Origin of the sequence: Herbiconiux sp. VKM Ac-2851 (assembly GCF_013205105.1) — a bacterium.
Taxonomy (GTDB): Bacteria; Actinomycetota; Actinomycetes; order Actinomycetales; family Microbacteriaceae; genus Herbiconiux; species Herbiconiux flava.
The window spans coordinates 1,236,598-1,410,908 of the sequence record NZ_JABMLJ010000001.1 but is presented as its reverse complement, the minus strand read 5'-3'; the positions used below and the strand labels follow the sequence as shown (position 1 = coordinate 1,410,908).

The window sequence follows — 174,311 nt, the reverse complement described above, 5'->3', positions numbered from 1 at the left end:
CGGGATTTTTCCCTCTGCGACGAGGCTACCGCATCCGTGCTCGGCTGGACGCGTCCAGACCTCCCGCACAACGATTCGAGCTCACGTTCCGTCGAAGCTGCGCACGATCAAGACCGCCGGAAAAGTCCGCGCGGACTTTCCTGCCGAGCTCCGCACGCGAGGCGGCGGGTCAGAGGGCGAGGGTGCGGAAGCGGTCAGGGGAGGGTGCCGGGGTGAGGAGCGTCGACCAAGTGCCGTGGTGGCCGTCCCAGGCGGGCGACGCCGCGACGCCCCAGCAGGCGCGTGACGAGGGACAGCACGCGGGCCTGGAAGGCCCCCTCGACGTGCAACGGGGTGGAGGCCAGCACGTCGCCCGTGAACCGGAGCACATCGAGGCGCCAGCGGCCATCGTCACGCACCACGACGGCGACGTCAGCGAGTGCCGGGTCGAACGTCGGGCGGCGAAGGGCGTCGGGCATCAGGCGATGTCGAGGATCAGGAGGGCGGCGGCAGGCGGGCGGCGGGCCGCGGGTCAGGCCGCGTCGGGCGCGTCGTCGAAGCGCGCGGCGTGCTCGGGGTCGAGGAAGCTGAAGCGGCGCTTGACGTAGCCGACGAGGTCGGGGTGCACGAGCTGCTCGGGGCGCACGAAGGGAAGGACGTTGTCGATGCCGGCGGTGGCGGTGGTCTCGTTCATGATGTCTCCTCGAAAAGCTAGATGTGCAACTAGTTAGTCACTCTAGCAATTAGAGAACCGTGCGTGCACCCGTTGACATGACCATCCGGGGCGAGTAGTGCAGCGGGATCAGAAGTCGTCGATGTGCAGGTGGTTGCAGGTGTCGGCGAAGTCGGTGAAGTTGATGAACGACGGCTCGTTGCCCGCGGCGTAGCGGCAGTTCGACTGCCCGACGCGGGAGCCGTTCGGCATGATCGGGTCGAGCACCGCGATCAGGGCGAGAGAGGCGTCGTTCGCCCCGAGGGTCGGCATGCCGCCCACCGAGGTGAAGTCGACCGCGTGTCCGCCGCCCTGCTTGTAATGGGCGGATGCCGTGCCCGCCCCCTCGATCTGACCGGTGCAGCGCCGGCTGATGTCGCTCACCCCGGCGCTGCCGAACGCGCGCACCGCCGCCACCATGGCCTGCAGGATGACGACGTCGATGCCGCAGTTCTCGACGTCCTGGCCCTGGGCGATCCAGGCGATCTCGAAGATGTGGTCGGGGCTCGAGCCGTGGAACTGCCCGGCGGCCACGTAGCCCATCAGCTCCTGCGCGAGAGCCTGCGCGTCGCCCGAGACGGGGCCGATCACGGCACCGCCCTGGTGCGCGGCGGCGGCAGCGGCGGCGGCCGCAGCGGCAGCGGCTGCCGCTCGCGCGGCCACGCCGTCCTGGTACTGCTGCTCGGTGGTGGCGACGTCGCTCTGCAGGCTCGTCAGCTGCGCCTGCAGCTCGCTCTGGTGCGCGTTCTGCTCCTGCAGCGCGGCGACCATGGCCTGCTGGGCGGCGGCCGCCTCCTGCAGCGCGTCCTGCGCGGCCTGCGCGAGACCCGTCAGCTCCTGCTTGGCGACCTCGGCCTGGGCGCTCAGCGTCGTCGAGGTGTTGGCATCCTGCTGCGCGGCCGTGTAGACCGCGTTCACCGCCTGGGTGAGCTGGCTGGCCGAGCTGAGCTGGGCGAGCAGCTGGTCGGCGTCCTGCGACGAGCTCGTCAGCAGCATCGACGTCACGTCGCTGCCGCCGGTGCGAACGAACTGGGCCGCGATCATCGCGGCCCGCTTCTTCGACTCCTCGGCCTTGGTCGCGGCCGCCGTGGCACTGGCGGCGAGGGCGTCGGCCTTCGCCTGGCCCGAGGCGAGGGCGGCCTCGGCGGCCTCGTTCTCGTCGCTCCGCTGGGTCACGAGCGCCTGGGCGGCCCGCGCCTTCTCCTGCAGATCGGCGATGATGCCCTGGATGCGCGAGATCTCGTCCTGCTTCGCACTCTCCGAGGCGCGGGCCGCGAGCACGTCGTCCCAGCTCGGGTAGTCGTCGGCGAACGCCGGTCGCGGCGCCCCCGTGATCGTGGCGGCCACGGTCAGGGCGAGGGTGAGCAGCACCGTGAGGGCGAGCGGCAGGCGAGCGGATGCGCGGCGGCGGGCTGAGCGGGGGGAGCGGTTCATGGGTCCTCGGGCGTCGGAACGGGCCGCCGAGGCGCGGCGGCTCGGCCATTCAACCGCCGGGGCGCGGCAGCGGCGGCATCCCCACTCGGCGGTTCGCGAATCGTTCACCGGCGTGAACGACCCGTCCCCGCCGCCGGCCTCGGTCAGATGGGGTGACGAGAGCTTCGGTGTAGGGTCGCCGCGTGAGCGAAGACAGCGCAGGGCGATACGGCGAGACGGCGACCGTCGAGGTCGATCCTGGAAGCGTCGGGCGCATCCGGCTCGCCTACAGCCCGCACACCGACGGGGCCGCCGACCCGGGTGAGATCGTCTGGACCTGGGTGCCCTACGAGGAGCGCGACGGCCGCGGCAAGGACCGCCCGGTGCTCGTCGTCGCCACGGCGCCCGGCGGCGCCCTGCTCGGCGTCGCCCTCACCTCGAAGCCGCACGACGACCGCTGGGACGTCGCGATCGGCAGCGGCCCGTGGGACTCGGCGGGCCGCCCGAGCTGGGTGCGCCTCGAGCGGGTGTTCCGGCTGCAGCAGGGCGGCATCCGCCGCGCGGGCGTCGGCCTCGACGAGGCCCGCTACGGCACGGTCGCAGCGGCACTCGCCGCGCGATACGGCTGGCCGGCCCCCACGTCGGTGAAGCAGGCCCGCACTCCCGCCCCGACGCGCACCCCGGCCCCGCCCCGCGGCGGCCGCGCCGCCTCCGCGTCCCGCACCGGAGGCGTGCGCGCCACCGTGGTGCGTGCGCTCCGCCGCTTCTTCGGCTGATCGCGGCTCAGCGGCGGTCGAGCGGGTTCGCGGCGAGGCGCGCGGGCAGGCCCGACGCGATCGCGGCCCCCGCCGCTGAGTGCGGCTTGCGCGCGGCCTGATCAGCGAGGCAGACGAGGAACTCGTCCGCCAGCGTCAGCCGCGGGTACGCCGCGAGCACCTCGGCGCGCAGCCCCGCGTCCCACGCCTCGGCGTGGCGCCCCGAGATGTCGAGCCCGGTGGCGATCTCGAGCAGGTGACCCTCGGCGTCGACGGCCGGGTCGACCGCGTCGGCCATGTGCGCCACGATGATCTCCGCGGCCCGGTCGCGCCGCTGCTCGCTCCACCCCGCGCCGGCCGCGAAGACCCACGCGACGAGCCCACCGGCCTCCTCGAACGGCAGGGTGTGGCTGTCGAACGGAGCCTCCAGCCCGAGGTCGTGCAGCACGGCCGACACGAACAGCAGCTCGTCGTCGACGGCCAGCCCCTGGGTGCGGGCCGCGGCCGCCGCCCAGAGGTACGAGCGGAGGCCGTGGTTCACGAACGCCGGCGAGTGGAACCGCCGCGCCACCTCGACGGCGGCACGGGCGGCGGGGGTGTCGGGCAGCGGCAGGTCGTCGAGATGCATGCGCCCAGTGTGCCGGTCGAGCGGATGCCCGGCCCCCCGTTCCGCCGCAGACGGCGGTTTCGGCACGAGAACTGACCGGAACACGACGCCGCCCCGAGGCGCAGCCCGGCCGCCGCTCCCCGCCCGCCAGTCCCGGCGCCCCGCCCGCCAGTCCCGGCGCCCCGCCCGCCAGGCCCGGCGACCTGCCCGTCAGCGCCCCGGGTACTCCGCCACCGGATTGTTCGCCCGCAGCACCTCGAGCCGCGCCCGGTACTCCACCTCGTCGATGTCGCCCTGCGCGAACCGCTCCGCGAGCACCGTCTCGGCGCGGCGACCGGGCGCGCCTCCGGCGGCCCTGGCCTCCCAGGCGCGGCGCCGCCAGCGCCGCCCGACGGTGGCGAAGAGCAGCCCGAACAGTGCGATCCAGAACAGGGGGATGAGCACGACGAGCCAGCCCGGCCCGCCTCCCCAGCCGTAGTGGGGCCCGAAGCCGGAGTGCGGCCCGAAGGCGGTGACGGCGCTGAGGGCCGGGGTGGTGGCGAGTGCGGTGAGCATGAGCTGTCCTTCCGAGACACGAGCGGCGTCGATCGGCGCCTGACTCCAGCCTCGTGATCCGGCCCTCCCGGCGAATCGGCCCCGCGGATGCTCTCCGCGCCGACGCCTACTCCCCGGGGAGTACGTGGCGGGGCGCCACGATGCCCGCCTCGTAGGCGACGATCACCAGCTGCACCCGGTCCCGCGCCCCGAGCTTGGACAGGATGCGGGACACGTGCGTCTTCGCCGTCAGCGGGCTGAGCACCAGTCGCCCGGCGATCTCCTCGTTCGTCAGCCCCTCGCCGACGAGCGCCAGAACCTCGCGCTCGCGGGCGGTGAGCGGGTCGAGCATCCGCGTGTCGGCCGTCGCCGGGCGCACGGCGGCCACCCGCTCGAGCAGCCGCTTGGTCACGCCGGGGCTGAGCAGGGCGTCGCCGCCCGCCACCACCCGCACGGCGCGGATGAGCTCGACCGGCTCGGTGTCCTTCACGAGGAACCCGCTCGCGCCCGCGCGGATCGCCCGCTCGACGTACTCGTCGAGCTCGAAGGTCGTCACGACGACGACCCGCGTCGATGCGAGTGCCGGGTCGGCGATGATCTGCTCGGTGGCCCAGAGGCCGTCTCCGCCGGGCATCCGGATGTCCATCAGCACCACATCGGGCCGGGTCGCCCGCACGACCCGCAGCACCTCCTCGCCCGAGCCGGCCGCGCCGACCACGGCGATGTCGTCCTCGGCGCCGAGCAGCGCGGCGAACCCCGCCCGGATCAGCTGCTGGTCGTCGGCGACCACCACCCGGATCATCCGGTCGCCCCCGCGCCCGCTGCGCCGGCTCCATCGCCCGGGGCCAGCGGCAGCTCGGCCCGCACGCCGAAGCCGCCGTCCGTCCGCGGCCCCGCCTCGAAGCGCCCCCCGAGCAGCTCGGCCCGCTCGCGCATGCCCTCGAGCCCGCGCCCACCGCCGTCGCCACCACCCCGCGCCGGAGCCGCGCGCACAGCCCCGTCGTCCTCGACCGTCAGCACGAGCATCCGCCCCTCGACCCCCTCGGCGACCCGCTCGACCCCCACGGCGACCCGCGCCGACCCGCCGCCCGAGTGCCGCAGCACGTTCGTCAGCGACTCCTGCACGATCCGGTACGCCGCGAGCTGCACCGCGCGCCCGGGCCCGTCGCCATCCGGCACGCGCACCTCGAGCGTCACTGCGACCCCCTGCTCCCGCACCCCGGCCACGAGCGCCGGCAGCTGGGCGAGCCCCGGCTCCGGCACGAGCGGGGCGGCCCCCGCCGAACCCTCGTCGCGCAGGATCCCGAGCACCGAACGCACCTCGTCGAGCGCCGTCTTCGAGGCCGCCTTGATGTTCGCCAGCGCCAGCCGCCCCTGCTCGGGGTCGCGATCGATCAGGTGCAGCCCCACCCCGGCCTGCACGTTGATCTGGCTGAGCGAGTGGGCCAGCACGTCGTGCAGCTCCCGGGCGATGCGCACCCGCTCGGCCTGGGCCGCGCTCACCCGTCGCTCCGCCGCGCGTCGCCGCAGCTCGTCGTAGCGCGCCCGCCGGCTCCGGATGCTCCCGCCCACCACCACGAGCAGCACCAAGGCCAGCGTCGCCGCCGTCACCGGTGCCGCCTGCCACGGCACGCCCAGGGCCACCCCGACGCCGATCGTCACGACCCACGCGACGGCGATCGACGCGATCGCCCAGCCCCGCGCCCCGCGCACCACGGCGCCGAGGATCGCGAAGGCCAGGGCCACGTAGGGCGGGGCCGCGCCGCCCGCCACCAGCAGCGTGTAGGCGCCCGCGGCGGCCGCGACGACCGCCACGACCGGCCCGGGGAAGCGCCGCGCGAAGATCAGCGCTACCGGCCCGACGACCGCGAGCCCGAGCCGCGCAGCCAGGCGCCACGGCTCGTCGGCGAGCGAGCCCTCGAACGCCCGGCCCAGGCGCGCGAGCCACACCGTCGCCGGAACCTGCACGACGAACGACACGATCACGGGCAGCCACAGCGCCGCCCGGCCCGAGAAGCGGAACCGCGGCTCCCACTCGCTCGCACGGTCCGGCTCGGTCATGGCCCGATCGTAGCCGCGGGCCGAACGGAGCGCGTCCTCCCGGGGGAGTATCCCGGCGGCCGGACCGCGCACGCCCTACGATCGCTCCATGAGCAGTCCCGCGGGCGAAGCGCACCGAATGACCAGGGTGAGCAGCACCTACCTTCCCGCGCGCCGCGTCGCCGGCGTCATCCGCCTCGTCGTGGGCATCGGCCTCGCCGTGACCATCGGCATCCAGATCGGCGACCGCGTCGCCAACGACGCCTTCGACCCCTGGGAGTACTTCAGCTACTTCACCATCGAGACCAGCCTGATGAACATCGTCGTGCTGGTCGTGGGCGGGATGCTCGCCCTGCGCCTCACCCGCGACACGCCGCTGTTCACCACCGTGCGCATGGCGACCCTCAGCTACGCCATCGTCACGGGGCTCGTCTACAACCTGCTACTGCGCGGCATCCCGCGGGAGGGCTTCCAGGGCCTGTCCTGGCCGAACGAGATCGTGCACGTCTGGGTGCCGATCGTGCTGGTGCTCGACTGGCTGCTCACGCCGGGCCGTCCGGCCCTACCATGGCGCTCCCTCTGGGTCGTGCCCATTTACCCCGTGGCCTGGGCGGTGTACACCTTCATCAGGGCCGCTCTGAGCGGCGGGGTGATCTATCCCTACCCCTTCCTCGATCCGGCGACGGGCGGGTGGGGCAGCGTGATCGCCTACGTGATCGGCCTCACGGCGTTCCTGGTGGGCCTCGGTGCACTCGCGGTGCTGTGGTCCCGGATGCGCGTTCGGAAGAATAGCGGGCCCCGGGAAGTTGTCGCATAGTAAGTAGTGGATGAAGGAGAAGTGATGACCCGCACCGAGATCATGTCGAGCCGCTCCGGCGGCGAGGGAAGCGCACCCGAGGGCGCCGGCTCCGGCTCGCCCGCGACGGGCGGCGCACCCATCGCGGTCGCCCCGGCGCTGCACGAGCTGATGTCGCCCGAGCAGAACGTGCAGCGCATCATGCGCACCGGCACCGTCTGGTTCGGAGTCGCGGTCGGTGCGACGGCGGTCGTGCTCGGTCTCCTGCTCTCGGCCGGCTGGCGCCCCGCCATGCTCAACCCGAGCGAGGGCGTGCTCTGGTGGGTCGGCTCCTTCCTCGTCGTGCTGAGCATCGGCCTGATCGGCTGGTCGGGCTGCCCGATCCTCGAGGTCGACGTGCCGACGGCCGACCGCAACAAGACCCGCACCATGCAGCTCGGCACGATGCTCTTCATCGTCGGGGGCGCGTTCGCGATGTTCGCGGTGCTGATGGGCCCGGCGCTCTAGCCGCAGAGTCCTACGGCAGGCAGAGAGTCCTGCGGCAGCCACCGAGTCCTACGGCGCCAGCGCCGCCTCGGCGCTCGCGAGCAGGGCGCGGGTGTCGGCGAAGCGCGCGTCGAGCGACGGGGTTCCGAGCACCACGGACACCAGCGTGACCGTCGTCGTGCCGACCGTGCGCTGCGCCGAGGTCAGCAGGGTGAAGCCCGCGTAGCTCGTCGACCCCGTCTTCAGCCCGTCGACGCCGTTCTCGCCCAGCAGGGTGTTCTGGTTCACGATGGTGCCCAGGTCGGCCTGCTCCAACGAGGCCGTGCCCGCGACGGCCGCCAGAGCCGGATCGGCGTGCGCGAGCGCCGCGACCCGCAGCAGCTCGGCCGGGGTCGAGGCGCTGCCCGGGTTCAGCCCGCTGGCGTCGGCGAGGGTGGTGCTCGTCAGCCCGTGCTCGTCGAGCCAGCCGCGCGCGGCCGCGAGGAAGCCCTCCTGCGAGCCGTAGGCCCAGCGCGCCGCCGACTCGGCGTAGTTGTTGGCGCTGGTCAGCAGCGTGATCGCGAGGGCGTCCCGCAGGGTGACCTGCTGTCCCTCGTACATTGGCTCGGTGAACTGCTGCTCGGCCTCGACGGCGGCGGTGATGTCGAGGTCGGCCTGGCCGAGCGTGATCGTGGGCCCCGGGTCGTCGGCGTCGACGAGCGGATGCGCGTCCAGCACCACGAGCGCCGTGACGACCTTCGTGATGCTCGCGATCGGCACCGGCGTCGTGGCGGCGTTCGGGCTCTGGCCCAGCACCTGAACCGTGCCGTCGGGCGCCGCGAGTCCCACGGCGCCCTGGCCTTGCGCGGGCCAGACGAGCGCGGCGGGATCCACGCTCGTCGGGGCGGGGGCCGTCGGTTCTGCCGTCGCGGTGGCCTCGGCCGTGACCGGTGCGGTCGCTGGGGCGGTGGTCATCGGGGACGTCGACGGTGCGGGTTCGGGCGCGCATCCGCTCAGCGCCGTCAGGCTGACGAGCACCGCTGCTCCGAGGGCCAGGGAACGCACGGATCGCATCAGACGATCCTAGGCGGCGTGGGCTCGCCGGCCCGTCTCGCGGCGGCCGTCACGGTGCCGCCGGGGTGTAGTGCAGCGCGACGTCGATCGGGTCGCCGGTGGCGGTGAAGCGGAACTCGGTGCCGCCCTCGGCCGCCGCGAAGTCACCCGAGGTGAGTTCGCCCGCGCACAGGCCGTCGATCACGGGGGAGGTCGTGCCGCCGCTCGTAACGGCGAGCTCGAGCGTCCCGCCACCGCGGCAGGCGAGATGGAAGGAGTAGTCGCCCGGCTCAAGGCTCTTCAGGGTGACGAGGTGGTTCTGGCTGGTCTCCGCGTCGAGATGCACCGTCATCCCCGGCGGCGTGCTGTCGAGGCCGAATCGCGTGAAGACGTCGTCGGCGACGCCGTCGAACCAGCGCGCCGCCTCGTCCTCGTCGAAGGGCGCGGTCGGGTCGGTCGCCGAGAGGGCGCGGGCCGTCGGCATCAGGGTAGGGGTCACCGTCGCTGTCGTCGCGCCCGGGGCGGCGGAGCTCGGTGCCACCGCCTCGGGGCCGCCGGTCGTGCAACCGGCGAGGAGCGCGGCGGCGGCGAGTCCGGTGGCGATGGTGACCGTGCGGGGTGACCTGCTGAGGTGTGCCATCGATCCAGCCAACCGCAGCCGCCTGCGCCGGTGATCAGCTTCCAGGACTCTTTGCGGTTCGCTCGCGCACCTAGCGATCGAACAGGTTGCCGAGCCCGCCGAGGCCCGGGATCTCGAAGTTCGAGCCGAACTCCGACAGCTGCTCGCCGAAGCCGGTGGCCTGCTCACCGACGCCTGCGACGGCCTCGCCCGCCCCGGCCGCGAGGTCCTCCGCGCCGGTGCCGAACTCACTGAGGCCGCCGGCGGCGAACTCGCCGAGGCCGCCGCTGAGGGCTTCGAAGTCGGTGCCGAGGCTCGCGGCCTGCTCCAGCAGCGGAGCGGCGACGCTGCTCACGATCGCGCCGCCCGCGACCGCGGCCAGCAGACCGCCGGCCACGCCGAGCCCCGCACCCGCGACGGCTCCGGCACCCGCGGCGCCGAGGGCTGCACCGGCACCGGCTCCGGTTCTGGCGCCCTGGCTCGTCCCACGGCCCGCTCCGGGCGCGGCCTTCGCGAAGATCCCGCGCAGGAAGCCCGGCTTGTGCGCCTCGCCACGGGTCGCTGCGCGGGCGAGGTCGTCGGCCGACGACGAAGCCGGCTGCTCGTAGGCGGGAAGCTCGGCGCGCAGCCGGTTCTCGACCTCGCCGCGCTGCGCCGGGGTGAGGCGGGCGAACGCCTCGCGGTGCACCTGCTCGAGCTGCGCCGGATCGGCGGTCTTCAGCAGGTAGTCGTAGCGCGCGATGGCGCCGCGGTCCTCGGCGCTCAGGGCGGCACCGGACGGCGCCGCGGGGGCGCGGTGCGACGGTGCAGGGGCGCGGTGCGACGGTGCAGGGGTCGGGTGCGCCGGAGCAGCCGGTGTCGCCGGCGTGCCCGTCACCTTGTCCGCCGCGGTGCGCACGAGGTCACGCCAGTCCGTCGAACCCGAGCGGGCGCCAGACCCGCCGGATCCCGATGACCCCTTCTTGTCGAGGGCCTTCGATGCCAGGTTCAGGATGCGCTGCAGGTTGCTCACGGGGGCCTTCCGGTTCGGGTGAGATCGGGCGGTGACGTGTCCTCATCCTGACCGTCGTTCATGTGGAGAAGCCCGGCAGAGCATCCGGAAACCCCGTGACGCCCTTACATCACCGCTCCGAAGTAGGAGTACTTCACGAACACCTCCGAGGCGATCCCCGCCTCCTCCAGCACACCCTGCACCGCGGTCAGCATGTACTTCGAGTCCCACCCCATGTAGAGGAAGTGCGTCTCGTCGAGCTCGTCCCAGTGCCCCGTCCACGCGCGGGCGTCGTAGATCGGGCCGCCGCGGCGTTCGCTGAACGCGACGACCGCCGGCCGAGCATCCGCCCACAGCCGTTTGAAGACCCGGTTGAAGAGGTACTTGACGTCGTAGACCTCCCAGTGCTCGCCGCGGTACTCGACGTACTCGAACTCGCGCTCCCAGCCGCGCGGCCAGCCCCGGCGGCGCACCGCGTCGAGGATGGGCGTGAGGTTGTCGTCGTCGATGAGCGCGGTGCCGGGCCGCTTCCACACGGCGAGGAACGTCTGCGTCAACTCGACGGTGCGCGCGGCGATCGCGGCCGTGCCCCACGACTCGAGCGACGCGAGCTCGGACGTGAGCGGCACCTCGCTCGCGGCGTACAGCCCGAGCTTCGCGGGGAAGGACTGGTCGAACGCGCGCTCGGCCAGCGGATGCTCGAGCAGCGCCAGATTGCCCAACGTCTCCGCCAGGGCGCGGTGGCTGTTCTGCTCGTCGTCGCTGTAGTCGGCCCACTCGCGCACCCCGTCGCCGCTCCAGCTGTCGCCGGGGGCGAGCGGCACGACGTGCTCGATCTCGAGCCCGGCGAGCCAGGTGCCCCCGGTTGGCGCGGGAACCCCGGCGAGCCGGCCGAGCACGTACGCGGCATGCGGCAGCTCGGTGTACTTCAGGCCCACCTTGACGCGCTCATCCGAGGGGGTGATGCGCGACAGCGCGCGCTCGAGGTCGTCGGGGCCCTCGGCGCGGGCCCGGCAGAGCCGCGCCACCAGGCGGTCGTTCGTGAGACCGACGATCGTGCGGCGCAGCTGCAGCGACTGCAGCTGTTCGGCGAGCGCGACGAAAGCCTCGGTGTCGAGCAGACCCTGCGCGCGGTCGCGGTAGGCGCGCATGATCAGCGGATACATGCCGCGCCCGAAGGTGTTCAGCCAGCCGAGCTGCTGCGCCACGGCGGGCTCGGGCTCCTGCGCCGGATCGAGCAGCACCCGGTAGGCGGCCGAGAACTCGCGCCACTCCGCTGCGTGCCGTCGCAGGGTCGCCAGGTCGAGCCGGGGGAACTCCTGCCGGAACGCGTCGTAGACCCCGCGCTCGCCGGCGACCACGACCTCGCGCCCGGTCGTCATCACGAGGTAGTGCCGCCAGAAGCTCGCGATCGACTCGCCGGTGTTCTGCTCGATCGGCAGCCAGTACTCGTCCTCGATCTCGCTCTGCTCGGCGTGCGAGAGGCCCATCAGCACGTAGTTGTGGATCAGCTCGTGGTCGCGCAGCGGCTCGCCCGTGGAGTTCAGGCTCTCGAAGATCTGCTGCGCGTTCGCCTCCGCGCCGAGGGTGATGGCGACGTGCTCGAGCTTCTGCAGCCCCCGCCAGATCGCCGGCACCTCCTCGGCGCGCACCTGGCTGCGGAAGAAGGCGTAGTTGTCGTCGAACCGCGACTCCCGCAGCTCCTCGCCCGGCTCGCGGCGGTCGAGCACGACGCTCTCGAACACCTCGGCCCATGCCCGGTGCGGCCGCAGCTTCGTGCGCGGGCGCAGGGTTCCGGATGCGCGTCCCGCCGTCTCTCGCACGAGCACCCGCTCGAGCTCGGCGGCCAGGCCTGGCTGCTCGTCCCGCACCGTGTGGTGCAGGGCGGCGATCAGCAGCATCAGGGTGGTGATGCGCTGCTGCCCGTCGATCAGGACGAGGGCGGCGTCGTCGTCGCCGGCACCCGGCGCCGCCGTGTTCGCGGTGCTGAGGATCGAGCCGATGAAGTGCGTCTGCCCGTCGTCGCTCCTGGCCACCGACCGGATGTCGCCGAGCAGCTGCTCGCACCCCCCGATGTCCCACCGGTACTGCCGCTGATACACCGGAACCACGATGGTCGTCCCGGGATCGGACAGCCAGGCGATGGTGTTGACCGCGGTCGCATCGACGTTCGTAGCAGTGACCATAGGGTGCGAGTTTAGTCGACCGGAACGCGCCGCACCCTGATCCGGGCGCTCCCAGGGGCCGGATGTTAGCCTTGCCTAAGTTGGGCCTGTTAAAACGTGCTGGCCCTCCGACGAAAGGACATGATTCGCGTCATGGGTTACATCAAGTCCGCCGCTCTCGAAGAGACCGGCTACGTGGTTCTCGACCGCTACAACAAGGAGATCGACCCCAAGGAGTGGCTCGACATCGAGTATGTCGACTGGAAGTCCTCGGGTGACACCCGGTTCGCTCCGCTCGCCAGCGCCAAGGGCGAGATCGAGTGCAACGGGTTCTGGAACCACAAGCCGCCGCGTACCGACAAGGACGGCGTCTGGATCGACTCGCAGACCGCGATCGCTCCCACCCTCACCGAGCGTGCCCAGGAGCCCGGCTCCAACGTCGGCCGCTGCCGCGTGATCGAGCTGCAGCCGAACACCTACGCCGACGCCCTGTACAACCTGCACCAGGACGACAACAACCGCCTGAACCCCGACGGCACCGGCTGGGTCGTGCGCGGCTTCTTCAACCTCACCGACGACAAGGACAGCTACTTCGTGCTGCGGCACAACCGCACCGACCCCGAGGGCGAGGTGCGCATCGCGCTCCCCGCCGGCGCGCAGCTGATCGTCGACACGCAGCGCCTCTGGCACGCGGCCGCCCACTACGGCACCGAGCCCCGCTACTGCCTGATCACCTCGTGGGAGTCGGGCCCCCAGCTCGACGAGTACATCGCGAAGTACAACGGCCAGGAGCACGTGCCGAGCGTCGAGGTCGAGCAGGACGTGCTCGACGCCGGCCAGGCCGAGCAGACCCGTCGCATCGCCGCCCGCGCCGCCGCCCTCGCGGCCCGCGGCCAGGCCGAGAAGGCGGTGATGAGCGAGGCGTAAGCCCCCTCACCCCGCACGAAGGGCCCCGACGTCACGCCGTCGGGGCCCTTCTGGGTGCGCCGTCGGGGCCTAGTAGAGCAGTTCGCGGATCTGTGAGTAGACCGCCGCCGAAACCGCTTGCGCTCCTCCCAGCACGACGATCCGCGAGGGGTCGAGGCGCCTCACCTCGGCCGCGATCGCCGCGGGAATGCCATCGGGCCGCACGAGGAGCATCGGAGCCCCGTTCACGGTGGCCGCTGGGCCGCCGGCCAGTGCGTCGGCGAAGCCGGTTCCCGACGCGATGTAGACCACATCGGCGCCGGCTGTGAAGGTCGTACTCGAGATCGCCGCCGAGACCTCGAATCGGTCGGCGCCGGCTATCCGGGTGGTCGGCGAGATCGCCTGGAGCGCGGTTTCGACAGCAGGTGCGACTGCGTTCTCTCCGCCCAGAACGACGATGCGGCCCGGTTGAAGTCGCGTCAGCTCGTCGGCGACGGGCTTCGGGATCGCGCCGCGATTCACCAGGAGCACGGGCGACCCGATGTTCGCGGCGGCGGCGCCCCCGGAGAGCGCGTCGGGGAAGTTCTCGCCGGAGGCGATGTACACGACAGGCTGATTGACCGAGAAGTTCTCCCGGGAGATGGCCGCCGAGACCGCGAAACGATCGGCGCCGCCGATTCTCGTCACCGGGCCGTAGGAGCGGAGGGCCTGCTCGACCGACTCGCCGACTGCCGCGGTGCCCCCGAGCACGACGATCTGCTTCGCCTTGAGCCTGGCGAGCTCGGCCCCGGTCGCCGTCGGGATCCCGTTCTTCGTCGCGAGCAGCACAGGGACGCCCCGCCTGCCCGCCGCGGCCGAACCGGAGAGTGCATCGGGGAAGTTCTCGCCCGACGCGATGTAGACCACCCCGACGCCTGGTGCGAACTCCGCCGCAGACACGGCAGCGGCGGTCGCGTACCGGTCGCTTCCACTCCGCCGGGCGAGCGGAGCCGTCACGTCAAGATCCAGCACAGCCACCGTGGCCGAGCGGCTGCCGGTTACAAACGCATACCGGTGCGCCGGGTCGGCCGCGATCGACTGGATGCCCGTTCCGAACCTGCTCGCTCCGCTGTTCGGGATGGTGCCGATCACCTCGAGCGACCGCGTGTCGATCGCCGCGATCTGCGTATCGGAGCCGACCCAGACCTGCCCCCCGGCCGCATCGAATTCGACGGCGAACGGCTCCGGCCCGACGCCCGCGGAGATCACCGAGATGACGCTGTTCGACGTGGTGTCGATGACGGATACGCTCCCGCTGACGTTATTCGTGACGAAGGCGCGGTGGACGGACGAGTCGACCGCGATCTGCCGGGGGGAACCACCGATTCCCATCGCCTCTCGCGGGATGACCGAGACGACACGGTCTGTACGGGTGTCGACGACGGAGACGGACTCGTCTGTCAGACTGACCACGTAGGCACGATGCACCACGGTGTCGATGGCGACATCTGTCACGAATGCGCCGATACCGATGGTCGAGTCGTGCGCGATCACCCTGCTCACCGTGTTCGTGCTCGTGTCGACGACCGACACCGTGCCGTCCTTCAGATTCGTCACGTAGGCCTTATTCACCTCGGGATCGACCGCAACAGCGGACGGGCCGTCGCCGATGCCGGTGGCCGATGGCGGGATGACGCTCGTGACGATGTTCGTCGTCGTATCGACGACCGACACCGTGTTCGAGTTGTAGTTCGCGACGTAGACCTGATGATGCTCGGGGTCGACGGCGAGTGCCGTCGGACCGTCACCGATACTCGCTGCGCCGTGCGGAATCGTCGCCGTGACCGCTTTCGTCGTGGTGTCGATCACGGACACCGTGCCGGCGAAGGTGTTCGCCACATAGGCCTGGCCACTGCCCTCGTCGACGGTGACGGCGACCGGGGCAGGGTCAGGGGTCGCCGGAGTCGCGATCGAGATCAAGGCGGAGACGGCGTTGCCGGCCGAGGCGCTGCTCGCCGCGAGAGGCGACGCGCACACCAGGACGACAGCGCCACCGGCCACGGCGGCGATCACGCGTCGACTGCGAAGCTGAGACATCCTCTCATTGTAGCAGAGGATTGCTCATGATGCTCATGCGTCGGCGAGGGCCGGGGTGAGGCGCACCAGGTTCGCGGTCGAGGAGTCGTCGAGCTCGGCGATCGCGTCGCGGGACTTCAGGAAGTCGGAGAACGAGCGGAAGCCGAGGGCCTTCTCGCTGAACGACGGGTCCATGCGCTTCATCTGCGTCTTCACGAGCGAGCTGTGCAGCCACTCGTCGTCGTCCTTCTCGTGGCCGAGGCGGAGGGCGCGCTCGAGCAGGCTCGAGGCGAGGGCCTGCGGGTCCTCGGGCTCGGGTTCGGGCTCGGCCTCCGGCTCGTCCTCGATGATCTCGGGCGGGAACTTCGCGCGGCGCGGGCCCCGCTTCTTGGCGGCCGGGGGAGCGACCTGCTCGAGCGCATCCTGAAGCAGGCGCTCGGCGGCGGCGACGTCGGCGGCCACCGCGTCGGTCGTGGTGGCGCTGTCGGTGGCGGTGTCGGCAGAACCGTCGGAAGCGGTGCTCGACGCCGCGGGCGCCGCGGACGAGTCGGCCTCGGCAGCGGCCGGGCTCTTGCGGCCACGACGCGAGCCGCCCGAGGAGCGCGGGGCGGACTCGGTGGCGGCCACCGGCTCGAGCTCGGGCACCGGCTTCACACCCGGCAGAGCGTCGTAGGTGGCGAACTCGTCGCACGCCGCGGCGAGCGAGCGGCTCGTCGAGCCGGCGACGCCGATGCCCACGACGTAGCGGCCGAGCCGCTTGCAGCGCTGCGCCAGCGCGATGTAGTCGGAGTCGCCCGCGACGATCACCACGTGGGTGAGGTCGGGCAGGCGGAACATGTCCTCGATCGCGTCGACGGCGAGACGGATGTCGGCCCCGTTCTTCGCGTAGGCCGCCGCCGGGAACAGCTGCACCAGGTCGACGGCACGCCCCACGAGCTGGCCCCGGTAGTCGGCGTTCACCGAAGCCGACCAGTCGGCGTAGGCGCGGGTCAGCACGAGCGTGCCGAAGGAGGAGGCGAAGTCGATCACGGCGCCGATGTCGACGGTGGCCCGGCGCAGCTTCTCGGTGTTCTCGGCGTCGCCGCCGCCGAAGCCCCGCGACTTGTCGCGCATGAACTGGCTGCGCCCGTGCACCTGGTCGTAGCGCGAGATGATGATGTTGTCGAAGTCGATGTAGACGGCCACGCGGGCGTCGGCGGATTCGGTCATGGACGTGCTCATTCCGATCGGGGGTGACCCCCAGTCTGACGCCTGTGGCGCTAGTTGTGCGCGGTCAGCCAGGCGATGGGGTCGACGGGGGTCTCGTCGAGGTGGATCTCGAGGTGCAGATGGGCGCCCGTTGAGGTGCCGGTGTTGCCGACCGAGCCGAGCTGCTGGCCGACCACGACGGCCTGACCCTCGGTGACGACGGGGGAGCCGGAGAGCATGTGCCCGTACCAGCTGCTGACGTTCTGGCCGTCGATCACGTGGTCGACCACGACGTAGACGCCGAGGCCGCCGTTGTCGGAGCCGTTCACCAGCCGAACGACGCCCGAGGCGACGGCCGAGATCGGCTTGCCCTGGCCGGGCGTGAAGTCGACGCCCTTGTGGTTCGTGCTGCCGATGCCGCCGGGGGAGGAGCGGGGGCCGAAGCCGTCGCTGATCGGCACGCCGACGGGGAAGGGCCACTGCACGGCGCTGTCGGGGTTGTTCGTGTAGGTCGAGGCGGTGCGGAAGCCGATCGAGGCGACCTTCGCGGCCACCTCGGCGGCGCGGGCGGCCGCCTTGGCCGCGGCGAGCTCCTCGGGGGTGGTGGCCTGGTAGCCGTCGCGCCAGACCGATGCGGCGGTTCCGGATGCGGTGAGCAGCTCCTGCGCGGCGGGTGCGGCCTGCACCTCGGGGGCGTAGGCGAAGGAATCGGTGGTCTCGATCGCCGAGAGCGACGTCGCGGCGGCCAGCAGCGCGGCGAACGACAGGGCGACGGCGGCCTTCCACCGCGGCCGGCGCGGCGCCGGACGAGAGGCGGCGGCCGGAGCGGCCGACGACGCAGCAGCCGACGACGCACGCGCCACGACCGCGGTCGAGACGGCGGGGGTGCGGGTCACGACGGCGGCCTGGGCGGCGCTCGGCCGAGCGACGGCAGTCACCTCAGCGGCGCGCACGAGAGGACGGCGGCTAGAAGCCGCCTCGGCAGCCCGTTCCTGCTCGCGCAGGGCGCGGCGCGTCAGGGGCGCCGACGGGGTGTCGGAGGGGGGAGTCAGGGTCACTCGGGTTTCGCTTTCGTCTCGCGCCGCGGGGGCCGGCGGCGCACGCGCGGCCTCAGGCCGCACCGATCGTCGAAGACAACTCTACAAACGACTCATAGGTAACACCTGAAAATGCCCCGACGAGTCGCGAAGCTGCTGCCGATCAGCCGGCGGCGGTGCCCTGCGAGGGGTCGATCTCGTCGATCAGCGCCACCGCGATCGTCAGCGTCGGCGTCGTCGAGTTCGTCGAGGTGTTGCCCACCATGGCGATCTGCGTGCCCGTCTCGGGCCGAGTCAGCACCACCGAGCTGAAGCCGAAGATCGCCCCGTCGTGCCCCAGGTACTCGTTGAAGTTCGTGATCCCGAGCCCGTAGCCGAAGTCGAGCGTCTGCCCCTCGAAGCGCTGCGTCTGCAGCCGCCGCGCCTGCGTGAGCGGCCCGAGCAGCCGGCCGTCGGCGAGCACGTCGCCCCACGCCGCGACGTCGTCGAGGGTCGAGATCAGCGCCCCGGCCCCGGCCGGTACCGCGGGGTTCACCTCGTTCACGACGGCCGGCGGAACCGTCGGGTCGATCGCGCCGGCACTCGTGACCGCGGGCACGTACCCCTGAGGGTGGGGTGAGCGGATGGCGTCGTCATCGGGGTAGTACGTGTCGAACAGCCCGGCGGGCTCGATCACGCGCCGGGTGATCACCTCGGCGAGCGAGGCCCCGTCGACCCGGGCGGCGATCGCCCCGAGCAGCGCGTAGTTCGAGTCGCAGTACTGCACCTCGGCCCCCGGCGCGAACGACGGCGGGTTCCGTAGGATGACGCGCAGCGTCTGCTCCATGCCCCACGGCATGGTCGGGTCCGCCGCGAAGTCGTCGTCGAAGCGCGCGTCGGCGGTGAAGTCGGCGATGCCCGAGCGCATGCCCAGCATCTGCTCCAGCGTGATCGAGACGGCGTTCGGGATCTGCGGGTACCAGCGGTCGAGGGTGTCGTCGAGGGCGAGCATCCGTTCGTCGACCATGCGCAGCACGGCGGTCGCGGTGAACGTCTTGGTGATGCTCGCGATGCGCACGAAGTCGCCCGCGCGGTAGGGCTCCTCGGTGTCGAGGTCGGCGACGCCCGCGGTGCGCAGCCACAGCGCTCCGTTCGGCAGCCGCACGCGCACGGCGCAGCCGGCGAGCCCCGAGGCGGTGAAGGCCTCGTCGAAGGCGGCTTCGAGGCCGGATGCGCGCTGCGCCGTCGGTGCGACCGACGACGTCGGCCCGCCCATCCCCTCGCCGCCTCGCGGACTGCACCCCGCCAGAGCGGACAGCGTCAGGGCGCCGCCCGCGGCACCGAAGAGGGTGCGGCGGGTGAGATCGCGCGTCATGAGCCGGCGGACTTGGACGTCTTGGACGTCTTGGACGTCTTGGCCTTGGCGGGCTTGGCCGGCTTGGCGCGATTGCGCTCGATCGCTGCCCGCACGAGGTCCTTGAAGGCCTCCTCGTCGACCGAGTGCCCCTCGGCGAACTCGACGCTGCGGCGCTGGTTGCCGCCGAGCTCGCCGTTGAAGAGCCCCTGCGGGTCCTCCAGCGAGGCGCCGTACAGGAAGCCCAGCTTGACCTTCGTCTTGAAGATGTTGCCGACGATCAGGATGCCGTCGAGCTCCCAGACGGGCGCGCCCATCCACTTCCACTCCTCGACGATGCCGGGGTCGACGTCGAGGATGATCCGGCGCATCTCCGCGAGCTTCGCTCCGCGCCAGTCGGGGTGCTTCGCGGTCAGCTGGTCGATCTCGTCGCTCGCGGTCATGGCGGGTCCTTCCGTTCCGGGTCGGCCCAGAGTACCGCCGGGGGAGGCCGCTAGACAGGCTCGCTCGGCATCCGGCTCCGCGTCCGGCTCTGCGTCCGACGATGACGGGTGCGCACGAGCAGCACGACCGAGAGCACGACCACCGCGACGACGAGCAGCACGATCAGCGGCACGAACGGCAGGGCGGCGACCGAGAACGGCGCGTCGATCGGCGCGAGCGCCCCGCCGCCGAGACCGACGCCCTCGGGCTGCACCCGCACGGCGCCGCTCAGCCAGACGAGGGCCGCGACGCCCTCGAGCCGCTGCCGCACCTCGATCGCGGAGCCCGGGAGCACCTCGGCCAGCTGCTCGCTCGCGGCGACCCCGGCGAGGCCGAACGGCCCGCCGGCCGCCACGGAGGAGACCGCGGTGACCCGGGTGTCGCCCGTGTTCTCGAGCGTGTAGACGACGTCGAGCGCGCCCACGGCGAGCGGGTTCCAGCTGCCGGAGTAGTCGACGCTCACGCCGCTGACCGTCGCGGCCGGAGCGAGCTCGCCCCCGACGCGGAGGTAGACGCGGCTGCCGAGCCGGCGGTCGACCTGCACGGTGGCCGAGTCGGACGCGGTCAGCGCCGAGGAGATCAGTCCGGCGGGGTGGTCGCCGGGACGCGCATCCGCGGGCACCGTGATGCGGAAGGGCACCGCCGTGGTCTCGCCCGGATGGAGGGTGACCCGGGGTACGGCCATCGTGATCCAGGTGCCGGCGTCGACCGAGGGCTCGCCTGCCGGGAGCAGGTCGATGCTGCCCTCGCGGGTGGTGAAGGCGTCGGCCGCGTAGACCTGAAGCTCGAGCGGCACGGCTCCGTCGTTGCGGATCTCGAAGGCGTCGTCGATGACGGCTCCGGGATCGACGGCGTAGTCGAAGTTGGCGCGTCCGGTCTCCACGGTGCCGTCGGGGAGGGGACGGTCGGCGGGCGCGACGCTCCAGCTCGGGCCGGCGTCGGCAGTGGTCGCCGCGGGGGCGGTCGCCGCGGGGGCGGTGGCGAGGGCGGCCGGCACGGCTGCCGCGACGGCGCCGGAGGGCGCCAGTGCGGCTGCCAGGAGGAGGGCGGCGACGGGGGCCGCCACTGCGAGGCGGAACGGGAGCGAGGGCATGAGCATCCTGGGCTGGGCTGGGCTGGGCGGGAGAGGAGGGGGTGAGACAGGGGGCGGAACGCGCATCCGCCCCCTGTCGAAGGACCCGAGAAGGGCCCGAGGTGTGCCGAGCTCTAGCTCAGCGCCGTGATGGTCAGCGTCGAGCTGTAGTCGCCCGCCGGCGTCGAGCTCGGGATGACCAGACGGAGGTCGGCCCCGATGGTGGCGCCCGACGCGGCCGAGCTCGACGCGAGGATGCCCGAGCTGCCGAGCCCCGGGCCGCCCTGCAGCTGCGGGGCCACGGCGGCCCCCGCTGCGACGCCGGTGCCCGCGCCGGTCACGCTCGGGGTCCAGCCCAGCGCGTCGGCCCCGAAGGCCGCCGTGCCGGCGCCGGAGGTGAAGCCCGCGACCTGGCCCGAGATGCTCCACTGGTACGCCGAGGTGCCGCCGGTGCGGGTGTCGGTGACCGTGATCGGGGTCATCGCGCCCTCGGCGACGAAGGTGCTACCCGCCTGCGTGGCGGTGCCGAGCGCGATCGCGTCGCCGCCGGCGAAGCTCCAGCCGAACGAACCGTCCTCGGGCTCGGGGGTGACCACGGTGGGCACCGTCACCTCGATGTCGCGCTCATCCGCAGCGGGCTCCTCGGGCGGGGTCACGACCGCGCCCTCGACCGTCCAGTCGACCGCGAGCGGGCTCGCCGGCTTCGCGGCGTCGCGCGATCCGCCCGAGCTGTACCAGTAGCTCGACTGCCCGGTCAGGCCCTGGAAGTCGACGAAGCTCTGCGGGAACGATCCCCAGCTCGCGCCGGTGGTCGCCTGCGGGGTGCCGCTCGTGGTCACCGGTACGCCGAGGTAGGCGGGGGTGACCGTCAGACCCTCGTCGCCGACGGAGGCGCCCGCGATGTCGGCGAGCACGATCTCCTGCGCGGCGACCGGCACCCACTGGGTCTGGTCCTCCATGCTCGTGCCGTAGCCGCTCGCGGTGGCGGTGAGCTCGCCGTTGCCGGCCGCGTCGAGGGTCAGCACCGGGTCCGATGCCGTCCAGTAGGTCAGGCCGCCGTAGAAGGCGACGGTGAACGAGCCGTTCCAGGAGACCTCGACCGAGCCGTCCGCCGCCGCGGTGCCGGTGCCGCCGCCGAAGACGACCGCGTTCTTGGTCAGCGACGAGGTGCTCGCGGCCGACACGGGGGTGCCGGCGGGCGTCTGGCACTTGGTGGCCCAGCTCGCGGGCACGAGGGCGCCCGTCGCATCCGGCTTCACGATGCTCACGTCGCCGCTCGAGGCGGAGTAGAAGCCGTCGGCCTCGGTCCACACCCGCGAACTGCCGGTGTCGCCCGCGGTTCCCGCGCTGAGGAAGTTGCAGCCGCCGAAGAACGCCCCGCCGCCCGCCTCGTTGCTGAGCCCCCAGGTGAAGGAGGCGTCGGTGATGGTGCCCTCGGAGGGGGCGGCGCTCGCCGCGGTGGTCGCGGTGAGGGCGAAGCCGGCGGTGAGGGCGGATGCCGCCACGACGGCGAGGGAGCGGCGGAGGGCGGTGCGCCCCCGCCTCGGGATGGTCGAATCCACAGTGCTGCGTGAAACCACAGTGCTGCCTTTCTGAACGGTTGACGATCGTCCTGAGTTAGGACAGCCTAACCATAGTAAGTTAAGCCTAACCAAAGCTAGAGTGGATTCCGTGACCTCCCTGCCCCGCCCCCTCCTCGCCGTCGCCGGTGCCCTTCTGAGCCTCGCTCTGCTCTCCGGATGCTCGACCGCGGCCGACGGCTCGACCGACGCCGGCCCGGCCACTCCCGCCCTCGCCGACGTCACCCCGGTCGCGAACCCGAAGGCCTGGGAGGGGCCCTCGAGCGTCGCGGCCCCGGCGAGCCCCATCGAGGCGATCACCGAGCCCGCGCAGGCGCTGCCGGCCACGGTGACGGATGCCCAGGGAACGGCCGTCACCGTCACCGACACCTCGCGCATCCTGGCCCTCGACATCTACGGCTCGCTCTCGCGGATCGTGTTCGAGCTGGGCTTCGGCGAGCAGGTCGTGGGTCGCGACGTCTCGAGCGGCTTCGCTGAGATCGCCGACCGGCCGCTCGTGACGCAGAACGGGCACGACCTGAACGCCGAGGCGATCCTCGCGCTGGCGCCGACCGTGATCGTCACCGACACGAGCCTGGGTCCGTGGGACACGATTCTGCAGCTGCGGGACACCGGGGTGCCCGTGATCGTGGTCGACTCGCACCGCTCGCTCGCGGGCACCGGCGAGCTGATCGGTCAGGTCGCCGCCGGGCTCGGGGTGCCTGCGCGGGGCGACCAGCTCGCCGCACGCACGGGGGCCGAGATCGACGCCGCCGTCGCGGCCATCGCCGCCGTCGCGCCCGCCGACCCCGCCGAGCGGCTGCGCATCGTCTTCCTCTACGTGCGGGGGCAGGCCGGCGTCTACTACCTGTTCGGTCAGGGCTCGGGCGCCGACGACCTGGTCACCGCGCTCGGCGGCATCGACGTCTCGGCCGAGATCGGCTGGATCGGCATGCGGCCCCTCACCGACGAGGGGCTCGTTGCTGCCGCGCCCGACCTCGTGCTCGTGATGACGGGCGGCCTCGAATCGGTCGACGGCGTCGACGGGCTGCTCGAGGCCGTGCCCGCCCTGCAGCAGACGCCGGCGGGTCAGCACCGCCGGGTGGTCGACATGCCCGACTCGCAGATCCTCAGTTTCGGGCCCGACAGCGCCCGGGTGCTCGAGGCGCTCGCCGTCGGTCTCTACGCTCCGGATGCCGCCCGGTGACCGCCACGGTCGCCCCGGTGGCGGTGCCGACTCCGCCCTCACCTCCGCCTGGGCCCCGGGTCGGCCCGGCCGCGCCCGGCGCCGCCCGGTACCGGCTGACGGTGCTGCTGCTCGCCGTCGGCGTCGTGGTGCTCGCGGTGGTCTCGGCCGGCACCGGGCAGCTGCCGGTCCCGGTGCCGGAGATCGTGGGGTCGCTCGCACTGCACGGCAACGAACTGCTGGCCGGGGTGGGCGCCCCGGCGGTGCTGCCCGTGCCGGCGGTGCCCGTGCATCCGAACGCCGATGCCACGCTGTGGGCCATCCGCTTCCCGCGGATCGCGATGGCGGCGGTCGTCGGTGCCTCACTCGCGGTGGGCGGGGTCGTCATGCAGGGCGTGTTCCGCAACCCGCTCGCCGAGCCGGGGGTGGTGGGGGTGTCGGCCGGGGCGGCGCTCGGGGCGAGCACGGCGATCGTGCTGGGGGCGACGTTCCTCGGCATCCTGACCGCGCCGGTCTTCGCCTTCGCGGGCGGGCTCGCCGCGACGCTGCTGGTGTACCTGACCGCCCGGTCGCGGGGGCGCACCGAGGTGGTGACGCTGCTCCTGACCGGCATCGCGGTGACCGCCGTGGCCGGTGCCGGGATCGCGTTCCTGATGTTCGCCGCGTCGACGCAGCAGCGCGAGCAGATCGTGTTCTGGCAGCTCGGCTCGCTGAACGGCAGCCGCTGGCAGGACGTGGCGATCGTGCTTCCGATCTGCCTCGCGGGCACGGTGTTCGCGCTGCTGCTCGCGCGGCGACTCGACCTGATGGCGCTGGGCGAGCGGCAGGCCAGGCACCTCGGCGTGAAGGTGGAGTCGACGCGGGTGATCGCGATCGTGGTGATCGCGATCCTGACGGCCGCGGCCGTGGCGCTCTGCGGGATCGTCGCGTTCGTCGGGCTCGTGGTGCCGCACCTGATGCGGATGCTGCTCGGTCCGGGGCATCGGCGGCTGATCGTGGCGAGCGCGCTGGGCGGGGCACTGCTGCTGCTCGCGGCCGACCTGGTAGCGCGCACGGCGGTGCCGTACGCCGATCTGCCGCTCGGGATGCTCACCGCGCTCGTGGGCGGACCGTTCTTCTTCTGGCTGATCCGGCGCACGCGGCGGCGGTCGGGCGGGTGGGCGTGATGCGGAAGGTGGTGGCGGCGCGGATCGTGGCCGACGGGGTGGGGCTCGAGGTGGAGGGGCGCGCGATCCTCGACTCGGTGTCGCTCGGGATCGGCGCGGGCGAGCTCGTCGCGCTCGTCGGGCCGAACGGGGCGGGCAAGTCGACGCTGCTGCACGTGCTGGCGGGCGACGTCACGCCGACCTCCGGCAGGGTGGCGGTCGACGGCCGCGCCGTGGCGTCGTGGCGGGCGCGGGATCTGGCGCGCATCCGCTCGGTGCTGACGCAGTCGAACGACGTCTCGTTCCCCTTCACTGTTCGCGAGGTCGTGGCGATGGGACTCGCGCCGTGGCCGTCGCTCGGGCCGGTCGAGGAGTCGGAGCGGGTCGACGCCGCCGTCGACGACGCCGAGCTCGACGCGCTGCAGCACCGACGCCTGCCCGAACTGTCGGGCGGCGAGCAGGCCCGTGCCGCGTGGGCCCGGGTGCGGGCGCAGGGCTGCGAGCTCGTGCTGCTGGACGAACCGACGGCGAGCCTCGACATCCGGCACCAGGAGCGGCTGCTCGGGCACCTGCGCGCCCACACCGACGCCGGGGGATCGGCCGTCGTCGTGCTGCATGACCTCGACCTCGCGGCTGCGCACGCCACCCGCGTCGTGGTGCTCGAGGGCGGGCGCGTGCGGGCCGACGGGCCGCCCGTCGAGGCGCTCGACGCGGCGCTGCTGAGCGCGGTGTACCGGCATCCGATCCTCGTGCACCAGGTCGACGGGACGCTGCTCGTGCGGCCGGCCCGGTCGCCCGGCCCTTTCGCCCGGCCCTCTCACCACGGTCCTCGGAGGAATCACCCATGACTGACACCCGCCTGCGCCGGCCCGTTCTCGGCGGCGGCGTCGCACTCGTCGGCGCTCTCGTCGTGGCCACGGTGGTCGCGCCCCTCAGCGCGCCGCCGGCGCACGCGACCGGCTCGGTCAGCGTCGCGAACGCCGAGGGCACCGCGACCGCCGATCCCGACTACGCGACGCCGGTGACGGTCACCGGCAGCGGGTTCCAGTCGATCACGGGCGGCTTCGGCGGCGTGTACGTGCTCTTCGGCTGGGTCGACCCGGCCTCCTGGCGGCCGAGCCAGGGCGGCGAGGTCGGCGCCGACTACCGCTACGTGCCCGACAGCGAGGCGAAGGACAACGCCGGTTTCCAGCGCTTCGTCGCCTTCCCCGGCAGCGACACGGCCGACGCCGCCAACGCCGTGATGGACGCCTCGGGCGGCTGGAGCGTCGACCTCGTCATCCCCGGGGCGAGCTTCGAGAGTCGCGACCGCAACGGCGACGTCGGCTCGGTGAACTGCCGCGAGGTGCAGTGCGGCATCATCACGATCGGGGCGCACGGGGTGAAGAACGCGGGTAACGAGACGTTCACGCCGATCACGTTCGCGGCGGGGGCCGGTGCATCCGGCGGTGCGGGCGCTGGTGCGGGTGCGGGTGCGGGGGCCGCCGGCGGCGGGTCGGCCGGTGCGGGTGCTGGGGCGGGCTCGGCGGATGCGCTCGCCGCCGCTTCCGCCTCGGGCGCGTCGGCGGCCCGCGTCGGCTACACGGCCGCGACCGCGATCGCGGGCAACGCGCTCAGCTTCGCCGGCCGCGGCTTCACCCCTGGCGAGCAGGTCGTGGCGACGCTCGACGACGGGGTCGCGGCGGTCGGCCCGCTGGTCGCGGGCGCGGCCGGGGAGGTCGCGGCGGTGCTCGACGTCCCGGCAGATATCCGGGCAGGAACCCACGTGCTCATCCTCACCGGGGCCGCCTCGGGGGCGGTGGCCCAGACGGAGGTGACGGTGCAGGCGGCGGCTGCCGCCGCGCCGCTCCTCCCGGCCGTGACGGCGTCGCCGGCGGTGCCGCCGTGGCTCTGGATCGCACTCTCGGTGGCCCTCCTCGTGACGGCCGTGCTCCTGCTGACGAGCCTCGTCACGGCCCTCGTCCGCGCGTCCCGCCGCCGGCGCGCCCGCCGTGCGGCCGCCCGCCCGGCCCCGCTGGCCGCATCCGCCGGCGTTGCCGCACCGGCCGCGGCCGGCGGCGCCGCGGCCGACACCGAGGTGCTCGAGACGGTGCGGCGGTGAGGGCGGCGCGAAGGGCCGCGATCCGCGCAGCGCTCGCCCTCGTGGTCGCGGTGGGAGCCGGGGCCCTGCTCGCCGCAGCGGGCCCCGGCACGGCGGCCACCGCATCCGGACCCGTTGCGACCGACACGGCAGCCGCGGTCGACGGCGCGCCCGCGCCCGACGGGGGCGACCGACCCATCACCGTCACCGTGCCCGAGGGCGGCGAGGGCGGCGCGGGGCAAGTCGCGAACGCCCAGCTGCGGTGGGGCCTCAACCGCGAGGCGAGTAGCGGGTCGTTCGCCGGCGGGTGCAACTTTCTCAGCGCCGGGGCGGCGGGCGACGCCGGGGGCGCGCGGGTGTGGGGTGCCGACGACGGACTCTACGCCGCCGAGAGCGGGGATGTGCGGATCGAGAAGGCCACCGCATCCGGAACCTGGCGCACCGCCGACTTCGCGACCCGCTGCCTCGACCCGAGCGGCGCCCCGGTCAGTGCCGGCTCGCTCACGGCCTCGACGAGCAGCCAGGTCGTGATCGACGGGGGAGTCGGGGAGGTCGGGCCGGGTGGGGCGCGCATCCGCTGGTCAGGCTCGTTCACCGTCGCCTTCTACGGCGGCATGACCTACTGGACAGCCACCGACCCTACCCTCACCGTCGCCCCCGACGGCACGGGCCGCCTCGTCGCGACGCTCGGCGGCTACGGCACGAGCATGGACGACCTGACGAAATGGGAACCGCTGCCGGCCCGCGAGGTCGTGCTCGCCGAGCTGCGCGGAGTCGATCTCGGCACCGCCGGCGGATTCACCGCCCAGCCCGAATACCTCGGCGTGCGGAGCGGCGACCCGGGGCAGGTCGCGCCGAGCGCCGTGAACGAGGCGTACTGGGGGTCGTTCCCGGCGGACTTCGTGGCGTTCCAGCAGCTCACCGGGCAGGCCTCGTACTGGTTCAGCTCGGGCGGGCAGCGCGACCCCGCCAAGCCCGCGACCCCGCTCATCGTCAACTACGACGCGACCGCCCCCGCGATCGTTCCCCCCGCCCCGCCGGCCCCGAACGGTGCCGACCCCTCGAACACCCCCGTCGCCCGCCCGCCCGCTGCGCCGTCGGCCGGGGGTGCGGCGCCTGCTGCCGGGGCGCCTGCCGCGGCGCTTCCGGCGGCCACCGCGCTGACGGCGGCCCGCGACGAGCCGGGGCTGGTTCCGGATGCCCTCACCGACCCCGAGGGCCTGCTGCTGCCGCTCGGCGCTCTCGCCCTGGCGGTGCTCGTGAGCACGCTGTGCGTGCTGCAGCTGGCCGGGCGGCTGCCGCTGCCGTGGGGGCGCGGAGCTCAGGCGGGGGTGGAGGCGGCCGGTGCGGCGGCTCGGGCGGCGCCGGGCCCCGCCGCCTCCGGTGCCGCGGCCGGCGCCGCGGACTCCCGCCCCTCCACCGCCACGCGGTAGAGCCCCGCCGCGATCACCGCGCCCAGAACGGGGAAGACGAGGAAGGCCCAGAGCTGCGCCATCCAGTCGCCGCCGCCGAACACCGCGGTGGCGAGCGAGCGGGCGGGGTTCAGTGAGGCGTTGTCGATCGGCAGGGCGACGAACAGCATCAGCGTCAGCGTGCCGCCGATCACGAGCGGGGCGAGCGGTGTGCCGGTCGTGGGGTGGGTCGTGGTCAGCACCACGACGACCAGCACCGCGGTCGCGATCAGCTCGATGGCCGCGACCGGGAGAAGGCCGAAATGGCCGGGGGAGAGCATCCCGTACCCCGTCGAGGCGAAGCCCGCGCGAACCGCCGCGGCCCCGCCGTCGTCGCTGCCGAGCAGCAGGGCGCGCACGAGCGCGGCGCCGGCGACCCCGCCGACCACCTGGGCGGCGAGGTACACCGGCACGAGCCCCCAGCGCAGCCGCCCGGCCACCGCGACCCCGAGGGTGACGGCGGGGTTGAAGTGCCCGCCCGACACCGGGCCCACCACGGCGGCTCCGATCGCCACGGTGAGCCCCAGGGCTACCGCGACGCCGAGCAGCCCCGTGCCGGGCTGGGCGGCGACGCCGTTCGAGTCGGGGGAGGTGAGCAGGGCGGCTCCGATCAGGCCGAAGACGAGCAGGAACGTGCCGCCCGCCTCGGCGGCGGCCCTCCGCAGCGGGCTCGCGCCGGAGGGGACGTGGGCGGGGTTCTTCTGGCTCGGCATGCAGCGAGGCTACGCACCCGGATGCCCGTGCCGGCACGACCCGCGTCGCAACCTCCTCCCACGTCTGTCGAGCTGCGTTGCACGTGCCGCGGCGGGCCGCGTCGCACGCCTGCCCGGCCGCACTCACTCGAGCGATGGAAGACTGGATGCGTGCTCGCCTCCCTCGCCCTGCCCGTGCCGCTCGAGACCCCGGGTGGCGCCGTCACCCTCCGTCGCGCAACCGTCGAGGACCTCGACGCCCTGATGCGGCTGCTCGCTGACGACGCCATCAGCGCCTCCCGCGGCGACCAGGCCGACGAGTCCGACACCGCGGCCTACCGGGCAGGCCTCGTCGAGACCCTCGCCGACGCCTCGAACGACCTCGTCGTCGCCGTCGGACCGGGCGGGGACGTGGTCGCGATGATGCAGTTGACGCGCATCCCGGGCCTCTCGCGGCGCGGTGCGACCCGGCTGCTCGTCGAGGCGGTGCGGGTGAGCAGCGGGCGGCGGTCGGCGGGCATCGGCTCGGCCCTGATGCGCTGGACCACCGACGTCGCGGCCCCGGCCCTCGGCGCCGCGCTCGTGCAGCTGACCTCGGACGAGGCGCGAACCGATGCGCACCGATTCTACGAGCGGCTCGGCTTCGTGGGCTCGCACCGTGGGTTCAAGTACGCGGTGCAGGTGCCCTCTGACGCGCTCTGACCCGCTCTGGCCGGGAGTTCCGCCGGGCCGCTTCGAGAGCGTTCTCGCCGACCCTGCACGGAGCGAAAAAATCCAATAGGATTCGAGCACCGCTACTCCGGATGCGATCCCGAAGGAACGACATGCGCGCAGCTCCCGCCCTCCCGTCGGCCCGCCGCGGCCCCCAGCCCGCCTCGGTGGCGCCCACCCTCGGCGAGTACCTGCGCGGCCGCCGCGCCCAGCTCCAGCCGGCCGACGTCGGCCTGGTCGCCGAACCCGGCCGCCGCGTCACCGGACTCCGCCGCGAAGAGGTCGCCGACCTCGCCGGGATCAGCCGCGAGTACTACATCCGCCTCGAGCAGGGCCGCCACCACCAGGTCTCCGAGCAGGTGCTCGCCTCCCTCACCCGGGCCCTCCGCCTCGACGCCGACGCGGCCGCCTACTTCTACCGCCTCGCCCTGCCGGCGCCGCCGATGTCACTCGCCCGCCCCGTCCCACCGGTGAGCGACCTGGTGCACCGCCTCGTCGAGCAGTGGTCGGATGCCCCCGTCTACGTCCTCGACCGCAACCAGGACCTGCTCGTCGCCAACGACCTCGCACACGCCCTGCAGCCGAGCTTCGCGGTCGCGGGGGGCAACTGCGTCCTGGCGGCGTTCCTCGCCCCGCCGGAGGGACGCGGACTCGAGGGCTGGCGCCGCACCGCCCGCGCCGCCGTCGCGGCCCTGCGGTACCACGGCGACCCGAACGACCCCCGCCTGCAGGAGATCGTCGGCGACCTCTCGGTGCGCGACGCCGACTTCCGCGAGATGTGGGCGAGCCTCGACGCCCGCCCGCTGACCTTCGGCGAGGCCCCCGCCTTCGTCGAGGGCGTCGGCTTCGGCGAGATGCCCTGGCAGTGCCTCGACGTCCCGGGCGGCCACTTCCTGCTCGTCTGGCTCGACCCGCCCGGCACCTTCGCGTCCCGCGCGATCGCCCACCTCCGCCACACCCTCCGCGCGGCCCCTGCTCGGGAGCCCGAGGCGGACCCCGCCGTGGCCGCCGCTCCGGCCCTGGCCGCCGCCGCCACTACCGCGCTTGCTCGCGAGCAGCTCATCGCCCCCGACGACTTCGCGGCCTACCTCGACCGCGCGGCAGCCGCCGGCCACGCAGCCCTCCCCGCCGCCTCCTGACCTGCCGCCCCGCCCGCCGCCCGGCGAACCGAAGGGCCCGGCGAACCGAAGGGCCCGACGAACTGATCGCCCCGAAGACCTGACCGCGAAACGCCGGCGATGAGCGGGCGGCGGTCAGAGCATCCGCTCGAAGAAGTCGGCCGCGAGCGAGCCGAAGCTCGGCGCCCCCTCGTCGAGGCCCGCCGACGGGGTGTCGGCCCAGCTGTGCCGCCCGCCCTCGACGGCGTGCCACTCGGCGATCCCGCCGGCCGCCCGGAGAGCGTCCCGCAGCGCCACCCCCTGCCAGAACGGCACGATCTCGTCGGCCGTGCCGTGCACGATCGAGAACGGCACCGTCGGCGCCCGCACGAGCGTGACGGCGCTGAGCGCAGCCAGCCGCTCGGGCGTCGCGGGCACCCCCAGGAGGCGCGTCACCTCGTTGTCCCCGGCGATATCCGCGGAGCGCAGATCGGCGGGGCACGCGGCGACGGCGGCTGCCCGCACTCCGCTCGACGCCTCCAGCGCGACGAGCGCCGCGAGCTGCGCGCCCGCCGAGAAGCCCCACACGCCGACGCGCGCCGGGTCGCCGCCGAACTCCTCGGCGTGCTCGATCGTCCAGACCACGGCGGCTCGCGCGTCCTCCAGTGCGGCGGGCCACACGGCCGTGCCGCTCAGTCGGTACGTCGGCGCGACGGTCACGAACCCCCGCGCCGCCAGCAGCGGGTTCAGCCACGGGTGCAGCGCCGCCCCCCGGTCGCCCTCGTGCCAGCCCCCGCCGTGCAGGAAGACCACGACCGGGGCGAGGGGCCGAGCGGATGCTCCGGGCACCGGGCCCCCCGCCTGCCCCGTCCTGCCGTCCGGTCCCGCGGGTGCCAGAACGTCGAGCCGCAGCCCGCCCTCCGGGCGCTCGGCGTACGGCAGCCCGGGCCAGAACCCCAACGGCCGAGCGGCAGGCGTCACGATCGGTGCGATCTCGTCGGCCGTCGTCGCGTCGCGGTCCGCCGATGATGCACCGCTTCCGTCTTCGTGCGCGGCCTGTCTGCGCTGCTGCTCGTCCACCATGAGCTCAGTCTCCCGCGGAACGGTCCCGCGCTGGCCTCATCAGGTCCGATCCGGCGGCAGCTCCTGCAGCAGCCCGCGCCAGTCCGGCCCCGACACGTCGACACCCGGACCGAGCAGCGTGAAGCGCGGCCCGCTGACTGACTTGGTCTCGGTCAGGATGGCGAGGGTCGCGTGGTCCCCGGGCCGCCGCACCGCCCAGGCCCCGGAACCGATCGCCGCGACCTCCAAGGGGAGCCCCTCCGCCTCGAAGGCCATCGCGCCGGACGGCAGCGGCGGCACCCCGGCCGAGGCGTCTCGGCCCTCGTTCTCCCACTGCCGGTACTCCTGCCGCCACGCCGCGACGTCGTCATCGCTCCACCCGGCAGGGTCGTGGTCGATGCCCCGCTCGCCGACGAACTGCTCGTACAGTTCCCCGTATTCGTCGGGTCGGGCTTCGCCATCCATCGTTCCAGCCTCCGGCGGCCCGGGCGGACGGAGAAGGGGCCGGCCGGCTCGCTGTCCACAATGCGAAACCGACCGACCCCTGTCCCTCCGGGCGACGGGCCGGTGACGGGCGCCGTCGCCGTGGCCTCAGCGGGGCGACGCGGCTCCCGACCGACTGAACCCCGCCACGACCGCCGCCGCGAGCGCCACCCCGGCCGCCCCGAGGAACAGCCAGGAGAAGCCGCCGGTCAGAGCATCCGGAACCGACGCCCCCGAGGCTACGAGCGATTCGGTGCGCGACGCCGCCACCGTGGCCAGCACCGCGAGCCCGAGCGCCCCGCCGATCTGCTGGCTGGTGTTGACGAGGCCGCCTGCGAGGCCCGACTCGCCGCCCTCGACGCCGTCGACGGAGAGCTGCGTGGTGGTGACGAAGGCCCCGCCGAGGCCGATGCCGATGAGCACCGACGGGCCGAGGAGCTGGGCGACGAAGCCCGCGTCGGACGGTGCGGCCGCCAGCCAGACGAGCCCGGCGGCCAGCAGCACGAGGGCGCCGATCAGCGTGCTGCGGGCGCCGGCCCGGGCGATCACGACCGGTGCGAGGCCGGCCACGACGACCAGGGCGCCGGCGAGGGGGAGCTGCGCGAGCCCCGCGGTGAGGGCGTCGTAGCCGAGAACGGCCTGCATGAACACCGACAGGGCGAAGAACAGCGCCACGGTCGCCGCGCCGACCAGCAGCATCACGAGGTTGCCGACGGTGAGGTTGCCGTTGCGGAACACGTCCAGCGGCACCAGCGGCGCCGGGCTGCGGCGCTCGATCAGCACGAAGGCGGTGCCAAGACCGAGCGCGGCGACGGCCAGGGCGAGGGTGAGCGGATGCGCGGCCCCCAGCTGCTCGACCGAGCTGAGTGCCCCGACCGCGGCCACGAGCGCCGCCGTGATGGTGGTGGCTCCCGGCAGGTCGAGCCGCGACGGACGCCCGGCGCGGTCGCGGGTGATGAGCAGCGGCACGGCGACCAGCACGGCCGCGCCGATCGGCACGTTCACGAAGAACACCGACTGCCAGCCGAAGGCGGCCGTGAGCACGCCGCCGAGCAGCACGCCGGCCGCCGAGCCGATACCGGCGACACCGCCCCAGACGCCGAGCGCCTTGGTGCGCTCGCGGGTCTCGGGGAAGAGCTGTGTGAGCAGGGCGAGGGCCGCGGGTGCCAGAAGGGCGGCGGATGCTCCCTGCACCGCCCGCGCTGCGAGAAGCATCGCGCTGCCGCTCGAGAGCCCGGCGAGTGCCGAGGCGGCGATGAACCCGGCGACGCCGACGAGGAACACCCGGCGGTGACCGTAGCGGTCGGCGAGGCGTCCGCCGAGCAGCAGCAGGCCGCCGAAGGCCAGCACATAGGCGGTGATGACCCAGGCGAGGGCGGCGGTGTCCATGCGCAGCTGCTCGCCGAGCACCGGGAGGGCGATGTTGACGATCGAGGCGTCGAGCACCACGAGGAACTGGGCGAGGGCCAGCACGCCGAGGGCTAGCCAGCGGCGCGTGCTGCGGACGTCAGGGAGGAGGGAGGTCATGATGATCCTTTCGTAGAGTGACTGTTCACTCACTGTTGGGGGCGAAGAAGAACCCTCCCGGAGGAGGGTGGTCGGGGGTCAGGGGTGGCTGATGCCGGCGGAGAGGATGGCGGCCCACTGCTCGGGAACGTCCTCGACGCCGGCCGTGACGATCAGGTGGCAGAGCTGCCCGTAGGCGACGAAGCGCTGCACGTCCTCGTCGGAGGCGTTGGTGCGCGACTTGGCGAGGTTCGTGACCGTGCGGAGGCCGGCCCGCAGCGCGGCGCCGATCTCGGGGACGTCGGCGACCGACTGGGCGTGCACCTGGAGCATGAGCAGACGCCGATCGCCGATCAGTTCGGCGTAGGCGTCTCCCATGGCGTCGAGTATTCCCCGCGGTGACTGCTCGCCCGTTGCCTCGGCGCCGCGTTCGAGCGCGACGACGATCTCGGCGAAGCATGCCTCGAGTGCTGCGACGAACAGCGACTCCTTGCGGGGGTAGAGCTTGAAGGCGTACGCGGGGGAGATGCCTGCCGCCCGGGCGACGTCGGCCACCGTCGTGCCGTGGTAGCCGCCGCGGGCGAAGGCGCTCAGGGCGGCGTCGGCGACGAGGGGTCGCCGCACCTCGGCGGTGGAGAGGACGGATGCTCGGGGTGACATGAGAGTGACTGTACACTCACTCTCGGCCGCGGCGCAAGCATCCACTGCTCGCGGGTCGACCAAGGGCGCGGCCTGCGCGGCCCGCCCGCGTGATCGCGCTAGCCTCGAAGAGGGACATGACGAGAGGGGACCGTGTGCGCTTCGCTGCAGCGGGCCTCACCGACCGTGCCCGCAAGTCGCTCGCCTGGGCGGCCGCGCGCACGAGCCGACGGCTGTCCATCGTGCTCGGCCGGCCCCGCCTGACCTGGGCCGTGAAGATCTCGGCGCCCGACGACTGGACGGGCGACGTCTGGGGCGACGTCTTCTATGCCGACGACCTCGCGGCGAGCCTCCGCCGTCTCGGCCAGACCGTCTACGTCGACCGCTTCGAGTCTCGCAGACGGCCCGTGCAACGGGTGCCCGACGACGTCGTCGTGCACCTCGTCGGGCTGCGTCCGCCGGTGCTCGTGCCGGGCGCGGTCAACATCCTCTGGGTGATCAGCCACCCCGAACTGCTCGGTGACGCCGAGCTGGGGCTCGACTGGGCAGCACGGTTCGCCGCGAGCGTCGACTGGGCGGAGCGGATGTCCGTGCCCGGCCGCGAGGTGCAGCCCCTCCTCCAGGCGACCGACCCCGGCCGCTTCCACCCCGAGCCGGGCGAGCAGGACATCGCCGCGCTGTTCGTCGGCAAGACCCGCGCGGTGTTCCGGCCGATCATCCGGGACGCGCTCGAGGTCGGTGCCGACCTCACGATCTACGGCGACGGCTGGGAGGAGTTCATCGACACCTCCTACGTCGCGGCCGAGTTCCTCGACAACGCCGAGGTGCCGGCGGCCTATCGCCGGGCGCGGGTGGTGCTGAACGACCACTGGGACGACATGGCCCGCGACGGCTTCGTCTCGAACCGCCTCTTCGACGCGGTCGCGACGGGCGCTCGCGTGATCAGCGACGACGTGCGCGGGCTGCCCACCGAGTTCGGCGGCTCGGTGCAGATCTACCGCTCGACCGAGGAGCTCGCGGCCCTGCTCGACCCGGCCTCCCCGCGCTGGCCCTCGCCCGCCGCCCTCCTCCTCAACGCGGCGGCCACGGCCCGCGCCCACTCCTTCGACGACCGAGCCCGCGCCCTCCTGGCCACGGCCCTCTCCGCCCGCCGCGGCCGACCTCGCTCATCTGCTACTCCGCCACGAACTCCTGCTTGAGCGAGACCGCCGGCGCGAGGGCGCGCTGGATGTGCTCGAAGTCGTGGTCGGAGTGCAGCACGGTCAAGTCGTTCGCGATCGCGTACGCCGCGATCAGCACGTCGGCGTTGCCGGCCCCGCGCGCGAGCCCTGCGTTCCAGAGGGCCTGCTGAACGTCGAGCACCGCACTGGTCGGCGGGGCGACGGCGGCGGGGGTGTAGAGCTCGACGTCGGTGCGCAGCTCGGCGTACTCGGCGGGATCGCGCGCCGACCAGCAGTACTCGAGCACCTGCGGAGGACACGTGAAGATCGGATGCGTCGCTGTGATGTCGCGGAAGCGCTGCAGGATGGCGGGACTCCGCGAGAGCTTCTGCAGGATGCTGTTGTCGACGAGGTAGCCTCGCCGCTCGGGTAGCACCGCGGAGGCGCGCTGCGTCACGAGGCGGAGTAGTCGACCTTGGCCGCGTTCATCTGCTCCTCGGTGAAGGCGCGGCTCGAGATGCGATCGAGGGCGCGCTGCTGACGCTGCATCGTCACGGTGTATTCGAGGGCGCGCTGCACCGCCTCCCGGTTCGACGACGCTCCGAGGAGCTCCCGGGCGTCGTGCAGGAGCTGCTTGTCGATGTCGATGGACGTGATCGCCATTCCGCACCACCTCTCTTCTGTATAGAGACTCTATATAGAACCGAGCGTCTCGTCGACCCTCCGATGAGCGTTTCATGAAGAATAGTCAACGCATGACCACCGACAACGGAAGCAGCTCGGGGTCAGGGGCGGGCGTAGTGGGCCGCCAGACGGCGGAAGCCCTCGTCGAGGGAGACGGCCGGGGCCCAGGCGAGCGCGTGGCGGGTGGCGCGCTGGTCGAACCAGTGCGCGGTCGAGAGCTGTTCGGCGAGAAAGCGCGTCATGGGCGGCTCGTCCGCGCCGGGGCGCAGCGCCCACCAGCGCTCGACGGCGCCGCCGGCGGCGCGGGCCAGGCCGGCCGGCACGCTCCAGCGCGGCGGCTGCACGCCAGCCGCGAGGCAGATGCCCGCGAGCAGCTCGGCGACGGGGCGCGGCTCGCCGTTGGTGACGACGAAGGGGCGGCCGTGGGCCTCCGGATGCGCGGCCCGCTCCAGCGCGGACGCGATCGCCGTGGCGGCGTTGTCGACGTAGGTGCTGTCGATGAGAGCCGTGCCGTCGCCGAGCAGCGGCAGTCGGCCGTGCCGCGCCCGGTCGACGACGCGCTCGACGAGCTGGGTGTCGCCCGGCCCCCAGACGAGGTGCGGCCGCACGGCGACGACGGCGAACCCCGGCCTGTCGCGGGCTAGCGCGAGCAGCTCGCCCTCGGCCTTCGTGCGCGCATACAGGCCCCGCGCCCTCACCGGGTCGGCCGGGTCGGCGCCGGCCCCCACGAGCGAGTGGCCCGCGTGCGCGACGGACGGCGACGAGACCTGCACGAAGCGTTCGACGCCCGCCCGCTCGGCGGCCTCGAGCAGCAGCCCGGTGCCCTCCACGTTGACCGCCGTGAACTCCTCGGCGTCACCCGCGAGCGAGACCTTCGCGGCCAGGTGCACCACCGCGTCGACGCCCTCGACCGCCCGCGCGACCGCGTCGGCGTCCGTCACCGACCCCGCGAGATCGGTGACGGTCGCCAGGTCCGACGGCCGCCGCTGAAGCGTGCGCACGCTCTGCCCGCGCGCGACGATCTCCGCCGCGACGGCCCGCCCGAGCAGCCCGCTCGCACCGGTGACGAGGACGGTCACGGCGCGCTCAGCCGCCGGCCCTCGAGCGCGGCCTCGGCCCAGCGCGACAACCCGGCACGGTCGATCTTCGAGTTGTGCCGGATGTCCGTCGGCAGCTGCGCGACCGAGAACACCGCGACGAGTGGATGCCCGGTCGACTCCCGCACGTCCCGCGCCAGCTCGGGCGCGGCGAGCGAGGCCCGGCGCGCGCGGGGCTCGGCCTCGACGACGGCGACGAACTGCCGGAGGCCCTGCGGACCCACCCCGACCACCGCGGCGCGGCGCACGGCGTCCACCGTCTCGATCGCCTGCTCGGCACCGACCGGGGCGACCGGCCCGTCGGAGGTCGCGATCACGTGCCGCAGCCGTCCCTCGATCCAGAGCCGCCCGTCGGCGTCGAGGTGCCCGACGTCGCCGGTGCGATGCCACCGTCCGCCCGAGGGCGTGTCGCGCACCGCCTCGCGATCGGTCAGCCAGAGCCGGTCGTAGCCGCTCTTGAGGTGCGGCGCCGAGATCAGCACCTCGCCGAGCACGCCGGCCGACGTCGACGGCGAGCCGGCCGCGCGCCCGAGGGCGTCGAGCGAGCTGATCCGCACCTCGACCCCGGCGATCGGATGCCCGACGCACACCCCCTCGTCCCGAGACGCCGAATCAACCGAAGCAGACACCGCGGCCGACGCGGCCGAACGCACCGCCCGCACGTCCTCGAGCGTGATGTCCGACACCAGCAGGCATTCGGTCATCCCGTAGATGGCATGCGCCGTCGCGTTCGGCATGAGATCGACGAGGTCGGAGAGCATCCGCTCGCTCACCGGCGCCCCGGTCGACAGCACCGTGCGCACGCCCCCGAGCACCGTGCGCTCGCCCGGGTCGAGACCGTCGGCGGTCGCCACCACGTTCAGGATGGCCGCGGGGGAGAGGAACACGATGTCGGCCGAGGCTGCCGCGACCGCCGCCGCCACCGCGCGGGCGGTCAGCGTGCGGGGTGCCGAGACGTCCATCTCGGGGGTCGACGACCGCGCACCGAGGGCCGGCCCGAGCAGCGCGAACGGCGCGAAGCCGGTGACGAGCCCTGATTCGGGGGTGACGGCGAAGTGCTCGCCGAGGGCGTCGCGCACCGCGGAGAGCTGGGCGTGGGTGTAGACGACACCCTTCGCGGGCCCGGTCGAGCCGGAGGTGTACAGGATGGCCGCCGGGTCGGACGGGCCGGGTGCCGCGGGCAGGGCGACGGCCGGGCCGTCGAGCAGCTCGCGGAGACTCACCGTCACGCCGAGCGCCCGCGCCGAGGCGCGGGGTAACCGCGCAGTCGAGATGCGGATGCCCGGCCAGCCCAGCGCCCGCGCCGCCGCCAGCCCGCGGGTCTCGCCGATGACGTAGTCGGGGTAGGCGCCGCGGAGCGCCCGGCCGAGCCCCTGCACGCCGAGCCCGGCGTCGGCCACCACCACGACGGCGCCGAGCCGCAGGCAGGCGTAGACGACGGCGGTCAGCGTCGCGCCGGGGGTCGTCAGCAGCGAGACGCGGTCGCCCTTCCGCACACCCAGGCGGTGCAGCCCGGTGGCCAGGCGGGTGACGCGGTCGTTCAGGGTGCGCCACGACGCGCGCCGCACGCCCTCGCCGCGCAGCTCGATCACGGCGTCGGTCGGGTCGTCGCGCCGCTCCTCGAGCCGCGCCCACAGCGGTGCGAATTCGACGGATGCGCGGTCCGCGCGGTCGCCGTCGGCCGTCGCGGCGTCGTCCGAAGCCAGCACTGCGCCCGAGCCCGGCGTCGCAACCTGGTCGGCATCCGCCACGTGCTCGCCCAGCCACGTCAGCACCGACTCCGCAACCGGCGCGTCCTCGGCCACGAGATGCCCCGCGACCTCGAACCGGTGCACCTGCGCGTGCGGCAGCCGCCCGACCAGGTCGTCGAGATAGCGGTCGCTGAAGATCGGATCCCGCGGCCCCCAGAGCATCAGCGCCGGCACCCGCAGCGCGGCGACGTCGGCGGCGAGCCGCGTCAGCCGCGCGTGGCTCGGGTGCGAGGCGTCCACGGGGATGTCGGCGACGAACGCCCCGATCCCGCGTCGGCGCGCGGCCGTCGGGTACGGCGCCCGGTAGCCCGCACGCACCGAAGGGGCCAGCGGCGGCGCGGCCAGCGACAGCGTCACGTCGAGGAACCCGGTGGTCTGTACGGAGCCGGCGCCGAGCATCCCGCGGGCCCGGGCGAGCCGCAGCGGCGCCGGGATCGGCACGTCGGCAGGCTGGTGCACGGCGGTGTTCAGCAGCATCACGCCGGCCAGCGACTCGGGATGGGTGGTCGCCCAGCCGAGCGAGATCACCCCACCCCAGTCGTGTCCGAGGGTGACGACCGGCCCGGTGAGGCCGAGGGCGTCGGTGAAGGCGGAGAGGTCCTCGATGCGCTCGGGCAGGGTGCGGGCGCGGCCGCTCCGCGAGGAGTACCCCATCTCGAGCTGGTCGACGGCGACCACGCGCCAGGCCGGGCCGCCCGAGCGAGCGGCCTCGAGGGTCGCGGCGACGACGTGCCGCCAGAGGTACGACCACGTCGGGTTGCCGTGCACCGCCAGCACGGTGCCGACCGGCTCCGCCCCGAGGGCGGACAGGGCATCCGCGGTGTCGACGTAGTGCCAGGAGTCGTCGCCGACGGTCAACAGCCGCGAGTGGGCGGTGTCGAATCCGTCGAGCCCGGCGGGAGGCAGGGCGGCGGGAGCGACGGCGGAACGGGCGGGCGACGGCGAGACCGTCACCAGGCGATCTCCATCAGAGCCGTGTTGAGCCCCGACCCGACGCCCATCAGCAGCACGCGGTCGCCGTTCTTCAGCGTCTTCTGCTCCTCGGCGAGCGTGATCGGGATCGATGCCGGCCCCACGTTGCCGAGGTGCGGGTAGGTCACCGGCACGCGGCTCTTGTCGAGCGTCGCGGCGCGCACCATCGAGTCGGTGTGCACGGAGGAGACCTGGTGGGTGATGTAGCGGTCCATCTTGCCCCAGCGCCACTCGGTCTGCGCCTCCTTCCAGGCGGAGAGCACGAGGTCGAGCCCGCCCTTCAGGAGCGCCCGAGCATCCGTGAACATGCCGTCGACGCTGCCGACGCAGAGCTCGTGGAACTGGGTGGCGGCCCGGGTGACCCCGCCCAGGATGCGGTGGCCGGACGGATGCGCGTCGGCCGGCCCGATCACGGCCGCCGCCGCCCCCGAGCCGAGGGTGAGCGAGGCGAACTCGCTCATGAAGGCCTCGCGGTCGATGTCGTCGCGCAGCAGCCGCTCGATCGTGTTGACCTGGATCTCGTCGGCGTCCTCGCCGTTCACGATCAGCGCGTACTTCACCTGGCCCGACTCGATCATCGCGGCGGCCAGGGTCATCCCGGTCACGAAGCCGAGGCAGGCGTTGGCGACGTCGAAGTTGATGGCCGAGCTCGGCAGCCCGAGCCCGTCGTGGATGCGCACGGCCACCGACGGCTCGAGGTGCTGCCGGGTCACCGAGGTGTTGATCATCAGCCCGATCTCGGAGGCGTCGATTCCGGCCTCGGCCAGCGCACGGCGCCCGGCCGAGATGGTCGCGGCATCCGAGCTCTCGCCCGGGCCCCAGTTGCGTCGCTCGAGCACGCCGGCCACGCGGCGCAGCAGACCGCTCCGCAGCTTGAGGCGCTTGAGCGCCACGGCGAGCTTCTGCTCGATCTCGTCGGAGGTGGTCACCCTCGACGGGATCGTGCTCGCAACGGACAGCAATGCCACGTTGCGGAATCGGGTAGTCGAATTGCCGGTCACGAATCCTCCGCGGCTCTCCAGAACGCGCGTGATCGCACGCGCGAGACCAGTAATCTACAGGGAGTGCGCTGGGCGGACGCTGAACTGGTCATCCTCGCATCCTAGGCACGCCCGGGTCATGTCGGCACACGAGGGCTCGGATGAGCCCTCCGCCGCGCATCCTGAGACCTTGACATCACCCCCGGAAACCGGGCGTAGCATTGCCCGCGTGATGCGCCCAACCCTGACGACGGTCGGCGAACTGCGTGCTTCCGGGCATGTTCAGAAGGCCCTCCGCACCGAGATCCGCGACAACCTCCTCGACGCCCTGCGGGAGGGCCGCGACCCGTGGCCGGGGCTGCACGGCTTCGAGTCGACCGTCATCCCGCAGCTGGAGCGCGCGCTCATCGCGGGGCACGACATCGTGCTGCTCGGCGAGCGCGGCCAGGGCAAGACCCGGTTGCTCCGCACGCTATCCGGTCTGCTCGACGAGTGGTCGCCCGTGATCGAGGGATCCGAGCTCGGCGAGCACCCCTACGACCCGATCACCAGCGTCAGCCTCCGCCGCGCGGCCGAGCTCGGTGACGGGCTTCCCATCTCCTGGCGTCGTCGCGAGGAGCGCTACGTCGAGAAGCTCGCCACCCCCGACACGAGCGTGGCCGACCTGATCGGCGACGTCGACCCGATGAAGGTCGCCGAGGGGCGGTCGCTGGGCGACCCCGAGACCATCCACTTCGGCCTCATCCCGCGCAGCCATCGCGGCATCGTCGCGATCAACGAGCTGCCCGACCTCGCCGAGCGCATCCAGGTCGCGATGCTCAACGTGATGGAGGAGAGGGACATCCAGATTCGCGGCTACGTGCTGCGGCTGCCGCTCGACGTGCTGGTCGTCGCGAGCGCGAACCCCGAGGACTACACGAACCGCGGCCGCATCATCACGCCGCTGAAGGACCGCTTCGGCGCCGAGATCCGCACCCACTACCCGACCGAGCTGGCTGACGAGATCGCCGTCATCCGCCAGGAGGCCGAGCTCGTCGCCGACGTGCCCGACTACCTCATCGAGATCCTCGCCCGCTTCACCCGCAACCTCCGGGAGTCGGCGTCGGTCGACCAGCGCAGCGGCGTCAGCGCCCGCTTCTCGATCGCGGGAGCCGAGACCATCGCGGCGGCCGCCATCCACCGCGCGACCCGCCAGGGTGAGCCGGATGCCGTGGCCCGCCCGGTCGACCTCGAGACGGCGGTCGACGTGCTCGGCGGCAAGATCGAGTTCGAGTCGGGCGAGGAGGGTCGGGAGGACGAGATCCTCGACCACCTCCTCCGCACGGCGACCGCCGAGACCGTTCGGGCGCACTTCCGCGGCATCGACTTCGCCCTGCTGGTCGATGCACTCGAGAGCGGCTCGCTCGTCACCACGGGCGAGCAGGTGGCCGCGCGCGACTTCCTCGCCGGGCTGCCCTCGCTCGGCGAGTCCGAGCTCTACGACGAGATCGGCGACCGCCTCGGCGCCACGAACGACGGCCAGCGCGCCGGCGCCATCGAGCTCGCCCTCGAGGGCCTCTACCTCGCCCGTCGGGTGAGCAAGGAGTCGGGCGGCGGCGAGACGATCTATGGCTGAGCGGGCAGCTGTCGTGAGAGCTGTGGCCGCGCGATCTCTGGCTGAGCGAGCAGCTGTCGTGCGCGCATCCGTTCACGACGAGCGGATGCGCGACCGTGCCTAGGGCGAACCGCCGCCTCACCCGGGCCGCCCACTACGGGCGGTACGTCGACGGGCCCGACCCTCTGGCGCCGCCGGTCGACCTCACCGAGGCGCTCGACGCCATCGGCGAGGAGGTCATGGCGGGCTACTCGCCCGAGCAGGCGCTCCGCGAGTTCCTCCGCCGCGGTGGACGCGACCAGAACGGCCTCGACGACCTGGCCCGGCGCGTTGCCGAGCGCCGGCGCGACCTCACCCGCGAGCACAACCTCGACGGCACCCTGCAGGAGATCAAGGACCTGCTCGATAAGGCGGTGCTGGCCGAGCGCAAGCAGCTCGCCCGCGACGCGCTGATGGACGAGGGCGACCGCGCGCTCGCGCAGATGCAGCTCGACAACCTCCCGTCCTCCGCGGCAGCCGCCGTGAGCGAGCTGAACGGCTACGACTGGAAGAGCTCGGAGGCCCGCGCCGACTTCGAGAAGATCAAGGATCTGCTGGGCCGCGAGATGCTCGACCAGCGCTTCGCGGGCATGAAGAACGCCCTCGAGAACGCGAGCGACGCCGACCGCGAGGCGATCACCGCGATGCTCGCCGACCTCAACGAGCTGCTCGAGGCGCACGCCCGTGGAGAGGACACCCCGGAGCAGTTCGAGGACTTCATGGCGAAGCACGGGGAGTTCTTCCCCGAGCATCCGGGGACCATCGACGAGCTGCTCGACGCGCTCGCCGCCCGGGCCGCCGCAGCGCAGCGGATGCGCAACTCGATGAGCCAGGAGCAGCGCGACGAGCTCGACGCCCTCGCCCAGCAGGCCTTCGGCTCGCCCGAGCTGATGCAGGGACTCGGTCGGCTCGACGAGACGCTGCGCTCGCTCCGACCCGGCGAGGACTGGGGCGGCTCCGAGCGGATGGACGGCGAGCAGGGTCTCGGACTCGGCGACGGCACCGGCGTCTTCCAGGACCTGGCCGACCTCGACGAGCTGAGCGAGCAGCTCGCCCAGTCCTACAACGGCTCGCGGCTCGACGACCTCGACCTCGACGCGCTCTCGCGTCAGCTCGGGGCAGATGCGGTGGTCGATGCCCGCACGCTGCAGCAGCTCGAGAAAGCCCTCCGCGACACCGGCACGATGAAGCGCGGCTCGGACGGGCAGCTGCGCATGACGCCCAAGGCGATGCGGCAGCTCGGCAAGGCGCTGCTGCGCGACGTCGCCCAGCGCCTCTCCGGGCGACAGGGTGCTCGCGACGTGCGGCAGGCCGGCGCGGCGGGGGAGCGGTCGGGCTCGACCCGCGAGTGGGCGTTCGGCGACACCGAGCCGTGGGACGTGACCCGCACCATCACGAACGCGGTCACCCGTGTCGCCGGCTCGGGCGGGTCGACGGCGGACGGCGTGCGGATCGAGATCGGCGACGTCGAGGTGCAGGAGACCGAGGCGCGCACGCAGGCCGCTGTCGCGCTGCTCGTCGACACCTCGTTCTCGATGGCGATGGACGGCCGTTGGGTGCCCATGAAGCGCACCGCGCTCGCGCTGCACACCCTCATCACCAGTCGCTTCCGCGGTGACGACCTGCAGCTGATCGCCTTCGGACGATCGGCCCAGGTGATGCCGATCGAGGAGCTCACCGGCCTCGAGGCCGAGTGGGACAAAGGCACGAACCTGCACCACGCGCTGCTGCTGGCGAACCGGCACTTCCGCAAGCACCCGAACGCCCAGCCCGTGCTGCTCATCGTCACCGACGGCGAGCCCACCTCGCACCTCGAGGCGAACGGGGAGGTGTTCTTCAGCTACCCGCCGCATCCGCTCACCATCGCCTACGCCGTGCGGGAGCTCGACAACTCGCTGCGGCTCGGCGCGCGTACGACCTTCTTCCGCCTCGGCGACGACCCGGGGCTGGCGCGCTTCATCGACTCGATGGCCCGGCGCGTGGACGGCTCGGTCGTCGCGCCCGAGGCCGACGACCTCGGCGCAGCCGTCGTCGGCTCCTACCTCGGATCACGTGGCAGCACTCCCGGTGCAGCCGACGACTTCGGCGGAGGAGCCCGGCGTCAAGGCGGCCTCTGGTGACCGATCCCACCTCGTGAACCCAGCCCTGTTCATCGTGGGCAAGCGCGTCAGCGCGCGGCAGCCTGGTGTGCTGCCGCGCGCTTCGCGCTTGCCCTCGGATGCGGTGGCTGGTTAGGCGGCGGGTCGCTGGATGGTGCGTCGCCGGGTGGTCGGGATCGGCTTCTGTTCCGTGTCGACCCATCTCGGTGGGATGAGGTGAGGCACCCCGTCGTGCATGACCAGTTTCCACGGTGATTTGTGCAGGTGGGAGTGATGGAAGTGACAGAGCAGAACACCATTGTCGATATCGGTTTTGCCGGGCGGATGATCGTCTGAAACCCACTCGTTCGCATGATGGGTCTCGCAGAACGACGGTGGCCGGTCGCAACTCGGCCACACGCATCCGCCGTCCCGGGCGGCTAGTGCCCGGTTCTGCGCCGCGGTGAAGAGCCGCTTCGCTTTGCCGTGGTAGAGCACCTCGCCCTTGTCTCCGAACAGTGTGGTGGAGGTGGGGGAGGTGCACCGCAGCTGTTCGACGGTGGAAGCGGGAACGGGCTGGTCGATGCCGTCGATCCATCCGACGCCGCGGCCCTTTTCGAGGTCGTCGAGGGTCATGTGCACGTTGACCGTGGCGATGGCACCGTTGATGCGGGGCATGTCCTCGGCGCCAGCGGCACGGGCGATGAGCTCGGTGATGGTGTCGGCGTTCTTCTGCGCCTGCGTGCGGCCATCAGCAGTCACGTACACGTCGCCATCGACGAACCGCGGCCCGGCCACTCGGGGGCTCTGCAACGCCCGGATGCTCGACATCCACACCCCGCCTTGCTCGGGCGCGAGCGCGAACTTCCCCCGGTACATCCCATCCGGCGCCAGCGCGATCGTCAACGACCGCTGCATCTGCAGCACCTCGTCACGCGGCTCCGCACCATCGGGGTCGAGCACTTCGCGGAGGTGGATGGCTGCCCGGAACGTCTCGTCGGCAGTCAGCCGGCACGCGAGAGTCTGATCGACGAGGGTCTCTTCGGCGAGGGCCACGACGTCGGCCGGGCACCCGCGGTCAGCGAGCACAGTGCACTGCTTCACGATGGCCGTCGCTGCCTCGACCCCGAGCACGCCCTCTTCGAGCACCCGGGAGACCGCCGGGAACGGCGCCGGCCCTTCGCCCCCACCCAGCAGCACTGCGCCACGCAGTTTCCGCCCGAGGTCGATCCGCGCCTTGCACGCCCGCGCCGACGCGCCCGTGATATTCGCGACGAGCGCGACCGGGGTGGTGAAGTTCTGCGATCGGCTCAGGCCCTCGTCGCCGAGCTCGGTGCGCGACCGCACCCCGACCTCACCCGCGAGCCGAACCTGCTGCGCCGACACCGCGCGCCCGAGCACCTCGTAGGCAGCCATCAATTCGAGCAACTCGTCATCACCGAGACCCGCCAAACCCGCGCCGGAACGGCCGCAGACCTTGGCGGCCATCTCAAGGATGCTGACGACTGAACTCATACTGAGATTCTATCAGAAACAGCTGATGAATGCTCGTTTATTCCCGAAAAGGCGACGGCCAATTTCGTCGCCTAGTGGGCGCCGCCCGGCCGCCGCTGCAGCCGCGTCTCCTCCTGGTCGAGCAGCGCCTGCGCCTCGGCCAGAATGCGCGACGGATACGTTCCGACCGCCCGCAGCTCGAGCATCTTCTCGCGCTCGGCCGCCACGATCGCCAGCCGCAGCTCGCGGTACAGCCGGTGCGGGGTCTCGTCGGGCTGCTCGCGCCGCCCGGCCCGCTCCCAGGCGGCCTCCGTGCGGAGGAAGGTGGCCTGGCGGGCCCTCTCCACAACGTCCGGGTCGATGATGTCGCTGCGCTCGGCCACCTGCTCGTCGAGCTTCTCGAGCCCGGCGCTGCTGATCGTCTCCAGTAGCTGCGCGAGCTCCTTCCGGTCCTCCTTGGCGTCGATGCCCTCGACACCGAGCAGGCGGATCAGCCAGGGCAGAGTGCCGCCCTGCAGCACGATGCTCGTCACCGCCACGGTGAAGGCGATCAGGATCAGCTGCGGGCGATAGGGCGTGTCCTCGGGCAGCGACTGCGCCGCCGCGAGCGTCACCACACCGCGCATGCCCGACCAGCCGAGCACGATGCCGCCGCGCCAGTCGATCCGTTCCTGCCGCTGCTGCTCGAGGTCGGCTCGGCGCCGCTCGTAGTCCCGCTCCAGCCGGTTGCGGGTGCGAGCCTGCCGCTTGGTCGAGACGGGATGGCTCCGGTAGTAGTACAAGGCCAGCAGCGATCGGTAGGTGCGGCGCTCGTTGCGCTTCTCGCGTTGGGACAGGCCGAACACGAGCGGCCCGATCCAGAGATAGCGGATGAGCACCAGCGCCACGGTGGCGAGCAGCCCGATGCCGAACGAGGCCTCCACGGTCAGGATCTCGGGCTCCACGTCCTCGATCAGGGTGCGGATCTCGAGCCCGATCAGCAGGAACACACCGTTCTCGAGCAGGAACTGGATGGTGCGCCAGTTGATCCGATCGCTGATCCGCGACTGCGGCGAGAACTTCGTGGGGGAGGCGTGCCCGGTGTAAAGCCCGGCGACGACGACGGCGAGAACTCCGGATGCTCCGAGCTGTTCCGCCGGCACGAAGGCGACGAAGGGAACGGCGAGCGACAGCGCGGTGTCGAGCACCGGGTCGGACAGCTTCGAGCGAACGAACACGGTGACCGCACCGGCCGCGAGACCGACGAGCACCGCGACGGCGGCGGCGAACAAGAAGTCGATGACGCCCGCCCAGGGCGTGGTCATCGCTCCGGCCGCCGCCGCCACGGCCGAGCGGAGCAGCACCAGGGCGGTCGCGTCGTTGACGAGGCCCTCGCCCTCGAGCAGCGTGAGCAGGCGTGGTGGCAGACCGAGGCGACGTCCGATCGAGGTGGCGGCCACCGCATCCGGAGGGCTGATGATCGCGCCGAGGGCGACCGCCGCGGCGAAGTTGAGGTCGGGCAGCAGGGCGTAGAGCAAGAAGCCGGTGGCGAAGGCCGTCACGATGACGAGCACCACCGAGAGGCTCGCGATCGGCGCGAGGTTGCGCCGGAAGTCGACCACGGGCACGGCCACCGCCGCGGCGTAGAGGATCGGCGGCAGCAGGCCGTCGAGGATGATCTCGTGCGGCACCTCGATCTCGGGCACCCCGGGAAGGTACGAGAGGCCGACGCCGACCACGACCAGGATGATCGGTGCGGCGATGCCGAGGCGCTTGGAGAACGCGGCCACCGCGACGATCACCGCGACCGCGATGATCCCGTAGATGCCCAGCTCCATACTCGTCGACCCTAACCGGGGTCAGAAGATCGGCCAGGGCACGGCCGGCATGTAGCCGTCGGGCGCCGGGAAGCGCGCCTCGCCGAGCAGGCGCTCGCAGCGGTCGGCGAGCGCGACGATCTCGTCGTCGGTGAGCAGCGGCGAGAGGGTGTCGACCAGGCCTCCGTCGGTGAGGGCGGCGAGCACCCGCTCCACCCCGGCGAGCTCGTCGTCGGTGAGGGGTTCGTCGATCCAGCCCCACAGCACCGTGCGCAGTTTGTGCTCGGCGTGGAAGGTGAGGCCGTGGTCGACGCCGTGGCGGTGGCCGTCGGCGAGCGGCAGCACGTGCCCGCCCTTGCGGTCGGCGTTGTTCGCGATGACGTCGAAGACCGCCATCCGGCGCAGCGCCGGGGTGTCCTCGTGGATGAGCGCGACCGGCCGGTCCTCGTCGTCGTGGCCGTCGAAGACCCGGCGCCAGCCCGTCGCGGGCACGGCGTTCGCGGCCACGAGGTCGACGGCGTCCTGCCCCGGGTCGACGGTCTGCCAGAGCTGCACCATGCCCGGCCCGAGCGGCCCGTCGCGGAGCCAGGTGCGGGGCACGACCCCGCCGCCGAGAACCTCGGAGACGATGAACGCCGCGGCCTCGCGATCGGCGAGGGTGCCGTCGGGGAAGTCCCAGAGCGGCTTCTCGCCCGAGACGGGCTTGTACACGACCTCGACGTCGCCGAGGCGGGCGAGGAAGGTCGCGTTCGAGGCGGTGGTGATGCGGCCGATCAGCTCGAGCTCGAGCGAGTCGGCGAGCGAGCCGTCCATCGGCTCCCCGGGCGCGCCGACGGGGGCGTCCTCGTCGGGTGCCGGCTGCGTGGGCACGGTCAGACGTCGTCGCCGACGGGGCAGACGTGGCCCTCCGGGTCCATCGGGGTGCCGCAGAGCGGGCAGAGGGGCCGGCCCGCGCCGACGATCTCCCGGGTGCGCTTGGCGAACGCGCGGGCGGTGCCCACGGGCATCCGCACCACCAGCAGCTCGGCGGGCTCGATCATCGGCTCGCCGGTCTCCCACTCGAGCTCGGCGGCGGGGTCGTCGGGGGCCGGTTCGGCCTCGATCAGCGGGTACGCCTCGACGACCAGCTGCGCCGTCGTCGGGTCCCACCCGAGCCCCATCGCCCCCGCGCGGAACTGCTCGAACACGGGCTCCAGCGGCTCGTTGTCGACCAGTTCGACCGGGATGGTGCTCGGCACGCTGAACCGGTTGCCGTCGTTCACCATCAGCTCGTCGAGGATCTCGTCGATCTTCTCGGCGAGCACCGCCGACTGCTCCTTCTCGAGCGCGACGCTCACGAGCTGCGCCCCGGTGCGAGCCTGCAGGTAGAAGGTGCGCGACCCCGGGTGGCCGACGGTGCCGACCACGACGCGGTCGGGCCAGGCGAAGTCGTGAACGATTGTGGGCATGCACCTATTTTATTGACCGGATGCCCGTGCCGCTCGGATCCCGTCGGACTCCCTGGTTCGATCCGACCCCGCACTCCGCTCGCGGCGTGCACGCGCGGTTCGGGCCGACCCCGCGCAGCGATCTCGGATCAGGCCGGCGCGTTGCCGGCGCCGCCGCCGACCGGCGCGTCGGCCGCGGGTGGAGCGGCCGCGAGCCAGCCCAGCTCGCCCGCCTCGGTGTTGGTCGCCACCACGTCGGGCCGGTCGGCGCCGTAGCGCACGATCGAGACGGATGCCGGACTCACGCTGATTCGCTGGAAGAGGTCGAGGTGCATGCCGAGCGCGTCCGCCAGGATGCCCTTGATGATGTCGCCGTGGCTCACCGCGACCCACACCGCGCCGGGGCCGTGCTCGGCCTCGAACGCTGCGTCGAGCCGGCGCACCGCGGACGCGCCGCGCAGCTGCATCGTCGCCATCGACTCCCCGCCCGGGAAGGTGACGGCCGAGGGCTGGCGCTGCACGACCGACCAGAGCGGCTCGCTCGCCAGCTCCTTCAGGGTGCGGCCCTGCCAGTCGCCGTAGTCGCACTCGGTCAGGTCGTCCTCGATGCGCAGCTCGCCGGGCCGCGCGCCGGCCCCGGCCGCTCCACCGTGCTGGCGCTCCAGGATGCTCGTCGCCGTCTGCCGGCACCGCTCGAGCGGACTCGAGACCACGGCGACCAGCGGCACCACGGCGAGCCGCTCGGCGGTGCGGGCGACCTGCTCGTGCCCGACCTCGTCGAGCAGGACTCCCGGGGTTCGGCCCGCGAGCAGTCCGGAGGCGTTGGCGGTGGTGCGTCCGTGCCGCACGAGGATGACTGTGGCCATCGGGCCAGCCTAGACAGTCCGGATGATGCCCCGGTCAGCGCCTCCACTGGTAGGGCGTGGTGGTCGACACCTTCACGAGGCCCGAGCGCTCCAGGATGGGCCGGGAGAACTCGGTGCTGTCGCTGTGCACGAGCCGCGCACCCCGGGCCAGGGCCGAGCGCGCGCGGGCGGCGGTGAGCGCCCGGTAGACACCCCGGCCGCGGTACGCGGACTGCACCGCGCCGCCCCAGATGCCGACGAACTCGGTGCCGGCGACCGGCTCGAGCCGGCCTCCCCCCACCATGCGGCCGTCGGCCTCGGCGACCCAGAGCTCCATGCCGTCGCCACGGGCGAGGCGAGCCACCAGTGCGTCGGCGATGGCCGTGTCGACCTCCTCGCCGAAGGCCTCGTCGACCGCGGCGCTCATCGCGCGCACCTCGGCCTCCTCGTGCACCGACCGCACCGTGACGCCCGCCGGCGGCTCGGGGGAGATCGCGGCGAGGGCCTCGAGCGGGCCGACCATGATCGACTCCGGCTCCTCGGCCTCGAAGCCCGCCGCGAGCAGCGCCTCGTGCAGGCCCGGGGCGTCGTCGTGGCCGCGGGTCTTCCACTCCACGCGCCTGATGGAGGGGTTGGCGGTGAGGCGCTGCAGAGCATCCGGAACCATTGCCCGGATCGCCGCCTCGTCGGCCCCGCCGAGATCGCGGTAGCTGATGAAGCCGCGCCCGCCCGCGAAGGTGACGAGCCGCAGCGGGCCGAGCCGCACGACGCGCACGGCGCTCGGCGTCTCGGCGTCGCCGCGCAGCTGCTCGTCGTAGGCGCGGAGGTAGAGCGCGGCGGTGTCGGTCATCGAACCAGCCTCGCACAGCGATCGCCGGGGCGGCAGCCCGAGGTCACGGGACGATGCTCACGGGACGATGACCGCCCGGCCGCGCACCGTGCCCGCCGCGAGCGCCTCGTAGGCCTTCGGCCCGTCGTCGAGCGAGTAGCGCTGCACCTCCACGCTCACCTGCCCCGAGCGGGCGAGCTCGAGCACCTCGATCAGCTCGGCGCGGGTGCCCCAGTAGGGCACGCGCAGCGCGGCGTCGTAGGCGATCGAGCCGAAGCCGACGTGGGCGGTGCCGCCGCCGATGCCGACGATCGTGACGTCGGCCTCCGACGCGGCCGCCGCGACGGCCGTGGCGATGGTGGGCTCGGCGCCGACGAAGTCGAACACCGCGTTCGCGCCGAGGCCACCGGTGAGACGGCGGATCTCCTCGGCCGCCGAGGCGTCGCTGATCACCGTGTGGTGGGCGCCGACCTCCTTCGCCAGGGCGAGTTTCTCGTCGTTCACGTCGAGCGCGATCACGGTGGCGCCGCTGAGGGCCCGCAGGATCTGGATGGCCACGTGCCCCAGCCCGCCCGTGCCGATGACGACGGCGTAGGTGCCCGCGCCGAGCTTCGGCAGCGAGGTCTTGATGGCGTGATAGGGCGTCAGGCCGGCGTCGGTGAGCGAGACGTTCTGCACCGGGTCGAGGTCGCCGAGCGGAACGAGGTGCCGGGCGTCGTCGACGAGCATGTACTCGGCCATCGACCCGGGAGCCCCGAGCCCGGGCGGCTTGATGCCCTCGGCGGCGGCGTTCAGGCAGTAGTTCTCTTTTCCTTCGGCGCACTTCTGGCAGCGCCCGCAGCCCCAGGGGCCGTAGACCGCCACGGCGTCGCCGACCGCGAGGTGCTCGACGCCCTCGCCGAGCTCCTCGACGATGCCGGCGCCCTCGTGCCCGAGCGTGAGCGGCAGCGGGTAGCCGCCGCCCGTGTACTCCTCCTCGGACAGGCCCATCACGAACTCGTCGGAGTGGCACACCCCCGCCGCGGTGATCTTGAGCAGCACCTGGCCTGGGCCGGGCGAGGGTTTCGGGATCTCGACGATCTCGGGGTGGGAGCCGATGCGGGTGTACTGGAGTGCCTTCATGGCCTCGACGCTACGCCCGGCCTCCGACAGCCGCCCGCCCCTTGAGCTCGCGACGCTGCAGCTCAGTCAGCGCGGCCGTCAGGGGCGTCGAGCGCGTCCAGCTCCCGAAGCGCCTCCCGCGCCCGCTCGATGCGCTCCGCCTCCGGCTCCTCCCACCACCGCGGCCCGCGCTCGCCGAGACCGTGCTTCGCGAGCCCCACGCGCCGCCGCGCATCCGCCACCCGCTCGTCGTCGCCGCTGCGCGTGCCGGCCCCTACCGCGCTGCGCCCCCGGCCGAGGTGCGAGCGTAGGGCCGCTGCGACGTCCTCGGGCAGGCACGGGTCGGTGCGCCGCCACCGCCGCCCGTTCACCACCAGCCAGCGCTCGTCGTCGCTCACGCGCATCCTCTCGTCGCGCCCCACCCACCTCGAAGAAGGCCCCGGATGCTCGACGCTACCCCGCCCGGCCCGACCCCACCTGGCGCGGTGGCACACTGGGGGAGTGACCGTGCTCGACGACCTGCGCGCCGAGGTCGCCGCGCATCCGTCGAACGCCTGGGCCACCGCCGCCGGATGGCAGCCCCTCGTCGTGGGTTCCCCCGAGTCCCGCGTGCTGATCATCAGCCAGGCACCGGGCCGCAAGGCGCAGGAGACGGGCATCCCGTGGAACGACGCCAGCGGCGTGCGCCTGCGCTCCTGGCTCGGCCTGACCGACGCCGATTTCTACGACCCCGCGAACCTCGCGATCGTGCCGATGGACTTCTACTACCCGGGCAAGGCGGCCTCGGGCGATCAGCCGCCCCGGCGCGGCTTCGCCGAGGAGTGGCACCCGCGCATCCTGCCGGCCCTCACCGAGGTGCGGCTGACGATCCTGATCGGTGCCCACGCCCAGCGCCTCTACCTCGGCCCGCGGCGAGGCCGCACCCTCACCGACACAGTGCGGGCCGCGCCGAGCTACCTGCCGCTCTTCCCGATCGTGCACCCCTCCCCGCTCACGCAGGGCTGGCGGATGCGCAACCCCTGGTTCGAGGCCGAGACGACGCCCCGGCTCGCGGCACTCGTGCGCGACGCCCTCACGTAGGCTGGGGCGTCGGCCACGAGGCCGGCCCCGACCCCGACAGAACGAGCCTTCGTGAGCCTGATCCGCCTGAACGACGTGAGCATCGAGTTCGACGGGCGCACGGTGCTGCGCGAGGCGTTCCTGAAGCTCCGCGGCGGCGACCGGGTCGGCCTGATCGGCAAGAACGGCACGGGCAAGACCACGTTCCTCGAGCTGGTGCTGGGGCGCATCGAGCCCACCTCGGGCAGCGTCGACGTCACGCTCGGCACCACGATCGGGTACTTCTCCCAGTTCTCGGAGCTCGATGGCGACCGGAGCATCCGGAGCATTCTCGGCGACCACTTCGCCGCCGTGCACGAGACGCAGGCCCGGCTCGACACGATCGGCGAGCAGCTCGCCCAGCCGATGGACGACGAGCGGATGACCGCCCTGCTGACCGAGCAGGGGGAGCTGTTCGAGCGCATGGACGCGATCGACGGCTGGTCGTACGAGAACACGATCGACACCGTGCTGACGAGCCTCGGCTTCGACGAGTCGCGCCGCGAGCTGCCCGTCGACCGTCTCTCGGGCGGCTGGCGGAACCGGGCGGCGCTGGCGCAGATCCTGGTGCAGGCGCCGGACGTGCTGCTGCTGGACGAGCCCACCAACTTCCTCGACCTCGACGGGGTGCGCTGGGTCGAGACCTGGCTCGGTCGCTACCAGGGCGCGGTGCTCGTCGTCTCGCACGACCGGCAGTTCCTCGACGGGGTCGTCACGCGCATCGTCGAGATCGAGAACCATCGGCTGCAGGAGTACGAGGGCGACTACTCGGCCTACGTGCACGCCAAGCAGTCCCGGCTCCGGATGCTCGAGCGGCAGTTCGCGCACGAGGAGGAGCTGCTCGCCTACGAGCAGGCCGCCTCCGCCGCCCGTCGAGAGGCGGCGCGCAACCGCTCGGACGACTCCTTCGTGGCGCGGCGGCTCGCCGACATCAAGAAGAAGCAGGCACCGCGGCCGATCGACCAGATCATCACCGACATCTACAGCGGGCTGCGCGTGAGCAACGACCTGCTCGAGGTGGTGCGGCTGAGCAAGGGGTTCGGCGGGCATCCGCTCTTCACCGACGTCACGTTCAGCCTGCACCGCGGCGACCGCCTGGCCGTCGTGGGCTCGAACGGCTCGGGCAAATCGACGCTGCTCGACGTGCTGACCGGCGAGACCGAGGCCGACAGCGGGCAGGTGCGGTGGGCCAAGGGGGCGCGGTTCGTCTCGTACAACCACGTCTACGCCGCCCTCGACCTCACCGACACGGTGGGGCACGCGGTCAACGCCTACCCCGACTCGCTGGCCTTCTCGGCGACGAAGAAGAGCGTGGGGCGGTTCCTCGCGATGCTGCAGTTCTCGGAGGCGGAGCTGAAGCAGAAGATCGGCACCCTTTCGGGCGGCCAGCGGGCGCGCGTCGCGATCGCGCAGTGCCTGCTCTCGGGGGCCGCCGTGATCGTGCTCGACGAGCCGACGAACCACCTCGACATCACGAGCACGCAGGTGATGGAGCGGGCGCTCACGCACTTCCCGGGGGCGGTGCTCGTGGTCTCGCACGACCGCTTCTTCGTCGACAAGCTGGCCGACCGCCTCCTCGTCTTCGACGGCACCCCCACCGTCACCCTCCGCGCCGCCTCCGGCGCCCTCTGAGCTCGGCCACCCCCGTTCGGGCGCGTTGCCGGATCGTGATGGAGCGGGCGGCGGCGGGCTGGGATACTGGCGCCATGAGACTGACCAGGACTTTCGCCGCCGTCGTGATCACCGTCGCCGCCTCGGCCCTGGCCGTCGGGCTGAGCGGATGCGCGGCGAGCCCCGCCGAGGCGCCGACCACGCCGATCGGTGGAGACATCGTCGCGCCCGTGACCATGTCGGCCGATGACCTGCAGGGTGGCAGCGTCGACCTCGTGGTCGGGCAGGTGCTCAACATCACCACGGGCGACCTCGCCACCGACAGCTACAGCGGTGAGGTCGCCGACACCGCGGTCGCGACCTTCGTCGAGGGCACGAGCGGCGGCAGCGTCGAGACCAACCCCGGCGTCACCGCGGTCGGCCCCGGCGAGACCGAGGTCACCATGACCAACGAGGCCGGTGGCATCCAGCCCCTGACGTTCACCGTGGTCGTCACGGCGAAGTAGCAGGCGGGGCCGACCGGCGCGCGCGCCCCGGCCGGACCACCCGCTCAGAAGGGGGCGACCCCCGAGCGGTCGATGAACGTGCCGGTCGGCCCCGAACCGCCGCGCGTCGCCAGCTCGACCACCGCATCCGTCCCCTCCTGCACCGTCTGATGCCCGCTGTTCCCGTTGAAATCGGTCGCCGTGTAGCCCGGGTCGGCGGCGTTGATGCGGATCGAGGGGTAGGCCTTCGCGAACTGCACGGTCAGCATCGTGACCGCCGACTTCGACGAGGTGTAGAGAGGCGCGACCACCTGCGACTCGACCCGCGAGGAGTCGTGCACGGCGTCGAACGAGCCGAGCCCGCTGGTGACGTTCACGATGGTGGGCGCCTCCGAGCGCTCGAGCAGCGGCACGAACGCCTGGATCATCCGCACGATCCCCACGACGTTCGTGGCGTAGACGGCGGTGGCGTCGTCGGCGGTCAGTTCCGGAACGGGCACCATGGGCCCCGAGATCCCCGCGTTGTTGATCAGCACGTCGAGCCCGCCGTCGCCCGCGATGGTGCTGACGGCAGCGGCGACGGACGAGTCGGACGTGACGTCGAGCTGCACGAATCGCGCTCCCAGCGCATCCGCTGCTCGCTGCCCGCGCTCGAGGTCTCGGGCGCCGATCCAGACGGTGTGGCCCGCTTCGATGAGTCGGCGGGCGGTTTCGTAGCCGAGGCCCTTGTTGGCCCCGGTGATGAGTGTCGTTGTCATGCCCCGAGTCTGCGCGCCCCCGCCGGGACGGGCCAGGTGCCCGTCGACAGGAGGAACGCCAGTACCACCCTGGTGTCGTGGGCGGGTGCGAGACTTGCAGAATGGATGCCCGCCCCACCTCCGCCGGAGAGCTCGGCGAACTCCTCCGAACCTGGCGCGACCGCCTCTCGCCCATCGACGTCGGGCTGCCCGCCGGCGACGCACGCCGCGCAGCCGGCCTCCGCCGCGAGGAGCTCGCGATGCTCGCCGGCCTCAGCGTCGACTACGTCGTGCGGCTCGAGCAGGGCCGCGCCCGACACCCCTCGGCGCAGGTAGCCGCCTCCGTCGCGCGGGCCCTGCAGCTGAGCGACGCCGAACGCGACCACCTCTTCACCGTGGCGGGCCTCCTGCCGCCGTCGCGCCGTGAGGTGCCGACCCACATCCCGCCGGGGGTGCAGCGGCTGATCGCCCGGCTGGGTGAGACGCCGCTCGGGGTCTTCACGGCATCCTGGGACCTGCTCAGCTACAGCCCCCTCTGGGGTGCCCTCTTCGGCGAGCCGTCCCGGCCGGCCTCGGGACGTGTCAACCTGCTGCGCTCGCACTTCCTCGGCGCCGACCCGATCATGCACGAGCGACGCATCGTCAGCCGGTCCAACGGCGTCGACGCCTTCGAGTGCTCTCTCGTCGGCGACCTGCGGCGGGTGCACGGGCAGTATCCGGATGATCGCGGCGTGAACACCCTGGTCGCCGAGCTGCTCGCCGGCAGCCCGCGCTTCGCCGGGCTCTGGGCCTGCGGGGCGGTCGGCGAGCACCAGTCCGAGCGCAAGGTCGTCGAGAACGACCTCGTCGGCGATGTCGAGCTCGACTGCGACGTCTTCACCGTCGCGGGCACCGACCTCCGCATCGTCGCCTACACGGCGGCGGCCGGCACCCCCGCGGCGGCGGCCCTCGACTTCCTCCGCGTCTCCGCGGTCACCGCCCGCACCCCTGGTGCAGCCACAGCAGCGATCGACGGCTAGCTAGAAGAGGGGGTCGGGGGCGGTACGCGGGGGAGCGGCGGACGCGGAAGGTGCGGCAGCGGCGGACGGGGCCGGAAGGGTGGGGCGCGCGGGGGCGGCGCCCGGGAAGCCCGGGCCCGTGTCGGGGGCGCGGCCGGCCGCGAAGGCCTCGGCGGCACCGCGGGCGCGCACGTCGGCCGCCTCGTTCAGGACGTGGCCCACGTGGCCCTTGACCCACTCGAAGCGGTAGCGCCGCCCGGCGACGGCCTCGTCGATCTCCTTGATCAGCTCGAGGTTCATGACGGGCTTGCCGTCGCCCTTCCGCCAGCCCTTGCGCTTCCAGCCCGGCATCCATTTGGTGATCGTGTTGATCACGTACTGGCTGTCGCAGAGCACGTGCAGGTCGTCGTCGACGTGCGCGGTCGCCCGGAAGAGCTCCAGCACCGCCTTCAGCTCGCCCATGTTGTTCGTGCCGTGCGGCCAGCCGCCGGCCGCCCAGACGTCGTCGGAGATGTACCAGGCCCAGCCCGCCGGGCCGGGGTTGCCGAGCGCGGAGCCGTCGGCGGATGCGGTGATGGTCATAGCCCGTCAAGGCTACCGGCCCGCTCAGCCGGGCTTGACCGCCTGCAGCGTGTAGCTCAACGGCGCGACCCCGGCCCGCGCGCCGAGGGCGTACTCCCCGTCGGCCCGCTCGACCATCTGCCCGGGCAGCGCCTCCCAGGGCACGCTGTCGTGCTCCACGAGCATCCGCAGTTCGAGCCCGACGTCGAGCAGCGCCGTCACGATCTCGCCGAGCCCGTGGTTCCACTCGTACGTCTTCGTCGCCGTGAGCGGCCGGTCGGTGGGCACGTAGCTCGACGGGTCGTCCCACTCCAGCGGCTCGGCCTGCTCGAAGTACGGGAACCGCAGCGCAAGGTCGTCGCCCACGGTCTCGTCCATGGCCCAGAGAATCGGATGCCCCTCCCGGATGAACAGCCGCCCACCGGGCTTCAGCAGTCCGGCCACGACCGCCGCCCAGCGGGAGATGCTCGGCAGCCAGCAGAGCGCCCCGATCCCGGTGTAGACGAGGTCGAACCCGCCCGCCGGCAGCACATCGAGCGCGTGGTCGACGTCGGACTCCACGAAGTCCACGAGCGCGTCGTCCTCCGTCTCGGCCACCAGCGCCCGCGCCTCGGCGAGGGCGACCGGCGAGAAGTCGAGCCCCGTCACGCGGGCGCCGAGCCGCGCGAGCGAGAGGGTGTCGGTGCCGATGTGGCACTGCAGGTGCACGGCCCGCAGCCCCGATACGTCGCCCAGCCGCGGCAGATCGAAGGTCACGACGTCCGACAGCAGCGCCCGGTCGTCGACGTACCGCTGCACCCCGTAGCCGAGGCCGGTGCGGGCGGCGTGAACGGATGCGCGGTCGTCCCAGTTGGCGCGGTTGGCGTCGAGGTGGCTGTCCATGGCGGTCGATCCGTTCTGAGGCAAGGAGCCCTGCGCGCAGTGCGGTGCGGGGCTGCCGCCCCCTCCGGGCAGCCGACCAGGATACCGGCTGGCCGCCCATCCGTGCCACCATCGATCATGCCTCCGCGCCTGATGCTGCTCGACACCGCCTCGCTCTACTTCCGCGCCTTCCACGGCGTGCCCGACACCATCCGGCGGAGCGACGGCACCCCGGTGAACGCCGTGCGGGGCCTGATGGACATGATCGCGCGCCTCGTGACCGAGTTCCAGGCGACCTCGCTGATCGCCTGCTGGGACGACGACTGGCGGCCGGCCTGGCGGGTCGAGCTCGTCCCCGGCTACAAGGCGCACCGCGTCGAGCGGGAGGTGGTGGGCGGGCCCGACATCGAGACCGTGCCGCCCGGGCTCACCAAGCAGATCCCGCTGATCCGGGAGGTGCTCCGGCTCGCCGGTATCGCCGTGGTGGGGGCGCCCGAGCACGAGGCCGACGACGTCATCGGCACCTATGCGGCGACCGCCGACGGGCCGGTGGACGTCGTGACCGGTGACCGTGATCTCTTCCAGCTGGTCGACGACGACCGCGGCATCCGGATCATCTATACCGCACGGGGCATGAAGAACCTCGAGCTCGTGACCGACGCGGTCGTGGTCGGCAAGTACCGCGTGCTGCCCGAGCAGTACGCCGACTACGCCACGCTGCGCGGCGACACCTCGGACGGACTGCCGGGCGTCGCGGGCATCGGCGAGAAGACCGCGGCCGGGCTGCTCGGCGAGTACGGCACACTCGACGGCTTGCTCGCCGCAGCCTCGAGGGGCGAGCCGTCGCCGTCGGTGCAGGCGAAGCTCGAGGCGGCCGCCGCTTACCTCGCCGTGGCGCCGACCGTTGTGGAGGTCGTGCGCGACCTCGACGTGCCGACGCCCGACGAGGCCGGAGCGATGCTGCGCCCTGTGACCGGCGCCGACCGCGAGCGGCTCGAGGCGCTCGCCGAGGAGTGGAACCTCGGCGGCTCGGTGAAGCGGCTGCTGGCCGCCCTCGACGCGAAGGCGGCCAGCTGACGGCTACTCCGAGTCGGCCTCGGGGTCGGTGTCTTCCTCGGCGTTGAAGTGCGAGCCGTCGGGGTCGTGGCCCGCGGCCAGGCCGTTCGGGTCGTTCGGGATCGTCTTGTCGCCGCCGAGGTTCTCGGCGTCGCCGTCCTGCTGACGGGTGCCTTCGGTGGGGGAGTCGGTCATGGTGCACGTCCTCAGGTCGATCCGGTGGGTGGTGCGGCCCACCCTATGCCGCGGGCGGCATGCCGGCCCGGGCGCCCATGCTCTTCCCAGCCGTCCGGCGCTCCCCGGCGCTCGAGCGCCTCACCTTGATCGAAGCCCCCCGTGCGTCAGCGCCGCCTGACCAGCAGCACCGAATCGACGAGCACCGCCTCCTGGCCGTCGGGCCCGACGGCGTCGCGCGAACGCGGCTCGGCGATGACGATCTCCCACTCGTCCTCCGGCAGCTCGAGCGAGTCGAACACCTCCTGCGCGGTGGGCAGCTCCGGATGCTCGTGCCCGCCCTCCCGTGTGCCCGACCAGTTCGGGAACTCGGCGTGACCGACCACCAGCAGATGGCCTCCGCTCGCGACGGGAAGCGCGGCCCGCTGCAGCACCTGCTCACGCGGGAACGCCACGGGGGAGTGCAGGAAGCACGCCGAGACGAGGTCGTACTCACCCGACGGCCGCCACTCCGACAGATCGGCGCGCACCCACTCGATGCGGTCCGCGTCGACACCGCGGGAGGCCGCGTGCGAGGCGGCCCGGGCGAGCGCGGTCGCGGAGATGTCGACGCCGGTCACCGTCCACCCCTGCTCGGCGAGCCAGATGGAGTCCCCGCCCTCCCCGCAGCCGAGGTCGAGCGCACGCCCCGGCGCGAGCCCCCCGGCCACCGCGACGAGCGCCGCGTTGGCCTTCCCGCTCCAGACCCGCTCGCGCTGCTGGTAGAGCTCCTCCCAGAACGCGGTGGGATCGGTGTTCGGATCGGGATTCATGTGCGCCATCCCCCCAGCCTGCCGCCCACCGGCCCCGCCGCAAAACCCGTTGCCGATCCGGCACGCTACTCGCCGCGCGTGCGCCTCAGCCGGCGGGCGTACTGCTGCGAGTCGCTCGCGAACCGCTCGAGCAGCCCGCTCAGCGCCTCGACGTCGGCGCCCGGCCACGACGCGAAGATCTCGGTGACCATCTCGTCGCCCACGTCGTACAGCCGCTGAGCCACCGCCCGCCCGGAGGCGGTGAGGTGAAGGGTGTGCGAGCGCTGGTCGCTCGGGCTCGGCTCCCTCGTCACGAGGCCGGCCCGGTGCAGCTTCGCCGCGGCCTTGCTGACGCTCGGGGCGCTCGCCGAGAGGGCCTCGGCGAGTTCCGCGCCGCGCGAGGGGCCCTGCGAGCCGAGGGTCCAGAGCATCCGGATCTCGATGGTGCTGAGGTCGCGCCCGTCGTCGCCCACGATGTCGCGCTGGAACTGCGGCGACCACCAGACCGTGAGCAGCGACGTCATCGTCTCGACGACGGGCGACCGGTAGTGCAGGGGACGCTCATCCGCGCTCATGCTTCCCAGAGTAGCCGTGGCCATGTAGTTTCTCAGAGAAAGCAACTGCGCGACCACCGAGCAGTTGTGCGAACGAAGGAGTTCAGCCATGACCAGGACCATGATCGTGACCGGGGCCGCCTCGGGCATCGGCAAGGCGACCGCCGAGCTGCTGCGGGAGCGCGGCGACACCGTGATCGGGGTCGATCTGCGCGGCGCCGACGTGACCGCCGACCTGAGCATCGCCGAGGGGCGGGCGAGCCTCGTCGAGCAGGTGCGGGAGGCGAGCGGCGGCCGGATCGACGGGATCCTCGCGATCGCCGGGCTCGCGGCGCCGATCCCCGCGACCGTCGCCGTGAACTTCTTCGGCATGGTGGCGACGCTCGAGGGGCTGCGGCCGCTTCTGGCCGGCTCCGACGCGCCCCGGGCGGTCGGCATCGCCTCGATGGCGAGCCTGCACCCGCACGACGACGAACTGGTGGCGCTGCTGACCGCGGGCGACGAGCCCGGGGCCCTGGCGCGGGCCGAGGTGCTGGCGGGCGACCCGGCGACGGGGCACCTGATCTACGCCTCGACCAAGAAGGCGTTCGCGCAGTGGGTGCGCCGGAACGCGCCGGGCGAGGAGTGGGCCGCCGCGGGCATCCCGCTGAACGCCATCGCGCCGGGCGTGATCGTGACGCCGATGACGGCGCCGCTGCTAGAGACCGAGGAGGGGCGCGAGCAGATCCGGGCCGGGGTGCCGATGCCGCTCAACGGCTTCGCCGAGGCGATCGTGCCGGCGCGCCTGCTGGCGTGGCTGGTCAGCGAGGAGAACACCCACCTCTGCGGCCAGGTGGTCTTCGTCGACGGCGGCTCGGATGCGGTGATCCGCGGCGACTCGACCTGGTGAGACCGGGTGGCCGCGCGGCCCGGTCGCCCAACGAGGGCTGCCGGGCACGCGCAATGGCTGCCGCCGTCGCCGCTAGAGCTCGGTGCGCACGATCGGCTGGTCGCTACCCGTGATGCGGATGTCGACCGACGCGATCTGCGCGGCCGGGATGCTCGTCGACGCCGAGAGGTTGCCGGCGGCGGCACCCTTCTCGGCGGTCCAGCTCGCCACCGTCGTCTCGATGCCCGAGCGGTCGGTCACGACGAGGTCGTACGGCACGGGCCCGTCGAGCGTGGCCTGCAGCTTCTCGCTGTAGCTGCAGTCCCAGTCGAAGCGGGTGCCCCACTCCTTCGGCGACACGCGCAGTTCAGCGTCGATGTAGCCCGGCTCGACCTGTCCCATGGCGAGGCGGAGGCCGGCGGGCGTCGCGTCGACGGCCGGCGAGCCGGCCTCGGCCGTGGCGGCGGGAGCCGTGCCGGGAAGGGGGGCGAACTGCCCGATCGCGAGGCCGGTGAGCACCCCGGCGCCCGCCAGGAGCACCCCGGTGCCCACGACGGCCGCGGCCATCCGTCGTCGCACCGTGCGCCGGCGCCGCCCGACGGCCCGGGCCAGGTGCTGCACGGTTCCCGATGGCGGGGCAGCGGGCGAGGAAGCCGGTGCTGCACTCGAGGCCTCGGGCGCCAGCAGCGCCGACGCCTCGCCCGCACTCAGGCTGCCGAGCACGCCGGGCAGCCCCGCGAGCTCGGCCACGGCGTGCGAGCACTCATGGCAGTCGGCGAGATGGCGCTCGTACTCACGGCGCTCCTCGGGGCAGAGCATGCCCATCACGTAGGCGGCATCCCAGTCGCGGTACTCGTCGGCGGAGGTCATTCCGTCACCCCCCGTTCCTGCAGCGCGAGCCTGAGGGCCCGCAGCGCGTAGTGCATGCGCGAGCGCACGGTGCCGACGGGGACGCCCTCGGCGGCGGAGATCTCGACGGCGGTCTCGCCGAGGTAGTACGAGCGCACGATCGCGGTGCGGTGCTCCAGTGAGAGCGAGAGCAGCGCATCCGAGACCAGCCAGGTGTCGAGCACGGCGTCGGTGCGGTCGCTCTGCGCCCGCTCGGGCAGCTCGTCGGTGGCGAACTCGCGGCTGTGCCGGGCGCTCCGCCGGTCGTCGATCACGAGGTTGCGCGCGACGGTGAACATCCACGCCCGCGCCTCCTCGTCACCCTGCTCGAGGATGGCGGGCTTCCGGCCGGCGCGCAGCAGGGTCTCCTGCACCACGTCCTCCGCCATCGCGGGGTCGCGAGTGAGGCGCACGACGTAGCGGAACAGTGCTCCGGCGTGCGCGTCGTGCGCCGCGCGCAGCAGCTCCGCGTGCTCGTCGTTCATGAGGCCTCCATCTTGATGCAACGGAGACCGGGCCCGGAACGTTCAGACCGGGCCCGGAACGTTCAGACCGGGCCCGGAACGTTCAGACCAGACCGCTCACAGATCCAGCACGTCCCCGGGCTGCAGCGGGAAGAACTCGCCGCCGCCCTGCTCGGTCGCCCACCGGATGCGGTCACCCGCCATGGTCTTGCCTGCCGTCGACAGCACCATCTCGTGCGTCGGGAAGCTCCGCTTCGGCTTCACCTCGAGCACGTAGTCAATCGCCTCGGCGATCTTCAGCCACGGGGCGCCCGCCGGCACGGCCAGCACGTCGACCTCGACGCCCTCGGGCACCGCCCAGGAGTCGCCCGGGTAGTAGAGCACGTCGTTGACGAGCACGCCCACGTTGTCGACCACGGGGATCGACGAGTGGATGACAGCGTGCCGCCCACCCGAGAACCGCAGCGAGAACGGCCCGGCCTCGACGGCGTCGCCCGGGTCGACGCGGGTCACGGCGATCGAGGCGTCGGCCTCGCGCACGGCGTTCACGACCCCCTCCGGCCCGTAGACGACGGCGGTGGGGGAGGCCTCCAGGATGCGCCGCAGCTGCTCCGGAGTCCAGTGGTCGGGATGCTCGTGCGTGATCACGACCGCGGCGGTGTTCACCGCATCCGTGATCGCCGTCGTGAACATTCCCGGGTCGATGAACAGCTTCTTGCCCGACTGCTCGATCAGAAGGGCCGCGTGCTCGAATTTCGTCAGTCTCATGATCCCCGACTCAACACCCGCGCCCGCCGAAGTGCAACGTCGTGGATAATCGGTCGTCATGGCCTCCCCAGCGCAGCGCGTCGTCGTCGCGATCAACCCGAACGCGTCCTTCGGGGGTACCCGTCACGTCGGCCCCGTCGTCGTCGCCGCCCTGCGCGCCGCCGGTCACGACGTGGTGCCGCTGAGCGCTCCCGACTACGCCGGCCTGGTGCGCATCACCCGCGAGGCGCTCGCCCGCCCGGCCGATGCCCTCGTGGTGGTGGGCGGCGACGGCATGGTGAACCTCGGTGTGAACCTCGTGGCCGGCACGGGCATCCCGCTCGGCATCGTGCCCGCGGGCACGGGCAACGACTTCGCGGCGGGACTCGGCCTGCCGACCGGTGACCCCGACGCGGCCGCGCGTGTGCTCGTGGAGGCCTTGACCCGCCCGCCCCGCGTGATCGACGCCGCCCGGGTCACCGGCGTGCAGCCCGACCCCGCCCTCGACGCGGGCCGGCCCGAGCGCGACGAACCGCACCGCTGGTTCGCGGGCGTGCTCTCGGCGGGCTTCGACGCGGCCGTCAACGAACGGGCCAATCGGATGCGCCGCCCCCGCGGAGCGTCCCGCTACGTGCTGGCGCTGGTCGCCGAGCTCGCGACGCTGCGCACCCGCTCCTACGAGCTCGAGCTCGACGGCGAGGTGCTGCACGTCGACTCGCCGCTGCTCTCGGTGGCGAACAACACGACGATCGGCGGCGGCATGCGCATCGCCCCGGATGCGCGGCTGGACGACGGGCTGCTCGACGTGTTCATCGTGAAGCCCGTGTCGCGCCTCCGCTTCGTCAGGCTGTTCCCCAAGGTGTTCTCGGGGAAGCACTCGTCGCTGCCCGTGGTGGAGTTCCGCCGGGCGCGGGTGGTGCGGGTGTCGGCCGAGGGCATCGCCGGGTATGCCGACGGGGAGCGATTCGGGGCTCTGCCGCTCACCGTCGAGCTGGTGCCGGGCGCGCTCAGCGTGCTGGTCTGACGCGCCGACGGGGCTCGATTTGAGCGTGCCGCGTTCGTATGGCATACTCGTGGAGTTGCAAAAACGGCCCCATCGTTTAGCGGCCTAGGACGTCGCCCTCTCACGGCGGTAACGCGGGTTCAAATCCCGCTGGGGTCACAGCATCAGGAAGCCCCCGGAATGTGCGCGAGCGCAGACCGGGGGCTTTCGCTTTCCCGGGCACCGACCCCGCGCACTTCCGCGGCACGCGGCAGCGGTGTTGACTTGGGGCATGACCGACAAGAACGAGCCCGTCGACCCCGCTTCCGTCGACCTCAGCGACATCGAGTACCCCGACTACTCCGGTTACCCCGACGGCGAGGGCGTGGTCGGCAACGGCCCCACGACCGAGGCCGTGCCCTCCGGCGTCGATCCCACCGTGGCCGACGAGCCCGAGCTGGGGGACGACCCCGAGGCGGCCTCGACCGACGAGGAGACCATCGTCGAGAACGACGGCTAGGCCATCGAGAACGACGGCTACCGCATCGAGAACGACGGCTAGAGCATCCTGAACCCGGCGCCCGGCGGCCGACGCCCGGCGCCCGGCGCCCGGCCTCAGCCTACGCGCAGCACGCTCTGCGTGAACGAGTCGAGCCGCGTGGTCAGCCCCTCGGCCCGCGCGGCGATCAGCGCGCCGGGGTCGGGCAGCATCGCCGACTTCGGCGGCACGATGCGGATCAGGTTCGAGCAGCCCAGGTCGCTGCAGATGTAGGTGCCGACCGTCGACCCGTCGATTCCGGCCTGCCCCGCGCGCGGCGCCGTGAACAGCGTCACCTGCACCCCGGGGCGCGGGGTGCGGCAGAGCGTGCACATCGCCGAGATGCCCGGGCGGGTGTGCGATCCGGCGGCCTTGATCAGCAGGCCGATCGGCTGCCCCCCGCGCCAGTAGACGATGTAGCCGCGGTGGATGGCGTGCGCATCCCGCCAGCCGAGGAACTCGCGGTCCTCCCAGACGATCTCGTGCAGGCCCGGCAGGGTCATGCGCTCGAGCTCGGGCTCGGTGATGTTGGTGAACGACTCGCGGATCTGAGCCTCGGTGAGTGCCTGCATCGGATCGAGCCTAATCGCACTCGAGGCCCCGTCGGCCGCTCGCCTAGTGGAATTGGGGGATGATCAGCCACAGCCCGTAGAGCACCGCCGCCACCCCGATGGCGAAGCACACGATCGCTCCGGCCGTCGCGGGCAGGGGCCGCTCCTTCACCGACGCCCCGGTCGACAGCAGCCGCAGCCCCACGGCGTACGACCCCACCACCAGGATGCTCGCCGTGAACGCCACGAGGAACACCACCACGAAGGCGCCCCAGTCCACTCCCAGAAAGCCCTCCATCAGCGCGTCTCCTTTCCGGCGGCGCCAGCAGCCGCGCGAGTCCCGGCACCCGCGGTCGCGGGCTCCGGCTCGTCGTTCACGGTGTCGTGCGTCACCGGATGACGCCGCGACAGCAGGTACAGCGTCACCCCGGCGGCCAGCGCCAGCATGATGACGATCCCGAGCCCCAGCACGCTCGACGACGCGGCCCAGGCGGCGAGTCCGCCGACCAGGGCGGCGGCCGGCAGGGTCACGGTCCAGGCGATCGCGATGCGCCCGACGACGCCCCAGTGAACCGAGGCCAGCTTCCGGCCGAGGCCTGCGCCGACGACGGCACCCGAGGTGACCTGCGTGGTCGACAGGGCGAAGCCGAGGTGGGAGGAGACGAGGATGGTCGCCGCCGAGCTGGTCTCGGCCGCGAAGCCCTGCGGCGCCTGGATGTCGGTGATGCGCTTGCCGACCGTGCGCATGATGCGCCAGCCGCCGAGGTAGGTGCCGAGCGCGATCGCGAGGCCGCAGCCGGCGATCACCCAGAACTGCGGGCCGGAGCCCGACTCCTGGTAGCCGGCGGCGATCAGGGTGAGTGTGATCACGCCCATCGTCTTCTGGGCGTCGTTGGTGCCGTGGGCGAGCGAGACCAGGGAGGCCGACACCGTCTGCCCGTGCCGGAACCCGGTGTCGGAGCCGCGTGCCTTCGCCTGCTTCGTGAGGCGGTACGCCACGAACGTCGCCACGAGCGCCACGACCCCCGCGACGAGCGGCGAGAGCAGGGCCGGCACGACGACGTTGGTCAGCACGACGGAGAAGTTCACCGCCCCGAACCCCGCGCCGATCACGGCGGCGCCGATCAGCCCGCCGAACAGCGCGTGCGTCGAGCTCGACGGCAGACCGAGGTACCAGGTCGTCAGGTTCCAGAGCACCGCCCCGACGAGCCCGGCGAAGATCATGATCGGCGTGATCTCGAGGCCGTTGTCGCCCTCGTTGATGATGCCGCCCGAGATGGTCTTCGCCACCTCGGTCGACAGGAACGCGCCCACGAGGTTGAGCACGGCCGAGATCGTCACGGCGACCTTCGGCTTCAGCGCTCCGGTGGCGACGGAGGTCGCCATCGCGTTGGCGGTGTCGTGGAAGCCGTTGGTGAAGTCGAACACCAGGGCCACCACGATGACGAGCAGTACGGGCACGAGTGCATCCATGACCCCTGGTCTACGCCCGAGGCCCCGGGGCCCGCGGTTGCGCGGTGATGAACAGTGCCCCAACGCACGGCGGCGGCCGTGCTCTATCGCACGGCGGTGGCCCGCGCGATGGCGTCGGCCGAGCGCACCAGGGCGAGGTGCGAGAAGGCCTGCGGGGTGTTGCCGACCTGCCGGTGCCCCTCCACGTCGTACTCCTCCGAGAGCAGGCCGACGTCGTTGCAGAGGCCGACGAGCCGGTCCATCAGCGCGACGGCGTCGTCGAGCCGCCCCGAGTGCGCGTACTGCTGAACGAGCCAGAACGAGCACGCGAGGAACGGATGCTCGCCGCCCGGCAGCCCGTCCACCCCCGACTCGGTGCGGTACCGGAGCAGCAGACCGTCGCGCAGCAGGTCCTCCTCGATCGCGGCGACGGTGCCGAGCATCCGCGGGTCGTCGGCCGGCACGAAGCCGATCTGCGACAGCAGCAGCAGCGAGGCGTCGACCTCGCTCGTGCCGTAGTGCTGCCGGAAGGTGTTGCGCACCGGGTCGTAGCCCTCGGTCTCGATCTCGTGCCGGATGGTGTCGCGGAGCTCCCGCCAGCGCTCCACCGGACCATCGAGGCCGTAGGTCTCGACGGCCTCGACCCCGCAGGCGAAGGCCGCCCAGATCATCGCGCGCGAGTGCGTGAAGGCCACCTGCGGACCACGGATCTCCCAGATTCCGTTGTCGGGCCGCTGCCAGGTCTCCTCGAGGAACCCGAGCAGCGAGCGCTGCAGCGGCCACGAGTACTGGTCCTCGTCGACGCCGATCCTCCGCGCCTCGCGCAGCGCGATCATCAGCTCGCCGAAGATGTCGCCCTGGTACTGGTCGGAGGCGCCGTTGCCGACGCGCACGGGGGAGGAGCCGTTGTACCCGGGCAGGCTCGTCAGCTCGCTCTCGGGCAGCCGGCGCTCGCCGGAGAGCCCGTACATGATCTGGATGTCGGCGGGGTCGCCCGCGATCGCCCGCAGCAGCCAGTGCCGCCAGTGGCCGGCCTCGTCCTCGTAGCCGTAGAGCATCAGCGCCGACAGGGTGAGGGAGGCGTCGCGGATCCAGGTGTAGCGGTAGTCCCAGTTGCGCGAGCCGCCGAACTCCTCGGGCAGGCTCGTGGTGGCGGCCGCAACGATGCCTCCGGTGTCCTCGTGGGTGAGGGCGCGCAGCACGAGCAGCGAGCGCTCCACCTCGTGGCGGTAGAGCGCGGGCGGCTCGCTGCGCGAGGCCCACTCGCGCCACCAGGCCGTGGTGTCCTCGATCTGCTCGTCGACGTCGAGCGGCCCGGGGGCGGGGCGGTGCGAGGGGTACCAGGTGAGCACGATGTCGACGGTCTCGCCGGCCGCGACCGTGAAGACCGACTCGTGGTAGTGGTTCGTGGCGTGCAGGGCGGGGCCGCGCACGATCACGGCGTCGGGCCCGGCGATGCCGATCACGGCGTTGCTGCCGTACTCGGGGGCCTGCCGCATCCACGGCATCGCGTCGGCGTAGTCGAAGCGGATGGCCAGCTCCTGCCGGAGCTCGACGTTCCCCGAGATTCCCCGGATGCGCCGGATGACGTCGGCCCGCCGGTCGCCGTGCGGCATCAGATCGGTGACCTCGACGACGCCGTCGGGGGTGTCCCAGCGGGTGACGAGGAGGAAGGTGCCGTCGAGGTAGCGGCGCGTGGACGTCGACCGCGCATCCGTCGGAGCCAGCAGCCAGCGCCCGTGCTCCTCGGTGCCGAGCAGCGCGCCGAAGGTCGACGGCGAGTCGAAACGGGGGAGACAGAGCCAGTCGATGCTGCCGGTGCGGCCGACCAGGGCCGCCGTGTGGCAGTCGCCGATCATCGCGTAGTCCTCGATGGGTAGAGCCATGTGCCGATTCTGCCCTGTCGCGCCCCCGGTTGTGCTCGCCGCGGCCGCCAAGGACAATAGGCCCGGTGAAGTACCAGGGTCAGCTGCTCGGCGTGCTCGCCATGACCTTCGTGGTCGGCGTGGCCGTGGCCACGAGCGTCCCCGCCGCCTCCCTCACCTCGGCGGGCAGCTTCGACCCCCAGCAGTTCTCGGCCGAGGCCGGGGCCGCTCAGAGCTTCTCGTCCGAGGACGAGGGGGCCGGAGCATCCGTCGCCCGTGACGGCTACGTGGTGCACACCTTCACGCCGACGCCGACCCCCACCCCGAAGCCCGCGGCGGTCTCGTCGAACCAGGGCGGCTACGGCGGAGCGCAGTGCCAGGCCGGGGCCGACGCAGTAGTCGAGTCGGCCGCGTTCTCGCCGGTCTACCCCGACGGCTACCGCATGTCCGACCCGTTCGGTCCGCGCGCCGAGGGCTTCCACAAGGGCGTCGACATGCTGAACGGGCCGGGCGTGCCGGTGCACGCGATCGCCGACGGCGTCGTGATCGCCGCCTCGGGCAACGGGGGCACCGGCGGCGTCTACCTGTCGATCGCGCACAAGGTGGCGGGCGCCGCGGTGTGCAGCATGTACATGCACTTCCAGGACTCCTCGCTCACGGTCGGGGTCGGCGACACCGTCGCGGCGGGCCAGGTGATCGGGCTCACGGGGCGCACGGGCAACGCGACCACCGAGCACTGCCACTTCGAGCTCTACGGGGCCGACGGCGTGCGGTACGACCCGATGCCGTTCCTCGCCGAGCACGGGGCTGCCTGAGCCTTGGCTGGGCCGATCGCGATATATCTTGACTTCGCCCCTCATCGAGCTATAGCTTGATCTCCGAACACGCGATATAACGCGAGGCAGGAGAACATCGTGGTCTTGGAGAAATGGATCGTCACCGGTCCGAAAGTCATCGACATCGAGCTCGTGCGCTCGCTCAAGGTGGGCCTGATCGGCGGCCAGGTCGACATCATCGGCCACGACGAGCCGGGCGCCCGCATCGAGGTGCACTCGGTCTCGGGCAAAGACCTGAAGGTCTCGATCGACGGCGACCGCCTCGAGATCGACCACCCGCAGCTGCGCTGGGACAACTTCGTCGAGGTGTTCAAGTCGTGGCGCGGCAACGCGAAGGCCGACATCAGCATCATGGTGCCGCGCGATGCGGCGCTGAAATTCGGGGTCATCTCGGCCTCGGCGCTCATCTCGGGCCTGGTGACGGATGCGCGGATCAGCACGGTCACGGGCGACGTCGTCATCGACGCGGTGCACGGCGACCTCGACGTCAACACGGTCTCGGGCGAGATCTCGATCCGCGACCACGTCGGTCTCGTCAGCGCCCACACCGTCTCCGGAGACATCGCGGCGGCGGGGGAGATCCGCCGCTTCTCGGCCGAGGGCGTCTCGGGCGAGGTGTTCGTCGACTCCACGGGTGTTCCCTCGGCGATCGAGAACAACACCGTCTCGGGCGACCTCACCGTGCGGCTCGACGCGTCGACCGCCGCGCGCTACAACGTGAACTCCGTCGCGGGCACGCTCCAGCTCGGACCGAACACCATCAAGGGGCTGCGGGGCGGCGGCTACAACGGCCAGACCGGCGAGCTCGACGGCAGCTGGACCGAGTTCCGGGCGAACTCCGTCTCGGGCGACATCACGGTGCTGTACCGCGGGGCGGCGGACGGGTCGGCGGATGCGACCGCCGATGCCTCCGGTCGCGCATCCGCCCCCTCGGAGACGGCGTCGGACGCCACCTCGGAAGCCGGGGCCTCGGCATGAGCCCCGTGTTCGGGCACGGCCACCTGCGGCTCTACCTGCTGAACCTGCTCGAGGAGTCGCCGAAGCACGGCTACGAGCTGATCCAGGCACTGGCCGACCGCTTCGGCGGCACCTACAGCCCGAGCGCCGGCACGATCTACCCGCGTCTGGCGAAGCTCGAGGACGAGGGGCTCGTCACGAAGACCGCCGACGGCCGCAAGACCGTCTACTCCATCACCGACGCCGGCCGGGCCGAGCTCGAGAGCCGCCGCGGCGAGCTCGCCGACATCGAGTCCGACCTCTCCGATTCGGTGCGCCGATTGGCCGACGAGGTGCGCTCGGGCGTCGACCAGGCCATGAAGAGCCTCAAGGCCGAGCTCGCCTCGGCCAAGCGGGAGGCCCGCACGCCGCCCGCCGGCTCGCGCGCCGAGTCGTCGGAGGCCCTTCGCGACGCCGACGTGGCGCTGACGGAATTCCGCCAGCAGCTGCGCACCGACCTCCGCAAGGCCTCGGCCAAGGGCATCGACCCGGCGCTGATCGGCCGGCTGCGCGAGCGGCTCGCCCAGGTGCGCCTGGAGGTGCGCGAGGAGCTCGGCCGCCGGCAGTAGCATTGCAGGGAAGGGGAGTATCCCACCTCGCTGTCATCGTCATCACGGCCCACTCCGACGTGTGCCCGGGGGAGCGGTGCGGTTGCCACGGCAGCCTGCACGGGAGAGACTTTCGGTCATCGTGCTGCCCTGAAGAGGGCGCCGCTGTCGAAAGGCCCCCGTGCTAGAACTCCCCATCGCCTTCGAGATCACCTCGCTCGTGGTGCTCGTGCTGATCCTCGCCGCCGATCTGCTGATCGCGTTCAAGCGTCCGCACGTGCCCTCGTTCAAGGAGGCGACCCTCTGGGTCGTGTTCTACGTGGCGCTCGCGCTGGTCTTCGCGGCGCTGATGCTCGTGTTCGCGGGCGGGGAGCCGGCGGGGCAGTTCCTGGCCGGCTGGCTGACGGAGTACAGCCTGTCGATCGACAACCTGTTCGTCTTCGTGATCATCATGGCGCGCTTCAACGTGCCCAGGAAGTACCAGCAGGAAGCGCTGATGGTGGGCATCATCATCGCCCTGGTGCTGCGCGGGATCTTCATCCTGATCGGCGCGCAGCTGATCGAGTCACTGAGCTGGATCTTCTACATCTTCGGGGCGTTCCTGCTGGTCACCGCGTTCCGCCAGGCCTTCGGCAAGGAGGACGAGGGCGACGGCGAGAACGGCCTCGTCACGTTCCTCCGCAAGCGCATGAGCATCGCGCCCGACTTCGACGGCGCCAAGGTGCGCACGGTGATCGACGGCAAGAAGGTCTTCACGCCGATGCTGATCGTGTTCATCGCGCTCGGCTCCACCGACCTGCTGTTCGCGCTCGACTCGATCCCGGCCATCTTCGGAATCACGCAGAGCCCGTTCATCGTCTTCACCGCCAACGTCTTCGCGCTGATGGGCCTCCGCCAGCTGTACTTCCTGCTCGGCGGGCTGCTCGACCGGCTCATCTACCTCAAGTACGGCATCGCGTTCATCCTCGCCTTCATCGGCGTGAAGCTCGTCTTCCACGCGCTGCACTCCAACGAGGTGTTCTTCATCAACGGCGGGCACCCGATCGAGTGGATCCCCGAGATCGACACCTGGACCTCGCTGGCCGTCATCATCCTCTCCATGGCGGTGGCCACGATCGCCTCCCTCGTCGTAATGCGCCGCCGCGGCGTCTCGGTGAAAGAGGAGCTGAAGGCCGCCGCCGACCCCGAGTCCGACGCCTCCCACTGAGGGGCGGGGGCGGTGGTACGATCGTCGCGTGCTGTTCGGTCTGCTCCTTCTTAGCTGCCGCGACGAGTCCTAGTTCATAAGGCCTCCCTCGTCGCGGAGTCTGTCGATGGCTGACCCCCTACTTCAGAAGGACACGCAATGAGCCCCGAACCCACCGTCCGCCCGCGCACCTTGGCTGAGAAGGCCCGTACTCTCGCCGAAAAGGTCTGGGACGACCACCTCGTCGCCAAGGGCGAGAACGGCAGCCCCGACCTGCTCTACATCGACCTGCACCTGGTGCACGAGGTGACGAGCCCGCAGGCCTTCGACGGCCTGCGCGCCGAGGGCCGCCCGGTGCGCCGCCCCGACTTGACGATCGCCACCGAAGACCACAACACCCCGACGCTCGCGATCGACAAGCCGATCGCCGACCTGACGAGCCGCACGCAGATCGACACGCTGCGCCGGAACGCGCAGGAGTTCGGCGTGCGCCTGCACTCGCTCGGCGACGTCGAGCAGGGCATCGTGCACGTCGTCGGCCCGCAGCTCGGCCTGACGATGCCCGGCATCACCGTCGTCTGCGGCGACAGCCACACCAGCACGCACGGCGCCTTCGGGGCCATGGCGTTCGGCATCGGCACCAGCGAGGTCGAGCACGTGCTCGCCACCCAGACCCTGCCGCTGAAGCCGTTCAAGACGATGGCCATCACGGTCGAGGGCACGCTGCGTCCAGGGGTGACCGCGAAGGACATCATCCTCGCCGTCATCGCGAAGATCGGAACGGGCGGCGGGCAGGGGTACGTGCTCGAATACCGCGGGTCGGCCATCCGGAGCCTGTCGATGGACGGGCGCATGACGATCTGCAACATGTCGATCGAGGCGGGTGCCCGCGCCGGCATGGTCGCGCCCGACGAGACGACGTTCGCGTACCTCAACGGCCGCCCCCACGCCCCCGAGGGTGAGGACTGGGACGCCGCGGTCGAGTACTGGCGCACCCTGCAGACCGACGACGACGCCGTCTTCGACGCCGAGGTGTTCCTCGACGCCGACCAGCTCGAGCCCTTCGTCACCTGGGGTACGAACCCCGGCCAGGGCGTCTCGCTGAACGAGCGCGTGCCCGACCCGTCGACCATCATCGACCCCAACGAGCGCGCCAGCGCCGAGCGGGCCCTGGAGTACATGGACCTCGAGGCGGGCACCCCGCTGAAGGAGGTGCGCGTCGACGCCGTGTTCATGGGCTCGTGCACCAACAGCCGAATCGAAGACCTGCGGGCCTTCGCCTCGGTGATCAAGGGCCAGAAGAAGGCGGATGGCGTGCGCGTCATGGTGGTGCCGGGCAGCGCGCGCGTGCGCATCGAGGCCGAGGCCGAGGGCATCGACAAGATCGTCGAGGAGTTCGGCGCCGAGTGGCGCTTCGCGGGCTGTTCCATGTGCCTCGGCATGAACCCTGACCAGCTGGCTCCGGGGGAGCGCTGCGCGAGCACCTCCAACCGCAACTTCGAGGGCCGGCAGGGCAAGGGCGGGCGCACGCACCTCGTGTCGCCGCTGGTGGCCGCGGCCACCGCCATCCGGGGCACGCTCTCGAGCGTCTCCGACCTCTCTGAACCCGCCGCCCGCGAGACCGTGGAGGTCTGACCATGGACAAGATCGACATCCTGACCGGCGTGGCCGTGCCGCTGAAGCGCGGCAACGTCGACACCGACCAGATCATCCCGGCCGTCTACCTCAAGCGGGTCACCAAGACCGGCTTCGAGGATGCGCTCTTCGCCGGCTGGCGGAACGACCCCGAGTTCGTGCTGAACCAGCCCGCCTACCAGAACCCCCGGGTGCTCGTCGCCGGCCCCGACTTCGGCACCGGATCGAGCCGCGAGCACGCCGTCTGGGCGCTCCGCGACTTCGGCTTCACGGCGGTGCTGTCCTCACGCTTCGGCGACATCTTCCGGGGCAACTCGGGCAAGCAGGGCCTGCTCACGGGGCAGGTCGACGAGGCCGACATCGAGCGTCTCTGGGCCGCCATCGAGGCGCAGCCCGGGGTCGAGATCACCGTCGACCTGATCGCGCGAACCGCCGCCATCGGCGACCTCACAGTCAGCTTCTCGATCGACGATTACACTCGGTGGAGGCTTCTCGAGGGTCTGGACGACATCGGGTTGACGCTTCGCGACGAAGAGGCGATCACGGAATTCGAGAGCCGCCGGGAGAGTTGGAGACCTCGAACACTCCCGGTCAAGTAGCTTCAAGCAGTCAGGTGATTCACGTGAACTCTCTCGTACAGGATGGTCGCAAGGCGGCCGAGCGGGTCGGACTGCTGTCCGACACGATCGTCATCAACGGCGGTCGGCCGCTCCGCGGCACCATCGACGTCCGAGGGGCGAAGAACCTCGTCACCAAGGCGATGGTCGCGTCGCTGCTCGGCGACACCACGTCCACGCTCCGCGACGTCCCCGACATCAGCGACGTGCACGTGGTGTCGAGCCTGCTCGAGATCCACGGTGTGAAGATCACCGGCTCGGCCGCGACCGGCGTGCTGCAGCTCGACCCGACGAACGTGGCCACGGCCACCTCCGCCGAGATCGACGCCCTCTCGGGCTCGAGCCGCATCCCGATCCTGTTCTGCGGCCCGCTGCTGCACCGCCTCGGTCACGCGTTCATCCCCGACCTCGGCGGCTGCCGCATCGGCGACCGCCCGATCGACTTCCACCTCGACGCCCTGCGCGCCTTCGGTGCCGTCGTCGACAAGCTGCCCTCCGGCATCAACATCACGGCCCCCAACGGCCTGCGCGGCGCGAACATCGAGCTGCCCTACCCGAGCGTCGGCGCCACCGAGCAGGTGCTGCTCACCGGCGTGCGTGCCAAGGGCACCACCGAGCTGAAGAACGCCGCCATCGAGCCCGAGATCATGGATCTCATCGCCGTGCTGCAGAAGATGGGCGCGATCATCTCGGTCGAGCCGAACCGCACCATCTTCATCGAGGGCGTCGACTCGCTCTCGGGCTTCAACCACCGCGCCCTGTTCGACCGCAACGAGGCCGCCTCCTGGGCCTCGGCCGCGCTCGCGACCGGCGGCTCCATCTTCACCACGGGCGCCAAGCAGTCCGAGATGATGACCTTCCTCAACGTCTTCCGCAAGATCGGCGGCGCGTTCGACATCGAGGAGGAGGGCATCCGCTTCTACCACCCCGGTGGCGAGCTGAAGCCCGTCGTGATCGAGACCGACGTGCATCCCGGCTTCATGACCGACTGGCAGCAGCCGCTGATCGTGGCACTCACCCAGGCGCAGGGCACCTCGATCGTGCACGAGACGGTCTACGAGAACCGCTTCGGCTTCGTGGATGCGCTGGTCAAGATGGGTGCCAACATCGAGGTGCACAAGGACGGCCTGGCCGACCCGAACCGCCGCGTGCCGCGTCGTGCGCTCGAGCAGGCCGCGGTCATCACCGGCCCGACCCCGCTGCACGGCGCCGAGCTCGAGGTGCCCGACCTGCGCGGCGGCTTCAGCCACCTGATCGCAGCGCTCGTCGCCCAGGGCCAGTCCTCGGTGAGCAACGTGGGCCTGATCGCCCGCGGCTACGGCGACTTCGTGGGCAAGCTCGAGAAGCTCGGGGCCGACTTCTACTTCGCCGAGTAGACCTCGACCGCATGGCCGACGCCCCCGCTCGCACCGACGCCCGCGCCCACTCCGAGAAGACCCCGGCCTTCCGGGTGGTCGAGGCGCTCGTGGCACCCACTCTCGCGGCGAGCGTGAAGCTCGACCAGCGCGGCACCGAGAACCTCCCCGCCGAGGGGCCGTTCGTGCTGAGCGCCAACCACTACTCCAACTTCGACCCGGTGGTCGTGGCCTGGGCCGTGTGGAAGCTCAAGCGGGCTCCGCGGTTCCTGGCGAAGGCCTCCCTGTTCTCGGTGCCCGTCGTGGGCGGGCTGCTGCGAGCCATCGGGCAGATCCCCGTCGAGCGGTCCGGGCCGGGCCGGGGCAACTCGTCCATCTCGGCGGCCACCGCCCTGCTCGAACACCGGAAGGGCGTCATCGTGTACCCCGAGGGAACCCTCACCCGCGACCCGGGGCTCTGGCCCATGCGCGGCAAGACCGGCGCCGTGCGCCTCGCACTCGAGCACGGCATCCCGCTCATCCCGGCCGCGCACTGGGGTGTGCAGGCGATCATGCCGCGGTACTCGAAGAAGCTGCGGCTGTTCGCGCGCAAGCCGGTCACGGTGTCGTACGGGCCGCCCGTCGACCTCGACGACCTCCGCGGGCATCCGCTCGACCAGAAGACGCTCACCGAGGCCACGGACCGGCTGATGTCGGCGATCACCGGGCTGCTCGAGGAGCTGCGCGGCGAGACCGCGCCGGCCGAGCGGTGGAACCCGAAAGCGCACAACCAGAGCGAGTTCGGGCGACTGCGCGACGGTCGCGCCGAGGGCTCGGAGTGAGCCGCGCCTCGCGTGCCGTGGTGCCGCCGCGGCCCCGCGTCACCGTGCTCGGCGCCGGCAGCTGGGGCACCACGTTCTCGAAGGTGCTGGCCGACGGCGGAGCCGACGTCACCGTCTGGGCCCGCCGCCCTGAGCTCGCGAAGGAGATCCGCGAGGCCAAGCGCAACAGCGACTACCTCCCGGGCGTCAACCTCCCGCCGACGATCACCGCGACCTCCGACGTCGGTCGCGCGCTGGCCGACGCGCAGTTCGTGTTCGTGTCGATCCCCAGCCAGTCGCTGCGGGGCAACCTCATCGAACTGAAGTCGCTCATCCCCGAGGGGGTGCCGATCACGAGCCTGATGAAGGGCGTCGAGAAGGGCACGGGGCTGCGGATGAGCGAGGTGCTCGAATCCGTGCTCGAGATCGATCCCGACCGCATCGCCGTGGCCTCCGGGCCGAACCTCGCCCTCGAGATCGCGAAGGAGCAGCCGACGGCCGCCGTCGTCTCCTCGGCGAGCCTCGAGACCGCCGAGCGGGTCGCGATGGTGGCGACGAACCGCTACTTCCGCTCCTTCGTCAACACCGACGTGATCGGCACCGAGTTCGGCGGCGTGCTGAAGAACCTCATCGCGGTGGCCATCGGCATCGTCGACGGGGTCGGCTACGGCGAGAACACCAAGGCCTCGATCATCACCCGGGGGCTGGTCGAGATGACCGACTTCGCCGTGGCGTACGGCGGGCATCCGGAGACCCTGTCGGGGCTCGCGGGCCTCGGGGACCTCATCGCCACCAGTGGCTCGTCGCTCTCGCGCAACAACACGGCCGGGCGCCTGCTCGGCCAGGGCTACAGCTTCGCCGACGTGGTGAAGTCGATGCAGCAGACGGCGGAGGGCCTCGCGTCGGTGGCGCCCGTGCTCACCCTGGCCGAGGCCAAGGGTGTGGACATGCCGATCTGCCGCCAGGTGAGTCAGGTGCTCGCCGGTACGCTCGATCCTCGGGACATCGCGCCGCATCTGACGACCGACGACGACAGCGGCCCCCAGGGCGAAAGGACACTCGATGCCAAGCAAGACCACGGTGGCGGTGCTGTTCGGCGGGCGCTCCAGCGAGCACTCGATCAGCTGCGCCACGGCCGGCGGGGTGCTTGAGGCGATCGACCGCTCGCGCTTCGACGTGATCCCGGTGGGCATCACGGCCGAGGGGGCGTTCGTGCTCGAGGACGACGAGTCCGCGAAGTTCCGGCTCGACCCCTCGGCGATGCCCGTCGTCTCCGACAACGGCACGCGCATCCTGTGGCCCGCATCGACCGCCTCGCGTTCGCTCTCGGTGCAGCGGGCCGACGGCACGGTGGACGTGCTGGGTGACGTCGACGTGGTGTTCCCCATCCTGCACGGGCCGTTCGGGGAGGACGGGACGGTGCAGGGGCTGCTCGAGCTCGTCGGGCTGCCGTACGTGGGTTCGGGCGTGCTCGCGTCGGCGCTCGGCATGGACAAGCACTTCACCAAGACGGTGCTGCAGGCCGCGGGGATCTCCGTGGCGCCGTGGCAGACGGTTACGGCGCAGCAGTGGGCGGCGTCCTCGTCGTCGGTGCTGTCGGCAGCCTCGTCGCTGGGGCTGCCGCTGTTCGTCAAGCCGGCGCGGGCCGGGTCGTCGGTGGGGGTGTCGAAGGTCAGCTCGTCATCGCCCTCGGAGCTGTCGGCCGCCATCGAGACCGCCCTGCGGGAGGACTCGCGGGTGCTGATCGAATCGGCCGTCGTCGGCCGCGAGGTCGAGTGCGGGGTGCTCGGCGGGCGTGCCGGCGGAGCGCCGCGGGTGTCGCTCGCCGGTGAGATCGTGATGGCCGGCCGCGAGTTCTACGACTTCGACGCGAAGTACCTCGACGCGCCGGGGGTCGACCTCGTCTGCCCGGCCGTGCTGACGCCTGCCGAGCTCTCCTCGATGCAGGAACTCGCCGCGCGCGCCTTCACGGCGATCGACGGCGCCGGGCTCGCCCGGGTCGACTTCTTCCTGACGCCCGACGGCTTTGTGGTGAACGAGGTGAACACGATGCCGGGCTTCACGCCGATCTCGATGTTCCCGAAGTGCTGGATCGCGTCGGGGCTGAGCTACCCCGAGCTGATCGACGAACTCATCGCGCTGGCGCTCGAGTAGCTGCTTCTCGCGGCTGCTTCTCTTCCTACGGGGCGGGCGTGGGGGTGGGGGTGCTGAGCACGTCGTCGGCGTCGAGGCACTGGGCCTCCTGCGGGATCGACTGCACCGCCGTGCGGAGGTCGTCGAGCGCGCTGGTTCCGCCGACGACGTCGTAGTCGAGCACGACCTCGACGGCGGGGGTGCGGCCGTAGGTGGTGAAGACGTAGGTGGGGGCGTTGGAGTCGTCGACGATCCAGTCGACGCCGTTGACGTTGCCGCAGGGCAGGGTGGTGGGGCCGTAGGGCGGCACGCCGCAGTGCAGCAGAACGGATGCCGGGTCGCCCCACGCGCCGGTCGCCTGCGCGTCGGTGGTGCGCTTCGCCTCGCCCGCGACGGTGTCGGGCAGCCGCACGATCACGTCGGCGCAGGCCGGGTCGGTCGCGTCGTCGGCGGCCTCGAGGCTGACGGTGCTGGCGCAGCCGGTGAGCAGCGCCGCGGTGGCGGCGGCCGCCGTGACGAGCGCGAGGGCGCGGCGCCGGCGGGGGGTGGCGGGGGTTCGGGCGGCGTGGGGCATCGAGGTTCAGGCTACCGTTGGCTCGTGGCCTCCGACTTCGGTTTACCTGCGAACGTGCATCCTGAGACCGGGTTCGGCGTCGCCGCCGGGCCGACCCTCGCCGAGGTGGGGGAGGGCGAGACGCTGAAGCGCATCTTCCCGCGGCTGCCGCACGCTGACGCCGAACTGCTCGGCCCGGGTGACGACAGCGCCGTGGTGGCCGCTCCCGACGGGCGCTTCGTGGTCACGACGGATCTGATGGTGCACGGGCCCGACTTCCGATCGGCGTGGTCGAGTTCGCACGACCTCGGCGTGAAGGCGGCGATGACGAACCTCGCCGACGTGGCCGCGATGGGCGCCCGGCCGACCGCGCTCGTCGTGGCGCTGGCCGCCCCGCTCGACACCCCGGTCGACGTGCTGCTCGGCATCGCCGACGGGCTGCGCGACGGCTGCGCGCTCGCGGCTCCGGGCTGCGGCGTGGTGGGTGGCGACCTGTCCGCCTCGCCGGCGCTGATGATCGCGGTGACCGCGTTCGGCGACCTCGAGGGCCGGGCGCCGGTCACCCGTTCGGGCGCGCGGCCCCGCGACCAGCTCGCGGTCGCGGGCGACCTCGGCCGGGCGGGCGCGGGACTGTGGCTGCTGTTCCGCGACGCGGTGGTGGGCGAGGATGCGGCGGGCGGGGGCGCGGTGGCCGACGGTGCGGCGGGTGATGCGGCGGCAGGCGAGGGTGGTGCGGGCGACGGCGCAGTGGGTGAGCGGGTGCCCGATGCGGGGCGGGCCGCCGAGGTGCGGGACGCGCATCCGGAGCTCGTGTCGGCGCAGCTGGCGCCGGTCGTGCCCATCGCGCTGGGCGTGCCGGCGGCGCTGGGTGGGGCGACCGCGATGCTCGACGTGTCCGACGGGCTCGTGCTCGACGCCCGGCGGCTCGCGGTGGCCAGCGGATGCTCGGTGCAGCTCGACCCCGCCGCCATCGAGCTCGAGGCGCAGGCGCTGCGCGAGCTCGATCCCGTGGTGGGGGAGCGGGCCGCGTCCTTCGTGCTGGCCGGGGGCGAGGACCACGCGCTGCTCGCGACGTTCCCGCCCGGTCCGCTGCCGGAGGGCTTCCGCCGCCTTGGAAACGTACTCGACCGCAGCGCGGCGCCGGACGTGCTCGTGGGCGACACGCCTTACGCCGAGCTCGGCGGCTGGGACCCCTACGACGGTTGGAACGGCGCCGCGGGCTGACGCGCACGTCGGTACGGGAGGAGAATCGCGCCGATGGCCCGTATAGGGGCCCATGGGGCTGATTCTCCTCCCGTGCCGACGTCGGCCGGAGTGACGGCGCGGTGGGGCGCGACGGGTGGGTCAGGCGGGGGTGGCCCACCAGAGGGCGGTCTCGCCGTAGGCGCGGGTGCGGTCGAGGGCGAGGCCCGCGGGCCAGGCCGGCTCGGGGGAGCGGGTGCTGCGCTCCACGAGCACGGTGGCGTCGGGGGCGAGCAGCGGCACGAGGGCGGCGAGGGTCTCGGTGAGCTCCGCGTCGGTGAGATCGTAGGGCGGGTCGAGGAAGACCACGTCGTAGCCCGCGCCCGCCACGGCGGCGGACGCCCTCAGCCGGGGGAGCACCGCCTGCGTGACGACCTCGACGCGGGGACGGGCATCCGGAGCTGCGGCGGCGATCACCCGGGCCGCGTTCTTCTTCGCGATCGCGGCAGCCGCGGCGTTCTTCTCGACCAGGAGCGCCGTGGCGGCTCCGCGGCTGATCGCCTCGAGCGCGAGGGCGCCCGAGCCGGCGTAGAGGTCGAGCACGGTGAGCCCGTCGAGCCCGCCGCGCGCCTCGAGGGCCGAGAAGATGGCCTCGCGCACCCGGTCGCTCGTGGGGCGGGTGCCCGAGCGGGGCACGGCGAGGGTGAGGGAACCGGCGAACCCGGCGATGATGCGCGTCACGCCCTGCACCCTATCGCGGCGGTGTCGGGCGTGCCGCCTAGACTTCTGGCATGAGCGGCAGCACCTCCGGCACGCGTGGGCCGAGCGCGCCCCGCGGGCCGGGCACGCCCGACGCGGTGGCGCCGGTGGCCGTGCCGCCGGGGGCCGACGCGCTCGACGCGAAGCTGGCCGGGGTGCTCGGCGGGCGCACGGCGAGTGCGTTCGAGAAGGCGTTCGGCATCCGCACCGTGGGCGATCTGCTGAGCCACTACCCGCGCCGCTACGCCAAGCGCGGCGAGCTGACCGCCATCGACAAGCTGCCGCTGGACGAGAACGTCACGATCGTCGCCGAGGTGCGCGACGTGCGCGAACGGCCGATGCGGGCGCGGCGGGGCAGCCTGCTCGAGGTGTCGATCAGCGACGGGCAGGGCTTCATCTCGCTCACCTTCTTCAACCAGTCCTGGCGGGTGCGAGAGCTGCGTCCCGGGGTGCGGGGCATCTTCGCCGGGAAGGTGTCGGACTACCGGGGGGCGCTGCAGCTCGCGCATCCGAACTACGAGCTGTTCGGCGACGCCCGGGGCCTGGGGGCCGACGCGCTCGACGCCCTGGGCGACGGGCTCGCCGACCCGAGTGCGCTCGACGACGCCGAGGCCAAGCGCTGGGCGGAGATGCCGATCCCGATCTACCCCGCCACCGCATCCGTCGCCAGCTGGCAGATCGCCAACTCGGTGGCCATCGTGCTCGACGCCGTGAAGGGCCAGATCGCCGACCCGGTGCCCGACGGCGTGCGCGAGGAGCGGCGGCTGCTCACCGCCCAGCGCGCCTACGAGCTGATGCACCGCCCGCAGAAGGATGCCGACTACATGCGGGCGCGCGAGACCCTGCGCTTCCACGAGGCCTTCGTGCTGCAGACGGCGCTCGTCAGCCAGCGCCGGGCCGCGCACGCGCAGAAGACCGCGGCGCGGAGGCCGAAGCCCGGGGGTTACCTCGAGCGCTTCGACGCGAGCCTGCCGTTCCGGCTGACGGCCGACCAGCAGCTCGTCGGGTCGGAGATCGCCCGCGACCTGGGCGGCGACATCCCGATGATGCGGCTGCTGCAGGGCGAGGTCGGCTCGGGCAAGACCCTCGTGGCCGTGCGGGCGATGCTCGCCGTGGCCGACTCGGGCGGGCAGTCGGCGATGCTGGCGCCCACCGAGGTGCTCGCCGCGCAGCACCTGCGCTCCATCGTGAAGGTGCTCGGCCCCGACCTCGCGGCCGAGCTCGTGCCCACGCTGCACACGGGCCAGCTCAGCACCGCCGAGCGCAAGAAGGCACTGCTGCGCATGGTCTCGGGGCAGGCCAAGCTCGTCGTCGGAACGCATGCGCTGCTGAGCGACGTCGTGCAGTTCTACGACCTCGGGCTCGTGGTCGTCGACGAGCAGCACCGCTTCGGGGTCGAGCAGCGCGACACCCTGCGGCAGAAGGGCGCCACCCCGCCGCACGTGCTGGTGATGACGGCGACGCCCATCCCGCGCACGGTCGCAATGACCGTGTTCGGCGACCTCGACGTCTCGACCATCACCGAGCTTCCGGCCGGCCGCAAGGGCATCGAGAGCTTCAGCGTGCCGCTGGCCGAGAAGCCGGGCTGGGCGGGACGCATCTGGGCCCGCGTCGCGGAGGAGCTGGCGCAGGGGCGGCAGGCGTTCGTCGTCTGCCCGGCGATCGACCCGGCCGACCCGGTGGAGCCCGCCGACGCGCCCGAGAACGACGACGACCGCGACCGCGATCGCGGCGAGGAGCTCGACGGGGTGCGCGACGACCTTGCGGAGGCCCGGGCCCGCCGGGCCGCTCGGGCGGCCGCGGCGTCGGGGCCGGCGGGTCGGGCGGGGGCTGGCGCCACGAGTGCTGCTGCATCCGCGACGACCCCCGCCAGCGCGAAGACGGCTGCCGCCGCCACCAGGACCGCCACCGCGAAAGCTGCAACCGCGAAGGCCGCCGCCACCCCGAAAGCGTCCACAGCCAAGACCTCCGCCGCGCAAGCCGCCGCCGACGCGCCGCGCCCGCCCAAGGCCACCGTCGTCGAGACCCTCGCCCACCTCCGCGCCCTCCCCGCCCTCGCCGGCTACCGCATCGAGTCGCTGCACGGCCGCATGCCGAGCGAGGAGAAGGACGCCATCATGCGCGCCTTCGCCGCGAAGGAGATCGACGTGCTCGTGGCCACGACCGTCATCGAGGTCGGCGTCGACGTTCCCAACGCCTCCACGATGGTGGTGCTCGACGCCGACCGTTTCGGCGTCAGCCAGCTGCACCAGCTCCGCGGCCGCGTCGGCCGGGGCGGCGTGCCCGGGCTGTGCCTCCTCGTCACCACCGCCGAGCCCGAGACCCTCGCCCGCGAGCGGGTCGACGCCGTCGCCGCCACCCTCGACGGCTTCGAGCTCGCCGAGATCGACCTCGAGCTGCGGCGCGAGGGCGACGTGCTGGGCAGCATCCAGTCGGGCGGGCGGTCCTCGCTCCGGCTGCTGCGCGTGGTGAAGGACGCCGACGTGATCCAGGATGCACGGGCCGTCGCCTTCGAGATCGTCGACGCCGATCCGCTGCTCGCCGCGCATCCCGCGATCAGGGGCGCGCTCGAGCGGCGGCTGCGCGAGAGCGAGCGGGAGTTCCTCGCCAAGAACTGAGGCCCGGGCGGCATCGCGCGACAGGGCGCCGAGCGGCGACGTGGAGCGGAATCGGGGCGACGAGCATCCGCAAGCCCATTGATAAATTGCGGTCGCAGGCGCATTGTGGAAGCCACTGGAGACGAGGTGGCCCATGCACATCACGAAGTCGTTCCGACACACCGGCCGAGGCGCCCAGCTGCGCCCCGACATCATGCCGGTGCTCTCAGCCGGCAGACACCGATCGCCCCGCTCGGGGGCGTGCTTCATGGAGTTCGCGTCGTTCCTCGCGGGGGAGAGGTGGAGCGACCATCCGGCCTGCACGCATCCGGGGCTGGCGCAGATGGCGCGCGCCGTCAACGACATGAGCTCGAACGAGGGGCGCGGCCGGCTGTCGACGCTGATCCCCTCGGTGATCGGGCTCACGAGCGACGACCCGCGGCTCGAGCTGGTGCTGGCGATCACCGCGGTCACCGCCGCGCTGCCCGACGCCCCGCTCGACCGGCAGCACGCGCTCGCGGTCGGCGGTCTCGTCTGCCAGGAGGCTCTGCACCGCCTGGGCGGCGGCGGCCCCGTCGAGGTCGACGGGCCGTTCGTCGAGGCCCTCGCGTCGGCGCCCGAGGCCGAGCGCTGGGCACGGCGCTTCCTCGATCGCAACCAGCGCTGGGGGCACGCCGAGATCACCGAGCGGCAGACCCACACGACCATCGCGATGGCGGTCGACGGGGTGCGTTCGGCCTGCGTGCCACGGCCCGACGACCGGCTGTACGCGATGCTCGCCGAGTCGATCGCGCTGTGCGAGCGGTTCGTGGCGGCGGCGGCCCCGTCCGCACCGGTCGCCGCGGCGCCGGTGGCTGCTGCGCCCGAGACCCGCCGGTCGGTGCAGGTCTGAGAAGCGAGCGGATGCGCGGCGGCGGCCTCGGGATGCCGCCGCCGCGCATCCGTCTGCCCGCCCCCCTGCCCGCCCTCGGGCCGCCCCTGACGCTGCTCGCGTAATGCCGTCGAAATGCGGCGGTTGATAGCCTGGACGGCATGAGCAGTGTCGCGGTGGTCCCCGGTTCGTTCGACCCCATCACGCTGGGGCATGTCGACGTGATCGAGCGTGCCGCGTCGATCTTCGACCAGGTGCACGTGGTGGTGGTGCACAACCCCGACAAGCAGGCGCTGATCCCGATCGCGCACCGGGTGTCGCTGATCGAGAAGTCGCTCGAGGAGCGCGGGCTCGTCGGCGCGAACGTGATCGTGACCTCGTGGGCGATGGGGCTGCTCGTCGACTACTGCACCGACGTGGGGGCGACGGCGATCGTCAAGGGCATCCGCTCGCAGGTCGACGTGGCGTACGAGACGCCGATGGCGATCGTGAACCGCGACCTGGCGGGGGTGGAGACGATCTTCCTGCTGCCCGACCCCGCGCACGCGCACGTCTCGAGCTCGCTGGTGCGGCAGGTGTCGGCGCTCGGTGGGGACGTGGCGCCGTACGTGCCGGGCGTCGTGGCGCGGTTCCTCGAGCGCACCGCCGACTGATGGCGTCGCGCTCCCGCCCCGCGCCCGAGCGGCAGCGGCGCCGATGACCGCGGTGCCTGCAGCCGTGCCCGAAGCCGCGCCTGCAGCCGTGCCCGCCGGCGCCGTGCCCGTCGGCTACGCCGCCGAGCTCGAGCAGTTCCACCCCCGCGACGCGATCGAGTTCGCCGCCCACGCCGAGAGCCGCGGCTTCCAGGGCGTGATGGCGGCCGATCACTTCCAGCCCTATGTGCCCCGCCAGGGCCAGTCGTCGTTCGTCTGGAACGTGCTCGCCGCGCTCGGCGAACGCACCCGCGGCGACATCGGCCCCGGCGTGACCGCGCCGAGCTACCGCTACCACCCCGCCGTCGTGGCGCAGGCCTCGGCCACCCTCGAGGCGATGTACCCCGGCCGGCACTGGCTCGGCATCGGCGCCGGCGAGGCCCTCGACGAGCACGTCGTCGGAGGCTACTGGCCCGAGGCCCCCGAGCGCATCAACCGCATGTTCGAGGCGATCGACGTCATCTCCAAGCTCTTCACCGCCTCGGCCGCGGGCCGCGACGTCAAGCACTCCGGCACCTTCTTCAAGCTCGAGTCGACCCGCCTCTGGACCATGCCCGCGACCCCGCCGCCCATCTACGTCGCGACCGCCGGCCCGGTGACCGCCAAGCGTGCGGGCCGCACCGCCGACGGCCTGATCACGGTCGGCGCGCCGCTCGAGAAGATCGCCGGGCTGTTCGCGCGGTTCGACGAAGGCGCCCGCGAGGCCGGCAAGGACCCGTCGCGGATGCCACGCATCCTGCAGCTGCACCTGTCGTGGGCCGAGACCGACGAGGAGGCCATGACGAACGCGCTGACCGAGTGGCCGAACGGGGGCATGCGGTTCCCGAAGGCCGACATCCGCTCGCCGTTCGAGTTCGAGCAGATCGCGAAGATGGTGCGTCCCGGTGACTTCGAAGGCAGGATGATCGTCTCGGCCGATCCCGGTAAGCACCTCGCCCATCTGCAGCGTTACGCCGACCTCGGCTTCGACCGCATCTACCTGCACAACGTGGGGCGCAACCAGCGCGAGTGGATCGACGTGTTCGCCCGCGACGTGCTGCCGAAGCTGAGGCGGTGACCGTGGCGACGAGGGAGCTGCGGGTGGTCGCGTTCGACGGCCTGCCCGAGATCGCCGAGGGCGACGACCTGGTGGCGCTGATCGGCGAGGCGCTGGACGGGGCGGGGCTCGTGCCGGTGGACGGCGACATCCTCGTGGTGACGTCGAAGATCGTGTCGAAGGCCGAGGGGCGACGGATCGCCGCGGCCGACCGCGAGGACGCGATCACCGCCGAGACGGTGCGGGTCGTGGCGAGCCGGGCGCATCCGGGTGGGGTGACGCGCATCGTCGAGAACCGGCAGGGCATCGTGCAGGCCGCCGCCGGGGTCGATGCGAGCAACACGCCTACGGGCACGGTGCTGCTTCTGCCCGTCGACCCCGACGCCTCGGCGCGTAGCCTCGCCGCGGGGCTGCGGGCGCGGTTCGGCGTGCAGCTCGGCGTCGTGCTCTCGGACACCCTCGGCCGCGCCTGGCGCGAGGGCCAGATCGACCAGGCGATCGGCGCGGCCGGCGTGCACGTGCTCGACGACCTGCGGGGCTCCCGCGACACCTTCGGGCACGAGCTCGCCGTCACGCAGGCCGCGCTGGCCGACGAGCTGGCGTCGGCCGGCGACCTCGTGAAGGGCAAGGCGAGCGGGATGCCCGTGGCCCTCGTGCGCGGAGCAGCCCACGCCGTGACGGCCTCCCTCGACACGCCCGCGCGGGCTCTCTCTCGCACCGGCCCGGGGGACATGTTCCGGCTCGGCACCGACGAGGCGCTCGCGGAGGGGCACCTGGCGGGCTTCGCCGCCGGCCGCGCCGAGGGCCTGGCGGAAGGCCACGCCGAGGGTCGGGCGGAGGGTCGCGTCGAGGGCCTGGCGGAGGGCCGCGCGGAGGCGGCGGCCACGATCGCCCGCCTCGAGGCCGACCTCCTGGCGCTGCGCGCCGACGGAGGGCGGTAGGCGCACGCATCCCGGCCGCCGGGCGCTCCACGCGGCCGGTGACCGAGGTGCGTGCGCGAAGCCGCCCGCGCTCAGCCCTCCGCGAGCTCCATGGCGCGGCGGACGCCCCAAGCGTAGTCGGCGGGCTGCTCCCACGCCGCGAAGTGGCCGCCGCGCCCGAAGTCGCGCCAGTCGGCCACCGCGAAGAAGCGGTCGGCGAAGCGGCGCGGCGCGTTCACGAGGTCGTGCGGGAAGACCGTGAACACGGTGGGGGCCTGGATGCGCGGCCAGTCCTTCGGGTCGTCCGCCGCGTAGGGCGCGAACGACGTGCCGATCCCGCCCGAGAACCAGTAGGCGCTCACCCAGGTCAGCGCCTCGTCGAGGGTGAAGGCGTTCTCGAGGCGGCCGCCGGCGTCGGTCCAGCGCACGAGCTTCTCGACGATCCAGGCGGCCAGTCCGGCGGGGGAGTCGCCGAGGGCGGCGGCGAGCGTCCACGGGCGGGTGGACTGCTCGTGCATGTAGCCGCCCTCGGCCGCCTGCCAGCGGCATCCGTGCTCCACGTAGGCGCGCTCCTCGTCGTCGAGGTCGTCGAGCAGCTCGGGGCCGGCGTCGAGGAAGTGCCGCTGCGACACGTCCGTGAGGTGGAGCGCCGACACGGCCGACGGGTGCCGGGCGGCCAGCGCCTCGGCCACGTCGCAGCCGACGTCGCCGGCCGAGACGACGTAGCGGTCGAAGCCGAACTCCGCCATCGCGGCGGCCACGGCATCCGCCATCGCGGTCGGCGGCAGTCCGGCCGGATCCGTGGCGGCCGCGAACGGATAGCCGGGCAGCGCGGGCGCGACGACCGTCACGTCGTCGAGCAGCGGCAGGATCCGCTCGAAGCGCAGCACGGAGTCGGGCCAGCCGTGCAGGAGGAGCACGACCGGAGCATCCGGCACCTCGGCCACGATCGCCCGCACCGGAACCGCCGCCCGCTCGGTCTGCCGCCACGGCAGTGCGGCGAGCCGCGACTCCTGGGCGCGCCAGTCGTAGCGGTCGCGCCAGTGCTCGACGAGCTGCCCGAGGAGCTCGGGCTCGACCCCGAGCTCGGCCCCGGCGAACGCCGGTCCGCCGAGCTGCGGCACGGGGCGGAAGCGCTGAAGGCGCTCCTGCAGGTCGAGCAGGGCGTCGTCGCCCACCCGCGGGAAGGGCGGGGAGCTCTGAGCGGATGCGGGGGTCGGCTGATCGGGGGACGTCGTCATCGTGATCCTCTCGACGGGCGGCCGCAGTGAGGCCGGGCAGGTGTCTCAGACGATCGTGCGCCCTGAGGCGGCGGGCGCACCTAGGGAATCCGCCCTATTCTGCTCGTCGGCACGGTGCTAGTCAGCGGATCAGGCGGTGCAGGAGCGCGCGTTCCGCGACCGTCCACGTGGTGGTGACGAGCAGGTACAGCGCCGCGGCGAGCGGAACGAACGCGGCGATCACGACGGTCATCAGCGGCAGCCAGGAGAGGGCGCGCTGCAGCCCACCACCCGGCGCGAGCGCCGCCGGCAGCCCCGGCGCCGCGCCAGGACCGCCAGCCGACGAGCCCGACCCAGACGACGAGCCCGAACCAGACGACGAGCCCGAAACAGACGATGAGCCCGATACCGGCGCGACCACCGGCACCGGTGCCAGCGCCAGCGTCACCCGTCGCGACACGAGGGCCACCGCGGCGAGCAGCACCAGCACGACCCCGGTCACCAGAAGCGCGGGCAGAGCATCCGGAGACCCGGGCAGCACCGCGAGCCCCGCCGACGCCTGCAGCGGATGCCCCGAGACGACCGCGCTGAGCGCCGCCGCGAAGGAGGTGCCGAGCGGTGCCCCGAGCAGCCACTCGGTCAGCAGCACGTTGGGGTGCCCGTTGATCGTGGGCAGGATGAACAGCCCGTAGACGAGCGAGAGCACGGGCGCCTGCAGCAGCAGGGGCAGGCAGCCGGCGAGCGGCGAGGCGTTCTCAGCGGCGTAGAGCGCCATGGTCTCGCGCTGCAGCCGCTGCGGGTCGCGGCGGTGGCGGCGCTGCAGTTCGGCGAGGCGCGGTGCGAGGCGGGTGCGCATCCGCTGGGCGCGGGCCTGCGAGACCCCGACCGGGATGAGGACGAGGCGCACCAGAACGGTGAGGGCGACCACCGCGAGGGCGGCCGAGGCTCCGCCGGCGAGCGGCTGGAGGACGGACGAGAGGAACTGCAGCACCGTCGAGGCGGCGTCGAGCGCGGCCGCGACGGGGCCGAAGGCATAGATGTTCACGGGACTCCTTGCGGGATACGGATGGGGGACCGTATGGCCGCGAAGGAGCGCGTTCCCGCCCGGCAGGGGCGGGGTGCCCGGTGAGGGGCGGGCCGCCCGTCAGGGGCGGGGTGCTGCGCTACGCGGCCGCGAGGAGGCGGCCGGGTGCGCGCGTGCGGGGGCGTCCGGGTGCGTCGGGGCGGCTCTGCACCACGACGACCGGCAGGTCGACGTCGTCGGCGGGGCGCGGGCGGGCGGATGCTCGGACGAACCGCGCGAGCACGGCCCCCAGTGCCCGCAGCACCGATCCGACCGACGCGGCGGCGACCGACCCCGCGGCGAGGGCCGTTGCCGCGAGGGCGAGGGCCGTCACCGCACCGGGGTCGAGGGCGCCGCTCGAGCTGACGAACCAGACGAGGCCGAGCCCGGAGGCGACGGCGGCGACGCGCAACAGGGCGCGCACTGCTGCGCGCGTGCGGTCGGCCGTCATGGCTACGACCCTATCGCGGGCCGCCGGCGACGACGAAGAGCCGCGCGACGACGGCGTCTCGCCCGATGACGACGAAGGCGCGCCCACCCCGCACGGGAGGACGCGCCACGGGAGACGATCGGCTCACGCCGCCCGCACGTAGTCGGACGAGCCCGAGGCCGAGCCGCCACCCGACCCCGCCCCACGCCGCAGCACCGCACCGGGCGCGATCGTGGTGTCGTTCTCGATCAGCGTCGCGTCCGAGATGGCCGCCTTCTCGCCGATACGGGAGTGGCTGCCGATCTTCGACGTGCGCCCGATCACGGCCGACGCGCCGACGTGCACGTTCGCGCCGACGAACACTCCGGCGCCGAGGATCGCGTCGTGCTCGATCCAGCTGCCGGACCCGATCCACGCCTTCGGCCCGACCTTGGCGCCGGCCTCGACATAGCTCGTGGGGTCGACGTAGGCCGACGGGTCGACCTCCGCTCCGACTGCGACGTAACCCTTTCCGTTGGGGTGGCGGCGATACCGCGACACGACTCCGCGTTCGCCCTCGATCTCAAGAAACGTTCTGCTCACGCTGTATACAACCCACGACCCACCCTCACCATTCCCCGAAACGTACCGATCGTTCTGTCTTTTCGAAGTGCGGGATAATCGGAGCAATGACCTCCCCGTGGACCCTCGTCGTGCCCGTCAAAGGCACCGCGGAGGGCAAGAGCCGCCTGATGCCCGAGCGCTCCGCCGAGGAGCGCCTGCTGCTCGCCGAGGCGTTCACCCTCGACGCCGTCGCCGCGCTGCGGGACGCTCGCACGGTGGGCCGCGTGATCGTGGTGACGGATGCCGGGTCGTCGGTCGCCGCCCGCCTCCGCGAGACGGTCCCCGGTGTCGAGGTGCTCGACGATCCGGGTCAGGGGCTGAACGCGGCCGTCGCCCGCGGTATCGCCGCCGCCGGTGACGGTCCGACGGCCGCGATGCTCGGCGACCTGCCCACGCTCGTGGCGGGCGACGTCGACGAAGCGCTCGAGGCCGCGCACGCGCATCCGCTCGCCTTCGTCGCCGACGCCGAGGGCTCGGGAACGACCCTCATCACCGCGGCCGGACGCACGGCCGGCGCCGACCTCGTGCCCCGGTTCGGCGCCGGATCGGCCGAGCGCCACCGCGCCGCCGGTCACGTGGCCCTCACGCTCGGCGACCACTCGACCCTGCGCCACGACGTCGACACCGAGGCCGAGCTGCAGCAGGCCTGGCGCCGCGGCGTCGGCCCGGCCACGGCCCGGGTGCTCGAGAGCCTCAGCCCGCCGGCGGCCTCAGTCCTCCAGCAGTGAGTGCGCCGTCGTCTCGTCGATGATCAGGTCGGTCATCACCCCGGCCGCCAGCGCGCCGCGGAGCGCCGGCAGCTTCGAGCGCCCCGACACCACGCAGACCCGCCGCGACACCTTGCGCAGCAGCTCGAGCGACGGGCCGGAGGAACGGGCGTTCATCGGGATGTCCTCGCTCGAGCCGTCGGCGCGGTAGAACACCGTCGCCACGTCGCCCACCACCTGCGAGCGGCCGAGCTGCTGGAAGTCGTCGTCGTCTAGGTAGCCGCCGACATAGACGTGCGACGGCACCTCGGCATAGGCCGAGCCGAGGCCGAACAGCGCGATGTCCATGTGCTTCTGGATCTCGAGCACCCGCCGGATGCTGCGCTCACGCCAGAGCACCTCCTTGGTGCGCGGGTCGTCGAAGAACGCCGGCACCGGGAACTGCTGCACGTACGCCCCGAAGGCCGTGCCGAAGCGGCTCATGATCTCGCTGGCGTAGCCGATGCCCGTGGTGCGCGCGTTCGAGGCGCCGTTCAGCTGCACGATCTGCGAGTTGTGCGTGACCTTCTCCTGCAGGTGCCGCGAGACGGCCGACAGGGTCGAGCCCCAGGCGATGCCCATGGTCATGTTCGAGTCGAAGAACGGCCCGAGAATCCGTGCAGCGCTCATGGCCACGCGCTCGAGTCGGTCGACCTCGGCGGTCGAGTCGGGCACGGGCACGACGTGCGCCGTGACCCCGTGACGGGCCCGGATGCGCTCCTGCAGGCTCGACAGCCGGTCCAGCGGCGACTTCACCTGGATCTCGACGAGCCCTGTGTCGCGGGCGTAGCCGAGCAGGCGGGAGACGGAGGATCGGGAGGTGTGCAGCTCGGTGGCGATGGCCTCCATCGTCAGATCCTGCAGATAGTAGAGGTGGGCGGCGCGGAGCGCGTCGCGCTCCTTCTCGGCGCCAGCGGTGTCGGCCATGCGTCCTCGCATCCTTTCGTCTGCACATATGTGCAACGAGCTTGATCATATGTGAAAACGGTCGTAGAACTGGACAGTCAACCCAGCACGAAGGCGAGTGAACAGTGACCAGCACCAACGATGTCCGCAGCAGCGTCGAAGCCATCCGCAGCAACCCGAAGACGCAGGTCCTGATCGTCGGCGGCGGCATCAACGGCATCGGCACGTTCCGCGACCTCGCGCTCCAGGGCGTCGACGTCGTGCTCGTCGAGCGCGGCGACTACGCCTCGGGCGCCTCGGCCGCCTCCAGCCACATGATCCACGGTGGCGTGCGCTACCTCGAGAACGGTGAGTTCCGCCTGGTGCGCGAGAGCGTGCAGGAGCGCAACCGCCTCCTGCGCCTGGCTCCCCACTACGTGAAGCCGCTGCCCACGACCATCCCGATCTTCTCGACCTTCTCGGGCATCCTGAGCGCACCGCTGCGCTTCCTCACCCACAAGCAGGGCAAGGCCAAGGAGCGCGGCGCTCTGCTGATCAAGGTCGGCCTGCTCGGCTACGACTCCTTCTCGCGCGACGGCGGCAACGTGCCCCGCCACAAGTTCGTGGGCCGCAAGAAGTCGCTCGCCAAGCTGCCGAAGCTCCGCGGCGACGTGAAGTACACCGCGACCTACTACGACGCCGCGGTCGAGAACCCCGAGCGGCTCGCGCTCGACCTGGTTCAGGATGCTCTGGCGACCGGCTCCCACGCCCGCACGGCCAACTACCTCGAGGCGGTCGGCTCGAACGGCGACGCCGTGGTGCTCCGCGACCTCGTCAGCGGCGAGACCTTCGAGGTCGCGGCCGACGTGGTCGTCAACACCTCCGGCCCCTGGACCGACCTGACCAACGCCGCCCTGGGCGAGTCGACGACGTGGATGGGCGGCACCAAGGGCTCCCACATCGTGCTCGACAACGCCGAGCTCTTCGAGGCCTGCGCCGGCGGCGAGGTGTTCTTCGAGAACAACGACGGCCGCATCGTGCTGATCTACCCGCTGAACGGCCGCGTGCTCGTGGGCACCACCGACCTCGAGGCCGACATCACCGAGCCCAGCGTCTGCACCGAGGAGGAGGTCGACTACTTCTTCCAGCTGGTCAAGCACGTCTTCCCGACCATCGAGGTCGACCGGCCGCAGATCGTCTACCGCTACTCGGGCATCCGCCCGCTGCCCGGCCACGGCGACACCGCCCCCGGCTTCGTGTCGCGCGACTACCGCATCGAGCAGACCGCCTTCGGCACCTCGACGAAGACGAAGCAGCTCAGCCTGGTCGGCGGCAAGTGGACCACGTTCCGCGCGCTCGCCGAGCACCTGACGAACGACACCCTGGCGCTCCTCGGCCGCACCCGGAAGGTCAGCACCACCGACCTGGCGATCGGCGGCGGGGCGGGCTTCCCGACCACCCCGGCGGGCACCGCATCCTGGATCAAGGCGCACGGCGCCGACCTCGGCCAGGAGCGCACCCGCACCCTGCTCGCCCGCTACGGCAGCAACGCCGCGGAGGTCATCGACCACATCGCCGCGCTGAACGCCACCGAGACGACGGATGCCCCGCTTCAGACCCTGCCCGGGTACAGCACAGGCGAGATCGACTTCCTGATGGGCGAGCACACCGTGCACCTCAGCGACCTGGTGCTGCGCCGCAGCATCATCGCGTTCGTGGGCGGTCTGACCCAGGAGGTGTTCGATGAACTGAGCACCCTGGCGCAGCGCTCGAAGGGCTGGTCGGACGGGACCCTCGCCGACGAGCGCCGCCTCGCGGTCGAGAACCTCCGCTTCTTCCACGGCATCGTGCTGGAAGCGGCGAACACGGCGGCAGCAGCCGTCAACTGAGTCGGGTGGCGCAGCGCCACCTGAGAGAAGAAAGGTCAACGTGGACAATCTCGGTATCGACTTCGTATCGGAGCTGGTGGGCACAGCCCTCCTGGTGCTCCTGGGCTGCGGTGTGGTCGCCAACGTGGCGCTCGTGCGCACGAAGGGCTTCAACGGCGGAACGCTCATGGTCAACATCGGCTGGGGCCTCGCGGTCTTCGCCGGTGTGATCGTGTCGTACGCCTCGGGCGCGCACCTGAACCCGGCGGTCACCCTGGGCCTTCTCGCCAACGGCGCGAAGACCTTCGGCTCGGAGGCCACGGCCGTCGACGTCAACGCGGTCACCGTCATCGCGTACATCGGCGCTCAGCTGATCGGTGCGATCATCGGCGCGGTGTTCGTCTGGCTGGCGTACAAGCAGCACTTCGACGAGGAGCCCGAGGCGGCCAACAAGCTCGGCGTGTTCTCGACGGGTCCGGCCATCCGCTCCTACGGCTGGAACCTCGTCACCGAGATCATCGGCACCTTCGTGCTGGTGTTCGTCGTGATCGGCTTCGGCGGCGGACGACAGGGTGAGGGTGGCCTCGCAGCTCTCGGCGCCCTGCCCGTGGCGCTGCTCGTGATCGGCATCGGCGCGTCGCTCGGTGGCCCGACCGGCTACGCGATCAACCCGGCCCGTGACCTCGGGCCGCGCATCGCTCACGCCATCCTGCCGATCAAGGGCAAGGGCACGAGCGACTGGTCGTACTCCTGGGTGCCCGTGGTGGGCCCGATCATCGGTGGTGTGCTGGCCGGACTGCTGGCCATCCCGCTGCTGCCGATCCTCACCTGAGCGCCCCCGCGCATCCGCTTCGCAATTCAGTTACGACAAAGGAGTTAAGACATGTCTGAAGAGAAGTACGTCCTGGCCATCGATCAGGGCACGACCAGCTCGCGCGCGATCATCTTCGACCACAAGGGCACCATCGTGTCCACCGGTCAGAAGGAGCACGAGCAGATCTTCCCGAAGGCCGGCTGGGTCGAGCACGACCCGATGGAGATCTGGGCCAACGTCCGCGAGGTCATCGGTCTGGCGCTCTCGAAGGCAGACCTGACCCGCCACGACATCGCCGCCGTGGGGATCACCAACCAGCGCGAGACCGCGGTGGTGTGGGACAGGAACACCGGCAAGCCCGTCTACAACGCCATCGTCTGGCAGGACACCCGCACCCAGTCGATCGTCGACCGCCTGGCGGGCGACGAGGGCACCGAGCGCTTCAAGTCGATCGTGGGCCTGCCGCTCGCGACCTACTTCTCGGGCACGAAGATCGTCTGGATCCTCGAGAACGTGGAGGGCGCCCGTGAGAAGGCCGAGGCCGGCGACCTGATGTTCGGCACGACCGACACCTGGGTGCTCTGGAACCTCACCGGCGGCACCGAGGGCGGCGTGCACGCCACCGACGTCACCAACGCCTCGCGCACGCTGTTCATGGACCTCGAGACGCTCGAGTGGCGCGACGACATCCTCGAGGCGTTCGGCGTGCCGAAGTCGATGCTCCCCGAGATCAAGTCGTCCTCCGAGGTCTACGGCACCGTCGAGTCGTCGAGCCTCCTGCGCGAGGTCCCCGTCGCGGGCATCCTCGGTGACCAGCAGGCCGCGACCTTCGGCCAGGCGGCGTTCGACGCCGGCGAGTCGAAGAACACCTACGGCACCGGCAACTTCCTGATCTTCAACACCGACACCGAGATCGTGCACTCCAAGAACGGGCTGCTCACCACCCTCGGCTACAAGCTGGGCGACCAGCCGGCGCACTACGCACTCGAGGGCTCGATCGCGGTGACGGGATCGCTGATCCAGTGGCTGCGCGACAACCTGGGCATCATCTCCTCGGCTCCCGAGGTCGAGACCCTGGCGAACACCGTCGAGGACAACGGCGGCGCGTACTTCGTGCCGGCGTTCTCGGGCCTGTTCGCTCCCTACTGGCGGTCGGATGCGCGTGGTGCCCTCGTGGGCCTCACCCGCTACGTCAACAAGGGCCACATCGCCCGCGCGGCGCTGGAGGCCACGGCCTTCCAGACCCGCGAGGTGCTCGATGCGGTGAACGCCGACTCGGGCGTGGACCTGACCGAGCTCAAGGTCGACGGCGGCATGATCGCCAACAACACGCTGATGCAGTTCCAGGCCGACATCCTCGGCGTGCCGGTCATCCGTCCGGTGGTCGCCGAGACCACCGCGCTCGGCGCCGCGTACGCCGCGGGCCTCGCGGTCGGGTTCTGGGCGAACCTCGACGAGCTCCGCGCCAACTGGCAGGAGGATTCCCGCTGGGAGCCCAAGATGGACGACGCCGAGCGCGAGCGCCAGCTGCGCAACTGGAAGAAGGCCGTCACGAAGACCCTCGACTGGGTCGATTCCGACACGGAGGCATAGCCTCCGCGCCGAAACCGACCCGGGCTGTGCTGGTTGGTGCGCCGCCGCCCCGGCGGCGCACGGCCGACACCGAGGCGTAACCCGCCCCACTCACGACGGCCCGTCCCTCACGCGAGGGGCGGGCCGTCGTCGTCCGTCAGGTCAGGAGGTTCGTGCGGAGGGTCTTGCCCGTCGCCGCGAAGCCCTGCGAGGCGAACTCGCGGGCCACGGCGATGCGCTCGGCCGTCGGGCGACCGTAGGTCGTGGTGCGCTGCACCGGCACGCGGCCGATCTCGCCGATCATCCGCTCGAGCTCGTCGACCGTCTTCTCGGAGCCGTTGTCGGCGCCCGCCATGCGGCTGATCGTCTCCTCCATCAGGGTGCCGCCGAGGTCGTCGGCACCGCCCTGCAGCATCTGCTGCGTGCCCGCGTTGCCGAGCTTCACCCACGAGGTCTGCACGTGGTCGATGCGCCCGTGCAGCATCAGCCGCGACACCGCGTGGATGGCCCGGTTCTCCTGCCGCGTCGGCCCCGGCCGGGCGACGCCCGCGAGGTAGACGGGGGCGTTCATGTGGATGAACGGCAGCAGCACGAACTCGGTGAACCCGCCGGTCTCGTCCTGCACCCGCGCCAGGGTGCGCAGGTGCCCGACCCAGTGCGAGGGGTTGTCGACGTGCCCGTACATCATGGTCGACGAGGAGCGCAGGCCGATGTCGTGCGCGGTCGAGACGATGTCGATCCACGCGGCGGCCGGCAGCTTGCCCTTGGTGAGCACCCAGCGCACGTCGTCGTCGAGGATCTCGGCGGCCGTGCCCGGGATCGAGTCGAGCCCCGCCGCCTTCGCCTCGAGCAGGAAGTCGCGGTACGACAGCCCCGTGCGCGAGGCCCCGTTCACGATCTCCATCGGGCTGAACGCGTGCAGGTGGATGTCGGGCTGCCGCGCCTTCACCATGCGCGCGAGGTCGAAGTACGCGGTGCCGGGCAGGTCGGGGTGGATGCCGCCCTGCATGCAGATCTCGGTGGCCCCGATCATCCACGCCTCGTCGACCCGGTCGCCGACCTGCTCCATCGAGAGCGTGTAGGCGTCGGCGTCGGTGCGCCGCTGGGCGAACGCGCAGAAGCGGCAGCCGGTGTAGCAGACGTTCGTGAAGTTGATGTTGCGGTTCACGACGTAGCCGACCTCGTCGCCCACGGTCGCGCGGCGCACGTCGTCGGCGAGGGCCGCGAGGGCCTCCAGGTCGGGGCCGTCGGCGCCGAGCAGGGTGAGGTAGTCGGCGTCGCTCAGCCCCGCCGGGTCCTCGGCGGCGCGGGCCAGGGCGCTGCGCACCGCAGGGTCTCCGGATGCGCGGGGCGCCGTGCCCTCGTTCGCCCCGACGTGCTCGCGCAGCTCGGCCCAGTCGCCGTAGACGTCCTCGAAGTCGCTGCGGCGGTCGCCGGTGCGGCCGATCGTGTCGATCTCGGTGTGCAGCTCGGTGCGGCCGGAGCCCGACGAGGTCCAGTCCCGCTCCTGCCAGGGCAGGCCCACCGGGATGCGGCCCTCGACAGCCAGCCCGTCGGGCCCCGCGAGGGCGCGGACGTGGGGGAGGACGCGGGGGTCGATCCAGGGCTCCTCGGCGCGCACGAAGTGGGGGTGCGCCGTCAGCCGCTCGCGCAGCTCGAAGCCGGCTTCCGCGGTGAGGCGGGCCAGGTCGTCGATGTGCGGCCACGGGCGCTCGGGGTTCACGTGGTCGGGGGTGAGCGGCGAGACGCCGCCCCAGTCGTCGATGCCGGCGCGCACGAGGAGACCCAGCTCACGAGCATCCGTCAGATTCGGCGGAGCCTGCACCCGCGCCTTCGGGCCGAGGACGAGCCGCGCCACGGCGACGGCCGCGACGTACTCCTGGGTCTCCAGGTCGTCGGCGGCCATCATAGCCGTGGCCGGCTTGGCGCGGAAGTTCTGGATGATCACCTCCTGCACGTGACCGTGCCGGCGGGCGGCCGAGCGGATGGAGAACATCCCGTCGACGCGCTCGGCGTAGTTCTCGCCGATGCCGAGCAGCAGGCCGGTGGTGAAGGGCACGTTCGAGCGCCCGGCGTCCTCGAGCACGCGCAGGCGAACCACGGGATCCTTGTCGGGGGAGCCGTAGTGCGGCCCGCCCTTCTCGCTCCAGAGGCGGTCGGCGGTGGTCTCGAGCATCATGCCCATCGAGGGGGCGACGGGCTTCAGGCGCTGGATCTCCTCCCAGGTCATCACACCGGGGTTCAGGTGCGGGAGGAGGCCGGTCTCCTCGAGCACGAGGATCGCGACCGCGCGGAGGTAGGCGATGGTGGAGTCGTAGCCACGGGCCTCGAGCCACTCGCGGGCCACCGGCCAGCGCTCCTCGGGGCGGTCGCCGAGGGTGAACAGGGCCTCCTTGCAGCCCAGCGCCGCGCCCTCGCGGGCGATCGCGAGCACCTCGTCGGGGGAGAGGAAGGGCGCCTTGCCCTGCTTCTCGAGACCACCGGGCGTCTCGACGAAGGTGCAGTAGTGGCAGCGGTCGCGGCAGAGGTGGGTGAGCGGGATGAAGACCTTGCGCGAGTAGGTGATGACGCCGGGGCGGCCTGCGATCTCGAGGCCGGCGTCGCGCACCCGGGAGGCGGCGGTGAGGAGCCGCTCGAGGTCGTCGCCCCGGGCGTGCAGCAGCGTCTCGGCCTCGGTCGCGTCGAGGGCGACGCCCGTCTCGGCCCGCTTGAGCGCCCGGCGGATCGCGGAGGCGTTCGGCACGAAGGACTGCTCGACAGGGGCGGGGGCCGTGCTGCGGCCCGTGGCGCGGACGCCCGTGGACGTGGGGAACGGAAGATCTTCGGGCATGGTCTGTCCTCGGGGAAGTCGGCGCGATGAGCGGACACGCGAAAGAGACGCGAGAAGAAAAGAGAGCCCAAAGCCAGACCCAGAACCTGATTGCAGGACAGCCTACCCCCGAGCCGCCTACCCCCACGGCGGGCCTCCCCCTGATGGGGACAGGCCGTGGGTGCGCCGCGTGTGCCACGATGGCGTCACCACTACGAATCGGGGAACATCTTGGCCAAGACAGCTGTGCGCGGAACCTTCCTGGACTTCGTCGACGACCCCTACAAGCACGTCGGCAACGAAGAGGCCGCAGCCCGGTTCCAGGCCGACGGCCTGCTGGTCGTCGAGGACGGCGTGATCGTCGACTTCGGCGCCTACGACGACATCGCCTCGAAGCACGAGGGCGTGGAGATCACCGAGATCCGCGACCGCATCATCCTCCCCGGCTTCATCGACGGCCACATCCACCTGCCGCAGACCCGCGTGCTCGGCGCCTACGGCGAGCAGCTGCTGCCGTGGCTGCAGAAGTGGGTCTTCCCCGAGGAGCACCGCTACGCCGAGCGCTCCTACGCCGAGGAGGGCACGAAGCACTTCTTCGACAACCTGCTCGCCTCGGGCACCACCACGGCGCAGACCTTCACGACCGGCAATCTCACCTGCAACGAGGTCTTCTTCGAGGAGGCCAGCCGCCGCAACATGCGCATGATCGCGGGCCTCACCGGCATCGACCGTCACGTGCCCGACTACTTCGCGAACACCCCCGAGCAGTTCTACGACGACAGCCGCACGCTGATCGAGAAGTGGCACGGCAAGGGCCGCAACCTCTACGCGATCACCCCGCGCTTCGGCTTCGGCGCCTCCAACGAGCTGCTGGCCGCCTGCCAGAAGCTGAAGGAGGAGTTCCCCGACCTGTGGATCAACACCCACATCTCCGAGAACCCCGCCGAGGTGCACGGCGTGCTGGCGCTGCACGACGACTGCCACGACTACCTCGGCGTGTACGAGAAGTACGGACTGGTGGGCCCGAAGTTCACGGGCGGCCACGGCGTCTGGCTGTCCAACAGCGAGTTCCGCCGCTTCTCGGAGTCCGGCGCCTCGGTGGCCTTCTGCCCGTCGTCGAACCTCTACCTCGGATCGGGCCTGTTCCGCCTCGGCCGGGCGCTCGACCCCGAGCACCGCGTGCTCGTCTCGTACGGCACCGACATGGGCGGCGGAAACCGCTTCAGCCTGCTCAACACGCTCGAAGACGGCTACAAGGTGGGGATGCTCAACAACACCATCCTCGACGGCAGCATCCTGCCGAGCGACCAGGACCTCGCCGAGTCGGAGCGCAACAAGCTCTCGCCGCTCCGGGCGTTCTACTCGCTGACCAAGGGCGGGGCCGAGGCGCTCTACATCGACGACTTCGTCGGCTCGTTCGACATCGGCAAGGAGGCCGACTTCGTCGCCCTCGACTGGACCGGCGGCCCGCCCGCGACGGCCTGGCACCAGAGCCTGTCGTACAGCGGCGGGCCCATGACGCTCGAGACCGTCTCCGACCTGCTCTTCGGCGTGATGATGGTCGGCGACGAGCGCGCCGTCGACCAGACCTGGATCGCGGGCGAGCTCGCCTACCAGAAGGCCTGAGCATGACCGAGACGGCGGTGCCCGGCGACACCACGACCGCGGCTGACGGCACCGTCACCCTCGTCGTGCACCGCCGGCTCGCCGAGAAGGACTACCCGGCCTACGAGGCTTGGCAGAAGAAGGTCGCCGAGAGCGTCTCGCGCTGGCCGGGCTTCCTCGAGCGCGAGCTGATCCGGCCGAACCCGCCGCTGCAGGTCGACTGGGTGACCGTGCAGCACTTCCGTGACGCCGGCTCGGCCCGCGGCTGGCTGCAGAGCGCCGAGCGCAAGAACCTGGTCGACGAGATCGGCGACCGCTTCATCGGCAACGACGACGTGCACCTGTTCACCGAGGAGGCGAAGCACCCGAGCGAGGCGGCCTCGGTCCTCATCTCCAGCCGGGTCGCCCCCGAGGACGAGGCGCGCTTCCTCGAGTGGCAGCGCGAGATCTCGGCCATCGAGTCGCGCTTCGAGGGCTTCCTCGGTCACAAGGTGGAGCGCCCGGTGGCCGGCGTGCAGGACGACTGGGTCGTCGTGCTGAGCTTCGACAGCGAGCCGCACCTGAACGCCTGGCTCGACTCGCCCGAGCGCGCCGCCCTGCTCGAGGAGGGCGCGGCCTACAACGAGCAGCTGAAGCTCACCCGATCCAGCTACGGCTTCGGCTTCTGGTCGGGTCGATCCAGCCCGGATGCCCTGCCCGACCCGGTCTTCAAGAGCAACCTCCTGGTGCTGCTCATGCTCTACCCCATCGTCTTCCTCTGGGGCTACTTCATCGCCGACCCGCTGTTCGACAGCCACGGCGTGCCGTTCTGGCTCTCGCTGTTCATCGGCAACCTGGTCTCGACGCAGCTGCTCGGCTGGTTCTTCGTGCCGTGGGCGTTCAAGCTCTTCGGCTGGTGGGTGAAGCGGGGCATCCCCGTGAAGACGCACGTGCTCGGCTACTCCATCGTCGTGCTGGTGTACGCCGTGTCGATGGCGCTGTACGCCTGGCTGATCACCCTCCGCCCGGCGAACTAGCGGCGGACGGCCGCGGCCAGGGCGTCGGCGGCGAGCTGGGCGCTCGTGTCGGGGTCGCGCATCCAGAGCGGCACCACCGAGGTGCGGATGCCCGCCGACTCGATGACCGGGGCGCTCGCCGCGTCGCTCTCGTCGATCAGCCACGCGTCGAGCACGCCTCCCCGCGAGCGGGAGCCGTAGTGCTTCGCCACCGCCGCGGCGGTCGTCTCGACGCCGATCGCCGTGAGGCAGGCGTCGGCCATGCCGCGGACGGCCGCGCCCGAGATGATGGGGGAGACCCCGACGATCGGGGCGCGGGCCTCGTGCAGCGCCGAGCGGATGCCGGGCACTCCGAGGATGGTGCCGATCGACACGACGGGGTTCGACGGAGCCACCAGGATCACGTCGGCCTGCTCGATCGCCCGCCGCACGGACGGGGTCGGCTTCGCCGCATCCACCCCCACCTGGATGAAGCGCTGCGCCGGCACGCCCGCCCGGTGCTTCACCCACCACTCCTCGAAGTGCACGATGCGGCGCTTGCCGTCGAGGATGATCTCGACGTGCGTCTCGACCGGCTCGTCGCTCATCGGGAGGAGCTTTACACCCGGGTTCCAGCGTTCGGTGAGCCGGGCGGTGGCCTCGGTCAGGGTGAGGCCGTCGCGCAGGAAGCTGGTGCGCGCGATATGGGTGCCGAGGTCGAGGTCGCCGAGCGTGAACCACGGCCAGCCGACGCCGTAGGCGGTGAGCTCGGCGCTGACGCGCTCGCTCTCGTCCTTCCGGCCCCAGCCGCGCTCGTCGTCGTTGGCGCCGCCGAGCGTGTACATGATCGAGTCGAGGTCGGGGCAGACCCGCAGGCCGGTCAGCCACATGTCGTCGCCGGTGTTGACGACCGCCGTGACCTCGGCGGTCGAGCCGCCGTCGCCGTTCGGGTACGCCTTCCTCAGCTGCGTGCGCAGCCCCCTCAGGAACCGTGCACCTCCGACACCGCCTGCGAGAACCGTCACCTTCACGCCCCCATTCAATCCCATGCGCGCGCTACCCGCCGACCGCCCCCACGTTCCCCAGCACCTCGTCCACCAACGCGGGCAGCACCTCGCCCGGCCCGCGCACGTCCACCCAGCCCCCGTCGACGAGCACGGCGACCTCGCCGCCGTCGGCCGTTCCGTAGGCCTCGCCCGGGTAGTCCATTATCGGTGACCAGCCCTTGTCCGGTTCGGCGGCCGAGGAGCCGGCGAAGTACGAAGCGCCACCGGGCAGCACGGCGGCGAAGACCCCGGCCGTGTCGGTGGATCGTGCGACGGCCCAGCTGCACCACCAGGCACCCACCTGACCGGCGCTGCGGTAGCTCGAGTTCGAGTATTCGCCGCCCTCGCCCTTGAACTCGGTCAGCTCGGTGCCCGTGATCTGGACGAGCCTCGCCGGATCGATGAGGCCGTCGCAGCTCGTCGCACCGGTCAAGGTGGTGCCCACAGGCTGCCAGACGGGTTCCGGATCGGCCCAGGTGGCAGCCGCGGCCACGATCGACGCCACCGCGTCGATGCTGTCGGCTTTCTGGGTTTCGGTGATTGCGACGCCGATGCTGTTCGCGGCACGGAGGCTCACCGCGTAGGCGCCGACCCGATCCGTGAAGCCGCACACCCCGTTCGTGCACGACCCTTGAGCGGTGTCACTGATCTCGGGCGCGGGGGGAGCACCGGCCCAGGCCTCGCCGGACACGTAGTCGTCGTAGTCGTCTTCCGTCACACCGGGCACGATGCGGATGACCACACCGGGCTCGACGCCTGTTTCCCGTTCGTTCAGATCGACCCAGCCGCAGGAGAGGGCTCCGACCCGCGCATCCGTGTAGAAGACCGGATTGGCGAACTGCGCCACCGGCTGCTCCTCGAGCGGCCGATCGGCGATCGCCTCTGCCAGCGGCTGGGGCAGCAGCTGATCGCAGCTGCTCGGCACCCGCACCACCGGCGCCGGCGGGTTCGTGGGAGTCGGGCTCGGAGCGGCGGTCGAGGGGGCGGCCGCGACCGTGGTCGTCGGCACGGCGGTGCCCGCCCCTGAGCATCCGGCCAGCAACGCGGCGACCGCCACGACCCCGATCAGGGCGGCAGCGCGCGCACGATGAATTGTCGTCATACCCCCTAGTGTCCGCTCGCGCCCCACCGGTTCCAATTCGCCGGTCAGGGGCGCCAGGGGTTCACGACGGGGAGGCCGGTGTGCTCGAAGTCGCGCTCGTTGCGGGTGGCGAGGAGGGCGCCGTGCACGCGCGCACTCGCCGCGATCTGGGCGTCGAACGGGGTGATGGGGCGGCCGAGACGGCGGCGTGACGCCACCACGTCGGCGAACTCGACGGCGCACTCCGCGTCGAAGGGGATGATGCGCCGATCGAACTCGTGGGTCACGAGGTGCGCGACCCGGCGGCCGAGCTCGCCGCGACGCGTGCCGGCCGGCAGGAGTGCGACGCCCTGCAGCAGCTCGGCGAGGGTGACGGCCGAGAGGCACAGCTCGTCGGCCGGCTGCCGGTCGATCCAGTCGACGACCTCGCTGGCGGCCTGCGCGCGGAGCAGCTCCGACACCACGTTCGTGTCGAGCAGGATCATCGGTCGAAGTCGACCCGGTCGGCCGGCGCGGAACGCTCCGGCAGCAGGTCGGCGAGGTCGTCGGCGTACCCGACATCGGCGAACAGCGACCGGATGCGGCTGCCCACCCCGGCCGTGTCGGCCGGCTCGCTCGCCACGGCGGCGGTGAGGATCTGGCGCGCCTCGGCCTCCATCGACCTCCCGTTACGGGCCGCCCGGACGCGCAGTCGCTCCCGAGTGCCGTCTTCGAGATCTCGCACCGTGATCGTCGCCATCATGCCGCCTTCCACTGCTGTCAATGCTAGCAGTTCGATGAGGATGTGTCGAGTATGGCTCGGCTACTCGGCGCGGGCGGCGGCGGCCAGGAGGGCGGCCACGGTGTCGAAGTCGTCGGCGACGCGGCCCGCGGTGACGCGGAGGAACTGCGGCGGCCGCGCATCCGCAACCGGGGCCGCAGCCACGAACGACGAGCCCGCCGCCACCCGGATGCCGCTGGCCGCCAGGGTGAGGATCGCCGCCTTCTCGTCGGCCACCGGCAGCCAGGTGTTGATGCCGTCGGAGGGCTCGTGCGGCAGCCCCTGCTCGACCAGCGCCTCCGAGAGCAGCCGCTGCCGGGCCTGGTAGATGCGCCTGGCGTCGTGCACCGTGTCGACCGAGGCCGGTGCGGTGAGCAGCTCGTAGAGGATGGTCTGCAGCATCCGCGACGTCCAGCCCGGGCCAAGAAGGCGCCGCGCCACGATCCGGTCGATCAGCGCCTCCGGCCCGCCGAGCGCCGCGATGCGGAGGTCGGGGCCGTGCGACTTCGCGAAGCTCCGCACGTGCAGGGTGCGGTTCGGCAGCCAGGTGCCGAGGCTGTGCGCGGGGCTCGAGGAGATCTCGCCGGAGTGGTCGTCCTCGATCACCACGGGGTCGCAGAGATGGTCGTGCGCCCGCAGCACCCGGGCGAGCTCCCGCGCCCGCGCCGCGCCCATCGAGATGCCCGTGGGATTGTGCGCCCGGGGCTGCAGGATGACGGCGACGGGCCCCAGGGCGAGGGCGTCCGCGAGCTGCCGGGGGAGTATTCCCTGCTCGTCGACGTCGACCGGCAGCCGCTCCGCCCCGAAGGTCTCGAGCAGGTCGAGGAACGGCGGGAACGTGGGGTTCTCGACCACGACCCGGTCGCCGAAGCGCACCAGTGTCTCGAGCGCGCGGGAGATGGCGTCGAGGGCGCCGTCGACGATCGTGAGCGACGCGACGGGGTAGGGCCAGGATGCGCGCAGGTGCTTCTCGAGCCCCGGGAGGACCGGGGAGCTCAGGTAGCTCGCCGTGTCGGCACGGGTGGGCACCTTGGTGAGCGCGTGGGACAGGTCGGGCAGCAGCGAGGGATCGGGCGTGCCGGTGGAGAGGTCGAGCCGGGCCGTCACGTGCGAGCCGGCGAGCTCGCCGAAGTGCGGGGGCATCCACGGCGTGGCGGCCTGCAGCACGTAGCTGCCCGCCCGGCCTCGGGAGGTGATCAGGCCGACACCCGAGAGCGCCTGCCACGCGTTGCTCACCGTGGCCGGGCTGACCCCGAGGGTCGAAGCGACGTCGCGCACCGTCGGCAGCCGGTCGCCCGCGCTGAGCGAGCCCGAGCGGATGAGACGGGAGATGGCCGCGGCGATGCCCTCGGGTGTGCGGTGCTCCACCGCGTCGACGATCCGTTCGAGCATGATGCCCCGGTTCTTGGTGCGTCTGCCCGGACGGGGGTGCCCGGGAGTCTTGACATATTTACTCTCGCGTCACACTCTGAAACACACGAGAAATGTTCACGCCGAATAATAACAAAACCGGCTGCACAGCACGCTTCGAAAGGAAACACCGATGACGACGATCCGCGCGGCGATATCCCAGACCACCTGGACGGGCGACAAGGAGTCGATGCTCGACAAGCACGAGCAGTTCATGCGCGACGCGGCCGCCCAGGGCGCGCAGGTGATCTGCTTCCAGGAGCTGTTCTACGGGCCCTACTTCGGCATCACCCAGGACAAGAAGTACTACCGCTACGCCGAGCCGGCCGACGGCCCGATCGTGCAGCGCTTCGCCGCGCTGGCGAAGGAGCTGAACATGGTCACGATCCTCCCGATCTACGAGGAGGAGCAGACCGGCGTGTACTACAACACCGCCGTGGTCGTCGACGCCGACGGCACGATCGTGGGCAAGTACCGCAAGCACCACATCCCGCACCTCGAGAGCTTCTACGAGAAGTTCTACTTCCGCCCCGGCAACCTCGGCTACCCGGTGTTCGACACCGCCGTCGGCAAGGTCGGCGTGCACATCTGCTACGACCGCCACTTCCCCGAGGGCTGGCGCGAGCTCGGCCTGAACGGCGCCCAGATCGTCTTCAACCCCAACGCCTCCAAGCCCGGCCTGTCGAACCGCCTCTGGGAGCTCGAGGGCCCCGCGGCCGCCGGCGCGAACCAGTACTTCGTGCTGGTGCCCAACCGGGTCGGCAAGGAGGACAACGAGTACGGCGACCTCGCCGTCGACTTCTACGGCACGAGCTACGTGGTCGACCCGCGCGGCAACTACGTCGGCGAGCTCGGCTCGAGCGAGCATGAGGAGCTGCTCGTCAGAGACCTCGACCTCGACGCCATCCGCGACACCCGCGACGACTGGCAGTTCTACCGCGACCGCCGTCCCGACGCCTACAACGAGATCGTCGCACCGTAGGCACCGGGGAGGGGCAGCCATGAAGACTCTCATCAAGGGCGGCACCGTCGTCAACGCCACGGGCACCGCCACGGCCGACGTGCTGATCGACGGCGAGACCATCGCCGCCGTGCTGGCTCCGGGCAGCACGCTGCTCGGCTTCGACATCGAGCGGAACGTCGACCAGGTCGTCGACGCGACCGGCAAGTACGTCATCCCCGGCGGCATCGACGCGCACACGCACATGCAGATGCCGTTCGGCGGCACCGAGGCCTCCGACACCTTCGAGACCGGCACCCGCGCGGCCGCCCACGGCGGCACCACGTCGATCATCGACTTCGTCGTGCAGTACGCCGGCGAGAACATCCTGGATCAGTACAACCTGTGGCAGGAGAAGGCGGCCGGGCAGTGCGCGGTCGACTACGGGTTCCACCAGATCCTGTCCGACGTACAGGACTCGAGCCTGACCGCGATGGACGAGCTGATCAACGAGGGCGTCACGTCGTTCAAGCTGTTCATGGCCTACAAGGGCGTGTTCCTGAGTGACGACGGCCAGATCGTCAAGGCGATGCAGCGGGCCTCCGACAACGGGTCGCTGATCATGATGCACGCCGAGAACGGCTCGGTCATCGACCTGCTGGTGAAGCAGCACCTCGAGCGTGGCGAGACCACCCCCTACTACCACGGCGTCTCGCGCCCGTGGCAGGCCGAGGAGGAGGCGACGCACCGCGCGATCATGCTCGCGAACCTCACGGGGGCTCCGCTCTACATCGTGCACGTCAGCGCCAAGCAGGCCGTCGAGCAGATCGCCGCCGCCCGCGACAACGGCCAGAACGTGTTCGCGGAGACCTGCCCGCAGTACCTCTACCTCTCCCTGGAGGACCAGCTCGGAGCATCCAGCCCGGAATGGGGCGAGTTCGAGGGCGCGAAGTGGGTCTGCTCGACGCCGCTGCGCTCGAAGCACGAGGGCCACCAGCACCACATGTGGCAGGGCCTTCGCACCAACGACCTGCAGGTCATCTCGACCGACCACTGCCCCTTCTGCATGAAGGGCCAGAAGGACATGGGCCTGGCCGACTTCTCGAAGATCCCGAACGGCATCGGCTCGGTCGAGCACCGGATGGACCTGATCTACCAGGGCGTCGTGATGGGCGAGATCACCCTGCCCCGCTGGGTGGAGCTGACCAGCACGACCCCGGCGCGGATGTTCGGCATCTACGGCAAGAAGGGCGTCATCCAGCCCGGGGCCGACGGCGACGTGGTGATCTACGACCCGAACGGGCACACCTCGATCGGCCTCGAGAAGACGCACCACATGAACATGGACTACTCGGCCTGGGAGGGCTACGAGATCGACGGCCACGTCGACACCGTGTTCTCCCGCGGTCGCAGGATCGTCGATTCCAACGAGTACCTCGGCAAAAAGGGCGACGGTGCGTACTTCAAGCGCGGCCTCAGCCAGTACCTGATCTGAACGCCTAGAGAAAGACACAGCACAGCATGGATTTCGGCGCGGTCGTTCAGACCAACCCCCCGGCAGCCCGCACCGTCGGTCTCGCCAAGCTCAGCGAGCAGTACGGCTTCGACTACTTCTGGACCTTCGACTCGCACCTGCTCTGGCAGGAGCCGTACGTCATCTACAGCCAGATCCTGGCCGAGACGAACAAGATCAAGGTCGGCCCGATGGTCACCAACCCGGCCACCCGCGACTGGACGGTCACGGCCTCGATCTACGCGACCCTCAACGAGATGTACGGCAACCGCACCATCTGCGGCATCGGCCGCGGCGACTCGGCGGTGCGTGTCACCAACGGCGCGCCCACGACGCTGAAGACGCTGCGCGAGTCGATCCACGTCATCCGCGAGCTCGCGAACTCGCGCGCGGTCGAGTACAACGGCGCCACCCTCCAGTTCCCCTGGAGCAAGGGCTCGTCGCTCGACATGTGGGTGGCGGCCTACGGCCCGCTGGCCCTCAAGCTCACGGGCGAGGTCGGCGACGGCTTCATCCTGCAGTGCGGCGACATCGACATCGCCAAATGGATGATCGCCACCGTCCGCAAGGCCGCCGAGAACGTCGGGCGCGACCCCGACGAGATCGCGTTCTGCGTGGCCGCGCCGATGTACATCGGCGACGACTGGGAGCACATGCGCGACCAGTGCCGCTGGTTCGGCGGCATGGTCGGCAACCACGTGGCCGACATCGTCGCGAAGTACGGCGAGAGCGGTGCGGTTCCGGATGCTCTGACCGAGTACATCAAGGGCCGCGAGGGCTACGACTACAACGAGCACGGCCGCGCCGGCAACACGCACACGAGCTTCGTGCCCGACGACATCGTCGACCGCTTCTGCGTGCTCGGCACCGCCGAGCAGCACATCGAGAAGCTCAAGCAGTACGCCGAGATCGGTGTGACCCAGTTCGCGGGTTATCTGCAGCACGACAACAAGGAGGAGACCCTCCGCGTGTACGGCGAGACCGTGATGCCGGCCCTCCGCGACCACATCACGGCCAAGGCATGAGCGGACGCTCCCCGTCGGGCACCCGCGACCGCCGTCCGGCCGCGCGGCGCTCGGGCACGACCGCGACCCGTGTCGCGTTCGGCGCGGGCGGCGTGCTGCTCGTGGTGGTCGTCTGGGAGCTCTACAAGGCGATCGGCCCGGCAACGGGCGTCGTGGTCGGCGACCTCACGGTGCTGCCGCGCACGACCGACCTCGCCATGCCGCACGTCTGGGACATGGTGGGGCGGATGTTCGAGCAGACGGGCAACGGCCGGAACGCCCAGCCCGTCTGGCTCGCCGTCACCCAGGCGGCGCTGTTCACCCTCGGGGTCGCGGCCGTCGGCTGGATCGTCGGCGTCGTCGTGGGCCTGCTGCTGGCCATCCTGATGCAGCGCTTCCGCACGGCCGAGTCGGCGGTGCTGCCGTGGATCGTGCTCAGCCAGACCGTGCCGCTGATCGCCATCGCGCCGCTCGTGCGGCGCTGGGGCGCGCAGCTCGAGTTCGGCGACTTCACCTGGGAGAGCTGGATGTCGGTGGCGATCATCGCCTCCTACCTCGCCTTCTTCCCGGTGTCGATCGGGGCGCTGCGGGGGCTCAACTCGCCCGACGCGATCCACGTCGAGCTGTTCCGCAGCTACGGCGCGGGCTGGTGGAAGACGCTGTTCACCCTGCGCCTGCCGGCCAGCGTGCCCTACCTGCTGCCGGCCCTCCGGCTCGCCGCCGCCAACGCCGTGATCGGCACCGTCGTCGCCGAGGTCTCCATCGGCCTCCGCGGCGGCATCGGCCGGATGATCATCGAGTTCGCCCAGCAGGCGTCCGGTGACCCGGCCAAGACCTGGGCGCCGATCTTCGGCGCCATCGCCGTCGGCCTCGTGGCCGCCGGCGTCATCGCCCTGCTCGGAGTCCTGCTCCGGCGCTTCCGCAGAGGGGAGGTGCCCGCATGAGCGAGGCATCCGCAACCGCCGCCGTCCAGGTGACCGGCGTCGACAAGGTGTTCACCGCCAAGCGCAAGGCGTCGGTGACGGCGCTCGAGAACATCGACCTCACGGTCGCACCGGGGGAGTTCGTCTCGCTGATCGGCCCCTCGGGCTGCGGCAAGTCGACCCTGCTGCGCCTGATCGCCGACCTCGACACGCCCTCGGCGGGCACGCTCACGGTGTTCGGCAAGACCGCCCGCCAGGCGCGCATCGACCAGGAGTACGGCATAGCCTTCCAGCAGTCGGGCCTCCTGCCCTGGCGCACGGTGGCGGCGAACATCGAGCTGCCGCTCGAGCTGCACGGGGTGAACTCGGCGGGGCGCAAGAAGCGGTCGGCCGAACTTCTGGCGCTCGTGGGACTCGGCGACTTCGCCGAGAGCTACCCCGACCAGCTCTCGGGCGGAATGCAGCAGCGCGTCGCCATCGCGCGGGCGCTCGCCGAGAGCCCCCGACTGCTGCTGATGGACGAGCCCTTCGGCGCCCTAGACGAGATGACCCGCGAGCGCATGCAGACGGAGCTCGTGCGCATCACCGGCGAGACCGGCGCGGCGGTGGTGTTCGTCACCCACTCCATCCCCGAGGCCGTGTTCCTGTCGAACCGGGTCGTCGTGATGTCGCCGCGGCCCGGCCGCATCCGGGACATCCTGAGCATCACCCTGCCGGGCACCGCCGACCGCGACGAGCACCTGCGCGAGGACGAGGCGTTCTTCGAGAACGTCAGCCGCGTGCGCGAGCTGCTGCACGGCGAGGCGCCCGTCGGCATCAAGGGCGTGGAGAACCGATGAGGGCTTCCGCCGGCACCCTGCGCACCGTGCTCGCGCCGGTGATCCTCGGTGTCGTCGCGCTCGCGCTCTGGCAGCTGCTCGTCGTCGCCTTCGACATCAAGCCGTTCATCGTGCCCGGGCCGCTCGCGATCGGCACCGAGTTCGGCGACAACATCGCCTCGGTGGTGGCCGGAGCGCTGGTGACCGGGGGCAACGCCCTCGTCGGGCTGGTCATCGGCGGGGTCGTGGGCATCTTGTTCGCCGTGCTCGCCGCCCTCGCGCGGGTCGTCGACGAACTGACGGCCGGCATCGTCGCGGCGCTCGCCGTGGTGCCGATCGTCGCCCTGGCACCCGTGCTGTACACGATGTTCGGCGCAGGTGCCGAGACGGCCCGGCAGCTCGTGGCGGCGCTGGCGGTGTTCATCCCGGTGTACATCAACACGCTGCGGGGACTGCGGCAGGTGCGCCCGGTGCATCGCGATCTGATGCACGTGTACGCGGCATCCGCGTGGCAGACGACCCGCACGGTGACCGTGCCCGGGGCGCTGCCGTTCATCTTCACCGGACTGCGGATCGCCTCGAGCCTCGCCGTGATCTCGGCGCTGATCGCCGAGTACTTCGGCGGGCCCGTCGGGGGCCTCGGCAAGTCGATCACCTCGGCCGCGTCGTCGTCGAACTACAACCTCGCCTGGGCCTACGTGCTCGGCGCCATCATCGTCGGTCTCGTGTTCTACTGCGTCACCCTCGCGATCGAGACCTTCGCGACGCGGCACTACAAGCCGCGCACCTGAGCCGCCCGCACCACCCCACGAGCTGCACCACCCCGCACCACGGCACCACCACCCGCACCACCCACCAGCACCACCAGAGGAGGAACGACATGAAACACAGCACACGTCTCACCCGCTCCCGCGTCATCGGCGGCATCGGCGCCCTGGCCGCCACCGCGATCGTGCTCACCGGATGCTCGAGCGGCGGTTCGTCGGACTCCACCGACTCGGCCTCCGACGGCGACCTCACCCCCGTCTCGCTGCAGCTGCAGTGGTTCTCGCAGGCCCAGTTCGCCGGCTACTACGCAGCTCTGGATCAGGGCTTCTACGAGAAGGAGGGCCTCGACGTCACCATCCTCGAGGGTGCCACCGACATCGTGCCGATCGACGTGCTCACGGGCGGCGACGCCGACTTCGCGATCTCCTGGGTGCCGAAGGTGCTCGGTTCGATCGAGCAGGGCGCGGCCGTCACCGACATCGCGCAGATCTTCGAGCGTTCGGGCACCACCCAGGTCTCGATGAAGGACAAGAACATCACCACGGCCGCCGACCTGTCGGGCAAGACCGTCGGCAGCTGGGGCTACGGCAACGAGTGGGAGCTGTTCGCCGGTATGAACAAGGCCGACGTGAAGCTCGACGACATCTCGCTCGTCGCGCAGGCGTTCGACATGAACGGCTTCCTCGCCGGCGACATCGACGCGGCCCAGGCCATGACGTACAACGAGTACGCCCAGGTGCTCGAGACGAAGAACCCGGCCACGGGTGAGCTCTTCACCCCCGACCAGCTGAACGTGATCGACTGGAACACCGAGGGCACCGCGATGCTCCAGGATGCGATCTGGGCCGACTCCGACCGCCTGGCCGACGACGCCGACTACGCCGACACCGCGGTGAAGTTCATCAAGGCCTCGATCGAGGGCTGGGCCTACGCCCGCGACAACCCGGAGGAGGCCGCGAACATCGTGACCGCCTCGGGCTCGCAGCTCGGAGAGAGCCACCAGCTCTGGATGACCAACGAGGTCAACAAGCTGATCTGGCCCTCGACCTCGGGCGTCGGCACGATCAACCAGGACCAGTGGGACCAGACGGTGAAGATCGCCATGGACACCCCCAACGAGACCGGCGCGACCGTCATCTCCGAAGAGCCACCCGCGACCGCGTTCTCGAACGTGTACGTCGAGAAGGCGCTCGCCGAGCTCAAGGACGAGGGCGTCGACGTGATGGGCGAGGGCTACACGCCCATCGACGTCACCCTCAAGGAGGGCGGCGAGTAGTCACTCGTCACCAGGGGAGGGTGGCGGCAGCGCCACCCTCCCTCACCACCCGCACCGCACTGACAGAAAGAAACGCACCATGGATCTCGACCCCGCCGACCAGCAGCTCGCCCTCGAGCTCGACCGCGCCCACGTGTTCCACTCCTGGTCGGCCCAGGCCTCGCTGAAGCCGATGGTCATCGCCGGCGGCCTCGGCTCGACGGTCTGGGACTACGAGGGCACCGAGTACCTCGACTTCTCCTCCCAGCTCGTGAACACGAACATCGGCCACCAGCATCCCGCCGTCGTCGCCGCCATCAAGGAGCAGGCCGACGTGCTGACCACCGTCGCGCCGGCCGCCGCCAACCTCACGCGGGGCAAGGCCGCCCAGCGCATTCTCGAAAAGGCGGGCAGCCGGTACAGCAAGGTCTTCTTCACCAACGGGGGAGCGGATGCGAACGAGAACGCCATCCGCATGGCCCGCCTCTACACGGGCCGCGACAAGGTGCTCTCGACCTACCGCAGCTACCACGGCAACACCGGAGCCGCGGTGGTCGCCACCGGCGACTGGCGGCGCGTTCCGAACGAGTACTCGCGCGGCCACGCCCACTTCTTCGGCCCCTTCGCCTACCGCTCCGACTTCTGGTCGACGAGCCCGGAGGAGGAGTCGGCCCGTGCGCTGCAGCACCTCGAGCGCGTGATCGTGTCGGAGGGTGCGTCCTCGATCGCCGCCATCCTGCTCGAGACCGTGCCCGGCACCGCCGGCGTGCTGGTGCCGCCGCCCGGCTACCTCGAGGGCGTGCGGGCGCTGGCCGACCAGTACGGCATCGTGCTGATCTTCGACGAGGTGATGGCCGGGTTCGGCCGCACCGGGTCGTGGTTCGCGTTCCAGGCGCTGACCGCCTCGGACGGGTCGTTCGTCGAGCCCGACCTGATCACCTTCGCGAAGGGGGTCAACTCGGGCTACGTGCCCGCCGGCGGTGTGATCATCAGCCCGGCCATCGCCGAGATCTTCGATGAGGCGGTGTTCCCGGGCGGGCTGACGTACTCCGGGCATCCGCTCGCCATGGCCGCCATCGTGGGGGCCATCGACGCGATGGAGTCGGAGGGCATCGTCGACAACGCCGCGCACATCGGGCGCGACATCCTCGGGCCGGGCCTCGCGGCGCTGGCGGCGAAGTACGACGTCATCGGCGAGGTGCGCGGGCTCGGCGTGTTCTGGGCGCTCGACCTCGTCAGCGACGCGGATGCGCGGACGCCGCTGTCCGCGGCCGGCATCGCGGCGCTGAAGGGCAAGCTGCTCTCGCTCGGGCTGCTGCCGTTCACCGCGGACAACCGCCTGCACGTCGTGCCGCCGTGCGTCGTCACCGACGCCGAGGCGGAGCGGGCGCTGGCGATCTACGACCAGGCCTTCTCGGAGCTGCCCGACCTGGCCTGAGCCGCGTCTGCTTCGGGCGGGCCCTCCGGCTGCGGCGGGGCATCCGGTGACCATTTAGCGTCGCCTGGGTGCCCCGCTTCGGCGTTGTAGAGTCGCTACATGGACGTCAGACGCCTCGAACTGCTCCGGGAACTGTCGGAGCGCGGCAGCATCACCGAGGTCGCGCGTGCCACCCATCGCACCCCCTCCGCGGTCTCGCAGCAGCTGCGGGTGCTCGAGCGCGAGGCCGGTCTGCCGCTGACCGAGAAGGCCGGCCGCGGCATCGTGCTGACGGATGCGGGGCGAGCCCTCGCGCGCAGCGCCACCGACGTGGCCGTGGCCATCGAGCACGCGAACGCGCTCTGGGACGAGTTCCGGAACGACCCGACCGGCGAGGTGTCGCTCGCGACCTTCCCGACCGGCGGCCAGATGCTGCTGCCGGGCGTCGTGCGCCGTCTCGACGAGGTCGGCGGGCTGACGCTGCACTGCAGCGACCGCGACCCCGAGAGCGACGACTTCCCGGCCCTCACCGCCGACTTCGACATCGTGCTCGCGCACACGGCGTCCTCGGCCGCCACGAACTGGCCCTCGACGGAGCTCGCGGCCGTGAAGCTGATGACCGAGCCGCTGGACATCGCGCTGCCGCCCGGGCATCCGCTCGCCGAGAAGGAGCTGCTCGACCCCGAGGACCTGATCGGTGAACGCTGGATCGGGGTGCCCTGGGGCTACCCGTTCGAGCGCACCATCCTCGACATCTCCTCGGCGGCCGGAACCCCGATGAACGTCGTGCAGCGCTTCGGCGACACCCGCGTCACGGAGGCGTTCGTGGCCGCGGGGCTCGGGGTGGCCATCTTGCCGTGCTACACGGCGGGTGGGGCGTACCGCAGCGAGATCGTGCTGAAGAACCTGCGCGGGGTCGTGGCCGAACGGCACATCTTCGCGCTCATGCGCCCCGACCGCGCCGAGCGCCTCGCCGTGCGCACCGTCGTCGACGCCCTGCGCGCCGAGGCCGACGCGGTCGTCGCGGCCAACCTGCACCGCAACCCGCCCCGGCCGCTCTCCTGACCCCGGCCCCTCTCCTGACCCCGGTGTCGCTACTGACCCCGGTGTCGGTGGGAGCCGGTAGAATCTCTCGGTGAGCACATTCAAGAAGACCCCTTACACGGTCAACGTGCGCGATCTCCTCCACAAGCCGGGCGAGATGCGCGAGCACCTCTTCGACATCGCCACGGGCGAGAAGCTCGGCGAGGGCCTGATGGCCGTGCCGGCCGGCGAGGAACTGCACGTCGACGTCCGTCTGGAGTCGGTGCACGAAGGCATTCTGGTGTCCGCCGAGGTCTCGGCGGAGGCCGTCGGGGAGTGCAGTCGATGCCTCCGCGACATCGCCCAGACGGTCGAAGTCGAATTCCAGGAGCTTTTCGCGTATTCTTCTGACGAAGCTTTCGATCACGAGGTTCACGACGACCATGTCGATCTCGAACCTCTGATCAGGGATGCGGTGGTGCTGGCACTGCCGTTCCAACCGGTGTGCACGCCGGATTGCCCAGGACTCGACCCGGTGACGGGCGAGCGTCTGGCCGAACATCCGGCACAACCCGCACCCGACGTGATCGACCCGAGATGGTCGGCACTGGCCGGACTGAGCACCACCGTGGGGTCGAGCACCACCACGGGGTCGAACGCTTCCGAAGACACAGACACCGACGCCAAGTAGGCACGGGGTCGTAAACCGCCGGCCGCGCGCCCAGGAGCGCACGCCGACCGAGAAGAAGAGAGACAACCATGGCCGTTCCGAAGCGGAAGCAGTCACGTTCCAACACCCACGCGCGTCGTTCGCAGTGGAAGGCCGAGGTCCCCACGCTCGTCAAGACGATCGAGAACGGCAAGACCACCTACAGCCTCCCGCACCGCGCGAAGGTCGTCGAGGACTCCGCAGGCACCGCCCTGTTCATGGAGTACAAGGGCCGCAAGGTCGCCGACGTTTAGCAGTTCTTCGAGAGGTTCGACCGGTGTCTGAAGTTCCGGATGCGCGGTCGCGCCTTTTGGCGCGCCTGGACATCGATCTCGACCCCGAGCTGTTCGACCTGGCACTGACCCATCGCTCGTACTCCTACGAGCACGGCGGCGTGCCCACGAACGAGCGGCTCGAGTTCCTCGGCGACTCCATCCTCGGCCAGGCCGTGACGGTGATGCTCTACACGACCTTCACCGAGCTCACCGAGGGCGAGCTCGCCAAGCGGCGCGCGTCGCTCGTGAGTACGGTCGCGCTCGCCGAGATCGCCCGGTCGATCGGGCTCGGCGAGGTGATCAAGCTCGGTCGTGGCGAAGAGCTCACGGGTGGCCGCGACAAGGCGTCCATCCTCGCCGACACCGTCGAGGCGGTGATCGGCGCGACCTACCTCGACCAGGGGCCCGACGTGGCGACGGCACTCGTGCTGCGCCTCGTGATGCCCCTCGCCAACGACCCCGGGCGCTTCGGCATCTCGATGGACCCGAAGACGAGCCTCCAGGAGCGTGCAGCGCGGCACGGCTACGAGGCCCCCGTCTACGCGATCGAGGAGTCGGGGCCCGATCACCGCAAGCAGTTCACGGCCACCGTGACGCTGCCCGCCGCGGGGAAGAAGCGCGCGATCAGCGCCTCGGGCACCGGGTCGAGCAAGAAGCAGGCCGAGTCGGTCGCGGCGGCGGCGGCGTTCGCCGAGCTCGGGCCGCTCGGCGCCGGTCCCTCCGTCGGCTCGAAGGCCTGACTCCGTCGTGCCCGAGCTCCCCGAGGTCGAGGTCGTGCGCGCGGGCCTCGAGCCGGCCGTGACCGGCGCGCTCATCACGGGCGTCGAGGTGTTCGACACGCGGTCGCTGAAGCGGCACAGCGCGCTCGAGGGCCGCTTCGAGGCGCTGCTCGAGGGGCGTCGGATGCTCGCGGCCGTGCGCCGCGGCAAGTTCCTGTGGTTCCCGCTGGCGGCGGGGGAGGCCACCGGTGCCCAGTCGTCCGGTGCCCAGACGCCCGGGCCGCAGGCGCTGGTCGCGCACCTCGGCATGAGCGGTCAGGTGCTGCTGCGCACGCCGGGCACCGCCGAGGAGGGGCTGCTGCGCATCCGGCTGCAGATCGAGCATCCGGAGCACGGCGAGTTCTGGGTGAACTTCGTCGACCAGCGCATCTTCGGCTCGATGGCGGTCGACCGCCTCGTGCCCACCGCCGACGGTGCAGCCGGCGGGTACTCGGGCTTCGACGGCGGGCGGATGCTCGGCGACACGCTCGCGCTCGTGCCCGGCCAGGTGGCGCACATCGCCCGCGACCCCCTCGACCCCGCGTTCGACGAGAAGACCTTCTTCGCGGCGCTCGCCCGGAAGCGCACCGGGATCAAGCGCGCCCTGCTCGACCAGACCCTGATCTCGGGCATCGGGAACATCTACGCCGACGAGTCGTTGTGGGCGGCGCGGGTGCACTACGAGCATCCGGCCGACCGTCTGCCGCGGGCCCGGGCCCGGGAGCTGCTGGCCGAGGTGAGGCTCGTGCTCGAGAAGGCGCTGGCCGAGGGCGGCACGAGCTTCGACGCCCAGTACGTGAACGTGAACGGCGCCTCGGGCTACTTCTCGCACAGCCTGAACGCCTACGGGCAGCAGGGCAAGCCGTGCCCGCGCTGCGGCACGGCGATCGTGCGCGAGGCGTTCATGAACCGCTCGTCGCACCTCTGCCCGCGCTGCCAGCGGCCCTTCCGTGCGCGCGCGGCCCGGGCCGGTGCCGCCGCGCCCGTCACTGCGACCTAGCCTGCGGCCGCAGCGCAGCGCAGCGCTAGCGGCTGGCCGGCGCGGTCGCGGGCGCCTCGGCCTCGCCGGCGGCCGCGCGCTCGGCGTGCTTCACGTGCGCCGTGATGTGGCCGATCAAAGCTACAACCACGGTGATCAGCGCGGCCGCGGCGAGGCCCCAGCCGATGTGCAGCATCAGCAGCAGCGCGCCCACGCCCGCGCCCGCGGCGATCAGCACGATCGCGGCCGCCCGGCGGAACCACGGCTGCCCCTTGCCGCCCGCGAGGCGCGAGTCGGCCGCGAAGCCCGTGATGGTCGAGGTGACCACGACGGTCGTCACGTCCTTCACGCCGATGTGCCGGGCGGTCGCCGCCTGCAGGCCCATCGCCATCGCGAGGAACGTCGTGATGAGGTACTCCCACGGCTGCGGCGGGGCGCCGTCGGTGATGAAGAGGGTGATCGCCAGGCCGCTGAGCATCAGCCCCACGACGGTGATCAGCCAGGTGGTGCGGGTCGTCCAGCCGGCCTTGATCGGGCGCAGCACCCGGCCGCCCACGACCGCGCCGGCCATGAAGGCGAACAGCGCGATCAGCGGGCCGAGCCAGGGCAGCCCGGGCGCTCCCGCGAGTGCCATGCCGAGGATGACGACGTTGCCCGTCATGTTGCCCGCGAACACCTTGTCGAGCCCGAGGTAGCCGATCGCGTCGACGACGCCGGTCGAGAACGTCAGCGCGAGCATGAGCGCGAGGTGCAGGTTGCCGCTGTTGGCGCGGAGTCTCTTGAGCACGGATGTCCCGTCGGTCGGTGGGGTCGGGTCCGGCGCTGTTTCACGCCGAGGGGGTGTATGTTTCGCGGGTGTAAAAGCCGGTTTCGGCCGTGCAAACACTGCTCCTGAACGGTAGCCGCTCCGGGAAGCGGGCCGCAAACGGCGATAGCCTCGGGGGGTCGGCGGCCGCCCCGGGGCCCGGCGTCGGCTCCTCGAACCCGGGCACGAGAACGGATGCGCATGTCGATGACGGCGGCCCTGCAGCCCGGCGCGGGCGAGATCCGCGCCACCGAGTACCTGGCCGCGAGCCTCTCGCACGTGCTCTGGGGGCGGCTGCCCTGCGCGACCGACCGCCCGGTGCTCACGATCGACTCGGGCACCGACGTGACGATCGACACGCTGAGTCACGAGGGCATCCTCGAGGACCAGGGTCGCGACCCGGCGGCCTTCTTCGCCGCGAACGGCGTCGACCGGTCTCTGGTGCTCGACGACGCGGTGGCGCTGGCCGCATCCGCCTACCCCCGCTCGGGCGTCGACGGCCCGCACGTCGTGACCGGCCCGATCGCCGTGCGCGGCGCGCAGCCGGGCGACCTGCTGAAGATGACCGTGCTCGAGACGACACCGCGCGTGCCGTACGGCGTCATCTCGAACCGGCACGGCAAGGGTGCGCTCGTCGGCGAGATGCCCGTCTCGCAGGGCTCGGTGAGCGTCTTCGCCGAGCTCGAGCACGGGCTCGACGGCTCGGAGTGGGGCACGCTGCCGCTCGTGCCGGGAGGGGAGCGGTCGGTGCGGTTCCCGCTGCGTCCGTTCCTCGGGATCATGGGGGTCGCGGTGGCCGGCGACCAGCGGCCGCACTCGGTGCCGCCGGGCGCGCACGGGGGCAACATCGACATCAATCTCCTGACCGTGGGGTCGTCGCTGTACCTGCCGGTGCAGGTGCCGGGCGCGCTCGCGTACGTCGGCGACCCGCACTTCGCCCAGGGCGACGGAGAGGTGGCGCTGACCGCGATGGAGGCGTCGCTGCGGGTGACCGTGCGGTTCGAGGTGGTGCCGCAGGCCGAGGCCGTGGAATCGTTCGGGACGCTCGCCGGGCCGCTGGCCGAGACGTCGGAGTTCCTGGTGCCGACGGGCCTCGACGAGGATCTCGACGTCGCCGTGCAGAACTGCGTGCGCGCCGCGCTCGGCCTCCTCGAGGCGCGCTACGGCATGGACCGGGCGCTCGCCTACGCGTACCTCAGCGCCGCCACCGACTTCGACATCTCGCAGGTGGTCGACATCGTGAAGGGCGTGCACGCGCGCATCCGCGTCTCCGATTTCGCAGGGGTGCGCCGTGGCTGACGCGCTGCCGTCCGGTGTCACGTCGCTGGTGGGGTCGCTGCCGGCGGGGGAGCTCGAGGCGCTGCTGGGGGCGTTCCGGGGCTACGAGGCGGCGCTCATGTCGAACGACATCGCCGTACTCGACGCGTCGTTCGCGCCGGGGGCCGACACGCTGCGGGGCGACGCGAACGGGCTGCTCGTGGGGCACGGGCGCATCGCGGCCTTCCGGGGGCTGCGGGGTGGGGTGGCGTGGCGGCGCATCGTCGAGCTGCACGTGCGGGTGGTGGCTCCGGATGCTGCACTGCTCGTCTCCGTCAGCGCCTTCGTTGCCGGCGGAACGGGGCTGCAGACGCAGCTCTGGCAGCGCTCACCCGCCGGCACCTGGACCATCGGAGCCGCGCACGTCACCGGCGCCCCGCCCGCGCTCAACCGCTCGGTCTGGCGGGTGGCGGGAGCGCCGCTCGTCCCGGCCTCCACTCCAGGTCCGCTGGCGGGGATGACGGTGGCCGTGAAGGATCTGTTCGACGTGGTGGGGTACGCGGTGGGGGCGGGGAACCCGGTGTTCCTCGCAGAGGCGGGGCGGGCATCCGTCGACGCCGACGCCGTGGCGGCGCTTCGGGGCGCGGGGGCGGCCGTGCAGGGGATCGCGCAGACGGACGAGTTCGCGTACAGCATCGCGGGGCGGAACGTGCACTACGGGACGGCGCCGAACCCGTCCGTGCCGGGGGCGATCCCGGGCGGCTCGTCGAGCGGGCCCGCCACGGCGGTGTCGCTCGGGCAGGCGACGATCGGGCTGGCGACGGACACGGCCGGGTCGATCCGGGTGCCGGCGTCGTACCAGGGGCTGTGGGGGCTGCGGACGACGCACGGCGCCGTGAGCACGCGGGGGCTGCTGCCGCTCGCGCCCTCGTTCGACACCGTGGGGTGGCTGACGCGCGACGCCGCGACGCTGCGGGCGGCGGCCGCGGCGTCGCTCGCGCCGGCCTCCGGCGGGGTCGTCGCGCTGCGTCCGGCGTTCGTCGTGGCGGCCGAGCTGCTCGAGGGCTGCGATCCCGAGGTGGTCGCCGCGTTCGACGCATTCGTCGCCGAGCTCGGGGGAGTGGTGGAGAGGGTCGAGCTGGGCGGGCTGGACGCGGTGTTCGCCGCGTTCCGGACGGTGCAGGGCGCCGAGGCGTGGCGGGCCGACGGGGCGTGGGTGGCCGCGCATCCGGGAGCCGTGGGGGACGACGTCGCCGAGCGCTTCGAGGTCGCCGCCGCGATCACGCCCGGGCAGGAGCTCGAGGCCCGCGAGGTGCTGCGCCAGGCTCGGGAGCGGTTCGACGCGACGCTCGCGGGGCGGGTGCTGCTGCTGCCGTCCGCGTCGTCGGCGGCCCCTCCGCTCGATGCCTCAGCGGAGATCATCGCGGCGGTGCGGGCCGCGACGCTGCGGATGACCTCCGTCGCCGGCACCGGCGGGTACCCCGCGGTCTCGGCGCCGCTGCTCGGCGTGCCGATGCCGGGCGGCACCGCGCCGCTCGGGCTCTGCCTCGTCGGCCCCCGCGGCTCCGACCTCGCGCTGATCGACCTGGCCGCGACGCTCGCCCGTTAGCCACGGGAGGAGAATCGGGCCGATAGGGCCGTATACGGGCCAAGGGCCGGATTCTCCTCCCGTACCGACGTCACGCGGGGCGGGGTGGGTGGAGAGCGGCACGAAACACGGGTGAAACACGCGTTTCGTAGACTGGGCGGCGACGAAACAGACTTTTCGAGGAGACCGATGAGCACGCCGCCCGACCTGCTTCAGATCAACCCACCGCCGCGCCTCCTGATGGGGCCCGGCCCGATCAACGCCGACCCACGTGTGCTGCGCGCCATGTCGGCGCAGCTCGTCGGCCAGTACGACCCCGCGATGACGGCGTACATGACCGAGACCATGGGCCTCTACCGCCAGGTGTTCCGCACGGCGAACGAGCAGACGCTGCTGATCGACGGCACCTCCCGCGCGGGCATCGAGGCGGCCATCCTGTCGCTCGTGGCCCCCGGCGACCGCGTGCTCGTGCCCGTCTTCGGCCGCTTCGGCCACCTGCTGCGCGAGATCGCCGAGCGCGCGGGTGCCGAGGTGCACGTGATCGAGCGCGAGTGGGGAACCGTCTTCACCGAGCGCGAGATCGAGGAGGCCATCGTGCGCGTGAAGCCCGCCCTCCTCGCCGTCGTGCACGGCGACACCAGCACCACGCTCGCCCAGCCGCTCGAGGGCCTCGGCGAGCTCTGCGCCAAGCACGGCGTGCTGTTCTACACCGACGTCACCGCGTCGCTCGCCGGCAACGCGTTCCACGCCGATGAGCTGGGGCTCGACGCCGTGACGGCGGGGCTGCAGAAATGCCTCGGTGGGCCGTCCGGCTCGGCGCCCGCGACGTTCTCGGCGAAGGCCGTCGAGCGCATCGAGTCGCGGAAGAGCATCGAGGCGGGGATCGCGGGGTCCAGCGACGAGATCCGTGAGTCGCGCATCCGCTCGAACTATTTCGACCTCGCCATGATCTTCGACTACTGGGGCGAGAAGCGCCTCAACCATCACACCGAGGCCACCACGATGCTCTACGGCGCCCGCGAGTGCGCGCGCATCATCGTCGAGGAGGGGCTCGACGCCACCATCGAGAGGCACCGGATGCACGGGGCCGCCATGCTCGCCGGCGTGCAGGGTCTCGGGCTGTCGGTCTTCGGCGACCCCGCGGCGAAGATGAACAACGTCGTGGCGGTGCAGATCCCCGACGGGGTGACCGGCGACGCGGTGCGCGGGGAGATGCTCGAGGACTTCGGGATCGAGATCGGCACCTCGTTCGGGCCGCTGCACGGCAAGGTGTGGCGGATCGGGACGATGGGGTACAACGCGCGGAAGGACGCGGTGCTCACGACGCTGGCCGCGCTCGAGCAGGTGCTGCGGCGCAACGGCGCTGCGGGGGCGCCGGGGGCTGCTGTCGAAGCGGCCTATGGCGTGTACGAGGGGGCCGGGGCGTGACGGGGATCGGTGCGCCGGGCGCCGGTGCCGGCCGCTCTTCGGGTGCCGCGGGTGCCGGCCGCTCCTCGGGTGCTGCGGGCGCCGGCGCCGCTGCTGCGCGGGAGGTGCCCGCCGACACGACGGCCGCCGTCGTGCTCGAGCGGTGCGAGCTGCTCGCGACGCACTCGTCGCTGCCGGGCGGGCTGATCCAGCGCGTGAACCTCTCGCCCGAGCACGCCGCGGTGAACGCGATCGCCGCCGGGTGGATGCAGGACGCCGGCATGACCACCTGGCAGGACGCCGCGGGCAACCAGTGCGGCCGCCGCGAAGGTGCCGAGCCCGGGCTTCCGGCGCTGCTGCTGGGCTCGCACCTCGACACAGTGCCGCGGGCGGGGAAGTACGACGGCATCCTCGGGGTCTTGACGGCCATCGCGGTGGTGCAGCGCATCCGCTCGTCTGGTCGTGCGCTGCCGTTCGCCCTCGAGGTCGTGGCCTTCGCCGACGAGGAGGGCACCCGCTTCGGGCGGGCGCTGATCGGCTCGCGCGCCTACGCCGGCACCTTCGACCCGGCGTGGTGGGAGCTGCTCGACGAGCACGGGGTGAGCCTGCACCAGGCTTTTCTCGACTTCGGGCTCGACCCGTCGAAGGTTCAGGATGCTGCACGGCGGCCCGAGGAGTTCGTGGGGTATCTCGAGGCCCACATCGAGCAGGGGCCCTACCTCGAGGACGAGAACAAGGCGCTCGGGATCGTGTCGTCGATCGCGGGGGCCAGGCGGTTCCTGATCACGATCACGGGGCGGGCCGGTCACTCGGGCACGCCCTACGAGCGGCGGCGGGACGCGCTCGCCGGAGCGGCGGATGCGATCCTCGCGATCGAGCGGATCGCCCGGTCGGCGCAGCTGATCGCCACCGTCGGGCACCTGCAGGTGTCGCCGGGGGCGGTCAACGTCATCCCGGGCGAGGTGGAGTTCAGCCTCGATCTGCGGGGCGAGTACGACAGCGAGCGGGACCGGATCTGGACGGTCATCCAGGACATGCTGACCGACATCTGCCGGCAGCGGCGGCTCTCCTGGGAGAGCGTCGAGACGCACTCGGCGCCTGCGGCGGAGTGCAGTGCGCGGTTGCGGGCGGCGGTGGGGGAGGGCATCCGCTCGACCGGCGACCGGCGGCCGATGTCGCTGTTCTCGAAGGCGGGGCACGATGCGATGGCGATCGCGGCGATCACCGAGATCGGGATGCTCTTCGTGCGGTGCGAGGGCGGGGTGAGCCACAACCCGGCCGAGCACGTGACGGAGGCGGACGTGGCGGCGACGATCGACGCGTTCGAGCGGGCGGTGCTGGCGGTGGCCTCGTCGCCGTCGCAGTCGCAGTCGCCGTCATGATCATCATCGGCGCCGGCCGCCCCGGGCGAGAAGGCCTGAGGGCGGGCGAGCGATGAGCGTGCAGACGATGAACATCGGCCAGCGGATCGACCGCAGCTACGGCGAGCTGTCGCCGCAGGAGCAGCGGGCGGCCGACTTCATCCTCGACCACCTCAGTGACCTCGCGGTCTACTCGGGCACCGAGCTCGCGCAGCGCAGCGGGGTCTCGAAGGCGACCGTCTCGCGCCTGTTCCGCCGTCTCGGCTTCGAGAACGCGCAGGAGGTGCGGGAGCACGCGCGCTCGCTGCGCTCCTCGGGCGTGCCCGTCGGCGGGGCGACCCCGGGCGCGACCGCCGACCTCTCGGCGCACCTCGTGCGCGAGGTCGAGAACCTGCGGCGCTGCCTCGACGCCCTCGGGCCCGAGCGGCTCGAGCAGGCGACGTCGCTGCTCGTGCGGGGGCGCACCGTGACGATCGTGGGCCTCCGCAACAGCTACCCGGTCGCGGTGCACCTGCGCGAGCAGCTCGCCCAGGCGCGCGACTCGGTGCTCCTCGCGCCGCTGCCCGGGCAGACCCTCGCCGAGGAGTTCGCCGAGCGGGATGCGCGGGACACCGCCGTGGTGCTCGGCTTCCGTCGGCGACCCGCGGGGTTCGGGCGGATGATCGCGGGCATCGCCGCCCGCGGTGTGCCGGTCATCCTGATCGGCGACCCGTCGGCTCGCCGCTACGCCGAGTTCGCGAGCGTCTGGATCGAGTGCCCGATCGACAGCGTCTCCCCGCTCGACAGCTACGCCAGCGCGATGAGCCTGGCGAACGTGCTGGCGTCGAACACCCTCGCGGCCCACGCCCGCGACAGCCGCACCCGCATCGCCGCGATCAACACCCTCTACGACGCCTTCGGCGAGCTCGAGCAGCCCTAGCGCCCCCCTGCGTTCATCTCAGTTCTGGCAGCGGATCACGAAGCCCGAGGCCGAGCAGCCCCCGCCCTTGAACTCGTTGAACCGCTCGACCGGGCCCGGCGTCACCCACCCGCTCGGAGCGACCGGCGCGTAGGCGAACCCCGAGTCGTCGATGCGGTCGAGCTGCCAGCTGCCCTGGAGGCTCGCCGGTACCCCTCCGACGACATTGAAGCTCAGCTGCGGCTCGGGTATCCAGTCGACGTTCGCCTGCATCGGCGGGTCGGTCATCTCGGCACGCGCCGCGGGCACGCCTCCGAGCATTCCGCCCGCCGCGGTGAGCACGGAAGCCGCCACGGCGAACACCGCTGCCGTCACGACGACCGTGGTGCGGATGCCGACCGATTCCGCCCTGGCGGGTCGCTTGGAGTAGGGGGCGCGCGTCATCCGTACGTCCATCGATCAGTAGTCACAGGTGATGACGCGCGGCGAGGTGATCGCGCAGCCCCCGTCTTTGTACTCACTGAGGCGGTTCAGTGCCCCGCCTGTCGCCACCGAGGTCGGATTCACGGGCGAGTAGTGGAACGTGCCGTCCCACATCCCGATCATCTGCCACGCGCCCACCATGTCGCTCGGGACACCGCCGATGTTGTTGAAGCCCACCGGCCCTTCCGGGATCCAGTCGACATTCGCCTGCGCCGGCGGATCGGTCATCTCGGCGTGAGCGGCGAGACCGGACGCGCCGACCAGCACGGCGGTCAGACCGAGGGTGCCCAGCGACATGGACACGGTTCGTTTCACGATGGAGTTCAAGGGTCGTCCTTCCTGTGGCCGATGTGACGGACGTCACGGAAGACGAACCTAGGTTAGAGCGCTCTGCCCTCGACCTGAGCAGTTTCTACTCAGACCACAGCGTGGGGGAGGCCCGGGGCGGGGACGCCTAGCGGCGGGTGCCCGCCGCCGCGAGTTTGGCCGGGACCTCCGCCGCCGTCATGCGGACGACGTAGGCCGGGCGGTCGCGCTCGAAGCGCCAGGAGTCCGCCAGGGGGCCCGCGTCGACCGCGTCGAAGCCGAACTCGTCGAGGAGGGTGCTGACGAGGGTCTTGGCGGCGGCGTCGTCGCCCGCGATCGGGAGGGCGCGGCGGTCGGGGTCGCCGGCCGGGCGGCCGTCGGTGGTGAGGTCGGCCGCCAGGATGTTGTTGAACGCCTTCACGACGGTCGAGGTCGGCAGGTGCTCCTGCAGCATCTGCGACGTGGTGGTCTTCTCCTCGTCGAGCTCGGGGATGCGGCCGTCGCGCTCGAAGTAGTAGTTGTTCGTGTCGATCACGGTCTTGCCGGCGAGCGGCTCGACGGGCACGGCCTTGTACGCGTTCAGCGGCACGGTCACGACGACGATGTCACCGGCCTCCGCGGCCTCGGCCGGGGTCGCCGCGCGCGCCTGCGGGCCGAGCTCGGCGACGAGCGGGTCGAGCGTCTCGGGCCCCCGCGAGTTGCTGATCACGACCGAGTAGCCGTGCGCGACGGCGAGCCGCGCGAGCTGCCCGCCGATGTTGCCGGCGCCGATGAAACCGATGGTGCTGAGTCCTGTTGCAGTCATACCGTCAGTCAACTCTCCTCGCGCGGGTTCATTCCCCGTTCCCAGAAGGTGCTCCGGATGCTCGCACCGGGCTGTCGACGTCGTCGCCGCCGCCGAGGTCGCTGCAGTCGACTTCCGTCGCCCCGTTCGCGGCCAGGAACGTCCGGGCGCCGCGATCGGCGTGCGAGGCGTCGAGCGCAGCGACGAGCGCGTCGGCGTGCTCGGCTCCGATGACCACCGGATGCCCGGGCCGCCCCTCGTAGAAGGCCTGCGCCAAGGCGCCGCGGTGGGCTCCGGCGCGGAGGCGCTCCACGGCCTCGGGACGGAGGCCGGGCAGGTCGACGAGCGTCACCACGACGACATCGGCGCCCGCCTCGACCGCCGCGCCGACGCCGTGCGCCAGGGAGGCGGCGAGGCCCTCGGCCCAGTCACGGGCATCCGTCGTTCTGACCCGCGGATCGACGAGCAGGCCGGCCAGGAGGGGGCGGGCCTCGTCGGCGGCGGCTCCGAGCACGACGAGCACCTCGTCGCAGCCCCCGTCGAGCAGCACCCGCACGCCACGCGTGAGCCAGGGTTCGCCGTCGGAGGCGGTGACGAGGGCCTTCGGGCGGCCCATCCGGCGGCCGGCGCCGGCGGCCAGCAGCACACCGACGGAGCGCGAGGGGGACATGCCCTCATCGTAAGCTGGGGGCATGGAGAACGCGCCAGCGCCCGTCGACAGCCCGGAGTTCCGGGAGGCGCTGCGGTCGTGCCTCGGGGTCGAGCGGTTCGTCGAGGAGGTGGCCGCTGCGGCGCCGTTCTCGTCGCACGATCAGCTGCTCGCGGTGGCCGACCGGGTGGCGTCGTCGCTGACCCCGGCGGAGGTGGAGGCGGCGCTCGCGCACCATCCGCGCATCGGGGAGCGGGCCGCGGGCGAGGGGCAGGCGCAGCGGTTCAGCCGCTCGGAGCAGTCGGCGGCCGACGCCTCGGACGCGGCGCTCGCCGAGGAGATCGCCGCGGGCAACCGGGAGTACGAGGCGCGGTTCGACCGGGTGTTCCTGATCCGGGCGGCGGGGCGGGGGCGGGGCGAGATCCTGCAGGAGCTGCGGCGGAGGCTGCTTCTCGACGAGGCGGCCGAAGCGGCCACGGTCGCGGGGGAGCTGCACGACATCACGATGCTGCGGGTCGCGAGTCTGTATCCGCCCGATCCGGCCGCCGACTGAGCAGCCGACCGACAGCCGTGACCCCTAACCGACAGCCCTGACCCCTATAAGAGGAGCAGCATGACCGAACGCAGCCACGTCACCACGCACGTGCTCGACTCCGTGATCGGCCGGCCGGCGGCGGGCGTTCCGGTCATCCTCGAGCACGACGAGGTGGGCAACTGGGTGATGATCGGCTCGGCGACCACCGATGAGGACGGGCGCGTGACGAGCCTCGGGCCCGTCGCGCTGAAGCCGGGGCGGTACCGCGTGAGCTTCGACACGGCCACCTACTTCGCCGAGCAGGAGGTGAAGGCGTTCTACCCCGAGGTGCAGATCACCTTCGACCTCGCCGACGCCGACGCGCACTACCACGTGCCCCTGCTGCTCAGCCCCTTCGCCTTCTCCACCTACCGCGGCAGCTGAGACCGAGCGCTGCCGCGAAGCGGCTCGCGCGCCGGGCGGGGACCGGCGCGCCATGGGTTCAGGCGAAGCCGCCCGCGATCGTCCAGGCCGAGCCGGCCGGCGGGGCGTCGTCGCGCACGACGGAGGCCTGGATGAGGCCGTAGGGACGGTCATCCGCGTTGAAGACCTCGTTGTCGTTCGTGAGGCCGAACGGCGAGAGGTCGTAGAGGAAGTGGTGCTTGTTCGGCGCCGACATGCGGATCTCGGCGAGGAACGGATACTGCTCGAGCACCGCCTTGCCCATCTCATAGAGCGTCTGCTGCAGGGCGAGCGAGTGCAGCGTGGCGAAGACCTCGATCATGGTGCGCTTGATGCCGAGGTACACGCCCTCCCAGTCGAAGGCGGCGGGGTCGCCGACCTCGTCCATCACGAAGCGCCACTTGGCCACCAGGGAGGTCGCCATGATGCGGTCGCTGGTGGGCTCGAGCACCGTGTAGGGGTCTTCGAGGAAGCCGTGGAACTCGGAGCCGGTGGTCTTCAGCAGCACGAGGTCCTTGAAGCCGCCGACGACGTGACGAGTCTGGGAGGAGCCGACGCCCTCCACCGTGATGGCGGCGGTGCGCACCTCCTGGCCCTTGCGAACGAAGGTGTGGTCGTGCTCGGCGCCGTCGACGACGGCCCGCTCCCACTCGTACTCCTCGATCTCGATGCGGGCGCCGGTGACGGGCTCGACGTCGTCGACGAAGTGCGCCGCGAGGGTCAGGCCGTAGGGCTCGATCGAGGTGAGGCCCTTCTCCTTGGCGTAGGAGTAGGCGGTCTGCTTCTGCGTGTCGGTCGGCAGCACCGCGCCCTGGTCACCCGTGAGGTGAGCCGGGTCGAAGGCGCCGCGCAGGGCGGTCGAGACGTTGACGTCGTGGATCTCGTGCCGCGGGCTGTCGCGGTAGATGCGCACGATGCGGTTCTCGGCTTTGCCGTACTGGTGCTCTCCGAGGACGATGGCCATGGTCTCCTGCTCACTGCGCGGAGGACGCTCGGTACCGCGCGCCTCCAGTCTGTCGTCAGGCCGACGGGGCAGATGACGGATGCGGTGGCCGGGGCGCGGAATTTACGTCCAATTTACAAGGCGGCTCAGCCGATGGAACCCGGGCGGGACAGCAGCGCACCGAGGGGTGCGCGGGTGCCCTCGTCGAGCAGCTCGCCGGCTGCGCCGTGCACGATGCGGCCGCGGAGCCACGTGGTCGCGACCACGCCCCGGAGGCTGCGACCGTCGTAGGCCGACACGGGGTTCTTGTGCGCCAGCGCGCCGGCGTCGACCGCGAACTCCTCCTCGGGGGCGAAGGCGACGAGATCGGCGTCCCGGCCGGCCTCGATTGCGCCCTTCTGCGGGAGACCGACGAAGGCGGCGGTGTTCGCGCTCATCCAGCCGAGCACCCGCTCGAGCGGGATGCCGCGCTCGCGTGCCGCCGTCCAGACCGCCGGGAACGACAGCTGCAGACCCGAGATGCCGCCCCAGGCCTCCTGGAAGTCGCCGTCGCCCGCGAACTTCAGCTCGGCGGTCGAGGGGGAGTGGTCGCTCGCGATGAGGTCGATCGTGCCGTCGACGAGTGCCTCCCAGAGCAGGTCGCGGTTGGCCTCGTCGCGGATGGGCGGGCAGCACTTGAACTGCGTCGCCCCGTCGGGGATCTGCTCGGCCGAGAACGCCAGGTAGTGGGGGCAGGTCTCGACGGTGAGCGGCAGGCCCTCGGCCTTCGCGGCGCGGATGGCGTCGAGGGCGCGGGCGCTGGAGAGGTGCAGGATGTGGGCGCGGGCTCCGGTGGCGCGCACGCCGTCGATGACGTGGGCGATCGCGTCCTGCTCGGCGGCGTCGGGGCGCGAGGCGACGAAGGCGCCGTAGTCGCGGCCGTCGGGGGCGGGGGCAGGGGCGGCCGCGGGCGCCGCGGAGGAGTCGGATGCCCGGGGCGTCGGTGCAGCCGCGGCGGCGTCGAGGGCATCCGGGTCTTCGGCGTGCACGATGAGCAGCCCGCCGAAGCCGGCGATCTCCTCGAGGGCCCGGCGGAGCTCGGGGGTCGTCAGGTGCGGGAACTCGTCGACGCCCGAGGGCGCGAGGAACGCCTTGAAGCCGAAGACGCCCGCGTTCCACAGCGGCTCGAGCGACCCGAGGCTCGACGGGATCGCCCCGCCCCAGAACCCCACGTCGACGCTCGCCTGGGGGGCGGCGGCCTCGCGCTTGACGGCGAGGCCCTCGACGGTGGTGGTGGGCGGGATGCTGTTCAGCGGCATGTCGACGATGGTCGTCACGCCCCCGGCGGCGGCGGCACGGGTGGCGGTGGTGAAGCCCTCCCACTCGGTGCGGCCCGGCTCGTTCACGTGCACGTGGGTGTCGACGACGCCCGCCACGAGCACCTGGCTCTCGGGGAGCGTGACCGTCTCGTGCGCTTCGAGCTCCTCGTCGTACTCGGCGATCGCGGCGATCACGCCGTCGCGCACGGCCACCGCTGCCTCGCGCCATCCGCCGTCGACGAGCACGGATCGGGAGCGGACGACGAGGTCGTAGGGCGCGGTCATGGGGCTCCTCGGGGCTCGGGCGGTGCGACGTGGATCAAGCCTAGACGGCTAGCATTGGCGGCATGAGCGTCGTGACGCCGGGGCAGCGCGCGAGCTGCCCGAAGCACATGGAGTACGGGCCCTGCGGCGGCGTCGACTTCGACGGGACGTGCGAGGTGGGGGAGTTCCGCTGCGTCTTCCTCGACACCCCGACGGTGCGGTGGCACGGCACGCCGCGGGCCGACGCGCCCGTCGAGCCCCAGAGCGGCGACGTGCATGCGACCGCAGCGGCCGCACACCGCGAATCGGTCGAACCACACCCCGGCGCCGCCGCGATGCGCGCCCTGCTGGCCGCCCGCCCGATCGTCGTCGCCGACTTCCCCGCCCGCTCTCTCGACCGCATCTCTCTCGCCGACTGCGCCGCAGCGCTCGCCGGACGGGTCGACGCCACCCTCGCGGGCGACTCCGGCCGCAGCCGGGTGCAGTTCCCGCCGAGCTATCGCGCCCACCTGATCCAGCAGCAGGGCGTCGCCGTCTGGACCGGCCTGAACTGCCGCGACCGCAACCGCGTCGCCCTCGAGGGGGAGCTCGCGGGCCTCCGGGCGGTCGGCGTCGCCGGCGTGCACTGCGTCACGGGCGACCACACCGCGACGGGCGACCGGCCGGATGCGCAGCCGGTCTTCGACCTCGACTCCACGCAGCTCACCGCACTGGCGGCCGCGGACGGCCATCTCGTCTCGGTCGCCGAGGCGCCCACCTCCCCGCCGGTCGGCAAGCGGGCCGCCCGGTTGCGCGAGAAGGTGCTGGCGGGTGCCGACGTCTGCTTCGTCAACCACGCCGGCGGTGACGAGCCTGTGCGGCGCTTCATCGAGGAGACCCGCGAGGCGGGGGCCGACCCGGCGTTCATCCCGTGCATCCCGATGGTGATCGACAAGGGCAGCGCCGGCCTGCTCCGCACCTTCACCACTCTGGTGCTGCCCGAGGGCTTCCTCGACCGCATCCTGCACGCCGCCGACCCGTATCGCGAGGGCCTCGACGCCGTCACCGAGCTCTGCGAGCGGATGCTCGAGCTCGACGGCGTGGCCGGGGTGAACCTGTCCGGCGGCGCGTCGCCCGGCGCGGAGGTGGAGTTCGCCGACGCGATGGGGATCGTGGCGGAGCGCCTCGGCCTGCGATCATGAACGCATGAGCGACATCACGCAGATTCCGCCCGCCGGCGACACCCCTGCCGGCAGCACCCCCGTCCGCCCCATCCTCCCGGTTCCGGCCGGCACCGTGACGGTCGGCCAGTACCTCGCCACCCGCCTCGTGCAGCTCGGCGCCGACCACGTCTTCGGTCTGCCGGGCGACTTCAACCTCAGCCTGCTCGACCAGATGGTGACCGTCGACGGCTTCCACTGGGTCGGCTCGACGAACGAGCTGAACGCGGCCTACGCCGCCGACGGCTACGCCCGCCTCCGCCGCGGCCTCGGCTCCCTCGTCACGACCTTCGGTGTCGGCGAGCTCTCGGCCATCAACGGCGTAGCCGGCAGCTTCTCCGAGGACGTGCCCGTCGTGCAGATCACCGGGATGCCCTCCACCAGCCAGAAGGCCGAGGGCGCGCACCTCCACCACACCCTGATCGACGGCGACTACGAGCACTTCTACCGCGCCTACCGAGAGGTCACCGCCTCGGCGACCATCGTGCGCGCGGCCACCGCCACCCGCGACATCGACGCCGCGCTGATGACGGCTCTCCGGGAGTCGAAGCCGGTGTACCTCGGCATCCCGTCCGACGTCGCCGTGGCGACCGTGCACGCCGCGAACCTCCGCCACCCACTCGTCGCGGCCACGAGCGACAGCGGCGAGCTCGCCCGCTTCACGACCGCGCTCGCCGAGGCCGTCGCTTCGGCGGCCCAGGTCACGATGCTCGTCGGCCCCCAGGTGCACCGCCGCAGCCTCGAGCCGCTGGTGCGCGAGATCGCCGACCACGACGGCGTCTACGTGGCCTCGCAGAACATGTCGAAGGCCGTGCTCGACGAGTCGCACCCGGCCTCGCTCGGTACCTACATGGGTGCCTTCACCCGCGTCGACGAGGCCCGCGCCGCGGTCGACGAGGCGCCGCTACTGGTGCTCGCCGGCACGGTGATGAGCGACTTCCTGACCGGCTTCTTCACGCAGGAGTTCGACGAGGACCAGGCCATCGAGCTCGGCCTGACCGCCGCCCGCATCGCCGACACCACGTTCTACGGCGTGCGGCTCGAGGACTCGCTGCGCGCGCTGCACGCCGTGCTCGGGCAGACGTCGCGGCCCGCGGTGACCGCGGTCGGGCATCCGCCGATCGCCGACGCCGCTCCGCCCGTGCCGGGTGCCCCGCTCGACCAGGAGCACTTCTGGGCCGCCGTGCAGGGCTGGCTGCAGCCGCGGACCACGGTGATCGCCGACGCCGGCACCTCGTTCTACGGCGCGCTCGACCTCGTGCTGCCGGATGAGAGCGACCTGCTCGGGCAGCCGGTGTGGTCGTCGATCGGGTACACGATCCCGGCGACGCTCGGCGCCTCGGTGGCGCTGCCCGGGCGTCGCTCGGTGCTGTTCGTGGGCGACGGGGCGGCGCAGCTGACCATCCAGGAGCTGTCGACCGTGCTGCACCGCGGCTCGACGCCCGTGGTCTTCCTGCTGAACAACGACGGGTACACGGTCGAGCGCAAGATCCAGAGCCCGGCGGCCGTCTACCAGGACATCGCGCCCTGGGACTGGACGCTCATCCCCGCCGCCTTCGGGGCCGCCGACCGCGTGGTGACGGCCCGGGCCACGACGCAGGACGAGCTCGCCGCGGCCCTGGAACTCGCCCACGCCACCACCGACAAGGCGCTGCTGATCGAGGTCGTGCTGCCGCCGATGGACTCGCCGCGCCTGCTCACGGTGCTCACCGAGGCGATCGCGCACGCGGCCCAGCGCCGCTGAGGCCCCTCGGGGAGGGCGGGCTTGCCGGAGTGGGCTCAGCCGGCCAGCAGCGACGCCGTCCAGGCGCCCGCGGCGTCGCGCCGGTACTCGGTGCGGCGGCTCGCCGTGTCGGGGTCGCCCTCCCAGAAGGTGAGCCGCACGGGCCGCACCACGAAGCCGGTCCAGGTGGGCGGCGGGGTGAGCGACGGATGCTCGTGCCCGAACTCCGCCCACTGCGAGAGCCGAGCCGCGCCGTCGAGGGCGGCGAACGACGCCGTGTTCAGCCACGACAGCTGCTGCAGGTAGCGCGAGCGGTGCTCGTAGGCCCACGCCTGCTCGTCGGCCGAGGACGGCGACGCGTCACCCTGCACCACGAGCTGCCGCCCCGGCCAGAGCAGTGTCAGCGCGACCCGCGGGTTCGCCGTGACGTCGGCGACCTTGCGCGAGCGGGAGTCGGTGTGGAAGTACAGCCCGGTGTCGTCGTACTCCGAGAGCAGCACGGTGCGGGCATCCGGATACCCGCTGGGGGAGACGGTGGAGAGCGTCATCAGCGGGCGCACCGGGTCGTCGTTCGAGGGCAGCCAGGCGGCGAGCAGCTCGTCGGGGCCGGCCGTGCCCGGGGGTGCGGCGACCGGGTCGAGCGCAGTCACGACCTCGGGACCGGGGCGACCGCGGCCGACGGCCCCGCCGCGTCGAACCGCGCGATCTCGGCGAAGGCCGCGACCGAGTCGCTCACCGCCGCCTCGAACAGTTCGGCGCCGTACTCGGCGGTCGCCCCGGTCGGGTCGCCGAGCGTGCCGTTGGTCGAGAAGTCGTTCGACAGCCAGCCGAAGGTGACCCGCTTCTTGAAGCCGATGTGCTCGTAGTCGGCGAGGTGCGCGGGAACGCTCCGCTCGGCGACCGAGAGGTCGACCAGCTCGGGCCGGAGGTGCAGCACGAGCGAGGTCTCGGAGTGCCCGGCGTGGATGCCGAGCCCCAGTTCCTCGGGCCCGTCGTGTGCCCCGGCCGGCACGGTCGCGCCCATCAGGAAGGTCTGCAGCCCGAAGCGGCGGCGCAGCTCCCGGCAGGCGACCTGGAGCAGCGCGAGGTTGCCGCCGTGCCCGTTGAAGAAGACGAGCTTCTTCGCCGGGGTCGCGGCGATCGAGTTGCCGAGCTCGACGACGGTCTGCATCAGCGTGTCCCAGCTGATCCACATCGTGCCGGGCGCCCAGTGGTGCTCGTCGCTCTTGGTGTAGGCGAGGGTCGGCAGCACCCAGACGTCGAGGCCGTCGGCGGCCGCTCGTTCGACCGAGGCGTTCGCGATAGCGTCGGCGATCAGGTAGTCGGTCATCAGCGGCAGGTGCGGCCCGTGGAACTCGATCGCGCCGGTGGGCAGCACGATCACCGAGTCCTCCGACAGGGCGGCCTCGGCAGCGGTGCCCGAGAGTTCGACGAGGCGTCGGGAACGGATGCTCATGAGTGCTTCTCCGGGCCGGTGACGACGCCCTCGGGCGGCAGCTTGCCCGGGTTGAGGAGGCCCTGCGGGTCGGTCTTCGCGGCGAGGGCCCGCACCCGGTCGACCTTGTGGTCGACGTACCACTGGTGCGGCGAGTGGTAGCCGACGTCGATCGCCAGCAGGCGGTCGAAGCCCGCGTAGACGGCCTCGGGGCTGATGTAGGGAGCGGCGAGCATCCCGATCGGGTGGTCGCGCTGGGCCTCGATGTGCAGCATGGCGCCGGGGTAGACCTGGTGCACCTCGTCGAGTCGCTCGACGAGCGCGGCGCCCGAGACCTCGACGTGGAAGTAGGGCTCGTCGGTGGACTTCTGCAGCCACTCGATCGGGTGGTTGTACGAGAGCATCGAGATCTTCACGGTGGCCTGCGGGCCCTCGCGCACGTCCTCGACCGTGCCGCCGGCGCCCTCGACGAGCACCCGGGCGGCGTCGAGCGAGGCGACGTCGAGGATGGCGCGGAGCGAGGCGCGGTCGTGCGGGATGGCGGGGTCGGCGGGCAGCGCGTTGGCGATCTCGGGCAGGTCGGCCGAGACCAGGCGCGGCGTCGGCTCGAGCCAGCCGATCTGGCGGATGACCGAGGTCGCCTGCTCGAAGGTCGGGAAGCTGGCGTAGAAGCCGACCCACTCCTGCATGGGCTCGAGCGCGATGGTCGCGCGGGCGATGATGCCCGCGGTTCCGTAGGTGTGCACGTAGGGCTGAGCATCCGCCCCCTCGACGTGCACGAGTGCGGCCTCGGGGGCGGCGTGCACCACGTCGAGGGCGAGCACGTAGTCGCCGCTCATGTTCGAGCCGTGCCTGATCGAGCCGGTGCCGCCGGAGCCGCCCGACAGGAAGCCGCCGATCGACGACTGCGCGGTGGAGGGGTACATCAGGATCTGCTGGCCGGTCTCGCGCGCGGCCTGCTCGATCGCGACCATCGTGGCGCCGGCCTCGGCCGTCAGGCGGCCCTCCTCGACCGACACGATCGCACGCGCCTTCGAGACGTCGAGCACGAGCCCGCCCTCGAGCGGGATGGCCTGGCCGTAGTTGCCGGTGCCCTTGCCGCGCGGGGTGACGCCCACGCCGTGCCGCACGGCGGCCGCGACGACCTCGGCGATCTGCTCGGCGTTCGTGGGGAAGGCGACGAGGTCGGCGAGCCCGAGCGGCAGCTGGGCGGCGAGGATCGGCGACATCTTCGCGCCGTCGACCGAGGCCTTCTCGCGTCCGCGCAGCTCGGTGGTCACGCCCCGCTCGCCGAGCAGGGCGGTGAGCTCGCTGGCGAGGCCGGCGATGTCGCCGGTGGTCGGTGCGGTGGTGGGGGAGATGGTCATGGTGGTCCTTCAGATGCGTGCGTGCGTGCGTGCGTGCGTGCGGTGCGGTAAGACGAGGTGACCGGGAGCCCGGTCGGTGCAGGAGCGCTCAGGTCAGTGCATGATCATGCCGCCGGTGACGTTCAGCGCCTGCCCGGTCATGTAGGCGGCGTCGTCCGAGGCGAGGAAGGTGGCGACGCCCGCGACGTCGGCGGGGTCGGCGAGCCGGCCGAGCGGCGAGTAGGTCGACCAGAGGGCCACGTCCTCCTCGGTGCGGGTGGCCGCACCCATCTCGGTGAGCACGTACCCCGGGCAGAGGCAGTTGGCGGTGATGCCGGATGGCCCGAGCTCGAGGGCGGTCACCCGGGTGAGGGCGATCACGGCGGCCTTCGAGGCCGCGTAGTGCCCCTGGCCCGCACCGCCGGTCTTGCCGGCCATGCTCGCGAGGTTGATGATCGTGCCGCGGCGGGGGCCGACGGGGTCGGGGCCGGCGATCATCGCCTTGGCCGCGATCTGCGTCGTGACGAGCATGGCGGTGGTGTTGATGGCGAACGTGGCCTCCCACTCCTCGACGGAGATGTCGAGCAGGGGGGAGAAGCGGAGGATGCCGGCGTTGTTGACCAACACGTCCACGCCGCCGAGCTCGGCGATGGCCGAACCCATCGCCCGGGCGGTGCCGGCGTGGTCGGTGAGGTCGACGGGGGCGAACCGGCAGCCGGTCTCGTCGGCGAAGGCGGTGCCCTCGTCGACGAGCCGGTCGAGGATGACGACCTCGGCGCCTTCGGCGGCGGAGCGCCTGGCGATGGAGGCGCCGATGCCGCGCGCACCTCCCGTGACCACGATCCGCTTGCCGAGAAGCCGGTTCGGGATGGCGGTGCCGGTGGGCTGGACCGTGGTCACGGGAGGATGCGTCATGGTGCTACTTCAGGCCGATCGTGGTGTCGATGAACTCGTTGGTGTAGATGTCCTCGACGGTCAGGCCGTCGGCCGGCGTCGCGCCGATCTTCTCGAGGATCGGCACGGCCTTGTCGAAGAACGAGGCCATCCGGGCCTCGTCCAGGTCGCCGATGGCGTCGTTCGAGCCGTTCGAGACGAGCCCGAGGTCGATCATCTGCTTGACCGAGAAGTCGGCCACACCCTGCGAGTAGACCCAGCCGGTGTCGAACTGGTCGACCAGGTCGAGGATCATCGAGTTGACCGGCGCGGGGTCGGCGAAGTAGTCGACCTCGGCCTGCTGGAGCACGGGCACCAAGGCCTTCAGGCACTCGGAGTTCGCCTCGAGGTCACCGGTGCGGGTGGCCATCACCGACTGGTAGTAGTCCCAGCCGGTGTCGTTGATGAGCTGGAAGTCGACCGGCTTCATCCAGTCCGTGACCTCGTTCTCGTAGATGTACGGCTCGGCCGAGGCGAAGCCCTGCTGGGCCGCCTTGCCCTGGTCGGCGACGAAGTTCGCCGGGGTGCCGTCGTAGCTGCCGTCGGCCTGGGCCTCGGGAACCTGGCCCGACTCCTTCAGGTACTCCATGTAGGTCGAGTCGGCGAAGTAGCGCACGACGGCGCCCTTGCTGGTGACGTCCTTGATGCTCTTCGCATCGGGGTAGGTGGCCGGATCCCACATGATCATCAGCGGGCTCTTCTCCAGCGGGGCGAAGACGCCCGTGGTGGGGAAGTCGGCCGAGTTCTGGATCTGCTCGTCGGTCGAGACGTAGCCGAGCATGATGTCCGGGTCCTGATACATGATCGAGGTCACGCTCTGGAAGCCGATCGCCGGTCCACCGGAGCGGATCTCGACGTTGACGCCGGTGTACTCGCCCGCGCTGTAGAGGGGGCCGCTGACGCTCTTGTTGCTGGCGTCGATCTCGGGGTCGGGGCCGAGCAGCTGGTACAGGTGGCCGTGCTCGGCCTCGGGGTTCCAGTCGGTCTGCAGCACGACGTTCGCGGGGCAGCCGGCGGCGGCGAGGTCGACCGAGCCGATCTCGGCGTCGGAGGCGGGGGTGGACTCGCTGCTGGAGGCACCGCTCGAACAGGCGGTGAGGGCGACGGCCGTGGCGGCCACGAGGCCCGCCGTGAGCACGAGCCGGGATCGGGTTCTGCGCATTACATCTCCTTAGGGGTGGTGCGGAATGTGACGGTGCTGTGGTGCGGGGTGGGACGGATGGGTCGATGGGGCGGTACGGGCATCCGGAACTAGGCCGAGAAGTCGTACCAGCGGCCGACCGCGCGCTTGCCGATCCAGCCGAAGAGGGCGAAGATCGCCACTCCCAGCAGGGCCGCGACGAAGATCGTCGCGAACAGCTCGGCCGAGCGCAGGCGGGCGGTGTAGGTGCTGAGCAGCGAGCCGAGACCCGGCTCGCCGCGGCGGAAGAAGAAGTCGCCGACGATCGCGCCGACCACGGCGAGTCCGGCCGAGATGCGCATGCCGGCGAAGATCGCGGGCAGGGCGGCGGGGAACTCGAGCTTGGTCAGCACGGTCCAGCGGTTGGCGCGCTGCAGCTGGAACAGCTCGCGCTGGCCCGGGTCGACCGACTGCAGGCCGAACAGGGTGTTCGAGACCATCGGGAACAGTGCGATCATCACGCAGACGATGATGCGGGCCGGGTACTCGAAGCCGAACCAGAAGCCGATCAGCGGCACGAGGGCGAGGATCGGGATGCACTGCAGCACCACCGCGTAGGGGTAGAGCGAGCGCTCCACCCACTTCGCCTGGCTCATCGCGATCGCCCAGACGATGCCGATGACCATCGCGATCGCGAGGCCGACGAGCGCGACCGCGGTGGTGCGGCCGAGCGCGACCAGGATCTCGCTGAAGGTGGCCGGGTCGAAGAACGCGGCGACGACCTCGTGCGGAGGGGGCATCAGGAAGCGGCGCTTCTCGTCGAGCACGAGGAAGGTGATCGCGTACCAGATGCCGAGCAGGGCGAGGAAGACCACGATCGGCGGCACCCAGGTCATGGCCTTCGACCGCGACTTCTTCACGGTGGCGGGCCGCATCAGCGTGCGGTTCTTCGGCGGGGCGGGAGGCGTCGTGGTCATCAGTGGTGGCCTTCTCGGAGGGCGTGGGAGACCTTGCCGCAGAGTTCGGCGAACTCGGCGGTGAACCGGATCTCGGGGTCACGGGGGAAGGGGAACTCGACGGGGAAGGTGTCGACGATCTTGCCGGGGCGACCCGACATGACGACGACCTTGGTCGAGAGGTACACGGCCTCGGAGACCGAGTGCGTGATGAACAGGCCGGCGAACTGCTGCTCGGTGAAGAGCTTGATCAGCTCGTCGTTGAGGCGCTCGCGGGTGATCTCGTCGAGTGCGCCGAACGGCTCGTCGAACAGGAACAGCTCGGGGTCGAGGGTGAGGCTGCGGGCGAGGCTCGTGCGCATCTTCATGCCGCCCGAGAGGGTGCGCGGCAGGTGCTTCTCGAATCCGGAGAGGCCGACGAGCTCGATGGCCTCCTTGGCGGTGGCCCGGCGCTTGGCCTTCGGCACGCCGTTCAGCTCGGCCAGCAGCTCGACGTTCGACTGCACGTCGCGCCAGGGGAGCAGGGTCGCATCCTGGAACACGTAGCCGATGCGGCTCGTGTCGACCTGGGTCACGCCCTCGGTCGCGGGGGTCAGCCCCGAGGCGATGCGCAGCAGGGTCGACTTGCCGCAGCCGGAGGGGCCGACGACGGTGACGAACTCGCCGCGGTTGACGGTCAGGTCGACGCCTGAGAGGGCGGTCGTGCCGTTCGGGAACGTCATGGCGACGTCCTCGAAGTGCAGCAGCTGACCGGTCGTGGTCGCGGGGGCGACCTCGGGGGGTGCGATGGTCATGGTGCTTCTCACCTCGTTTCGTACTGGGGCTCGGGGGATGGTTCGGGGGTTGGTTCCGCCAGGCTGAGGGCCGGGCTCGCGATCGGCGCCATGCTGTGGCTCACCGAGCTGGCCGCGACGAGGCGGCCGGCGTGGATGACGTAGCGGTCGGCCGAGGCGTTGGCGATCGCATCCGAGAGGTTGACGGCGCGCACCGCCAGCAGCTCGGCCTTCGCCCCCACCTCGACGCCGGCGCGCGGGAGCCGCATGACGTCGCGGGCGCCGGTGCTCACGGCGGCATACGCCTCGTCGAGGGTGAGGTGACCGGCGGTGACGAGCAGGGAGGCGGTCTCGAGCGCGTCGCTGCGGCCGACCGGGTTGAAGGGGTCGCGCACGTTGTCGGCGCCCGCGCCGAGTCGCACACCGGCGTCGAGCAGGGCGCGCACGGCGGTGAGCCCGCGAGGGGTCGAGACCGGATGCTGCCAGCCCTGCAGGTAGAGGTTCGTGATCGGCAGGGTCACGATGCCGAGGTCGGCGGCCAGGATGCCCTCGATCAGCACGTCGAGCTCGACGGGCTCGAGGGTGCCGAGGCGCACGCAGTGCCCGGCCGTCGCGGGGCGGCTCGCGGGCCACTCCCGCACGATCTCGGTCAGGGTGCCCATCGTGATCGGGCCGCCGAGGCTCTCGTCGGTGTGCATGTCGACGCCGACGCCGCGGTCGGTCGCGATGGCGAGCAGGCGGCGGAGGTCGACGTCGGGCTCGTCGGCCAGGTGCGGGGCGCCGCCGACGAGGTCCACACCGAGGTCGAGCGCCTCATGAACCTGGGCGTCGGTGGCGTTCGGGCCCGCGAGGGCGACGAGCTCGAGGTCGACGAGGCCGGCGAGCTCGTCGCGCACCTGGACGAGGGCGCGGACGCCGCGCATGGAGTCGTTGTCGCCCGTGCCGTCGTCGTGCAGCACGTCGACGTGGCAGCGGATCGCGGTCGTGCCGTTCTGCAGCATCGCGAGCGCCTGGCGGCGGGCCCGGTCGGCGATGGACGCCGTGGTCATGGTGGCGGCGTAGCGCTTCCACGACTCGATCGCGAGGCCGAGGTCGCCCATCGGCGGGTCGATCAGATCCCAGGAGAGGGCCTTGTCGAGGTGCGCGTGCGGCTCGGCGGGAGCCGGGAGCAGCAGGAAGCCGTCGAGGTCGAGCGTGCCGTCGGACGGGGTGCCGAACGTGGCGCCGCTGCCGGCGGGACGGACGGCCGACACCGTGTCGCCGTCGAGCTCGACGTCGACGAGGCGGCCGTCGGGCAGCGACGCGGAGCGCAGCATCCGGAGGGTTCGGGGGAGCACGGACATCGGGGGCTCCTCACGGCTCGGAATGTTGATGGCTTCAACAGGGGCCACGCTACGGATGGCTCGTTTCCGGCAGGTAACGCAAGCATTTCCGAATGTTAATTGGGTCCACGCACGATTTCGCTGTGGCGGCCGTTCGTGGTTACTGTCTCTGTGACCACACGGTCCCCGCCCCGCTCCACCGCCCGCCACTCGACGAGAGGACCAGCCATCTCCACCGGAAGCGTCGCCCTCGACGAGCAGACCGAGCGCCTGGGTGCGCGCATCCGCTCGTTCCGGCAGGCCCGCGGCCTGACGCTGGTGGAGCTCGCGCGCCTCGCCGAGCTCTCGCACCCGTTCCTCTCGCAGCTCGAACGCGGACAGGCGCGACCGTCGATGGTGTCGCTCGAGCGCATCGCGCGCGCACTCGGCTCGAGCCAGATCGAGCTCATCGCGGCCGCGACCGACGACCTCGTGCCGGGCGGCGCCACCCAGCGGGTCTCGCTCGTGCGCTCGATGGAGGGCCCGCAGGGTCCGTTCGGGGGTGGTGAGGCGCGCATCCTGGTGCACGGCGACGTGCCCTTCGTGCCGATGGAGTTCCGCGGCTCGAACGTCTCGGTGGGGGAGTTCTACACCCACGAGGAGGACGAGTTCCTGCACGTGGTCAGCGGCCGGGTGCTCGTCGACCTCGCCGAGGAGGGCAGTTTCGAGCTCGGCCCTGGCGACTCCATCCACTACGCCGGGGGCACCCTGCACCGCTGGTGCTCGGCGGTCGCCGGCGAGTACCACCTGTTCATCGTCAAAGAGCGGAGGGCCGGATGAGCGCCCTGACCCTGCCCGAGATCGACGCCGTGGTGGCCTCCGCCCGGCCGGTCGCCACCGACGTCGTGCTGCTGACCCTGCGTGCCGCCGACGGATCGGAGCTGCCGCCGTGGCAGCCCGGCGCCCACCTCGACGTCGAGGTGCAGCCCGGGGTCGAGCGGCAGTACTCGCTCTGCGGCGACCCGGCCGACCGTCACTCCTACGAGGTCGCCGTGCTGCGCGAGCCCGACGGTCGAGGCGGCTCCGAGCACCTGCACGCCCACATTCGCGAGGGCGATCGCCTCCGCGTCCGGGGCCCGCTGAACCACTTCGGGCTGCACGCGGTGCCGCCCGGCGGTTCGTACGCCTTCGTCGCCGGCGGGATCGGCATCACCCCGCTGCTGCCCATGATGCGGGCGGCCGACGCCGCGGGCATCCCGTTCACCCTCGCCTACGCGGGCCGGTCGCTCGAGCGGATGCCCTTCGTCGACGAGCTCGTCGCCGCCTACGGGGACCGGGTCTCGGTCTACACCTCCGAGCTCGGCCACCGCTTCGTGCTGTCGACCCTGAGCGGCGGCACGCCGTCGGCACCGGTCGCCGTCTACTGCTGCGGCCCCGCGCGCATGCTGACCGAGCTCGAGCAGGTCGCCCTCGACGCGGGCTGGCCGCCCGACGCGCTGCACCTCGAGCGCTTCGAGGCCCGTGAGGTCACGGAGCCGGTGCGCCAGGAGTCGTTCGAGGTCGAGCTTGAGCTGTCGGGGATGACCCTCGAGGTGCCGCCCGACCGCTCGATCCTCGACGTCGTGGAGGAGGCGGGGGTACTCGTGCTCTCCTCGTGCCGCGAGGGCACCTGCGGCACCTGCGAGACCCCCGTCGTCTCGGGCGAGGTGGATCACCGTGACTCGGTGCTCACCCCGGCCGAGCAGGAGGACAACGAGGTCATGATGATCTGCGTCTCGCGCGCCGCCTGCCCGCGGCTGGTGCTGGAGCTGTGAGGTCGCTCGTCTCGCGTGTAGTGGGCGCGGTCACTAGTTAGACATATGTGTAGACGACCTAGGGATGCCCGGTCAGCGCAGCTTTCCTCACCCCAGCCGCGCCGCCAGCAACTCGGCCACGTGGGCGGCCAGCTCGCGCTCGTCGTGGCCGACCAGCTCGTAGTCTCGCACGACGACGCGGCCCGCCACCACCACGTGCTTCGGGCGCCGGCCGGGATTCGTCCAGAGCAGCCCCGCGACCGGGTCGGCGACCCCTGCGTCGGCGACGCCCGTGACGTCCCAGACGCAGAGATCCGCGGCGGCGCCGGGGCGCAGGTGGCCGAGCTCGGGGCGCCCGAGGCCGGTCGCCGAGCCCTCGGTGGCCATGCCGAGCACGGTGCGTGCATCGAGCGGCGGGCCGACGAGGGGGGCGGCCTGCATGGCGAGCCGCGCATCCGCCAGCAGGTGACCGGCGTCGTTGCTGCCGCCGCCGCTGGTGCCGAGGCCGACGGGGATGCCGGCCTCCCGCAGTGCGGCGACCGGGGCGATGCCCCAGCCCATCGGCAGATCGCAGCCGGGGGCGTGCGTCGCGGTGACGCCGCGTTCGGCGAGCAGTGCGATCTCGTCGTCGGTGACGGCGCAGAGGTGCGCGACGGTGACGTCGGCGGCGAGCCAGCCCCACTCCTCGAGCAGGGCTATCGGGCGACGGCCGTACTTCTCGAGCGCGATCGCGACGTCGACCTGCTCGTTCGCCTGGGTGCGGCGGCGGAGGCCGTGGGCTGCCGCGACCTCGCCGAGGAGGCGGAAGGTGGCCTCGGAGTCACTGTGCACACCGGCGGGGCCGACGGCGATCTGGAGCAGGCCGTCCTCGGTGACCCCGTCGCCGTCGCCGGCCCCGCTCAGCAGGGCGGTCGCGATGGCGTCGGCGGAGGCCGCGGCCTGCTCGGGGTCGTCCCGGGCCGATCCGCGCACGAAAGCCAGGCGGGCGCCGAGGCCGCGGGCCGCGTCGGCGGTGCTGCGGGCGATGGCCACCGTGTCGTCAGTGCTCGCGCCGGCCGGCCAGTTCAGGTGGTGGTCGGCGATGGTCGTGACGCCGCTGAGGAGGCCCTCGGCGACTCCCGCGCGGGCGGCGACATCGGCACTCTCGGGATCTATGCCGACCGCGGCATACGCGGCGGCCATGGTGGGCAGCCAGACGTGCATGGGCACGCCGCGGGTGCCCGGGAGGGTTCGGAACGCGGTCTGCAGGAGGTGGTGGTGGGCGTTCACGAGGCCCGGGGTGATGACGCAGCCGGTGGCGTCGAGGTGTTCGGTGCTCGTGGCCGGGGTGATGTCGGTGGCGTCGGTGCTCGGCGCGGTGCGGCTCGTCGGCACGGTCTCGCTCACCACGAAGCGGCGGGCCTCGTCGCCCTCGAGCTCGGTCTCGGCGTCGATCAGGATGCGCGTGGCGTCGGTGATGATCAGCATGCGCTTTGTCTAACAGAGTCATGTGTCAGGCTGATGACGCGGCGCGCGCCACGCGCCACGGCGTCGATGGAGGTGGAGTGATGCTCGAACTGGCATCCGCTCTGCTCGACGCCCTCGGCGAGGGCCGGCGTCTCGCCGTCGCCACCGTGGTCGAGGTCGACGGCAGTGCTCCGCGCGCGCTCGGCACCTCGATGGCGGTCGACGACCTCGGTCGCGTGATCGGCAGCATCTCGGGCGGCTGCGTCGAGGGCGCGGTCTACGACGCGTGCACCTCGGCGCTCGCGTCGGGCGCCACGGAGATCTGCACCTTCGGGTTCACCGACGACGACGCCTTCGCGGTCGGGCTGTCGTGCGGCGGGCGGCTCACGGTGGTCGTGCGTCCGCTCGACACCGACGACGCTCCGCTCCTCGACGAGCTGCGGCTCGCGCGCGACGGGCGGGCTGCGGGTCTCGCGCTGGTGCTGCCGCCCTCGGGGCCCGTCGAGGTGCTGACGGCGTCGGGTGAGCATCCGGCCGGGTCGGGTGGGCTTCCGGATGCACGGCGGCAGCGCATCCGCTCGGAGCTCGTCGCGGCCGTTCACCGCGGTCGTTCGGCGCGCCGCCTGGTCGACTGCGACGGCGAGCTCGTGCAGACGGTGCTGCTCGTCAGTGCGCCCCCGGCCCGGATGATCGTCTTCGGCGCCGTCGACTTCTCGATCGCGCTGTCGGACGCCGCCGCCCTGCTCGGCTACCGCGTCACCGTCTGCGACGCCCGGCCGGTGTTCGCGACCCCGGAGCGCTTCCCGTCCGCCGAGGTCGTGAACCGCTGGCCCACCGACTACCTCGCCGAGACCGCGGTCGACGAGCGCACGGTGCTGTGCATCCTGACCCATGACGACAAGTTCGACGTGCCCCTGATCGAGGCGGCGCTGGCGCTCGACGTGGCCTACGTCGGGGCGATGGGCTCGCGTGCGACGCACGAGCGGCGGCTCACCGCGCTGCGTGCGCAGGGCGTCGCCGAGGAGTCGCTGGCGCGGCTGCACTCGCCGATCGGCCTCGACCTCGGGGCGTCGTCGCCCGAGGAGACCGCCGTGTCGATCCTCGCGGAGGTGATCGCGGCGCGCACCCGCGCCTCGGGAACCCCGCTGCGGGAGACGCGCGGCGCCATCCACTCCGCCGTCCGTTCCGCTGTTCCCTCCTCGTCCGACCAGATCCGGAGTCTCTCGTGACCGAACCCGCCCGCACGATCATCGAGAACGCCTACGTCGCCACCGTCGACGCCGCCGGCACCGAGCACGTCTCGGGTCACGTGGTGATCGAGGGCACCGACATCGTGGCGGTCGGGGCGGGGGCGGCGCCGGCCTCGTGGTCGGCGGGAGCATCCGTCACCCGCATCGACGGGACCGGCCACCTGCTCACCCCCGGGCTCGTGAACACCCACCACCACCTGTACCAGTGGCTCACGCGGGGGATCGCGCAGGACGCCATCCTGTTCGACTGGCTGACCGCGCTGTACCCGACCTGGTCGCGGATCACGGCCGATACCGTCGGGCCGGGTGCGCTCGGTGGGCTCGCCGTCGGGGCGCTCTCGGGCTGCACCACGATGGCCGACCACCACTACGTCTTCCCGCGGGGCGGTGGCGACATCCTCGGCTCGATCGTCGACGCGGCCGCCACGATCGGCGTGCGCCTGCACGGCACGCGCGGCTCGATGGACCTCGGCGCCTCGCAGGGCGGTCTGCCGCCCGACTTCGCCGTCGAGACCACCGCGGCCGCGCTGCAGGCGAGTGCGGATGCGGGGGCTGATTTCCACGACCCGTCCCGCGCGTCGATGGTGCGGATCGCGATCGCGCCGTGCTCGCCGTTCTCGGTGACGGGCGACCTCTTGCGCGAGGCCGCGGTGCTCGCGCGGAGTCTGCCCGGCTCGGTGCGGCTGCACACCCACGGCAGCGAGACGGTGGAGGAGGACGCGTTCTGCCTCGCTCGTTTCGGGCGCACGCCCACCCAGTACCTGGAGGATCTCGGCTGGCTGGGCGAGGACGTCTGGATGGCGCACTGCGTGCACCTCGACGAACCGGCCATCGCGCGCTTCGCGGCCACCGGCACCGGGGTGGCGCACTGCCCCTCGTCGAATGCCCGGCTGGCCGCCGGGATCGCGCCGATCCCGCAGCTGCTCGCCGCCGGGGTGCCGGTGGGACTGGGCGTCGACGGATCGGCGTCGAACGAGTCGGGGGAGCTCGGAACCGAGATCCGGATGTCGGTGCTCGTCAATCGCCTGCGCGGCGGAGCGACCGCGATGACCGGCCGCGACGGGCTGCGGATCGCCACGATGGGCGGGGCGCGGGTGCTCGGGCGCGACGCGGAGATCGGGTCGATCGAGGTGGGGAAGCTGGCCGATCTGGCGCTGTGGAAGGTCGACGGGGTGGCCCACGCGGGGATCGTCGACCCGGTCGCGGCGCTGACGCTTGGGTCGCAGCCGCCGCTTACGCTGCTGCTGGTGAACGGGCGGGAGGTCGTGCGGGAGGGGTCGCTCGTGCGGGTGTCGTCGGCGTCGGTCGCGCGGGGGGTGTCGCGGGCGGTCTCGGCGCTGCTGGGGTAGGGCTGGGCCTGGGCGTGTGCCTGGGCCGTCAGAGGCCGAGGAGGAGCGACGCCGCGATCGCGAGCATGACGAGGGCGATGATGCCGTCGAGCACCCGCCAGGCGCCCGGCCGGGCGAAGATCGGCTGCAGCAGTCGCGCGCCGAAGCCGAGCGCCGTGAACCAGATGACGCTGCCCGCCATCGCGCCCAGGCCGAACAGCCAACGGGCGTCGCCGTGCGAGTTCGCGACCGAGCCGAGCAGCACCACCGTGTCGAGGTAGACGTGGGGGTTCAGCCAGGTGAGGGCCAGCGCGGTGGTGATCGTGGCGGCGAGCCCCGCGGACGATCTCGGGCCGTCCTCGCCGAGCGCAGCCGGCCGCAGCGCCCGGCGTGCGGCGAGGAATCCGTAGACGATCAGGAAGGCGGCCCCGGCGACGCGGGCGATCACCATCAGCACCGGCAGCCGCTCGAAGACCAGTCCCAGTCCGCTGATGCCGAGCGCGATCAGCACGGCGTCGGACAGCGCGCACACCGCCACCACCGCCAGGATGTGCTTCCTCAGCAGTCCTTGTCGCAGCACGAAGGCGTTCTGCGCACCGATGGCGACGATGAGCGAGAGGCCGAAGCCGAGGCCGGCGAGGACGGGGAGGAGATCGGTCACAGTTCGACCGTAGGCGGCGCTGCTCGCACTGGTCCAGCTAATGTTCCTGGGGCTGCATTAGCATTGCTTATGTGAATTTCGATTCCGCTCACCTGCGGGCTCTCCGGGCTGCCGTCGACGAAGGGTCGTTCGACGCGGCGGCTCGCGTGCTCTCGGTCACGCCGTCGGCCGTGTCTCAGCGGATCAAAGCTCTCGAGAGCGAGACCGGACGGGTGCTGCTGCGCCGCAGTCGACCGGTCGCTCCCACCGAGTCCGGTCGGGCGGTGCTCCGGCTGGCCCGCCAGCTCGAGGCGCTCACGGCGGATGTCTCGGACGAGCTGGGCGGGGACGACACCTCCGGCTCCCAGTCGCCGGCGCGCCTTCCGCTGGCCGTGAACGCCGACTCGCTCTCCACCTGGCTGCTGCCCGCGCTCGCCCCGCTGGCCGACTCGATCGTCTTCGAGCTGGTGCGGGAGGATGAGTCGCACACGGCCGAACTGCTGCGGGACGGGGCCGTGATGGCCGCGGTCAGCGCGACGGCGACCCCGGTGCAGGGATGCTCGTCCGAGCTCCTCGGCGCCATGCGCTACCAACCGCTCGCGACGCCCGCCTTCGTGTCGCGCTGGCTCGCCGACTCGCCGCGTGACTTCTCCCGGGCGCCGATTGTCGTCTTCGACCGCCGGGACGAGCTGCAGCACCGCTTCCTCCGCACCCTGCCCGGTGGGGCCTCGCTCGATCCGCCGCGGCACTACGTGCCCGGTTCGACGGACTTCGTGGAGGCGGTGCGGCTGGGGCTCGGCTGGGGGATGATCCCCGACCTGCAGCGGCCGCCGGAGGGACTGGTCGAGCTCTCGCCCGGGGCGTACATCGACGTGCCGCTGTACTGGCAGCAGTGGCAGCTGCGCACGCGGGCGCTCGACCAGGCTGCCGCCGCCGTGCGCGCCGCAGCCGCCCGCGCGCTCCGCCCGCCCGTCCCACTCCCCGCGCGCCCCTAGGTCGTTCTTTCAGGCGGGACCAGGAGAGGGCGGCTACCCGACGAGCTCGCGGGCTGCGGCGGCCAGGCGCCAGACGCGGTCACGGGAGAGCGGCAGCTCGTGGGGACGCACACCCAGCGCATCGCGCACGGCGTTCGCCAGCGCCGGCGCGACCGGGTTGTAGGGCGCCTCGCTCATCGACTTGGCGCCGAACGGCCCCACGCTGTCGTCGGTCTCGGCGAAGTAGACCTCGCTCACCGGCACGTCGGCCAGCTGCGGCAGGTGGTACGCCCGGAAGACCTGCGTGGTGACGAAGCCCTTCTTCATGATCATCTCCTCGTACAGCGCCGAGCCGATCGCCTGAGCCACGCCACCCTCGATCTGCCCCCGCAGCTGCGCCGGGTTCAGCACGAAGCCGGCGTCAGCGGCATGCACCGACTGCAGGATGCGCACCTCGCCGGTCAGCTCGTTCACCGCCACCCGGAACCCGTGGACGTTGAACGCGATCGACCGCTTCGCTCCGTCCTCCTGCCCGGTGGCCGTGAGGCTGCCCCCGGCCCGCGCGGCGATGTCGGTCAGCGGCACGAACGTCTCGCCGATCCGCACTCCGTCGGCCTCCAGGTGGCCCTCGCTCCACGCGCCGGCGATCTCGGAGGCGGTGCGCAGCACGGCCGCCTTCAGCGAGGTGGCCGCCGAGTGCAGGGCCTTGCCTGCCACCACGGTACCGGCCGAACCGAACGCGCCGGTGTCGAAGCCGACGCCGTCGGTGTCGGACTGGCGGATGCGGATCCGGTCGACCGTCGTCCCGAGCACGCTCGACGCGATCTGCGTGTGGACGGTCGTGGTGCCGTTCCCGAACTCCGCCGTGCCGACCGCGGCGAGATAGCCCCCGTCGGCCTCCAGCGTCATCGTCACGGTCGAGAAGTGCCCGCGAGGCGGCATGGTCGCGATCATCGCCGCAGCGACACCGGTGCCGAGGCGCCAGCCCGAGCTCGTCGGAAATTCGGCCTCGTTGCCGCGCCGCAGCGCCTGCTCGGTCAGGTCGAGGCACTGATCGAGGCCGTAGCTTCCGAAGACGAGGTCGTCGCCTTCGACGTGCGAGGCCACCAGCTGCTGCCCGGGCCGCACGACGTTGCGTCGGCGCAGCTCGAACGGATCCATGCCCAGCTCGTGCGCGAGCTCATCCATCGCCGACTCGATCGCGAAGGACACCTGCCCGAGCCCGTAGCCGCGGAACGCGCCGGAGGGGATGTTGTTCGTGTAGACGACCTCCGCATCCACCTTCTTGTTCGGGGCGTTGTAGAGGCTGACCGTCTCGCCGACGCTGTGGAACATCACGCCCGGGCCGTGGTTGCCGTAGGCGCCGGTGTCGCTCAGCACGTCGACCGCGATGGCGGTGAGTGTGCCGTCGGCCTCGGCCGCGAGCTCGACCGAGACGCGCATCGGATGCCGGCACGGCGCGATCGTGAACTCGTCGTTGCGGGTGAACTCGAACTGCACAGGGAGCCCTGTCTTCAGCACGGCGGCCGACACGACGTCCTCGGTCAGGATCTCCTGCTTGCCCCCGAAGCCGCCGCCGACCCGGGCGGTGAAGACGCGCACCCGGTCCTGCTCGAGGCCGAAGATGTAGGCGAGTTCGTCCCGCACGAGGAACGGGACCTGCGAACTCGTCCGCACGACGAGCCGGCCGTCCTCGTCGAGCCAGCCGACGGAGCCGTGGGTCTCCAGCGCCGCGTGCGAGACGCGATGAGTCTGCCAGGTGCCGGTGACATGGGCGGATGCTCCGGCCGCCGCCTCGGCGACCGAGCCGATCTCGGTGTGCACCGAGGCGATCACGTTGCGCTCGGGCTCGGCCACGCGGGAGACGACCGGATCGAGGTCGCCATGCACCAGGGGAGCCCCGGGCTGCCGAGCCTCCTCGGGATCGAACACGGCCGGGAGCACCTCGTACTCGACCTCGATCAGCCGGCAGGCGGCCTCGGCGATCGCGATGCTGTCGGCCACGACCGCGGCGATGCGCTGCCCTCGATAGCGGACGACGGTGTCGAAGAGGGTGGTGTCGTCGGGGTCGTCGGTGCGGAACTGGTGCCGGGCGGTCGAGTAGAGCCGTTCGGGGGAGTCGGCGGCGGTCAGAACCGCGTGCACACCGGGAAGCGCCTCGGCGGCGCTGGTGTCCATCGACAGGATGCGCGCGTGGGCGTGCGGCGACTGCAGCAGCTTGAGGTGGGTGACACCGGGCACGGCGACGTCGAGCGTGTACGGCTCCAGCCCCGTCACGATCCGCCGCCCGGCGGGCGCGCCCACCGAGGTGCCGACCGTGCGGGGCGTGGCGATGCTCGCCGGCGGCTCGACCGCCTCCGACACGGTGGCAGCAGGCAACGTCCCCGTGGGCAGCGTCGAACCCGGCCCCGACGTCAACATCTCCGGCTCCACGTCGGTGGCGCCGGCCGCGCGGGCGTGACGGCCGGACTTGGTCGTGATGAGCCGCCCCTCGACCGGCGCGGGCGTGGCCCCATCGGCGAGACCAGCGCCGGCGCAGACACCTGCACGGATCGACTCCTCAACCGCCCGGTACCCGGTGCAGCGGCAGAGGTTGCCCTTCATCAGTCGCGGAAGGTCGTCGAGCTGCTCGGGCTTCAGCGTCGACGCGGTGACGACCATGCCCGCCGTGCAGTAGCCGCACTGGAATCCGGCGTGGTCGACGAAGCTCTGCTGCATCGCGCTCAGGTCATCGGGGTCGCCGAGGCCGGCCACCGTCGTCACCACTCGGTCCTCGACGCGATACGCGGGGTACACGCACGAGTGCACGGGGGTGCCGTCGACGATCACCGAGCAGGCACCGCAGTCGCCCGAGTCGCAGCCCTTCTTCACCTCGAAGTGCCCCTGGTCACGGATGAAGGTGCGCAGGCACTGCCCGGCGACCGGCTCGGCCTCGTGCTGCTCGCCGTTCATGATGAATCTCATCGCGCGTCCCCGCTCGTCGTCTCGTCGCTCGTGCTCGTCTTTCCGTCAGCCGTCGCAGCGCCGCCGACCGCTTCAGCGGGCGCCTCCGCCATCGTCGCGCTCGCCGGCCGCACCGTCGTGTAGTCGCTCAGCGGGGCCTCGCCCGGCGGCAGACCCAGCTCCACCCGGATCTCCTCGGCCAACAGCAGCGACACGCCCCGCCGCCAGTCCGCCGGGCCGTGCGGGTCGGTGAACCACGAATCGATCGCCCCGACGGCCTCGGCCAGCTCCGAGCGCCCGGGAATCGACGCGAATCGCACCTGCTCCGGATGAACCGTCGCCCCCGACACCGTCAGCACGAACGAGCCGTCGCGATCGAGCCGCCCCACGATGACGGCCCCCGATCGTCCGATCGGTGACAGTGCGATCTTGCGGTAGGCGGTTCGCCCCTCGAGAGCGTGCCGCGGCACGTGCAGAGAACGGAGTACATCGCCCGCACGGAGGGCGTTCCGCCCGTTGCCCGTGACGAAGTCGGCCACGGGCATCCGCTCGTCTGTGCCGTCAGCCCGCCAGATTAGGGCTTCGGCGTCGAGCGAGGAGAACAGGGAGGTCATGGGCCCGGCCGGCAGGGAGGCGCAGATGTTGCCGCCCACGGTCGCGACGTTCCACACCTTGAAGGAGCCGAGGAGCGCTGTGCAGCACTGGAAGAACAGCGGATGCACGCCCCACCCCCACGCGTCGGGCAGCTCGGCGAGCTCCGCCAGCCGGCAGGTCGCGGCGATCTCCAGCCCGTCGTCGGTCACCGTGAGCGACGGCCACTCCAGAGTCATCAGGTCGACGAGGGCCGTCAACTCGTCCTGCCGCTCGGAGAAGAGCCACGAGCCACCCGCGAGCGGCGCGACGTCGCTGCTGAGAAGCGAGAGATCGTCGCGCGAGCGTGCCGGGGTGATGGTGGCGACGGTGTTGAGGTCCACGTGGTGCTCCGTTCGAAGTTGCTGCAGGACCCAGTGAACCTCAGCAATGTGTCTGAGATGTAAAACGGCCCGTTTTGGGGGTAACTCGAACGGATGCCCTGCCTGTGGAGGAGTGGAGCGGCGGTCAGCCGAGCGAGGCCACCCACTCGGTCGTGCCGTCGTCGAAGGCCTGTTCCTTCCAGATGGGAACGGTCTTCTTCACGTCGTCCACGAGCTCGGCGCAGGCGGCGAAGGCGTCACCCCGGTGCGCCGACGCGACCGCGCAGGCGAGCGCGAGGTCGCCCACGACGAGATCGCCCGTGCGGTGCACGATTGCGACGCGGGTCTCCGGATGCGCGGCGGCGATGCGCAGCGCCGACGCGCGGATCGCGTCGGCGGCCGTCGGATGAGCGGTGTAGCTCAGCGCCGTGACGCCCCGGCCCTCGTCGTGGTCTCGGACCACCCCGGCGAAGGTCACGACCGCTCCCGAGGTCGCGTCCTCGACGGCGTCGGAGCACTCGTCGATCGTGATCGTCTTCTCCGCGATCCTCGCGACGACGACGCGGTTCTCCACAGATCGGCCCGAAGATGAAGGAATGTCAGTCGGTGCGGGCATGATCGCCTCCATGGATCTGATCGACGAGATGAACGAGCACCCCGTCCAGCACCCCGAGGCCGTCGCGCACACCGCCGCTCGACCCGGGCAGGTTGACGATCACGGTGCGGCCGGCCACGCCTGCGATGCCCCGCGAGAGAACGGCTTTCGGGGTGTGAGGGGCGCCGACCCGCCTGATCTCCTCGGCGATGCCCGGCACCTCGAAGTCGATCACGGCGCGGGTCTGCTCGGGCGTGCGGTCGGTGGGCGAGGCACCGGTGCCGCCCGTCGTGACGACGAGGTCGACGCCGGCGCCGACGGCATCGCGGAGCGCCGCGCCCACGGGTTCGCCGTCGGGCACGACATCGACGGAGGCGGCCCATCCGCGCTCCTGCAGCCAGCGCTCGATCACGGGTCCGGTGGTGTCGTCGTAGACGCCGGCGGCCGCTCGGTTCGAGGCGACGACGACGCGGGCGGTGCGGTGCGCGCCGGCCCCGTCGCCGTCGGTGGATTCCGAACCGGGCGCGGTGGGGGTCAGTCCGGCGGTACCGTTCCCGTCTGCGTGGCCGGGCCCATGGTCGCCGGTGTGGTCGTGCCCGTCGTCCTCAGTGTGGTCGTGGTCGTGCGGATGCTCGTGGTGCGTCATTGCCGGCTCCAATCGCCGCTCGCGCCGCCGGATTTCGACAGCACCTCGGTGTCCGTCACCCGCGCGGCGCGGTCGACGGCCTTGATCATGTCGTACACGGTCAGCGCCGCGACCGAGGCGGCGGTGAGCGCCTCCATCTCCACGCCGGTGACCCCGGTGGTCTTCACCGAGGTGATGATCCGCACGGTGGATTCGGCGATCTCGAAGTCGACCGTCACCCCCGAGATCGGCAGCGGATGGCACAGCGGGATGAGTGCGGAGGTCTGCTTCGCGGCCATGATCCCGGCGACCCGGGCGACCGCCAGCGGCTCACCCTTGGGGAGGGAGCCGTCCGCGAGCATCTTGATCACGTCCGGTCGCGTGTGCAGCACGGCCTGCGCGCTGGCGATGCGCTTCGTGACCGCCTTGTCCGACACGTCGACCATGTGGGCCGAACCGTCGGCGGTGACGTGGGTGAGCTCTGAACCGTCAGCCATCGATCCTCCAGTAGTCGAGTTCGTCGCCGGCGGAGACCGACGAGACGCCGATGGGAACGTGCACGAGCACGGTCGAGCCCGCGTACGAGTGCAGCAGATGACTGGACGGCCCGCCGACGAGCTCCAGCGTGCCATCCTCGCGCACGAGGCCGCGTCGCAGCTGATGATGGTTCGGTGGCGAGTCGAACGCCTCGGTCACCACACCACGCCGCAGCTCGCGCGACGTCGCCCTCGCGCCGACGGCCGCCAGCAGGGCGGGACGCACGATCGCCTCGAACGACACCAACGCGCTCACCGGGTTGCCCGGCAGGCTGATCACGGGGCGGTCGACGGATGCTCGTCCCTCCGCTCCCGGGATGGACGCGACCCCGAACCCCTGCGGCCCACCCGGCTGCATCGCCACCTTCATGAACTCCACCCCGAGGGGGCCCAGGGCGTCCCGCACGACCTCGCGGGCACCGGCGCTCACCCCGCCGACCGTCAGGATCACATCGACGGCGGTCGACTCGCGCTGCAGCAGAGCCAGAAGGTCGTCCGCGTCGTCGGAACGGCAGGGCAGGGGCGTCACCGTGCAGCCGGTGGCGAGGAGCGCCGCGGTGAGTGCGGAGGAGTTGGCGTCGAAGATCTGTCCCGGCTGAAGCGCCGAGCCGGGTTCGCGGATCTCGTGACCCGTCGACACGAGCAGCACCCGCAGTCGTCGCCGCACCGAGACCGCGGTGGCGCCGGTTCCCGAGATCACGCCGTAGTGGGCCGGGCCGAGCAGGGTTCCGGCGGTGAGCAGCACATCGCCGCGGGCCACGTCGCTGCCGGCTGCGCGCACGAACAGGCCCTCGGGCACCGTGGCCGTGAAGGAGACCGTGCGATCGATGTCGTCGTCGTCGAAGAACGCCGGCGGGTCGGCCTTCTCGATCTGCACCACCGCGTCGGCGCCCTCGGGCACAGGGGCACCGGTCATGATCGGGGTGGCCGTGCCCGGAGCATGCGTGCCGAAGGCGTCGCCCGCCGCGATCCGGGGTGCGACGGCCAAAGCGGCGGGGGCATCGGCGCGAGCCGAGGCGAGGTCGCCCGACAGCACGGCGTACCCGTCCATCTGCGAGTTGTCGAAGGCGGGAAGGCTCGACGGGGCGATCAGATCGGCTGCGAGGACCCGGTGCGCGTAGCGCTCCGGATGGGCGGCCATCTCGGTGGCGGAGACGCTCAGCTCCTCCGCTTCGGCGGTGGGGGCGACGCCGCCCAGCAGCGCGATGATCTCGCGGCGATGCTCCTCGATGGTTCGCATACGCCCAGTGTGCCCCATGCCCGCCGCCGCATCGTCGCGACCCGACCGCCGGTGTCCCCATGTCCGCGTCAGCTCTTCGCTACTAGGCCGCCAGTGGCCCCCATGCCCGCGTCAGCTCGCCGCGACTGGACCGCCAGTGGGCCCGATGCCCGCCGCCATCCCGCTCCTATCCGACCGCGCGGGTGGAAGCACCTGGTGATGCTCCGACGATCGGTGTTGCCGCCCTCACCCACCGCTGCGGGCGTTCGTGCCGAATACCGGGCATGTTCCGTCCGCCCCATCAGCCCGCGCTCTCGAGCTCATCCCCTGTCGCCGCACCCAAGGCACCACCTCTGCACTCGATCCGGGCGCGATCGCGCGCAGGAGGTGAGGGTCGGGTGGTACCGGGAGGGACGGCCGGGCGGGCATCCGGAGCGCTTAGGGTGGAGGCATGAGCGTCGGTCTGGGCATCCCGGTGGTGAAGCGGGCGCCGAGTGCGGGTTCCGCGGCCGCGGGGTCGCCGACGGTCGGCAGCGCCGAATCGTCCGTGATCGGCATCGCCGGCATGAGGACGGACGGCTCAACAGCAAAGCCGCGCGGCGCTGTCATGCTGCCGAGCGACCGGCCCGACGAGGCCGGGCTGATCGACCGCTTCGGCCGCAGCAGCACCGACCTGCGGATCTCGCTCACCGACCGCTGCAACCTCCGCTGCACGTACTGCATGCCCGCGGAGGGCCTGCCGTTCCTGGCGCCGCCGTCGCTGATGTCGATCGACGAGATCACCCGCTTCGCGCGAATCGCCGTGACCGAGTTCGGGGTGCGCCAGGTGCGCTTCACCGGGGGAGAGCCGCTGCTGCGGAAGGACCTGGTCGAGATCATCCGCGCCGTGGCCGCACTCGAGCCGCGCCCCGAGATCTCCATGACGACCAACGCCATCGGCCTCTCGAGCCGGGCGGAGGCGCTCGCCGAAGCCGGCCTCGACCGCATCAACGTGTCGCTGGACTCGATCGAGCCCGAGACGTTCGCGAAGATCACGCGGCGGCCCTTCCTCAGCCGGGTGCTCGCGGGTATCGACGCCGTGGGCGCTGCCGGGCTTGTCTCCACCAAGATCAACGCCGTGCTGATGCCCGGCATCAACGACGACCAGGCCGTCGAGCTGCTCGAGTGGGCGCTCGCCGGAGGCCACCAGCTCCGCTTCATCGAGCAGATGCCGCTCGACGCCGACCACGTCTGGAACCGCGATTCGATGATCACGGCCGACGGCATCCGCGAACGGTTGAGCGTGCGCTACCTGCTGAGCCCCGACGAGGCGCCGCGCGACGGCGCCCCGGCCGAGCTGTTCCAGGTGCGGGAGCGCACCGCCGGCCCGGACGGGCCGATGCTCGGCCTCGTCGGGATCATCGCCTCGGTGAGCGAGCCGTTCTGCTCCGACTGCCGGCGCACGCGGCTCACCGCCGAGGGCGCCGTGCGCAGCTGCCTGTTCTCGCACACCGAGACCGACCTGCTCGGGCCCCTCCGCGACGGAGCCGACGACCGCGAGCTGGCCGACCTGTGGCGCGGCGCGATGTGGGCGAAGCCGTCGGGGCACAACATGAACTCGGCCGGGTTCGAGCAGCCCGACCGCCCGATGAGCGCGATCGGAGGCTGACGTGAGCATCCAGGTGAGGTACTTCGCCGCGGCCAAGGCTGCGGTCGGCACGGCGGAGGAGCGCATCGATCCCGTACCCGCGACGATCGGCGAGCTCGTCGGTGCCCTCGCGTCGAGGGCTCAGGATGCGCGTGCCGCCGCCGCGGTCTTCGACCGCTGCTCCTACCTCCATAACGGGCGCGCCACGACCGACCCCCGCACCGCACTCGCGGACGGCGACACCCTCGACGTCCTCCCGCCCTTCGCCGGCGGCTGACCCCGCCGCGCCGCGCGGGCGCGCTCAGTCGCCGCGATGCGCGACGTTCTCAAGCGCGGCACCGCGTTCAGGCGCGGCGACGCGCCCCGGCGCTCAGTACCGCGGCGCCGACGGGTCGACCTCGCGCGACCACGCGTCGATGCCGCCCTGCACGAACGTGACGTCCTCCCACCCGTTCGCGCGCAGCAGAGCCGCGGCCTGCTGCGACCGGGCGTCGTGGTGGCAGTGCAGGATGACCTTCTCCTGCGGCGGCAGGATCTCGCGCGCCTGATCGCTCAGGATCTGCCCGAGCGGCACCAGCTCGGCGCCCTCGATGGCGACCAGTTGGTTCTCGTACATCTCGCGGACGTCCACGAGCACGAAGTCGGCCTCCCCGCGCGTGCGCGCCTCGAGCAGCGACTTCAGCTCGGGAGCGGTGATCGACGGGGTGGGGGCGGAGTCTGACGTCACGGTGGACTGCCTTTCGAAGAGGGCGGTGGCAGGCCCCGAGGATCCGGTGCCCTGCTTGGTGAAGCTGTACGGTTCGCCGATGTTGGCGGCACCACGGGTGCGCCGGGCGCCGGGGGTGTCGCGGTTGGCCGCCTTGCCGAACGGCACCTCGCGCCAGGATGCGTCGAGGGCGTCGTGCACGAGCAGTCGGCCGAGCAGGGGCTCGCCGTAGCCGCCGAGCAGCTTCAGCGTCTCGGTCGCCATCACGGCGCCGATCGCGGCGCACACCGGGCCGAGCACGCCGGCGACCGAGCAGGTCTCGCCGGCGTCGGCGTCGGGCTGCTCGGGGTAGAGGTCGTCCAGGGTACGGTCAAGGCCCTCGCCCGCGGTGGCCCAGAAGACGGTCACCTGCCCGTCGAAGCGCAGCACCGAACCCCAGACGAGCGGCTTTCCGACGAGAGCGCAGGCGGCGTCGACGACGTACTGCACCTCGAAGTTGTCGGTGCCGTCGACCACGATGTCGTACTCCGACACCAGCTCGAGCACGGTCGCCGGGGTGACCTCGGCGTCGTGCTCGATCACCTCGATGAGCGGGTTCTGAGCGCGCACCGCGGCGGCGGCGGAGGCGACCTTGCGTTCGCCGACCCGCGCATCCGGGTGGATCGTCTGCCGCTGCAGGTTCGACACCTCCACCGTGTCGTGGTCGGCGATGCCGATGGTGCCGACGCCCGCGGCGGCGAGGTACTGCAGCACGGGCGAGCCGAGGCCGCCGGCGCCGAGCACGAGCACCCGCGCATCCTTCAGCCGGCGCTGGCCGTCGACCCCGACGTGCGGCAGCGAGATCTGCCGCGAGTACCGCAGCAGCTCCGCGCGGGTGAGCTCGGGGCCGGGTGAGACGAGGGCGGGCAGCGGCATGCCCCCAGCCTACGGTCGATTCCGGATGCTCGGCCGGCGCCTGGCACAGCCGACCCGCCCCTGCTGGTCGTCGTCGGTGGCCCGTGTGAGAATCGGTGCCGTGATCACGCTGCGCACCACGACCACCGACGACCCGGCCTTCCGGGAGCTGGAAGCGGAGCAGGTTGCAGATGTCATGCGCCGGTACTCCAGCGACGACCCTGGCCCCTCGGTGCACGGGGGGCTGCCTGCGGTGGTGGCCGAGCAGTCGCAGGGCGACGCAGGCGTCCGCATCCCGGTCGGCTGCATCGCCTTGAGTCCGCTGGGTGAAGAGCACAGCACAGAGGCCGAGATCAAGCGGGTCTACGTGCGCGAGAGCGCCCGCGGCCAGAAGGTGGCGCGCCGGCTGCTGGCCGCGATGGAGGAGATCGCGCGGGCGGGCGGAACGCGCATCCTGAAGCTCGAGGTCGGCCGGATGCAGCCCGAGGCGGTGGCTCTCTACACGAGCGAAGGCTGGCAGCGCACCGACTGCTACGGCTACTGGAAGGACGAGCCTCTCGTGATCTGCATGACGAAGCGGCTCGACGCCTTCCCCGCCGCGCTCGCCGAGGCGTAATCTGACCGCCATGGCACTCCGCTTCGAACAGATCGTGGTCGACTCCGAGAACCCCAAGGCCCTCGCCGACTGGTGGCGCGAGGCGCTCGGCTGGCAGCTCACCTACCAGAGCGAGGAGGGCGAGGAGGCCGAGTACGAGATCGCGCCCGACGCTGACACGCACCCGAGCCTGCTGTTCCTCGCGGTGCCCGAGAAGAAGACGGTGAAGAACCGGCTGCACCTCGACTTCGTGCCCGAGGGCCCCGAGGGCCCCGAGGGTGCACCGGATGCCCAGGCGACCGAGGTCGCCCGCCTCGAGGCCCTTGGCGCCACCCGCGTCGACGTCGGTCAGCAGGAGGTCAGCTGGGTCGTCCTGGCCGACCCCGAGGGCAACGAGTTCTGCGTGCTCCGCGCGAGGTGAGGCCGACGGGCGCGCCCCAGCCGCTACCGTAGGGTGCACCGCAGAACGGAAGGCCGCCCGTGCACCTGAAGAGCTTGACCCTCAAGGGCTTCAAGAGCTTCGCCAACCCCACCACCTTCGCCTTCGAGACCGGTGTCACCGCGGTCGTCGGGCCGAACGGCTCCGGCAAGAGCAACGTGGTCGACGCCCTCGCCTGGGTGATGGGGGAGCAGGGCGCCAAGACCCTCCGCGGCGGCAAGATGGAGGACGTCATCTTCGCCGGCACGAGCACCAAGGGCCCGCTCGGCCGGGCCGAGGTCACGCTCACCATCGACAACGCCGACGGGGCGCTGCCGATCGACTACTCCGAGGTGACGATCCGGCGCACGCTGTTCCGCAACGGCGGCAGCGAGTACGCCATCAACGGCGAGAACTGCCGGCTGCTCGACGTGCAGGAGCTGCTCAGCGACTCCGGGCTCGGCCGCGAGATGCACGTCATCGTCGGGCAGGGCCAGCTCGACGCGGTGCTGCACGCCACCCCCGAGGGGCGTCGCGGGTTCATCGAGGAGGCGGCGGGCATCCTGAAGCATCGTCGCCGCAAGGAGAAGACGCAGCGCAAGCTCGAGGCGATGCAGGCGAACCTGACGCGGCTGTCCGACCTGGCGGGCGAGATCCGGCGGCAGCTGAAGCCGCTCGGGCGCCAGGCCGAGATCGCCAAGGAGGCGCAGTCGATCGCCGCCATCGTGCGCGACGCCAAGGCTCGGCTGCTCGCCGACGAGGTCGTCACCCTGCGCACCGCCCTCGACGCGGCGGCCCGCAGCGAGAGCGAGCGGCACACCGAGCGCATCGTGCTGCAGGAGCGTCTCGAGCAGAACCAGCTGCGGGTCGCCCGCATCGAGCAGGCGCAGGTCGGCGACGCCGTCGACCTCGCGCGCCACACCGCCTTCGGCCTCGAGTCGGTGCAGGAGCGGCTGCGCAACCTGCACAACCTCGCCAGCCAGCGACTCGCCCTGCTCGGCGGGGAGGACGCGGTTCCGGATGCGGGGCCGAGCGTCACCCCGTCGATGGTCGCCGACTCCCGCGACGAGGTGGTGCGCCTCGAGGCCCAGGTCGCCGGCGCGCAGGACGCGTGGGACGCCGCCAAGCGCGCCACCCTCGCCGCCCGTGGTTCGCTCGACGCCCTCGACGAGCAGATCGCCTACCAGAGCTCGCTGGTGTCCAAGCACGACCTCGAGCTGTCCAAGCTCACCGGACAGCTCGAGTCGGCCAACTCCCGGCTCGCCGCCGTGCGGGGCGAGGTGCTGCGCCAGCAGAACGCGCTCGACGCCGCCGTCGCCCGTCGCGACACCGCCCAGGCCGAGTTCGCCCGCGCCGAGGCCGAGGCCGCCGAGGTGCAGGTCGACGAGACCGACCTCGACGAGGGCTACGAGTTCGCCCAGTCGTCGGTGTTCGAGGCCGAGGCCGAGATCGAGCGCCTGCGCGACGAGCTGCACACCCACGAACGCGAGCGCGACGCCCTGGCCGCCCGCACCAGCGCCCTGACGATGGCGCTCGACCAGAAGGACGGCTCGGCCGAGCTCGTCGGCGCCCGCCTCGACGGCATCCGGGGGCTCGTCGCCGAGCACGTCAAGGTCACCCCGGGCTTCGAGGCCGCCGTCGCCGCGGCCCTCGGCACGCTCGCCGACGCGGTGCTGGCCGCCGACGTCGACTCCGCCGTGAACGCCGCCCAGGCCGCGGCCGCCGGTGACATGGGGCGCGTCGAACTGGTCATCGCCGATTCGCCGGGGGGTGCTCCGGATGCGCTTCCCGCCGCCCTGGCCGAGGCCGACGGCATCACCCCGGCCGCCCGCGTCGTGGCCGGCCCGGCCGGTGTGCTCGGCGTGCTCGCCTCGACCGTCATCGCCGACGACCTCGACGCGGCACGCCGGGCCTGGCAGCGGATGGAGACGGACGGCACCGCATCCGCGGGCCTCACTGTCGTGACGAAGCAGGGCGAGGTGCTCACCCGCTACGTGCTTCGCGGCGGCTCGGGCGCGACGCGGTCGCGCATCGAGCTGGTCGCCGAGCGCGACTCCGCCGCCGTGCTGCTGGAGGAGGAGGGCTCGGTGATCGAGCGGGCCCGCTTCGCCCTCGCGGAGCAGCGCGGCATCGTGCAGGTCGCCAAGGATCAGTCGCAGAAGGCGCTCGCGGCGCTCCGCGAGCACGACTCGAAGCTGGCGTCGCGCACCGAGCGGCTCGGCCGGCTGCGCGCGCAGCTCGAGGCGAGCGGTGCCGAGCTGGAGCGGCTGCAGAAGAGCCTCTCGATCGCCCAGGACTCCGTCGGGCAGGCCGAGCAGGGGGCCGAGCGCGCCCGGCGCGAGCTCGAGGTGGCGCGGGAGCGACCGCGTCCCGTGCTCGACGTGAGCTCGCGCGACGGGCTGCTCGCCGAGCTCGAGGCCGCGCGCGACCGCGAGGTCGAGACGCGGCTCGGGGTCGAGACGGCACGGGAACGGGTGCGGGCCGAGCAGGCGCGCACGGCGGCGCTCGAGCGCCAGCTCGAGGCCGATCGCGCGGCGGCGGAGGCGGCGGCGCGGCGGGCGGTGATCCGGCGGAGGCAGATCGCCTCGGCCACCGCGGTCGCCGAGGCGCTGCCCGCGGTGCTCGCGTCGGTCGACCGCTCGGTCGCCGAGGCCGCCGTGCTGCTGGCCCGCCGCGAGGCCGAGCGAGCCGAGCAGAACGAGGAGTTGACCGCGCTGCGGCGCGACGAGGCGGCGCTCCGTGAACGGCTGCAGTCGATCACCGAGAACATGCACGGCCTCGAGCTGCAGATCTACGAGAAGAAGCTGCACCTGTCGAGCCTGCTCGAGCGGGCGGGCTCGGAGCTCGGACTCGTCGAGGACGTGCTGGTGGCCGAGTACGGGCCGTCGCAGCTCGTGCCCGACGACGACGCCGTGCGGCTGATCGACACCAGCGCGCGGGCGGTGGCCGAGGCGTCGGCCGCGGCGTCCGACGATGGTGACCACGACGAGACCGGTTCCGACACCTCGGCGACGGATGCCCGTACCGGCCGGCCGGGCGACGACGGCGATGCCCTGACGGCGCAGCGCGCATCCGCTGCTCTCACCGACGATCAGTCGTACGAGTCGCACGAGTCGCACGAGCCGCAGGGCCGCCCCTTCGTGCGCTCCGAGCAGCAGCAGCGCCTCGCGAAGGCGGAGCGGAAGCTCGCCGAGCTCGGCCGCGTGAACCCGCTCGCGCTCGAGGAGTTCGCGGCGCTGGAGCAGCGCCACAAGTTCTTGAGCGACCAGCTGACCGACCTGACGAACACGCGGAAGGACCTGCTGACGATCATCGACGAGATCGACGATCGCATGCAGATCATCTTCGAGAGCGCCTTCGAGGACACCCGGGAGGCGTTCACGAAGGTCTTCCCCGTGCTGTTCCCGGGCGGCACCGGGTCGATCTCGCTGACCGACCCCGAGAACCTGCTGACGACCGGCATCGAGGTGAGCGTGAAGCCGGCGGGCAAGAAGATCGAGCGGCTGTCGCTGCTCTCGGGCGGGGAGCGGTCGCTCGCGGCCGTGGCGCTGCTGATCGCGATCTTCAAGGCCCGGCCGAGCCCGTTCTACATCATGGACGAGGTGGAGGCGGCGCTCGACGACGCCAACCTCGGGCGCCTGCTGACGATCTTCGAGGACCTGCGCCAGACGAGCCAGCTCATCGTCATCACGCACCAGAAGCGCACGATGGAGATCGCCGACGCCCTCTACGGCGTCTCGATGCGCCAGGACGGCGTCTCGGCGGTGGTGGGCCAGCGCGTCGGCCAGCCCACCACCTGACCGGGACTAGTGGGTCGAGGGCTCGGTCTCGATCTCGGTACGGTCGCCCGACCAGAGGGTGTGGAACACGCCCTCCTTGTCGACGCGCTTGTAGGTGTGCGCTCCGAAGAAGTCGCGCTGACCCTGCACGAGGGCGGCCGGAAGGCGCTTCACCGCGAGCGAGTCGAAGTACGACAGCGCTGCACCGAAGCCGGGCACGGGCACGCCCGAGAGCGCAGCCGTCGACACCACGCGGCGCCAGGCGGCCTCGCCGTCGGCGACGGCCTTGGCGAAGTACGGGTCCTCCAGCAGCGACGCGATGTCGGGGTTGTTCTCGTAGGCCTCGACGATGCGGTTGAGGAACTGGGCGCGGATGATGCAGCCCGCGCGCCAGATCTTCGCGACCGCGCCCTTGTCGATGTCCCAGCCGTACTGCTTCGCGCCGGCGATGATCTCGTCGAAGCCCTGCGCGTACGCGACGACCTTCGAGGCGTAGAGGGCGGCACGGATGTCGTCGGCGAACGAGTCGACGTCCACGTCGACGACCGAGGGTCGCGAGGTGATCGTCGCCTGCACCGCGGCACGCTGCGCGGGCTTCGACGACACCGAGCGGGCGAACACGGCCTCGGCGATGCCGCCGACGGGCACGCCCAGGTCGAGGGCGTTCTGCACGGTCCACGAGCCGGTGCCCTTGGCGCCGGCCTGGTCGAGCACGACGTCGACGAACGGCTTGCCGGTGTCGGCGTCGACCTGGCGCAGCACCTCGGCGGTGATCTCGATCAGGTACGACTCGAGGTCGCCCGAGTTCCAGGTCTCGAAGACCTCGGCGATCTCGGCGGGCTCGCGGCCGGTGACGGTGCGGAGCAGGTCGTAGGCCTCCGCGATCAGCTGCATGTCGGCGTACTCGATGCCGTTGTGCACCATCTTCACGAAGTGGCCCGCGCCGTCGGTGCCGATGTGGGTGACGCAGGGCTCGCCCTCGGCGACCGCGGCGATCGACGCGAGGATCGGGCCGAGCGTCTCGTAGGCCTCGGCGGTGCCGCCGGGCATGATCGAGGGGCCGTTCAGGGCGCCCTCCTCGCCGCCCGAGATACCGGCGCCGACGAAGTGCACGCCGGTGGAGGAGATGTCCTTCTCCCGGCGGATCGTGTCGTGGAAGTTCGCGTTGCCGCCGTCGACGATGATGTCGCCCGGCTCGAAGCGCTGGGCCAGCTCGGAGATGACGGCGTCGGTGCCGGCTCCGGCCTGCACCATGATGATCGCTGTGCGCGGCTTCTGCAGGCTCGCGACGAAGTCGTCGATCGACTCCGACGCGACGAAGCCGGCTTCAGGATGCTCGGACACGAGCTTGCGGGTGCGCTCGGGGGAGCGGTTGAAGACGGCCACCGTGTTGCCCTCGCGGCTGGCGAGGTTGCGGGCCAGGTTCGAGCCCATCACCGCCATCCCGACGACTCCGATGTTGGCGGTTGCAGCTGATGACATGCCGGTTACTCCTCGTAGAAAGCGAACGTCTCCAGAGTAGTGGAGGCGATGCGCTAGACTCGGGCACTGAACTTCGGCGAGGGATGCGGGCGAATGCCGTGCATCCGTTATCGACGCGGTGGATCAGGCCTCAGCAGTCTTTCCTCTCGCTTCATGCGGTCGAGTTGAAACCCCTCACACAACTGCGAGCCCGATCGGGCCGCGAAGGAGCAGAACAATGTCAGAAGACACTCGCGTCACCGCGGAGACCCGCACCGAGTTCGGCAAGGGCTTCGCCCGCCGCACCCGCGCCGCCGGCAAGATCCCCGCCGTCATCTACGGCCACGGCACCGAGCCGCAGCACATCTCGCTGCCCGGCCACCAGACCGCCCTCATCCTGCGCAAGTCGAACCAGGTGCTCGAGCTGACCATCGACGGCGTCGAGTCGCTCGCGCTGGTCAAGGACGTGCAGAAGGACCCGGTGACCCAGATCATCGAGCACATCGACCTCATCGTCATCCGCAAGGGTGAGAAGGTCCAGGTCGAGGTCAACGTGCACCTCGAGGGCGAGTCGGCCCCCGGCACCATGGCCACGCAGGACTCGCAGACCGTGCTGCTCGAGGTGCTCGCCACGAGCATCCCCGAGAGCGTCACCGTCTCGATCGAGGGCCTCGAGGACGGCGCGGTCGTGCGTGCCGCCGACATCGAGCTGCCCGCCGGCTCCACCCTCATCACCGACGAGGAGACGGTCATCGTCGGCGTCACCATCCCGACCGAGGAGCCCGATGACGAGCCCGCCGAGGGTGAGGGTGCCGCCGAGTCGACCACCCCGGCCCCGGCCTCCGAGTAGCACTCCCGTCCTGCGGATACGACGGCCGATCGAGTGAGCGACGATCTGCACCTCGTGGTCGGGCTCGGCAACCCCGGGCCCGGCTACGCGGGGAACCGTCACAACGTGGGTCAGATGGTCACCGCCGAACTGGCGACCCGTCTGCGCGCGACGTTCAAGAGCCACAAGGCGAACGCACGGGTGGCCGAGGGACGGATCGTCCCCGGCGGCCCGCGCTTCGTCGTGGCGAACCCGAACACCTATATGAACGTGTCGGGCGGGCCGGTGAACGGCCTGCTGAAGTTCTACGGGCTGACGCCCCAGCAGCTCATCGTCGTGCACGACGAGCTCGACATCCCGTTCGACACCCTGAAGCTCAAGCAGGGCGGCGGCCACGGTGGTCACAACGGGCTGCGCGACATCATCGCGGCCACCGGCAGCAACGACTTCATCCGCGTGCGGGTCGGCATCGGCCGCCCGCCGGGCCGCATGGACGCGGCCGACTTCGTGCTGAAGGACTTCACCTCCACCGAGAAGCAGACGCTCCCGAACCTCATCGACGAGGCAGCGGATGCGGTCGAGCTGATCGCCGGCTCGGGCCTCACCGCCGCCCAGCTCCGTTTCCATACGGCTTCCTAGCCGCGGGGTGACCTCGCGCCGGGCCGAGTGTCGGTGGGCGCGGGTAGAATCGTCCGAGTGATACTTCAGGGTCTTGTGCAAGCGCTGTCGCGCGCCTCCACTGTTGAAAAGGCCCTCGTGAACGCGGGCCGCGACAGCGACTTCTCGCTGACCGAGGGCCTTCGGGCGCCGTTCCTCGCCGCCATGATGGGGCGCCGCATCGAGCGCGGGCTGCCCGCCGCGATGCTCGTCGTCACCGCCACCGGCCGCGAGTCCGAGAAGCTGCGCGAGAGCCTCGCGAGCTTCATGCCCGAGGCCGACATCATCGAGTTCCCGGCCTGGGAGACCCTGCCGCACGAGCGCCTCAGCCCGAGCGCCGAGATCGTCGGCAAGCGCATCGACGCGCTGCGCCGGCTGAGCACGTGGCACCAGGGCGACCCGGCCAGCCGGCGCCCCATCGTCGCCGTCGCCTCCGTCCGCGCCGCCCTGCAGCCCATCGCCTCGAACCTCGCCGACCTCGAGCCCGTGCACCTGGAGAAGGGCGCCCGCGGCTTCGACCTCTCGGCGCTCTCCCTTCAACTCGTGGAGCTCGCCTACTCGCGGGTCGACATGGTCACGCGCCGCGGCGAGTACGCGGTGCGCGGCGGCATCCTCGACGTCTTCCCGCCGATCGCCGAGCACCCCTACCGGGTCGACTTCTTCGGCGACGAGGTCGACGAGATCCGCGCCTTCTCGGTCGCCGACCAGCGCTCGCTGCCCGACGCCGTGGGTGCCGTCGACCTGCCGCCGAGCCGGGAGCTGCTGCTCAGCGACGGTGTTCGGCAGCGTGCCCGCGAGATGCAGCACGAGTTCCCGAGCCTCGCCGGCATGCTCGAGAAGATCGGCGCGGGCATCCCGGTCGAGGGCATGGAGTCGCTCGCCCCCGCACTGCTCGACGAGCTCGTGACGGTCGCCCACTACCTGCCCGACGGCGCCGCGATCGCCGTGCTCTCGCCCGAGCGCGTCGCCACCCGGGCCGTGAACCTCAGCGAGACGAACCGCGAGTTCCTCGCCGCCGCCTGGACCGCGGCGACCGCCGGCGCCGAGGCCCCGATCGACCTCGCCTCGGGCGAGTTCATCACTCTGACCGACTTGCGGCACGCGGCCGGGACGAACCGGCCGTGGTGGACGCTGAGCGAGTTCCAGCAGGGCCCCGCCGACGACGAGGTGCTGCCCGAGCACCGGGAGATCGAGGAGCACCTGACCCTGCGGCTCAAGGCCGACGGCGTGCCGAGCTTCCAGGGCAACGCCGACGGCGCCATCGCCCACGTCGCCTCCCGCCTCGCCGACGGCTGGACCGTCGCGGTCGCGGCCAAGGGCCAGGGCCTCGTCGAGCGCGCCGCCGACGTGCTGGCCGAGCGCGAGGTGCCGGCCCGGCTCGTCGAGGAGTTCCCGGCCGACGCCGAGCCCGGCGTCGCCTACCTCGTGCGCGCCGCCGTCGAGCACGGTTTCGAGCTGCCCGAGCTGAAGCTCAGCCTGATCGGCGAGACCGAGTTCTACGGCCGCACCGCCGGCTACGAGACCCGCCAGGTGAAGAAGCTCGCGAGCCGCCGCAAGAACGTGGTCGACCCGCTGCAGCTGAAGACCGGCGACTTCGTCGTGCACCAGACGCACGGCATCGGCAAGTTCCTCGAGCTCACCCAGCGCGAGGTCTCGAGCGGCGGCCGCAACGCGGTGAAGACCACCCGCGAGTACCTCGTCATCGAGTACGCGCCCTCCAAGCGCGGCTACCCGGGCGACAAGCTCTACGTGCCCACCGACCAGCTCGACCTGCTCAGCCGCTACGTCGGCGGCGAGGCGCCGAACCTGAGCAAGATGGGCGGCTCCGACTGGGCCGCGGCGAAGGGCAAGGCCCGCAAGGCCGTTCGCGACATCGCCGTCGAGCTCGTCAAGCTCTACTCGGCGCGCATGGCGTCGAAGGGCCACGCGTTCGGCCCCGACACCCCCTGGCAGCACGAGCTCGAGGAGGCGTTCCCGTTCCAGGAGACGCCCGACCAGCTGACGGTGATCGACGAGGTGAAGGCCGACATGGAGCGGCCCATCCCGATGGACCGGCTGCTGAGCGGCGACGTCGGCTTCGGCAAGACCGAGATCGCCATCCGCGCCGCCTTCAAGGCGGTGCAGGACGGCAAGCAGGTCGCGATGCTCGTGCCCACCACCCTGCTCGTGCGGCAGCACATGGAGACGTTCCAGGAGCGCTTCGCCGGCTTCCCGGTGCACCTGAAGGCGCTCAGCCGCTTCCAGACCGAGAAGGAGATGAAGGAGACCATCGCGGGGCTGGCCGACGGCACCGTCGACGTCGTGATCGCGACCCACCGCATCCTGAGCGACAACATCGCCTTCAAAGACCTCGGCCTCCTCATCATCGACGAGGAGCAGCGCTTCGGCGTCGAGCACAAGGACCAGCTGAAGAAGCTGAAGACCAACGTCGACATCCTCGCGATGAGCGCCACGCCCATCCCGCGCACGCTCGAGATGGCGGTCACGGGTATCCGCGAGATGTCGACGCTCGCCACCCCGCCCGAAGACCGGCACCCCATCCTCACCTTCGTCGGGCCCTACTCCGAGAAGCAGATCGCGGCCGCCATCCGCCGCGAGCTGCTGCGCGAGGGCCAGGTGTTCTTCGTGCACAACCGCGTCTCGTCGATCAACAGGGTCGCCGCGCAGCTCGCCGAGCTGGTGCCCGAGGCCCGGGTCGCCGTGGCGCACGGGCAGATGAACGAGAACGTGCTCGAGCAGGTCATCGTCGACTTCTGGGAGCGCAAGTTCGACGTGCTGGTCTCGACGACCATCATCGAGACCGGCATCGACATCGCCAATGCGAACACGCTGATCGTCGACCGGGCCGACAAGTACGGTCTCTCCCAGCTGCATCAGCTGCGCGGCCGGGTCGGCCGTGGTCGCGAGCGCGCCTACGCCTACCTGCTCTTCGACGAGAACAAGCCGCTCTCCGAGACCGCGAACGACCGCCTCAGCACCCTCGCCGCGAACAACGAGCTCGGCTCGGGCATCCAGGTCGCCCTGAAAGACCTCGAGATCCGAGGCGCCGGCAACCTGCTCGGCGGGGAGCAGGCCGGCCACATCGCGGGCGTCGGCTTCGACCTCTACCTGCGCATGATCGGCGAGGCCGTGTCGACCTTCCGCGGCGACGTCGCCGAGGGCCAGACCGAGCTGCGCCTCGAGCTCCCGGTCGACGCGCACATCCCCGAGGAGTACGTCGACAGCGAGCGACTGCGCCTCGAGGCCTACCAGAAGCTCTCCACCGCCTCCTCGCCCACGGCCTCCGACGACGCCATCGACCGCGTCATCGAGGAGCTCACCGACCGCTACGGCGAGCCGCCCACCGAGCTGCAGAACCTCATCGCGGTCTCGCGTCTGCGCCGTCTGGCCCAGAAGTCGAACCTCGGCGAGGTCGTCACCATGGGCTCGAACCTCCGCGTCGCTCCCGCCGACCTGGCCGACAGCATCCAGGTGCGACTGCAGCGCATGTACCCGGGGTCGAAGTACTTCGCGCAGACCAACGCGGTCTCCGTGCCGATGCCGGTCGTCGACGGGCATCCGCTCGCCGACGCCGAGCTCATCGCCTGGGTGGCCCAGCTGCTCGAGGCCATCTTCGCGCCGGCCAAGGCGGCGGTCTGACCCCGGCGACCTAGGCTTGCACCATGCCTGAGATCCCGGATGCCCGAACCGAGCTCGACCGCCTGGTGGCGGTGACGGCGCTGCTGAGGGCTCCCGGCGGCTGCCCGTGGGACGCGGAGCAGACCCACGCCTCCCTCGTGCAGTACCTCACGGAGGAGACCCACGAGCTGATCGACGCCATCGAGGCCGGATCGCGCGAGGAACTGATCGAGGAGCTCGGCGACGTGCTCTACCAGGTCGTCTTCCACGCCGACATCGCCGCCCACACGCCGGGGGAGTCGTTCACGATCCAGGATGTCGCCGCCCACATGACCGCGAAGATGGTCGGCCGGCACCCGCACGTCTTCGGCGACCTCGACCTCTCGACGGCGGGTGACGTCGAGAACGCCTGGGACTCCTTCAAGGCCGTCGAGAAGCCCGAGCGCACCAGCGTGCTCGACGGGGTGCCGCTCGGCATGCCGGCCCTCGCCCTGGCCGACAAGCTGCTCGGCAAGGCGGCCAAGCTCGGGGTCGCGCCCGCCGCGGCCCCCGTCGTCGCCCCCGTGCCCGCCACCGAGGACGAGCTCGGCGCCGAGCTCCTCGCCCTCGTCGCCGGCGCCCGCGCCCGCGGCCTCGACGCCGAGCGCGCCCTCCGCACGGCACTCCGCACCCTCCGCGCCGACATCACCGCCGCCGAGGCCCCGGCCGCGGACACCGCCGAGGCCGCCGCCCGAGACGACGCCGAGGCTCCCGCCCGCGCGGAGTGACCGCCGCCGTTCAATAGAATCGGAGGATGGCTTCTCCGGTGACCCCGCCGCGCGGCATGCGCGACTTCCTGCCCGCCGACAAGGCGAAGCGCGAGCGCGTGCTCGGCGTCATCCGCCAGACCTACCGGGCGCACGGCTTCGACGAGATCGAGACGCCCGTGATGGAGGACTTCGGCCGCCTGCACGCCGGCCTCGGCGGCGACAACGAGAAGCTCGCCTTCAACGTCATGCGCCGCGGCCTCGACGCCGAGGCGCTGCGGGCCGCTGCCGACAGCGACGACCCGGATGCCCTCGCCGACCTCGGCCTCCGCTTCGACCTCACCGTGCCGCTCGCCCGCTTCTACGCCAGCCACCGCGCGAGCCTTCCGCAGGTCTTCCGAGCCGTGCAGATCGCCCCCGTCTGGCGCGCCGAGCGCCCGCAGAAGGGCCGCTACCGCCAGTTCGTGCAGTGCGACATCGACATCATCGGCGAGGCGGGCATCCTCGCCGAGATCGAGCTGCTCACGGCCACCCTCGCCACGCTCGACGCGCTCGGGCTCGAGGGCTGCCGCATCCGCATCAACGACCGCCGCATCCTGCTCGGGCTCCTCGAGCACTTCGGCTTCGAGGCGTCGCAGAACGACTCCGTGCTGATCACCATCGACAAGCTCGACAAGGTCGGCCCCGAGGGCGTCGTCGCCGAGCTGCGCGAGAAGGGCTCCCGCCCCGAGGCCGTCGCGGCGATCGAGCGCTTCCTCGCGGTGTCACCGCCCGTGCTGCCCGAGGGGGTGGCTCCGGATGCTGTGGCCGACCTCGCCCGCATCGAGTCCGCCCTGGCCGCGGCCGGGGTCGACGGCGCCCTCGTCTTCGACCCGTTCCTCGTGCGGGGCATGGGCTACTACACCGGCACGATCTTCGAGATCGAGCACCCCGACTTCAGCTTCTCGCTCGGCGGCGGAGGCCGCTACGACGGCATGATCGGCCGCTTCCTCACCGAGTCGGTGCCGGCCTGCGGCTTCTCGATCGGCTTCGAGCGCATCATCGACCTCGTCGCCGACCCGGCCGCGGGCGCCGGCGACGCGGTCGCACTGGTTCACGACAAGAACGCCGAGCCCGAGCGGCTGCTCGCCCTGAAGCGTCAGCTCGTCTCCCAGGGCAAGCGGGTGCGCCTCGAGCGCCGCACGAAGAACCTCGGCCCGCTGCTCGAGCGCCTCGCCGAGGCGGGCTTCGACTCCTTCGCGCAGGTCGGCCGCGAGACGACCGACGCGGCCGAGTTGGAGTTCAAGCCGCTCGATGGCTAGGCTCACCCGTCGGGTCGCGCGATCTCCACACCCATCTCCCGCGGAGTGACAAGCGCATAGCCGGGCTATGTATAATCGTTAACCGTGACTAACGAAAATCCCACTCCCGAACTCCAGACGCTGCTCTCCGACCTCGTCTCGGTCACGCACCGCCTCACCCGCATCGCCGCCCAGGCCACCGGCGAACAGACCTCACCCGCCACCTGGCGCACGCTGAGCGTTCTCAGCAGCTTCGGCCCCATGCGCCTCGGCGAGCTCGCCAAGCAGAGCCGCGTCAGCCAGCCGACGATGACGAAGATCGTCGCGAACCTCAACGAGGTGGAGTGGATCCGCCGCATCGCCGACGTCGACGACGCCCGCGCGTGGCAGATCGCCCTCGCCCCGAAGGGCATCCGCGCCCTCGCCGACTGGCGCGAGAAGCTCGGCGCCGCCCTCGCCCCCCTCTTCGACGACCTCGACCGCGAGGAGATCGAGGTCATCTCGCGAGCGGTCGACCTGCTGCACGAGTGCACCGACGTGCGCGCCGCCGACGTCGTGAAAGCCGCGTGATCGCGACGGCCACCGACACGGCGACGACCGCCACCACCACGACGCACCCCGCCAAGAAGTCCGCCCCGAAGAACTCGATCCTTCAGCAGCCCAAGGCC

Annotated in this window: 170 protein-coding genes and 1 tRNA gene (1 of these 171 running past the window's edge); 84 read left to right on the top strand and 87 right to left on the bottom strand. The window is 71.9% G+C overall.

Annotated features, from left to right (window positions below):
* Nucleotides 1-194 precede the first annotated feature (194 nt).
* The 3 genes from HQQ85_RS06690 to HQQ85_RS06680 all read right to left on the bottom strand — a co-directional run bounded on the left by HQQ85_RS06690 (nt 195) and on the right by HQQ85_RS06680 (nt 2,125).
* Nucleotides 195-458 (bottom strand): hypothetical protein, encoded by a 264-nt coding sequence (locus tag HQQ85_RS06690; protein WP_173181648.1) that lies wholly within the window; start codon nt 456-458, stop codon nt 195-197.
* Nucleotides 459-511: 53 nt separating this feature from the next.
* Complete coding sequence (locus HQQ85_RS06685) at nt 512-673, bottom strand: hypothetical protein (RefSeq protein ID WP_173181647.1); 162 nt, start codon at nt 671-673, stop codon at nt 512-514.
* A gap of 108 nt (nt 674-781) precedes the next feature.
* A complete protein-coding gene (locus HQQ85_RS06680; protein WP_173181646.1) occupies nt 782-2,125 on the bottom strand; it encodes a hypothetical protein in 1,344 nt (447 codons plus the stop codon).
* 182 nt (nt 2,126-2,307) lie between these two features.
* Here HQQ85_RS06680 and HQQ85_RS06675 point away from each other — a divergent pair, with 182 nt between their 5' ends.
* Entirely contained in the window at nt 2,308-2,880 is a 573-nt protein-coding gene (locus HQQ85_RS06675; RefSeq protein ID WP_173181645.1) for a type II toxin-antitoxin system PemK/MazF family toxin, read from the top strand.
* Between the two features lie 7 nt (nt 2,881-2,887).
* Here the strand turns inward: HQQ85_RS06675 and HQQ85_RS06670 are convergent, their stop codons facing one another.
* From HQQ85_RS06670 to HQQ85_RS06655, 4 genes are all read right to left on the bottom strand, one after another.
* Nucleotides 2,888-3,487: a cyanamide hydratase gene (locus tag HQQ85_RS06670; RefSeq protein ID WP_173181644.1), complete on the bottom strand. Its 600-nt coding sequence runs from the start codon at nt 3,485-3,487 to the stop codon at nt 2,888-2,890.
* A 189-nt stretch (nt 3,488-3,676) separates the two neighbouring features.
* On the bottom strand, nt 3,677-4,021 hold the full coding sequence (locus tag HQQ85_RS06665) for an SHOCT domain-containing protein (protein WP_216851431.1): 345 nt from the start codon (nt 4,019-4,021) through the stop codon (nt 3,677-3,679).
* Between the two features lie 106 nt (nt 4,022-4,127).
* Nucleotides 4,128-4,802 (bottom strand): response regulator transcription factor, encoded by a 675-nt coding sequence (locus tag HQQ85_RS06660; RefSeq protein ID WP_173181643.1) that lies wholly within the window; start codon nt 4,800-4,802, stop codon nt 4,128-4,130.
* Entirely contained in the window at nt 4,799-6,061 is a 1,263-nt protein-coding gene (locus HQQ85_RS06655; protein WP_173181642.1) for a sensor histidine kinase, read from the bottom strand. The genes HQQ85_RS06660 and HQQ85_RS06655 overlap by 4 nt, the downstream gene beginning before the upstream one ends.
* 118 nt (nt 6,062-6,179) lie before the next feature.
* Between HQQ85_RS06655 and HQQ85_RS06650 the strand changes: the two genes are divergently transcribed.
* On the top strand, nt 6,180-6,857 hold the full coding sequence (locus HQQ85_RS06650) for a Pr6Pr family membrane protein (protein WP_173181641.1): 678 nt from the start codon (nt 6,180-6,182) through the stop codon (nt 6,855-6,857).
* Between the two features lie 24 nt (nt 6,858-6,881).
* Nucleotides 6,882-7,343, top strand: coding sequence for a hypothetical protein (locus tag HQQ85_RS06645; protein ID WP_173181640.1), 462 nt, complete (start codon nt 6,882-6,884; stop codon nt 7,341-7,343).
* 48 nt (nt 7,344-7,391) lie between these two features.
* On the opposite strand, the gene HQQ85_RS06640 is transcribed toward HQQ85_RS06645, so the two are convergent.
* The 4 genes from HQQ85_RS06640 to HQQ85_RS06625 form a co-directional block, all read right to left on the bottom strand.
* Nucleotides 7,392-8,375 (bottom strand): D-alanyl-D-alanine carboxypeptidase family protein, encoded by a 984-nt coding sequence (locus tag HQQ85_RS06640; protein ID WP_173181639.1) that lies wholly within the window; start codon nt 8,373-8,375, stop codon nt 7,392-7,394.
* Nucleotides 8,376-8,424: 49 nt separating this feature from the next.
* Nucleotides 8,425-8,994: a hypothetical protein gene (locus HQQ85_RS06635; RefSeq protein WP_173181638.1), complete on the bottom strand. Its 570-nt coding sequence runs from the start codon at nt 8,992-8,994 to the stop codon at nt 8,425-8,427.
* A gap of 70 nt (nt 8,995-9,064) precedes the next feature.
* A complete protein-coding gene (locus tag HQQ85_RS06630) occupies nt 9,065-9,985 on the bottom strand; it encodes a cation-transporting ATPase (protein WP_173181637.1) in 921 nt (306 codons plus the stop codon).
* 104 nt (nt 9,986-10,089) lie between these two features.
* Nucleotides 10,090-12,150 (bottom strand): DUF262 domain-containing protein, encoded by a 2,061-nt coding sequence (locus HQQ85_RS06625; protein WP_173181636.1) that lies wholly within the window; start codon nt 12,148-12,150, stop codon nt 10,090-10,092.
* A gap of 132 nt (nt 12,151-12,282) precedes the next feature.
* On the opposite strand from HQQ85_RS06625, the gene HQQ85_RS06620 reads away from it, so the two are divergent.
* Nucleotides 12,283-13,056, top strand: coding sequence for a hypothetical protein (locus tag HQQ85_RS06620; protein WP_173181635.1), 774 nt, complete (start codon nt 12,283-12,285; stop codon nt 13,054-13,056).
* Nucleotides 13,057-13,125: 69 nt separating this feature from the next.
* Here the strand turns inward: HQQ85_RS06620 and HQQ85_RS06615 are convergent, their stop codons facing one another.
* The 7 genes from HQQ85_RS06615 to HQQ85_RS06585 form a co-directional block, all read right to left on the bottom strand.
* Nucleotides 13,126-15,111 (bottom strand): cell wall-binding repeat-containing protein, encoded by a 1,986-nt coding sequence (locus HQQ85_RS06615; RefSeq protein WP_173181634.1) that lies wholly within the window; start codon nt 15,109-15,111, stop codon nt 13,126-13,128.
* A gap of 33 nt (nt 15,112-15,144) precedes the next feature.
* The gene (locus HQQ85_RS06610) at nt 15,145-16,299 is read right to left on the bottom strand and encodes an NYN domain-containing protein (protein WP_173181633.1); all 1,155 of its coding nucleotides are present in this window, start codon (nt 16,297-16,299) and stop codon (nt 15,145-15,147) included.
* Nucleotides 16,300-16,349: 50 nt separating this feature from the next.
* Nucleotides 16,350-17,336 carry a M23 family metallopeptidase gene (locus HQQ85_RS06605; protein ID WP_173181632.1) on the bottom strand — a complete coding sequence of 329 codons (987 nt, stop codon included), beginning with the start codon at nt 17,334-17,336 and terminating at the stop codon, nt 16,350-16,352.
* A gap of 142 nt (nt 17,337-17,478) precedes the next feature.
* Nucleotides 17,479-18,669 (bottom strand): serine hydrolase, encoded by a 1,191-nt coding sequence (locus HQQ85_RS06600; protein WP_173181631.1) that lies wholly within the window; start codon nt 18,667-18,669, stop codon nt 17,479-17,481.
* Entirely contained in the window at nt 18,666-19,091 is a 426-nt protein-coding gene (locus tag HQQ85_RS06595) for a DUF1801 domain-containing protein (RefSeq protein ID WP_173181630.1), read from the bottom strand. Before HQQ85_RS06595 ends, HQQ85_RS06600 begins: the two co-directional genes overlap by 4 nt.
* A gap of 50 nt (nt 19,092-19,141) precedes the next feature.
* The gene (locus tag HQQ85_RS06590; protein WP_173181629.1) at nt 19,142-20,224 is read right to left on the bottom strand and encodes a WxL protein peptidoglycan domain-containing protein; all 1,083 of its coding nucleotides are present in this window, start codon (nt 20,222-20,224) and stop codon (nt 19,142-19,144) included.
* A gap of 113 nt (nt 20,225-20,337) precedes the next feature.
* On the bottom strand, nt 20,338-21,765 hold the full coding sequence (locus HQQ85_RS06585) for a hypothetical protein (RefSeq protein ID WP_173181628.1): 1,428 nt from the start codon (nt 21,763-21,765) through the stop codon (nt 20,338-20,340).
* A gap of 109 nt (nt 21,766-21,874) precedes the next feature.
* Here HQQ85_RS06585 and HQQ85_RS06580 point away from each other — a divergent pair, with 109 nt between their 5' ends.
* Genes HQQ85_RS06580 through HQQ85_RS06560 form a run of 5 tightly spaced genes read left to right on the top strand, consistent with a single transcriptional unit; the run spans nt 21,875 to nt 27,606 of the window.
* Nucleotides 21,875-22,969 carry an ABC transporter substrate-binding protein gene (locus HQQ85_RS06580; RefSeq protein ID WP_173181627.1) on the top strand — a complete coding sequence of 365 codons (1,095 nt, stop codon included), beginning with the start codon at nt 21,875-21,877 and terminating at the stop codon, nt 22,967-22,969.
* The gene (locus HQQ85_RS06575; RefSeq protein ID WP_173181626.1) at nt 22,966-24,114 is read left to right on the top strand and encodes an iron ABC transporter permease; all 1,149 of its coding nucleotides are present in this window, start codon (nt 22,966-22,968) and stop codon (nt 24,112-24,114) included. The genes HQQ85_RS06580 and HQQ85_RS06575 overlap by 4 nt, the downstream gene beginning before the upstream one ends.
* Nucleotides 24,114-24,941 carry a heme ABC transporter ATP-binding protein gene (locus HQQ85_RS06570; RefSeq protein WP_173181625.1) on the top strand — a complete coding sequence of 276 codons (828 nt, stop codon included), beginning with the start codon at nt 24,114-24,116 and terminating at the stop codon, nt 24,939-24,941. The genes HQQ85_RS06575 and HQQ85_RS06570 overlap by 1 nt, the downstream gene beginning before the upstream one ends.
* Nucleotides 24,938-26,194, top strand: a complete 1,257-nt coding sequence (locus HQQ85_RS21450) for a hypothetical protein (RefSeq protein ID WP_173180471.1) — start codon at nt 24,938-24,940, stop codon at nt 26,192-26,194. The genes HQQ85_RS06570 and HQQ85_RS21450 overlap by 4 nt, the downstream gene beginning before the upstream one ends.
* Nucleotides 26,191-27,606: a hypothetical protein gene (locus HQQ85_RS06560; RefSeq protein ID WP_173181624.1), complete on the top strand. Its 1,416-nt coding sequence runs from the start codon at nt 26,191-26,193 to the stop codon at nt 27,604-27,606. The genes HQQ85_RS21450 and HQQ85_RS06560 overlap by 4 nt, the downstream gene beginning before the upstream one ends.
* Here HQQ85_RS06560 and HQQ85_RS06555 read toward each other — a convergent pair.
* A complete protein-coding gene (locus HQQ85_RS06555; RefSeq protein WP_173181623.1) occupies nt 27,495-28,337 on the bottom strand; it encodes an aquaporin in 843 nt (280 codons plus the stop codon). The genes HQQ85_RS06560 and HQQ85_RS06555 overlap by 112 nt on opposite strands.
* Before the next feature lie 150 nt (nt 28,338-28,487).
* On the opposite strand from HQQ85_RS06555, the gene HQQ85_RS06550 reads away from it, so the two are divergent.
* Together HQQ85_RS06550 and HQQ85_RS06545 are read left to right on the top strand one after the other, a co-directional pair.
* The gene (locus HQQ85_RS06550) at nt 28,488-29,018 is read left to right on the top strand and encodes a GNAT family N-acetyltransferase (RefSeq protein ID WP_173181622.1); all 531 of its coding nucleotides are present in this window, start codon (nt 28,488-28,490) and stop codon (nt 29,016-29,018) included.
* A 122-nt stretch (nt 29,019-29,140) separates the two neighbouring features.
* A complete protein-coding gene (locus tag HQQ85_RS06545; protein ID WP_173181621.1) occupies nt 29,141-30,166 on the top strand; it encodes a helix-turn-helix transcriptional regulator in 1,026 nt (341 codons plus the stop codon).
* Nucleotides 30,167-30,280: 114 nt separating this feature from the next.
* Here the strand turns inward: HQQ85_RS06545 and HQQ85_RS06540 are convergent, their stop codons facing one another.
* From HQQ85_RS06540 to HQQ85_RS06525, 4 genes are all read right to left on the bottom strand, one after another.
* Entirely contained in the window at nt 30,281-31,207 is a 927-nt protein-coding gene (locus HQQ85_RS06540; RefSeq protein WP_173181620.1) for an alpha/beta hydrolase, read from the bottom strand.
* Nucleotides 31,208-31,246: 39 nt separating this feature from the next.
* Nucleotides 31,247-31,651, bottom strand: coding sequence for a hypothetical protein (locus HQQ85_RS06535; protein WP_173181619.1), 405 nt, complete (start codon nt 31,649-31,651; stop codon nt 31,247-31,249).
* Between the two features lie 126 nt (nt 31,652-31,777).
* A complete protein-coding gene (locus HQQ85_RS06530) occupies nt 31,778-33,196 on the bottom strand; it encodes an MFS transporter (protein ID WP_173181618.1) in 1,419 nt (472 codons plus the stop codon).
* Between the two features lie 78 nt (nt 33,197-33,274).
* Nucleotides 33,275-33,835, bottom strand: a complete 561-nt coding sequence (locus HQQ85_RS06525; RefSeq protein ID WP_173181617.1) for a TetR/AcrR family transcriptional regulator — start codon at nt 33,833-33,835, stop codon at nt 33,275-33,277.
* Nucleotides 33,836-33,951: 116 nt separating this feature from the next.
* Here HQQ85_RS06525 and HQQ85_RS06520 point away from each other — a divergent pair, with 116 nt between their 5' ends.
* Complete coding sequence (locus tag HQQ85_RS06520; RefSeq protein ID WP_173181616.1) at nt 33,952-35,013, top strand: hypothetical protein; 1,062 nt, start codon at nt 33,952-33,954, stop codon at nt 35,011-35,013.
* Here HQQ85_RS06520 and HQQ85_RS06515 read toward each other — a convergent pair.
* From HQQ85_RS06515 to HQQ85_RS06495, 5 genes are all read right to left on the bottom strand, one after another.
* Entirely contained in the window at nt 34,988-35,431 is a 444-nt protein-coding gene (locus tag HQQ85_RS06515) for a PIN domain-containing protein (protein WP_371741790.1), read from the bottom strand. The two genes, HQQ85_RS06520 and HQQ85_RS06515, sit on opposite strands and share 26 nt — an antisense overlap.
* Nucleotides 35,428-35,637 (bottom strand): type II toxin-antitoxin system VapB family antitoxin, encoded by a 210-nt coding sequence (locus tag HQQ85_RS06510; RefSeq protein WP_173181615.1) that lies wholly within the window; start codon nt 35,635-35,637, stop codon nt 35,428-35,430. Before HQQ85_RS06510 ends, HQQ85_RS06515 begins: the two co-directional genes overlap by 4 nt.
* A 122-nt stretch (nt 35,638-35,759) precedes the next feature.
* Complete coding sequence (locus tag HQQ85_RS06505; protein ID WP_173181614.1) at nt 35,760-36,737, bottom strand: NAD-dependent epimerase/dehydratase family protein; 978 nt, start codon at nt 36,735-36,737, stop codon at nt 35,760-35,762.
* Nucleotides 36,734-39,460 (bottom strand): alpha/beta fold hydrolase, encoded by a 2,727-nt coding sequence (locus HQQ85_RS06500; RefSeq protein ID WP_173181613.1) that lies wholly within the window; start codon nt 39,458-39,460, stop codon nt 36,734-36,736. The genes HQQ85_RS06505 and HQQ85_RS06500 overlap by 4 nt, the downstream gene beginning before the upstream one ends.
* Complete coding sequence (locus tag HQQ85_RS06495; RefSeq protein ID WP_173181612.1) at nt 39,457-40,479, bottom strand: 3-oxoacyl-ACP synthase III; 1,023 nt, start codon at nt 40,477-40,479, stop codon at nt 39,457-39,459. Before HQQ85_RS06495 ends, HQQ85_RS06500 begins: the two co-directional genes overlap by 4 nt.
* Before the next feature lie 211 nt (nt 40,480-40,690).
* Here HQQ85_RS06495 and HQQ85_RS06490 point away from each other — a divergent pair, with 211 nt between their 5' ends.
* Entirely contained in the window at nt 40,691-42,073 is a 1,383-nt protein-coding gene (locus tag HQQ85_RS06490) for a magnesium chelatase (protein ID WP_173181763.1), read from the top strand.
* Nucleotides 42,074-42,168: 95 nt separating this feature from the next.
* Nucleotides 42,169-44,211 (top strand): VWA domain-containing protein, encoded by a 2,043-nt coding sequence (locus HQQ85_RS06485; RefSeq protein ID WP_371741789.1) that lies wholly within the window; start codon nt 42,169-42,171, stop codon nt 44,209-44,211.
* Nucleotides 44,212-44,322: 111 nt separating this feature from the next.
* Here the strand turns inward: HQQ85_RS06485 and HQQ85_RS06480 are convergent, their stop codons facing one another.
* From HQQ85_RS06480 to HQQ85_RS06445, 8 genes are all read right to left on the bottom strand, one after another.
* Nucleotides 44,323-45,684 (bottom strand): HNH endonuclease signature motif containing protein, encoded by a 1,362-nt coding sequence (locus tag HQQ85_RS06480; RefSeq protein ID WP_173181611.1) that lies wholly within the window; start codon nt 45,682-45,684, stop codon nt 44,323-44,325.
* A 71-nt stretch (nt 45,685-45,755) separates the two neighbouring features.
* Nucleotides 45,756-47,480 carry a sodium:proton antiporter gene (locus tag HQQ85_RS06475; RefSeq protein ID WP_173181610.1) on the bottom strand — a complete coding sequence of 575 codons (1,725 nt, stop codon included), beginning with the start codon at nt 47,478-47,480 and terminating at the stop codon, nt 45,756-45,758.
* A gap of 21 nt (nt 47,481-47,501) precedes the next feature.
* Nucleotides 47,502-48,272 (bottom strand): SCO1664 family protein, encoded by a 771-nt coding sequence (locus tag HQQ85_RS06470; RefSeq protein WP_173181761.1) that lies wholly within the window; start codon nt 48,270-48,272, stop codon nt 47,502-47,504.
* A 59-nt stretch (nt 48,273-48,331) separates the two neighbouring features.
* On the bottom strand, nt 48,332-48,907 hold the full coding sequence (locus HQQ85_RS06465) for a DUF3090 domain-containing protein (RefSeq protein ID WP_173181609.1): 576 nt from the start codon (nt 48,905-48,907) through the stop codon (nt 48,332-48,334).
* A gap of 128 nt (nt 48,908-49,035) precedes the next feature.
* Nucleotides 49,036-49,752 (bottom strand): MSMEG_4193 family putative phosphomutase, encoded by a 717-nt coding sequence (locus HQQ85_RS06460; protein ID WP_173181608.1) that lies wholly within the window; start codon nt 49,750-49,752, stop codon nt 49,036-49,038.
* Between the two features lie 34 nt (nt 49,753-49,786).
* Nucleotides 49,787-50,581, bottom strand: coding sequence for a GNAT family N-acetyltransferase (locus HQQ85_RS06455; RefSeq protein ID WP_173181607.1), 795 nt, complete (start codon nt 50,579-50,581; stop codon nt 49,787-49,789).
* Between the two features lie 57 nt (nt 50,582-50,638).
* The gene (locus tag HQQ85_RS06450) at nt 50,639-51,682 is read right to left on the bottom strand and encodes an NAD(P)-dependent alcohol dehydrogenase (RefSeq protein ID WP_173181606.1); all 1,044 of its coding nucleotides are present in this window, start codon (nt 51,680-51,682) and stop codon (nt 50,639-50,641) included.
* Between the two features lie 62 nt (nt 51,683-51,744).
* A complete protein-coding gene (locus HQQ85_RS06445; RefSeq protein ID WP_173181605.1) occupies nt 51,745-52,065 on the bottom strand; it encodes a biopolymer transporter Tol in 321 nt (106 codons plus the stop codon).
* A 97-nt stretch (nt 52,066-52,162) separates the two neighbouring features.
* Here HQQ85_RS06445 and HQQ85_RS06440 point away from each other — a divergent pair, with 97 nt between their 5' ends.
* From HQQ85_RS06440 to HQQ85_RS06430, 3 genes are all read left to right on the top strand, one after another.
* Nucleotides 52,163-52,741: a uracil-DNA glycosylase family protein gene (locus tag HQQ85_RS06440; RefSeq protein WP_173181604.1), complete on the top strand. Its 579-nt coding sequence runs from the start codon at nt 52,163-52,165 to the stop codon at nt 52,739-52,741.
* A 51-nt stretch (nt 52,742-52,792) separates the two neighbouring features.
* Complete coding sequence (locus HQQ85_RS06435) at nt 52,793-54,391, top strand: ABC-F family ATP-binding cassette domain-containing protein (RefSeq protein WP_173181603.1); 1,599 nt, start codon at nt 52,793-52,795, stop codon at nt 54,389-54,391.
* 74 nt (nt 54,392-54,465) lie between these two features.
* Nucleotides 54,466-54,876 (top strand): hypothetical protein, encoded by a 411-nt coding sequence (locus HQQ85_RS06430; RefSeq protein ID WP_173181602.1) that lies wholly within the window; start codon nt 54,466-54,468, stop codon nt 54,874-54,876.
* 44 nt (nt 54,877-54,920) lie between these two features.
* Here the strand turns inward: HQQ85_RS06430 and HQQ85_RS06425 are convergent, their stop codons facing one another.
* Entirely contained in the window at nt 54,921-55,613 is a 693-nt protein-coding gene (locus HQQ85_RS06425) for an SDR family NAD(P)-dependent oxidoreductase (RefSeq protein ID WP_173181601.1), read from the bottom strand.
* 101 nt (nt 55,614-55,714) lie between these two features.
* Here HQQ85_RS06425 and HQQ85_RS06420 point away from each other — a divergent pair, with 101 nt between their 5' ends.
* The gene (locus HQQ85_RS06420) at nt 55,715-56,611 is read left to right on the top strand and encodes a helix-turn-helix transcriptional regulator (RefSeq protein WP_173181600.1); all 897 of its coding nucleotides are present in this window, start codon (nt 55,715-55,717) and stop codon (nt 56,609-56,611) included.
* On the opposite strand, the gene HQQ85_RS06415 is transcribed toward HQQ85_RS06420, so the two are convergent.
* Entirely contained in the window at nt 56,612-57,172 is a 561-nt protein-coding gene (locus tag HQQ85_RS06415; protein ID WP_173181599.1) for a ribonuclease H, read from the bottom strand.
* Between the two features lie 24 nt (nt 57,173-57,196).
* Entirely contained in the window at nt 57,197-58,033 is an 837-nt protein-coding gene (locus tag HQQ85_RS06410; protein WP_173181598.1) for a bifunctional 2-polyprenyl-6-hydroxyphenol methylase/3-demethylubiquinol 3-O-methyltransferase UbiG, read from the bottom strand.
* 117 nt (nt 58,034-58,150) lie between these two features.
* Between HQQ85_RS06410 and HQQ85_RS06405 the strand changes: the two genes are divergently transcribed.
* On the top strand, nt 58,151-59,089 hold the full coding sequence (locus HQQ85_RS06405) for a 5'-3' exonuclease (RefSeq protein WP_173181597.1): 939 nt from the start codon (nt 58,151-58,153) through the stop codon (nt 59,087-59,089).
* A 3-nt stretch (nt 59,090-59,092) separates the two neighbouring features.
* On the opposite strand, the gene HQQ85_RS06400 is transcribed toward HQQ85_RS06405, so the two are convergent.
* From HQQ85_RS06400 to HQQ85_RS06390, 3 genes are all read right to left on the bottom strand, one after another.
* A complete protein-coding gene (locus tag HQQ85_RS06400; RefSeq protein WP_173181596.1) occupies nt 59,093-59,263 on the bottom strand; it encodes a hypothetical protein in 171 nt (56 codons plus the stop codon).
* A gap of 146 nt (nt 59,264-59,409) precedes the next feature.
* Nucleotides 59,410-60,054: a bifunctional 2-polyprenyl-6-hydroxyphenol methylase/3-demethylubiquinol 3-O-methyltransferase UbiG gene (locus HQQ85_RS06395; RefSeq protein WP_254069132.1), complete on the bottom strand. Its 645-nt coding sequence runs from the start codon at nt 60,052-60,054 to the stop codon at nt 59,410-59,412.
* A 65-nt stretch (nt 60,055-60,119) separates the two neighbouring features.
* Nucleotides 60,120-60,608, bottom strand: coding sequence for a MarR family winged helix-turn-helix transcriptional regulator (locus tag HQQ85_RS06390; RefSeq protein WP_173181594.1), 489 nt, complete (start codon nt 60,606-60,608; stop codon nt 60,120-60,122).
* A gap of 88 nt (nt 60,609-60,696) precedes the next feature.
* Here HQQ85_RS06390 and HQQ85_RS06385 point away from each other — a divergent pair, with 88 nt between their 5' ends.
* Nucleotides 60,697-61,476 carry an SDR family oxidoreductase gene (locus HQQ85_RS06385; protein WP_173181593.1) on the top strand — a complete coding sequence of 260 codons (780 nt, stop codon included), beginning with the start codon at nt 60,697-60,699 and terminating at the stop codon, nt 61,474-61,476.
* A gap of 72 nt (nt 61,477-61,548) precedes the next feature.
* On the opposite strand, the gene HQQ85_RS06380 is transcribed toward HQQ85_RS06385, so the two are convergent.
* The 3 genes from HQQ85_RS06380 to HQQ85_RS06370 form a co-directional block, all read right to left on the bottom strand.
* Complete coding sequence (locus tag HQQ85_RS06380) at nt 61,549-62,325, bottom strand: anti-sigma factor (RefSeq protein WP_173181592.1); 777 nt, start codon at nt 62,323-62,325, stop codon at nt 61,549-61,551.
* Nucleotides 62,322-62,828 (bottom strand): sigma-70 family RNA polymerase sigma factor, encoded by a 507-nt coding sequence (locus tag HQQ85_RS06375; protein WP_173181591.1) that lies wholly within the window; start codon nt 62,826-62,828, stop codon nt 62,322-62,324. The genes HQQ85_RS06380 and HQQ85_RS06375 overlap by 4 nt, the downstream gene beginning before the upstream one ends.
* Before the next feature lie 96 nt (nt 62,829-62,924).
* A complete protein-coding gene (locus tag HQQ85_RS06370; RefSeq protein ID WP_173181590.1) occupies nt 62,925-63,575 on the bottom strand; it encodes an MBL fold metallo-hydrolase in 651 nt (216 codons plus the stop codon).
* A 58-nt stretch (nt 63,576-63,633) separates the two neighbouring features.
* On the opposite strand from HQQ85_RS06370, the gene HQQ85_RS06365 reads away from it, so the two are divergent.
* The 3 genes from HQQ85_RS06365 (at nt 63,634) to HQQ85_RS06355 (ending at nt 65,056) form a co-directional block, all read left to right on the top strand.
* On the top strand, nt 63,634-64,578 hold the full coding sequence (locus tag HQQ85_RS06365; protein ID WP_173181589.1) for a diacylglycerol kinase family protein: 945 nt from the start codon (nt 63,634-63,636) through the stop codon (nt 64,576-64,578).
* 65 nt (nt 64,579-64,643) lie between these two features.
* Nucleotides 64,644-64,716: transfer RNA gene (locus tag HQQ85_RS06360), tRNA-Glu, on the top strand.
* Nucleotides 64,717-64,828: 112 nt separating this feature from the next.
* Nucleotides 64,829-65,056, top strand: a complete 228-nt coding sequence (locus HQQ85_RS06355) for a hypothetical protein (RefSeq protein WP_173181588.1) — start codon at nt 64,829-64,831, stop codon at nt 65,054-65,056.
* A 95-nt stretch (nt 65,057-65,151) separates the two neighbouring features.
* On the opposite strand, the gene HQQ85_RS06350 is transcribed toward HQQ85_RS06355, so the two are convergent.
* The 4 genes from HQQ85_RS06350 to HQQ85_RS06335 form a co-directional block, all read right to left on the bottom strand.
* A complete protein-coding gene (locus HQQ85_RS06350) occupies nt 65,152-65,646 on the bottom strand; it encodes an FBP domain-containing protein (RefSeq protein ID WP_173181587.1) in 495 nt (164 codons plus the stop codon).
* 43 nt (nt 65,647-65,689) lie between these two features.
* Nucleotides 65,690-65,923, bottom strand: coding sequence for a hypothetical protein (locus HQQ85_RS06345; protein WP_173181586.1), 234 nt, complete (start codon nt 65,921-65,923; stop codon nt 65,690-65,692).
* Nucleotides 65,923-67,098 (bottom strand): inorganic phosphate transporter, encoded by a 1,176-nt coding sequence (locus HQQ85_RS06340; RefSeq protein ID WP_173181585.1) that lies wholly within the window; start codon nt 67,096-67,098, stop codon nt 65,923-65,925. The genes HQQ85_RS06345 and HQQ85_RS06340 overlap by 1 nt, the downstream gene beginning before the upstream one ends.
* Before the next feature lie 83 nt (nt 67,099-67,181).
* Complete coding sequence (locus tag HQQ85_RS06335; RefSeq protein WP_173181584.1) at nt 67,182-68,963, bottom strand: glycoside hydrolase family 15 protein; 1,782 nt, start codon at nt 68,961-68,963, stop codon at nt 67,182-67,184.
* Nucleotides 68,964-69,028: 65 nt separating this feature from the next.
* Between HQQ85_RS06335 and HQQ85_RS21590 the strand changes: the two genes are divergently transcribed.
* The 10 genes from HQQ85_RS21590 (at nt 69,029) to HQQ85_RS06285 (ending at nt 79,069) form a co-directional block, all read left to right on the top strand.
* Complete coding sequence (locus tag HQQ85_RS21590) at nt 69,029-69,757, top strand: M23 family metallopeptidase (RefSeq protein WP_173181583.1); 729 nt, start codon at nt 69,029-69,031, stop codon at nt 69,755-69,757.
* 99 nt (nt 69,758-69,856) lie between these two features.
* Nucleotides 69,857-70,756 (top strand): DUF4097 family beta strand repeat-containing protein, encoded by a 900-nt coding sequence (locus HQQ85_RS06325; protein WP_173181582.1) that lies wholly within the window; start codon nt 69,857-69,859, stop codon nt 70,754-70,756.
* Complete coding sequence (locus tag HQQ85_RS06320; protein ID WP_173181581.1) at nt 70,753-71,343, top strand: PadR family transcriptional regulator; 591 nt, start codon at nt 70,753-70,755, stop codon at nt 71,341-71,343. Before HQQ85_RS06325 ends, HQQ85_RS06320 begins: the two co-directional genes overlap by 4 nt.
* Nucleotides 71,344-71,503: 160 nt before the next feature.
* Entirely contained in the window at nt 71,504-72,529 is a 1,026-nt protein-coding gene (locus tag HQQ85_RS06315; protein WP_173181580.1) for a TerC family protein, read from the top strand.
* Nucleotides 72,530-72,667: 138 nt separating this feature from the next.
* Nucleotides 72,668-74,143: a 3-isopropylmalate dehydratase large subunit gene (gene leuC / locus HQQ85_RS06310; RefSeq protein WP_173181579.1), complete on the top strand. Its 1,476-nt coding sequence runs from the start codon at nt 72,668-72,670 to the stop codon at nt 74,141-74,143.
* A 2-nt stretch (nt 74,144-74,145) separates the two neighbouring features.
* The gene (leuD, locus tag HQQ85_RS06305; protein ID WP_173181578.1) at nt 74,146-74,742 is read left to right on the top strand and encodes a 3-isopropylmalate dehydratase small subunit; all 597 of its coding nucleotides are present in this window, start codon (nt 74,146-74,148) and stop codon (nt 74,740-74,742) included.
* A gap of 23 nt (nt 74,743-74,765) precedes the next feature.
* Nucleotides 74,766-76,136, top strand: a complete 1,371-nt coding sequence (gene murA / locus HQQ85_RS06300) for a UDP-N-acetylglucosamine 1-carboxyvinyltransferase (protein ID WP_173181577.1) — start codon at nt 74,766-74,768, stop codon at nt 76,134-76,136.
* An 11-nt stretch (nt 76,137-76,147) separates the two neighbouring features.
* Nucleotides 76,148-76,936 (top strand): 1-acyl-sn-glycerol-3-phosphate acyltransferase, encoded by a 789-nt coding sequence (locus tag HQQ85_RS06295; protein ID WP_173181576.1) that lies wholly within the window; start codon nt 76,148-76,150, stop codon nt 76,934-76,936.
* Nucleotides 76,933-78,066 (top strand): NAD(P)H-dependent glycerol-3-phosphate dehydrogenase, encoded by a 1,134-nt coding sequence (locus HQQ85_RS06290; RefSeq protein ID WP_371741788.1) that lies wholly within the window; start codon nt 76,933-76,935, stop codon nt 78,064-78,066. Before HQQ85_RS06295 ends, HQQ85_RS06290 begins: the two co-directional genes overlap by 4 nt.
* A complete protein-coding gene (locus HQQ85_RS06285; RefSeq protein WP_173181575.1) occupies nt 77,978-79,069 on the top strand; it encodes a D-alanine--D-alanine ligase family protein in 1,092 nt (363 codons plus the stop codon). Before HQQ85_RS06290 ends, HQQ85_RS06285 begins: the two co-directional genes overlap by 89 nt.
* Before the next feature lie 25 nt (nt 79,070-79,094).
* Here HQQ85_RS06285 and HQQ85_RS06280 read toward each other — a convergent pair whose 3' ends face one another.
* Nucleotides 79,095-79,622, bottom strand: a complete 528-nt coding sequence (locus HQQ85_RS06280; protein ID WP_173181574.1) for a DUF3515 family protein — start codon at nt 79,620-79,622, stop codon at nt 79,095-79,097.
* 24 nt (nt 79,623-79,646) lie between these two features.
* Between HQQ85_RS06280 and HQQ85_RS06275 the strand changes: the two genes are divergently transcribed.
* Nucleotides 79,647-80,825, top strand: coding sequence for a thiamine-phosphate kinase (locus HQQ85_RS06275; protein WP_371741787.1), 1,179 nt, complete (start codon nt 79,647-79,649; stop codon nt 80,823-80,825).
* 120 nt (nt 80,826-80,945) lie between these two features.
* On the opposite strand, the gene rsmD is transcribed toward HQQ85_RS06275, so the two are convergent.
* The gene (gene rsmD, locus HQQ85_RS06270; protein WP_173181573.1) at nt 80,946-81,524 is read right to left on the bottom strand and encodes a 16S rRNA (guanine(966)-N(2))-methyltransferase RsmD; all 579 of its coding nucleotides are present in this window, start codon (nt 81,522-81,524) and stop codon (nt 80,946-80,948) included.
* A 50-nt stretch (nt 81,525-81,574) separates the two neighbouring features.
* Here rsmD and HQQ85_RS20950 point away from each other — a divergent pair, with 50 nt between their 5' ends.
* The 5 genes from HQQ85_RS20950 to cofE all read left to right on the top strand — a co-directional run bounded on the left by HQQ85_RS20950 (nt 81,575) and on the right by cofE (nt 87,679).
* Nucleotides 81,575-84,160, top strand: coding sequence for an ATP-dependent DNA helicase RecG (locus tag HQQ85_RS20950; RefSeq protein ID WP_254069130.1), 2,586 nt, complete (start codon nt 81,575-81,577; stop codon nt 84,158-84,160).
* Nucleotides 84,161-84,293: 133 nt separating this feature from the next.
* The gene (locus HQQ85_RS06260) at nt 84,294-85,031 is read left to right on the top strand and encodes a hypothetical protein (protein ID WP_173181572.1); all 738 of its coding nucleotides are present in this window, start codon (nt 84,294-84,296) and stop codon (nt 85,029-85,031) included.
* 140 nt (nt 85,032-85,171) lie between these two features.
* On the top strand, nt 85,172-85,663 hold the full coding sequence (gene coaD / locus HQQ85_RS06255; RefSeq protein WP_173181571.1) for a pantetheine-phosphate adenylyltransferase: 492 nt from the start codon (nt 85,172-85,174) through the stop codon (nt 85,661-85,663).
* Between the two features lie 43 nt (nt 85,664-85,706).
* Nucleotides 85,707-86,759, top strand: a complete 1,053-nt coding sequence (locus tag HQQ85_RS06250; RefSeq protein WP_173181570.1) for a TIGR03557 family F420-dependent LLM class oxidoreductase — start codon at nt 85,707-85,709, stop codon at nt 86,757-86,759.
* A gap of 2 nt (nt 86,760-86,761) precedes the next feature.
* Nucleotides 86,762-87,679 (top strand): coenzyme F420-0:L-glutamate ligase, encoded by a 918-nt coding sequence (gene cofE, locus HQQ85_RS06245; protein WP_173181569.1) that lies wholly within the window; start codon nt 86,762-86,764, stop codon nt 87,677-87,679.
* Nucleotides 87,680-87,750: 71 nt separating this feature from the next.
* Here the strand turns inward: cofE and HQQ85_RS06240 are convergent, their stop codons facing one another.
* The 4 genes from HQQ85_RS06240 to HQQ85_RS06225 form a co-directional block, all read right to left on the bottom strand.
* Nucleotides 87,751-88,899: an epoxide hydrolase family protein gene (locus tag HQQ85_RS06240; RefSeq protein WP_173181568.1), complete on the bottom strand. Its 1,149-nt coding sequence runs from the start codon at nt 88,897-88,899 to the stop codon at nt 87,751-87,753.
* A 121-nt stretch (nt 88,900-89,020) separates the two neighbouring features.
* Nucleotides 89,021-89,923 carry a membrane protein insertase YidC gene (locus tag HQQ85_RS06235; RefSeq protein ID WP_173181567.1) on the bottom strand — a complete coding sequence of 301 codons (903 nt, stop codon included), beginning with the start codon at nt 89,921-89,923 and terminating at the stop codon, nt 89,021-89,023.
* A 118-nt stretch (nt 89,924-90,041) separates the two neighbouring features.
* A complete protein-coding gene (locus HQQ85_RS06230; protein WP_173181566.1) occupies nt 90,042-90,392 on the bottom strand; it encodes a DUF6412 domain-containing protein in 351 nt (116 codons plus the stop codon).
* A 123-nt stretch (nt 90,393-90,515) separates the two neighbouring features.
* Nucleotides 90,516-90,953: a hypothetical protein gene (locus HQQ85_RS06225; RefSeq protein ID WP_173181565.1), complete on the bottom strand. Its 438-nt coding sequence runs from the start codon at nt 90,951-90,953 to the stop codon at nt 90,516-90,518.
* 86 nt (nt 90,954-91,039) lie between these two features.
* Between HQQ85_RS06225 and cofC the strand changes: the two genes are divergently transcribed.
* Nucleotides 91,040-91,702: a 2-phospho-L-lactate guanylyltransferase gene (gene cofC / locus HQQ85_RS06220; RefSeq protein ID WP_173181564.1), complete on the top strand. Its 663-nt coding sequence runs from the start codon at nt 91,040-91,042 to the stop codon at nt 91,700-91,702.
* Here the strand turns inward: cofC and HQQ85_RS06215 are convergent.
* Entirely contained in the window at nt 91,685-92,647 is a 963-nt protein-coding gene (locus tag HQQ85_RS06215; RefSeq protein WP_173181563.1) for a sugar-binding transcriptional regulator, read from the bottom strand. The genes cofC and HQQ85_RS06215 overlap by 18 nt on opposite strands.
* A gap of 104 nt (nt 92,648-92,751) precedes the next feature.
* Here HQQ85_RS06215 and HQQ85_RS06210 point away from each other — a divergent pair, with 104 nt between their 5' ends.
* From HQQ85_RS06210 to glpK, 3 genes are read left to right on the top strand one after another with little or no spacing between them, the layout of a single operon-like run.
* Nucleotides 92,752-94,494, top strand: coding sequence for a glycerol-3-phosphate dehydrogenase/oxidase (locus HQQ85_RS06210; RefSeq protein WP_173181562.1), 1,743 nt, complete (start codon nt 92,752-92,754; stop codon nt 94,492-94,494).
* Nucleotides 94,495-94,534: 40 nt separating this feature from the next.
* Nucleotides 94,535-95,305, top strand: a complete 771-nt coding sequence (locus HQQ85_RS06205) for an MIP/aquaporin family protein (protein WP_173181561.1) — start codon at nt 94,535-94,537, stop codon at nt 95,303-95,305.
* A gap of 51 nt (nt 95,306-95,356) precedes the next feature.
* The gene (gene glpK, locus HQQ85_RS06200; RefSeq protein WP_173181560.1) at nt 95,357-96,880 is read left to right on the top strand and encodes a glycerol kinase GlpK; all 1,524 of its coding nucleotides are present in this window, start codon (nt 95,357-95,359) and stop codon (nt 96,878-96,880) included.
* Nucleotides 96,881-97,016: 136 nt separating this feature from the next.
* On the opposite strand, the gene HQQ85_RS06195 is transcribed toward glpK, so the two are convergent.
* On the bottom strand, nt 97,017-99,689 hold the full coding sequence (locus HQQ85_RS06195; protein ID WP_173181559.1) for a bifunctional FO biosynthesis protein CofGH: 2,673 nt from the start codon (nt 99,687-99,689) through the stop codon (nt 97,017-97,019).
* Between the two features lie 210 nt (nt 99,690-99,899).
* Between HQQ85_RS06195 and guaD the strand changes: the two genes are divergently transcribed.
* Nucleotides 99,900-101,294, top strand: a complete 1,395-nt coding sequence (gene guaD / locus HQQ85_RS06190; protein ID WP_173181558.1) for a guanine deaminase — start codon at nt 99,900-99,902, stop codon at nt 101,292-101,294.
* Between the two features lie 2 nt (nt 101,295-101,296).
* The gene (locus HQQ85_RS06185) at nt 101,297-102,289 is read left to right on the top strand and encodes an antibiotic biosynthesis monooxygenase (RefSeq protein WP_173181557.1); all 993 of its coding nucleotides are present in this window, start codon (nt 101,297-101,299) and stop codon (nt 102,287-102,289) included.
* On the opposite strand, the gene cofD is transcribed toward HQQ85_RS06185, so the two are convergent.
* Genes cofD through HQQ85_RS06160 form a run of 5 tightly spaced genes read right to left on the bottom strand, consistent with a single transcriptional unit; the run spans nt 102,286 to nt 106,526 of the window.
* Nucleotides 102,286-103,278 carry a 2-phospho-L-lactate transferase gene (gene cofD / locus HQQ85_RS06180; RefSeq protein ID WP_371741786.1) on the bottom strand — a complete coding sequence of 331 codons (993 nt, stop codon included), beginning with the start codon at nt 103,276-103,278 and terminating at the stop codon, nt 102,286-102,288. The two genes, HQQ85_RS06185 and cofD, sit on opposite strands and share 4 nt — an antisense overlap.
* Before the next feature lie 25 nt (nt 103,279-103,303).
* Nucleotides 103,304-104,395: a hypothetical protein gene (locus HQQ85_RS06175; RefSeq protein WP_173181555.1), complete on the bottom strand. Its 1,092-nt coding sequence runs from the start codon at nt 104,393-104,395 to the stop codon at nt 103,304-103,306.
* Between the two features lie 44 nt (nt 104,396-104,439).
* On the bottom strand, nt 104,440-104,859 hold the full coding sequence (locus tag HQQ85_RS06170) for a type II toxin-antitoxin system VapC family toxin (protein ID WP_173181554.1): 420 nt from the start codon (nt 104,857-104,859) through the stop codon (nt 104,440-104,442).
* Nucleotides 104,856-105,116 carry an Arc family DNA-binding protein gene (locus HQQ85_RS06165; protein WP_216851428.1) on the bottom strand — a complete coding sequence of 87 codons (261 nt, stop codon included), beginning with the start codon at nt 105,114-105,116 and terminating at the stop codon, nt 104,856-104,858. Before HQQ85_RS06165 ends, HQQ85_RS06170 begins: the two co-directional genes overlap by 4 nt.
* Before the next feature lie 60 nt (nt 105,117-105,176).
* Entirely contained in the window at nt 105,177-106,526 is a 1,350-nt protein-coding gene (locus HQQ85_RS06160) for an aminotransferase class I/II-fold pyridoxal phosphate-dependent enzyme (protein ID WP_173181553.1), read from the bottom strand.
* Nucleotides 106,527-106,677: 151 nt separating this feature from the next.
* Here HQQ85_RS06160 and HQQ85_RS06155 point away from each other — a divergent pair, with 151 nt between their 5' ends.
* The 13 genes from HQQ85_RS06155 to mutM all read left to right on the top strand — a co-directional run bounded on the left by HQQ85_RS06155 (nt 106,678) and on the right by mutM (nt 118,947).
* Nucleotides 106,678-107,526, top strand: coding sequence for a nitrilase-related carbon-nitrogen hydrolase (locus tag HQQ85_RS06155; RefSeq protein ID WP_173181552.1), 849 nt, complete (start codon nt 106,678-106,680; stop codon nt 107,524-107,526).
* A 19-nt stretch (nt 107,527-107,545) separates the two neighbouring features.
* Nucleotides 107,546-108,979, top strand: coding sequence for a dihydropyrimidinase (gene hydA, locus HQQ85_RS06150; protein WP_173181551.1), 1,434 nt, complete (start codon nt 107,546-107,548; stop codon nt 108,977-108,979).
* 26 nt (nt 108,980-109,005) lie between these two features.
* Nucleotides 109,006-110,022, top strand: a complete 1,017-nt coding sequence (locus HQQ85_RS06145; protein WP_173181550.1) for a TIGR03842 family LLM class F420-dependent oxidoreductase — start codon at nt 109,006-109,008, stop codon at nt 110,020-110,022.
* Nucleotides 110,019-110,945: an ABC transporter permease gene (locus HQQ85_RS06140; RefSeq protein ID WP_173181549.1), complete on the top strand. Its 927-nt coding sequence runs from the start codon at nt 110,019-110,021 to the stop codon at nt 110,943-110,945. Before HQQ85_RS06145 ends, HQQ85_RS06140 begins: the two co-directional genes overlap by 4 nt.
* Nucleotides 110,942-111,763 (top strand): ABC transporter ATP-binding protein, encoded by an 822-nt coding sequence (locus HQQ85_RS06135; protein WP_173181548.1) that lies wholly within the window; start codon nt 110,942-110,944, stop codon nt 111,761-111,763. Before HQQ85_RS06140 ends, HQQ85_RS06135 begins: the two co-directional genes overlap by 4 nt.
* Nucleotides 111,760-112,533 (top strand): ABC transporter permease, encoded by a 774-nt coding sequence (locus HQQ85_RS06130; RefSeq protein WP_173181547.1) that lies wholly within the window; start codon nt 111,760-111,762, stop codon nt 112,531-112,533. Before HQQ85_RS06135 ends, HQQ85_RS06130 begins: the two co-directional genes overlap by 4 nt.
* 89 nt (nt 112,534-112,622) lie before the next feature.
* Entirely contained in the window at nt 112,623-113,786 is a 1,164-nt protein-coding gene (locus HQQ85_RS06125; protein ID WP_173181546.1) for an ABC transporter substrate-binding protein, read from the top strand.
* Between the two features lie 79 nt (nt 113,787-113,865).
* Nucleotides 113,866-115,203, top strand: coding sequence for an aspartate aminotransferase family protein (locus HQQ85_RS06120; protein ID WP_173181545.1), 1,338 nt, complete (start codon nt 113,866-113,868; stop codon nt 115,201-115,203).
* A 99-nt stretch (nt 115,204-115,302) separates the two neighbouring features.
* Nucleotides 115,303-116,247 carry a LysR family transcriptional regulator gene (locus tag HQQ85_RS06115; RefSeq protein WP_173181544.1) on the top strand — a complete coding sequence of 315 codons (945 nt, stop codon included), beginning with the start codon at nt 115,303-115,305 and terminating at the stop codon, nt 116,245-116,247.
* A gap of 70 nt (nt 116,248-116,317) precedes the next feature.
* The gene (locus tag HQQ85_RS06110) at nt 116,318-116,896 is read left to right on the top strand and encodes a DUF177 domain-containing protein (RefSeq protein WP_371741785.1); all 579 of its coding nucleotides are present in this window, start codon (nt 116,318-116,320) and stop codon (nt 116,894-116,896) included.
* Nucleotides 116,897-116,964: 68 nt separating this feature from the next.
* The gene (gene rpmF / locus HQQ85_RS06105; RefSeq protein WP_173181543.1) at nt 116,965-117,168 is read left to right on the top strand and encodes a 50S ribosomal protein L32; all 204 of its coding nucleotides are present in this window, start codon (nt 116,965-116,967) and stop codon (nt 117,166-117,168) included.
* Nucleotides 117,169-117,191: 23 nt separating this feature from the next.
* On the top strand, nt 117,192-117,929 hold the full coding sequence (rnc, locus tag HQQ85_RS06100; protein ID WP_173181542.1) for a ribonuclease III: 738 nt from the start codon (nt 117,192-117,194) through the stop codon (nt 117,927-117,929).
* A gap of 7 nt (nt 117,930-117,936) precedes the next feature.
* The gene (gene mutM, locus HQQ85_RS06095; RefSeq protein ID WP_173181541.1) at nt 117,937-118,947 is read left to right on the top strand and encodes a bifunctional DNA-formamidopyrimidine glycosylase/DNA-(apurinic or apyrimidinic site) lyase; all 1,011 of its coding nucleotides are present in this window, start codon (nt 117,937-117,939) and stop codon (nt 118,945-118,947) included.
* Between the two features lie 25 nt (nt 118,948-118,972).
* Here mutM and HQQ85_RS06090 read toward each other — a convergent pair whose 3' ends face one another.
* Nucleotides 118,973-119,713, bottom strand: a complete 741-nt coding sequence (locus HQQ85_RS06090; protein ID WP_371741784.1) for a YoaK family protein — start codon at nt 119,711-119,713, stop codon at nt 118,973-118,975.
* Between the two features lie 219 nt (nt 119,714-119,932).
* Between HQQ85_RS06090 and HQQ85_RS06085 the strand changes: the two genes are divergently transcribed.
* The 5 genes from HQQ85_RS06085 to HQQ85_RS06065 all read left to right on the top strand — a co-directional run bounded on the left by HQQ85_RS06085 (nt 119,933) and on the right by HQQ85_RS06065 (nt 126,263).
* Nucleotides 119,933-121,030 (top strand): acetamidase/formamidase family protein, encoded by a 1,098-nt coding sequence (locus HQQ85_RS06085; protein ID WP_173181540.1) that lies wholly within the window; start codon nt 119,933-119,935, stop codon nt 121,028-121,030.
* Complete coding sequence (locus HQQ85_RS06080) at nt 121,023-122,597, top strand: AtzH-like domain-containing protein (protein WP_371741782.1); 1,575 nt, start codon at nt 121,023-121,025, stop codon at nt 122,595-122,597. The genes HQQ85_RS06085 and HQQ85_RS06080 overlap by 8 nt, the downstream gene beginning before the upstream one ends.
* A gap of 168 nt (nt 122,598-122,765) precedes the next feature.
* Nucleotides 122,766-124,004, top strand: coding sequence for an alanine--glyoxylate aminotransferase family protein (locus HQQ85_RS06075; protein WP_173181539.1), 1,239 nt, complete (start codon nt 122,766-122,768; stop codon nt 124,002-124,004).
* Nucleotides 124,001-125,365: an allantoate amidohydrolase gene (locus tag HQQ85_RS06070; protein ID WP_371741781.1), complete on the top strand. Its 1,365-nt coding sequence runs from the start codon at nt 124,001-124,003 to the stop codon at nt 125,363-125,365. Before HQQ85_RS06075 ends, HQQ85_RS06070 begins: the two co-directional genes overlap by 4 nt.
* A gap of 52 nt (nt 125,366-125,417) precedes the next feature.
* The gene (locus HQQ85_RS06065; RefSeq protein ID WP_254069127.1) at nt 125,418-126,263 is read left to right on the top strand and encodes a MurR/RpiR family transcriptional regulator; all 846 of its coding nucleotides are present in this window, start codon (nt 125,418-125,420) and stop codon (nt 126,261-126,263) included.
* 18 nt (nt 126,264-126,281) lie between these two features.
* Here the strand turns inward: HQQ85_RS06065 and HQQ85_RS06060 are convergent, their stop codons facing one another.
* The 4 genes from HQQ85_RS06060 to HQQ85_RS06045 form a co-directional block, all read right to left on the bottom strand.
* A complete protein-coding gene (locus tag HQQ85_RS06060) occupies nt 126,282-126,686 on the bottom strand; it encodes a hypothetical protein (protein ID WP_173181538.1) in 405 nt (134 codons plus the stop codon).
* A gap of 15 nt (nt 126,687-126,701) precedes the next feature.
* Nucleotides 126,702-127,052: a hypothetical protein gene (locus tag HQQ85_RS06055; protein ID WP_173181537.1), complete on the bottom strand. Its 351-nt coding sequence runs from the start codon at nt 127,050-127,052 to the stop codon at nt 126,702-126,704.
* Nucleotides 127,053-127,179: 127 nt separating this feature from the next.
* Nucleotides 127,180-127,836: an NADPH-dependent F420 reductase gene (locus tag HQQ85_RS06050; RefSeq protein ID WP_173181536.1), complete on the bottom strand. Its 657-nt coding sequence runs from the start codon at nt 127,834-127,836 to the stop codon at nt 127,180-127,182.
* Between the two features lie 28 nt (nt 127,837-127,864).
* On the bottom strand, nt 127,865-128,485 hold the full coding sequence (locus HQQ85_RS06045) for an NTP transferase domain-containing protein (protein ID WP_173181535.1): 621 nt from the start codon (nt 128,483-128,485) through the stop codon (nt 127,865-127,867).
* Between the two features lie 22 nt (nt 128,486-128,507).
* Here HQQ85_RS06045 and HQQ85_RS06040 point away from each other — a divergent pair, with 22 nt between their 5' ends.
* Together HQQ85_RS06040 and uraH are read left to right on the top strand one after the other, a co-directional pair.
* Nucleotides 128,508-129,017: a 2-oxo-4-hydroxy-4-carboxy-5-ureidoimidazoline decarboxylase gene (locus HQQ85_RS06040; RefSeq protein WP_173181534.1), complete on the top strand. Its 510-nt coding sequence runs from the start codon at nt 128,508-128,510 to the stop codon at nt 129,015-129,017.
* A 60-nt stretch (nt 129,018-129,077) separates the two neighbouring features.
* A complete protein-coding gene (gene uraH / locus HQQ85_RS06035; protein WP_173181533.1) occupies nt 129,078-129,422 on the top strand; it encodes a hydroxyisourate hydrolase in 345 nt (114 codons plus the stop codon).
* A 58-nt stretch (nt 129,423-129,480) separates the two neighbouring features.
* Here uraH and pucL read toward each other — a convergent pair whose 3' ends face one another.
* Together pucL and allB are read right to left on the bottom strand one after the other, a co-directional pair.
* Nucleotides 129,481-130,404 carry a factor-independent urate hydroxylase gene (pucL, locus tag HQQ85_RS06030; RefSeq protein WP_173181532.1) on the bottom strand — a complete coding sequence of 308 codons (924 nt, stop codon included), beginning with the start codon at nt 130,402-130,404 and terminating at the stop codon, nt 129,481-129,483.
* 125 nt (nt 130,405-130,529) lie between these two features.
* The gene (gene allB / locus HQQ85_RS06025) at nt 130,530-131,966 is read right to left on the bottom strand and encodes an allantoinase AllB (protein ID WP_173181531.1); all 1,437 of its coding nucleotides are present in this window, start codon (nt 131,964-131,966) and stop codon (nt 130,530-130,532) included.
* A 62-nt stretch (nt 131,967-132,028) separates the two neighbouring features.
* On the opposite strand from allB, the gene HQQ85_RS06020 reads away from it, so the two are divergent.
* Nucleotides 132,029-133,126, top strand: a complete 1,098-nt coding sequence (locus tag HQQ85_RS06020; RefSeq protein WP_173181752.1) for a methylenetetrahydrofolate reductase C-terminal domain-containing protein — start codon at nt 132,029-132,031, stop codon at nt 133,124-133,126.
* A 4-nt stretch (nt 133,127-133,130) separates the two neighbouring features.
* A complete protein-coding gene (locus HQQ85_RS06015; protein WP_173181530.1) occupies nt 133,131-134,888 on the top strand; it encodes an alpha-keto acid decarboxylase family protein in 1,758 nt (585 codons plus the stop codon).
* Between the two features lie 35 nt (nt 134,889-134,923).
* Here the strand turns inward: HQQ85_RS06015 and HQQ85_RS06010 are convergent, their stop codons facing one another.
* From HQQ85_RS06010 to HQQ85_RS05975, 8 genes are all read right to left on the bottom strand, one after another.
* Nucleotides 134,924-135,517: a pyridoxamine 5'-phosphate oxidase family protein gene (locus HQQ85_RS06010; protein WP_173181529.1), complete on the bottom strand. Its 594-nt coding sequence runs from the start codon at nt 135,515-135,517 to the stop codon at nt 134,924-134,926.
* The gene (locus tag HQQ85_RS06005; RefSeq protein WP_173181528.1) at nt 135,514-136,323 is read right to left on the bottom strand and encodes a creatininase family protein; all 810 of its coding nucleotides are present in this window, start codon (nt 136,321-136,323) and stop codon (nt 135,514-135,516) included. The genes HQQ85_RS06010 and HQQ85_RS06005 overlap by 4 nt, the downstream gene beginning before the upstream one ends.
* Nucleotides 136,320-137,669 (bottom strand): FAD-binding oxidoreductase, encoded by a 1,350-nt coding sequence (locus HQQ85_RS06000; protein WP_173181527.1) that lies wholly within the window; start codon nt 137,667-137,669, stop codon nt 136,320-136,322. Before HQQ85_RS06000 ends, HQQ85_RS06005 begins: the two co-directional genes overlap by 4 nt.
* A 93-nt stretch (nt 137,670-137,762) precedes the next feature.
* On the bottom strand, nt 137,763-138,548 hold the full coding sequence (locus tag HQQ85_RS05995; protein WP_371741780.1) for an SDR family NAD(P)-dependent oxidoreductase: 786 nt from the start codon (nt 138,546-138,548) through the stop codon (nt 137,763-137,765).
* A gap of 19 nt (nt 138,549-138,567) precedes the next feature.
* Nucleotides 138,568-139,743, bottom strand: a complete 1,176-nt coding sequence (locus tag HQQ85_RS05990; protein WP_173181526.1) for an ABC transporter substrate-binding protein — start codon at nt 139,741-139,743, stop codon at nt 138,568-138,570.
* Between the two features lie 89 nt (nt 139,744-139,832).
* Entirely contained in the window at nt 139,833-140,678 is an 846-nt protein-coding gene (locus HQQ85_RS05985) for an ABC transporter permease (RefSeq protein WP_173181525.1), read from the bottom strand.
* A complete protein-coding gene (locus HQQ85_RS05980; RefSeq protein WP_173181524.1) occupies nt 140,678-141,451 on the bottom strand; it encodes an ABC transporter ATP-binding protein in 774 nt (257 codons plus the stop codon). Before HQQ85_RS05980 ends, HQQ85_RS05985 begins: the two co-directional genes overlap by 1 nt.
* A gap of 8 nt (nt 141,452-141,459) precedes the next feature.
* The gene (locus tag HQQ85_RS05975; protein ID WP_173181523.1) at nt 141,460-142,773 is read right to left on the bottom strand and encodes an amidohydrolase family protein; all 1,314 of its coding nucleotides are present in this window, start codon (nt 142,771-142,773) and stop codon (nt 141,460-141,462) included.
* Nucleotides 142,774-142,923: 150 nt separating this feature from the next.
* Between HQQ85_RS05975 and HQQ85_RS05970 the strand changes: the two genes are divergently transcribed.
* Nucleotides 142,924-143,571, top strand: coding sequence for a helix-turn-helix domain-containing protein (locus HQQ85_RS05970; protein ID WP_216851426.1), 648 nt, complete (start codon nt 142,924-142,926; stop codon nt 143,569-143,571).
* Nucleotides 143,568-144,545, top strand: a complete 978-nt coding sequence (locus HQQ85_RS05965; RefSeq protein WP_173181522.1) for a PDR/VanB family oxidoreductase — start codon at nt 143,568-143,570, stop codon at nt 144,543-144,545. The genes HQQ85_RS05970 and HQQ85_RS05965 overlap by 4 nt, the downstream gene beginning before the upstream one ends.
* 87 nt (nt 144,546-144,632) lie before the next feature.
* Here the strand turns inward: HQQ85_RS05965 and HQQ85_RS05960 are convergent, their stop codons facing one another.
* A complete protein-coding gene (locus HQQ85_RS05960; RefSeq protein ID WP_173181521.1) occupies nt 144,633-145,991 on the bottom strand; it encodes an amidohydrolase family protein in 1,359 nt (452 codons plus the stop codon).
* A gap of 80 nt (nt 145,992-146,071) precedes the next feature.
* Here HQQ85_RS05960 and HQQ85_RS05955 point away from each other — a divergent pair, with 80 nt between their 5' ends.
* Together HQQ85_RS05955 and HQQ85_RS05950 are read left to right on the top strand one after the other, a co-directional pair.
* The gene (locus tag HQQ85_RS05955; protein ID WP_173181749.1) at nt 146,072-147,199 is read left to right on the top strand and encodes an XdhC family protein; all 1,128 of its coding nucleotides are present in this window, start codon (nt 146,072-146,074) and stop codon (nt 147,197-147,199) included.
* Entirely contained in the window at nt 147,196-148,569 is a 1,374-nt protein-coding gene (locus HQQ85_RS05950) for an 8-oxoguanine deaminase (RefSeq protein ID WP_173181520.1), read from the top strand. The genes HQQ85_RS05955 and HQQ85_RS05950 overlap by 4 nt, the downstream gene beginning before the upstream one ends.
* Before the next feature lie 28 nt (nt 148,570-148,597).
* Here the strand turns inward: HQQ85_RS05950 and HQQ85_RS05945 are convergent, their stop codons facing one another.
* A complete protein-coding gene (locus tag HQQ85_RS05945) occupies nt 148,598-149,209 on the bottom strand; it encodes a LysE/ArgO family amino acid transporter (protein WP_173181519.1) in 612 nt (203 codons plus the stop codon).
* A 71-nt stretch (nt 149,210-149,280) separates the two neighbouring features.
* Here HQQ85_RS05945 and HQQ85_RS05940 point away from each other — a divergent pair, with 71 nt between their 5' ends.
* Nucleotides 149,281-150,183 carry a LysR family transcriptional regulator ArgP gene (locus HQQ85_RS05940; protein ID WP_173181518.1) on the top strand — a complete coding sequence of 301 codons (903 nt, stop codon included), beginning with the start codon at nt 149,281-149,283 and terminating at the stop codon, nt 150,181-150,183.
* A gap of 33 nt (nt 150,184-150,216) precedes the next feature.
* Here the strand turns inward: HQQ85_RS05940 and HQQ85_RS05935 are convergent, their stop codons facing one another.
* From HQQ85_RS05935 to glp, 6 genes are all read right to left on the bottom strand, one after another.
* A complete protein-coding gene (locus HQQ85_RS05935) occupies nt 150,217-153,126 on the bottom strand; it encodes a molybdopterin cofactor-binding domain-containing protein (protein ID WP_173181517.1) in 2,910 nt (969 codons plus the stop codon).
* Nucleotides 153,123-154,079: an FAD binding domain-containing protein gene (locus tag HQQ85_RS05930; RefSeq protein WP_173181516.1), complete on the bottom strand. Its 957-nt coding sequence runs from the start codon at nt 154,077-154,079 to the stop codon at nt 153,123-153,125. The genes HQQ85_RS05935 and HQQ85_RS05930 overlap by 4 nt, the downstream gene beginning before the upstream one ends.
* A gap of 124 nt (nt 154,080-154,203) precedes the next feature.
* Entirely contained in the window at nt 154,204-154,674 is a 471-nt protein-coding gene (locus tag HQQ85_RS05925) for a molybdenum cofactor biosynthesis protein MoaE (protein ID WP_173181515.1), read from the bottom strand.
* Nucleotides 154,658-155,299 carry a molybdenum cofactor biosynthesis protein B gene (locus tag HQQ85_RS05920; protein WP_173181514.1) on the bottom strand — a complete coding sequence of 214 codons (642 nt, stop codon included), beginning with the start codon at nt 155,297-155,299 and terminating at the stop codon, nt 154,658-154,660. The genes HQQ85_RS05925 and HQQ85_RS05920 overlap by 17 nt, the downstream gene beginning before the upstream one ends.
* Nucleotides 155,296-155,775 (bottom strand): cyclic pyranopterin monophosphate synthase MoaC, encoded by a 480-nt coding sequence (gene moaC, locus HQQ85_RS05915; RefSeq protein WP_173181513.1) that lies wholly within the window; start codon nt 155,773-155,775, stop codon nt 155,296-155,298. The genes HQQ85_RS05920 and moaC overlap by 4 nt, the downstream gene beginning before the upstream one ends.
* On the bottom strand, nt 155,768-157,054 hold the full coding sequence (gene glp, locus HQQ85_RS05910; RefSeq protein WP_254069124.1) for a gephyrin-like molybdotransferase Glp: 1,287 nt from the start codon (nt 157,052-157,054) through the stop codon (nt 155,768-155,770). The genes moaC and glp overlap by 8 nt, the downstream gene beginning before the upstream one ends.
* A 544-nt stretch (nt 157,055-157,598) precedes the next feature.
* Here glp and moaA point away from each other — a divergent pair.
* Together moaA and HQQ85_RS05900 are read left to right on the top strand one after the other, a co-directional pair.
* On the top strand, nt 157,599-158,681 hold the full coding sequence (gene moaA, locus HQQ85_RS05905; RefSeq protein WP_371741801.1) for a GTP 3',8-cyclase MoaA: 1,083 nt from the start codon (nt 157,599-157,601) through the stop codon (nt 158,679-158,681).
* Nucleotide 158,682: 1 nt separating this feature from the next.
* Entirely contained in the window at nt 158,683-158,937 is a 255-nt protein-coding gene (locus HQQ85_RS05900) for a MoaD/ThiS family protein (protein WP_371741779.1), read from the top strand.
* A 93-nt stretch (nt 158,938-159,030) separates the two neighbouring features.
* Here the strand turns inward: HQQ85_RS05900 and moeB are convergent, their stop codons facing one another.
* Complete coding sequence (gene moeB, locus HQQ85_RS05895) at nt 159,031-160,281, bottom strand: molybdopterin-synthase adenylyltransferase MoeB (protein ID WP_173181510.1); 1,251 nt, start codon at nt 160,279-160,281, stop codon at nt 159,031-159,033.
* A gap of 100 nt (nt 160,282-160,381) precedes the next feature.
* Between moeB and HQQ85_RS05890 the strand changes: the two genes are divergently transcribed.
* From HQQ85_RS05890 to HQQ85_RS05880, 3 genes are read left to right on the top strand one after another with little or no spacing between them, the layout of a single operon-like run.
* Complete coding sequence (locus HQQ85_RS05890) at nt 160,382-160,876, top strand: GNAT family N-acetyltransferase (RefSeq protein WP_173181509.1); 495 nt, start codon at nt 160,382-160,384, stop codon at nt 160,874-160,876.
* A 10-nt stretch (nt 160,877-160,886) separates the two neighbouring features.
* Nucleotides 160,887-161,276, top strand: coding sequence for a VOC family protein (locus HQQ85_RS05885; protein ID WP_173181508.1), 390 nt, complete (start codon nt 160,887-160,889; stop codon nt 161,274-161,276).
* 59 nt (nt 161,277-161,335) lie between these two features.
* Nucleotides 161,336-165,073: an AAA family ATPase gene (locus HQQ85_RS05880; protein ID WP_173181507.1), complete on the top strand. Its 3,738-nt coding sequence runs from the start codon at nt 161,336-161,338 to the stop codon at nt 165,071-165,073.
* Between the two features lie 6 nt (nt 165,074-165,079).
* On the opposite strand, the gene gndA is transcribed toward HQQ85_RS05880, so the two are convergent.
* Nucleotides 165,080-166,534, bottom strand: a complete 1,455-nt coding sequence (gndA, locus tag HQQ85_RS05875; RefSeq protein WP_173181506.1) for an NADP-dependent phosphogluconate dehydrogenase — start codon at nt 166,532-166,534, stop codon at nt 165,080-165,082.
* Between the two features lie 217 nt (nt 166,535-166,751).
* Here gndA and HQQ85_RS05870 point away from each other — a divergent pair, with 217 nt between their 5' ends.
* From HQQ85_RS05870 to HQQ85_RS05840, 7 genes are all read left to right on the top strand, one after another.
* The gene (locus HQQ85_RS05870; RefSeq protein ID WP_173181505.1) at nt 166,752-167,363 is read left to right on the top strand and encodes a 50S ribosomal protein L25/general stress protein Ctc; all 612 of its coding nucleotides are present in this window, start codon (nt 166,752-166,754) and stop codon (nt 167,361-167,363) included.
* A 33-nt stretch (nt 167,364-167,396) separates the two neighbouring features.
* Nucleotides 167,397-167,981: an aminoacyl-tRNA hydrolase gene (pth, locus tag HQQ85_RS05865; RefSeq protein ID WP_173181504.1), complete on the top strand. Its 585-nt coding sequence runs from the start codon at nt 167,397-167,399 to the stop codon at nt 167,979-167,981.
* Nucleotides 167,982-168,038: 57 nt separating this feature from the next.
* Nucleotides 168,039-171,638, top strand: a complete 3,600-nt coding sequence (mfd, locus tag HQQ85_RS05860) for a transcription-repair coupling factor (protein ID WP_173181503.1) — start codon at nt 168,039-168,041, stop codon at nt 171,636-171,638.
* A 23-nt stretch (nt 171,639-171,661) separates the two neighbouring features.
* Nucleotides 171,662-172,384 carry a MazG family protein gene (locus HQQ85_RS05855; RefSeq protein ID WP_173181502.1) on the top strand — a complete coding sequence of 241 codons (723 nt, stop codon included), beginning with the start codon at nt 171,662-171,664 and terminating at the stop codon, nt 172,382-172,384.
* A 26-nt stretch (nt 172,385-172,410) separates the two neighbouring features.
* Complete coding sequence (gene hisS / locus HQQ85_RS05850) at nt 172,411-173,664, top strand: histidine--tRNA ligase (RefSeq protein WP_173181501.1); 1,254 nt, start codon at nt 172,411-172,413, stop codon at nt 173,662-173,664.
* 84 nt (nt 173,665-173,748) lie between these two features.
* Complete coding sequence (locus HQQ85_RS05845) at nt 173,749-174,213, top strand: MarR family winged helix-turn-helix transcriptional regulator (protein WP_173181500.1); 465 nt, start codon at nt 173,749-173,751, stop codon at nt 174,211-174,213.
* Between the two features lie 77 nt (nt 174,214-174,290).
* Nucleotides 174,291-174,311, top strand: partial view of an MFS transporter gene (locus tag HQQ85_RS05840; RefSeq protein ID WP_371741800.1) — the beginning only. It continues 1,176 nt past the right edge of the window; only the first 21 of its 1,197 coding nucleotides appear in the window; it begins with the start codon at nt 174,291-174,293; its stop codon lies beyond the right edge, outside the window.

Excerpts from the sequence above, each read along its gene's own strand:
- HQQ85_RS06635 (WP_173181638.1), bottom strand. The coding sequence starts at position 8,994 with ATGGCACACCTCAGCAGGTCACCCCGCACGGTCACCATCGCCACCGGA.
- HQQ85_RS06535 (WP_173181619.1), bottom strand. The coding sequence starts at position 31,651 with ATGGATGGCGAAGCCCGACCCGACGAATACGGGGAACTGTACGAGCAG.
- HQQ85_RS05935 (WP_173181517.1), bottom strand. The coding sequence starts at position 153,126 with ATGAGATTCATCATGAACGGCGAGCAGCACGAGGCCGAGCCGGTCGCC.
- HQQ85_RS06285 (WP_173181575.1), top strand. The coding sequence starts at position 77,978 with ATGCCAAGCAAGACCACGGTGGCGGTGCTGTTCGGCGGGCGCTCCAGC.
- HQQ85_RS06195 (WP_173181559.1), bottom strand. The coding sequence starts at position 99,689 with ATGCCCGAAGATCTTCCGTTCCCCACGTCCACGGGCGTCCGCGCCACG.
- HQQ85_RS06125 (WP_173181546.1), top strand. The coding sequence starts at position 112,623 with ATGAAACACAGCACACGTCTCACCCGCTCCCGCGTCATCGGCGGCATC.
- HQQ85_RS06540 (WP_173181620.1), bottom strand. The coding sequence starts at position 31,207 with ATGGTGGACGAGCAGCAGCGCAGACAGGCCGCGCACGAAGACGGAAGC.
- HQQ85_RS06365 (WP_173181589.1), top strand. The coding sequence starts at position 63,634 with ATGGCCTCCCCAGCGCAGCGCGTCGTCGTCGCGATCAACCCGAACGCG.
- HQQ85_RS06490 (WP_173181763.1), top strand. The coding sequence starts at position 40,691 with ATGCGCCCAACCCTGACGACGGTCGGCGAACTGCGTGCTTCCGGGCAT.
- HQQ85_RS06215 (WP_173181563.1), bottom strand. The coding sequence starts at position 92,647 with ATGGCCGACACCGCTGGCGCCGAGAAGGAGCGCGACGCGCTCCGCGCC.
- HQQ85_RS05965 (WP_173181522.1), top strand. The coding sequence starts at position 143,568 with ATGAGCGCCCTGACCCTGCCCGAGATCGACGCCGTGGTGGCCTCCGCC.
- HQQ85_RS06395 (WP_254069132.1), bottom strand. The coding sequence starts at position 60,054 with ATGAATCCCGATCCGAACACCGATCCCACCGCGTTCTGGGAGGAGCTC.
- HQQ85_RS06690 (WP_173181648.1), bottom strand. The coding sequence starts at position 458 with ATGCCCGACGCCCTTCGCCGCCCGACGTTCGACCCGGCACTCGCTGAC.
- HQQ85_RS05990 (WP_173181526.1), bottom strand. The coding sequence starts at position 139,743 with ATGCGCAGAACCCGATCCCGGCTCGTGCTCACGGCGGGCCTCGTGGCC.
- HQQ85_RS06475 (WP_173181610.1), bottom strand. The coding sequence starts at position 47,480 with ATGGAGCTGGGCATCTACGGGATCATCGCGGTCGCGGTGATCGTCGCG.
- HQQ85_RS06040 (WP_173181534.1), top strand. The coding sequence starts at position 128,508 with ATGGAGAACGCGCCAGCGCCCGTCGACAGCCCGGAGTTCCGGGAGGCG.
- glpK (WP_173181560.1), top strand. The coding sequence starts at position 95,357 with ATGTCTGAAGAGAAGTACGTCCTGGCCATCGATCAGGGCACGACCAGC.
- moaC (WP_173181513.1), bottom strand. The coding sequence starts at position 155,775 with ATGGCTGACGGTTCAGAGCTCACCCACGTCACCGCCGACGGTTCGGCC.
- HQQ85_RS06665 (WP_216851431.1), bottom strand. The coding sequence starts at position 4,021 with ATGCTCACCGCACTCGCCACCACCCCGGCCCTCAGCGCCGTCACCGCC.
- HQQ85_RS06020 (WP_173181752.1), top strand. The coding sequence starts at position 132,029 with ATGAGCGTCGTGACGCCGGGGCAGCGCGCGAGCTGCCCGAAGCACATG.
- allB (WP_173181531.1), bottom strand. The coding sequence starts at position 131,966 with ATGACCGCGCCCTACGACCTCGTCGTCCGCTCCCGATCCGTGCTCGTC.
- coaD (WP_173181571.1), top strand. The coding sequence starts at position 85,172 with ATGAGCAGTGTCGCGGTGGTCCCCGGTTCGTTCGACCCCATCACGCTG.
- gndA (WP_173181506.1), bottom strand. The coding sequence starts at position 166,534 with ATGTCATCAGCTGCAACCGCCAACATCGGAGTCGTCGGGATGGCGGTG.
- HQQ85_RS06120 (WP_173181545.1), top strand. The coding sequence starts at position 113,866 with ATGGATCTCGACCCCGCCGACCAGCAGCTCGCCCTCGAGCTCGACCGC.
- HQQ85_RS06680 (WP_173181646.1), bottom strand. The coding sequence starts at position 2,125 with ATGAACCGCTCCCCCCGCTCAGCCCGCCGCCGCGCATCCGCTCGCCTG.
- HQQ85_RS06530 (WP_173181618.1), bottom strand. The coding sequence starts at position 33,196 with ATGACCTCCCTCCTCCCTGACGTCCGCAGCACGCGCCGCTGGCTAGCC.
- HQQ85_RS06425 (WP_173181601.1), bottom strand. The coding sequence starts at position 55,613 with ATGACAACGACACTCATCACCGGGGCCAACAAGGGCCTCGGCTACGAA.
- HQQ85_RS06510 (WP_173181615.1), bottom strand. The coding sequence starts at position 35,637 with ATGGCGATCACGTCCATCGACATCGACAAGCAGCTCCTGCACGACGCC.
- HQQ85_RS06430 (WP_173181602.1), top strand. The coding sequence starts at position 54,466 with ATGAGACTGACCAGGACTTTCGCCGCCGTCGTGATCACCGTCGCCGCC.
- HQQ85_RS06170 (WP_173181554.1), bottom strand. The coding sequence starts at position 104,859 with ATGATCCTGCTCGACACGAACGTGGTGTCGGAGCTGCTCCGCGCGCAG.
- HQQ85_RS06155 (WP_173181552.1), top strand. The coding sequence starts at position 106,678 with ATGACGACGATCCGCGCGGCGATATCCCAGACCACCTGGACGGGCGAC.
- HQQ85_RS06615 (WP_173181634.1), bottom strand. The coding sequence starts at position 15,111 with ATGTCTCAGCTTCGCAGTCGACGCGTGATCGCCGCCGTGGCCGGTGGC.
- HQQ85_RS06405 (WP_173181597.1), top strand. The coding sequence starts at position 58,151 with ATGCCTCCGCGCCTGATGCTGCTCGACACCGCCTCGCTCTACTTCCGC.
- HQQ85_RS05980 (WP_173181524.1), bottom strand. The coding sequence starts at position 141,451 with ATGACCATCGCACCCCCCGAGGTCGCCCCCGCGACCACGACCGGTCAG.
- HQQ85_RS05920 (WP_173181514.1), bottom strand. The coding sequence starts at position 155,299 with ATGACGCACCACGAGCATCCGCACGACCACGACCACACTGAGGACGAC.
- HQQ85_RS06130 (WP_173181547.1), top strand. The coding sequence starts at position 111,760 with ATGAGGGCTTCCGCCGGCACCCTGCGCACCGTGCTCGCGCCGGTGATC.
- HQQ85_RS06060 (WP_173181538.1), bottom strand. The coding sequence starts at position 126,686 with ATGACGCGCGCCCCCTACTCCAAGCGACCCGCCAGGGCGGAATCGGTC.
- HQQ85_RS06160 (WP_173181553.1), bottom strand. The coding sequence starts at position 106,526 with ATGCTCGAACGGATCGTCGACGCGGTGGAGCACCGCACACCCGAGGGC.
- HQQ85_RS05885 (WP_173181508.1), top strand. The coding sequence starts at position 160,887 with ATGGCACTCCGCTTCGAACAGATCGTGGTCGACTCCGAGAACCCCAAG.
- HQQ85_RS06085 (WP_173181540.1), top strand. The coding sequence starts at position 119,933 with ATGTCGATGACGGCGGCCCTGCAGCCCGGCGCGGGCGAGATCCGCGCC.
- HQQ85_RS06375 (WP_173181591.1), bottom strand. The coding sequence starts at position 62,828 with ATGAACGACGAGCACGCGGAGCTGCTGCGCGCGGCGCACGACGCGCAC.
- HQQ85_RS06520 (WP_173181616.1), top strand. The coding sequence starts at position 33,952 with ATGACGAGAGGGGACCGTGTGCGCTTCGCTGCAGCGGGCCTCACCGAC.
- hisS (WP_173181501.1), top strand. The coding sequence starts at position 172,411 with ATGGCTTCTCCGGTGACCCCGCCGCGCGGCATGCGCGACTTCCTGCCC.
- HQQ85_RS06460 (WP_173181608.1), bottom strand. The coding sequence starts at position 49,752 with ATGGCCACAGTCATCCTCGTGCGGCACGGACGCACCACCGCCAACGCC.
- HQQ85_RS06610 (WP_173181633.1), bottom strand. The coding sequence starts at position 16,299 with ATGACCGAATCCGCCGACGCCCGCGTGGCCGTCTACATCGACTTCGAC.
- HQQ85_RS06645 (WP_173181640.1), top strand. The coding sequence starts at position 6,882 with ATGACCCGCACCGAGATCATGTCGAGCCGCTCCGGCGGCGAGGGAAGC.
- HQQ85_RS21450 (WP_173180471.1), top strand. The coding sequence starts at position 24,938 with ATGACTGACACCCGCCTGCGCCGGCCCGTTCTCGGCGGCGGCGTCGCA.
- HQQ85_RS06165 (WP_216851428.1), bottom strand. The coding sequence starts at position 105,116 with ATGATGGCGACGATCACGGTGCGAGATCTCGAAGACGGCACTCGGGAG.
- leuC (WP_173181579.1), top strand. The coding sequence starts at position 72,668 with ATGAGCCCCGAACCCACCGTCCGCCCGCGCACCTTGGCTGAGAAGGCC.
- HQQ85_RS05855 (WP_173181502.1), top strand. The coding sequence starts at position 171,662 with ATGCCTGAGATCCCGGATGCCCGAACCGAGCTCGACCGCCTGGTGGCG.
- glp (WP_254069124.1), bottom strand. The coding sequence starts at position 157,054 with ATGCGAACCATCGAGGAGCATCGCCGCGAGATCATCGCGCTGCTGGGC.
- HQQ85_RS06620 (WP_173181635.1), top strand. The coding sequence starts at position 12,283 with ATGGGTTACATCAAGTCCGCCGCTCTCGAAGAGACCGGCTACGTGGTT.
- HQQ85_RS06320 (WP_173181581.1), top strand. The coding sequence starts at position 70,753 with ATGAGCCCCGTGTTCGGGCACGGCCACCTGCGGCTCTACCTGCTGAAC.
- HQQ85_RS06340 (WP_173181585.1), bottom strand. The coding sequence starts at position 67,098 with ATGGATGCACTCGTGCCCGTACTGCTCGTCATCGTGGTGGCCCTGGTG.
- HQQ85_RS06140 (WP_173181549.1), top strand. The coding sequence starts at position 110,019 with ATGAGCGGACGCTCCCCGTCGGGCACCCGCGACCGCCGTCCGGCCGCG.
- HQQ85_RS06230 (WP_173181566.1), bottom strand. The coding sequence starts at position 90,392 with ATGACGGCCGACCGCACGCGCGCAGCAGTGCGCGCCCTGTTGCGCGTC.
- pucL (WP_173181532.1), bottom strand. The coding sequence starts at position 130,404 with ATGGCCATCGTCCTCGGAGAGCACCAGTACGGCAAAGCCGAGAACCGC.
- leuD (WP_173181578.1), top strand. The coding sequence starts at position 74,146 with ATGGACAAGATCGACATCCTGACCGGCGTGGCCGTGCCGCTGAAGCGC.
- HQQ85_RS05985 (WP_173181525.1), bottom strand. The coding sequence starts at position 140,678 with ATGACCACGACGCCTCCCGCCCCGCCGAAGAACCGCACGCTGATGCGG.
- HQQ85_RS06600 (WP_173181631.1), bottom strand. The coding sequence starts at position 18,669 with ATGACGCGCGATCTCACCCGCCGCACCCTCTTCGGTGCCGCGGGCGGC.
- HQQ85_RS06480 (WP_173181611.1), bottom strand. The coding sequence starts at position 45,684 with ATGAGTTCAGTCGTCAGCATCCTTGAGATGGCCGCCAAGGTCTGCGGC.
- HQQ85_RS05870 (WP_173181505.1), top strand. The coding sequence starts at position 166,752 with ATGTCAGAAGACACTCGCGTCACCGCGGAGACCCGCACCGAGTTCGGC.
- HQQ85_RS06445 (WP_173181605.1), bottom strand. The coding sequence starts at position 52,065 with ATGCGCGTGAGCGACGACGAGCGCTGGCTGGTGGTGAACGGGCGGCGG.
- HQQ85_RS06065 (WP_254069127.1), top strand. The coding sequence starts at position 125,418 with ATGAGCGTGCAGACGATGAACATCGGCCAGCGGATCGACCGCAGCTAC.
- HQQ85_RS06240 (WP_173181568.1), bottom strand. The coding sequence starts at position 88,899 with ATGACGACGTCCCCCGATCAGCCGACCCCCGCATCCGCTCAGAGCTCC.
- HQQ85_RS06380 (WP_173181592.1), bottom strand. The coding sequence starts at position 62,325 with ATGACCTCCGCCGACGAGTACCGCGACTGGGATGCCGCCTACGTGATG.
- HQQ85_RS06385 (WP_173181593.1), top strand. The coding sequence starts at position 60,697 with ATGACCAGGACCATGATCGTGACCGGGGCCGCCTCGGGCATCGGCAAG.
- HQQ85_RS06525 (WP_173181617.1), bottom strand. The coding sequence starts at position 33,835 with ATGTCACCCCGAGCATCCGTCCTCTCCACCGCCGAGGTGCGGCGACCC.
- HQQ85_RS06145 (WP_173181550.1), top strand. The coding sequence starts at position 109,006 with ATGGATTTCGGCGCGGTCGTTCAGACCAACCCCCCGGCAGCCCGCACC.
- HQQ85_RS06650 (WP_173181641.1), top strand. The coding sequence starts at position 6,180 with ATGACCAGGGTGAGCAGCACCTACCTTCCCGCGCGCCGCGTCGCCGGC.
- cofC (WP_173181564.1), top strand. The coding sequence starts at position 91,040 with ATGACCTCCCCGTGGACCCTCGTCGTGCCCGTCAAAGGCACCGCGGAG.
- HQQ85_RS06590 (WP_173181629.1), bottom strand. The coding sequence starts at position 20,224 with ATGCCCTCGCTCCCGTTCCGCCTCGCAGTGGCGGCCCCCGTCGCCGCC.
- HQQ85_RS06000 (WP_173181527.1), bottom strand. The coding sequence starts at position 137,669 with ATGACCATCTCCCCCACCACCGCACCGACCACCGGCGACATCGCCGGC.
- HQQ85_RS05955 (WP_173181749.1), top strand. The coding sequence starts at position 146,072 with ATGCTCGAACTGGCATCCGCTCTGCTCGACGCCCTCGGCGAGGGCCGG.
- HQQ85_RS06685 (WP_173181647.1), bottom strand. The coding sequence starts at position 673 with ATGAACGAGACCACCGCCACCGCCGGCATCGACAACGTCCTTCCCTTC.
- HQQ85_RS06370 (WP_173181590.1), bottom strand. The coding sequence starts at position 63,575 with ATGAGACTGACGAAATTCGAGCACGCGGCCCTTCTGATCGAGCAGTCG.
- HQQ85_RS06595 (WP_173181630.1), bottom strand. The coding sequence starts at position 19,091 with ATGACCGCGAGCGACGAGATCGACCAGCTGACCGCGAAGCACCCCGAC.
- HQQ85_RS06280 (WP_173181574.1), bottom strand. The coding sequence starts at position 79,622 with ATGCCCCACGCCGCCCGAACCCCCGCCACCCCCCGCCGGCGCCGCGCC.
- HQQ85_RS05960 (WP_173181521.1), bottom strand. The coding sequence starts at position 145,991 with ATGCTGATCATCACCGACGCCACGCGCATCCTGATCGACGCCGAGACC.
- uraH (WP_173181533.1), top strand. The coding sequence starts at position 129,078 with ATGACCGAACGCAGCCACGTCACCACGCACGTGCTCGACTCCGTGATC.
- HQQ85_RS20950 (WP_254069130.1), top strand. The coding sequence starts at position 81,575 with ATGAGCGGCAGCACCTCCGGCACGCGTGGGCCGAGCGCGCCCCGCGGG.
- HQQ85_RS05975 (WP_173181523.1), bottom strand. The coding sequence starts at position 142,773 with ATGTCCGTGCTCCCCCGAACCCTCCGGATGCTGCGCTCCGCGTCGCTG.
- moaA (WP_371741801.1), top strand. The coding sequence starts at position 157,599 with ATGAGGACGGACGGCTCAACAGCAAAGCCGCGCGGCGCTGTCATGCTG.
- HQQ85_RS06135 (WP_173181548.1), top strand. The coding sequence starts at position 110,942 with ATGAGCGAGGCATCCGCAACCGCCGCCGTCCAGGTGACCGGCGTCGAC.
- HQQ85_RS06345 (WP_173181586.1), bottom strand. The coding sequence starts at position 65,923 with ATGGAGGGCTTTCTGGGAGTGGACTGGGGCGCCTTCGTGGTGGTGTTC.
- HQQ85_RS06545 (WP_173181621.1), top strand. The coding sequence starts at position 29,141 with ATGCGCGCAGCTCCCGCCCTCCCGTCGGCCCGCCGCGGCCCCCAGCCC.
- HQQ85_RS06415 (WP_173181599.1), bottom strand. The coding sequence starts at position 57,172 with ATGACCATCACCGCATCCGCCGACGGCTCCGCGCTCGGCAACCCCGGC.
- HQQ85_RS06355 (WP_173181588.1), top strand. The coding sequence starts at position 64,829 with ATGACCGACAAGAACGAGCCCGTCGACCCCGCTTCCGTCGACCTCAGC.
- HQQ85_RS06115 (WP_173181544.1), top strand. The coding sequence starts at position 115,303 with ATGGACGTCAGACGCCTCGAACTGCTCCGGGAACTGTCGGAGCGCGGC.
- HQQ85_RS06640 (WP_173181639.1), bottom strand. The coding sequence starts at position 8,375 with ATGCGATCCGTGCGTTCCCTGGCCCTCGGAGCAGCGGTGCTCGTCAGC.
- HQQ85_RS06450 (WP_173181606.1), bottom strand. The coding sequence starts at position 51,682 with ATGAAGGCACTCCAGTACACCCGCATCGGCTCCCACCCCGAGATCGTC.
- HQQ85_RS05925 (WP_173181515.1), bottom strand. The coding sequence starts at position 154,674 with ATGCCCGCACCGACTGACATTCCTTCATCTTCGGGCCGATCTGTGGAG.
- HQQ85_RS06260 (WP_173181572.1), top strand. The coding sequence starts at position 84,294 with ATGCACATCACGAAGTCGTTCCGACACACCGGCCGAGGCGCCCAGCTG.
- HQQ85_RS06420 (WP_173181600.1), top strand. The coding sequence starts at position 55,715 with ATGGATGCCCGCCCCACCTCCGCCGGAGAGCTCGGCGAACTCCTCCGA.
- hydA (WP_173181551.1), top strand. The coding sequence starts at position 107,546 with ATGAAGACTCTCATCAAGGGCGGCACCGTCGTCAACGCCACGGGCACC.
- HQQ85_RS06175 (WP_173181555.1), bottom strand. The coding sequence starts at position 104,395 with ATGACGACAATTCATCGTGCGCGCGCTGCCGCCCTGATCGGGGTCGTG.
- HQQ85_RS06655 (WP_173181642.1), bottom strand. The coding sequence starts at position 6,061 with ATGACCGAGCCGGACCGTGCGAGCGAGTGGGAGCCGCGGTTCCGCTTC.
- HQQ85_RS06670 (WP_173181644.1), bottom strand. The coding sequence starts at position 3,487 with ATGCATCTCGACGACCTGCCGCTGCCCGACACCCCCGCCGCCCGTGCC.
- HQQ85_RS06390 (WP_173181594.1), bottom strand. The coding sequence starts at position 60,608 with ATGAGCGCGGATGAGCGTCCCCTGCACTACCGGTCGCCCGTCGTCGAG.
- moeB (WP_173181510.1), bottom strand. The coding sequence starts at position 160,281 with ATGCCGCTGCCCGCCCTCGTCTCACCCGGCCCCGAGCTCACCCGCGCG.
- HQQ85_RS06075 (WP_173181539.1), top strand. The coding sequence starts at position 122,766 with ATGAGCACGCCGCCCGACCTGCTTCAGATCAACCCACCGCCGCGCCTC.
- HQQ85_RS06350 (WP_173181587.1), bottom strand. The coding sequence starts at position 65,646 with ATGCAGGCACTCACCGAGGCTCAGATCCGCGAGTCGTTCACCAACATC.
- HQQ85_RS06050 (WP_173181536.1), bottom strand. The coding sequence starts at position 127,836 with ATGACTGCAACAGGACTCAGCACCATCGGTTTCATCGGCGCCGGCAAC.
- HQQ85_RS06015 (WP_173181530.1), top strand. The coding sequence starts at position 133,131 with ATGAGCGACATCACGCAGATTCCGCCCGCCGGCGACACCCCTGCCGGC.
- HQQ85_RS06570 (WP_173181625.1), top strand. The coding sequence starts at position 24,114 with ATGCGGAAGGTGGTGGCGGCGCGGATCGTGGCCGACGGGGTGGGGCTC.
- HQQ85_RS06410 (WP_173181598.1), bottom strand. The coding sequence starts at position 58,033 with ATGGACAGCCACCTCGACGCCAACCGCGCCAACTGGGACGACCGCGCA.
- HQQ85_RS06295 (WP_173181576.1), top strand. The coding sequence starts at position 76,148 with ATGGCCGACGCCCCCGCTCGCACCGACGCCCGCGCCCACTCCGAGAAG.
- HQQ85_RS06185 (WP_173181557.1), top strand. The coding sequence starts at position 101,297 with ATGACCGAGACGGCGGTGCCCGGCGACACCACGACCGCGGCTGACGGC.
- rpmF (WP_173181543.1), top strand. The coding sequence starts at position 116,965 with ATGGCCGTTCCGAAGCGGAAGCAGTCACGTTCCAACACCCACGCGCGT.
- HQQ85_RS06045 (WP_173181535.1), bottom strand. The coding sequence starts at position 128,485 with ATGTCCCCCTCGCGCTCCGTCGGTGTGCTGCTGGCCGCCGGCGCCGGC.
- HQQ85_RS06555 (WP_173181623.1), bottom strand. The coding sequence starts at position 28,337 with ATGCCGAGCCAGAAGAACCCCGCCCACGTCCCCTCCGGCGCGAGCCCG.
- HQQ85_RS06465 (WP_173181609.1), bottom strand. The coding sequence starts at position 48,907 with ATGCCCACAATCGTTCACGACTTCGCCTGGCCCGACCGCGTCGTGGTC.
- HQQ85_RS06400 (WP_173181596.1), bottom strand. The coding sequence starts at position 59,263 with ATGACCGACTCCCCCACCGAAGGCACCCGTCAGCAGGACGGCGACGCC.
- HQQ85_RS06660 (WP_173181643.1), bottom strand. The coding sequence starts at position 4,802 with ATGATCCGGGTGGTGGTCGCCGACGACCAGCAGCTGATCCGGGCGGGG.
- HQQ85_RS06250 (WP_173181570.1), top strand. The coding sequence starts at position 85,707 with ATGACCGCGGTGCCTGCAGCCGTGCCCGAAGCCGCGCCTGCAGCCGTG.
- HQQ85_RS06455 (WP_173181607.1), bottom strand. The coding sequence starts at position 50,581 with ATGACCGACACCGCCGCGCTCTACCTCCGCGCCTACGACGAGCAGCTG.
- HQQ85_RS06005 (WP_173181528.1), bottom strand. The coding sequence starts at position 136,323 with ATGAGCATCCGTTCCCGACGCCTCGTCGAACTCTCGGGCACCGCTGCC.
- HQQ85_RS06335 (WP_173181584.1), bottom strand. The coding sequence starts at position 68,963 with ATGGCTCTACCCATCGAGGACTACGCGATGATCGGCGACTGCCACACG.
- HQQ85_RS06625 (WP_173181636.1), bottom strand. The coding sequence starts at position 12,150 with ATGGTCACTGCTACGAACGTCGATGCGACCGCGGTCAACACCATCGCC.
- HQQ85_RS06470 (WP_173181761.1), bottom strand. The coding sequence starts at position 48,272 with ATGGACGGCTCGCTCGCCGACTCGCTCGAGCTCGAGCTGATCGGCCGC.